At 61.0% G+C, this 228,541-nt stretch carries 193 protein-coding genes and 41 pseudogenes (2 of these 234 cut by a window edge); 99 read left to right on the top strand and 135 right to left on the bottom strand.

Going from position 1 to position 228,541, the window contains the following annotated elements; translation table 11 throughout:
• Both BPNPMPFG_RS38405 and BPNPMPFG_RS38400 read right to left on the bottom strand, forming a co-directional pair.
• Positions 1–286, bottom strand: partial view of a carbohydrate ABC transporter permease gene (locus BPNPMPFG_RS38405; RefSeq protein WP_183465692.1) — the start only. 668 nt of this gene lie to the left of the window's left edge; 286 of the gene's 954 nt are visible here — the first part of the coding sequence; it begins with the start codon at positions 284–286; its stop codon lies off the left edge, out of view.
• Positions 283–1,458: an ABC transporter ATP-binding protein gene (locus tag BPNPMPFG_RS38400; protein WP_183465693.1), complete on the bottom strand. Its 1,176-nt coding sequence runs from the start codon at positions 1,456–1,458 to the stop codon at positions 283–285. The genes BPNPMPFG_RS38405 and BPNPMPFG_RS38400 overlap by 4 nt, the downstream gene beginning before the upstream one ends.
• Before the next feature lie 165 nt (positions 1,459–1,623).
• Between BPNPMPFG_RS38400 and BPNPMPFG_RS38395 the strand changes: the two genes are divergently transcribed.
• The 4 genes from BPNPMPFG_RS38395 to BPNPMPFG_RS38380 all read left to right on the top strand — a co-directional run bounded on the left by BPNPMPFG_RS38395 (position 1,624) and on the right by BPNPMPFG_RS38380 (position 5,268).
• On the top strand, positions 1,624–2,535 hold the full coding sequence (locus tag BPNPMPFG_RS38395; RefSeq protein WP_183465694.1) for a LysR family transcriptional regulator: 912 nt from the start codon (positions 1,624–1,626) through the stop codon (positions 2,533–2,535).
• Positions 2,536–2,657: 122 nt separating this feature from the next.
• The gene (locus BPNPMPFG_RS38390; protein WP_258599001.1) at positions 2,658–3,896 is read left to right on the top strand and encodes a pyridoxal phosphate-dependent aminotransferase; all 1,239 of its coding nucleotides are present in this window, start codon (positions 2,658–2,660) and stop codon (positions 3,894–3,896) included.
• Positions 3,871–4,743 (top strand): isocitrate lyase/phosphoenolpyruvate mutase family protein, encoded by an 873-nt coding sequence (locus tag BPNPMPFG_RS38385; protein WP_183465695.1) that lies wholly within the window; start codon positions 3,871–3,873, stop codon positions 4,741–4,743. Before BPNPMPFG_RS38390 ends, BPNPMPFG_RS38385 begins: the two co-directional genes overlap by 26 nt.
• 279 nt (positions 4,744–5,022) lie before the next feature.
• Complete coding sequence (locus BPNPMPFG_RS38380) at positions 5,023–5,268, top strand: hypothetical protein (protein ID WP_183455128.1); 246 nt, start codon at positions 5,023–5,025, stop codon at positions 5,266–5,268.
• Positions 5,269–5,290: 22 nt separating this feature from the next.
• Here BPNPMPFG_RS38380 and BPNPMPFG_RS38375 read toward each other — a convergent pair whose 3' ends face one another.
• From BPNPMPFG_RS38375 to BPNPMPFG_RS38340, 8 genes and pseudogenes are all read right to left on the bottom strand, one after another.
• Positions 5,291–5,977, bottom strand: coding sequence for an acyltransferase (locus BPNPMPFG_RS38375; protein WP_183465696.1), 687 nt, complete (start codon positions 5,975–5,977; stop codon positions 5,291–5,293).
• Complete coding sequence (locus BPNPMPFG_RS38370; protein ID WP_258598997.1) at positions 5,974–6,459, bottom strand: hypothetical protein; 486 nt, start codon at positions 6,457–6,459, stop codon at positions 5,974–5,976. The genes BPNPMPFG_RS38375 and BPNPMPFG_RS38370 overlap by 4 nt, the downstream gene beginning before the upstream one ends.
• Before the next feature lie 47 nt (positions 6,460–6,506).
• Positions 6,507–7,124 (bottom strand): hypothetical protein, encoded by a 618-nt coding sequence (locus BPNPMPFG_RS38365; RefSeq protein WP_258598995.1) that lies wholly within the window; start codon positions 7,122–7,124, stop codon positions 6,507–6,509.
• A gap of 70 nt (positions 7,125–7,194) precedes the next feature.
• The gene (locus BPNPMPFG_RS38360) at positions 7,195–7,749 is read right to left on the bottom strand and encodes a hypothetical protein (RefSeq protein WP_258598993.1); all 555 of its coding nucleotides are present in this window, start codon (positions 7,747–7,749) and stop codon (positions 7,195–7,197) included.
• On the bottom strand, positions 7,749–8,318 hold the full coding sequence (locus BPNPMPFG_RS38355) for a thermonuclease family protein (protein ID WP_258598991.1): 570 nt from the start codon (positions 8,316–8,318) through the stop codon (positions 7,749–7,751). The genes BPNPMPFG_RS38360 and BPNPMPFG_RS38355 overlap by 1 nt, the downstream gene beginning before the upstream one ends.
• Before the next feature lie 13 nt (positions 8,319–8,331).
• On the bottom strand, positions 8,332–8,670 hold the full coding sequence (locus BPNPMPFG_RS38350) for a single-stranded DNA-binding protein (RefSeq protein ID WP_258598989.1): 339 nt from the start codon (positions 8,668–8,670) through the stop codon (positions 8,332–8,334).
• Between the two features lie 67 nt (positions 8,671–8,737).
• Positions 8,738–9,268 (bottom strand): annotated as a pseudogene (locus BPNPMPFG_RS38345) (thermonuclease family protein); the annotation flags it as partial.
• A gap of 38 nt (positions 9,269–9,306) precedes the next feature.
• Positions 9,307–9,837, bottom strand: coding sequence for a hypothetical protein (locus tag BPNPMPFG_RS38340; RefSeq protein WP_258598987.1), 531 nt, complete (start codon positions 9,835–9,837; stop codon positions 9,307–9,309).
• Positions 9,838–9,944: 107 nt separating this feature from the next.
• Here BPNPMPFG_RS38340 and BPNPMPFG_RS38335 point away from each other — a divergent pair, with 107 nt between their 5' ends.
• From BPNPMPFG_RS38335 to BPNPMPFG_RS38270, 14 genes are all read left to right on the top strand, one after another.
• Positions 9,945–10,667, top strand: a complete 723-nt coding sequence (locus tag BPNPMPFG_RS38335; RefSeq protein ID WP_258598985.1) for a lytic transglycosylase domain-containing protein — start codon at positions 9,945–9,947, stop codon at positions 10,665–10,667.
• Positions 10,668–10,678: 11 nt separating this feature from the next.
• Positions 10,679–10,990 carry a TrbC/VirB2 family type IV secretion system protein gene (locus BPNPMPFG_RS38330; RefSeq protein WP_258598984.1) on the top strand — a complete coding sequence of 104 codons (312 nt, stop codon included), beginning with the start codon at positions 10,679–10,681 and terminating at the stop codon, positions 10,988–10,990.
• 10 nt (positions 10,991–11,000) lie between these two features.
• On the top strand, positions 11,001–11,297 hold the full coding sequence (locus tag BPNPMPFG_RS38325) for a VirB3 family type IV secretion system protein (protein WP_183455121.1): 297 nt from the start codon (positions 11,001–11,003) through the stop codon (positions 11,295–11,297).
• A 9-nt stretch (positions 11,298–11,306) separates the two neighbouring features.
• Positions 11,307–13,718 carry a VirB4 family type IV secretion/conjugal transfer ATPase gene (locus tag BPNPMPFG_RS38320; protein ID WP_258598982.1) on the top strand — a complete coding sequence of 804 codons (2,412 nt, stop codon included), beginning with the start codon at positions 11,307–11,309 and terminating at the stop codon, positions 13,716–13,718.
• Complete coding sequence (locus tag BPNPMPFG_RS38315; RefSeq protein WP_258598981.1) at positions 13,715–14,611, top strand: hypothetical protein; 897 nt, start codon at positions 13,715–13,717, stop codon at positions 14,609–14,611. Before BPNPMPFG_RS38320 ends, BPNPMPFG_RS38315 begins: the two co-directional genes overlap by 4 nt.
• Positions 14,612–14,620: 9 nt before the next feature.
• The gene (locus BPNPMPFG_RS38310; protein ID WP_258598980.1) at positions 14,621–15,340 is read left to right on the top strand and encodes a type IV secretion system protein; all 720 of its coding nucleotides are present in this window, start codon (positions 14,621–14,623) and stop codon (positions 15,338–15,340) included.
• A 54-nt stretch (positions 15,341–15,394) separates the two neighbouring features.
• Complete coding sequence (locus tag BPNPMPFG_RS38305; RefSeq protein WP_258598979.1) at positions 15,395–15,586, top strand: hypothetical protein; 192 nt, start codon at positions 15,395–15,397, stop codon at positions 15,584–15,586.
• A complete protein-coding gene (locus tag BPNPMPFG_RS38300; protein ID WP_258598977.1) occupies positions 15,583–15,780 on the top strand; it encodes a hypothetical protein in 198 nt (65 codons plus the stop codon). The genes BPNPMPFG_RS38305 and BPNPMPFG_RS38300 overlap by 4 nt, the downstream gene beginning before the upstream one ends.
• 8 nt (positions 15,781–15,788) lie before the next feature.
• Positions 15,789–16,925, top strand: coding sequence for a TrbL/VirB6 family protein (locus tag BPNPMPFG_RS38295; protein ID WP_258598976.1), 1,137 nt, complete (start codon positions 15,789–15,791; stop codon positions 16,923–16,925).
• A complete protein-coding gene (locus tag BPNPMPFG_RS38290) occupies positions 16,922–17,641 on the top strand; it encodes a VirB8 family type IV secretion system protein (RefSeq protein ID WP_183455116.1) in 720 nt (239 codons plus the stop codon). Before BPNPMPFG_RS38295 ends, BPNPMPFG_RS38290 begins: the two co-directional genes overlap by 4 nt.
• Positions 17,638–18,453, top strand: coding sequence for a P-type conjugative transfer protein VirB9 (gene virB9 / locus BPNPMPFG_RS38285; RefSeq protein WP_258598974.1), 816 nt, complete (start codon positions 17,638–17,640; stop codon positions 18,451–18,453). The genes BPNPMPFG_RS38290 and virB9 overlap by 4 nt, the downstream gene beginning before the upstream one ends.
• Positions 18,454–18,459: 6 nt before the next feature.
• Positions 18,460–19,815, top strand: coding sequence for a type IV secretion system protein VirB10 (virB10, locus tag BPNPMPFG_RS38280; RefSeq protein WP_258598972.1), 1,356 nt, complete (start codon positions 18,460–18,462; stop codon positions 19,813–19,815).
• A complete protein-coding gene (virB11, locus tag BPNPMPFG_RS38275) occupies positions 19,778–20,833 on the top strand; it encodes a P-type DNA transfer ATPase VirB11 (protein WP_258598970.1) in 1,056 nt (351 codons plus the stop codon). The genes virB10 and virB11 overlap by 38 nt, the downstream gene beginning before the upstream one ends.
• Positions 20,834–21,059: 226 nt before the next feature.
• A complete protein-coding gene (locus BPNPMPFG_RS38270) occupies positions 21,060–22,952 on the top strand; it encodes a type IV secretory system conjugative DNA transfer family protein (protein WP_258598969.1) in 1,893 nt (630 codons plus the stop codon).
• Between the two features lie 174 nt (positions 22,953–23,126).
• Here the strand turns inward: BPNPMPFG_RS38270 and BPNPMPFG_RS38265 are convergent.
• From BPNPMPFG_RS38265 to BPNPMPFG_RS38250, 3 genes and pseudogenes are all read right to left on the bottom strand, one after another.
• Positions 23,127–23,644 (bottom strand): annotated as a pseudogene (locus BPNPMPFG_RS38265) (GNAT family N-acetyltransferase).
• Positions 23,641–23,916 carry a type II toxin-antitoxin system TacA family antitoxin gene (locus BPNPMPFG_RS43440; RefSeq protein ID WP_183455111.1) on the bottom strand — a complete coding sequence of 92 codons (276 nt, stop codon included), beginning with the start codon at positions 23,914–23,916 and terminating at the stop codon, positions 23,641–23,643. Before BPNPMPFG_RS43440 ends, BPNPMPFG_RS38265 begins: the two are co-directional and overlap by 4 nt.
• Before the next feature lie 12 nt (positions 23,917–23,928).
• Positions 23,929–24,341 (bottom strand): annotated as a pseudogene (locus tag BPNPMPFG_RS38250) (ABC transporter permease); the annotation flags it as partial.
• 78 nt (positions 24,342–24,419) lie between these two features.
• Here BPNPMPFG_RS38250 and BPNPMPFG_RS38245 point away from each other — a divergent pair.
• A complete protein-coding gene (locus BPNPMPFG_RS38245) occupies positions 24,420–24,584 on the top strand; it encodes a hypothetical protein (RefSeq protein ID WP_258598966.1) in 165 nt (54 codons plus the stop codon).
• A gap of 166 nt (positions 24,585–24,750) precedes the next feature.
• Here the strand turns inward: BPNPMPFG_RS38245 and BPNPMPFG_RS38240 are convergent, their stop codons facing one another.
• The 3 genes from BPNPMPFG_RS38240 to BPNPMPFG_RS38230 are packed head-to-tail and all read right to left on the bottom strand — an operon-like array spanning position 24,751 to position 28,129.
• Positions 24,751–25,830 (bottom strand): glycosyltransferase, encoded by a 1,080-nt coding sequence (locus BPNPMPFG_RS38240; RefSeq protein WP_258598964.1) that lies wholly within the window; start codon positions 25,828–25,830, stop codon positions 24,751–24,753.
• Between the two features lie 41 nt (positions 25,831–25,871).
• Positions 25,872–27,203 carry a UDP-glucose dehydrogenase family protein gene (locus BPNPMPFG_RS38235; RefSeq protein ID WP_258598963.1) on the bottom strand — a complete coding sequence of 444 codons (1,332 nt, stop codon included), beginning with the start codon at positions 27,201–27,203 and terminating at the stop codon, positions 25,872–25,874.
• Positions 27,200–28,129 (bottom strand): ketoreductase domain-containing protein, encoded by a 930-nt coding sequence (locus BPNPMPFG_RS38230; RefSeq protein ID WP_258598961.1) that lies wholly within the window; start codon positions 28,127–28,129, stop codon positions 27,200–27,202. Before BPNPMPFG_RS38230 ends, BPNPMPFG_RS38235 begins: the two co-directional genes overlap by 4 nt.
• A 932-nt stretch (positions 28,130–29,061) precedes the next feature.
• On the opposite strand from BPNPMPFG_RS38230, the gene BPNPMPFG_RS38225 reads away from it, so the two are divergent.
• Both BPNPMPFG_RS38225 and BPNPMPFG_RS38220 read left to right on the top strand, forming a co-directional pair.
• On the top strand, positions 29,062–29,250 hold the full coding sequence (locus BPNPMPFG_RS38225) for a type II toxin-antitoxin system HicA family toxin (RefSeq protein WP_183455110.1): 189 nt from the start codon (positions 29,062–29,064) through the stop codon (positions 29,248–29,250).
• Positions 29,251–29,255: 5 nt separating this feature from the next.
• Positions 29,256–29,657 (top strand): type II toxin-antitoxin system HicB family antitoxin, encoded by a 402-nt coding sequence (locus BPNPMPFG_RS38220; protein WP_258598960.1) that lies wholly within the window; start codon positions 29,256–29,258, stop codon positions 29,655–29,657.
• Between the two features lie 426 nt (positions 29,658–30,083).
• Here BPNPMPFG_RS38220 and BPNPMPFG_RS38215 read toward each other — a convergent pair whose 3' ends face one another.
• Positions 30,084–32,411 carry a relaxase/mobilization nuclease domain-containing protein gene (locus tag BPNPMPFG_RS38215; RefSeq protein WP_258598959.1) on the bottom strand — a complete coding sequence of 776 codons (2,328 nt, stop codon included), beginning with the start codon at positions 32,409–32,411 and terminating at the stop codon, positions 30,084–30,086.
• Positions 32,408–32,737 carry a hypothetical protein gene (locus BPNPMPFG_RS38210; protein ID WP_244662163.1) on the bottom strand — a complete coding sequence of 110 codons (330 nt, stop codon included), beginning with the start codon at positions 32,735–32,737 and terminating at the stop codon, positions 32,408–32,410. The genes BPNPMPFG_RS38215 and BPNPMPFG_RS38210 overlap by 4 nt, the downstream gene beginning before the upstream one ends.
• 642 nt (positions 32,738–33,379) lie before the next feature.
• Between BPNPMPFG_RS38210 and BPNPMPFG_RS38205 the strand changes: the two genes are divergently transcribed.
• The 3 genes from BPNPMPFG_RS38205 (at position 33,380) to BPNPMPFG_RS38195 (ending at position 35,696) form a co-directional block, all read left to right on the top strand.
• Positions 33,380–34,081 (top strand): nucleotide-binding protein, encoded by a 702-nt coding sequence (locus BPNPMPFG_RS38205; protein ID WP_258598957.1) that lies wholly within the window; start codon positions 33,380–33,382, stop codon positions 34,079–34,081.
• On the top strand, positions 34,078–34,509 hold the full coding sequence (locus BPNPMPFG_RS38200) for a hypothetical protein (protein ID WP_258598956.1): 432 nt from the start codon (positions 34,078–34,080) through the stop codon (positions 34,507–34,509). The genes BPNPMPFG_RS38205 and BPNPMPFG_RS38200 overlap by 4 nt, the downstream gene beginning before the upstream one ends.
• A gap of 815 nt (positions 34,510–35,324) precedes the next feature.
• Positions 35,325–35,696, top strand: coding sequence for a helix-turn-helix domain-containing protein (locus BPNPMPFG_RS38195; RefSeq protein WP_183455104.1), 372 nt, complete (start codon positions 35,325–35,327; stop codon positions 35,694–35,696).
• Between the two features lie 693 nt (positions 35,697–36,389).
• Here the strand turns inward: BPNPMPFG_RS38195 and BPNPMPFG_RS38190 are convergent.
• The 5 genes and pseudogenes from BPNPMPFG_RS38190 to BPNPMPFG_RS38170 all read right to left on the bottom strand — a co-directional run bounded on the left by BPNPMPFG_RS38190 (position 36,390) and on the right by BPNPMPFG_RS38170 (position 39,756).
• On the bottom strand, positions 36,390–36,746 hold the full coding sequence (locus BPNPMPFG_RS38190) for a DUF2958 domain-containing protein (protein ID WP_258598955.1): 357 nt from the start codon (positions 36,744–36,746) through the stop codon (positions 36,390–36,392).
• 9 nt (positions 36,747–36,755) lie between these two features.
• Complete coding sequence (locus BPNPMPFG_RS38185) at positions 36,756–36,983, bottom strand: hypothetical protein (protein ID WP_183455492.1); 228 nt, start codon at positions 36,981–36,983, stop codon at positions 36,756–36,758.
• Positions 36,984–37,514: 531 nt separating this feature from the next.
• Positions 37,515–37,820 (bottom strand): annotated as a pseudogene (locus tag BPNPMPFG_RS38180) (helix-turn-helix domain-containing protein); the annotation flags it as partial.
• A 224-nt stretch (positions 37,821–38,044) separates the two neighbouring features.
• Positions 38,045–39,436 carry a type II toxin-antitoxin system HipA family toxin gene (locus tag BPNPMPFG_RS38175; protein WP_258598954.1) on the bottom strand — a complete coding sequence of 464 codons (1,392 nt, stop codon included), beginning with the start codon at positions 39,434–39,436 and terminating at the stop codon, positions 38,045–38,047.
• Positions 39,437–39,456: 20 nt separating this feature from the next.
• On the bottom strand, positions 39,457–39,756 hold the full coding sequence (locus BPNPMPFG_RS38170) for a helix-turn-helix domain-containing protein (RefSeq protein WP_258598953.1): 300 nt from the start codon (positions 39,754–39,756) through the stop codon (positions 39,457–39,459).
• Positions 39,757–39,886: 130 nt separating this feature from the next.
• Between BPNPMPFG_RS38170 and BPNPMPFG_RS38165 the strand changes: the two genes are divergently transcribed.
• Positions 39,887–40,630 (top strand): GNAT family N-acetyltransferase, encoded by a 744-nt coding sequence (locus tag BPNPMPFG_RS38165; RefSeq protein WP_258598951.1) that lies wholly within the window; start codon positions 39,887–39,889, stop codon positions 40,628–40,630.
• Positions 40,575–41,033 carry a hypothetical protein gene (locus BPNPMPFG_RS38160; protein WP_258598950.1) on the top strand — a complete coding sequence of 153 codons (459 nt, stop codon included), beginning with the start codon at positions 40,575–40,577 and terminating at the stop codon, positions 41,031–41,033. Before BPNPMPFG_RS38165 ends, BPNPMPFG_RS38160 begins: the two co-directional genes overlap by 56 nt.
• Positions 41,034–41,168: 135 nt before the next feature.
• Here the strand turns inward: BPNPMPFG_RS38160 and BPNPMPFG_RS38155 are convergent, their stop codons facing one another.
• The 3 genes from BPNPMPFG_RS38155 to BPNPMPFG_RS38145 all read right to left on the bottom strand — a co-directional run bounded on the left by BPNPMPFG_RS38155 (position 41,169) and on the right by BPNPMPFG_RS38145 (position 43,122).
• Positions 41,169–42,260, bottom strand: coding sequence for an ImmA/IrrE family metallo-endopeptidase (locus tag BPNPMPFG_RS38155; protein ID WP_258598949.1), 1,092 nt, complete (start codon positions 42,258–42,260; stop codon positions 41,169–41,171).
• Positions 42,260–42,595, bottom strand: coding sequence for a system killer suppression protein (locus BPNPMPFG_RS38150; protein WP_258598948.1), 336 nt, complete (start codon positions 42,593–42,595; stop codon positions 42,260–42,262). Before BPNPMPFG_RS38150 ends, BPNPMPFG_RS38155 begins: the two co-directional genes overlap by 1 nt.
• Before the next feature lie 116 nt (positions 42,596–42,711).
• Positions 42,712–43,122 carry a hypothetical protein gene (locus tag BPNPMPFG_RS38145; RefSeq protein ID WP_258598947.1) on the bottom strand — a complete coding sequence of 137 codons (411 nt, stop codon included), beginning with the start codon at positions 43,120–43,122 and terminating at the stop codon, positions 42,712–42,714.
• Positions 43,123–43,149: 27 nt separating this feature from the next.
• On the opposite strand from BPNPMPFG_RS38145, the gene BPNPMPFG_RS38140 reads away from it, so the two are divergent.
• On the top strand, positions 43,150–43,488 hold the full coding sequence (locus BPNPMPFG_RS38140) for a hypothetical protein (RefSeq protein ID WP_258598946.1): 339 nt from the start codon (positions 43,150–43,152) through the stop codon (positions 43,486–43,488).
• Positions 43,489–43,552: 64 nt separating this feature from the next.
• Here the strand turns inward: BPNPMPFG_RS38140 and BPNPMPFG_RS38135 are convergent, their stop codons facing one another.
• Both BPNPMPFG_RS38135 and BPNPMPFG_RS38130 read right to left on the bottom strand, forming a co-directional pair.
• Positions 43,553–45,007: a TniQ family protein gene (locus BPNPMPFG_RS38135; RefSeq protein WP_258598945.1), complete on the bottom strand. Its 1,455-nt coding sequence runs from the start codon at positions 45,005–45,007 to the stop codon at positions 43,553–43,555.
• Positions 45,004–45,966, bottom strand: coding sequence for a TniB family NTP-binding protein (locus tag BPNPMPFG_RS38130; RefSeq protein ID WP_258598944.1), 963 nt, complete (start codon positions 45,964–45,966; stop codon positions 45,004–45,006). Before BPNPMPFG_RS38130 ends, BPNPMPFG_RS38135 begins: the two co-directional genes overlap by 4 nt.
• A gap of 690 nt (positions 45,967–46,656) precedes the next feature.
• Here BPNPMPFG_RS38130 and BPNPMPFG_RS38125 point away from each other — a divergent pair.
• The 3 genes and pseudogenes from BPNPMPFG_RS38125 to BPNPMPFG_RS38115 all read left to right on the top strand — a co-directional run.
• Positions 46,657–46,840: pseudogene (locus BPNPMPFG_RS38125) on the top strand (type IV secretory system conjugative DNA transfer family protein); the annotation flags it as partial.
• A 374-nt stretch (positions 46,841–47,214) separates the two neighbouring features.
• Complete coding sequence (locus BPNPMPFG_RS38120; RefSeq protein WP_183465712.1) at positions 47,215–47,460, top strand: WGR domain-containing protein; 246 nt, start codon at positions 47,215–47,217, stop codon at positions 47,458–47,460.
• Positions 47,461–47,579: 119 nt separating this feature from the next.
• Positions 47,580–47,858 carry an HU family DNA-binding protein gene (locus BPNPMPFG_RS38115; protein ID WP_183455100.1) on the top strand — a complete coding sequence of 93 codons (279 nt, stop codon included), beginning with the start codon at positions 47,580–47,582 and terminating at the stop codon, positions 47,856–47,858.
• A gap of 37 nt (positions 47,859–47,895) precedes the next feature.
• On the opposite strand, the gene BPNPMPFG_RS38110 is transcribed toward BPNPMPFG_RS38115, so the two are convergent.
• From BPNPMPFG_RS38110 to BPNPMPFG_RS38025, 18 genes and pseudogenes are all read right to left on the bottom strand, one after another.
• Positions 47,896–48,333, bottom strand: coding sequence for a TA system VapC family ribonuclease toxin (locus BPNPMPFG_RS38110; protein WP_183455099.1), 438 nt, complete (start codon positions 48,331–48,333; stop codon positions 47,896–47,898).
• Entirely contained in the window at positions 48,330–48,557 is a 228-nt protein-coding gene (locus BPNPMPFG_RS38105; protein ID WP_183455098.1) for a ribbon-helix-helix domain-containing protein, read from the bottom strand. The genes BPNPMPFG_RS38110 and BPNPMPFG_RS38105 overlap by 4 nt, the downstream gene beginning before the upstream one ends.
• 20 nt (positions 48,558–48,577) lie before the next feature.
• On the bottom strand, positions 48,578–48,754 hold the full coding sequence (locus BPNPMPFG_RS38100; protein WP_183465713.1) for a hypothetical protein: 177 nt from the start codon (positions 48,752–48,754) through the stop codon (positions 48,578–48,580).
• Positions 48,755–48,815: 61 nt separating this feature from the next.
• Positions 48,816–49,127, bottom strand: a complete 312-nt coding sequence (locus BPNPMPFG_RS38095) for a DUF736 domain-containing protein (protein WP_183455095.1) — start codon at positions 49,125–49,127, stop codon at positions 48,816–48,818.
• 701 nt (positions 49,128–49,828) lie between these two features.
• Positions 49,829–50,215, bottom strand: coding sequence for a type II toxin-antitoxin system VapC family toxin (locus BPNPMPFG_RS38090; RefSeq protein WP_183465714.1), 387 nt, complete (start codon positions 50,213–50,215; stop codon positions 49,829–49,831).
• Positions 50,212–50,457: a type II toxin-antitoxin system Phd/YefM family antitoxin gene (locus BPNPMPFG_RS38085; RefSeq protein WP_183455096.1), complete on the bottom strand. Its 246-nt coding sequence runs from the start codon at positions 50,455–50,457 to the stop codon at positions 50,212–50,214. Before BPNPMPFG_RS38085 ends, BPNPMPFG_RS38090 begins: the two co-directional genes overlap by 4 nt.
• 115 nt (positions 50,458–50,572) lie before the next feature.
• Positions 50,573–50,884 carry a DUF736 domain-containing protein gene (locus tag BPNPMPFG_RS38080; protein WP_183455095.1) on the bottom strand — a complete coding sequence of 104 codons (312 nt, stop codon included), beginning with the start codon at positions 50,882–50,884 and terminating at the stop codon, positions 50,573–50,575.
• Between the two features lie 641 nt (positions 50,885–51,525).
• Positions 51,526–51,819, bottom strand: a complete 294-nt coding sequence (locus BPNPMPFG_RS38075; RefSeq protein ID WP_183455094.1) for a type II toxin-antitoxin system RelE/ParE family toxin — start codon at positions 51,817–51,819, stop codon at positions 51,526–51,528.
• On the bottom strand, positions 51,816–52,124 hold the full coding sequence (locus BPNPMPFG_RS38070) for a type II toxin-antitoxin system RelB/DinJ family antitoxin (RefSeq protein WP_183455093.1): 309 nt from the start codon (positions 52,122–52,124) through the stop codon (positions 51,816–51,818). The genes BPNPMPFG_RS38075 and BPNPMPFG_RS38070 overlap by 4 nt, the downstream gene beginning before the upstream one ends.
• A 217-nt stretch (positions 52,125–52,341) precedes the next feature.
• Entirely contained in the window at positions 52,342–53,268 is a 927-nt protein-coding gene (locus BPNPMPFG_RS38065) for an ArdC family protein (RefSeq protein ID WP_258598943.1), read from the bottom strand.
• Positions 53,269–53,602: 334 nt separating this feature from the next.
• Positions 53,603–54,190, bottom strand: coding sequence for a hypothetical protein (locus BPNPMPFG_RS38060; RefSeq protein ID WP_258598941.1), 588 nt, complete (start codon positions 54,188–54,190; stop codon positions 53,603–53,605).
• A 483-nt stretch (positions 54,191–54,673) separates the two neighbouring features.
• Positions 54,674–54,992 (bottom strand): annotated as a pseudogene (locus tag BPNPMPFG_RS38055) (hypothetical protein).
• A complete protein-coding gene (locus BPNPMPFG_RS38050; protein ID WP_258598940.1) occupies positions 54,992–55,879 on the bottom strand; it encodes a DUF7007 domain-containing protein in 888 nt (295 codons plus the stop codon). Before BPNPMPFG_RS38050 ends, BPNPMPFG_RS38055 begins: the two are co-directional and overlap by 1 nt.
• A pseudogene (locus BPNPMPFG_RS38045) lies at positions 55,876–60,424 on the bottom strand (helicase-like domain-containing protein). Before BPNPMPFG_RS38045 ends, BPNPMPFG_RS38050 begins: the two are co-directional and overlap by 4 nt.
• A gap of 84 nt (positions 60,425–60,508) precedes the next feature.
• A pseudogene (locus BPNPMPFG_RS38040) lies at positions 60,509–60,908 on the bottom strand (DUF3085 domain-containing protein).
• 11 nt (positions 60,909–60,919) lie between these two features.
• A complete protein-coding gene (locus BPNPMPFG_RS38035) occupies positions 60,920–61,519 on the bottom strand; it encodes a DUF1419 domain-containing protein (protein WP_258598938.1) in 600 nt (199 codons plus the stop codon).
• Positions 61,520–61,631: 112 nt separating this feature from the next.
• The gene (locus BPNPMPFG_RS38030) at positions 61,632–62,618 is read right to left on the bottom strand and encodes a DUF3991 and toprim domain-containing protein (RefSeq protein ID WP_258598936.1); all 987 of its coding nucleotides are present in this window, start codon (positions 62,616–62,618) and stop codon (positions 61,632–61,634) included.
• Positions 62,619–62,854: 236 nt separating this feature from the next.
• On the bottom strand, positions 62,855–63,037 hold the full coding sequence (locus BPNPMPFG_RS38025; RefSeq protein WP_183455088.1) for a hypothetical protein: 183 nt from the start codon (positions 63,035–63,037) through the stop codon (positions 62,855–62,857).
• 364 nt (positions 63,038–63,401) lie between these two features.
• Between BPNPMPFG_RS38025 and BPNPMPFG_RS38020 the strand changes: the two are divergent.
• The 7 genes and pseudogenes from BPNPMPFG_RS38020 (at position 63,402) to BPNPMPFG_RS37990 (ending at position 68,354) form a co-directional block, all read left to right on the top strand.
• Positions 63,402–63,924: pseudogene (locus tag BPNPMPFG_RS38020) on the top strand (Ros/MucR family transcriptional regulator).
• A 3-nt stretch (positions 63,925–63,927) separates the two neighbouring features.
• A pseudogene (locus tag BPNPMPFG_RS38015) lies at positions 63,928–64,424 on the top strand (peptide deformylase).
• An 807-nt stretch (positions 64,425–65,231) separates the two neighbouring features.
• A pseudogene (locus BPNPMPFG_RS38010) lies at positions 65,232–65,345 on the top strand (transposase); the annotation flags it as partial.
• 313 nt (positions 65,346–65,658) lie between these two features.
• Positions 65,659–66,753, top strand: a complete 1,095-nt coding sequence (locus tag BPNPMPFG_RS38005; RefSeq protein WP_258598934.1) for an ATP-binding response regulator — start codon at positions 65,659–65,661, stop codon at positions 66,751–66,753.
• 296 nt (positions 66,754–67,049) lie between these two features.
• Positions 67,050–67,403 (top strand): hypothetical protein, encoded by a 354-nt coding sequence (locus BPNPMPFG_RS38000; protein ID WP_258598933.1) that lies wholly within the window; start codon positions 67,050–67,052, stop codon positions 67,401–67,403.
• Between the two features lie 51 nt (positions 67,404–67,454).
• Positions 67,455–67,973, top strand: a pseudogene (locus BPNPMPFG_RS37995) (transposase); the annotation flags it as partial.
• Positions 67,974–68,210: 237 nt separating this feature from the next.
• Complete coding sequence (locus BPNPMPFG_RS37990; protein WP_258598931.1) at positions 68,211–68,354, top strand: hypothetical protein; 144 nt, start codon at positions 68,211–68,213, stop codon at positions 68,352–68,354.
• A gap of 91 nt (positions 68,355–68,445) precedes the next feature.
• On the opposite strand, the pseudogene BPNPMPFG_RS37985 reads toward BPNPMPFG_RS37990, so the two are convergent.
• The 8 genes and pseudogenes from BPNPMPFG_RS37985 to BPNPMPFG_RS37945 form a co-directional block, all read right to left on the bottom strand.
• Positions 68,446–68,607, bottom strand: a pseudogene (locus BPNPMPFG_RS37985) (IS110 family transposase); the annotation flags it as partial.
• A gap of 265 nt (positions 68,608–68,872) precedes the next feature.
• On the bottom strand, positions 68,873–70,126 hold the full coding sequence (locus BPNPMPFG_RS37980; RefSeq protein WP_258598930.1) for a type II toxin-antitoxin system HipA family toxin: 1,254 nt from the start codon (positions 70,124–70,126) through the stop codon (positions 68,873–68,875).
• On the bottom strand, positions 70,123–70,350 hold the full coding sequence (locus BPNPMPFG_RS37975) for a helix-turn-helix domain-containing protein (protein WP_258598928.1): 228 nt from the start codon (positions 70,348–70,350) through the stop codon (positions 70,123–70,125). The genes BPNPMPFG_RS37980 and BPNPMPFG_RS37975 overlap by 4 nt, the downstream gene beginning before the upstream one ends.
• A 381-nt stretch (positions 70,351–70,731) precedes the next feature.
• Positions 70,732–71,876: pseudogene (locus tag BPNPMPFG_RS43435) on the bottom strand (IS630 family transposase).
• A gap of 404 nt (positions 71,877–72,280) precedes the next feature.
• Positions 72,281–73,789 (bottom strand): ISL3 family transposase, encoded by a 1,509-nt coding sequence (locus BPNPMPFG_RS37960; RefSeq protein ID WP_413776963.1) that lies wholly within the window; start codon positions 73,787–73,789, stop codon positions 72,281–72,283.
• A gap of 159 nt (positions 73,790–73,948) precedes the next feature.
• A pseudogene (locus BPNPMPFG_RS37955) lies at positions 73,949–74,383 on the bottom strand (transposase domain-containing protein); the annotation flags it as partial.
• Positions 74,384–74,459: 76 nt separating this feature from the next.
• Positions 74,460–74,852, bottom strand: a complete 393-nt coding sequence (tnpB, locus tag BPNPMPFG_RS43430) for an IS66 family insertion sequence element accessory protein TnpB (RefSeq protein ID WP_413776951.1) — start codon at positions 74,850–74,852, stop codon at positions 74,460–74,462.
• Positions 74,800–75,045: a transposase gene (locus BPNPMPFG_RS37945; RefSeq protein ID WP_258598922.1), complete on the bottom strand. Its 246-nt coding sequence runs from the start codon at positions 75,043–75,045 to the stop codon at positions 74,800–74,802. The genes tnpB (BPNPMPFG_RS43430) and BPNPMPFG_RS37945 overlap by 53 nt, the downstream gene beginning before the upstream one ends.
• A 668-nt stretch (positions 75,046–75,713) precedes the next feature.
• Between BPNPMPFG_RS37945 and BPNPMPFG_RS37940 the strand changes: the two genes are divergently transcribed.
• From BPNPMPFG_RS37940 to BPNPMPFG_RS37915, 6 genes and pseudogenes are all read left to right on the top strand, one after another.
• The gene (locus BPNPMPFG_RS37940) at positions 75,714–77,033 is read left to right on the top strand and encodes a M16 family metallopeptidase (protein WP_413776962.1); all 1,320 of its coding nucleotides are present in this window, start codon (positions 75,714–75,716) and stop codon (positions 77,031–77,033) included.
• 7 nt (positions 77,034–77,040) lie between these two features.
• The gene (locus BPNPMPFG_RS37935) at positions 77,041–78,435 is read left to right on the top strand and encodes a M16 family metallopeptidase (protein WP_258599097.1); all 1,395 of its coding nucleotides are present in this window, start codon (positions 77,041–77,043) and stop codon (positions 78,433–78,435) included.
• A gap of 60 nt (positions 78,436–78,495) precedes the next feature.
• Positions 78,496–79,287, top strand: a pseudogene (locus BPNPMPFG_RS37930) (cytochrome P450); the annotation flags it as partial.
• Between the two features lie 42 nt (positions 79,288–79,329).
• Positions 79,330–79,500, top strand: coding sequence for a helix-turn-helix domain-containing protein (locus tag BPNPMPFG_RS43425; RefSeq protein ID WP_413776961.1), 171 nt, complete (start codon positions 79,330–79,332; stop codon positions 79,498–79,500).
• 276 nt (positions 79,501–79,776) lie between these two features.
• On the top strand, positions 79,777–80,613 hold the full coding sequence (locus BPNPMPFG_RS37920) for a serine protease (protein WP_258598919.1): 837 nt from the start codon (positions 79,777–79,779) through the stop codon (positions 80,611–80,613).
• Between the two features lie 476 nt (positions 80,614–81,089).
• Positions 81,090–81,542, top strand: a complete 453-nt coding sequence (locus BPNPMPFG_RS37915; protein WP_258598918.1) for a hypothetical protein — start codon at positions 81,090–81,092, stop codon at positions 81,540–81,542.
• Positions 81,543–82,251: 709 nt separating this feature from the next.
• Here BPNPMPFG_RS37915 and BPNPMPFG_RS37910 read toward each other — a convergent pair.
• Positions 82,252–82,490 (bottom strand): annotated as a pseudogene (locus BPNPMPFG_RS37910) (DUF6429 family protein).
• Positions 82,436–82,813, bottom strand: coding sequence for a reverse transcriptase (locus BPNPMPFG_RS37905; RefSeq protein ID WP_258599154.1), 378 nt, complete (start codon positions 82,811–82,813; stop codon positions 82,436–82,438). Before BPNPMPFG_RS37905 ends, BPNPMPFG_RS37910 begins: the two are co-directional and overlap by 55 nt.
• A gap of 572 nt (positions 82,814–83,385) precedes the next feature.
• Between BPNPMPFG_RS37905 and tnpA the strand changes: the two genes are divergently transcribed.
• Genes tnpA through tnpC form a run of 3 tightly spaced genes read left to right on the top strand, consistent with a single transcriptional unit; the run spans position 83,386 to position 85,960 of the window.
• Positions 83,386–83,889, top strand: a complete 504-nt coding sequence (gene tnpA, locus BPNPMPFG_RS43420; protein WP_413776950.1) for an IS66-like element accessory protein TnpA — start codon at positions 83,386–83,388, stop codon at positions 83,887–83,889.
• Positions 83,886–84,230, top strand: coding sequence for an IS66 family insertion sequence element accessory protein TnpB (gene tnpB / locus BPNPMPFG_RS37895; RefSeq protein WP_096446053.1), 345 nt, complete (start codon positions 83,886–83,888; stop codon positions 84,228–84,230). Before tnpA ends, tnpB (BPNPMPFG_RS37895) begins: the two co-directional genes overlap by 4 nt.
• Positions 84,231–84,274: 44 nt before the next feature.
• Positions 84,275–85,960, top strand: a complete 1,686-nt coding sequence (gene tnpC, locus BPNPMPFG_RS37890; RefSeq protein WP_258598916.1) for an IS66 family transposase — start codon at positions 84,275–84,277, stop codon at positions 85,958–85,960.
• A 191-nt stretch (positions 85,961–86,151) separates the two neighbouring features.
• On the opposite strand, the pseudogene BPNPMPFG_RS37885 reads toward tnpC, so the two are convergent.
• The 6 genes and pseudogenes from BPNPMPFG_RS37885 to BPNPMPFG_RS37865 form a co-directional block, all read right to left on the bottom strand.
• Positions 86,152–86,391 (bottom strand): annotated as a pseudogene (locus tag BPNPMPFG_RS37885) (nucleotidyl transferase AbiEii/AbiGii toxin family protein); the annotation flags it as partial.
• Between the two features lie 82 nt (positions 86,392–86,473).
• Positions 86,474–86,809, bottom strand: a complete 336-nt coding sequence (locus BPNPMPFG_RS42995) for a DUF6088 family protein (protein ID WP_319946059.1) — start codon at positions 86,807–86,809, stop codon at positions 86,474–86,476.
• A gap of 44 nt (positions 86,810–86,853) precedes the next feature.
• On the bottom strand, positions 86,854–86,934 hold the full coding sequence (locus BPNPMPFG_RS42990; protein ID WP_319946058.1) for a hypothetical protein: 81 nt from the start codon (positions 86,932–86,934) through the stop codon (positions 86,854–86,856).
• Between the two features lie 316 nt (positions 86,935–87,250).
• Positions 87,251–90,724 carry an AAA family ATPase gene (locus BPNPMPFG_RS37875; protein WP_258598915.1) on the bottom strand — a complete coding sequence of 1,158 codons (3,474 nt, stop codon included), beginning with the start codon at positions 90,722–90,724 and terminating at the stop codon, positions 87,251–87,253.
• Positions 90,721–91,980 (bottom strand): metallophosphoesterase family protein, encoded by a 1,260-nt coding sequence (locus tag BPNPMPFG_RS37870; RefSeq protein ID WP_258598914.1) that lies wholly within the window; start codon positions 91,978–91,980, stop codon positions 90,721–90,723. Before BPNPMPFG_RS37870 ends, BPNPMPFG_RS37875 begins: the two co-directional genes overlap by 4 nt.
• A 57-nt stretch (positions 91,981–92,037) precedes the next feature.
• Entirely contained in the window at positions 92,038–92,388 is a 351-nt protein-coding gene (locus BPNPMPFG_RS37865; RefSeq protein ID WP_258598913.1) for a transposase, read from the bottom strand.
• Positions 92,389–93,585: 1,197 nt separating this feature from the next.
• On the opposite strand from BPNPMPFG_RS37865, the pseudogene BPNPMPFG_RS43415 reads away from it, so the two are divergent.
• Positions 93,586–93,823: pseudogene (locus BPNPMPFG_RS43415) on the top strand (transposase); the annotation flags it as partial.
• A 102-nt stretch (positions 93,824–93,925) separates the two neighbouring features.
• Positions 93,926–94,729, top strand: a pseudogene (locus BPNPMPFG_RS37860) (IS1595 family transposase); the annotation flags it as partial.
• Between the two features lie 48 nt (positions 94,730–94,777).
• On the opposite strand, the gene BPNPMPFG_RS37855 reads toward BPNPMPFG_RS37860, so the two are convergent.
• Both BPNPMPFG_RS37855 and BPNPMPFG_RS37850 read right to left on the bottom strand, forming a co-directional pair.
• Positions 94,778–95,071 (bottom strand): hypothetical protein, encoded by a 294-nt coding sequence (locus BPNPMPFG_RS37855; protein WP_258599153.1) that lies wholly within the window; start codon positions 95,069–95,071, stop codon positions 94,778–94,780.
• On the bottom strand, positions 95,068–95,676 hold the full coding sequence (locus BPNPMPFG_RS37850) for an ABC transporter permease subunit (RefSeq protein ID WP_319946053.1): 609 nt from the start codon (positions 95,674–95,676) through the stop codon (positions 95,068–95,070). The genes BPNPMPFG_RS37855 and BPNPMPFG_RS37850 overlap by 4 nt, the downstream gene beginning before the upstream one ends.
• Here BPNPMPFG_RS37850 and BPNPMPFG_RS37845 point away from each other — a divergent pair.
• Positions 95,669–96,357: pseudogene (locus BPNPMPFG_RS37845) on the top strand (family 20 glycosylhydrolase); the annotation flags it as partial. The gene BPNPMPFG_RS37850 and the pseudogene BPNPMPFG_RS37845 sit on opposite strands and share 8 nt — an antisense overlap.
• 4 nt (positions 96,358–96,361) lie before the next feature.
• On the opposite strand, the gene BPNPMPFG_RS37840 reads toward BPNPMPFG_RS37845, so the two are convergent.
• Positions 96,362–97,567 (bottom strand): ROK family protein, encoded by a 1,206-nt coding sequence (locus BPNPMPFG_RS37840; RefSeq protein ID WP_258598911.1) that lies wholly within the window; start codon positions 97,565–97,567, stop codon positions 96,362–96,364.
• A 99-nt stretch (positions 97,568–97,666) separates the two neighbouring features.
• Between BPNPMPFG_RS37840 and BPNPMPFG_RS37835 the strand changes: the two are divergent.
• A pseudogene (locus BPNPMPFG_RS37835) lies at positions 97,667–98,521 on the top strand (LLM class flavin-dependent oxidoreductase); the annotation flags it as partial.
• Between the two features lie 40 nt (positions 98,522–98,561).
• A pseudogene (locus tag BPNPMPFG_RS37830) lies at positions 98,562–99,207 on the top strand (ThuA domain-containing protein).
• Between the two features lie 82 nt (positions 99,208–99,289).
• On the opposite strand, the pseudogene BPNPMPFG_RS37825 reads toward BPNPMPFG_RS37830, so the two are convergent.
• The 3 genes and pseudogenes from BPNPMPFG_RS37825 to BPNPMPFG_RS37815 all read right to left on the bottom strand — a co-directional run bounded on the left by BPNPMPFG_RS37825 (position 99,290) and on the right by BPNPMPFG_RS37815 (position 102,945).
• Positions 99,290–100,917: pseudogene (locus BPNPMPFG_RS37825) on the bottom strand (IS1634 family transposase).
• A gap of 165 nt (positions 100,918–101,082) precedes the next feature.
• Positions 101,083–101,445, bottom strand: a pseudogene (locus tag BPNPMPFG_RS37820) (IS110 family transposase); the annotation flags it as partial.
• Between the two features lie 564 nt (positions 101,446–102,009).
• The gene (locus BPNPMPFG_RS37815) at positions 102,010–102,945 is read right to left on the bottom strand and encodes a TolC family protein (RefSeq protein ID WP_258598909.1); all 936 of its coding nucleotides are present in this window, start codon (positions 102,943–102,945) and stop codon (positions 102,010–102,012) included.
• Positions 102,946–103,058: 113 nt separating this feature from the next.
• On the opposite strand from BPNPMPFG_RS37815, the gene BPNPMPFG_RS37810 reads away from it, so the two are divergent.
• The 4 genes from BPNPMPFG_RS37810 to BPNPMPFG_RS37795 all read left to right on the top strand — a co-directional run bounded on the left by BPNPMPFG_RS37810 (position 103,059) and on the right by BPNPMPFG_RS37795 (position 106,829).
• Positions 103,059–103,919, top strand: a complete 861-nt coding sequence (locus BPNPMPFG_RS37810) for a site-specific integrase (RefSeq protein WP_258598907.1) — start codon at positions 103,059–103,061, stop codon at positions 103,917–103,919.
• 12 nt (positions 103,920–103,931) lie between these two features.
• Positions 103,932–105,113 carry an IS91 family transposase gene (locus tag BPNPMPFG_RS37805; RefSeq protein WP_258598593.1) on the top strand — a complete coding sequence of 394 codons (1,182 nt, stop codon included), beginning with the start codon at positions 103,932–103,934 and terminating at the stop codon, positions 105,111–105,113.
• A gap of 415 nt (positions 105,114–105,528) precedes the next feature.
• Positions 105,529–106,283, top strand: a protein-coding gene (locus tag BPNPMPFG_RS37800) for an IS5 family transposase (protein ID WP_258598906.1) whose coding sequence is annotated in 2 segments (ribosomal slippage) — positions 105,529–105,862 and positions 105,862–106,283 — 756 coding nt in all. Because the reading frame shifts where the segments join, the coding sequence is not laid out codon by codon here.
• A gap of 177 nt (positions 106,284–106,460) precedes the next feature.
• Positions 106,461–106,829, top strand: a complete 369-nt coding sequence (locus BPNPMPFG_RS37795; protein ID WP_258598905.1) for a hypothetical protein — start codon at positions 106,461–106,463, stop codon at positions 106,827–106,829.
• A gap of 220 nt (positions 106,830–107,049) precedes the next feature.
• Here BPNPMPFG_RS37795 and BPNPMPFG_RS37790 read toward each other — a convergent pair whose 3' ends face one another.
• The 3 genes from BPNPMPFG_RS37790 to BPNPMPFG_RS37780 form a co-directional block, all read right to left on the bottom strand.
• Entirely contained in the window at positions 107,050–108,996 is a 1,947-nt protein-coding gene (locus BPNPMPFG_RS37790; protein ID WP_258599093.1) for a MacB family efflux pump subunit, read from the bottom strand.
• A gap of 4 nt (positions 108,997–109,000) precedes the next feature.
• Positions 109,001–110,155, bottom strand: a complete 1,155-nt coding sequence (locus tag BPNPMPFG_RS37785) for an efflux RND transporter periplasmic adaptor subunit (RefSeq protein WP_258599092.1) — start codon at positions 110,153–110,155, stop codon at positions 109,001–109,003.
• 776 nt (positions 110,156–110,931) lie between these two features.
• Positions 110,932–111,246: a PepSY domain-containing protein gene (locus BPNPMPFG_RS37780; protein WP_258598903.1), complete on the bottom strand. Its 315-nt coding sequence runs from the start codon at positions 111,244–111,246 to the stop codon at positions 110,932–110,934.
• 162 nt (positions 111,247–111,408) lie between these two features.
• Here BPNPMPFG_RS37780 and BPNPMPFG_RS37775 point away from each other — a divergent pair, with 162 nt between their 5' ends.
• On the top strand, positions 111,409–112,065 hold the full coding sequence (locus tag BPNPMPFG_RS37775) for a response regulator transcription factor (RefSeq protein ID WP_258599090.1): 657 nt from the start codon (positions 111,409–111,411) through the stop codon (positions 112,063–112,065).
• Positions 112,062–113,378, top strand: coding sequence for a sensor histidine kinase (locus BPNPMPFG_RS37770; protein ID WP_258598901.1), 1,317 nt, complete (start codon positions 112,062–112,064; stop codon positions 113,376–113,378). The genes BPNPMPFG_RS37775 and BPNPMPFG_RS37770 overlap by 4 nt, the downstream gene beginning before the upstream one ends.
• A gap of 219 nt (positions 113,379–113,597) precedes the next feature.
• Here BPNPMPFG_RS37770 and BPNPMPFG_RS37765 read toward each other — a convergent pair.
• Positions 113,598–113,813: pseudogene (locus tag BPNPMPFG_RS37765) on the bottom strand (transposase domain-containing protein); the annotation flags it as partial.
• 309 nt (positions 113,814–114,122) lie between these two features.
• Between BPNPMPFG_RS37765 and BPNPMPFG_RS37760 the strand changes: the two are divergent.
• Both BPNPMPFG_RS37760 and BPNPMPFG_RS37755 read left to right on the top strand, forming a co-directional pair.
• Entirely contained in the window at positions 114,123–114,305 is a 183-nt protein-coding gene (locus BPNPMPFG_RS37760; RefSeq protein WP_183455447.1) for a PX domain-containing protein, read from the top strand.
• Positions 114,292–115,908, top strand: a pseudogene (locus tag BPNPMPFG_RS37755) (recombinase family protein); the annotation flags it as partial. The gene BPNPMPFG_RS37760 and the pseudogene BPNPMPFG_RS37755, both read left to right, overlap by 14 nt.
• Before the next feature lie 663 nt (positions 115,909–116,571).
• Here the strand turns inward: BPNPMPFG_RS37755 and BPNPMPFG_RS37750 are convergent.
• On the bottom strand, positions 116,572–118,200 hold the full coding sequence (locus tag BPNPMPFG_RS37750; RefSeq protein ID WP_258598900.1) for an IS1634 family transposase: 1,629 nt from the start codon (positions 118,198–118,200) through the stop codon (positions 116,572–116,574).
• A gap of 223 nt (positions 118,201–118,423) precedes the next feature.
• The gene (locus BPNPMPFG_RS37745) at positions 118,424–119,074 is read right to left on the bottom strand and encodes a hypothetical protein (RefSeq protein ID WP_258598898.1); all 651 of its coding nucleotides are present in this window, start codon (positions 119,072–119,074) and stop codon (positions 118,424–118,426) included.
• A 437-nt stretch (positions 119,075–119,511) separates the two neighbouring features.
• Here BPNPMPFG_RS37745 and BPNPMPFG_RS37740 point away from each other — a divergent pair, with 437 nt between their 5' ends.
• Positions 119,512–121,218 (top strand): F-box protein, encoded by a 1,707-nt coding sequence (locus tag BPNPMPFG_RS37740; protein WP_258598897.1) that lies wholly within the window; start codon positions 119,512–119,514, stop codon positions 121,216–121,218.
• A 628-nt stretch (positions 121,219–121,846) separates the two neighbouring features.
• On the opposite strand, the gene BPNPMPFG_RS37735 is transcribed toward BPNPMPFG_RS37740, so the two are convergent.
• On the bottom strand, positions 121,847–122,212 hold the full coding sequence (locus BPNPMPFG_RS37735) for a hypothetical protein (protein WP_258598896.1): 366 nt from the start codon (positions 122,210–122,212) through the stop codon (positions 121,847–121,849).
• 284 nt (positions 122,213–122,496) lie between these two features.
• Between BPNPMPFG_RS37735 and BPNPMPFG_RS37730 the strand changes: the two genes are divergently transcribed.
• Together BPNPMPFG_RS37730 and BPNPMPFG_RS37725 are read left to right on the top strand one after the other, a co-directional pair.
• Complete coding sequence (locus tag BPNPMPFG_RS37730) at positions 122,497–123,141, top strand: hypothetical protein (protein ID WP_258598895.1); 645 nt, start codon at positions 122,497–122,499, stop codon at positions 123,139–123,141.
• A 371-nt stretch (positions 123,142–123,512) separates the two neighbouring features.
• Positions 123,513–123,935, top strand: a complete 423-nt coding sequence (locus BPNPMPFG_RS37725; protein ID WP_319946057.1) for a transposase family protein — start codon at positions 123,513–123,515, stop codon at positions 123,933–123,935.
• Between the two features lie 230 nt (positions 123,936–124,165).
• On the opposite strand, the pseudogene BPNPMPFG_RS37720 reads toward BPNPMPFG_RS37725, so the two are convergent.
• From BPNPMPFG_RS37720 to BPNPMPFG_RS37700, 5 genes and pseudogenes are all read right to left on the bottom strand, one after another.
• Positions 124,166–124,243 (bottom strand): annotated as a pseudogene (locus BPNPMPFG_RS37720) (IS6 family transposase); the annotation flags it as partial.
• Between the two features lie 282 nt (positions 124,244–124,525).
• Positions 124,526–125,280: pseudogene (gene scpB, locus BPNPMPFG_RS37715) on the bottom strand (SMC-Scp complex subunit ScpB).
• Between the two features lie 3 nt (positions 125,281–125,283).
• Positions 125,284–125,685 (bottom strand): DUF1403 family protein, encoded by a 402-nt coding sequence (locus BPNPMPFG_RS37710; protein WP_413776949.1) that lies wholly within the window; start codon positions 125,683–125,685, stop codon positions 125,284–125,286.
• A complete protein-coding gene (locus BPNPMPFG_RS43410) occupies positions 125,580–126,308 on the bottom strand; it encodes a DUF1403 family protein (protein ID WP_413776948.1) in 729 nt (242 codons plus the stop codon). Before BPNPMPFG_RS43410 ends, BPNPMPFG_RS37710 begins: the two co-directional genes overlap by 106 nt.
• A 175-nt stretch (positions 126,309–126,483) precedes the next feature.
• Positions 126,484–126,954 carry a Ros/MucR family transcriptional regulator gene (locus BPNPMPFG_RS37700; protein WP_258598894.1) on the bottom strand — a complete coding sequence of 157 codons (471 nt, stop codon included), beginning with the start codon at positions 126,952–126,954 and terminating at the stop codon, positions 126,484–126,486.
• Positions 126,955–127,301: 347 nt separating this feature from the next.
• Here BPNPMPFG_RS37700 and BPNPMPFG_RS37695 point away from each other — a divergent pair.
• Positions 127,302–127,835 (top strand): annotated as a pseudogene (locus tag BPNPMPFG_RS37695) (IS110 family RNA-guided transposase); the annotation flags it as partial.
• A 15-nt stretch (positions 127,836–127,850) separates the two neighbouring features.
• On the opposite strand, the pseudogene BPNPMPFG_RS37690 reads toward BPNPMPFG_RS37695, so the two are convergent.
• The 3 genes and pseudogenes from BPNPMPFG_RS37690 to BPNPMPFG_RS37680 all read right to left on the bottom strand — a co-directional run.
• Positions 127,851–128,292, bottom strand: a pseudogene (locus BPNPMPFG_RS37690) (IS110 family transposase); the annotation flags it as partial.
• A gap of 66 nt (positions 128,293–128,358) precedes the next feature.
• Positions 128,359–129,090: a group II intron maturase-specific domain-containing protein gene (locus tag BPNPMPFG_RS37685; RefSeq protein WP_258598893.1), complete on the bottom strand. Its 732-nt coding sequence runs from the start codon at positions 129,088–129,090 to the stop codon at positions 128,359–128,361.
• Positions 129,050–129,517 carry a reverse transcriptase/maturase family protein gene (locus BPNPMPFG_RS37680; RefSeq protein WP_258599088.1) on the bottom strand — a complete coding sequence of 156 codons (468 nt, stop codon included), beginning with the start codon at positions 129,515–129,517 and terminating at the stop codon, positions 129,050–129,052. Before BPNPMPFG_RS37680 ends, BPNPMPFG_RS37685 begins: the two co-directional genes overlap by 41 nt.
• On the opposite strand from BPNPMPFG_RS37680, the gene BPNPMPFG_RS37675 reads away from it, so the two are divergent.
• Positions 129,437–129,925 (top strand): hypothetical protein, encoded by a 489-nt coding sequence (locus tag BPNPMPFG_RS37675; RefSeq protein ID WP_258599151.1) that lies wholly within the window; start codon positions 129,437–129,439, stop codon positions 129,923–129,925. The genes BPNPMPFG_RS37680 and BPNPMPFG_RS37675 overlap by 81 nt on opposite strands.
• A gap of 685 nt (positions 129,926–130,610) precedes the next feature.
• Positions 130,611–131,735: pseudogene (locus BPNPMPFG_RS37670) on the top strand (IS1380 family transposase); the annotation flags it as partial.
• A 341-nt stretch (positions 131,736–132,076) separates the two neighbouring features.
• Here BPNPMPFG_RS37670 and BPNPMPFG_RS37665 read toward each other — a convergent pair.
• A pseudogene (locus tag BPNPMPFG_RS37665) lies at positions 132,077–132,484 on the bottom strand (helix-turn-helix domain-containing protein); the annotation flags it as partial.
• Between the two features lie 43 nt (positions 132,485–132,527).
• Between BPNPMPFG_RS37665 and BPNPMPFG_RS37660 the strand changes: the two are divergent.
• Positions 132,528–132,806, top strand: a complete 279-nt coding sequence (locus BPNPMPFG_RS37660) for a LexA family protein (RefSeq protein WP_258597274.1) — start codon at positions 132,528–132,530, stop codon at positions 132,804–132,806.
• Between the two features lie 410 nt (positions 132,807–133,216).
• Positions 133,217–133,654, top strand: coding sequence for a pseudoazurin (locus tag BPNPMPFG_RS37655; RefSeq protein WP_258598891.1), 438 nt, complete (start codon positions 133,217–133,219; stop codon positions 133,652–133,654).
• 366 nt (positions 133,655–134,020) lie between these two features.
• Here BPNPMPFG_RS37655 and BPNPMPFG_RS37650 read toward each other — a convergent pair whose 3' ends face one another.
• Positions 134,021–134,329: a Ulp1 family isopeptidase gene (locus BPNPMPFG_RS37650; RefSeq protein WP_258599087.1), complete on the bottom strand. Its 309-nt coding sequence runs from the start codon at positions 134,327–134,329 to the stop codon at positions 134,021–134,023.
• An 83-nt stretch (positions 134,330–134,412) separates the two neighbouring features.
• On the opposite strand from BPNPMPFG_RS37650, the gene BPNPMPFG_RS37645 reads away from it, so the two are divergent.
• Positions 134,413–134,691 carry a hypothetical protein gene (locus BPNPMPFG_RS37645; protein WP_258599150.1) on the top strand — a complete coding sequence of 93 codons (279 nt, stop codon included), beginning with the start codon at positions 134,413–134,415 and terminating at the stop codon, positions 134,689–134,691.
• Between the two features lie 97 nt (positions 134,692–134,788).
• Here BPNPMPFG_RS37645 and xopAD read toward each other — a convergent pair whose 3' ends face one another.
• From xopAD to BPNPMPFG_RS37575, 15 genes and pseudogenes are all read right to left on the bottom strand, one after another.
• A complete protein-coding gene (gene xopAD / locus BPNPMPFG_RS37640) occupies positions 134,789–142,159 on the bottom strand; it encodes a XopAD/skwp family type III secretion system effector (protein WP_258598890.1) in 7,371 nt (2,456 codons plus the stop codon).
• 106 nt (positions 142,160–142,265) lie between these two features.
• The gene (locus tag BPNPMPFG_RS37635; protein WP_258598888.1) at positions 142,266–142,508 is read right to left on the bottom strand and encodes an EscF/YscF/HrpA family type III secretion system needle major subunit; all 243 of its coding nucleotides are present in this window, start codon (positions 142,506–142,508) and stop codon (positions 142,266–142,268) included.
• Between the two features lie 2 nt (positions 142,509–142,510).
• Positions 142,511–142,765 carry an EscE/YscE/SsaE family type III secretion system needle protein co-chaperone gene (locus tag BPNPMPFG_RS37630; protein WP_183455443.1) on the bottom strand — a complete coding sequence of 85 codons (255 nt, stop codon included), beginning with the start codon at positions 142,763–142,765 and terminating at the stop codon, positions 142,511–142,513.
• Positions 142,762–144,123, bottom strand: a complete 1,362-nt coding sequence (gene sctD, locus BPNPMPFG_RS37625) for a type III secretion system inner membrane ring subunit SctD (RefSeq protein ID WP_258598887.1) — start codon at positions 144,121–144,123, stop codon at positions 142,762–142,764. The genes BPNPMPFG_RS37630 and sctD overlap by 4 nt, the downstream gene beginning before the upstream one ends.
• An 8-nt stretch (positions 144,124–144,131) precedes the next feature.
• A complete protein-coding gene (sctV, locus tag BPNPMPFG_RS37620; RefSeq protein ID WP_258598886.1) occupies positions 144,132–146,225 on the bottom strand; it encodes a type III secretion system export apparatus subunit SctV in 2,094 nt (697 codons plus the stop codon).
• Positions 146,222–146,602 carry a hypothetical protein gene (locus tag BPNPMPFG_RS37615; RefSeq protein ID WP_183455440.1) on the bottom strand — a complete coding sequence of 127 codons (381 nt, stop codon included), beginning with the start codon at positions 146,600–146,602 and terminating at the stop codon, positions 146,222–146,224. The genes sctV and BPNPMPFG_RS37615 overlap by 4 nt, the downstream gene beginning before the upstream one ends.
• A 5-nt stretch (positions 146,603–146,607) precedes the next feature.
• Positions 146,608–146,973: a type III secretion apparatus assembly protein SctX gene (gene sctX / locus BPNPMPFG_RS43405; protein WP_413776947.1), complete on the bottom strand. Its 366-nt coding sequence runs from the start codon at positions 146,971–146,973 to the stop codon at positions 146,608–146,610.
• Positions 146,974–146,976: 3 nt separating this feature from the next.
• Positions 146,977–147,339 carry a type III secretion system chaperone family protein gene (locus BPNPMPFG_RS37610; protein ID WP_183455438.1) on the bottom strand — a complete coding sequence of 121 codons (363 nt, stop codon included), beginning with the start codon at positions 147,337–147,339 and terminating at the stop codon, positions 146,977–146,979.
• Complete coding sequence (gene sctW / locus BPNPMPFG_RS37605; RefSeq protein WP_258598885.1) at positions 147,336–148,460, bottom strand: type III secretion system gatekeeper subunit SctW; 1,125 nt, start codon at positions 148,458–148,460, stop codon at positions 147,336–147,338. The genes BPNPMPFG_RS37610 and sctW overlap by 4 nt, the downstream gene beginning before the upstream one ends.
• Before the next feature lie 700 nt (positions 148,461–149,160).
• The gene (locus tag BPNPMPFG_RS37600; protein WP_258598883.1) at positions 149,161–149,940 is read right to left on the bottom strand and encodes an EscU/YscU/HrcU family type III secretion system export apparatus switch protein; all 780 of its coding nucleotides are present in this window, start codon (positions 149,938–149,940) and stop codon (positions 149,161–149,163) included.
• A complete protein-coding gene (sctT, locus tag BPNPMPFG_RS37595) occupies positions 149,937–150,734 on the bottom strand; it encodes a type III secretion system export apparatus subunit SctT (RefSeq protein WP_413776946.1) in 798 nt (265 codons plus the stop codon). Before sctT ends, BPNPMPFG_RS37600 begins: the two co-directional genes overlap by 4 nt.
• Before the next feature lie 103 nt (positions 150,735–150,837).
• A complete protein-coding gene (sctS, locus tag BPNPMPFG_RS37590) occupies positions 150,838–151,101 on the bottom strand; it encodes a type III secretion system export apparatus subunit SctS (RefSeq protein ID WP_183455434.1) in 264 nt (87 codons plus the stop codon).
• Positions 151,101–151,763, bottom strand: coding sequence for a type III secretion system export apparatus subunit SctR (gene sctR / locus BPNPMPFG_RS37585; RefSeq protein ID WP_258598881.1), 663 nt, complete (start codon positions 151,761–151,763; stop codon positions 151,101–151,103). Before sctR ends, sctS begins: the two co-directional genes overlap by 1 nt.
• The gene (sctQ, locus tag BPNPMPFG_RS37580) at positions 151,760–152,749 is read right to left on the bottom strand and encodes a type III secretion system cytoplasmic ring protein SctQ (protein WP_258598880.1); all 990 of its coding nucleotides are present in this window, start codon (positions 152,747–152,749) and stop codon (positions 151,760–151,762) included. Before sctQ ends, sctR begins: the two co-directional genes overlap by 4 nt.
• Before the next feature lie 648 nt (positions 152,750–153,397).
• Positions 153,398–154,102: pseudogene (locus tag BPNPMPFG_RS37575) on the bottom strand (IS6 family transposase).
• A 345-nt stretch (positions 154,103–154,447) separates the two neighbouring features.
• Between BPNPMPFG_RS37575 and BPNPMPFG_RS37570 the strand changes: the two are divergent.
• On the top strand, positions 154,448–155,788 hold the full coding sequence (locus BPNPMPFG_RS37570; RefSeq protein ID WP_258598879.1) for an IS1380 family transposase: 1,341 nt from the start codon (positions 154,448–154,450) through the stop codon (positions 155,786–155,788).
• A gap of 263 nt (positions 155,789–156,051) precedes the next feature.
• Here BPNPMPFG_RS37570 and BPNPMPFG_RS37565 read toward each other — a convergent pair whose 3' ends face one another.
• The 7 genes from BPNPMPFG_RS37565 to BPNPMPFG_RS37535 form a co-directional block, all read right to left on the bottom strand.
• Complete coding sequence (locus BPNPMPFG_RS37565) at positions 156,052–157,731, bottom strand: alpha,alpha-trehalose-phosphate synthase (UDP-forming) (protein WP_258598878.1); 1,680 nt, start codon at positions 157,729–157,731, stop codon at positions 156,052–156,054.
• A gap of 1,948 nt (positions 157,732–159,679) precedes the next feature.
• On the bottom strand, positions 159,680–161,548 hold the full coding sequence (locus BPNPMPFG_RS37560) for a secretin GspD/PilQ domain-containing protein (protein WP_258598876.1): 1,869 nt from the start codon (positions 161,546–161,548) through the stop codon (positions 159,680–159,682).
• Positions 161,549–161,852: 304 nt separating this feature from the next.
• Positions 161,853–162,383, bottom strand: coding sequence for a hypothetical protein (locus tag BPNPMPFG_RS37555; protein ID WP_183455427.1), 531 nt, complete (start codon positions 162,381–162,383; stop codon positions 161,853–161,855).
• A gap of 41 nt (positions 162,384–162,424) precedes the next feature.
• Positions 162,425–163,540, bottom strand: a complete 1,116-nt coding sequence (locus BPNPMPFG_RS37550) for a hypothetical protein (protein ID WP_258598874.1) — start codon at positions 163,538–163,540, stop codon at positions 162,425–162,427.
• Between the two features lie 48 nt (positions 163,541–163,588).
• Positions 163,589–164,593 (bottom strand): type III secretion system translocon subunit SseC family protein, encoded by a 1,005-nt coding sequence (gene sctE / locus BPNPMPFG_RS37545; protein WP_258598873.1) that lies wholly within the window; start codon positions 164,591–164,593, stop codon positions 163,589–163,591.
• 7 nt (positions 164,594–164,600) lie between these two features.
• Complete coding sequence (locus BPNPMPFG_RS37540; RefSeq protein ID WP_183455424.1) at positions 164,601–165,137, bottom strand: SycD/LcrH family type III secretion system chaperone; 537 nt, start codon at positions 165,135–165,137, stop codon at positions 164,601–164,603.
• Between the two features lie 4 nt (positions 165,138–165,141).
• Positions 165,142–165,927: a hypothetical protein gene (locus BPNPMPFG_RS37535; RefSeq protein ID WP_258598871.1), complete on the bottom strand. Its 786-nt coding sequence runs from the start codon at positions 165,925–165,927 to the stop codon at positions 165,142–165,144.
• Between the two features lie 921 nt (positions 165,928–166,848).
• On the opposite strand from BPNPMPFG_RS37535, the gene sctI reads away from it, so the two are divergent.
• The 6 genes from sctI to BPNPMPFG_RS37505 all read left to right on the top strand — a co-directional run bounded on the left by sctI (position 166,849) and on the right by BPNPMPFG_RS37505 (position 171,441).
• A complete protein-coding gene (gene sctI / locus BPNPMPFG_RS37530; protein ID WP_183455422.1) occupies positions 166,849–167,268 on the top strand; it encodes a type III secretion system inner rod subunit SctI in 420 nt (139 codons plus the stop codon).
• Positions 167,265–168,038: a type III secretion system inner membrane ring lipoprotein SctJ gene (gene sctJ / locus BPNPMPFG_RS37525; RefSeq protein ID WP_258598870.1), complete on the top strand. Its 774-nt coding sequence runs from the start codon at positions 167,265–167,267 to the stop codon at positions 168,036–168,038. Before sctI ends, sctJ begins: the two co-directional genes overlap by 4 nt.
• 61 nt (positions 168,039–168,099) lie before the next feature.
• Positions 168,100–168,771, top strand: coding sequence for a hypothetical protein (locus BPNPMPFG_RS37520; protein ID WP_258598869.1), 672 nt, complete (start codon positions 168,100–168,102; stop codon positions 168,769–168,771).
• Positions 168,750–169,406: a FliH/SctL family protein gene (locus tag BPNPMPFG_RS37515; RefSeq protein WP_183465861.1), complete on the top strand. Its 657-nt coding sequence runs from the start codon at positions 168,750–168,752 to the stop codon at positions 169,404–169,406. Before BPNPMPFG_RS37520 ends, BPNPMPFG_RS37515 begins: the two co-directional genes overlap by 22 nt.
• Positions 169,407–169,507: 101 nt before the next feature.
• On the top strand, positions 169,508–170,773 hold the full coding sequence (gene sctN, locus BPNPMPFG_RS37510) for a type III secretion system ATPase SctN (protein WP_258599085.1): 1,266 nt from the start codon (positions 169,508–169,510) through the stop codon (positions 170,771–170,773).
• Positions 170,770–171,441 carry a type III secretion protein gene (locus BPNPMPFG_RS37505; RefSeq protein ID WP_258599084.1) on the top strand — a complete coding sequence of 224 codons (672 nt, stop codon included), beginning with the start codon at positions 170,770–170,772 and terminating at the stop codon, positions 171,439–171,441. The genes sctN and BPNPMPFG_RS37505 overlap by 4 nt, the downstream gene beginning before the upstream one ends.
• Positions 171,442–172,491: 1,050 nt before the next feature.
• Here BPNPMPFG_RS37505 and BPNPMPFG_RS37500 read toward each other — a convergent pair.
• The 3 genes from BPNPMPFG_RS37500 to BPNPMPFG_RS37490 form a co-directional block, all read right to left on the bottom strand.
• Positions 172,492–174,390 (bottom strand): autotransporter assembly complex protein TamA, encoded by a 1,899-nt coding sequence (locus tag BPNPMPFG_RS37500; RefSeq protein WP_495885015.1) that lies wholly within the window; start codon positions 174,388–174,390, stop codon positions 172,492–172,494.
• A 21-nt stretch (positions 174,391–174,411) separates the two neighbouring features.
• Positions 174,412–174,948 carry a hypothetical protein gene (locus tag BPNPMPFG_RS37495; protein WP_258598866.1) on the bottom strand — a complete coding sequence of 179 codons (537 nt, stop codon included), beginning with the start codon at positions 174,946–174,948 and terminating at the stop codon, positions 174,412–174,414.
• 565 nt (positions 174,949–175,513) lie between these two features.
• On the bottom strand, positions 175,514–175,777 hold the full coding sequence (locus BPNPMPFG_RS37490; protein ID WP_183455413.1) for a hypothetical protein: 264 nt from the start codon (positions 175,775–175,777) through the stop codon (positions 175,514–175,516).
• A gap of 1,317 nt (positions 175,778–177,094) precedes the next feature.
• Here BPNPMPFG_RS37490 and BPNPMPFG_RS37485 point away from each other — a divergent pair.
• The 5 genes and pseudogenes from BPNPMPFG_RS37485 (at position 177,095) to BPNPMPFG_RS37465 (ending at position 180,759) form a co-directional block, all read left to right on the top strand.
• Complete coding sequence (locus BPNPMPFG_RS37485) at positions 177,095–178,024, top strand: LysR substrate-binding domain-containing protein (protein WP_413776945.1); 930 nt, start codon at positions 177,095–177,097, stop codon at positions 178,022–178,024.
• Positions 178,025–178,082: 58 nt separating this feature from the next.
• Positions 178,083–178,787 carry an IS6 family transposase gene (locus BPNPMPFG_RS37480; RefSeq protein WP_258598863.1) on the top strand — a complete coding sequence of 235 codons (705 nt, stop codon included), beginning with the start codon at positions 178,083–178,085 and terminating at the stop codon, positions 178,785–178,787.
• Positions 178,788–178,841: 54 nt separating this feature from the next.
• Positions 178,842–179,405: pseudogene (locus tag BPNPMPFG_RS37475) on the top strand (beta/alpha barrel domain-containing protein); the annotation flags it as partial.
• Entirely contained in the window at positions 179,402–180,007 is a 606-nt protein-coding gene (locus BPNPMPFG_RS37470) for a thiamine phosphate synthase (protein WP_258598861.1), read from the top strand. The pseudogene BPNPMPFG_RS37475 and the gene BPNPMPFG_RS37470, both read left to right, overlap by 4 nt.
• Positions 179,977–180,759: pseudogene (locus BPNPMPFG_RS37465) on the top strand (hydroxymethylpyrimidine/phosphomethylpyrimidine kinase). Before BPNPMPFG_RS37470 ends, BPNPMPFG_RS37465 begins: the two are co-directional and overlap by 31 nt.
• Before the next feature lie 214 nt (positions 180,760–180,973).
• On the opposite strand, the pseudogene BPNPMPFG_RS37460 reads toward BPNPMPFG_RS37465, so the two are convergent.
• Positions 180,974–181,468: pseudogene (locus BPNPMPFG_RS37460) on the bottom strand (IS6 family transposase); the annotation flags it as partial.
• A gap of 506 nt (positions 181,469–181,974) precedes the next feature.
• On the opposite strand from BPNPMPFG_RS37460, the gene BPNPMPFG_RS37455 reads away from it, so the two are divergent.
• Both BPNPMPFG_RS37455 and BPNPMPFG_RS37450 read left to right on the top strand, forming a co-directional pair.
• A complete protein-coding gene (locus tag BPNPMPFG_RS37455) occupies positions 181,975–184,734 on the top strand; it encodes a Ulp1 family isopeptidase (protein ID WP_258598859.1) in 2,760 nt (919 codons plus the stop codon).
• Positions 184,735–184,936: 202 nt separating this feature from the next.
• Positions 184,937–185,125 (top strand): annotated as a pseudogene (locus BPNPMPFG_RS37450) (IS5/IS1182 family transposase); the annotation flags it as partial.
• Between the two features lie 5 nt (positions 185,126–185,130).
• On the opposite strand, the gene BPNPMPFG_RS37445 reads toward BPNPMPFG_RS37450, so the two are convergent.
• On the bottom strand, positions 185,131–185,832 hold the full coding sequence (locus tag BPNPMPFG_RS37445; RefSeq protein WP_183455459.1) for an IS6 family transposase: 702 nt from the start codon (positions 185,830–185,832) through the stop codon (positions 185,131–185,133).
• A gap of 71 nt (positions 185,833–185,903) precedes the next feature.
• Here BPNPMPFG_RS37445 and BPNPMPFG_RS37440 point away from each other — a divergent pair.
• From BPNPMPFG_RS37440 to BPNPMPFG_RS37420, 5 genes and pseudogenes are all read left to right on the top strand, one after another.
• A pseudogene (locus BPNPMPFG_RS37440) lies at positions 185,904–186,503 on the top strand (IS66 family transposase); the annotation flags it as partial.
• Positions 186,504–187,118: 615 nt separating this feature from the next.
• Positions 187,119–190,451, top strand: coding sequence for an autotransporter serine protease (locus tag BPNPMPFG_RS37435; protein ID WP_258598858.1), 3,333 nt, complete (start codon positions 187,119–187,121; stop codon positions 190,449–190,451).
• A gap of 185 nt (positions 190,452–190,636) precedes the next feature.
• On the top strand, positions 190,637–191,338 hold the full coding sequence (locus BPNPMPFG_RS37430; RefSeq protein WP_258598857.1) for an IS6 family transposase: 702 nt from the start codon (positions 190,637–190,639) through the stop codon (positions 191,336–191,338).
• A 133-nt stretch (positions 191,339–191,471) separates the two neighbouring features.
• Entirely contained in the window at positions 191,472–192,188 is a 717-nt protein-coding gene (locus tag BPNPMPFG_RS37425) for an IS6 family transposase (RefSeq protein ID WP_258599082.1), read from the top strand.
• A gap of 131 nt (positions 192,189–192,319) precedes the next feature.
• A complete protein-coding gene (locus BPNPMPFG_RS37420; RefSeq protein ID WP_258598855.1) occupies positions 192,320–194,425 on the top strand; it encodes an ATP-binding protein in 2,106 nt (701 codons plus the stop codon).
• A gap of 21 nt (positions 194,426–194,446) precedes the next feature.
• Here the strand turns inward: BPNPMPFG_RS37420 and BPNPMPFG_RS37415 are convergent, their stop codons facing one another.
• Positions 194,447–194,824 (bottom strand): DUF5615 family PIN-like protein, encoded by a 378-nt coding sequence (locus BPNPMPFG_RS37415; RefSeq protein WP_258598853.1) that lies wholly within the window; start codon positions 194,822–194,824, stop codon positions 194,447–194,449.
• 4 nt (positions 194,825–194,828) lie between these two features.
• On the bottom strand, positions 194,829–195,479 hold the full coding sequence (locus BPNPMPFG_RS37410; protein ID WP_258598851.1) for a DUF433 domain-containing protein: 651 nt from the start codon (positions 195,477–195,479) through the stop codon (positions 194,829–194,831).
• A gap of 1,106 nt (positions 195,480–196,585) precedes the next feature.
• Between BPNPMPFG_RS37410 and BPNPMPFG_RS37405 the strand changes: the two genes are divergently transcribed.
• Positions 196,586–197,326 (top strand): hypothetical protein, encoded by a 741-nt coding sequence (locus BPNPMPFG_RS37405; protein ID WP_258598850.1) that lies wholly within the window; start codon positions 196,586–196,588, stop codon positions 197,324–197,326.
• 262 nt (positions 197,327–197,588) lie between these two features.
• Positions 197,589–197,888 (top strand): DUF5623 domain-containing protein, encoded by a 300-nt coding sequence (locus tag BPNPMPFG_RS37400; protein ID WP_258598849.1) that lies wholly within the window; start codon positions 197,589–197,591, stop codon positions 197,886–197,888.
• Positions 197,889–197,920: 32 nt separating this feature from the next.
• On the opposite strand, the gene scpB (BPNPMPFG_RS37395) is transcribed toward BPNPMPFG_RS37400, so the two are convergent.
• Positions 197,921–198,610, bottom strand: a complete 690-nt coding sequence (scpB, locus tag BPNPMPFG_RS37395) for an SMC-Scp complex subunit ScpB (protein WP_258598848.1) — start codon at positions 198,608–198,610, stop codon at positions 197,921–197,923.
• Positions 198,611–198,614: 4 nt separating this feature from the next.
• On the bottom strand, positions 198,615–199,616 hold the full coding sequence (locus tag BPNPMPFG_RS37390; protein ID WP_258598847.1) for a DUF1403 family protein: 1,002 nt from the start codon (positions 199,614–199,616) through the stop codon (positions 198,615–198,617).
• Between the two features lie 145 nt (positions 199,617–199,761).
• Between BPNPMPFG_RS37390 and BPNPMPFG_RS37385 the strand changes: the two genes are divergently transcribed.
• Complete coding sequence (locus BPNPMPFG_RS37385; protein WP_258598846.1) at positions 199,762–199,926, top strand: hypothetical protein; 165 nt, start codon at positions 199,762–199,764, stop codon at positions 199,924–199,926.
• Between the two features lie 538 nt (positions 199,927–200,464).
• Here BPNPMPFG_RS37385 and BPNPMPFG_RS37380 read toward each other — a convergent pair.
• The 5 genes and pseudogenes from BPNPMPFG_RS37380 to repA form a co-directional block, all read right to left on the bottom strand.
• Positions 200,465–200,897, bottom strand: a pseudogene (locus BPNPMPFG_RS37380) (plasmid maintenance toxin (PemK-like)).
• A complete protein-coding gene (locus tag BPNPMPFG_RS37375) occupies positions 200,884–201,177 on the bottom strand; it encodes a type II toxin-antitoxin system Phd/YefM family antitoxin (RefSeq protein ID WP_258598844.1) in 294 nt (97 codons plus the stop codon). The pseudogene BPNPMPFG_RS37380 and the gene BPNPMPFG_RS37375 overlap by 14 nt, the downstream one beginning before the upstream one ends.
• 64 nt (positions 201,178–201,241) lie before the next feature.
• The gene (gene repC, locus BPNPMPFG_RS37370) at positions 201,242–202,444 is read right to left on the bottom strand and encodes a plasmid replication protein RepC (RefSeq protein WP_258599080.1); all 1,203 of its coding nucleotides are present in this window, start codon (positions 202,442–202,444) and stop codon (positions 201,242–201,244) included.
• A gap of 155 nt (positions 202,445–202,599) precedes the next feature.
• A complete protein-coding gene (gene repB / locus BPNPMPFG_RS37365; protein WP_258598842.1) occupies positions 202,600–203,601 on the bottom strand; it encodes a plasmid partitioning protein RepB in 1,002 nt (333 codons plus the stop codon).
• Between the two features lie 75 nt (positions 203,602–203,676).
• Positions 203,677–204,882: a plasmid partitioning protein RepA gene (repA, locus tag BPNPMPFG_RS37360; protein ID WP_258598841.1), complete on the bottom strand. Its 1,206-nt coding sequence runs from the start codon at positions 204,880–204,882 to the stop codon at positions 203,677–203,679.
• A gap of 572 nt (positions 204,883–205,454) precedes the next feature.
• Here repA and BPNPMPFG_RS37355 point away from each other — a divergent pair.
• Positions 205,455–205,727 (top strand): nucleotidyl transferase AbiEii/AbiGii toxin family protein, encoded by a 273-nt coding sequence (locus tag BPNPMPFG_RS37355; RefSeq protein WP_183455498.1) that lies wholly within the window; start codon positions 205,455–205,457, stop codon positions 205,725–205,727.
• Here the strand turns inward: BPNPMPFG_RS37355 and BPNPMPFG_RS37350 are convergent.
• Positions 205,679–205,987, bottom strand: coding sequence for a hypothetical protein (locus BPNPMPFG_RS37350; RefSeq protein WP_258599149.1), 309 nt, complete (start codon positions 205,985–205,987; stop codon positions 205,679–205,681). The two genes, BPNPMPFG_RS37355 and BPNPMPFG_RS37350, sit on opposite strands and share 49 nt — an antisense overlap.
• On the opposite strand from BPNPMPFG_RS37350, the pseudogene BPNPMPFG_RS37345 reads away from it, so the two are divergent.
• A pseudogene (locus BPNPMPFG_RS37345) lies at positions 205,899–206,169 on the top strand (helix-turn-helix domain-containing protein). The gene BPNPMPFG_RS37350 and the pseudogene BPNPMPFG_RS37345 sit on opposite strands and share 89 nt — an antisense overlap.
• Positions 206,170–206,532: 363 nt before the next feature.
• Here the strand turns inward: BPNPMPFG_RS37345 and fic are convergent.
• Positions 206,533–207,636: a protein adenylyltransferase Fic gene (gene fic / locus BPNPMPFG_RS37340; RefSeq protein WP_258599079.1), complete on the bottom strand. Its 1,104-nt coding sequence runs from the start codon at positions 207,634–207,636 to the stop codon at positions 206,533–206,535.
• A 164-nt stretch (positions 207,637–207,800) separates the two neighbouring features.
• Complete coding sequence (locus tag BPNPMPFG_RS37335; RefSeq protein WP_413776960.1) at positions 207,801–209,066, bottom strand: site-specific integrase; 1,266 nt, start codon at positions 209,064–209,066, stop codon at positions 207,801–207,803.
• 256 nt (positions 209,067–209,322) lie between these two features.
• Here BPNPMPFG_RS37335 and BPNPMPFG_RS37330 point away from each other — a divergent pair, with 256 nt between their 5' ends.
• The 4 genes from BPNPMPFG_RS37330 to scpB (BPNPMPFG_RS37315) all read left to right on the top strand — a co-directional run bounded on the left by BPNPMPFG_RS37330 (position 209,323) and on the right by scpB (BPNPMPFG_RS37315) (position 211,876).
• Positions 209,323–209,682, top strand: coding sequence for a type II toxin-antitoxin system RelE/ParE family toxin (locus tag BPNPMPFG_RS37330; RefSeq protein WP_258598840.1), 360 nt, complete (start codon positions 209,323–209,325; stop codon positions 209,680–209,682).
• Positions 209,672–209,995, top strand: coding sequence for a helix-turn-helix domain-containing protein (locus BPNPMPFG_RS37325; protein ID WP_183465791.1), 324 nt, complete (start codon positions 209,672–209,674; stop codon positions 209,993–209,995). Before BPNPMPFG_RS37330 ends, BPNPMPFG_RS37325 begins: the two co-directional genes overlap by 11 nt.
• A 187-nt stretch (positions 209,996–210,182) precedes the next feature.
• Positions 210,183–211,133 carry a DUF1403 family protein gene (locus BPNPMPFG_RS37320; protein WP_258598838.1) on the top strand — a complete coding sequence of 317 codons (951 nt, stop codon included), beginning with the start codon at positions 210,183–210,185 and terminating at the stop codon, positions 211,131–211,133.
• A 5-nt stretch (positions 211,134–211,138) separates the two neighbouring features.
• Positions 211,139–211,876 carry an SMC-Scp complex subunit ScpB gene (gene scpB / locus BPNPMPFG_RS37315; RefSeq protein WP_258598837.1) on the top strand — a complete coding sequence of 246 codons (738 nt, stop codon included), beginning with the start codon at positions 211,139–211,141 and terminating at the stop codon, positions 211,874–211,876.
• 218 nt (positions 211,877–212,094) lie between these two features.
• Here the strand turns inward: scpB (BPNPMPFG_RS37315) and BPNPMPFG_RS37310 are convergent, their stop codons facing one another.
• Positions 212,095–213,546 (bottom strand): hypothetical protein, encoded by a 1,452-nt coding sequence (locus BPNPMPFG_RS37310; protein WP_258598836.1) that lies wholly within the window; start codon positions 213,544–213,546, stop codon positions 212,095–212,097.
• Between the two features lie 195 nt (positions 213,547–213,741).
• Here BPNPMPFG_RS37310 and BPNPMPFG_RS37305 point away from each other — a divergent pair, with 195 nt between their 5' ends.
• Genes BPNPMPFG_RS37305 through BPNPMPFG_RS37295 form a run of 3 tightly spaced genes read left to right on the top strand, consistent with a single transcriptional unit; the run spans position 213,742 to position 215,502 of the window.
• Positions 213,742–214,251, top strand: a complete 510-nt coding sequence (locus BPNPMPFG_RS37305) for a DarT ssDNA thymidine ADP-ribosyltransferase family protein (RefSeq protein ID WP_024927403.1) — start codon at positions 213,742–213,744, stop codon at positions 214,249–214,251.
• 1 nt (position 214,252) lies between these two features.
• Positions 214,253–214,966, top strand: coding sequence for a DarT1-associated NADAR antitoxin family protein (locus BPNPMPFG_RS37300; RefSeq protein ID WP_258598831.1), 714 nt, complete (start codon positions 214,253–214,255; stop codon positions 214,964–214,966).
• Positions 214,967–214,974: 8 nt separating this feature from the next.
• Positions 214,975–215,502, top strand: a complete 528-nt coding sequence (locus BPNPMPFG_RS37295) for a DUF6650 family protein (RefSeq protein ID WP_258598829.1) — start codon at positions 214,975–214,977, stop codon at positions 215,500–215,502.
• A 43-nt stretch (positions 215,503–215,545) separates the two neighbouring features.
• On the opposite strand, the gene BPNPMPFG_RS37290 is transcribed toward BPNPMPFG_RS37295, so the two are convergent.
• The 10 genes from BPNPMPFG_RS37290 to BPNPMPFG_RS37240 form a co-directional block, all read right to left on the bottom strand.
• Entirely contained in the window at positions 215,546–216,013 is a 468-nt protein-coding gene (locus BPNPMPFG_RS37290) for a hypothetical protein (RefSeq protein WP_258598828.1), read from the bottom strand.
• A gap of 32 nt (positions 216,014–216,045) precedes the next feature.
• The gene (locus BPNPMPFG_RS37285; protein ID WP_258598528.1) at positions 216,046–217,482 is read right to left on the bottom strand and encodes an IS701 family transposase; all 1,437 of its coding nucleotides are present in this window, start codon (positions 217,480–217,482) and stop codon (positions 216,046–216,048) included.
• Positions 217,483–218,570: 1,088 nt separating this feature from the next.
• On the bottom strand, positions 218,571–219,212 hold the full coding sequence (locus tag BPNPMPFG_RS37280) for a hypothetical protein (protein ID WP_258598826.1): 642 nt from the start codon (positions 219,210–219,212) through the stop codon (positions 218,571–218,573).
• A gap of 64 nt (positions 219,213–219,276) precedes the next feature.
• Positions 219,277–219,552 carry a hypothetical protein gene (locus BPNPMPFG_RS37275; protein WP_258598824.1) on the bottom strand — a complete coding sequence of 92 codons (276 nt, stop codon included), beginning with the start codon at positions 219,550–219,552 and terminating at the stop codon, positions 219,277–219,279.
• A 294-nt stretch (positions 219,553–219,846) separates the two neighbouring features.
• Positions 219,847–223,239: a UvrD-helicase domain-containing protein gene (locus BPNPMPFG_RS37270; RefSeq protein ID WP_258598822.1), complete on the bottom strand. Its 3,393-nt coding sequence runs from the start codon at positions 223,237–223,239 to the stop codon at positions 219,847–219,849.
• A complete protein-coding gene (locus tag BPNPMPFG_RS37265; RefSeq protein WP_258598820.1) occupies positions 223,239–225,896 on the bottom strand; it encodes a PD-(D/E)XK nuclease family protein in 2,658 nt (885 codons plus the stop codon). The genes BPNPMPFG_RS37270 and BPNPMPFG_RS37265 overlap by 1 nt, the downstream gene beginning before the upstream one ends.
• A gap of 219 nt (positions 225,897–226,115) precedes the next feature.
• Positions 226,116–226,556 carry a ubiquitination-like system serine protease family protein gene (locus BPNPMPFG_RS37260; protein WP_258598818.1) on the bottom strand — a complete coding sequence of 147 codons (441 nt, stop codon included), beginning with the start codon at positions 226,554–226,556 and terminating at the stop codon, positions 226,116–226,118.
• Entirely contained in the window at positions 226,553–227,725 is a 1,173-nt protein-coding gene (locus BPNPMPFG_RS37255) for a ThiF family adenylyltransferase (protein ID WP_258598816.1), read from the bottom strand. The genes BPNPMPFG_RS37260 and BPNPMPFG_RS37255 overlap by 4 nt, the downstream gene beginning before the upstream one ends.
• A complete protein-coding gene (locus BPNPMPFG_RS37250; RefSeq protein ID WP_258598814.1) occupies positions 227,700–228,446 on the bottom strand; it encodes a multiubiquitin domain-containing protein in 747 nt (248 codons plus the stop codon). The genes BPNPMPFG_RS37255 and BPNPMPFG_RS37250 overlap by 26 nt, the downstream gene beginning before the upstream one ends.
• An 80-nt stretch (positions 228,447–228,526) precedes the next feature.
• Positions 228,527–228,541: the 3' portion of a DUF4011 domain-containing protein gene (locus BPNPMPFG_RS37240; RefSeq protein ID WP_319946051.1), read on the bottom strand. It continues 5,193 nt past the right edge of the window; the window shows 15 of its 5,208 coding nt (coding positions 5,194–5,208); its start codon lies beyond the right edge, outside the window; it ends in the stop codon at positions 228,527–228,529.

Genomic DNA, 228,541 nt, shown 5'->3' with positions numbered 1-228,541 from the left:
TGTTGATCAGGGATGCTCGAAAGCCGTCATCGGCGAAGACCTGCTCGAAATTGTCGACTCCGACAAAGGATAAGGTCCGCGCGCCAAAATGCCAGTTGGTGAGTGCGACCGCGAAAACCGCAAGCACCGGCAAGAAGAACAACGCGACCAGCAGGACCAGTGCGGGCGCGGCCAGCGACCATGCGGCAAGTGTTTCGGCGAGCTTGTGATTGCGCAGCGCCTTGCGGGTGCCGGGCCGGTCTGCTGAAGAGCCGGCAGGTTTGATTGCGGTGGAAGCGATGCTCATTGCACGCACTCCTTCATCCGCAGCACGGTCGCGCCCGCATGGTCATGGGCGCGCAGGCGGCGTCCGTCGGCGAAAAAGAGCAACAGGCGCTCCGGCTTGACGCCGAGATGCAGGGTCTGGCCCGAGCCGATCTGCGGTGCGCGTTCGGCGAGGAGCCGGGCAATGACCGGATGATCGGTTCCCGGGACGTTAAGATGGACGAAGAGATCGGAGCCCATGTGCTCGACCAGCCGGACCGCGCCGGTCAGGACATTCGGGCCACCGGCATCGACGAGATGGAACGCTTCGGGGCGGATACCCAGGGTCAGGGCTATACCCGGTCCGATATTGCCGGCAATACAAAAGCTCGTGCCGGCCGTATCGGCCAGTCCGTGTTCGCGCAGCCTCGCATCCAGCATGTTGATCTTGGGTGAGCCGATAAACTCGGCGACGCGCCGGTCGTCGGGATCGTCATAGATTTCCTGCGGCGGGGCGACCTGCAGCAACTCGCCGTCGAGCATGACCGCCACCCGGTCCGACATGGTCATGGCCTCGGACTGGTCGTGGGTGACATAGACGAAGGTGACGCCGAGCCGGTTATGCAATTCCTTGATCTCGGCGCGCATCTGCACTCTGAGCTTGGCGTCGAGATTGGAGAGCGGCTCATCCATCAGGAAGACCGCCGGCTCGCGCACCATGGCACGGCCGACGGCGACACGCTGGCGCTGGCCGCCCGACAACTGGCCAGGCTTGCGGGCAAGCAGATGGCCGATGCCAAGTGCTTTCGCGGTCCGCATCACTTCCAGCTCAATCTCTGCAGATACCGCCTTGGTGCCCGGCAGCAACCCGCCGACCATCGACAACCTCTGCCAGGCCGACAGCCGCCGCATACGCAAGGGCAGGGCCATGTTCTGAGCGACTGTCATATGCGGATAGAGCGCATAGGACTGGAACACCATCGCCACGTCGCGCCGCTTCGGACGTACGCCGTCGACAACACGCTCGCCAATCGAAATCGAACCGCCGGTTTGCACCTCGAGGCCTGCGAGGATGCGCAGCAGCGTCGACTTCCCGCAGCCCGACGGGCCGAGCAGTGTCAGGAACTCACCATCGGCTATCTTCAGCGAGACATCGCGCAGCACGGGGGTGGCGCCGAATGTCTTTTCTATTTTTTCGATGGTTATAGCCGACATCGGTTACCTCGCTCAGTCGGCAATGTTCAAAAGCATCGCCTTGATGAGTTCAATTTGGGGCTGACCATCGAATGGCTTTGTTACATGGTTGTGACAATCATCGAATATTGCGATGCAAGTTAAGCGATTCTGGATGAGTATCCATCCGGTTCATGGGAGACGAATTTGACCGAGGAAAAGGATCTTTCACTCAATGCGGTGCGGGCCTTCGTGCAGGTCGCGCGAGACAACAGCGTCACGCGGGCATCGAAGACACTCGGCATTACCCAGAGCTCCGTCAGCCGCCATCTTGCAGTGCTGGAGGAGTATTTCGGGGCAAAGCTGCTCGAACGGTTCGGCCGACAGAGCCAGTTGACGGACTTCGGGCGACTGTTCGCCGATGCCGTCGCCGAGCCGCTCGATACGATCCTTTTCACCGCAAAGCGGATGCGTCGCAGCGACAGGAAGGACGTCAATCGTCTCGTCGTGCGAACGTCGCTTTCCACCTTCGCCTATACGGTCCTCATCCCCAACTTGCGCGAGTTCTCGAAAGAAATGAGCGGTGTCACGGTCGACGTCATCAGCACCTTATCTGCACCCGCTTCGACCGACAGCTTCGACGTACTGTTGACTCGAGATTTGATGTTGACCGAGCCGGCCGACCGCTGGGACGTCTATGACGAGCAACTCGTCTGTGTCGGGGCGCCGGATTGTGTAGCTGGCCGCGGCCTCAAGGCCTTGCGGAGCACCCCGATTATAGCGGTGACGTCCCGGCCCGACATTCTGCCCACCTGGCTGCGCGGAATGAACCTGAAGACATCCGATATCACCTCAGGCGCCCGTTACGATCACCACTATCTCGCACTGCCGGCGGTAACGACCGGGCAGAGCCTGCTGGTGACGCCGCATATCGTGGTTGCGGAGCTGATCAGGCAGGGCCTTCTGGAAGTGCTTGCCGGGTCACGCGCGCCAAGCGGCATGCAGTACCGTGCCTATGCGATCGATAGCAGCGACAACCCGGATGTTGCCCGCGCCTTCTGCCGTTGGCTCACGCGGCTTTGCCGGAAGATGACGGAGGAAGACGTCCCAACCAAATAGGTCGCGCGTCCGATGCATCGGTAAATGCGATCATTATCCTCGCTTTACGCGATGCCGCAATTGGCGAGTTGCAGTTACCTTGGCTAGTTTTGGGACAAACCCGGAATTTCGAGGAGAGTGGTATGTCACTCATCGCCAAAAGACTACAAGCCGTCCGTCCCTCTCAAACCAAGGCTATGACTGCCGCTGCCGCCGCTTTGCGCGAGAAGGGCATTGATGTCATTGCGCTCAGCCAGGGCGAACCGGATTTTGATACGCCCGACGTGGTGCAAAGAGCTGGAATAGCTGCCATTCGTGAGGGCAAGACACGCTACACGCCTGTCGCCGGCGTAAAGCCGCTACGTGAGGTAATCCGTCAGAAGCTGCTGCACGACAACAGCCTCGACTACGACATCGACGCGATCACCGTCGGCTGCGGCGCCAAACAGGTGGTCTTCAATGCGCTCTTCGCCAGTCTCGATCCGGGCGATGAGGTCATCATCCCGACACCCTGCTGGGTGTCCTATCCGGACATGGTGCGGCTTGCCGGCGGCGAGTTGGTTCTCGTCGCCTGCCACGAACGTTTCGGCTTCAAGCTGAAGCCGCAAGATCTGGAGGCGGCGATGACGCCGCGCACCAAGTGGCTGATGCTGAATTCACCCAACAATCCGACCGGTGCGGTCTATTCCAAGGCCGAGCTTGCGGCGCTCGCCGTCGTTCTGCGCCGCCATCCTCAAGTTCATGTGCTCGCAGACGATATCTACGAAAAACTCGTTTATGGCGTGCGTTTCGCGACGATGGCCGAAGCCGCGCCAGACCTCATCGGCCGGACGCTGACCGTCAACGGCGTTTCCAAGTCCAGCGCCATGACCGGATGGCGCCTCGGCTACGGCGCCGGGCCGAAGGATCTGATCAAGGCGATGAATTCGATCCAGGGGCAGACGTCGTCCCACACCAGCTCGATCTCGCAATATGCAGCGATCGAAGCGATCGGTGGCAACCAGGACTACATCGACGATTTCGTCTCCAGCTTCCGCAAGCGCCGCGATCTCGTCGTCGAGAAGATCAACGAGGCCCAAGGCCTCAAATGCCGGACCCCGGATGGTGCCTTCTATGTATTCGTCAATTGCGCCGGTGTGATCGGCAAGACAAGTCCTCAGGGCAAGGTGATCGAGACCGACATGGCTTTCGCCATGTATCTTCTGGAGCATTTCGGCGTCGCCGTTGTGCCGGGCAGCGGCTTCATGGCCTCGCCCTATATCCGCATTTCCTACGCCGCGTCGATCGAGGATCTCCAGCATGCCTGCGACCGCATTCTTGCAGCCTGCGAAGCCCTGTCAGAAAGTGAGAGTATCTATGAGCAAAGCAAAGCAACTGCGTGACCGCATGGCCGAACGCGGCCTTGTTCACATCATGGCCGCTCACAGTCCTCTGTCGGCCATCTTGGCCGAAGAGGCCGGCTTCGATGGCCTCTGGGCTTCCGGCTTCGAGCTTTCGGCGCTTTACGGTCTTGCCGATATGAGCCTGATCACCATGACCCAGCATCTCGACATGCTGCGGGCGATCGCCGGTCAGTCCTCGCTGCCGATCGTCGCCGATATCGATACGGGCTACGGCAATGCCGTGAACGTCATCCATGCCATCCGCGAATATGAAAAGGCGGGCACGGCTGCCGTCGTGATCGAGGACAAGACTTTCCCCAAAGTCACCAGCCTTGCCGCCACTGGGCGCCAAGAACTTCTGCGTATTGAGGAATTCCAGGGCAAGATCGAAGCTGCGGTCTCCACCCGCAGCGACCCAGATTTCCTCGTCATAGCCCGCACGGAAGCCCTGATTGCCGGGTTGGACGAGGCGGAGGCCCTGAAGCGCGGCATGGCCTATGTCGAGGCAGGTGCCGATATGATCCTGATCCATTCTAAGAAAAAGGACCCGGCAGAGATCGAAAGCTTTTCCCGCGCCTGGAAGGGCATCGTCCCGCTTGTGATCGTGCCCAACGCCTATCCGGAACTCGACGGGACTCGGATCCGCGCGCTCGCCAACATCCAAATGACGGTCTATGGCAACTACGGGATCCGCGCCGCAACCACCGCAATGCAGGATGCCTTCCGACGGATCATTGCCGATGGCGGGGTGCAGAACGTCCATAAGGACATCGTTTCGGTCGAGGAGATCTTCCGGCTACAGAAAATGGACAAGGTCAAGGGGGACGAAAAGTGCTTCCTGCGCTGAACAATATACAGAAATTGCCGAGATGTTTGTTTCAAGGCGCCTTTCCCAGTTTCGGCCTTCCGAAACTGATACCCTGACAGCCGCGCCGTTTCGCTACGGAAAGCCGGACGGGATGTCGTCGCTCTTAGCTTGGGCGAGCCTGATTTTGACACCCGGAGAATGTAGGAGAGGCGGCATCCGTGCGATCCATGAGGACTGCTTCGAGAGAACGACCTCGGCCAGGGTGCACCGCTGCCGGCGGCAGCGTAACCCAAGAATAGTGCAAGAGGAGAACTGGCTTTGATCCGAATTGCCGATACGAAAACCCTCGCCGGCGAACTTAGATCCCGTTACGATCCCCCGCGGGCGGTGACGATCATGGGCCGCCTTCTGTTAAAGGCCCTGTTTGCCGGACTTTCTGACGAAGTCGTCTTCTGGGCTCTGGTCCATGCCCACTATCGCGGCGGCGACCTCTGCGCACCGGTGGAAGAGCAGCTTGCAGCGTTCTCGGAATTCATCCTGCGCGATGAATCCGAGTCGAACTGACGAAAATTACCTCAACTCGTTGTCAGACATCGCTCGGCGCGACGACGATCGACGCGCTGGCGGGGGTCGGCGCATAGGCCGCGATACCCGTCGAGGTCGGGAAGTCGCCAGGACCGATCTGCGGTTGAGCGCACAGTTGTTGACCGGTAAAACAGGACACATCGTAACCCGAGCCTCGGACCAGATAGGAACAGACGCTGACGCCATTGCCGTCTTTGACATTGCGGGCATTACAGTCGCCGCCCGCCGCATAGTTGGCAAGCTTGCCCTTGGCGCCGCAGCCGAATTGGCAGGCCATCAGGATCGCCGATTGGTCAATCGTTGCGCATTGGCCGCCCGCACAAACCTGCTGGCCGACGAGGGAGACGAGGCCATTCTTCTGCGCCTGAGCCCAGGAATCCTGTTCGTATTTCGTCCACGCCGCTGTCTGCGCCGATGGATTGTCCAGAAAGCTCTGTGCGCTACCGCTGTAGTAGCGTTCGAACGTACCGGGGCAGAACTGGAAGGCGCCAAGGCAGCCGTATTGGTTGGTCGTCCCGAAATTGCCCTCGCTGCCGGAGACCCTGGCGGCGAACTTCGCGCAATTCGCAGGCATCCCCGCGTCGATGAGGCTCGCGGCCGATTGCCCGGCGAAGGCGGCCGCGGCCGACAGCGAGAGAATGAGGCCGGCGTCGAACAGGATTTGCCGGAGAGCGGTTCGCGTGCTCATGGCTTTTCTCCGCCTATCTCGAACCTGAAATCGCCGTTCAAAAGCTCCTTGCCGTCTGAGCTCAGATGAAAGGGAGCCCATGCGAAGGCCGCTTGCGCATCCGATTTTGGCAAAGCCGCAAAACGTGGATCATCCGGCGGGATCACCTGATGCATCATGTCGTCGACCACGACAGTCTTTTTCCCGTCGGTTGACGTCCGAACCAGCCGTGTCGGACAGGTCGCCGAGCCACAATCAGCGTTCCAGATTTGGGATATCAGCCAGTCGCCTTGTGCTGACTTCAACGTGTATTCATGGATGGTGACGGTCCCGGTCGGTGACGGCGACAAAGCGGGCCCGGCCCAAATGCCGTCAGGATCCTTGGCGATGTTTCGGTAGGAGATCTTGTAGGCGAACGTGGCATCGGCGGCCTTGGCCGGTGCGGTGGGCATGAGTGCGACCGCGCATGCCAGGGCAAGTCCGATGATGGGGGGGAGGGTCATGCGATACTCCTCAAGCTAGGGGTGGAGAGAGATGAACCATGGCCAATTCACAGAGGGGGGAGCGGGAGGGTGAGCGAGCAGCCCTCGACAGCTTGATGGGCGACGATCGTGCCGGTCTTCAGCGTCTTGGTCTTGGTGTCATAGGAGACGTAAGAGCCCGAACCGACGGGATTGCCGCCTACCACCTTTGGCTCGATCTCAAGGAAGCAGGCGCGCCCGCCGTCCAGCGTGCGGACCAGCAGACCATCATAGATCGCGATGCGCAGCGGGCAGAGCTTTACGGCCACGCCGGCGACAGGCACGCCCTTGGGTGTGCAACCCGTCGCGGTATCGAGGACACTAAAGACCACGGACCGTTTGGTGCTCCAGATGACAAAATGCGCCTCGACCGCCGGCGCATTGGCGCTCGCAAATCTCGTATCGCCGCGAGCGACATAGGCGCGGTTGTTTGCTTCGATCGCATCCTTCCAGATATCAGCATAGGTTGCGGTATCGACGGATGGCCGTTGCATGTCCGCATAGGAAACGTTGCGCCAGGCGGAGGGGTCGGGCGTTCGCTCCTGGGCGCTTATAGATGATGTCGCCGCAAGCCAGACCAGCGCAGCGGTGACGATCGTCACGTCAAATCGGTCGAAGGTCCTCGGACGAGTTTCATATGTTTTCATCTTTGACATCTAATATAATATATTCTCGGTTGCCTGCCATCATGCAGCATCCGGCTTGATCGCTTCGTTGCTATTCGTAGCGGCTTCGGCCGGGCACCCACCACCACCTGTCCTTGGGCGAGTGCTCTCCAGTTTGCCAAGGAACGGCGGTGACCGGCGGGTAGACCGGCTGCATGTTCCAGGCCGAGCGGTAATAGTAGAAGTTCACTGTCTCGCGACTGACACGTCGCCCCGATGGGTCGAGAAAATCCGTGGCACAGTGGACGACTGGACCGCGATAGCGTGTCACGCGCGCTGTCTGTGCGTCGAGAGCCCCAGGCTTGCAGCCGAAGAGCCATATCGAGGCGGGATAGGGGCGCGAAGCGCCTGGCGCCAGGACGACGAGCCGACGATAGGCGTCGTTGGCTTGCGGCTGTGTCGGATAGGCAAAGCGCTCCGTCAGAACCGGCGCGAAGGTCGAACGATCCGGGGCGTATTCAAGCCGCCCGGGCTGATTCCATTCAGGTCGATACAAAGGATCCGACGCCGGCAGCAGCGTCGCGTCGGCGACGGGCGTCGCGATTGGTTGGGCGCACCCCGCCAGGACGAGCGCTATCCAGAAAGGGAGGAAAGCCGACGGGGACATCACGGCGCGCCCCGTCGGCTGACTGCCACTATGGCGTGGCGCTCGGGACTGGCGCGAAACTCCCATGGCATCTGGAATGTGCTCGACCACAATCCGCGGTAGGCTTTTCGCGCTTCCTGCTCTGCTGAAGCGTAGGCGCGGATTGCTGGATCGCGGTTCGTCGGCGGCGACGTGACGGCGACCCCGTCGCGCACCATGTCGGCGCCGATATCGGCGTGATCGGCAGCAGCGCAGCGGGCCAGATGCTCCCCGTTCTCCTCGCGCAGGATGTTGCAGGCAACCCATTTGTTCAAAGTAGCCCTTACCAGCCAAGCCGCTGCCATGGTTCCGCAGGGCCACGGCTGGCGGCCGAGCAGTGCGGTCTGATCGGGAGCACAGGTGTCGATGCCAAAGAGACGATAGATCGCCTGTGTCTCGATATCGCGGAACCGCGTGCCGGCGAGCACCTCGACGCGCAACGGTGGCGATTGGAGAGCCTGGTTTGGGCGATACAGGCCCGGCGAACCGATCGAGGGCGACTGGGCGCTCGCCTGTGGGGACACCGCGATCGCCATAACGAGCAACGTCATGCGTGCGCCAACATCAAATCTCTGCGTCATCGCGATGGCCCAGATCGAGCTTGTGGAAGGCGTTGGCGATGATGTCCGTCGTGTAAATGGTCTCGCCTTCCTTTTTGTAGGAGCCGTCGGCAATACGGCATTCGGCGTAGACGGCGTCGCCTTTGCCGACATTGGCCAGCGCCCACTCCGCGACCTTTTCGTTGAGCAGCGTCACCGTGACCCAATCGGTTTCTTCCTGGCGCGTGCCCTTGCTGTCGGTCCACGCCCGATCGGTTGCCACATTGATTTTCGCGGCTTTGCCGAAGGCCTTCGGCGCCTGGCCGACGCGGCCGCGCAGGATGAACAGGTTGGTCGTTCTCAAAGCAGGTCTCCTTGGTGGGCTCGAGGTCGATGTTACCGCGGGGGCGGGTTGGTTGTTGGCGCAGGGGTTGCGATGTTGAGGCCGATGTCGGGGATCTGAGGGCGCGCAGAATAATCACGTTTGGATCCGGCAGATCGGCAAAGGCCCAGAGGCCTGCCTTGGCTCGCTCGGCAACGAGTTGCGCCACGAAGTAGGGCGCGTGCACCGGCTGTCCCTGCGGATTGAATGCCGCGAAGGCATAGCCGGTCGAGATCAGCGCGGTGCCGAGGTCGATGCGTGATCCAGCACCGGCGCCGGTCGCGCGTGTCGCGACACAAAAGACGAATATCGTCTTCACCTGTGGCGCCTCCGCCGCGTCATAGCACTGCGGCCGCAGATCCCGCGTCAGCGCGATGAGCATGGCGAGAGAAGCTTCCCCGCAATCGCGTTTCAGACCGTGGGCATTGGTGAAGCTCGTGCCACGTAGGCAGGATTGCACGCCGTACAGGCGAAAGGTGGTCTCGCCATCGGTCCAGCTGTCGCCAGTCTGGTAGACGGCGGTCGGCGGCACCGGGAACCAACCCTTTGCCGCCGGCTGAGCCATTGCCGGCGTAGCCATGACCACGCCAATGAGAAGCGCTGCCGCCGCGCCGCGCATCAGTACCCCCTCAGCGAAAAATAGAACCGCTGCACGCCGTTCGCAGTGGATATGTCGACGTAGTCGGGATCGCTGCGCGGCTGGCGGGGAATTGTCGGATAAGTCGCCTGGCAGGAGATGTCACGTCCCCATGAGCAGACGTTGCTCGGTTTCTTCGTGTCGGCGCAGAGGTTGCCGTTGGGCGAGGCAATCAAGCCGGCATTGCCATCTAATCCCGATCGCATGGCTGTCATGCCGGCCGGGCAGGGATAGTAGGGCTCGTGGCCAAGGCCACCGGCGTTGCCTTCCGGGCAAGTTGGCCAGGACCCGCCACGGGCAAGACTTCGGAAGAGCTCGTGCATGACAGGGACGCAGTAGGGAATCCCCGACCAACTCGGCGCACTGGCGGCGGCGCAGAGCAGGACCTTACAGCCAAAAGAGGCGTCTTGGGCTCGTGCCTGAGGTGCGACGAGGCAAACGAGCCCCGCCGCGATGGTCGCAAAGTGAACCCCGACTCCCTGCATGAAGGCTCCCATAACAAGTTTGCTCAATTTTCGTTTCGCTGTTGCCAACATAACAATATCTATTATATTGTCTACAGTGAATCGATGCCGGAGGCGAAATGCGGCGCAGAAGCATGTGTGTTGGGGGTGCGCTAGTGGCCAGCGCTGTTTCTGCCCTGGCGCAGACCGTTACCGTCACTTCACCCACGGTGCCGATGACCGTGATCGTGGACGCCGACGGTCGCGTCAAACCCATCGCGCCCCTGGATCGTCCGGTCGAGGTCGTTGGGCAGTCTTCCACGGGTGCGCCGCAGTCCCCATGTCAAAACACGGTGGCGATGCCGATCGATGCGGCGAAGGCGCTTGTGCTGCGGGTCGCCAACGAGGAAGCCTTCTCTCCAGAATTTGTCCAATCGGTCGCCAAGGTCGAAAGCCGTGACGTTTCGACGGCGCTCTCGCAAAAGGGCGCCTACGGCCTGATGCAGTTGACGTTGGACACGGCGCGCCGGTTCAAGGTCGACCTTTGCGATCCTGAAGCCAATGTGCGCGGCGGCGTCCGCTTTCTGCGTGCGCTGCATGAGCGCTACCGGAATCCATTGTTCATTTTGGCCGCCTACAACGCAGGCGAGGACGCAGTTGAGAAAAGCCGCGGTGTACCGCCCTATCCGGAGACGGTGCGCTTCGTCGCCGACGTCATGAACGATTTCTATGCCTGGCCCGATCCGGCAGGCAGCACCCGCCCGCCCGCGCGCAAAAGCCCCGCAAGCACACCCGACATGATCGAACCAGCCAGAAATTTCGCGCCTCCGGTTGCGGCGGAGGCCGAGCAACCCGCCGCCTCCGAATGGAGTGACGGTTTCGTGATGCACGTCCAATGAAGGAGCTACTTATGCGACTACGACACACGCTGCGCCAGCGAGCTCTCCCAGCCGGCGCACTTCTCCTGGTCCTGGCCAATCAGGCGGTCGCCCAATCGGGCGGCACATTGCAGCCGGTTCAATCGACGCTGACGCAGCTCGTCTCCGCGCTGACCGGACCGATAGCCACTGCGCTGGCGACCCTGGCCGTGATTGCTTGCGGCTTCTTCGCCTGGTCGGGCCGCCTCACCTGGGGCATCGCCGGCAGCGTGATCTTCGGTATCGTGCTCGTCTTCGGCTCGGCCCAGATCGTCGACTTCTTCCAGTCCGCCGTCGGGCAGTGAGGAAAATCCAATGGACGAACGCCAGCTCGAGGAACCGCTGATCACGCCGCTCGTCAAGGCCTTGACGCGCGCGCCGACGCTTATGGGCGTGCCTTACATGTATTTCATGTTCAACGGCGTCGCCTCGTCCGTCTGCTTTCTCCTCTCGCACGATCTCATGATGCTGCTGGTTGCGATCCCGCTGCATCTCTTCGGCTATGTGATGACGCTGAGGGATGATCGGATCTTCGAAATCCTCTTCGTCAAGTCGACCAGATGTCCTCCACGTTCGCGCGCCTTCTGGGGCGCCGATAGCTATTCGGCATGAGGAGGCAGCATGGTCGCGCGGGCGCTGCTTGATGAATTGACCTTTGGCGCGGTATCGCGGCGCGAGCGCCCGGTCGCGTCGCACATCCCGTTTACCCGCCACGTGGACGATCACGTTCTCAAGACACGCGATGGCCTGGTCCTGACGGTGCTCAAGCTCGAAGGCTATTCCTTCGAGACCGCTGACATGTCGGAGATCAACGCTCGCCTTCTGGCCCGTAACGACATTGTCCGCACGCTCGCGAATTCCCGCTTCGCCCTGGTCGGGCACATCATCCGGCGCGAGGTCAAACCGCGGATCGCATCCACCTTCGACAATGCGCTCTGCCGCGAGATCGACGAACGCTACGACGCGGCGTTGTCGCAGCGGCGGATGTTCGTCAACGACATTTATCTGACGATCGTCCGCAGGCCGCTCCAGGGCCAGGCCGGCACCTTCGACGCCTTGTTGACGAAACTCCTCGGCCGAACTGATGCGACCGGCCAAACTGTCGCCGCGCAGACGGCTTTGACCGAACTGCGCGACGCCGCGACCGCCGTGCGGGAGAACCTCGCCGCCTACGGCGCTCGTCAGCTTGGCGTGGTCTCGCGCGATGGCGTCTGGCATTCGGAACCATTGGAATTCCTCGTGCAAATCGTCAACGGCGGCCTGCCTCGCCCGATGCTTCTGCCGCGCATGGCGCTGAGCGACGCGCTGTCGATGAAACGGGTCTTCTTCGGCAAGAACGCCATCGAGATCCGCGGCGCCGGCGCGCACGACACGCGGTTTGGCGCCATGATCTCGATTCGTGAATATCCAGCGCAGACCGGGCCCGGATCCTTCGACAATCTCTTGCGCGTCCCGCACGAATTCGTCGCCAGCCAAAGTTTTGCTATCATCGATCGCCCCGAGGCGGCCAAACAGGTGGACCGTGTCGCCCGCCAGGTCGACATGTCGGACGAGGCGGGTTCAATCGTCGCCGAGCACCTGGACGACGCCCGCGACGAGCTCCTGGCCTCCGAGGCGATCTATGGCGAACATCATATGACGGTGATGTGCCTTGGACGCAGCATGTCCGAGGTCGACGCGACTGTCACGGCCGTCGGCGCAGCGCTCACCGACCGTTCCGTGATCTGGACGCGCGAGGATCTCAACTGCGAACCCGCGTTCTGGTCGCAGCTACCCGGCAACTTTGCCTACATCGCCCGCAAGGCGGTGATTTCCTCAAAGAATTTTGCCGGTTTTGTTTCTCTGCATAACTATCCGAGCGGCCGTCCGGACAACAATCACTGGGGCCCGGCGATCTCCGTGTTCGAGACGACGTCGCAGACCGCCTACTACTACAATCATCACGTCCGCGACCTCGGCAACTTCACGGTTGTCGGCCCTTCGGGCAGCGGCAAGACCGTGTTCCTGTCTTTCATCTCGGCGCAGTCACAGCGCGTCACGCCGCGTCCCAAACTTCTCTTTGTCGACAAGGATCGCGGAGCGGAGATCTTCATCCGTGCCATGGGTGGGCAATACGAGGTCCTGGTGCCTGGAGAACCGACCGGGTTCAATCCGCTCTCCATGCCCGACACAGCGCCGAACCGGGAATTCCTGTTCCAGCTCTTCGGTTTCATGCTGCGGCCGGCGAATGGCGGCGACCTCACGGCCTCCGAGGAGCAAGTCATCCGCAACGCGATTGCGGCAGCACTCAGTGCCGGTCCGGACGGTCGGACATTGCAAGCATTCTCAACATTGCTCCGCGGCCGCATCCGAGCGGGCGAGGGAGATCTGCTGGCGCGCCTGGAAAGCTGGATGCGACCGGACCAGCGCGGCTGGCTCTTCAACAACGAGACGGATCAGTTCTCGCTCTCGAGCATTTTCGGTTTCGACATGACGCGGGTGCTCGACGACCCGGTCATACGCACCGCCGCGCTCATGTACATCTTCCATCGCACGCAAGAGCTTCTTACCGGGGACCCGGTGATGATCTTTCTCGACGAGGGATGGCGCCTGCTCGACGACCCCGTCTTCGCCTTCTTCATCAAAGACAAGCTCAAGACGATCCGTAAGCAGAATGGTATCATTGGCTTCGGTACGCAGTCGGCCGCCGACATCGTGCGCTCGAGCTCGGCGAGCACCTTGATCGAACAGACCGCCACCAACGTGTTCTTTCCCAATCCAAAGGCCGATGATGAGAGCTACGCGCGCGCATTCCGCCTATCGGAGCGGGAGGTGGCCTGGATTCGCGGCACGGTTCCGGAAAGCCGATCCTTCCTGATCAAGCACGGACGCGACAGCGTCATCGCCAAGCTCAATCTCGCCGGCATGCCGGACCTGATCAAGGTTCTATCGGGACGCACGGAGACCGTGGCCGAGCTCGAGGCGCTGCGGGCGCGCGTCGGCGATGATCCAGCCGTCTGGCTGCCGATCTTCCTGGGAAGGACCACGCGATGAAAGCAGTTTTCGCCGCCTTCGCTCTTATAACCACCTGCAGTTTCACCGCGCCGGCTTGCGCGGATATTCCGACCATCGATGCCGCGCAGCTTACCGAACACTCGCAGACCGCGAGCGCGACGGTAAATCTCGTGCCGATCACGACGCAGCGCCAGGACGCCAACAGCGGCGTCAAATGCGCCATGACCACCGGCAAGAAGGCCAATGTCAGCGACCCAACCCTACAGCCGCAGATGGGCGCCGGTGCCAAGGCGATCCAGGGCTATGCGCCGGATATGCCAGCAACGCCCGACGCGACGGCGCGAGGCGCGGCCTTGAACAGCCAGTCGCTGTTCAAATCGAGCGGCGATGTGGTCGCCGGTCTTGATGCCAGCGGTCAGTCGCTCAGCGCCGCGCGAACCATGTTCCAGGCGGCAGGTCAACAGGTCGGCACGGCGCCAACAGTGATGGGCGCGTTTGACCTGAACAGCGCCGCGCGCCTGCAAAACAACCTCGCCTGGAATAGCGCCATCGGCTCGGCCAATCTCTGGGTGACGGCGCTGAATGCGCCCAATCTCGCGCAAACCAGCGACATGAGCCGGGCAGCGATGGGCATGCGCTCGAGCCCAGGGACATCGATGCCGGTCAGCGGGCTCCTGTGCCCAGCCGGAATGGCGGGATCGGGTACCGCAGCCGACCCCTGCCGTCAGCCGGCTTCCTGCTCGACCACACCGCCCGGGACCCCGCCCGACCCGGCCTGCGTCGCGGCACGCGCCACCGATAGCAGCGGCAACGTTGCCTTCTTCCTGGCACGCAACCAGGACGCGGCCCAATCGGCCAGTCCCGTCCCGAGCGCTCTCTCCGCCACCGACGTCAATGCCGCTCTCGCGGCCATGCAAGCAAACGCACGCTAGGACCCCGCCATGTCGATATCCCGCTCGTTCGCCTTTGTCCTCACCGCACTCTTCGGTCTCATTTGTGCCGAGGCCCGTGCGCAAGTACCCGTCATCGACAATACCAATCTTGCTAAGGCGCAGGAGATCGCGACCAGCACGCGGCAGATCCTCACCGCAGATCAGCAGATCCTCCAATTCACCCAAAAGACACTGCAGGCCGTCACCGGCGATCGCGCTTCCGTCGCCCAGGGCAGCCTTGCCCAAATGGCGCTCGGTGGCGGTTTCTCGATGGCGCAGGCGCCCTCGCTCGGCTCAGTCATCTCCGGCGGTGCTCTATCGTTTGCAGGGATGAGCCCGGGGTCCCAGAACATCGTCTCGACGCTGATCAATGGGCTGCAGCTGGTAAAGACCATCACTGGTCTCACCGCAGGCCAGACCCATCCGGTCGACACGGCTTACCAGAATTCCGTCAATGTTGCCGCGACGCTCTCCGGGCTGATCACGTCGACGCAGGCCGCAGTGCAAACGAGGTCGGCGGCCTTCACACAAGGTGGCCAGCAAATCGGCCAGGCCCCCGATCTCAAGGGCAGCGTTGACCAGAACACCCAGGTCCAGGTTCAGACGGGCCAGACGATCAATGAACTGAATGGCGTCGTGAACAACGCCGCCGCGGCAGCCAACCAGGCCAACCTCGACCGTATCGCCGCCGAATCCGCCGCGGCGCGGGCGATGAAGTTCACGCAGTAAAGCCCGACCCTGAATTCCCCGACCCTGAATTCCAAGAGAACGACCGGAGGACATGTGTCAAAACAAGCCATTGGCTTCCTCGTTGCCGGAATCCTTATCGCCGAAACTATATATCTGGCGGTGTGGAAGCCGCGCGAGCAGCCGAACCAATCGTCGACGGCGGCCGGGCCGGTCTCGCAGGATGATGCGGCACAAGCCGCCACGCGCACCATGACGTTCACTCAGCCGAAAGAGCCAAAGAAATGAAGGCTGCGATCGGACTGGCCCTCACATTCACGCTGGCAGCAGCTCTCTTGGGCTGCGCCTATAAGCCCCTGAAGGCACCGTGCTCCTCGGATGAAAGTGGTGCGCCGCTCGCCTATGCCGACCCGGCCGCCGCGCCGGCGCTCTCACCAGCGCAGCGGTTTCCCGACAGCTGCGGCCCGATGAAATCGATCTGAGGGGGCGGATGGGGTCGTTCAACATCACCACATTGCTCCAGTCGGTCGACCAGCTTGGGCAAAACTACGTCTCGACCGCTTATCGGGCGCTCGCGAACGCGGCGACATCCGGCGGTGGCACGGGCGTCGCCGGGCTACTTCTCACCCTCTACGTCATCTTCTGGGGCGTCGGCATCTGGCAGGGAACGGCGAGCGGCGGCCCGGCCGATCATGCTTTTCGGTTGTTGCGGGCCTTCACCATCTATGCCCTTGCCACGAGTTGGAACGATTTCCAGACGCTCGTCTACAACCTGATGAACGAGGGGCCTTCCGCAATTGGCAATGCGCTCTTGAGCGCTGTCACCACAGCTGACAACACCGGCACCGCGGTGAACCTTGCCTCCGTCAACGGAGTTCAGAACGCGCTTCAGAACATGTGGGACACGACGAACAATGCGACAGAGGCCTTCCTGCAGAACGCCGGCATCACCAATTGGGGACCTTATATCTTTGCTGCCGTCTTTTACGTCGTGATGGCGGTGCTGATCGGCTTTGCGCTGTTCCTCATCATGCTGTCGAAGATGTTCATGTGGCTACTGCTCGCCTTAGCGCCGATCTTCATCATCCTCCTGCTCTTCGGCGTCACCACACGGTTCTTCTCGGGCTGGCTCAGCGCATTGGTTCAGTATTTTCTGGTGCAGGTCCTTGTCTATGCGTTCCTCGCCTTCTACGTCAGCCTTATCCAGCAGACGATCGACACGCTAAACGGCGTCGCCAACACCAAGAGCCCGACCTGGGCAACGATTGGCCCGGTCGTGCTGCTTGCCATCATCGGCATTCTCCTGCTCGCGCAGATTAACAATGTGGCGGCAGCGATCGCAGGTGGCGTGCCGATCGGCGCACCGCGGATAGGTCGGTTCTACGCCAGCGTCACCGGCGCCCGGGCCGCGCTTGCTGCGAACCGCGGCCGGCTGGCGTTTCGCAATCCTTTCAATCCGGCCTCGGTCTCACGGCGCGAGGAGCTCGCCGCGAGACAGCGGGCACGCGTTGGCCTCAGGGCCGCCGCTTGGGCCGAGACACCGGAGTTCCGGCGCCTTGCAGCCCAGATCAGCAATCCCGCCGTGACGCCAACGGCCCGTGACAACAGGACATCTTCATCATCATGACGCAGGCAAGTGCAGCCATAGCGGAGCGACGCGTCGACCCGCGCTATTATTCGGAAGGGATGACCTGGGAACAGGACATCGCGCGTCGCAATCGCAATTCACGAGCGCTCGCCTGGATCGTCGCGGCGGTGATGACCGTGGTCGCGATCGGTTCGCTCGCAACGTTGGCGCTGCTCGTGCCGCTCAAGACCTATGAGCCCTATATGGTCGTCGTCGACAAGGCGACGGGCTTCGTCGAGGTCAAGCGGCCGATGGCGGAAGGGCCGCTGACGCAGGACGAGGCTGTCACCACCTTCAACGTAGTCCGCTACGTCAAGGCGCGCGAGACCTACGACCCCAAGGCGCTCAAGGACAATTTCGACCTTGCGCAACTGCTGGCCGCGGGCGACGCCGCCCGCGAGCTGACAGAGATCTATTCCCCCGCCAATCCGCAGAACCCGATCAAGATCAATGGCACGAACACGGTGGTGTCCGTATCAATCAAATCGGTAACCTTCCCGAACAACCGGACGGCATTGGTGCGCTTCTCGACCGACACCAAGTCCGCCACCAACATCGTCACGGCGAACTGGGTCTCGCTTGTGCGATTCCGCTACACTTCGGCGCCGATGCGCAATGAATGGCGCTTCGACAATCCTCTCGGCTTTCAAGCGTTGGAGTACCGACGCGACCAGGAAACAGCGCCGTCCCCGGGAACCATGGGGGCGCAGCAATGAATCGTTTTGTCCCTGACAGCATCGTCGTCGGCTTGATCCTTTGGCTCGGGGTCGGACCGGCCGTCTCGGAGGCTATCCCGAAGCCCGGGCGCGTCGACAGTCGCGTCCGCGATGTCGTCTACAACAAGGACAATGTCACCGCGATCGACGCCACTTTCGGCACTTCGACCATGATCGAGTTGCAGGGCGATGAGAAGATCGAGACGCTGGCGCTGGGCGACTCGACCGCCTGGAAGGTCGAACCCAACCACAAGGGCGACATCATTTTCGTCAAACCGATCGAGAAGGAGGCGCTGTCGAACCTCAATGTCGTGACCGACAAGCGCATCTATTCCTTCCTGCTGCGATCAAATACCCGCCCACCGGCGACACAGATCTTTGTCGTGCGCTTCCGTTACCGCGAGGACGAGGCGACTGCGCAGCTCCTGGCGACTGCTAAGGAACGAGCGGCGAACCCGAACCTCAAGGCCCTCAACATCGCCAATGCCAACAGCGACTACGGTTACAAGGGCTCGTCGGCAAACAAGCCGATCGCCGTCTTCGACGACGGCACCAAGACGTGGTTCCGCTTCGAGGGCGAGACGCCGGCGATCTACATCGTCGACAGCGGTCGCAACGAGAGCCTGGCAAATTTCCGGAGCGAGGGTCCCTATGTCGTCGTCGACAAGGTCAGCCGGCAATGGACCCTACGCAACGGGAGCGTTGCGACCTGCATCTTCAACCGGCGGCTCACCAATGTGCATGAGCCGAACGGATTGGAGCCCTATGCTCCCCAGCGCGTCGGAATGCCGTCGCCCGCGACGGGAGGCTGAGGCGCCATGCCGAGCCCGCAGGACTATCGCTCGCTTGAGCTCGATGCCGCAGCCGCCACGACGGTCGCGCGCGGTTCGACCGGCTTTGGCCGGATCTTGAAATTCGCCGTGCCAGTCGGCGCGCTCGTGATCGCCGGCTGGCTGATCTACGTGTCGCTCCAGCGAACGCCGAAGAACATGACGTCGCCGGACAAGGAGGAGTTCACCACGACACAGTTTCCCGCGCCGTCGCTCGCATCGCCGCAGACACGGACCAACCAGGGCACAATTGTTGTTCCGGCGGCCCCGGCCGCCCCGGAACCGACTGTGCCTCCGCCGCCGGTCGCGCCACCAATCGCCCTACCGGCACCGCCACCTCCCGAGCCGCCGCTGGTCGTGGCGCCACCAAACGATGACGAAGCCCGTCGCCTGGCCGAACTCGAGCGTCAGCGCCAGGAGGCGGAGCGGCGCAAATGGGAACGGCTGCGGGCGCCGCAGGTGATCGCCGACAATGCGGCTGCGAGCGACGGGACAGCAAATCCGGGCGACAGCGCGCGCGACGGCGCGGGGCAGCAGGAGGACGACCCGAACCGGCGGTTCCTGGCCTCCGTAGCGAACGCGGGTGTCGAAGTGGCGAAGGCGATCAAGAACAACCGCATCGACGCACTCGTCGCGCAGGGGACCTTGGTGCGCGGCGTCCTCGAGACCGCGGTGCAAAGCGATCTTCCCGGCATGGTGCGCGCGGTGACCACCGAAAATGTTTGGTCCTTCGACGGCCGGCGCATCCTTATTCCAGCCGGCAGTCATCTCGTCGGCGAATACAAATCCGGGATCACCCAAGGCCAGACCCGCGTCTTTATCGTCTGGACGCGGATGCTGCGGTCGGATGGGGTGTCCGTGCAGCTCGGATCGATCGGCACCGACGATCTCGGCCGCGCCGGCAATGCCGGATTTGTCGACAATCACTATGTCGAGCGGTTTGGTTCGGCGATCATGCTGTCGGTCGTCGGCGGTTTCTCCCAGTTCCTGAGCGGCCTTGGCCAAAACACCGGCAACGCCGGCGGCACGACGATCACCACCACCGATCCGGTAACCGGTCTGGTCACGACGACGCAAACCGGCGCCAATCAGAACCAGCAGGCGCTCCAGGCCCGCCAAATCGCCGCGCAGAATGTCTCGCAGACCCTCACCAACATCGCGCAGGAGGCGCTGAAAAACTCTATCAACATCCCCCCGACAATCTACCTCGACCAGGGAACGCGGATCATCGTCTTCGTCAGGCGCGACCTCGATTTCTCCGCACTCTATCCCGATCCGGTGAAGGAAGCGCTTCAGGAGCTCAAACGTGAACGTGGCTCGAAACCAGACGATCTTTCTCGATAGGGCGCTCGGCCCCATCCGGCCCTGGCTTGACGACGATCAGGTGGTCGAGATCTGTGTCAACGGACCGGGCGCGGTCTGGGTGGAGCGCTTCGGCCAATCCGCCATGGAGCGTCATGACGTTCCGGAAATCACCGAAACGGCAATCCGGCATCTGGCCGAGCGCGTCGCGGGGTTCTCCGGCCAGAGCATCAACGAAGAACACCCGCTTCTGTCGGCAGCACTTCCCACAGGCGAGCGGTTCCAAGGCGTGATGCCGCCGGCGACCCCCGGGGGAGGGGCCTTCGCCATTCGCAAGCAGGTCATCAAAGAAATGCGCCTCGTCGACTACCGCAAGCTCGGCTCCTTCGACAAGGTTGTGACCACGACTGACGGCGCGTTGTCCGAGGTCGACCGGGCCCTATGCGCGCATCTCGACGCAGGCCGCATCGAGGATTTCATCCGCCTCGCTGTCGTCAACCGCTATTCGATCCTGCTTTCTGGCGGCACGAGCTCGGGCAAGACGACGTTTCTCAACGCGATCCTGAAGGAGGTGCCGGTCGACGAGCGCATCATCACCATCGAGGACACGCGCGAGGTTAAACCGATCCAGAAGAACTTTCTGCCGCTCGTTGCCTCGAAGGGCGACCAGGGCGAGGCCCGCGTCACCGTGGAGACACTGCTGCAGGCCTCAATGCGCTTGAGACCGGACCGCATCTTCCTCGGCGAGATCCGCGGCGCCGAGGCTTATTCGTTCCTGCGTGCCATTAACACCGGCCATCCCGGCAGCATCACCACCGTCCATGCCGACAACCCGGCCGGCGCGTTTGAACAGCTTGCCCTGATGGTCATGCAGGCCGGCCTCGGCCTCAGGCGCGAGGAAATAGTCGGCTATATCAAATCGGTGCTGCCGATCGTCATTCAGCAGCAAAAGATAGGCGGATGGCGCGGCACCTCGGCCATCTACTTCGCGCGCATGGCGGAGTGGCGCGAAGGCAGGGGTGAGAGGAAGGCCGTCCATGGCACGCGTCGTCGCCTTTAGGATCGGCGTTGCCCTTCTGGCGCTCATCGGGTTCTGGCTCCTGTGGAGCCTGGCTTATGAAATCGTCGTAGCGTCGCGCTGGGCACCAGCCCGCTTCCCGAGCGAGGGCGCAACCCGTTGGGCACTTTTGCGCATGCAGAACAATGATCGCACCGCGAGCGTCTTCCTGATCGCCTGGAAGCATTTTTACGCGCGCGTCTTCTTTCCGCTGACGCAGGTCGAGACGTTGATCCGCGCCGGCATCGCCGTCGGCAGCGTCGTGGTGCTGGGGCTCGCCGGCTGGCTTTTTGCGACTGTCAATCGCCAGCAGATGCCCTATGGCGAAGCCCGTTTCGGCACCGTGCTGGAAGCGGCGAAACAGGGCCTGACAGCAAAGCAAGGGATCATCCTCGGCAAGCTCGCCGGGGCCACGATCCGCTCCGACGAGCCCGCTCACATTCTCGTCGTCGGTCCGTCGCGCTCGGGCAAGGGCACGGGCTTCGTTCTACCGAATGGCTATCTCTGGCAAGGCTCGGCCGTGTTCTTCGACCCGAAGCGGGAGAATTTTGAGGCGCTCGCGAACCATCGTCGCGCAATGGGCAACAAGGTCTTTATGTTTTCGCCTGGCTCGAACGACACACATCGCTACAATCCACTCGACTTCGTGCGGCGCGACGAGCGGATGGCGACCGACTGTCTGGTCGTCGCCTCCTTCGTCATCCCGGAGAAGGCGGACGATACTTGGGCGGGTGCCGGACGCCTGCTGCTCTCTGCGCTGATCGGCTACGTGCTCTCCTCGCCGCTTATCGCTGGCGCGCAGCACATGCGTAGCGTTGCGCGCATGACGACGACGGGTAAGGATATCTCCTCCGTGCTGCGCGCCATCGTGAAGACCGAGCGCCTGCACCTGCCGACATGGGTCGTCGATAGCTTCAACCAATATATCGCCCTGGAGCCGGAAACCAGGAATTCGGCCGTCTTCAACGTCAACATGGCAATGTCGCTGTGGAACAACGGTCTGATCTCGGCCGCTACGGAGACATCTGATTTCGACATCCGCGAGCTCAGGCGCCATCCGATGACGATCTTCATCGGCTGCACCATCGCCGAGTTGTCGATCTTCCGACCGCTGATCCGCATCCTGTTCCAGCAAATCCACGACTTGATGATGGTGAAAATCCCGGGCGAGGACGAGCCGCATCAGGTGCTGCTCATGCTCGACGAATTCTACCACGTCGGCCGCATGGATTCCTTGATCTCGAAGATCACGATCAGCGCGGGATATGGTTTTCGCATGGCGATCGTTATGCAGGACATTGCCCAGCTCGACGAGCTCTATGGCAAGAACAAGCGCATCACCACCGTCTCCGGCTCGCAGATCAAGCTCTTCATCCAGATAAACGATCTGGAGACCTCGGAATTCGTATCTGAGATGCTGGGCGAGACGACCCAGGTCTACAAGACGCCGGTGATGCGACCGGGGCAGGGGATCTTCGCGCCGCGCCTTTGGGCCCCACACTACACCCCGCGGCCGCTGCGCAGTCCACTCGAGCTGCGCGAGATGTCCGCGCGGACCTCGATCCTGATGGTCAAGAACTCGCGCTCTTTTCAGCTTACCAAGATCCGGCACTATCAGGATCAGCCATATCGACGGCTTTACCAAACAGCTAAGGCACATCCGCCCAGCTTGCCCGCGCTGCGTAAATGGCAGGATGAGGTTCTCGGCGGCGCCATCAACCCCGCGCCGAGCCTGGAGGCGGCCGAAGACGAGGCTCAGCCTCCGCAGCTCCAACGCAACGGCAGAAAGACGGCAGCACGGCCTGAAGCTGCACCGGAGAATGAATATCCTCGCGGCAGCGTTAAGTCTCCGGCCGAGCCTGCTTTCCTTCCGGCGCCACCGGCCATCGCGAAAGGGATCCCTGTTAAGCAATCCCGAAAGGTCTTGTCGCTCGGCGAGGAGCCCAACGCCCCGCAAGACGAGAACTGCAATATTCGTGACCTGCTGGCCGCTACCGAGCGCACCCAACGAGACGACTTCGATGTAATGGCGGCATCAACTCGCACCGCGTCCATATCGCCGAAACTCGAGGAAGCTTTATCGGCCCTCGCCACCTTGCAGGAGCGGTTTGGGGATGACTAAATTTCCTTATCGTCGACGCGGGACCCGCCGGCGTCAACGGCCGTCGCCACTGCGCAGCTCACCCACATTGGTGCCAACACTGCCATGGGCTTCGGCAGCATCGACTATGATATGCGGTTGTCCTTGACCGAAGCGCGCGCAGTGACATGCATGGCAGCCGATTTACTGCTGCGTTCATATCTCGGCTATCGCCTCGGCGATCGCGGCGAAAGGCAAGACCAGGGATAGCGGCGCGTCATCGAGACGGACCGCACCGTAGCCCTCATACCAGCGTGAGGCCTGGTCACCTTTGGCGTCGATTAGAAGGGCGACGCCGCCGACTTCCTGCGCGACTGCTATGCAGCGTCTCCCTGCGGCGAGTAGCAAACCGCCACCGACTCCGCGGCCTTGTATCCTACCATCCACTGCGAGGCGACCGAGACGGTAGACCGGCACGTCGTAGCGGCCGAGGCCACGCCTGGCGACCGTTGGTGTGCGGGCGTAGTCCATCGAAGCGGGACTCAGGGAATAGAATCAAGGATGTGCGAAGGATCTTCCGCCGTCACGGCGACGAAAGTTTTTGCGCCGCCGCTTTCGTGGTTTTGACGCGCGAAGCGCTGTAGATAGGTATTGAGGTCCGCGTCGTCACAGTTGAAGGCGGCACGATCGTGCTGTTTACCGATCGGCACTTCCTGCCAGATGACGGAACTCACGCGAGGGTCTGACCGGCCTTGGCGGCACGGATAAGACGGTCGGTAGGCGCCGGCGGATTTTCGAGCAGGTCGAGGACGCGCAGGCTGTCGCGTTCTGACAGCGCGAGATGTTCGGCGCGTTCGATCGCGGCCTGGGCGTCACGCAGCGCCGAGCGCGTGACAAACTCGGTTAGACCGACATTCGACAAGGCCGCTGCACGTGCGATCACGGCTTTTGCTTCTGGCGGAATCCGGAAATCGATTCGGCCATTGTCACTGACATTGCGGGGCATAGGTATCTCCTTTGGCCCGATAATATAGTACGGATTGAATCCGTACAAAATAAATCCTTTCGCCTTACCTTCCTTGAGCTGGATGGGCGCACCAACAGGCAGTTGCGATTCGCCGAAGAGCTGCGTTGCAATGGTCTGGCCGATCACGACAACCAGCGCCGCGCTCGCCTCGTCGTCCGGCGTAATCTCGCGGCCCGTGTCGATGCGCCAGTTGGTCGTGGCGGATAATTCGAACTGATGCCCTGGATGACGGTGGTCCAGTTCTGATTGCTGAACTGCACCTGGCCGGATTGGCGGATGAGGTAGCTGACCTCGCTCCCCGCAGTACTCTCGCGCCGGATCGCCTGGGCGTCGCCGGTCGTCAGCGTAGCGGCGCTGCCGGCTCCGCCACGTAAGCCGCTTGCCGTTCTAGCGCCCGGTAGCACCACCACGAGGTTGGTGCCGAGGCCTTCTATCTGCTTGCGCACCGCCTCGTTGGCGCCCTGGCTTCGATCTCTGCGCTGATGAAGGCAAACCGCGCTTGTCACCGCACCGATGCGGGCACGCTGGCCTCGGTGGCCGATGCAGCGTCACGCGGTGTGTTGACCATCCCGGTCGCCGAGACTTTCCCGCTGGATCAGAATGCCGTCGCCGCCGACGCGGACGGGAAAGTCGTGCTGAAACACTGAACACCACGACATCGTCTCCGGCCGCACAAAACCTCTGACGGGGCGGACGCGATGTTACTGCGCCATCCAACTACAGGTAGTCACCATGTCTATTTCTCGAGCTAGCATCACATCGTCTCGCCCCTGGCAAACTGGGCTATGGGCTGCCCAAAAGCCACGGGCCACACTAGGCGGCACGCTCCAGGCCGCTTCGCCTGGCGTTGTCGAGAACGTTCAGGAACGTCGCGAACTGGCTGTCGGGGTTCATCTGCGGCCGCTCCGAAAACAGGTGCGCCGCCGCCGACAGCCTGTCGTACTCGGCCTTGTCGTTCCACAGCCGCCTGATCGCCGCGACCCAAACGGCGAGCGGGGCTTCGTAATCCAGCACCACACCGCCGGAGCCGATCGCTTCGGGCAGACCGCCACGCCGCGAACCGACAACAGGAATGCCGCTGCAATGCGCTTCCGACGCGACGCGGCCCCATGCCTCTTCCCATTTGCTGGGCGCTAGCAGGATTTTTGTACGACCGTAGACCGTCTTCATGTCGCTGGTGCGGCTCTCCAGCCTGACGTTGGAGAACGACGCGATCGTTTCTTCGATCCGGGCCCGATGATCGTCGTGAAGCTTCCAGCTTTCGACGAACAGGAACGGGATCTCGGAGCACGCCTCGGCGATGCGGACCGCAAGGTCAAACCCTTTTTCCTCATAAGGGTTGATCAACGTGACAAATTTACCTGTCGTTGGGGTGCTGTAGAATGCGGGATTGATGGTCGGCGGAATCACCGTCGAGTCGATATCGAATTTCTGCTTGTAGGTGCGCGCCGTAAACTCGGAATTGGCAATGTAAAGCGCCGACCGCAATTCGCGCAGATCGCCGGCCAATTCGTGGAATTCGACATTTCTGAGATAGACAACCAGCGGCACGCCCAGCGCCTGCAGCTCTCTTCCGATCGGCACCGACTTGTGGCACTGCACGACCGCGACATCTGGAGTCAGCCTTTCGACCGCAAAGCCCGCCGCTTCCCAGGGAAACCACGCTCGCACCACCGGATAGCCCGGAAAATTGTCGATGACCGCGCGCTGGCGAAGGAGCTTCATCTTGGCGCGCGCCTTGAAACCGAAGATTCCATCGCCGGAAAGCGCCGCCAGAACGGAGGCTTCATGACCATGCTTGCGCAACTGCTCGACCAGATGGTGCGTGCTCGACTGAACGCCACCGCTGAATTGTGGCGTGTAGGCGTTGCCGCCTGCAAACAGAACTTTCATGGACCTGGCTCCTTGTTGTGCCGCGTTGTGCCGCCCTGCCGTCATGCCGCCATCCTGCCGATCGAGTGATACTCGATGCCGTGGCGGGCGATGACCTTGGGGTCATAGAGGTTGCGGCCATCGAAGATGATCGGCGTGGTCAGCGCATCTTTCATCGCGTCGAAGGACGGCGCGCGGAAACTCTTCCATTCGGTGGCGATCATCAGCGCATCGGCGCCACGCAGCGCGGCTTCCTTGGTCCCGCACAAAAGCAGGTCGTCGCGCAGCCCGTAAATGGCCTGGCATTCCTGCATCGCTTCGGGGTCATAGGCCTGCACATTGGCGCCCGCATTCCACAGCGCCTCCATCAGCGTGCGTGCCGGCGCCTCGCGCATGTCGTCGGTGTTTGGCTTGAAGGCCAGCCCCCACAGCGCAAAGGTCTTGCCCTTGAGATTGCCTTTGAAATAGCGGTTCACCTTGTCGAACAGCACGGATTTCTGCTCGTTGTTGCGCTCCTCGACGGCGCGCAGCAGCTTGGCGTCGAACTTGACGCCTTCGGCGGTCTTGATCAGGGCGCGCACATCCTTGGGGAAGCACGAGCCACCATAACCAAGACCCGGATAGATGAAGTGGTAGCCGATGCGCGGATCACTGCCGATGCCCTTGCGGACCTCCTCGATGTCGGCGCCGAGCTGCTCGGCCAGGTTGGCCATCTCGTTCATGAAGCTGATCTTGGTCGCCAGCATGCAATTGGCGGCGTATTTGGTGAATTCGGCGCTGCGCACGTCCATCACGATCATCTTCTCGTGGTTGCGGTTGAACGGCGCATAGAGCTCGCGCATCACCGCTTCGGTGCCCTCGCTGTCGGTGCCGACGATGATGCGGTCGGGCTTCATGCAATCGGCAACCGCGGAACCCTCCTTGAGGAATTCCGGGTTCGAAGCGACGTCGAAGGCCAGATCCTCGCGCCCCCTTTTCTTCAGTGTTTCGGCGATCCTGGCCTTTACCCTTTCGCAGGTTCCGACCGGCACGGTCGACTTGCCGACGACGATCTTGGGTTTGTCCATCTCGCGGCCGATGGTCTCGGCGACGGCCAGCACATATTTCAGATCGGCCGAACCGTCCTCGCCAGGCGGCGTACCGACCGCGATCATCTGGATTTCGCCATGCCTGACCGCGGCCGCGGCATCGGTGGTGAACTTGATGCGGCCGGCGGCGTGGTTCTCCTTGACGAGGTTTTCGAGCCCCGGCTCGAAGATCGGCACGAAGCCCTGGTTGAGCCGCTCGACCTTGTCGGCGTCGACGTCGACGCACACCACCTGGTGCCCGACTTCGGCAAGCACCGCCGCCTGCACGAGACCGACATAGCCAATTCCAAAGACCGTCAAATTCATTCGGTTTCATTCCCATGCAAGGCTGCGGACCGCTTTCGGTCCGGCCAGTTCAATTCGCGCGCGATGTCGTCGCGATCGATTGAGCTGATTATTCCGTCTGCAACACTGCCCGCGGCATGAATGATGCCTCTGATCGGACGTCCCGCCTGGATCTGCCCCAGGCAAAAGGCGAGCGCCTCACGGTTCGATACATCCACCGTCTGAACGCCCACAGTGCAGCCCGTTGCCTCCATGTCTTTGATTGCCGCAAGACGTTCTGCGGTCGGAACGCTGCGCGAAAGCACATGGATGTGCTTTGCTCCATTTTCGCTCAACGCTTGGACCATCACGGGGCCCGATGCTCCCGAGCCCCCCCCAGTTACGAGGTAGGATGCAGTGCCGTCTAGTCTATGAGGGAATTGCAGCGCAGATGCAATCTCTTGCAGTTGAGTGACAGCTCGCTGCTTTCCATCATAGACCACCACATCGGCGGTATCTTCCAGACTGCAGTCTAGCTCCCTGGAGATGAGGGCAGTTAGCGATTTTGGGTCGACATGCCCGACCGGAATGCACAGCAGGCGCGGGCAAGCTGTTTCCCCGGCAAATGACCTGGAGAAGCTGAAAGCAGCCTCTGCGATGCTTACCGACATTCCATCCGCGTAATCTTTGGGGGAGACCATGATGATTGGCATGTTTGTACCAAGGTCGAAGGCACCGGCCACGCTGGCGAAGAGCGACGCCATCCCGATTAGGGCATATTCTAGCTCCTGCCCTGCTTGGGCAGCCGAGGGAAGAAATATGTCGAGCGGAATGACAAGGTAGTCGACATCCATAAGATCCCTAGCAATTTCTGCGGGGTCTCGCGCTTGCCAACGGCCGACTGTTGGCAAATCCAGATGGGCATCCTGAATATCGTTGGAAAGAAACGAAGCAATTGCGCCGCGCATCCGTCAGACGGAACCTGCTGTGGGGAGGTCGCGAGGGACGAGCATCGCCTCGCGAATGGTTAGGCGCCCCTCAGCGCCCGACTGATTTGTTGCATCAGCTTCGCCACTGCGCGTGTCGGGGATATTGGATGAGCCACCAATTCGACCGTACATGACGATTCGCACTCCTTTGTTTCGCATTCAGTTCAGGCTGGTTAGGCGCGGCAGGTCTGGATAGACCGCCTAGCTGACGATTAGCTGACGAAGGCGTTCTTCCGGGTGCACAAACGAAATCAGGCTCCCGCCTACACCGGCCGGCGAAGGCCGCAGGTCAGGCCGCTGAACTTGCGGGGTCTTGAGCCGCCAGTTCCAAGGGGGCTCCAGCTGCTGTCGCAAACTATTCGGTAAGCTGATGCAGGTCCTATGGGATTCGATGAGACCGTTCTCGACCGGAGGCGTCTTTGCCAACAATCTCGGCGAAGAGGGCGCTGATCTTATCCGAGCCCGCTCCAGCGATGCCCTTCAGTGTCGGCTCGCGGTCCTCAATCGGATCGGGGCGCGCCCATCGGTCCGACTTCATGCCACCGAGAAGAGAAATCGCAGGCAGGTTGGTGGCATTTTGGGCTCGCCGACCGGCGGTTTCGGCCCGTCAACAGGTCTGGCGTGCGGCTTGCGTGCTCCTGCGATTACCCGTCGCAAAGAGCGGTTACGAACCCCGCGACGAGTTGCGCGACTTCTGTTGTCGCCCCGGTCTCATAGCCGACAGTGACGGGTCCTACCGTGATAGGAGCTGAAATGCGAACGCTGCTCGTTCATCATCATGCGGATCTTGCACGCACGGTGCGAGCTGCGCTCGGCGGCTCGTTACTCACGGATATCTCAAACCCGGGGTGGCCAAAACCCGCGGCCCACTTTCATATTGCATGTTTCACGATCGATGTGTATTTATACACATGAAAAGTGCAGCAGTGATCCAGGCCCTCGAGGCCGATGGTTGGTATGAAGTCGCTCGAAAGGGCAGTCACGCACAATTCAAACATGAAAAGAAGCCGGGCAGAGTCACAGTCCCGCATCCTAAAAGGGATATCCCTTTGGGAACTTTGCGGAGCATTGAACGTCAATCCGGTCTAAAGCTGAGGTAGAGACAATGAAGCAGTATATCGGACTGATCCATAAGGATGCCGAGAGCGACTTCGGCGTGTCCTTTCCCGATTTCCCCGGCGTCGTCACGGCCGGTACAGATCTAGATGATGCTCGCGCTATGGCCGAGGAGGCGCTGGCCTTTCATATCGAGGGGCTCGCGGAAGATGGTGAGGCTATTCCAGAGCCCTCCAGCTTGGAGAATGTCATGGCCGACGCCGAGAACCGTCGCGGTGTTGCAATCTTGGTGGCGGTCAAGACCGAGGCCAAGAAAGCAGTGCGTGTCAATGTCACGCTTCCCGAAGATGTCCTCAATCGGATCGATGCCTTTGCCGAAGCCCATGGATATACCCGCTCGGGGTTTATTGCCCAGGCAACCCAGAAGGTCATGGAGATGGAGGCGGCTTAGCCGCCCCCAAATATCGCCCCGAACATGGCCGGCGTCATTGCCGCCCCCCTCGGCACCACCATCACGAACTCGCTTTCATGGTCAACATGGATGCGTTACTCGCCGCCGTGAATTGTCTGCATCTTCTCGGCACGGAGACGAGCAAGAACCTCAATCTCGTTGTTGATCGCCTTGGCCTCGGTAACGGCTTTGTCGACCATAGGGCTGGAGTCGATCCGTTCATGCCGCACCTCCTTTCTTCGGCGCAGCTAATCTGGCTAGGCCTCGCGACGTCCCTGTGGCGAAAGTTTGGGTTTGCGGCCGAACTGAAAGCCATTGGCCTTGGCGCGGACGCGACCATTCGAGGTGTTTTCCTGAATCCTGCGCCGGCTGCGCGATCCCTCATCTGGACCGCGTCCGACCTTTGCAAAGCAGATCGCGCGATCGTCAAATTATCCTCTGGCCCTTGGTTGCCTGCACTTCGGCTTTGTCAGCATCGATTTCTTGAAGCACCTTTTCCTGTTCCAATTGGAGCGCCACAATCGCATCGGTCTGAAGCAGCGACTGCGGCAGCGGCTGTGCGGGATGATCGGCGAGCACACGCGAGGCCTCGATGGCGGCCGCAGCTTCGCGTGCCTCACGGGCGGCGGATTGTTGCGAGTTCGCGACGATGGCCCGATCTACACCAAGCTCGCGATGCGATGCCGGGTCGATCCCGCCACGGGCCTCTTGTCGGCGCTCTATCTCGACGGCGCGATCGACAATCCGTTCCGCAGAGACGGCCTCCCGCTGTTCCTTCAGGCCAACCTGTTGAGCACGCGCGATCAGGCGATCGGCATTGACCCCTGCAATGGCCTCGACTTCGGAACGAGAGAGCTCCTGCGCGCCGCGCTCCTGTGCGCGCTGGAGATCGATTCGGCTTGCGAGTGTCTCAAGGTACCGTGACGATGCCTCTCGAAACTGTTGCTTGGTCTCCCCATCGAGGAGATCGCTTGTGCGCGAAACCGCCTCGTTCATGAGGCGAAGATCCTTCGTCATCTGCGCCGATGTGACCGGCATGTCGTTAGTCTCCTTCGTAAAATGGTCAACTCGTTTCCCGATCATGTCGAGGACATTGCCTAATGTCTGGGCCATCGCCAGTCGTTCAAACATTTGCTTCGCCAGCGCATTGTTCGGATGTTCCCGAGCGAGAGTTCGCCAGGCGGCGACGCTTTCGTTGACAGCGCGACGATCAGGCTTCGAGGCGGGAAGCTTGATGGGGTTCGCCCGAGCGACACGGATCCGGTTCCTGGCATTGTGGATGAGTCGCTGGTTAGCAGGATCCGCCGCATAAGCGCGGTCGCGTGCTTCCCGCGTCGGCCGTGGCCGCTCGGCCACGTCGACGATCGCCTTGTCCTTCGGGCCGTAGCTCTGCGACGATGCCCGTTCCTTCGCTGAAGTGGCGACGATTTTCAGCCCATGCGCCTGGGCGTGCTGAGCATACACCTCGCGCCATTCTCGGAACGTCTCACGGCCCGGATGGATCTTCTGTCCGGATTCATTTCTCACCGTGATGATGGCGTGGGCATGGATATGCCCGTCGGCTTGCTTGTCGGTGTGAACGCCAAACATGAACTTGTGGTCGGCGAACCGGTCATGCAAGAACGCGCGGACGGCGTCGGTTAGAGCCGCGACATCCGCCCCAGTCTTCGCCGAGATGATCAGGTGCATTGTGTCGCGCGCCGACTGCGACCGCAGCGACGGTCCCCATTCTCGCGCGGCGACGCGCGCATCGGCGACATTCGACAAAACCTTGCCACGATCGTCGACCACGGCGCCCTTCTCGATCAGCTTGTTTAGTCGATAGGTCACACCGTCTCGACCGTGGGTGGTGGGGCCTGGATCAACGCTCACGGCATGCCTCGGATGGCCGGTCGCCGCCTCTATCCGCGCCTTCACCGTCGCCTCCGATCGGATATTGAGCCGGCACTGAGTAAACCCAACCTCCGCATTGCCAACCCGTTCCTCCCGGACTCGCAACCGCTCCTTGGGGGATCCAGCCATCGCCACAACGAGCCGCGCCTCCAGCTCGCCCGACGGTGTCGCATCGAGACGATAGGCATAGCGATGGCCCTCGAATCCGGCAACCATCGCCTTCTCATAAGTCTGTCGCCCTGCCGGTGTGTCGCGCACGCCGTGAAGCTTCAAGCGCATGGCAGCGACGTCCTGGCTCTCTGCACGCTTCGCGAAACTCGTGGACCAGACCTTGATTTCGTCGGCCACAGCTTCACGATCGCCAAGCATGCGCCCATCGTGGGTCTCAAGCGCCGCCTCCTCGCGCTGCACATACTGGCCCGTTGCCGTGACGCGCGCGACGCCCCGGGCGTAGGACACCACTTTGATGACCGCCGGCTGATAGCCCGCCGCCAGTTGCCGGGCACGGCCGATAGCCCCACCACCCTGCGCTCCACCACTGCTCGAAAGATTTCCAGCGATCGGCGCCGTCGGCGACCCAGATCCGGTGTTCCCCGCCAGCCCGCCAGCGCCTCCCCTGGCCGCCGCCGGCAGCAACCGACGCCGCTCCTCGTCCTGTCCGCCCGAGATCGTCGCGCCACGAATGTCTGCCTGAGACGACGTACTTGGTAGCGACGAAACCCGTTTGGCTTTCGGTTGGCGCTCCTCGTCAATCGGCCTCGATACCCGTGGCCGCCCGCGTTCCTCGCGTGCCGTTTCGACGGCCCGCCGCGCAGCATTGACCTGCTCAAGCCACCATCCGATTTGAGCGGCCCGGCTCAAGAGCGGACTTCCTCCGACAGTGTAAGCTTCGCAACACGTCGAAGCTTGGAGCCATAGGCGACGGTCATCTCGGTGAGCTCTTCATTGATCGTCGCGATCACCTCGTACAAGCCGCGCCACACGGCCTCCGTGTCCTCGATGCGCACGGCCTGGCCACGGTGGATCGCCTTCAAGACCTGGGAGAGATTGCGCCCAACCATCCGGACTTGGTAGGCGAGATCCACGATGACCACAGTGTTCTCGGCAGAAAGTGCGGGGCCGGCCTGAACCGACGCCCGGATCAACCGTCGTACGACCTCGGCCTTCGGCAAGCCGAACAGTGCCACTGCCTCCTGAAGGCGCCGCTCATCCAGCTCCGACAGCTCCGTGCGGAGCCTTGGTTTGCGTCTCGGCATTGCAGCGGAACTGGCCACAGCGTCCTCCCTTCTCTTCTCGGCCGACGGGCTCAAGCTTCGCCGGCAGGCAACGCGCGTCAGCGCCCTGGCTGCGTCCAGCAGCCTCCCCGGTTTGGCCCACAAACCGGTATCTTGTCAACAAATATCTATTATAATGAACTCAAATGGCCCAAGGAGAGCAGCCGCCCCATGCCCTGCCGTGCCCACCTGCGCTGTGCCGCGATCCGCCCCATAGCGCTATCCCCACCCGTTGTTACCGCAATACTGATGTGACGCCTTTTGATATGAATACACCTGTCAGGACCCCCGCTATGCCTCAGGGAGCGGGATTGTTCTCCTCCAAGATTGCCGTATGTCGCGAAACGCGAGTTACAGCATTACCCGGAAGTGTCATTGCCGCCTTGGAGCAAACGTGCCTTGCGGTATTGCCGCTTTGCCGAAACACAGCACTGCCGCATTCTCTCATTGGAGGACCGCGCGAACAACGACTTGCACGATTTCCGACCTCGTAATATCTAATATATTGTTTTGGTTATTTCGCTGTCGCGATCGCGGCGCCACGAGGAGCCTTTCATGCCGAGCATCTTCGCCATCGCAAACCCAAAAGGAGGCTCCGGGAAAACCACCGTCGCCATTATCCTTGCCGGCGAGTTCGCCAATCACGACTATTCCGTCGCCATCGTCGACGCGGATCCCCAGGGCTCCGCCTACCAATGGCATGCATCTTCGGTCGCGCGGGATCTCAGTCCGAAAGGGATCGATCTCGTGCGCGCGCCGGATGAACAGAGCCTCGCACAAGCGCTCGAGCGCCTTGACAGCCATGACGTCGTCGTCATCGACACGCCGGGCTATTACGGACCGGTGCTCACCCATTCGGCGCTGCGCGCCGACCTCGTCGTCCTGCCCTGTAGGGTTCACACCTTCGATGCATCGCAGGTCGTGCGCGCCATCCGCAACCTCGAGCAGCATGCCCGCGCAGCCAATCTCCCCATGACCCAGTACCGCGTTCTCTTCAACGAATATGACAGTCTCGACCGCAACACCAGGCCGCTGCGCGAAGTCCTCGCCTATCTCAACGCCGAGCAGGTGCCCATCTGCGCCAACGCGCTCTATCGGCGCGTCACCTATCGAACGATGACCAGCGGCCACGGTACACTCTACCAGATGAGCGACACGGATGAGTCGATCCGCAAGGCCCGCTACAATGCCGACCAGGTCGTCCGCGAATTGCTCGCGGCGAGCCAGGGCGTCAATAACGGCGACAATGCCGCATGAACGAAACCGCCAAACCGCCCCGTCCTGCCCTGCCACGCGACGCCTTTCGCGCCCAGCGGATCTCGTCTGATCCGCCGCCCGGGGCCAAGCCCGTCGTCATCACACCGCATTACGACGATCAACCGACAACGCAGGCGTCAACCTCCGCTGCCCCGCAAACTCCTCACGCAACCCTGCCCAACAAGATCGAGGCGCCTAAGTCGGCACCGCCGGCCAAACCGAAGAGGGAAAATCCGCGCAAGCCGTTCGATGCCTATGGCGAACGCAGTTCGTCGCGCCCCTATGCACTTCGCTTGCCCGACGCCATCGATCTGGTCCTCAGGCAGATCGCCGCGGAGGAGCGCACGCATCCTCTACGCATCATCGATCGTGTTCTCCACGACTACCTGAAACGCATTGGACGTCTCCCGCCCTCGCACGACGCCTGACCACCAGCCCTCCGCCGTACCTGCAGCGCTATTTGGGAGCGCTGTCCGGCTGCGGGCTGGCTCCGCTACGCTTCGGCCGCTCGCGCGGCTGGACAGCCGCTTAAACAGCGGTGAGACAGGGCAACAGGCCTCACGCGAGTACGAATTCGAACGGCAAGCCGCTAAAAGGCATCCGAGAAAAAGGGCGTCCGGACCGGCTTGACGTCCAGATGCCGCCCGCCATGCAGAGATACTCTTTGGACAAATAGCCTTGGAGCCGTCGCCCAGGGGACGATGTGCCGCTCCAACTCAACACCCCCAGAAAGCGCTCGCCGTGCGCAGCCAGAACCGGAGAGGAGCAGGAAGGTCCATTCTATCGCCAGCAGGCTTATCGGTTTTAGTGGCGAACGGCAACGTTGGCTCATGCATAGGCTTGCGGTTGTTCCTACTTAGTATCGGGCGGTCCTTCCATTTTGCGGCCGGCGGCGTCGCGCGGGGCCTAACGGCATCGGCATCAGCCAACAGAAAATGGGAGCGCTTGGGCCGAAACTCAGTCCGTACATTATCTCGTATGTGGTCACTGGCAACGTAAGGCCCGAGTCCACGGTCGTTCATCAAGTGGGAAGCCAAAGTCCCTCGCACCACCTATACGGGCCGGCTCGAGCCGGCCCGTATAGGAAATGTCTGCGCGCGACGACGCTTTAGGAGGTTAGATCCGACACGCCGTGCCTTCAGAGAATATTCAATATATAAGAACATTCATATACAAGATAACCTCATTGCGGTATTGATGGTCTCCGCAGGCGCAGGTGCCTCATCTGGAGTTCATCGATTTCATGTCGCCCGTCCGCAAGCCTCAGCCGGTCGATCATTCCATCCTCAATGAAATGCTGGCGCTGCGCCTCCAGCAGCTTGAGATCGAGAATGGCGGAATGGAAGCCTTCCTCCCCAAGACGGGTTTGGCGCGAGGGACCTACTACACGATGCTGCGCGGTATCGGAAATCCGACCCTTAAGACAATGGAGCGTATCGCTTCCAAGCTCAATATGACCGTATTCGAGTTGTTGGGCTTCGAGATCGACGATGCGCGCAGGGCGCTGAAGAAGCGCGGCGTCGACTATGACGAGTTGACCTCAGCCATCCGGAAAAAAGATGAAGCTACCCGGCGTGTAGCGCGGCAGACCCGGTCGCAGAAGCTGTCGGGCTGAGAGAAACAGAAAGGTGCGCGACCCCAGGACATCGTCATCCACGCCGGCGAGTGCCTGGACCAGTTCGCAAAGTTCGGCGCCGACAACGCCAAAGACGAGAATGCCGAATTTGCCGCAGCTAACGCGATGCTGAGTTCTGACCGCTCGTTTTGCAGGCAAGGGGAACGCCTGGAAAAACTGCGGACCTACAAGCCCTCACGCCCACTGGCCGATCCGTCACTGGATATCTGACGGCAGGAACGACAGGCAAAGCCAAGCTGGCGCTTCAGCTGCTCGGCTACTTCATCCCCCCAACAGAAATTTGAGACCACAAGTGAAACCGCGCCGATACCGCCGGCCAAAGCGCCTCCCGCCGCGGCGCCGGGACCACGTCCTGCTTGCAACCCGGGCGAGGACCGCGATGCAGAGGGGACATGTCGCCCACAGCCGTATGAGGCGAAAAGCAGCCCTCAAAGCACCAAAGGAACTATCTCGTCCAAGATGGTCGATGATGGTCAGACAAACCTCATATCTGACCAGGAATGCCAGCCGTTGAGCGGCATCGAAGGGCTCAAGGAACAATTCAGTTATGCTTCAATCGGTAACACCGCCGTGGCGTATGTTCGTGGCGATTTTCTAAGCCGAAAGCTGGGCTCAACTGACGCCTGTCACAGAGTAAGCCGAACCCCGGCTGGAACCGGGGTTCGGTGGCAGTCAGGTGCGGGTGGCACCATCACGCTGCGCGATGTCGGCATAGGCCGATAACGTGCGGTTTGGCTGGAAGTGCAGGTCACGCTCGACCGGCAATCCGAGTCTGCCGCGCACCGCGGCGAGCTCCGCAAGGCTGACGCTGCCGAGTTCGGGGCTGCCGACCCCGAGATCACATAAGCCGAAGGCGATGTCGGGATCATCCGGATCCATCTCCGTGAGGAGCCAGGTCGCGCCGGCGTCAGGCGTGAACAGTTTGACGACGGGCACGAAATCGATCTCGTCGCTGGTACCGCGGAGAGGCTGCTGCTGGCGACCATTCGCCAGCAGCTTGTCCCGCAGATCTTGAGTCAAGAGCTGCATGTCCGCCTCCTACTTGTCTTCTTCGACTTTGGGGGCGCGCAGCACGACGCGTCCGTCCAGGGGCAGGGCCTCGAGGAGGAGCGTGCCGCCTTCGCCATCTTCGTGGGCGAAGAATGCACCGATGCGTGTCCAGAAGCCCTTCTGGCCTTCTTCCTTGGCATCCCGCACCGTATAGGCGAGGTACATCGGGGATTTCGACTCGGTCTTCTTGGTCTTGGTGTTGTTAGTGTCTGTCATGGTCTTTTCCTTTGGTTGATGGTTTGTGTCCCGGAGGACGGTTCCAAAGGGGCCGGCGCCTAAGATGGCTTGTCCCCAACTCGGGAGCGCAGCGAAGGAGCGGGCAGGAACGGGACAAGACAGCAGCGTTGGCCAGAACAACCGTCGCTAATTCCGGACAGATCCATCAACGGGAATGCCTGCAAAGACCGAACACCAAGCCATGACCAGAAATCCGCATGCCGCTCGCGCCTAAGGCTTGCGGCTGGGGAAGGGGGATCTGGATGACGGCAGGCAGTCTTTGACAACAGCAGGCGAAAGATCGGCAGGATATCACGATGCCCCGCACGGCCGTCGCACGAGCGATCCGGAAAGGTGGAGACCGGGAGGGGTTTGAAGATCATGTGGGAGGCTGCGGGCTGCTGCTGCAATGGTCGCGACGCAGCAAATGTCTTGGACATCAGCGGCTCATCGGGGTCAGGATGTTCGTCCGGACAACCGGTTTCGACCTCTTTCACGCCTGAAGCCGCCGCAGGCGGGGCAGGGGTCGTGCTGATGCCACTCAAGCAGTTTCTCGCGGGCAAGCGTCGGGCCGAAATCCCGGTAGCGATCGCGCACCAGATCCAATGCGGTGTTGCGGAAGTCCTCATCATGGCGTCGATTGTTCGGCCGGCCGCGCTTCTTGGACGCCAGCCCGCCGGCGCCGTCCAGGGCATAGACCTGCAACAGTCGATGAACCTGACTGCGACTGAGGTGAAGGAGTTCCGCCGCCTGGACGACGGTCAGCCGTCGGTCGCGGATCTTCTGGATGGCTTCGAGACGATGCAGCTCTCTTTGCGACAAGGTGACCAAAGGCATGACGGCTCCGCAAATGGGCCCGGTCTCACGCCAGGCTCTGTGAAGTCGCCAGCCTTCCTTTCCAGCTTCATGTTGACCAGCCTCGGAAGCGGGAAGTGTCGCATCTCTAACTGGGGCAACTGTCGCATGTCCCGTGACCCATAAGTTGACTCGCCGACCTGCGGAAATCGGGATGGTCTGGTATCCGCGTTGGTCGCGCGTGCTGGGAGGCCCTTTTGTCGTCCTCACATTTTAGAACTAGCTGAGCTTCCTTCCTCAAGCTCGTCTCCTGAATCTGGCGCGATGTCCGGTGCGCGATCCAGGATTGCCAAGGCCGCTTCGGGGTTGCTTTTCGGAAGGGGCTCGGAAACAGCCAGGCTGTCGGGGGATGTGTCCCAACGTAGCGCCTGTGCAGGCTGCGGCCTCCGTCCATTCAGGATCAGATCAAGTTCATTGGTTCGTGCTTTGGATAGACCTGCTTCGTCCGCGAACCGTGGCCAGCGATCGACAGCAGAGCGGATGCGTTCGATCACGTTCAACGCTTCTTGTTCGGAAATGGAAGCGCCTTTGGCGACGGCAATCAGATGCTGTCGTCCTGGGTTCAATCCTTCCCCCGCGATCGATGCGCTGTGCTGTCCTCCGGGGCCTGCCGAGAAAGTCAGATCGTACGCCGGAGAGAGTTTCCACCGCCCATTCGGTCCCATCAGGAATGCATGGTTCTTCGAATGGTCGTCCCGGTTCCGCGCGTGCACATTGAATGCCATGTGACCGAACATGCGGAGGACCTCCGCGCTGTCTCTCGTCATCATGTGCGTGAGCTTGTGAAGGGCGGCGTAGTCCAGGGAGGCTTCGCGATGGCTCGCATACAAGAGGCCGCTGGCGGTATGCATGTGCAGCCGTCCCTCGGGCGTGCGATCAAATCTCTTTGTTGCGAACAGACGATTGCCCTTCTTCGTCTGCAATATCCGTGTCTCGGCCATCGCCAGCCCGGCCTCGCGCGCCATGAGAGCATATGCTTGCTCCTCGACGCCGATGTCCGCTGGATCGTCGGAACTTCGCGATTTCACCATCCAGCGATCAAACCCGGGCTTCAATTCATGGCCGTAGTCAATCACGAAGGTATTCTGATCCGGGTTCAAGCCGATCATGATCTTTGGACGCGCCCCTGCGGAACCGCCTTGGGCACCCTGCAAGGCATCGATATCAGCAGTGTCCATCTCGTTCTGGACAAGCTCCACCTGTTCAACGAACCAGTCTAGGTCCCCTGCAGCCGGCTCTTCGCCAGGCAGTTCAGGAATGTAGGCCAACGCGCCCATTCCCGTCGTTCCCACCGCGGAAAGGCGGTCCAAGGGTGTGAGCATGTGATAGTCGACGCCAGCCTTTTGAAGGCGGCGATCCAGCAAAAGGCGTCCCCATCCATCTGGAAGGCTGTCGTTAAACAAGCCATGCAGCCCATCGAACGGATCGAGCTTGGCTGCAATAAGACCCGCCTTGGCAGCCAAATTGAATGGAGAAATCAAGAGCGGCGCAGTTATGAACTCAGCCGAGTACTCGAAGTAAGCCCGTCGTTCATCGGTGCTCCACGCAAGCGTCCCTAGCTCTCGCTGGCTCCCTTCGAGATCCAGGACTACCTTCATTTCCCTGATTGGCCTGAACTTCATTTCTTGCGGACCCTCTGCCTGGCCGGGCGCCCGATTACGTCTTCGAGTGTTTTCGGCGGACGTGAAGGAAACAAACCTTCGAATTCAGCTTCCGCCTCCAAGGCGAATGCGAGCTTCACGACAGCTTCGAAGGATGCCTTGCCGGTCTCCTCGAAAACTCTCAGCGAGCCGTAGGAAACTCCAGCCTTGGAAGCCAGCTCCCGTTGGGTAAGATCGGCATCGATCCGCCGCCGCTTCATCCGTGCTGCGGCACCTTGGATAATTTCCATCGGCGATGTCATATTGAATGTGAACATGATAGCATTTAACGCGATTTACTGTGTTAAGTGCATTTATAATGGCAATTACCGCAGATGTCAAATTATAGCTGCGGCGATTGCCATGATCCGAACGCTTCTTCGTGGGTCGCGCGCGGAGGTAGATTCAATGTCGGCGAGGATAAAAATGGTCCCCATCATTCGGAAGGCATCCGAGGACGATTTCCAGAAGATCATGGCCTGGCTGAGGGCGGAGCGAGAAGAGACGGGCGAAGGATTCTACTGCAACCGATCAGTGATCGAGGACGCGCACGCGGATGGCGAGATGATTGCCCTGATCGAGAACGACATGCCTGTCGCGTTCATTGCCTATGGTTTGATTCGTAACGGCATTCTGGAAGTCCGGCCTGACCGGAGGGACCTTGGATACGGCAAAGCTTTGGCAGAGGACGCTTTGCAAAGGGCCATCGATGACGATCGTCGCTGCATACTCGGCATTGAGTGTGCGCCGTGGGCCTCGATACCCTTTTGGGAGAAGATCGGCTTCCGGATATATTCCCAAAACTACGCCTACATGTTGCTTCCGAAAATCCTGAAATTGCCGGAGAGGGGCACAGAGGCAGACGTGACGATCTCGCTGTATCGCGACCCAGAGCAACACAGCCCCGAAGGCAGCGTGCCGCAGGCTGTGTTCAAGCCGAAGGCGGTCAGAAGCGAGGATGGCCTCATCCACCTCGGCCAAAGAATTATCTTCGACAACAAAGCCGATAACAGCCGCCGGGATCCCGTTGCGCGAGTATCGATCGACGGGCGAGATGTCTTCTTCGACAAGCTAAAATCCGACGGAGCATCCCAGCTTGGAATCCGTCGAGACGAGGGCGGGAACTTCTACGCGGATCACCTGCGCCTATAAGGGGGTAGACGACATCCAGGTCAACGGTCACCAGAGACGGCAGAACGGCAAAGGCGTGAGGGCCATCTACCACTCCGCGCTCAAGGTCGCCGTGCTGATCTACTGCCGCCAGAAATCCCTTCCGCACCCGGGGTTCGTGTTCTTGGATTCTCCGTTGCTGACCTACCGCGGGCCGTTGCTCTACGAAAAGTACGGCGAACTGGATTCGTATGAGAAGCAGATCGTCGCAACGCCGCTCGGCCGGCGGTTCTACGAACACCTGTCGTCGCTGGCGGACATCGGACAGTTCATCGTAGTTGAGAACACCGATCCGCCATCCGGCATCGAGTCTCTGGCAAGGGTTCAGGCATTTGCTGGCGAGAACGGGGACGGCCGACAGGGTCTGTTCCCGTCGCTGACGTGACCATCAGGCGGTAAGTACCCCCGGGGGGATAGCGCGCAGGCGCTCCCGAACACTGACTTAGATTGCTGATGGCCCTTCAGCGTTGGCCCCTGACGGGACCTGATAAAGCCATAGAGACATCGGCTTCCGGTCTGCTTAGGCGCTCCATTCGAACCGCTGCTTCAACCTGTTCAGCGCCGTGTTGTAGGGAAGCACGCGCTCGTATTGAAGGCGGCCGACTGCAATGCCGGGCGCGACGCCGCATTCCACGGAAAATGCTCGGATGGAAGCCTCGTCGAAGCATCGGTTGGCAACGAACGATTTCCACATTGGCTTGGGGATCAGACTCGACGCCGCAAATTCATTTGCTTCAGCTTCCTTAGGATCGTCAATGTCACCTTTGTCGTCGTCGATGAACAGGCCTTTCTTGCCGTGCAACAGGATGTGTCCCGCCTCGTGGAAGAACGTAAACCAGAGGTGATCGTCAGACTTGTGCCGAAGGCTCAGCTGGATGATAGGCGTGTCTCCTGCCCACCTGGCAGCGCCGCTCAGCCTCGTGCCCGGCAACTCCGGAGAGAACACGAGAGCGACACCCGCGTCGGCGCATAGCTTGCCGAGACGGGTCTGAATCTCTTCGGGTCCGGACAATGTCAACGAGCGGGCTTGCTTCAGGCAAGCCTTGAACCTCATGGGGTCGTAGTCGGAGCATTGAATGTCCGCGGCGATGCGCGCCCCCCAATGAAGCCATGCCATGACAGCTTCGGGGTGGCCGCGGAAAGACTGCGACCGCCGATAGGCAACCGAAGCCCGTCGGCTGGCGAGCATGTCGTTGCATGCCTCGACCGAAGCCGCCCCGAAGAAATCCAGGATGCATCGAACTGTTTCCGCTGGGCTTCTTGGGGTGTCGAACATCCGGTATCGGACCATGTCCTTCACCGGAAATTTCTTCGCCCAGGCCGACTGCCGAACGAACTCTTCTTCCTCCTGGCGCTCCGCCAGCTTCAATCGGTAATTGCTCTCAAGATTGACCCAGACCAGCGGTTCCATGTCGAGGACTCTGCCGAAATGGAGCGCCGTCTCCTCAGTGAGCGGAGCTTTTCCTGAAATGATCTCGCTGATGAACTTAGGCGTCCGCCCGCATCGTTCGGCGAACGCTTGCTTGGCGATCCCGCGTTCCTCCAGGATTTCGTCCAGGATTGCGCCTGGGGAAACGATGTAGTCCGGTTTCTTGGTCGTTACAGTTGCCATCAGTGGTAATCCCCTACGTAAACGATCTTTACCTTGGTGACCTTCTTGAGGTCGATGCCTCCGCTTTCCAGCTCTGGTACCGGGTCGTGATCCGGCACCAGACAGATGCAGATTCCGTTCTTCACGGCCACGGACCACTGGCCTTTGCGGTCGCCTTCCAGAAGGTGCCGCCTGAACGGCTTGTCGGTAGGGACGTCGGCCAGCGCCGGCGCTGCGGCGAGGAATGCATGGCGATTCTGAAATGCCCCAGCGACAACGGTTCCGAACTCCTTCACCAAGGCCTTGCTGCTGATGCAGAGTTTCTCCAGCTTCGTGGTTGCATACTCAATATCCACCAGAAAATCCTTAACCCATTAGGTAAAGCAAAAATAGCGAAGGTCAAGTGCTGGCCATCGCATCGCGGAGAATCAATGTTGGCAGGGAACTCGGTCTGGTTGCAAGGCAATCGAATTTAACCCGGCCCATCCTTCAATCCCGCCACTCGCGCTCTTCCGTCGCGCACCATCTCCACCATCTCCGCGACCGAAACGCTCAAAGTCGCGGCTGCAGCCGGAAGCGGCAGTCCCGGCTCCGCCCCGTCGGATGCCTTTTTGCTCCGCAGCCAGTCCATGAGAATTTCTGGCGCATTGCTTCTGATGATGCAGGGTACCCCTTGCTCAGCGCCAGCGACGGTAATCAGGCACTGCCGACGCGCTAACTCCCCGACATCACGGCTCGAAACGCCGAGTTCCTGGCTGACCTCCGGAACGCTTTTCCCTGACCTGACGTCGGCGGCTAGGCTGTAGACGATGCCCGCGTGTGAGAAAGCGGGCGTGACAAAAGGTTTTGCAACCGCAGTCGCCTCCTGTGTCGTAAGATTCATACCGATCTTCAAATAGGGAACGGATTTATGGATCGTGAACCCGTCGACATTCAGCAGGCGCACCGTGCTTACATCACCGCCGTCGAACGGCTGCAACTCGTCGCACATTATCTCGACCGCGCTCATATGGGGCGATCGGCAACCGATTCGGAGTTGGCAGACTTCCATGCTCGGCGCAAAGCGAAAGAGACGGCGCTCCGCAAGATCTGTACGTGGCCTTGTCCAGACTTCGCAACGCTGCGCGGCAAGGCAAAAATCCTGCATGGAATGCTGATGAGCGGCGAGACGCTGGGAGGGAACGAACAGAAGGCTTTGGTGCAGTCGATCTTGCAGATGGATAAAGCCACTTCTGTTGCAATCGAATAAAAGACAATTCCTTCCTGCCCAACCATGGCGGAAACAGGCGTTGGCTACTGCCCTCTCTTAGCCTTCAATTCACGACATCGACCAGGATCGAACTCAGCTCTGTTCCATCCGTCACTCCTGTCACGCGCGCGCTACCCTTGCGCACCATCTCCACCATATCCGCCACCGAGACACCCTGAGCCGCCGCGGCGGCAGGGAGCGGCAATTCCGGACCCGTTCCGTCGGTCACTGCCTTGCTCCGCAGCCAGCCCAGCAGAAACTCGGTTGCCTTTCCCCTGATGATGCACGGCACGCCTTGCTCCGCGTCGGCGACGGTCAGCAGCAAATGCAGGCGTACCATTGCCCCGACGTCCGCCGAGGAGACGCCGAGTTCCTGCGCGACCTCTCGGACGCTCTTCCCGGACCGGATGTCGGAAGCAAGCCGATAGACGGTATGGGGATCGAGGCTTTTGGGCTTGGGCAAAACGGCCTCGCGCCGGCGCGCCTGCATCTGGCGCAGGATCAACCGCAGCCGTCTCTCCGGAATGCCGCACTGCTCGGCGGCCTCCGCGTATGTGAAATGGCCGTAGGGCATGTGCGACGGCTCCTGCTCCTTGGCTGGCCGTTCGCGCATGCAGTCGCCTAGATGCCAGGATACGTTGCCGTCGACGCCGTCGGGCTGCCCGTGCACCAGCCAATATCTGAACTCGTCGGAATACACCGGGGCAGGCGGCTGCTTCGGACGCTCGGCTTCGATGCGGTCGAGCAGATTCTGGAAACTGTCGGGCAGGCCCAGAACCATGGCCAGCCCCGCGTTCATCACCTTGCGGACGCCGTTTTTCCCGGCCATGGGATACTCGGTCTGGAAAGGGTCGAGCGCGAACTTGCCGATCTCGCGGCATGTCTCGACAGCTTCGTCCATCGGCACCCGGTCGAGGAACGACGGCGCGGAGGCGCGCGCGCCATCCATGCGCCCGATGACGTAGGCGTCGAAGGCGCATTCTGCCTCCGGAACCTGTTCCGTCCTCGCGTAGGCCAGTTCCCTGCCGCAGGCGCAGAAATAGAAGCTCGGGGAGTTGTGCCAGGTAAGCCTGACGCCGCACTGGCAGGCCTCGAGGAGGGCGCATCGGTGCTCCGGACACGTCGTCACGAAGCCGACGTCCCACCATGCGCGATGGGTCCCGGATCCCCGGAGGCATTGCGGGCACCATCGGCGACTGCCAAAACGAACGTCGCGCTTCCGGAAGCGCTGGCCAAGCAGGTGAATCCAGCCTGCGTCCACGCGCGCAGAGGCGTGTTCGAGGACCGACAGGTCGGCGACGCACAGACGGGCAACGTCCTCCACCGGAAGATTGAACACCTGCCGTCCGGGGCGAACGCCGATCTCCCGGCAGAAGCGGCCGAAATCGCCGCGAAGGTTTCGCTCAACCGTCCTCCCGAACAGGCCGTGTTTCGGTTCCGTGGCGACCTGACGGACCGCAAGCGGGAATGCCTTCATTTCAGTGAAAGACTCGACGGGGAGGTCCAGTTGATCGGTCATGCCGCCTCCTTCGCCTTCTTCGGCTTCGATGTGCTCTCCCGCAGGCCCGACCTTTCATCGTCCTCGAGGAAACGCTTTCCGTCGTAGTCCTCGGGGAACGACACGCTCGAAATCTTGCCAACGAACGGATTCCCTTTCGTGCCGATGGGCTTCATGACGTCGAATGCCGCCTCGAAGTGCCGCGGCAGGAGCGCCGTGGATTCCATGGTCAGCGCGACCTCCAGCGCCTTGAACGTCAGGATGCTCGAAAGGCCCGCGAGACCCCCGGTAGCGCGGCAGGTACGCTCCGCCAGGTCCATGTCGTCGAGCGCTGGCCGCCTGTGGAAATAGTCGATCTCGTCGGCTAGGGTGCCGAGAAAATGCACGAACTCGGTCTGCTCGGCGTCGACGTTCCAATCGTAGCCCTTCATCTCGAAACGGCTGAACGTGCGCCGCAGCAGCTGGTGGTTGGACTCAAGCACCAGAAGGGAGCTCGCCAGCCCGCCGAAGACCATCTGGCAGCAGTTCCAGTTGGCAAGTTCCTTGAGCACGTCCGCCGCCAGGAACTGGGTCCTGTTGCTGCGGTTGTCGACCATGTGGTTGAACTCGTCGAGGATCATCAGTTCGACGCGCTGCTCCTTCAGATGCCAGGCGATGTCGAGCGAAAGCTCGTCGGACGTCCGGCGCTTGTCTACAGGAATGCCGAGGGCCGCCATGATGCGGCGCTGAAGCGCATACTTGTCAGCGCCGGGCGGAACGTGGACGTAGAGGACCCGGCGGTGCATGCCGGGTTCGTCCCGCACGGCCGGGTACTGTTTCGCGTAGTAGCGCAGCGTCTTCGACTTGCCTGAACCAGAGCGTCCCGTGAACATAAGCGCCGTCCCCTCTGCGCTGGGCGAGGGGGAGAAAGCCATGTGCTCGGTCAAGGCCGCTTGCAGCCCTTTCTTGAAGCGCTGGTGAGGCACCAGCATCTTGCGCATCCGGATCCGGGCCTGCGCGACCTTGCTGGCCAGGGGCGAGGCTCTTGCGCCGGATGGATGGCGGCAGTTCGGTTTTCTGGATTGCCAATGTCGTCGACCTGCAATGCTGGGGCCCCGGAGCAAGGATTCCTTTTTGAATCCTGCCGCAGGACATCACGAAATTCCTAACAAATTGTCGCCAGTGACATGAGGCGAAATTGTCAACTATTTGAAATTGCTACTAGTTTCACATCCCAGCAGGATGATTGTCTAGGGGGCTATGAGCCTCATAGTTTCGAGCCGCATCGCCTGAATTGACGGCTCCGGCATGGACATGCGGGACATTCGGGTTGAATGAATTTCAGAGGCGAGATCAGGTGACGATGATCAATGCGGCTCTGGAGCGGTTCGGCGGCACCTGCGCTTTGCTTGAGGCGAAATGGCAAGGTTCCGGCTCGAAAGAGATTGCGGGCGGTGCGTGATACACGCAGTCGAGGACAGCAGCGCATCATTGCCTCGTTGTCGTGTACCGCTAACGTCGGCAGCCCGATCGGGCGAATAAGGGCAAGGAGCGGACTGCGGACGAGTCAACTTATGGGTTAAAACCGCAACTTATGAGTCAAAAGACAACATTTTAACTTAGCTGCTACAATCCGATGTTGCATAACATACATTATGGAACACGAGATTGTGTTGATAAATCAGTGCGTTACGAAGAAGATCGCTCGACGGCCGCTGATCATCCCCTCATGAAGTTATACAAATACGCACCGATGAGCAGATCGTCTTCACCGCCGGCAACCCGCCGCTGCGCTGCGGCCGCGCGATCTACTTTCGGCGCAACGACATGCTTGAACGAGTTGGCACAAACAGGTTCGGGCCGAACAAGAAATGACCTGCCCGATCGGGCAAGGACTTCTCTCCCTGTGAAAGCTCCGGGGCTTCTCTACGGCGCGTTTTGGATAGCGCGTTCAGCCCCTCCGCTTCGCCGCCCACCAAGTTGGGCGGCGGCCCTTCGGGCTGGGGAACACGCGAGCCGTCGATCGCTGACAGTACCGCAAGCGGATGCGTTCCATCAATACTGCGAAGCACCGGCAACCGATTGGGAACACTCATTGGACACGATCGGCGTAGCACGACATTTCAGGCGAACAATCACGGCGCAGCTGGTGTATTGAGCCGGGCGCATCAGCCGCATGAATCGGTCAGGCGTGATCGATTCATCGAAGTCGTTGGACGTTGCTTCCAAAGGAAGCGAAGATTCCAACTATGCCGAAACCTGTGACAGAACCGCTTCATCTTCGCCGCATCGATCCGGCTCGCAACATGTCTCGGTTCTATGTGCTGTCCATTCAGCCGACATTGTTCGGCGGCGCGTCGCTGGTCCGCAACTGGGGCCGGATCGGCACAAACGGCCAGGTGATGATGGAAACCTTCGATGAGCGCGCGGATTCCGACGAAGCGTTCTCCCGGCTCGAGCGCCGCAAACGTAAGCGCGGATATATGGCTCCGTAGGAAATCAGGCCGATCGCGCAGTCTTCCGGGAATTTTCAAGCGTTGCGCACGCGCGGACTACCAACCCCGTGTTGTTGTGTGCCAAACAGTGACCAGCAACAACGCGAGGAGCACGTTCCATGACGACCGCAAATGAGATCGCTGACAAGATTGCAGCCGACAACGGTCTGACGAAGATGCAGGCCAGGAGCATCGTCGACAGCGTGTTCAAGGCGATCGCCGATGCGGCCGCGAGCGGTGCCGAGACGAGCCTGCCCGGTTTCGGCAAATTCAAGGTGAAGGACACACCTGAACGCGAGGGCCGCAACCCGTCGACGGGCGCGACCATCAAGATCTCCGCCTCGAAGAAGCTGTCCTTCACGCCGGCAAAAGCCATCAAGGACGCGCTCAACGGCTGATCTTGCCGGGATACCCTGACAGAAAGAGCCCGGCGGTCTAGCTTGTGGTGATCAGGTGCAGTGAAGACTTCCCGCTCTTCAGGGCCGCCGCCGACAGCTTGCGGTCAAAGCTCGCAAGTTGGCCACCATGCGCCTTGGCGAGCGCAAGAAGATAAGTGTCGGTGACCTGTGCCGAGGTCAGGATTTTCGCAGCATCGATGTCGCCGGAGCCAACCAGGCTCACATCGTCGGGCCAGAAGCTATGCCCATGCAGGGCTCGCAACTTGGTAACGATTTGCGCAACGACTGCAGGCGAGCCGGGAGAATTAGGATATTTTTGGTTGCCGACGATGCGCAGGACGCCGTTTTCGGTGATGGGACAGGTAGCCCATGCGGCGTAGCCGGTCACTTCGAACCAGCCATGCGCATCGTCATGGGCGACATGGCCAGGATCGATCAGCGCGATCAGCACATTGACATCGAGCAGGAAGGTCACGGCAGCTCGTCACGTAAGGCGTTGACCGTCTCAAGCGTGACAGGAGGGGCATCCGGCCGAGGCGACAGCAGAGGAATCCCGTTGCGCTCGCCGCCGGCCTGCGGGCGGCGCAGCGAGCGCCGGGCGAGATCGGTGATGATCTCGCCCACGCTGCGATCTTGCTGCCGGGCCATGGCCTTGGCCGCGACCAGGACGTCGTCATCGATCGCCAGTGTCGTTCTCATATCGCCCTCCTTGGTTCGCATCAATCATCACGCATCATATAGAGCAGCGACGGCAGATACTCAAGCGGCTCGAGGTATCGGACACGAAGCCGCATCGCCGTTCCAGACGTCGACCAGTTCGGTCCACGCACCGCCCGGCCAGACGGCGATGTCGACGGAACCAAGGGCTTTTGCTGATGCGCGATGGTGCTCGTCATGTAGGTGTCCTTTCGGTTGACCAGTTCGCCAGCCTTGCGGCGGAGCCCTCGCGCGAGATCCTCAGTCCCGGTTTGATCGGGACCAGATCAGCTGCAGGCCTTGCTCGCCGTCAACTTCGATCAGGGTGGCGTAGATCGGAGCGGGGAAGCTCGGGTCGTCCAGCTTGACCGAGAGGTAGTCACGGCCTTCTGCGGAGACCTTCTGCCAGGCGGCGCCCAATTCGACATTCGCCGCCGCGAAGATGCGGAAGTGCGGACCCTTGTCCGAGGGGTTCTCGACGCGGACCAGCTTGGCCTTGACGTTGAGGTTGAGGGTTTTGATCGTGCCGGTGAAGCCGTTGCCGGTGGAGGTGAAGGTGCCGATGGTAGCCATTTGTCTCATTCCTTTGTTGGTCGGGCCGCGCCCATCGCGACCTCGATGACGGTCGGTGGAACGGAGGCGATCGACCCGCACCCACCGGGGTCCCCGTTGCGCGTGCGCAATGGGGTGGTCCTTAGGGCTGGAACGAAGTGGAAGGCGGCCGGGAGCGACTTTCTTGGATCGCGAGGAATGGCGGCGCAGCCGGCAGGGGAAGAAAGTCGCGCAGGCCGTTGCCGGGACAAGATCGAGAGCCCGCGCTGCGGGATCGGCGTTCGGTCAGACCAGTCACATCGAGGACGCAGATGGACGTGCTTTCGGAAACAGGAATGAAGACGGGCGTTCCACCACCGCCTCATCGCCATGAGACGGCGACTTGTGTGATCAACTGTCCGTCCGGACGACGGCAGTCTGCGGATCTGCCCAGATCCAGCAGGCAGGGTCGTGTTCACATCGCGCCAACGCCGACACCAGAACCGAGACGTCGTGGCAGGGTGGCAATGTGAGCGCTCGACGTCACTGGTCAGGCCGACCGGGTAATGGCATGGGGTCCGGAAGTGGCCCGTCGAAAATCCTGGAAAGAGCAGTGGATCAGATATTTGGGCGTCCAGTGCTTGGGGTCTCTGTTCGGCGCGTTTTCACAATAAAGGACTTGGGCGGGCGATGAACGGCGCGGGTGCGGCAGGAAGAAGCCCCCGCTCTCCGGCCGGAGGTTATCAAAGGCGACGGATAGGCGCGGGATATTGTGCAACCAGATCGTCGACGGTCAGCAATGTAATGCCCTCGACGATCGACTGAGCAATCAGGATCCGATCGAAGGGGTCCTTGTGGATGGGGGGAAGCCCCTCCACGGCTATGGCATGCTCGCTTGTGATTGGCAGCTCATAATAGCCGTTGTCGATCAGGGCCCTGCGCAAAAGACGCGCATCGACCGTGAAATCAGCGCGGCCCAGACCCCGTTTGATCGCAATCTCCCAGAGACTTGCAGCGCTGAACGTCAGGTCGTTGTCGGCATTCTCGATCTCAGCGAGGGCGGCAGGCGGGAGCTTGTCGGGCTCGCCCGCCGCCCAGAGCAGAAGATGGGTATCGAGCAGAAGTTTCATGCGTCGCCGCCAAACAGCTTCTCGATTTCCTCACCGGCCATGCGATCAAAATCGTCCGGAACGGAAAACTGCCCGGCCATAAACCCGACGCGACGCGTTTCGCCGGCCGCAGGAGCGTCTATCGCGACGACCTTCACCATCGGCTTGCCGGATTTGGCGATGATGAAAGATTCGCCCTTGGCCGCCTTGTCGATAAGGCGTGACAGATGCGTCTTGGCCTCGTGGATATTGACGGTGCGCATTGCTGGCTCCATGACTTAGTCCATGCAACTTAGTCTATGCGTGCCTGACGTTCAAGTGCACCTGCCGAAGAAGGCTGAAGGCCCCGCCTTGCGGCGGAGCCCTCGCGCGAGATCCTCAGTCCCGGTTTGATCGGGACCAGATCAGCTGCAGGCCTTGCTCGCCGTCAACTTCGATCAGGGTGGCGTAGATCGGAGCGGGGAAGCTCGGGTCGTCCAGCTTGACCGAGAGGTAGTCACGGCCTTCTGCGGAGACCTTCTGCCAGGCGGCGCCCAATTCGACATTCGCCGCCGCGAAGATGCGGAAGTGCGGACCCTTGTCCGAGGGGTTCTCGACGCGGACCAGCTTGGCCTTGACGTTGAGGTTGAGGGTTTTGATCGTGCCGGTGAAGCCGTTGCCGGTGGAGGTGAAGGTGCCGATGGTAGCCATTTGTCTCATTCCTTTGTTGGTCGGGCCGCGCCCATCGCGACCTCGATGACGGTCGGTGGAACGGAGGCGATCGACCCGCACCCACCGGGGTCCCCGTTGCGCGTGCGCAATGGGGTGGTCCTTAGGGCTGGAACGAAGTGGAAGGCGGCCGGGAGCGACTTTCTTGGATCGCGAGGAATGGCGGCGCAGCCGGCAGGGGAAGAAAGTCGCGCAGGCCGTTGCCGGGACAAGATCGAGAGCCCGCGCTGCGGGATCGGCGTTCGGTCAGACCAGTCACATCGAGGACGCAGATGGACGTGCTTTCGGAAACAGGAATGAAGACGGGCGTTCCACCACCGCCTCATCGCCATGAGACGGCGACTTGTGTGATCAACTGTCCGTCCGGACGACGGCAGCCTGCGAATCTGCCCAGACCCAGTAGGCAGGGTCGTGCTCACATCGCGCCAACGCCGACACCAGAACCGAGACGTCTTGGCAGGATAGTAATGTCAGCGCTCGACGTCACTCGTCAGCATGACCGGGGCATTCAACCGAAGCCGAGACTATGGCGCCGGTTCAGCAGAACGCTGCTGGCAACGGCGTATCGGGTGCCAGCTTCAGTCGGGACCAGCGTCACCGTGCAGGCGATTGCATCACGGAAGCTAGTCGGACGAAAAGTCCTCGGGCCACATCTGCGCACCATGGAGAACACGCAGGATACGGATAGCATCATGGGTTAGAACGTAGGCTGCAATATATGGCGTTCGGGAGATGACCAGCTCCCGCGTGCCGGGCACTCGTCCAGGGCGTCCACTCTCGGGAAACTCGACCAGGCGGAGCACCGCCTGCGCGATATGCTCGTCAACGGCAGCCGCCGCGCGCGGGCTTTCGGCTTCGATATGGGTGAAGATGTCGTCGCGATCAGCAAGCGCAAACGCTGACCATTTCAGCCTCATGACTGGGTAGTTCCTGCCTTGCGTAGCGCGGCAGCGCGTCGTGATGCAAAATGCGTCTCTACATCTTCAGCGGTGACATCGGTCCGGGTATCTTCGAGTGCCTGCATCACTTTGGCGCGAAACCATGCATCATGAGCCTCGCTGTTGCTGATCAGTTCCAGCGGCAGTGCACCTTCATTGGCGGTGCGCGTCAGCAGGATGCGTACTACGTCGGAAACCGTCAGCCCCATGCCTTCAAGCACGGACGCCGCGCGGTCCCTGATGTTGGAATCGATACGTGTCTGCACGAGTGCGTTTGTCGCCATGGTTGTCTCCTGTCTCGAATCCACAATGTAATGCACTTGAATGACTGTTTCTAGCTACGACGACCACACACTAATCGCGGCATCGCTGGCGAAGAATGCAGGCGGCTCCCCTGCGGTGGCAAGGCGCAGGCGGCCTTCCATACACACCTAGCTGCGAACGCAGCGTGGCCCTTAAGCGCTCTGGATGGCCCAGCGCCATGCGATTGGAGATGCAGTATCACGCAGCGTGCTCGACCAGTGTCCCCTGCGGCTGGAGATCATGCAGATAGTTGACCGCCCGCTGGGCATGGGCCGCCGCGGCGAAGATGAAACGCTTCTCGTTCCTGAGAATCTCAAGCCAGCTTGCAAGATAGCTTGCGTGGTCGGGCCTCGGCTCGAGCTCGGGAACGATGCCGAGATCGGCCGCCAAAAAACAGCCGCCCAGATCGGCCACGAGTTCCTCGTGCGCCCTGAAGGAACGATCCTTGTGATATCGTGAGAGATTGCGATTAAGCCGCTTCTCAGCGCCGACCCAATGGGTCAGTTCGTGCCCAAGGGTTGCATAGTAACTCGGCGCGTCCCGGAAACTCTCGAACGGAGGCATTTGCACAATGTCGAGAGCTGGATTGAAACAGGCCTTATCCCCACCGTGCCGGATGACAGCACCGGTGTTCGCGAAGAAGGTGTCCGCGTTTTCGATCCGCTCCACCGGATCGGCTACCGGAGCGGGATTGCCGTAATATTGTGCCGGAAGCCCCTCGATCTGGTCGGCGCAGAACACCGTATAGGCCTTGAGGAAGGGAATGCCGCGCTCGACCTCTTCGCCCTGGGCATCGGTTTCGGTTCGGTTGAAGCAGTTGGCATAGACGACCATGGAGCCGGTCTCGCCCTTGCGAACATGACCGCCGAGCTCGACGCTCTGCTTGAACGTCATCCAGGTCGGGGAAACAAAGCTTCGCGCAACCGCCTCCGACCAGAGAAGCAGCGTATTGATCCCCTGATACGGCAGTCCGTTGTGGCGGAGCGGGCGCGTTATACGCCCCGTGGTGTTCGCACCGCTCCAGGGCTTGACCCAGGGGCGCACTCCCTTTTCCAGATCCGAGACGATGCGATCGGTGATTTTCGCGTAGATGTCGACGCGGGTCTTGTTGTTTTTCCTGTCCATTTCCGAACCTCCATTCGAGGCCGCGCCAATCGCGGCCGTCACGAGGTCCGCAAGCGCAGGACCGCAGGTCCGCGAACCCGCAGAAGAGGAATCGGAAGGCGGGGAAGCGTTGCATGCGGGCCGCAACGTCAGTGGAGGATGGCGCAGCCGTTTCGGGGGCCGAGGACCGGAGCAGGACCAACATTCGTGACGGCCGCGATTGGCGCGACCTCGACGACGGTTTCCATTTCTTTGGCTTCAGATGCCCTGGCGCACGCGAAGAGGCCGGCGTCCAGTAGGACGCCAGCCTCAAGGGAGGAAGATCGGGCGGAGCCGAAGCTCCGCCCATTGGGGGTTAGCCAAGCGCCGCCATCTGGAGATCGGCTGCCTGCCGGTTGACGGTCTGGCCGGGGTCCTCGGTCTGGCGCTCGTAGGGCTTCCAGCTTTCACCGATGATGTGCTCGTAGGCGGCGACGGCGCCCTCGGCCGCCACGCGCAGGGCATGTGCCTGAAGGCCCATGTCGGCGGCGAATTCGCGCTTGCGCTGGGCCTTGCTGTTGAAGCCGACCGGACCGTCAATGTCCTCGTCGCGAGTGTCATTGGCGAGCTTGGCCGTGGCGTCCTTGGCCTCGGTAACGGCCTTCGAGTAGAACTGGCCTGCTCCAAAGGCCGAACCGACATAGGAGCCGACGATCCTTTGCAGGTGGATCTGCATGGCTTTTTCGGAAAGCCCCTCGGAGAGGGTATCAGCGCCTTCGATCAGGCTGCGCTCATGAAAGTCCCGGATGCCGTCGCTGTCGAGGACAGGAAGGCCGAAGCTTTCGGATATGAGAGAGGCCTGGTTGCTGTCCGGGCAGCAGAGCCGGACCATTTCGAGGGTCGTGCCCTTGCGGAGCTGGACGACGCGGGCCTTGGCCTTGCTTGAGCGGGCTGAACTGGACATTGAGCTTACCTTTCTAGCGATGCCCTTCAGGTGTTCCGGCCCTTGCCGGTCTTTCCTGCGGGTGCGGTCAAAAGGAACCGGCGGAAGCTGGACACTTCAGGGTCCGGGACCTGCCAGGCGAGCGAGGCCGGCTTGCGGACAAGCGGGGGCCAGTCCTTTCACTGGTCCTTGTGAAGGACGCGGGCCGGCCTTGCCGAGATCGGCGGGTTCCGGCCGCTCCGCGGCGCGTCAGCGGCCTTGAAGTGGCCAGCCGCCGGTTCAGACCGCAGCAAACCCGACGGGAAGACCGGCAAGGGGATGATCACGGGCACCGGCATGCCGAAGGATAGGCGCCTGTTCGGCTGGCGCCGCAATAAAGTCCCATGGGTTGCCGCACTGACGCCGGGCGCCGTCGATCTGATGATGGTCGCTCGCTCGACACGGATGTTGCCACCCCCGCATCCATGCTTGACCTTTGGCAGCGGCTGGCGCCAGCATCTCGGATCACGCACAGAGCGTCTCCGATTGAAGTCGCTGCCGCAATATCGCCATGGCGCTTTCCTGCCGCGCCAGCTTGCGCGACAAGGCGGCGATCTCCGGCTGGCGCTCAGCGGTAACGGCAGCGAGGTTGGCGCGATACCGTTCGAGGAATGCACCTGGATCAGGCGATCTCCCCCGCCGATACCTAGTATGACGGGATATTGCCGTATCAGGGCCGCCATGCGGCGGGTGATCTGGCGGTTGATCATGTCCAGCTGACGCTGGGTCTGCCGGCGCGCATCCTCATACGGAAGAGCTGAGCACGACGATCTCTGGACAACATCATACCGCCCTTCCCTGCCAGCTGACGAAGCTGGACGGTCCGCCGTAGACGGCGTGCCGCTGCGGATCGATGATGAAGCCGAAGGGGCCGACCCGGTATTCGTCCGAAGGAACAAGGAAGCGTCGCTCCTCGGTACCATGCCCGCGCTTGCCACCGGGGGTCGCGATGACCTCCGTGAAACCGGATTGATGACCGGAAAGGATCGCCGACACGACGATCCAATCGTCGGCGTGCTCGTCGAAGAAGGAGCGCTCGTCCTTCCTCCAGGATTCACCGGTTCCCAGCACGTTGCCTGCGATCGTTTCCCAGGCGTCCTGGAAGCTGTCCTTCATCGTCCTGTTCGCGCACCGCCGCTCGAAGCTGGTGAACAGGTGCGGAAAGGTTAAGGCCACGATTGCCCAGGCCTCATCGTCCTCGTAGGCGCCGCCGTCGACACGCAGCGATCGATGAACCTTGCGGTCGCGCCCGGGCGAGAGGAGAAACCCACCATGGCCGGCCGCCGAGTGAAGAACGACACCGTCGGCATAGACCGTCGCACCCTGCGACGACCCCCAAGGTGTGCTTGCCGATGATCGCTCTTCACGCCGGCCGAGCGCGAATTTCTCGCACCGGTGTTCCGCCTGTTCCAGCACCTTGGCCCTGAAGGTAGCCTCGTCGGCGAGTTGGCCGGCATGACCATAAAAATCGTCGCGCCGCCATTCCGCGATCGGACGGGCGATACGCCATCCTGTGGCGAGAAAATGCTTCCCGTCGCCTCCCGGCACCATGGCAAAAGCAGTGTCACCTACCCGGGCGACGAGCAACACGTCGGCGCTGCGGCCAAAAGAAACCTCCGGAAATCCGGGGGCTTCTTCATTGGTTTCAAGCTGAGATGCTGTCGAGGTCATGCGGCCGTCCTCCCCTCGATGAAGGCAGAGGCGACCTCCTGCTGGTCATCGATATGGGCGGCGTGCAGCCGGTCGAGGCGGGCGGTTTCCGCTTCCAGCCCCGCCTTCTGCATCAGGCGCGGATCGCCGCTCGCGATCGCCTTCGCCATGGCGAACTGGTTCGCCTGCCCTTCGCCCGTGTCCTCCAGCCGGCGAATGCTGTGTCGCCAGAGAGTGCCGCGGCGATAAACCGCGCCTTGCGCTCATTGTTCTGCCACATGGTCGCATCGAGCGAGCCGAGGGTCGCGTAGGCATAGAGGCCGACCTCGTCGTGCTGGTTGCCCTGCCTGACGATGCGGCCCTCTCGCTGTTCGATCTGAGAGGGCAGCCAGGGCACGTCGAGATGATGGAGCGCCTTCAGCCTCGCCTGCACGTTGACGCCGGTGCCCATCGTCTCCGACGATCCGATCAGCACCCGGACCTTACCGGCGTTGAAATCATTGAACAGGCGCTGTTTGGCCTCGGACTTCTTGAACTCCTGCATATAGGCGATTTCGGAGGAGGGAACGCCCATGCGGACCAGTTCGTCGCGGATCCAGCGATAGGCCGAGAAACCACGGCTCGCCTCGACACTGATGGTGCCGAGATCGGAGAAGATCAGCTGGCCGGCGCCGGGCGTGTCGAAGGGCTTGCCGTCCTTGCGGACATATTCGACGTCCACCGTTTCCCGCCAGATGCGGAAGGCGTTGGCGACAAGGGCGTTGAGCTTGTTGCCTTCCTCATTGTCGATGCCCGGCATCACCAGCCGCAGGTCAATCGCGGCATGCCGGCCGTCGGTGATGACGGACAGGAGGATGTCGTCGCCCGGCTGCGGCGGTCCCTCACGCAGCTCGATCGCCTTGATGCGCTGGTCGAGGTGTCGCTGATAGGCCTTGAAGGCGGCGGTCGGCTCGGCCGTGATGATCTGGCGCTTCCCGCCCATGATCTCCGGCACCCTGACATAAGTGCGCAGGTCGGCCGGCTGGACGACATCGGCAAACGACCGGAACATGGCGATCAGTTCGGGCACATTGACGAACTGGGCGAACCTCGTGACCGGCCTGTATTTACCGGACGGCTGGAGCTCCAGTTCGGTGCTGGTGTCGCCAAATGTGCTCGCCCAGGCGTCGAACTCGTGCAGGCCGCGCTGCGAGAGCGCAGCGTGATCCATCAGCCGCTGCACCGTGAACATTTCGCCGAGCGTGTTGGTGATGGGCGTGCCGGATGCCAGCACCAGCGCCCTGCCCGGATTCTTCGTGTCGACAAAGCGGGATTTGACGAACAGGTCCCAGGCCCGCTGCGACCCATTCGGATCGACACCCTTAAGCGTCGACATATTGGTCGCGAAGGAGAGTTTTCTGAACTCCTGCGCCTCGTCGACGATGATCTGGTCAACGCCGATCTCGGCAATGGTCAGGAGATCATCCTTGCGGGTCGCGAGCGCCTCCAGCCTTTCCTTGTGGCCCTCCTTCATACGCTCGATGCGCTTGCGCGAGAGGCGGTCCTCGCGGTCGACTTTGGTCAGAAGGTCCTCGTAGAGTTCGAGCTCATCCTGGATCATCTGCGCTTCGAAAGCCGAGGGCACGGCGATGAAGCGAAATGCGGAATGCGTGATGATGATCGCGTCCCAGTTCGCCGTCGCCGCGCGCGACAGGAAGCGATGGCGCTTGTCCTTGGTGAAGTTGGTCTCGTCGGCGACGAGGATGCGGGCGTTCGGGTAGAGCGCCAGAAACTCGCGGGCCGCCTGCGCCAGGCAATGACCGGGCACGACCAGCATGGCCTTGTTGATCAGCCCGAGACGGCGCTGCTCCATGACAGCGGCGGCGATTGCCATGGTCTTGCCGGCGCCGACGGCGTGCGCGACGTAGGTGCTCTCGGAAGAGATGATGCGCCAGATGACCCGCTTCTGGTGGCCATAAAGAGAAAGCGCGCAGCAAGCGCCAGGTAGCTGGAGATGATCGCCGTTGAAGGATCGCGGCGCGATGTTGTTGAACGTATCGTTATAGAGCCGCGCCAGCCGGTCGGTACGATCGGGGTCGGACCAGATCCAGTTCTGGAAGGCAGTCTTGATCTTCTGCAGCTTCTCCTTGGCCGCTTCCGTCTCGACTGTGTTGAGCACGCGGCGTTCTGTATTGCCGTCCTTGACCGTGTCGAAGATCTGCGGGATGGAGGAATTCAGCGCATCGGACAAGAGCTGCCCGGCATCGCGGCGATGTGTTCCCCATTCCGTGGTGCCGGCAGCACTCCATCCGAGCTGGCGGGCGTTCACCGTCCAGCAGGCGAGCGCGGGCGTGTGATGGATGGTGATGTCGGCATCCATCGTCTCCTTCACGAAGGCCACGATATCGGCGGCTGGGATCCAGGGGGCGCCGAGACGTGCGGTGATGTCCGAAGGCCGAAGGTCGGCCGGCTGGACCCCTTTCAACGCCGCGCCGTTGCGGGCGAACGTCGGATCGAGCACTCCTGCGGCCTCGGCCGCGACGAGCTTGGAGCGGACAGGGCCGGAGAGATAGGCATCGGCTGTCTGCCACGCACCTGACGATGGATCCTGAAAGATCGCCTGCCCCAGTTCGTCGATGACATCTGCGACATCCCGATGCAACAGCTCGGCGATGTGATCGGGATCGACATGCCCGCGCTCGTTGAGCACGACCGCCAGCGCATCGGCCGGCGACGTGATGACGGGCGGCGGGGGTGGCGCGATCACGCGCTCGGTAAACAGGGGTCCGGGCTTTGCCGTGTTGGTCTCCAGGTCGTAGTCCTCGATTGAGGCCACCAGCCAGCAATCGGGATCGTCCAGGAACGGCTGGATGTTGGGCCGGCGGTGCGTCTCGCGCACGTCGCCGGTTTCCTCATCTTGCGCGGTCGAGACAGTGGTAAAGTTGATCGGTCGAACGCGCGCACGAGCTCGACCAGGCGATGCGCAGCCTGACCTGCGCCGGCTTCCACGGCCGGTCGAACTCCTGGGCCTTCAGCACCTCGCGTACGGCGTCACGGATCGGGACCAGCTTGCGGAGGATGCGGACATGCTTTTCCGGGATGCCGTCGCCGGTCACGCCCTTCCGAATCTGGATGGTGACGGGCTCGCCGTCGACCGTCTGCATCAGCGCGGTGTTCTGGCCGATGAAGTAGCTGCCCTCGCGGATTGTCGCGCCGTCCGCAGCGTTGCGGGCCGGCGCTTCAACATGCTCGCCAGCGTCTGCTCCGATCTCTTCCGGTTCGCCGTCATAGATGGCTTCCGGAAGGAGATGCACGACGGCTGTCAGTGCCGCATCGAGATCCGTGCCGGCATGCGGCAGGCAGGTATAGGTCTCGTCGGGACCGTAGATCCCGCGGCGACGGGCATGCTCGCCGAGCACCATGTCAGGATGCATCGCAAACCAGCGGTTCACGCGGATTGCGCTCTCGTCCTCGGTGGCGGGCTGAACGTCCTCCAGGTCGAGCCATGACACACCGCCTTCGGGCTCTCCGTGCTTGCGCCTGCGGAAGAACAGGATGTCGACGACAACATCCGTCCCGGCATCGGCGCGAAAGCTGCCCTCCGGCAGGCGAACGGCAGCCACCAGATCCGCCATTGTGGCGATGTGCTTGCGGGCGCGGGCATCGGCCTTGTCCATCGTTCCACTGGAGGTGACGAAGGCGGCGAGTGCGCCCGGCTTCAGCCGAGAGACGGCCTTTGCGATGAAGTAGTCGTGTAGCCGGAAGCCGTGCGAGCGGTATGCGGGGTCGACGATCCTGTCCGAGAACGGCGGATTGCCGACCGCCAGATCGAAATGCTCGGCCAAGTCGACCCGCGCGAAATCCTGGTTGAGGATTCGGGCGTTCGGCTGAAGGAGGCAGCCGATCCGCGCCGTGACCGGATCGATCTCGATGCCGGTGACGTGCGAGGCAGCGCGCAATGCCTCTGGCATCAACGCCGGAAAGAGCCCTGTGCCGACGCCCGGCTCCAGCACACTGCCGCCACGGAAGCCGAGCCGCCGCAAGCCGGCCCAGAGCTCTGATGATGTATTCCGGTGTGAAATGGGCGTACTGCGTGCAGCGGGCCAGCGAGGCGTAGTCCCGGCTGTCGACCGCCTCCTCCAGATCGGCGGCTATCTTCTCCCAGCCCTGGCGAAACGTCTGCTCGCCGGGGCGGCGGAACACGCCGTTCGCCAGTGCTGAAGCTCCAAAGCCGGTGAACCGGATCAGCGCTGCTTGTTCCTCGGGCGTGGCAAACCGCTGCTGGTCGACGATATCGGCGGCGAGCCGTATGGCGGCGAGATTGTCACGAGCCCGGTCCCGCCAGGATGTGCCAAGGCCGCGGGTCGCTGCCAGCTTGAAGTTCTCGCCCTTATCGACCTGATGCGCCCGAGCAGGCAATGCGGCCGCGCCGATCGGCATGGCCGGGGCTGGTGAGACGGGAGACGGATCGTCATCGACCGGACTATCGGCGGAAGACGTCGAAAAGGCCGTTACCCCGACGCAGAGGCCCGAGGACAGCGCAGTGTTTCCGAAGAGGTCGAGAGTGAAGGGGTCGTCGTGGGGCATGGAAAATCTCCTTGGATTTTGGCGAGCGCGATCACGCGGACGGCGTTGTCGGCCGCGTGAAGGGCTGGGGAGGTTGTGAAGGGGCTAGCGGGCGATCAGGGACAGCGAGACTTCGGTCTCGGTCAGCTGCACGAGCAGATGAGTGCGGCGGATGTTCCGATCGAACAGCGGAATGAGCCTCTCGGGCGTCGATGAATTCGATCCCGTCGTCACCGCCGAAATGACGGTGTTTGTAATGGAACCAGTCCGGATTGCCGACCGGATGGCACTCGTCGAAATAGACCACGAGCGGGCGGTCACCGTCGGCGAGTTTTCCGTTCGACATGATGTAGACCCCCTGGTCTCCGACCAGCCAAACGCCGGGGATCTCGCCCGTGCCGGGCCTGAGGCCGTAATACGGGTTGCGGAATCCGCCATTGGCGGCGGCATCGGTCTTTCCGCGTTCGATGACCTTGCGAACGCCGAGAATGGGAAACGTGAACATGGCCGCCCCCCTCACGCCGCGATCGCGTCGGGGAGGTAGCGCAGATGCACCGGAAGCTTGGCCGAGATCTCTTCGTCGGTGAGATCGTTGAGCAGCTTCAACGTCGTGCCCCGGCTGCCGCCGTAGACGGTGATGGTCCGCTTGCCACGTGCAGGCTCCGGCCAGCGCTCCCCGGCATAGCCGCGATAATCATCATGGGTCGCGCTCCAGATGTGATCGAGGCGCTCGGTCCGCGTCATTGCCTTCACCGGCCGCGATTCCCGGTCGACGATCGTGGCACGCATCCGCTCGGGTGAGCCCCTGTCGGAAAGATCGCAATAGCCGTGGAAATGACGGAACTGGCTGTCGATCGTCAGCGCGAAGAAGACGCTGGTGACACTACCGGTCAGGAATTCGCGCATCGCGAACATGTCGCCGCGCATCCAGAGTGGCGGCAGGATCTCGAACATATAGTCGTGGTCTGCCTGGCCGGTCTCGAACCATTCGCCGGCATAGAGCGCGCTCGCGTCCCAGCGGTTGGGCCGTTGCGCGTGACGGTCGAACATGCGGAACATCTGGCGCCGGTCGGCGACGCCCTGAAAGACCTTTCTGATCGGGGATACGGGGTGCATGGCGGGCTCCTTTCAGCCTCGTCGGGCTGGAGCGCGGCTTATCCTTCCGACTTCGCCGTCAATTCAGCCCTTCATGACCCCTCCCCCGCGGCCGCCTCTCCGTCCGGCCGGGTCAAGGGCCGCGCAGCGGGCGAAGCTTCACCCTTGACGCGGCAGGCGGCATGCGGCAGTCGGGTTTCTTCTTCCCTCTCCGTTCCTCTTCTTCTTTCATCATCGCCTGCAGATCGTCGTTCCAGTCTTCCGTGACCGGCCGCAACCGCGCAAAGCCGCATGCCGCCGCGACGGCGATCGCCTCGATGCGTTCGGCATAGGCTTCGCCCTGCACATTGTTGTCGGTCGCGGCGACAAGCTGCGTATTCGGGCGGGTCGCAAGCGTCCGTATGGCCGTCTCGGTCGCGGGCGCCCATCCGCCGCCGGTGCTCAGATAGAGGCTGTCGGGCCGCAGGCTTTCGATCGCGGCAAGGCTCATCGCGTCGATCGCCGCCTCCGTAACGCAGAAGCGAATGGCCTCGCGTGGCCCCAAGCGGAACAGTACCTTCCCGCCGCCGGTGGCGAATCCGCGCCATTCCGGTCCGCGTTCTTCCCAGCCGGTGACGACACCGTCGTCGTCGACATGAGCGGCCCATACACTGCCGCGCGGTCCCTCGCGAAGCCGATCCTGCCGCATCGCCGCCCGGATGACGGATTCCGGGAGGTCCCGCTCGTTGCGCAGATACCGCCCGGTCATGGAGCCTCGCCAGGGCTTGCGACGAAAACGCCAGCGCTCGGTGACGCCGATGTCCGGCGCGTGGTCGCGGGGCTGGCGCGTCCAGACTGGTTCGCTCGGCACGAAGCCGACCAGTTCCGAAACCCGCTGCAGCACCTCCGCGAACCCGATGTCGTCGAGATGCGCCACGAGCGAAAACACGTCGCCTTTAGCGTCGGACAGCGGATCGAACCAGCCCTTGCCATCGTGGATGACGATAATGATATCGTCACCGCGCCGGTATTTGACCGCCCGGCGCGTGCTTTCCTTCAGATCGATCGCGAAACCGGCCCGCTCCAGCACGGCCGCGCAGAGCACACGATCCCTCAATTCCTCGACGTCTCTCTTTTCCATCGTTTTTCCGCCGGATCGCCTTCACACTCCCCGGCCCTTTCCTCGATTGCCTTTCCGTTTCCGCAGCCTTTGCGGAACCATCCTCGCCCGCCGCGAAGAGCGATGGGGGCAAGGGCGCGGCTGGCAACTGATGAATCGATCAGGGCGCGGTAGCGCCACGGCATCGCCAGCCGCGGCGCAGCCTCCCTTGCGGCCGCCGCTCGCAAGCGGCATACGTCCGCTCGGGCGAACCCGGCTCAATGAGCCGGGCCGAACTGGTAGGGGTCGTATTCGTGGAGGACGATGACGTCGGCGTCGTCGAGTTCGTCGCTCGGCAGGACGCCGTATTCGCCGTCGACCTGGAACAGCGTCACCGGGACCATCAGGGTGCGGGCGAGCTCGAACGCGTGGGACTGCGCGAGGCTGAGATTGTGCGACATGGTCTGGCTCCCGTTGTGGCGGGGACCAATTCCCCGCTCGACAGGCGCCCGTCGGGTTCGGGACGGACCGCGATCACCGCAGAGGCGTCAGCCTCAAGGCCGCACGCTCGCGTAGCGGACCCCTTGCGGGTTGATCGGAAAGGTCGGGATTGGACCAAGGGAAATGAGCCGATAAGAGCGGGGTTGGAACCTGCCATGGGCGCCAGTGCGAATAACGCGCAATCCCTCGTCCATGGCCCCTGCATCGCTCCCCAGACAATGCGGATCGTCACCGACGGCTTCCGGTCCTGTACGGCCGGCCAAGTTTCCTGTAGCGAGATCGCGGTTGGGATCGCAACGAACGAGATATCTCGAGAATTCGCAAATGCCTGAAGAGATTGCTGCGCCCGAAACTGAGCTCCTGGAGCTGACCGCGAACATCGTTGCCGCGTATGTCAGCAACAATCCGCTTTCCACGCGTCCGAACTCGGCCGCGTGGCTGCCGATACCTATGCAGCGGTCAGCAAGCTGCGGGAAGCACCGGCGGCACAGCCGGAAGAAAGGCGCGCGCCAGCGGTCCCGATCAAGAACTCGGTGACGCCAGATTTCATCATCTGCCTGGAAGACGGCAGGAAATTCAAATCGCTTAGGCGCCACATCGGTACTCACTACAATACATGACGCCGGATGAATACCGCGCAAAGTGGGGCTTGCCTGCGGACTACCCGATGGTTGCCCCTAACTACACGGCAGCGCGCTCTCAACTGGCGAAGGCAAGCGGGCTAGGAAGAAAGGGAGCAGTGCCTGAGCCCGTAGTTCCCCCCGGCGCCAGCACCGGCGAAACGCCGCAAGATCGGCCTGAAGATCACCAGACTTCCGACACGATGATCGCTGAGGCGAAGGAGTGACATGTGACGGTCCGGCCGATCGTGAGATTTCCCGACCGTCGCCTTCGAGCTGTCGCCGAGCCCGTAACAGACTTCGATGACGAATTGCGGAACCTCGCCATCGACCTGGCGGACACCATGCAGCGGCGCCTGGCATCGGGATCACCGCCCCGCATATCGGCATTTTGAAGCGACTGGTCGTAATCGAACTGTCCCCAGCGCGGCTCCGGACTTACGTCAATCCGGCTATCCTTTGGGCCTCCGCCGAAATGATCCGGCACACGGAAGGTAGTGTCTCGATGCCAGGCGTCACTGAGGAGATCGAACGCCATGCTTTCGTTCGCGTAGGCTATCAGGATTTGGACGGCGTCGAGCAGGTCGAAGAAGCCGACGGCTTGCTAGCTGTCTGCCACCAACATGAGATTGATCAACTCGATGGAATCTTCTGGATCCAGAAGCTCTCGCGTCTGAAGCGGGATCGGCTGATCAAGAGATATGAGAAACTGCTGCGTGTTCCATAGCCTGCTCTGGGGCCACGGGCGCAGTCAGATCCTGTGCGTTGACCCAGGTCGGTGCCGATCAAGCTCGTCGTCGTCGACCGCTCGCACGACGTCGACGTCCATCTCCGCCTCTGCCTCTGGCGCGATGTGGGCGATCTCGGCGCCAACTTTCGCCCTATGGACGAATTCGCGGGCATCGTCATGAGCCCGGGACCGCGCCACGCTGCGCTTCGTAGTACGCGGTGCGCTTGTCGAGAAGAATGAGCACCTGTGCGGCTCGTCGCCAGCGGCGCCCGGATCGCACTCCTCTTTTCGTACCATCGTCTGACGGCCTGTAGCACAGTTACATTCTCCATCTCTCCTGGCGGTCGTGCCGGAACTTTCGGCAGGGATGGACGCCCGGATGGGAGAAGACCCGTATCGCTGGGCTTCAGCTTCGCCGACAGCCTGATCCCGACTGGGAGCCGCCATCCCTCTCGTACGGCAAGCGGCCGTTCTATAAAGCGAGAAAACTCACCAGCTCGCTTGCCGCGGCCCGCGGGGCTGGAAGCCGCCTACAGGAAGGCCGAATATGTCACGACGAGGCGGTATTGCGATTTCCGGACTGAGCTGAGCCACCTGATGCGCGGCCCAGGTAACGTGTTCGCAGGTGCGATACACAGTTTTGTGCATTGCAATATTTTCGGCAACCGATATGATCCTCCTGTCGGCCATCTACTCCTCCCAGATGCGATGCCGACGCTGAATGCAGTGCACCTCCTCCCGCGCTGCATTTCAAATCAAGCCCGCTGCCACCTCCTCCCGGCAGCGGGCTTTTTCTTCTGTGCCCGCAGATTCCTGCTCCACATCCTGCCGCGTGGCTTCCACCGCATCCGGCACTACGGCTTGCTCGCCGGCGGCTCTCGCAAGGTCAGCCTCGCACTCGCGCGCGAATTGCTGAGCGTCGCGCCGCCGCCCGATCTGCCTTCGGGCCGCTTCAAGCTTGGTCAGTACCGCTTGGCAGGGTCGCCTTTCGGCGATCCCAACGTCGGATTTGCCGACGGCCGATGCAGCGCCAACGGTGGTCACATGAATAAAAAGTGCCGAGAAAAGAATGGCGTCCATAATTTGCCTTTTTTGGTTGTTCCGTAACGGGCTTCTAACACCCGTAGCTGACGGCAGCTTGAAAGCCGCCGGACATTTGCGCCACGGGGGTTCAGCGTAGCGTCAGGTTCCGTCATTAGGCATGAACCCTGCGATATTAATGGAGCTCGGCATGTATATTTTGCTCATTGGACACAACGAGGACTTTGTCCGCGATGTACGCGAACATACGATGGGCCACGCGGTCGACTGGGCCAAGGACCTGTCCGAAGCGCGGGATAAAGCAAGTCTGTTCGCCTACGACCTTGTTCTGCTCGACATTGAGCTGCCAGACGGCAACGGCATCGACTACCTGCGGGAGATGAAGAAGCGGCCTGATTCGGCACCGGTCATCATCGTGGCAGGCCGCGATCAGGACGAAATCGAGGGGCTCAACGCTGGTGCCGCCGACTATTTGGCCAAGCCGTTCAATTTCGGCGTACTTTCCGCGCGCATTCATGCCGTGGGGCGTCGTCATGGGAAGTTCCCGGAGCCATATTGTGTCGGGACGCTGTCAATAAACTCGGCCGAGCGGCGCTGCGAGCGCGACGGGCAGCCGGTCTACCTGACTGCATGCGAATGGACAGTTTTCAACTGCCTTCTGCGCCGGCCCGGAACGTTAGTTTCGAAGGCGAAGATCGAGGACGTACTCTTTTCCTTGGGTTCGGAGATTGAGAGCAACACCGTGGAGGTTTATGTTAGCCGGCTCCGCAAAAAGATCGACTGGGAGCGAATAGCGACAGTGCGTGGCGTCGGGTACAGTTTCGTGGCCGAATCGGTCCTAGACCACGTCGATCTTGTCCGAGAGGTTCGGTCAAAGGTTAATGACCTCTTGAAAAAGCCGTGGTTTGCCGGACGGCTAATCCTTGACGTCGACGGCTGCCCCTCTTTGGTGCGCAAATTTGAAGACGCCCTTGCGGTTTACCTCGCGCTTGATTACCTACTCGACAATGCACTCACACATGGACTGCCCGATACCCTGGCAACAGTTTCCGTCCGAGCTAATGGAACTATCGCCATTGTAAACGCAGGACCGGTGGTGCCCCTCCCAGACCTTGACGAAATAACAGAGCGATATGAATATGAGCGTCGTAAGACTCAGCCGGACTTCCCTGGTCTACCCATCGCTAATCATGTTATCAAGCACGTCGGGGGCAGCCTTGAATTTGCCTCGCCTGCCCCAGGTCGCGAGGATGGTTTTGAGGCGATTATTCGAATCCCTCAATGACACTGGTTTGCTGCAGCGACCAGGTTGGGCGTAGGAAGCATTGTAGGCTGCTGGGCAACGGAGAATGTCAAACAGGGGTGGTAACCAAACCCGCGGTGGGCCGGCTCGCCAGAGGAAGTCAGCACGGGCACACCACATCCCAATCCACTGGCGTGAGACAAGCATGCCACCCAAGCCTAAGGCGCTTCCCCCTGCAGTCACAACTTCGGATTCCCGCCGTGAGAGCCCGTGCTGTAGCGTTGTTCTGAGCGGTCTTTTTCATTCACATGGGACGTTGTTTGCAGTATGCCCGATCGGTGGAAGAACATGGCCGGCAACGCATCGGCGGCATGGCTCTCGGTGGCAAATTCCTTCCCGATCGGCTCGTGGGCGGCGGCATCCTGACCAAGGCTGAACCATCCAAGGCGTCGCCTCGATCCAATTTCATGGTCGACTATCCCTATGTGTGGAAACTGGCCGCGAGGCACCGGCTGGGTAGCGTCACGCCGCATCATTTCTTTGCGGAGTTGGAACGCGCGGGATCGCTGGAGCGGCTGGTTGACAAGATGAAGCGGTTGCCGGGGCGCCCACCAACAACAACACGTGAGCTATCTAGCCCGAAAAATTCAGGGTGGTTGGCGGATGGGGCGCAAGCCATTGAAATGACGTAGGATTTGGTTGCTAAAGCCGATCCGAATCATTTCCCGGAGACCACACCCGCCATGAATGATCTTACCCTGCCGCTGAGCGGTTTGTCATCAGTGGGCGGCAAGTCCGTCGTCGCCCGTTTCAACGGCGGCATGTTGTCCTCCAACTGTGGCGTTCTGGTGCTGGCCGAGGTGGAAAAACGACTGCGGGTGGCCGACCGTCTGGCGCGTTGCATCGATGATCCGCGCTGCCCGGACCAGGTCGTCCACAGCCTGGCGGACATGATCGGCTTTCGCATGAAGATGATCGCCGCCGGCTATGAGGATGGCAATGACGCCAACCGGCTGCGCTCCGATCCGGTCTTCAAGATGGCCCAGGATGCGCTGCCGTCGGGTCGGGATCTGGCCTCCCAGTCGCCGATCTGCCGGCTGGAGAACCTGCCCGGCGTGCGGGAGCTGGTCGCGATGGGGCGGGCGATGGTCGATCTCTATTGCGCTTCCTTCCGGCAGGTGCCGAAGCGGATTGTGCTCGACATCGACGACACGTTTGACGCCGTACATGGCGGCCAGCAATTGCGCCTGCTCCGATACCATTCTCTGGACCGCCGGAAGGTGGAGTTTCCCGGCTTTCTCACGATGGCGGGCTGGCGGCGCCATCGTGATTGAGCAACGAGATCGGGACCTGTGCCCGATCGCCCCATGCGGGCGCACCTCGTTGTACAACACGACGACAGAACGCCCACGGGATCGCGGAGCACGAGCTTTTTTACCCGTGGCATCCTTGGGCCGGGAGCCTGGTCCATATTCATGAGGTGGTCGAGAAGGCTGGTAGTGTGCGGCGACGCCGTCGCACTGACACCCGACCAGGCGCTCGCCGTCTTCGAGCTCCTCACCGAACTGCGCGACAAGATCTGGTTATGCTACGCCCTCGACATGCAGCAGGAGATCCAAAACCTCAATGCCCCGACCGATTAAACGAAATCAGCAGGTCCCTACCTCTCTCACAGGAAAACCCCAAACAGCACATGGCACCGTTTATGCGCACTTCCTGACGACCGCTAACAGCCAACTGATCGAAGAGCAAACTCACGGGCATCCGGGCCACTTCCGGCAGCAGATCCAGTTGTTCCTTCAATCGATCGACGTTCTGTGCGCCCTTCGCCGCAATGATGCCGAACTCCGTCATGTGGGCTCGGATAGGCGGGGCCAAACCTTCTTGAGTTCGACGATCCTTTTCATTTTTGTCGCCAATAGGTGTGGTCTGCCCGTTGCCGATTAGGCAGCCGTGGCCGCCGCATCGATGACAATGGCCCCTGTAGGCACGCGCGGTTCCGCGCTTGGATGTATCCTTTGGGTGAGACCATTAAGGCTCCTCGCCCAGCAGGAAGAAGTTGCCGTCCTGATCGATCTACCGGGATTCATTCCCAGTTTCCGCCACCGAGACCGACAAGGGTTGAGCGAAGCAAGGTCTGTTACCTGTGGACCCTCAGGCGTCATCCACCTTCGGTCATCCGCAAAAGGTGCGTTGCCCGGGTCGCGATGACTGCGCGCACGGATTTTAGAATGGCGTGGTCCGCCCCTACATTCGCCAGCTGCGCGAGCAAAGCGTCGGCCTCATCTCCAATGCGCCCGGCCATGGTTGCGATATCGCGGATGAGAAGGCGTTGCGCGCCCCGGGTTTCGGGAACGAGCGTCAGCCAGTGCTTCAGTTGGATCGTGTCGGGAACGGATCGTCCGCCGATCGCCATGGCGAGCTTCTTGGCCAGCCGCGGATAGGCGGCGGTGCAAACCACGTCGTAGAGTGGGGCGAGATTCGGCGTATCGCCGTCATAGAGCAGCGCGTAATTCTTTCCGTGCGCATCGGCATTGCCCAGGAGATAATGAAAGATCAGCATCCGGATGAAGCGCAACCGGTCCGCCGCCGGTCGTGCGCAGGCCCGATCGATCAGGTCCAGCGAGCTCTTGGTACCGGGACCGCCCTCTTCTTCATATTTGAGTTCGGGTGGAACGCTGAGCGCCTGGCAGAAATCCTCCTGGTGCAATCGTTCGATGTGTCCGCCGTCAGTCCGCGCACGGTCATAGCGCTGGATCAGAAGAAACGCGGTGTCGCCGGCACGGCGCATCTCGACCCTTGGAACCGGCAGTTGGAGACGCTCTGCCAGGCGCAGACAGAAGAGCTCGTTCTCGACGGTTCCTTCCAGCGCCTGGATGACCGGCTTCAGAATATGGGTGGTTGGGCGGCCGCCCTTGGCTAGCCCGATCGTCTCGCCTTCGACGATCACCGCGAGCTTGTCCTGGGCGCCGGCCAGTGAGAGACGAACGCCCTCCTCTCCCCCGAGCAGGGGCCGCTCCCGCAGCTTGCCGATGATTTCCTTGAGTCGCTCTGCACTGAGAGCCTCGTCATCGTCGGAAGGAGCCGGCGCTTCACCAGCTGGATACAACGACAAGGCGCCCGCGCATTCGCCGCCGATGACCTTGAGCAGGCCGAACGCATTGCCAGCCGAAAGGCCAAGCGCTCCGGCAAGACGCTGCCGCGCGCCCTCGTCCGGAAGAAGGCCCGAGAAGAACGGACGCGCGACCCGGTCGGCATAGGGTTCTTCCCGCAGCGGCATCGAGAAGGAAATGACGCGGGGCTGCTGCCCGGCGAGATAGTCGGCGTAATAGGCGTAGCCCAGCGCGCCGTCCTCGTCCTGGCTGAGAATGCCGGCCTTGGTCTCCCTGAAATATACGTCCAGTAGATGAGTCATGACCCGCTATCCCTTCGGCGGCCGACCGACAGGAAGAGGCCGAGGGCGCTGGCCACCTGGAGTGCACGACCAAGTTGGCAGGTCTCCTTCCCCCCTTCCAGTTCGCGCACGAAACGCACGCCGACGCCGGTAAGGCCGGCGAGCTGTTCCTGTGTGAGGCCCTGCGATTTGCGTTCCTGCCGGATCCGAAGGCCGAGGGTTTTGCTGTCGGTTATCGTCTGCATATTCATCCCTATCGGGACGAATCTATCATTCGAAGCGGCCTTTGGAAAGAAAAAGAACCGTTCGGGACGATCACATAAGGAAAACGTTAGTAGCGCCGGTATCAACCCGATCGGGGTGATTTAGCTCGAGTGCTTACTTGACTTGGCGCCTGACTCAATCTTCACTGCCGGACGGACATACCTCTCAACAGGCGTTGCGGTCGGATATCAATCTGCTTGTCATCGTCGTCAGTTCGTACCTGAAAGTCTCCGAGCGGCAGTCCCGCGCTCTGCGGCGGCAGGTACCAATTCAGTCAAGGCCGCCGCCATCGGTCCTTGGATATAGGCCGTACAGGCGTCCTTGATAGCATCTAGTCCTGCGTTTCTTTGGTTCGAATCATATCAGGCGGCCTCGGCGAGTTTGTAGGACCATGTGTGGATGACGGGATGGCGATTGACCTCGTCGATACCAGCCATGATGCGCTGTTTGAGCTCATGTTTCGAGGTCACCCGGATATGGCGCAGCACCGAGCGAGCGAACTTGGAGAAGAAGCCCTCAATAAGATTGAGCCACGAGCCGTGCTTAGGAGTGAAGATGAGTTCGAAGCGGCCGGCCGGTCGAGTAGCGAGCCAGGCTCTGGTCTCTCTCGATATGTGCGCGGAATGATCGTCGAGGATCAACTTGATTGCGGTCCCGACCGGGTAGGCAGCATCGAGGAGCTTGAGCAATTCGACGAACTCGCGGCTGCGATGGCGATCTCGCACGAGCGCATGGACCTTGCCGGTAAGCAAATCAATCCCGGCCAACAGGCTGAGCGTGCCATGGCGCTTGTACCATGGTCGCGCGCGAAGGTGGCGTAGGCGCCAGGCACGGGCGGCAAATCCGGCGCCGTCGTTGCGATGGCCTGGATTCCGGGCTTTTCATCGCACGAGATGATCGCCACCAGCTTGCGCCGCCTGTTCGACTTGGCAGAGGCTTTTTTCAGGACCTCGACTTCACGATAGACGCACAGAACCTCGGCCATCTTCTGTTCGAACTCGGCGTCTCGTTGCTCAAGATAATAGCGCACCTTATGCGGCTTGATTTCCTCTTTGCCGAGGATCTTGCACACCGTGCCCTGGACCAGACTGGCCAAACAGGCGTGTCCAACCGTCGGGCCGTGCTCGCGCGCATGGCGGGCCAGCAACCGCGTCGTCCACAACTCGTGCGGATAGCCGTGGTCCTTGGCCTTGTCACAGGCCAACGATACCAGCCAAGCCTTAGCCTCCGGCGTGATCACAGGCTCCTTCCCCGGTCGCGGCCGGTCATCAAGTGCGGCCAGCGGGCCATAGTCCACCGCCCGTTCGACGCAGCGTTGCACTGTCTGATGATGAACCCCCAGCCTTCGCCCCACCGTGAAGAACGACGGCGTTTCACGATAGTTGAGCAGCATTTGCGCGCGCGCCACCCGGCTCGTGCGTTCCGTGCGCGAGCGCGATATCGCGCCCAATTGCACAACCTCTTCCTCGTTCATCGCCAACTCGATCACACGCCGCTGTCCTGCCATGATGCTGCTCCTCGTTTCGCCAATCGCAAACGAGGAATCCACCAAGCAACTGATTGTTCCTTCCAAGCCGGATTCATGGAATCGATCGTCTAGTTTGGCCTCGCGCTTGGTGCGACTGAGGTTCTGAAGTTCGGCGACCGAGGCCCCTTCCCCTAAATCACCGCGGAACACGGTGACGTATAAAAGTAGGCGGCAAGCGCCGTGTCGCCTCTCGGCGACCGGTTTCTCACCGCCTCTTCCCGAACCGGACTTGCGCCTTTCGTTACGCATCCGGCTCTCCAGAAGACATGGCGAACTCAGGCGTCCCCATCCAGGCGAGGCGGTATCGGCAGCTCGGGGTCATTGCGAGCAGAAATTGCTCGGTGAATCCGTCCCGCCAGACCGTGCGCGTGCACCGCAACTGACTACCCGGAGCGCCCATACATCTGGCGCTTGATGGTCTTGAGACGGTTAATCTGTCTCTCGACGGGACTGGTGCTCCAGGGCTGGGTGATTGCGGCCCGAACAGCCGCAATGTCACGGCCGATGCCTGCTGCAAGTGAAGCCAGTTCGCTGTCCGTGGCGTCCTCAATCCATTGCTCGAGGCTGGCATCGTCGTCGCCGCGTATCAGTGCAGCGAAACGTCGGGCCAGGTCACCCGCCTTCAAGAGCTCCGGCGCGCAGTCATAGAGATGGCCCAAGAATTGTTCGGTCTGCTGATCGAGCAAAGTCGGGTCTTCCCTCAGCAGCCATGCACAGTTTCGGCGCGACGGCGGCCGCCATCGCGCATTTGGCGGAGCGGTCGATGAGCACTGCTGGCGGGCGGCGGTCCACCTGTAGACGGTCGCCCTGCTGCCTGCAAAGCCGCGGCGCTTGATTTCGCTCCACAGGTGCAACCCGTTGCGTTGGCCTTCCTGCCAGCGTCCTTCGAGATACTCCTGGAAAGGATCTATGAAAACCGAGCGCGCGGGCGGCCGCCGGTGCTCGGGCTCCCCGCCCGCTGCAAGCCAGCGCTCGACCGTTCTCACGCTCATGCCGGTCCGGGGCGCGATCTGTCGCGGCGACATGCCGGTCGTCCGCAAATCAAGGACTTCAGCATAGAGTTCACTGCGCTGGTTGCGGCACGACCGGCGCAGGCCATCAAGCTTCGGGGAAGTCTCCACTGATGGTTCCGGATTGGCGTCGGCATCGCCACTCATCTCGGCCATCATCGCCTTTCCGGCGGCACTGACCGCTTTGCGATGGCGGCCGAGGGCCAGACGCAACGCTTCGCCCAGGTTCTGGAGAAGATGCCAGCGGTCGGCGACCTGCGTTGCATGGGGAGCACCACGACGGGCGCCGTCAGCATAAATGCCGGCGCGATCGCGAGCGATGACTTCGATGCCCGGATAACGTTTCAGCCATGACGCGACCGTGTTGGCATTTCGGTCGGGCAACAGATCGAGGACGCGGTTGCGCTCCAGATCGCAGATGATCGTTCCGTAGCGCTGTCCTCTGCGCCAGGCCCAGTCGTCGATGCCAACCACCCGCGGCGCTTCCGGCGGCTCGAACCCGGCCGCGCGGATCATCCGCAACAGCGTGTCGCCGCTCACCGGCATGGCGAGTTTGCGCGACAGGCGCGAGCCGGGTTCACCGCCGGCCGCGAAGCCGATTACCAACTGGCTCTCGCCGAGGCGGGCGGTGCGTCTTGCTTTCGGCTGCACCGTTTCCGGCAATCGTTCCGTAAAGATCCGCTGACGGCATCGCGGATCGGCGCAGCGGAACCGCCTGGCGTGAAGCCGGATTTCGACAACCCGTCCCTGCCACGGCAGATCAGCCACCCGGCGCATGTAGTGGCTGTGGACGCGGCCGGTTCGGCAGCCGCAGGAGGGACAGCACGATTCTGTCGCCTTCGGCCGGGCTACAAGCACCACCGTGTCGGCCTGTGGGAGAATTTGGACAATCGAAAGCTCGGGCGAGACCAGCGAGCAGCATGGAGCACGGGCGAATCACCGGCGTCGACTGCGATTCCGACTCTATGGACTCATTCGCACCGCCCGTGAATCCCGGCGTGCACCAAATATGCGGAAGAACCCCAAATTGTCGCGCCACACGGCCGGGATTTCCGGCTCGACGACCTCCTCGATGCGTTCGAGGTGGGCAGCAAAGCCCTTGCGCGGACGCGGGGCGCGCTTCGGCTTGTTCCCGACCGCGCGGTCGAGTTCGCTCCGGATTTCCGAAAGGCCGGTCTCGACCTCTTCGAAGGCAAAGGAGGCCTGCTCGTCGTCGATGGCCAGGCGTAGCCGCTCGGAACGCGTGCCATGTTGCGTGCGCTGCAAAACTTTCAGGATTGACGTGAGATTGGCGATCCGCTCGCTGGCGCTTTTCTCGACAGCTTTCAGCCGGGCGACCTCCGCCTCAGATGCTGCGATCCGAGCGTCGGCGACTGCGATCCGGGCCTCGCTTGCAGCCTGCTCGCGAGCCATGGAAAGGATCATCGCCTTCAGCGCATCAACGTCGTCGGGAAGGGCAAGACCCGGTAGAACCATGGCAAGCAACAGAGCACAAAAACAGCCGCTTTCCCAACCGTTCCAGCCGCATGATTCATCTTGCCGCAGGCCGGTTTCAGCCCGTCGATAACGGCCGCCTGACCCTGGCCGGACGAATCTTTTTCCAGTCCAGTCCGGCCAGAAGCGCCATCAACTGGGCGTGGTCGAGACGCATGCGCGCGGCCGATATCCCCGGCCAGCAGAAGCTGTGATCTTCCAGAGTCTTCGAATAAAGACAAACCCCGCTGCCGTCCCACCACACGATGCGAACCCGGTCCGCACGCTTCGAACGGAATACGTGAAGTGCCCCCGAGAATGGGTCAGGCCGCCATCCCTGACCAGCGCCATCAAAGATGCCGCGCCCTTGCGGAAGTCGACCGGCTGGCACGACACGTAAACCACCACACCGGAAGCGATCATGCCTTACGAACCGCGCGGATGATCCTCGCCAGGCGATCGGGATCGACATCGCCGCCGGCGCGCACCACTGCGTCGCCAATGACGATTTCCACCGTGTCGCTGCCCACCGCTTCAAAGCGCGTGAACTTGCAACCCGACGAAAGCGCCTTGCGGCGCCACGCATAGAGCTGCGAGGGGTCCAGCCCCTCGGAACGCGCAACCGCCGAGACATTGCCCCCCTGGCGAGAACGCTTCGGCGACAAGCCGTGCCTTCTCTTCGTCCGACCGATGGCGCGGCTTGCGTCGGGACGGCACAGGCTCCGCCGTCAAAATCTCGAATGTTCGATGATGGCTCATATTGTCGCTCATAGGATTCTCCGCATGATTCATGCTGAAAATGAGCGATCAACCGCCTGCACGCTACGTGGGGATGCCTACGCGCTTACCCTTGAGGCCACTCAAGATCGCTGTCGCGCAACTCGCTCGTAGCTTTCAGGCTACTGTCAGCTAGCTCTGCAAGAAGGGTTGTTGTGGGGACAACCAGTCAGGAGATCTTATGAACTAGGAGACCTTATCAATACCGTCCGGCGTTGCACGATCGCCAAATGGCAAACGACGCCGGATCATCGGCAAACACGTCACGGACCAAGGAGAAGCCGTCCCATGATCACCCAACAAAAAATGCCACCTCACGTTTCCCAGATGCACTCAAAAACGCTCGAGTCAGACCTGGCAACATGCTGATGGCCCATCTGGCCCGGGGCTGCCCACGAGCCACTTTGTCCCACTAAGGGCGATGAGCATGCAGCACCTTCAAAAATAAGGACAACTCACTTTGACTCAAACCTTGCCTATCGGCCGGTCACGAAAAGAGAAGCCATCAGTAACCCTTCGGTTTGGCTGCCTGCGCGGGACACTTTTTGCGACCGCGCTGGCGTTTGTGACCACCGCTCCGGTTTTAGCGGCCAACGACGACATCAAGGCAACGAATTTCCTGCTCGACAACGGCATGGAAGTGGTCGTCATCCCCGATAACCGCGCGCCGATCGTCACCCATATGGTCTGGTACAAGATCGGCAGCGCCGACGAGCCGCCCGGCAAATCCGGCATCGCGCATTTCGTCGAGCATCTGATGTTCAAGGCGGCGACGATCAACCATGCCGCCGGCGAGTTCGACCGCGCGGTGGCCGAGATCGGCGGCTCGCACAACGCCTTCACCTCTCAGGACTATACCGCCTTCTATGAGACGGTGGCGCCTCCCGCGTTGGAGCAGATGATGAGCTTCGAGGCCGACCGCATGTTCAACCTCAGCATCACCGACGATGATATCAAGACCGAGCGCGACGTGATCATCGAGGAGCGCCGCTCGCGCATCGACAACGATCCCCAGGCGGTGCTGGGCGAGGCGGTCGACGCCACGCTCTGGCAGAACCAGCCCTACCGAATACCTGTCATCGGCTGGATGCAGGAGATGGAGAAGCTGGACTGGACCGACGCCAGGGCCTTCTACGACAAATATTACACGCCCAACAACGCCGTGCTGGTGGTGGCCGGGGACGTCGCGCCGGAGACGGTAAAGGCTCTGGCCGAGAAGACGTATGGAACGGTGCCGGCGGCTCCTGGTCTAACCCGCATCCGTCCGGTCGAGCCGGGGCAGAACACTAAGCGCACGGTGACGCTGACCGACGCGCGCGTGTCGGTGCCGAACTTTTCGACGCATTGGGTGGTGCCGTCCTATCGCACCGCTGAGCGCGGCGAGGCCGAGGCGCTCGACCTGCTGGCCGAAATCCTCGGCGGCGGCACCCGCAGCCGGCTGTACCAGCAGTTGGTAGTGAAACAGGGCATTGCCGCCGAGGCCGGCGCCCATTTCGAGGGCACCATGCTGGATGCTAGCTACTTCAGCATTCACGGCTCGCCGCGGGGCGACGCCAAGCTTGCCGACATCGAGGCCGCGGTCGACGCCGAGATCGCCCGCATCGCCAGGGACGGCGTCACCAGCGACGAGCTGGACAAGGCGAAAGACCGCTATGTCCGCTCAGTAATCTTCGCCCACGACCAGCAGGACTCCATCGCCAGCATGTATGGCTCCACGCTTGCCACCGGCGGCAATCTGAAAGACGTCGAGGAACGGCCGGACCGCATCCGCAAGGTCACCGCCGATCAGGTCAAGGCCGTTGCCGCCCGCTATCTCGTGTCCGACCATTCGACCACCGGCTATCTCTTGCCTCTCTTGCCCAATACGGAGAATTGATGTGACGATGAACCAACACCGTGCCGCCTTTGCACAAGCCCTGCCTTTTCCGCTTTCAGCGGCACAAGGCAGCGTCGCGCGCTTCGCCACCCCGCTGGTCATCGTCATTCTCGCCATCCTCTTCCTCATCCTGCCGGCGCTCAGGGCCCATGCGGCGATGAATATCCAGGAGGTGAAATCTGAAAAGGGGATCACCGCCTGGTTGGTTGAAGACCATACGCTGCCGATCGTCACCATGGATTTGGTCTTCGACGGCGGCACCACCCAGGACCCGGCCGGTAAGGAGGGGCTTGCCAATTTGATGACCGGCTTGCTCGACGAGGGCGCCGGCAGTTACGACAGCGATACCTTTCAGGTGCAGCTCGACGATGCCGGCGCCGAGATGAGCTTCGACGCGCGACGTGACGGCATCCATGGCTCGATGCGCATGCTTTCCGAGCACCAGGACGCCGCTTTCGATCTCATCAGACTCGCGTTGAACAGGCCCCGCTTCGATCAGGAGCCGGTCGAGCGTATTCGCGCCCAGCTTCTCTCCGAAATCATTGCCAACGAGCGCGAACCTCAAGCGATCGCCGAGCTTGCCTGGCTGCGCAGACTCTACGGCACGCATCCGTATTCGAGGCCAGACGAGGGCACCAAGCAAAGCCTCGCCCGCATAACGCCCGCCGATCTAAGCGCCTTCCACAAGACCGCTTTCGGTCGTGACGGGCTGCACGTGGCGGTCGTCGGCGACATTGATGCCAAAGCCCTGAGCGCAAGGCTCGACCAGTTGTTCGGCGATTTGCCTCAGAAGCAGGCGCTCGCCCCCGTATCTGATGTCACCCCGAAGCTCGGCGGGTGGACGTTGGTCAAATCCGCATTGCCCCAGACTTCGCTCCAGCTGGCTTTTCCCGGCATCGGACGCAGCGACCCGGAATTCTATGCCGCGCAGCTGATAAACAATATACTCGGAGGCTCGCCATTTACCTCACGTCTTTTCCAGGAAGTGCGCGAAAAGCGCGGCCTTGCCTACGGTGTCCCCTCTAGCTTGGAAGGCTACCAGCATTCCAACACGCTTGTCGTGACGACATCGACGCGCGCCGACAGGGCGGCCGAGACGCTCGACCTGATAAGACAAGTAATCAAGGAGCTGGTGGACACAGGCCCAACATCGGCCGAGCTCGAAGCGAGCAAGAAGTATCTGATCGGTGCCTATGCCATCAACAATCTGGGTTCCTCCAGCTCGATTTCAGCCACGCTTGTCGGATTGCAGCTAGACAATCTCGGCACCGACTACATCCAGCGGCGCCCGGTCCTCATCGAGCAGGTGACGCTCGACCAGGTCAGGGCGGCGGCGAAGAAGCTGCTTTCGGCCGAGCCCGCCATTATGGTGGTCGGCCCGCCGCTGGGGGGCAAAGGATGAGCCCAGGACCCATTTGCCTTCCTTCTCCCCCTTCCATCGCTTAGAGAGTGAACTGCCACCATGTCCGAACAACCCTTGCCGACGCTGCCGATATGGCGCGTCGATCACATCGAGCCCTCGACCGAGAAGTTGGCGCTACGCGCCAACGGTCCGATCCACCGCGTGCGCTTCCCGTCCGGGCACGAAGGCTGGTGGGTGACAGGCTACGACGAGGCCAAGGCGGTGCTGTCCGACGCGGCGTTCCGGCCCGCGGGAATGCCGCCGGCGGCATTCACCCCGGATTCGGTGATTCTCGGTTCGCCGGGGTGGCTGGTCTCGCACGAGGGGGGCGAGCATGCCCGGTTACGCATGATCGTGGCGCCGGCCTTCAGCAACCGCAGGGTGAAGCTGCTCGCGCAGCAGGTCGAGGCGATCGCCGCGCAGTTGTTCGAGACGCTGGCGGCCCAGCCCCAGCCCGCCGACCTGCGGCGCCACCTCTCCTTTCCGCTTCCGGCCATGGTCATCAGCGCGCTGATGGGCGTACTCTACGAGGATCACGCCTTTTTCGCCGGGCTGTCCGACGAGGTGATGACGCACGAGCATGAAAGCGGCCCGCGCAGCGCGTCGCGCCTGGCCTGGCCTGGCCTGGCCTCGCCTGGCCTGGCCTGGCCTGGCCTGGCCTGGGAAGAACTGCGCGCCTACATTCGCGGCAAGATGCGGGACAAGCGCCAGGATCCGGGCGACAACCTGCTGACGGATCTGCTCGCGGCGGTCGACCAGGGCAAGGCGACCGAGGAAGAGGCGATCGGCCTGGCGGCGGGCATGCTGGTGGCGGGGCACGAGTGCACTGCCGCGCAGATCGAATTCGGCCTCTGTTGCGCGACGCCGGGGAGGCCATCGCCCCGCTGGGGCCGCGTGCGGAACGTGCACTTAAATGGTGCGAGAACGACCGATGCCGAACGTGTCATCGCAGCCATGGAAAGATGTGGCTGGGTCCAAGCGAAGGCGGTACGCCTGCTTGGACTGACGCCGCGCCAGATTGGCTACGTGCTGAGGAAATACGGTATCGAGATCAAGCGTCTTTGAAACAAACGCCCGAAGCGAGTGGCTGGAACAAATCAAGCATGGTGCTTTGGCGCATTGAGACGAGTGGATGCGGGGGCTCCCGCGTCAGTGCCAATTCCGATCCGATCGACACAGCCCGCCTGATCTCAGGCAAGAACATGGGGGCTACACCCGAGATGAGGGGTTGCTACCTAGCAAATGAGATTGGCAGGCAGGAGGGCGTATTTTAGCTATTTCAACCTGGTTGGCCCCCACGACAGGCGGCCGTTATGTCAAGCAAAATAGTACGAGGAACCGATGCTACCAATCTCCCGTCATACCCTCTGCGCGCTCGCTATCCTTTTTGGTGGACAACACGCCCATGCTGTCACGTGCCGGGATCCGGACTTACCGCTGAAGCCCACGATTGCTTTTGGAGAGAAAATCGTGGACGGCAAGCCGACCACGATCGAAGAGCATCCTTGGCAGGTCGCACTCCTTATTAAGGGGAACTTTTGCGGTGGATCGGTGATCGCAGAGCGATGGATCGTCACAGCGGCGCACTGTTTAGCGGATGAAAAAGACGACGTGAAGGTCGAGGTCAAGGTAGGCGCTACAGATTACCATGATGGCGTTTCGTTCTACGCAAAGAGTTTTTTTGTTCACGAAGAATATAACCGGGACACATGTGAACATGACGTGGCGCTGGTGCGAGTGGACAGTACGCAACCCGCAGCAATCATCCCCCTTGCTACCTCCAGTACGCAAATTGCTATTGGCGAGGGACTTACCGTGTCGGGTTGGGGAAATACGTTAGACGTTGGAGAATCGTCAGACGGTGGAGAACCATCAGACCAGCTCCTAAAGGGCACCGTCCCGTACGTAGAGAACGAAACGTGCAATGGTCCGGACTCATATGCTGGGGGGATCTTTCCTGGGATGATGTGCGCCGGAAGCATCAGCGGCGGGACCGATGCTTGCCAAGGGGACAGTGGAGGTCCTCTAACCAAAGGCAATAGCCCAGAGGACGCCATCTTGGTTGGAATTGTATCGACTGGGGACGGTTGCGGAAAGCCGCTGAAGTACGGTGTGTATACGCGCGTGTCGTCTGAGCGCGAGTGGATCTTGGATAAGATGTCACAATTCGGTAACTGAGGCGGCGAGTCAGAATGCGTGCAGGATGGAAAATTCACGTTGCCGCCTCTATCTGAACGCGCAGATTGTGAACTAACCGGAGTTCGGCTTAACAGGTGCCCTCACCGTGTCCCATGAATGCTGTGCAGGCTACCGACAAACCGGCCGGATGCGAGTTGCGTCACGCTAATGCGAACGAGAACTCGTTCCGTTTCCGTTTCCGTTGCCGCGTCGCAGCGCACCATCACATTCCCCGTGCAGTTTGCGGCACGTTGTAATTGAAAGCTTCATTCCTTGGCACGATTACTGCGTCGGATGATACGTAAACGTTGCACGGGACGATAGAATGAGCGGTGAGCGTCATCCAGTTTCTTGCGTTAATGGTCCACTCAGCCTTCACGCAGTGGCAGCCGCGCAGACGCTGACGGCGCGGGCCATCCCGATAGTCATCTATCCGGTCTGCGGAGAACAAGAATCAGAATGGGAGCGAGATCAGCATGTACTCGAATTTGAAACGTTTGGCCCAAGCAACTGCCATCGCCTCGCTCTGGACCATTGGGTCAGTCGCGCTGTCGATTTTGTATGGGTGCCACACGATGGAAAATATGGATGCAGGCCTAACATCGTTACGAGGTCAACCGTATCAAGAGGCGTTTCGCGTTCTCAGCTTTCCAGATGCGGAGAGCATGATAGCCCATAAGCGTGTTTTCACGTGGGTAACCCGGGACGCCGGCTCATACACTGTTCCAACGTTTAATTCGGGCACGGCCTATGTGAACGGGGAGCCGATCTACGTCGAGACCCAAGGCACAGCAACCGAGATCTACGACGATCACTGCAAAATCGACGTGATCGTTGGATCCTCCGACATGATTGAGGACATCAAGTACGATGGAAACATCGGAGGCTGCGAGAGGTATGCACGCCGGTTTCGTCCCAAGGCTCAGTAACTGCAAATTTTTAGCGATCACGTGTAACCTTATACAACTTCGGATTCCGGATTTACCCGATCAGTTAGATCCCACGCGGGAATTTCGCAGTAGAGGCTTATGTACACGTGGTCATACTGGGTGAGACGCAGACACATCCTGCGATGTCAAACATGTATTCTCTAGCGCAGCATAAAGGATTTTACGGACCTTCGTCAACACGGGCCGAATCCCTGCTCTTCATTGTAGCCAACGCAGTATGTCAAACGCAGAGGCTCCAGTAAGGCCAGAACTCCTTATCAGAGCACGCATGTTGTTCGTAGCCATACAGATTGAGGAAGAGGCCAATTTGTCGCCCCGTGACATGTCGCCTGGCATTGTCCGATGTACGACAATGTTGGAGATGCGACATAGCCGCTTCGATCGATTGCCTTATAATTAAGCGAGTTTTTCCTTTGGCACGCATATTGCTTCCGGTCATCAGTAAACGCGTCACGGACCGACGATGTCGAAAATGTTAGCACAATGATTCTGCCGGGGCGACATCCGGCCTTACTACAGCAGGACCATCCAGATGCAGAAAAGGAAGACGTCCTCGCCGAGGAATAGTCGAGTCAGGGCGCCATAGGCGCTTTTTCGTACGCATCCGAGCAAGGCCGCCTTGTAGGCCTCGTGTCCTTGTTGACGTCAATAAGGACAGTGCGGAAATGGAAGGCACCAAAAGGGACCGCTATTGCGGCGACCGCGTAAACAGCTTCCGGAACAACGCTTCCGAACGCTCCAGCCCTTCATCGGTAGGGATCAATGACTTCGACTTGTTGACTGGGTCGCCGATCATGCCCTTCTCGTGAAGCCGATCCGTCGTTGCCCAGTCGAAACCCTTCCAAGCCAAGCGCAACGCTCGTTATGCAGCGTCAGCCATAACAGCGCCAAAACCGCATCGTCGATCTTATCCTCATCGATCTCCATGAACCGATATTACCACGCGCGAAGCTCCAAAATCTCGCGGTCCTGCTCGGATGGATACGACGCAACTCAACCTGCAATCCTTCCAGAAAGCGCTCTTCACCACATTTGGCGCGGATACGCCCTACGGTCATCCCGTCGACCCCAGCGGTGCGCACGCCTCGATTAGCGGCCACGCGCCGCCAAGCACAGCGGATCGTGCGGATGTCGGTTAACCAACCCCACATGTCCCGCCATTTGTCGTCAGGATTTGCCTGACTCCACTGATGGAGTTTGCGTTGAACGCTGAGTATCCAAGCCTCGTCAGCTTGACGATCCATGTCCATGGATCATTTCTCCGTCATACAAGTCTATCGTCTTCCTGCTTCCCTTCGCCATGTGCATGGCTTTCCCATGCTCCGACTACTACGAAAGCTCCGCCCTCAGACTCGTCCTTCTCCGGTCGTCGCGGCTAGCCCAGTTCCGATCTGGGCAGGCGAGCTGAGTTCCCGTGTTCCGATCTTCAACCTTTGTGCCGTTAGGCGGTGAGCTATACCCCTTGCGATGCGGGAGATGGGCCAAGGAGAACCACTCCCATCTCGAGTGCTAAACATTGAGCCGCGCCAGTTCTGTTCGCATTATATTGCCTCCCACGCCATCGCGCGATTTGGAGACGGTCTCGGATATAGAGGCTTCCAACGCTCACTTCGTTATCTCTCACCATGGGCACTGCGGTAGCCCGACCTGCGCTCGATGGGCGCATCCGGTACAGTTAAGGCCGCTCTGCTTATGACACCCAACCGGCGACACCCGGTCGAGCTTTGCGGCCCCCTTCCATCGTATGCATACGACGAAGGCCGCCTACTGACGCGTACCTTGAGGCGTTAGTGTCCGCTTAGATTAAGTGGACGCTTGGCGAATGAAGTATCTGGCTATGGAGCAGCCGTCGACGGTTGATGCGAGCACGTCCGCGGCCCTGCCGCTGCCGCCGGGTGCGGGCCGACAGCGGACGCGCCGCTCCTGGACGGTCGAGCAGAAGCTGGCGATCGTGCGTGAGGTGCAGGAGTCCGGTGATCCGGTGTCGATTGTGGCGCGGCGTCACGACATGAACGCGAACCACTTGTTCATCTGGATGAAGCAAGCCCAGCAAGGGCGATTGGGCCGAGCCAACTCGGTGCCTGAGACCCCTCCGATCGCCTTCATTGACATGGGTGTTGTCGGTCCCAGCGTGCACGATGTAGAGCCGGAAGAGTCGGCTCCTGCGCGATCGCACTCTGAAGTACCAGCTACGATCAGCCAAGCGGTGTCTACCGGTGGCCGGATGGAAATCGTCGGGGCCAACGGCCGGCGTGTGATCGTTGACCGCACTGTTGACGTAAGTGTCCTGATGCGGATCTTGCAGGGGCTGGAAATGCTGCGATGATCCCGACAGAAGGCGTGCGTGTGTGGTTAGCCACAGGCTACACCGACATGAGATGTGGCTTTCCATCACTGGCGCTACGGGTGCAGGAGGTCCTCAAACATAATCCCCTTGGGGGCAACCTGTTTTGCTTCAGGGGGAAACGCGGAAATTTGTTGAAGGTCATCTGGCATGATGGCCAAGGAGCATGCCTGTTCACAAAAAGACTTGAGCGCGGCCGCTTCATATGGCCGACAGTTGAGGGTGGAGCTGTGACAGTATCTTCTGCACAGCTGAGTTATCTCTTGTCTGGCATAGACTGGCGGAACCCTCAGGAAACGTGGCGTCCTGCTCGGGTTGGGTAGCATTTTTTAATTGAAAATACAATGGAATGTGATTCAATCGGCATATGACTTCGAAGCCGGTTGAGCTCCCCTCGGATCTTGCCAGCGCCTACGTGGCGCTGCTGGCTGAACGTGAGGCGTTGCAGGCTGAACGCGATGTGGCGGTCGCGGATGCTGCCAACTGGCAGGCTGAAGCCGCCAACGCGCAGGCCATGCTGTCCGACACCGAGGCCCGGATTGCGCATCTCGAGCTGCGCATCGAGAAGCTGAAACGCGAACTGTACGGGCAGCGCTCCGAGCGCACGGTGCGGCTGATCGAGCAGTTGGAATTGGAGCTCGAAGAACTCGTCACCTCGGCGACCGAGGACGAGCTTGCCGCGCAGGCCGCGGCGGCGAAGACCCAGACGGTGCGCCCCTTCACGCGCAAACGGCCGGTGCGCAAGCCATGGCCGGATGACATCGAACACGAGCGCGTCGTCATCGACCCTCCAACTGCCTGCGCCTGCTGCGGCGGATCGCGGCTGTCGAAACTGGGTGAGGACGTGACCGAGACGTTGGAGGAGATCCCGCGCCGCTTCAAGCTGATCGAGACGGTGCGCGAAAAGTTCACCTGCCGCGACTGCGAGAAGATCACCCAGCCGCCGGCGCCGTTCCACGCCACGCCGCGCGGCTTCATCGGTCCCCGACTGCTGGCGACAATCCTGTTCGACAAGTTCGGCATGCATGCTCCACTCAACCGACAGAGTGCGCGCTTCAAGGCCGAGGGGATCGACCTGCCGCTGTCGACGCTGGCCGATCAGGTCGGCCACGGAACCTTCGCCGTCATGCCGCTCTTCCAGCTGATCGAGCGCCATGTGCTCGCGGCCGAGCGCCTTCATGGCGACGACACCACCATTCGCATCCTGGCGAAGGGCAAGTGCGCGACCGGGCGCATATGGACCTATACGCGCGATGACCGTCCCTTCGCCGGGCCGGCGCCGCCGGCGGCGATCTATTACGCCTCGAGCGACCGGCGCGGCGAGCATCCTCAGAAACATCTGGCCGGATTCGGCGGCATCCTTCAGTGCGACTGTTACAGTGGCTTCGAGCCGTTGTTCGACCCGCAGCGGAAGGAGCAGCCGATCACGCCCGCCTTTTGCTACGCCCATGCGCGGCGAGGATTCTTCGAATTGGCCGACATCGCGAAAAAGGCCCGAGATGGCAAGAAGGGCAAACCGATCTCCCCGATCGCGCTGGAGGCGGTCAGGCGCCTCGACGCGCTGTTCGAGATCGAGCGCGCCATCAACGGCCGCAGCGCTGACGGGCGGTATGCCGTGCGGCAGGAGAAGAGCAAACCACTTCTCGACGACATGCACGCCTGGTTGCTCCGCGAGCGCGATACCCTCTCGCGCTCTTCCGAGGTCCTGAAGCCGATCAACTACATGCTCAGGCGCTGGGCCGACTTCGCCCGCTTCATCGATGACGGCAGAATCTGCCTCAGCAACAACGCGGCCGAAAGAGCGCTGCGCGGTATTGCTCTGGGAAGGCGCAACTGGACCTTCGCCGGTTCCCAGCGCGGCGCCGACCGCGCCGCCGTTATGCTTACCCTCATCACGACGGCACGCCTCAACGACGTCGACCCGAAAGCCTGGCTCGCCGATGTCCTGGCCCGCATTGCCGATCTTCCCACCTCGCGTCTGCACGAATTACTGCCCTGGCACTGGAAGCGCCTGCGCGAAGCCGACAAACCCGCCAATCAGCAGGCCGCCTGACCTCACGCAACGTCATCATAGAGCCCGCCGCGCCCACGCGCGCGTGCCAATCATGCGGCCTTCGTCGTATGCGTACCTTCCATCTACTGTTCTCTGCAGAGGGGCGGCGTTACAGCCGCCGGTCGAAAATCAGCATGTTTGGGAGGTGATACCTAAGTCATACTTCACCTCCCGCGCCGTCACGGCGCACCGATGTCCTCGGAAAACCGGCTGATAAGGCCGAACCCCTTGGAAAGGGAAGTGCCGCCCTTGAAGAGTAGCCTTGGACTGTCGGCAGGCAGGCCATGAACAGGGCGTCCAAGGTCCAGCAGACCCAGAAGTCCTTTTTCGATATTCTGCGGCCTGGAGTTAAGACGCTGAGCTGTTGTTGTAAACAAGCCCATTCTTGTCTCGGTGTCGGCGCTCAGGACCTGGTCGTAAGCAGAATTCATTGGCTCAGCATTCTCGGAGGCATAGTCCCGCTCGGCTGGAGCCGGCCTTGGGATACCTCAGCGGCGTCCTGCAGTAGGGGCTTCAAGCCGCCAAGTCGGCACGGAGGCGGTCACCTTGGTCGGGATCGTTCAGCAGTCGGCGCAGGCGCCGTAACAGTTTCTGGTTCCCTTCATCTTGGCCTAGCATATCGCGCATCCAATGCAGCGCCTGGACGACGCGCATTGCCGGACGCCCAGCCCAGTAGAGTTTGCTGGCCGACGTGGGCCGGAAGGTGATGTCGAGGTTGCCAAGTCGAATCGGCCGCAACCGCGCATCGGCGTGTACGACGATGCGGGCTGGTACAGCGTCAGTCAGGCCGAGGTCATTTGCTGCGGTCTTGCCGTCAACGAGAGCCCGGATCTGATCACGCCGCGCCACGGCGTCGATGACGCCACGGGGGGCTGGTGGGCTTTTCTGTTGAGTCAAGGTGTGAACGTTGGTCGATCGTAAAGTCCGCGATCAATCCGCTGCAGTTCGGCGGCCTTGACCATCCGCTGCAGCACTTTGTCCACCGCATCGCGATTGCCGAGGTTAAGAAAATCCGCAGGCGTTCCAGACTGTGCGTGGCGGACTTGTCGCCATGTGATCTTGGATGAGAGCCTTCAGGTCAGATCGAGTCTCGCTCATGTCCGAAATATGTACGTATTTCGGACGAACGCCAAGCCCTGGAATGTCCGAAAAATCCACATATTTCGGACCAACAACCTGGCTAACTTGCTACTAACAATCCAAGTAGCTGCCGAGCTCGACGTCCTCATCAAATGATTGATAGCGCAAAACGCCCTCATCGACGTAGAGCGGTTACGACACAATCACCCATTACTCTCCAAGTTCGTGAATCGCTACGCTCGGCACAACAGCCTTGGCGATCTCGCACAGGTGCTGGTGATGCGTCAGGTAGACAACCTGCCCTGCACTTGCCATCTCCCCAAACAGCCGGAAAACCTCCTCGGATCGGACATGGTCGAAGGTTTCCATTATGTCGTCGGCGATGAATGGAACTGAGGGTCGAAATTGCGCAAATTCGTAGTACCCAGCAAGCCTGAGCGCCAGGTAGAGCTGAAAGCGCGCGCCCTTTGACAGCGCGTCGGCGACCTTGGATTGCCCATCGCGCTGCAACGCGATGAGCACTTCCCCACCCTTCACAGGTTGAGTTGTCAGGCCAGAGTACTGGCCGCGCGTCATGAGGGCGAACGCGTCTGATGCGCGCTCCATCATCCCGGAGCGGTGACGCTCGCGGTAGAGACGCAGAGCATTTCCAGCCGACATTATTCCCAATTTCAGCTCGATGTAGCGGACGGCCTTTTCCTCGATTTCCAGAAGGACGGTGCGCCGTTCGGCATCTATCCGGGCAACAGCGCTGTCGCCGCCAATCGCGTCCAGCTTGTCGGTCGCGCGCGTCTGCCGAATGAGCTGGTGCTGTATCGCCTCGTCAGAAGCGCGAAGCCGTTGCTCTGCCTCAGCCTTCTCGATTGCGAGACTGTCGAGATCGACAGCATCCAATATCGAACGCGCCTGCTCGAACCCCTCCACCGCGAGCTCGGACGACAGCTGCTCCTCAAGTCCGGCCACGGCTGTGCGCAGGCGATCCCTGTCGCGCAGCAGTTCGTCGCGTTGCACGACTTCGGATAGCGTGGCCACGCCAAAGACGCTCAGGACCTCGTTCCTGCGGCGCTCATGTACCGAAATCTCGGCATCGAGGGTCTCACGCCCATCCTGCAGGCGCTGCAGGTCATTGACGAGGCCTGCCTTGGCCTCGCGCATGCGCTCGGCGCGCTCCAGGCGCTCGGCAAGCCGAACCGCCAGCTGTTCCGGTTCGTCGTCGTTGGCCGCCTCGCCCGCTTCGGCTGCAACGGCGGTAACCTCGACCAGAAAATTGTCCCTGTCGGCCTCCATCTTCTCGATACGGAGTCGCATGGCGTCCCGGTCTTGAAGACATTTGGAAAGTTCAGCCAATTGATCGAGGACGCCCCCGACGCCGGGCGCCGAGATGCCGCTCTCGAGCCAGGTGCCCTTGAGCGCTTCGGCAACGCCGGCTAGCCATTCATCCTCACGTCGCTCAGCGACTTCGATGGCTCGGCGTCTAGCGGCCAGATCCTCTTGCCTTGTGCCAACGGTCTTGAGCGCCTCGGTGCGCTCAGCGTCCACCTTGAATTGTCTCTCAAGGAACAGCTCTGCCACGGCCATGGCCGTCTCCAGGCTGTCACCAGGATCCGAACCGACGCCAACGCTCGCCCGTGCGCCGCTCAGCTCCAGGCGTATTCGGCCTTCCTCATCAACCGCCCGCTCGGTCTTCTTGCGGGAAAGCTCGATCTCCTCCCAGGCCGCGAGCGCATCGATCCGGGCAGCAATGCGATCCTCGATCAGTTCGATCAGCTGTTCGGGGGATGTCTCGGGGATTTCTCCAAGCAGGTCTCTTGCGACTGCAAGAACTTCCGAGGGCACAGCCTCCCGATCTGAGCTGTTGCGTTCAAGTTGGTCGCGCGTATGCGCGATGGTGGCGGCGGTTTCTGCGAGGTTGCGGTTTGTGCTGCGGATCTCAACGAGCTCCCGGGCGTTGGCTAGACGGCCTGCCGCGACGCTGTCGTCTCGAGCCAGTGCTGCCGCGAAATCATCCGCCGTATCGCCAGTCAGGTCATCGCGATGCCTTGCCCAGGCGTCGTCCCGGGCGCGCCGAATAGCGTCCGCCGCGTCATCGTCGGTGACATCGACCGAGGCACGAAGGGCTTCCAGCCGCGCCGAAAGCAAGTCGTGATGGCCTTGGTGCTCGGCAAGACGTTCGGAAAGGACGCCCCTGCTCATCCCGAGCTCTGCTGCCAGCGCCTTCCATGCGCCAAGCCGCCCAGCATTCGGAATGGCGATCCTGGCCAATGCCTGAGCATCTCCCGACCAGGGATGCAAGCGCGCGATCGCAGCTTCCCATCGAATTGCACCTGCATCTGCGGCCTCGCGTGCCGCCTTGGTCTCCCTCATGTACCCGCTGGCCTTTGCCGTAGACAAAGCCGAAACCAGCCTTGCCCTGGCAGGCTCCGGCACGGCCCGTTCTTCGCCGACCCGCTCGCGTGCCGCCTGGAGCGCATCAGCAGCTGCCGCGGCCTCCTCACGCGCAACGCGCAGGCTGGTAACGATCCCGGAGCGCTGCTCGACCATGGTGCGCACAGCGCCAATGGTTGCAGCAGGCAAGAGCAGTTTGGCAGGGTGTAGCTCGGAGGACCTTCCAAGAGCGGCAAGGCAGGTCGCCACGGCATTGTCGAGGATTTGCAGCTCCGTCCTGCGACTTGGCAGGTCGAGACCGGCCGAGACGTGGCGCACCTTGCGGTCGGCCAGGCCGCGAACCCGTTCGGAGATCGCAAGGATCACCGCGTCCACATCGACCGAGGCGATTTTCGTCGTCACCCGCTCGAGCTCGTCCCCACTCGCGGATAGCCGCGTTCTCAGACTGGCGTCGGTCTCGATCATGTCCGCGATGCTGCCCGTCCAGGTCCGTAACGGTGAAGCGATCTCAGGCAACTCGGCTAGTTGGGCTTCCTTACGTCGGATATCAGCAAGGATCGGGATCGCGCGAAGATATTTCGCGATCGTATCGAGCCAAGCCGACAGCACCGACCGTTCGGCGATGCTGCGGTCGTATTTTTCCGTCGCGTCCAGACGCTCTGTCTCGAGAGTTTCGAACGTCGACGCCAAGGTGTCGATTGCCTCCTTCCCGGACTTCAGTTCCGCAAGCCGCTTCTTGAGCAGCGCAAGCTCGGTTCCGTGTGCCTGCTTGCGATAGAGCTTGTCCGCTTCGGCCTCCAGCACGCTCAATGTATCGCTTGCGTGCCCGAGGCCAGCGCTGGCCGTGAACAGCAGCTTGCCTAGGTCGCCGCGCGATTCCAGGATTGATTTTCCACCTGCTTCCAGCGTTTCGTCGTCCAACGAGAACATGGTCTCGTATGCGTCGCGAGACAGCCCGGCGAGATGTGCTGAAATCGCCATTTCGCTGACCGGTTGGCCATTCGCGTTCAACAATGGGTTGGTGCGCTGTTTCGTGCGTGTGAACGAGTGCTCCGCGCCGCCAAGTTCGAGCACACCGCCGATGCGCATTGCGCTGTACTCGTGCAGGAAATTGTAGCGGCTGCGTTCCTCGATGCCGAACAGCAGATCGAGATAGCCGGAAAGCGCGGTCGACTTGCCGGCTTCGTTCAGGCCGAAGACGATATGCAGGTCGGGACCGGATTCCGGTTTCGGCCCGAAGTCGATCGTCCTGTCGGTGAACTTGCCATAGCGAATGAGATCAAGTCGCCGGAGCCTCATTGTGACCCACCGGCCTTGAGGCGGGCGGTGACCAGGTCGGCGCCGTTGGCAAGCACCCTGTCGAGGAACGACTCCAGCTCAGCCTCGTCTTTGCCGGCGAAATCGCGCCCGTCAGGCGGAAGATCCGCGATCATCTTTTGGACCAACGCCCTCGCCTCGGCACGGAAAGCTTCCGAGCTGGCATCGGCGCGCATGGATTGAGCGAGTTCGAAAATCGGATCAGCGACGCCCTCGGATGTTTCGGCTGCGGATGGAGCAACGTTAAGCTCGAGCTTCTCCACCCAGGTGTCTCCCGTCTGTTCCGCGACCTGCTCGGCTTCTGCGAGCAGCAGGTCGCGGTCACGGATCAGCGCCCAGGATAGAGGTGACGCCCCGGTCACGCCGAGACGGACCACAGCATGACGGGACCTGACAGAGGCACGCACATCTTCGAGCGCGGAGCGGACTCGCCCGACGACTTCGGACCATTCCACCGTTGCGGTCACGTCGACGCTCACCCGCTCGAATTGCGCGATACTGGTTGGCCGTTCCTCGATCTCGACGGTGCGGTCGTCTCGTATCGTCACCAGGGTGACGGATTTCTCGCCTGCCTCGTTGATGTCCCTGCCCTGTGGAATTCCTGGCATCACCACGGTGCTCGCCCCGGGATGGACTTGGCGGACATGGATGTGCCCAAGGGCCCAGTAGTCCAAGCCATGGCTGTGCAGGTCAGCGACGCTGCAGGGAGCGTAGACGTCGTGGCCGGGCGATCCGGCCAGGCTCGTATGCATGATGCCGACATTGACCGCGCCTTCACGCGGAGCTGAATACTTGGGAAGCAGACTGTCCGGCGCCTTGGGGCTAGCAAAGCTCAAGCCATGGAACATGACGTCGACCCCCCCGGCTGTCTGCGGCACTGACTGGGGACGGCCTCCGAAGATCGTGACCGTGTCCGGGAACACGAGCTGTTTCGATATCCGCGACATTGCGTCATGATTGCCACGAATCTTGAAAACCTTGATGCCGGCCTGGTGAAGCCGTGTCATCTGTGAGGCCAGAAACCGCGCCGTTTTCATCGACGTCTGATCGCCATCATAGAGATCGCCGGCAATGACCAGGGCATCGACACGTTCCGCAAGGCAGAGATCCACGATCGAGACAAATGCCTTACGGCTGACGTCTCCGAGAAGTTCGGCAAGGTCGGGGTTTCGCATCGCCAGCGAACGCAGTGGCGAGTCGAGATGAATATCGGCCGTGTGTACGAATCGAAATGCCATCGAGCGGTCTCCGCCCACGAACATACCGGTGATCGACCGAGGCTCGATAGAGGAATTTCACGACACGCTGTATTGGCTTCTATCGCGTTGGATAGTGTTGAAACTCAACCGAGTCTGACGTCCGGCCGCAACGGGTGACCGTACCGTTGCCACGCCGGCTTTGGCGATCTCTTCACGGATAGCGTCGGAGTCATAACCCTTGTCCGCCAGGAGCGCCTCGATACGGTCGGCGATCATTCGAAACAGCGGGCCGAAGCCTTGAATATCATGCGCCTGGCCAGGTGTCAGGACGAAGCCGAGAGGTCGGCCTTTTCCGTCGCACCGCGCATGGAGTTTGGTGGTGAAGCCGCCGCGCGATCGGCCAAGCGCCTCAGTTTCCTGAGTCCCCTTTTTATGCCGACTGCACAATGATGTGCCCGGACAACGGTGCTATCGATCATGTCGGCGGTGGCATCGCGTTCCACCATCTCGGCGAGCGTTTCGAGCAACGAATCGAACACCCCCATCGCGACCCATCGCCGGTATCGGCGGAAGACACTGTTCCATTTGCCATATCATCAGGCAGATGACGCCATTGCGCCCGGTTCGGGCCATCCATATCGTGCCTTCGAAATAGCGCCGATTTTCCTGCGCCGGACGGCACCCTCGACCCCGCTCGACTGGCAGCAGCGGCCCGATCAGTGCCCATTCCTCGTCCGATACCCCAATCCGCTCGCCCAACGCTGCCTCCAAAAGACAGCCTTGATGACGTGGACGCCCCTGCACCGACCGGCAGCCGCTCGCGGGTACCTGTTCAAGCTAGCCGTAGGGCAGTCGGACTGCATCGCGCACTGCGCGCCTTTGTCGAGGTCGGGCGTACTACCGTGATGTTCCCACTTCTGCGCGGTACCGCCGCCTGCGTTGGCATGTTTCAGAATGCCGTTGATGATGTTACCGGCCACATAAAGTGTTTTTCGGTCGCAGATCTGGCAAGTTGTTTCCTTCCTTCGCTGTGCCTCGCGACACGAATACGGGTCCGAGGCCTGTTAGCTAATGAAGTAAATCTCGTGCCACCCTAGTAGACAGATAAGGGATAAAATTTGTGGCTGTTTTTCAGCTAGTTAGAGATTGGAAGGATTAGCAGGGCAGTGAAGCCAATCTGACAAACTGCCAAGAGACGGCGGATGTCCGGTTGTCTGGATGCGGTCAAACGCGCGAAGAGAACCGGCAGGACGGTGCGGCTGACCTTTGTCGTTAATCCCGCCAGGGAAGAGCCGCAGATCGAAGTCAAGGATGCGGCTCCAACGCAGCCCGATGCACTCGACCTTCGAGACGGCAAAGATACGAGGCGCGGAGCGCGTCGCCGAGATCCTGAAGGGCGCGGATATGATATCGGCTGACGAATTTGCCGAGGAGATCGGCGCGACCCGTGAGACCGTCAATCGCAAGCAAAAGCGTCGCGAAGTTCTTGGCCTGGAGGGCGCGAAGCGTGGCGTACGCTTTCCCCGCTGCCAGCTTGGCCGTAATGGAGAGTTGATCGACGGGCTGCCGCAATTGTTGGGGTCGGAACAAGAGCGGTTCGAAATCGTACGCGGCCTTTATCACAACATTCGGACTGTTGAAGAAATGATCGCGGCCTTCCGGGATGAGCAGCATTGCCGTCGGTTGCTGGAAAGCATGGTGTGGCCGGATGGCCGGATCTGCCCCGCCTGCGGATACAAACGCTCGATCGCGCTTGCCGGACGCGATGCCGGCAAGCGGCGCGCCCGACCAGGTCTTTATCAATGTTCCAGCGGCGATTGCCGGTTCCAGTTCACGGTGACGACACACACGCCTCTGCACTCCACGAAGCTTCCCTAGCGTGTTTACCAAAGACCGCAATATCCTTGTGACCTATAGCTTTTCATGCGATTCTTCGGGCTGGTCTGAAGGAGGTGAGATGCCTGAAATACTTGCAGCGCTTTCCTGGCTGAAGGCAATGTGGCTGTTACTGCAATCCGACAAGGGCTTGTCGTCGGTGCGCCTGGCCGAGGCGCTCGGGGTGAGCCAGCCAACGGCCTGGCGGATGGGACATGCACTGCGTCTCATGGTGGCGCGGGAGAACATGCTCGCCGGCACGGTGGAGATCGACCATTTCCATCTCGGTGGAAGGCCCAGAAAGGATCCCGATGACCCGCCTCCGGGCCGCGGCCGGAAAGGCCAGGCGAATACGGACAAAACGCCAGTCATGGCGATGGTGCGGCGGCCGACTGACGTCATGCCTGGCACTCTGGCCGGTGACGCGCGTGCTGCGGTCGTGACCAGTCTCTCGGCGCGAGCAAGCGAACGCGTCATTGAAGCGCAGATCGAATTGGGAGCTCATTTGATGAGCGACGAGTGGAAGGCATTCATGGCCATTGGTGAGAGCTTTGCCAAGCATGAGACAGTGAAGCATTCCAGCGGTGAGTATGTTCGCGACGCCGTCCACGTCAATTCGGTGGAGGGCTTCAACTCCCGCGTCCGCCGTAACATCGCCGGCGTCTTTCATCATATCAGCCCGCAGCATGCCGGCCTGTATTTCCACGAGATCGGCTTCCGATGGTCGCAGCGCGTCGTCACAGGAAACGTCATTCGCAAAACCCGGCATGGCCGGGAGAGTGTGCGAACCCTGTGGTCGCGCGTGCCGCCTGCGCTGCAATTGACGAATGTTTTTCGCACCGCCACGGGTCGTCAAATGCGCCGAAGCCCGGATGGCGGCATCATCATCAAATCAGCCGTCGCTGTCTTTGGTTTGATAAAGGGCGCGTACGATTTCGCACTGCTCTTGTCCCGACCCCGATCAGCGGCGCCACTGCAGCGCCGGCGGGTAGAAGGCGAACAGGGTGAAGCGGACTTTTGCCCCGACGAACGCCCTGCATGCGCCGGTGGCGAGCGCACAGTCGGCCGACGTTCCCGTCCATGTCGCGTCGAGGATGCTCCAGCGCAGCAGCGGCGGTACGATCCAGCCCAGCAACGCCACCGTGACCACGGTGATGATCGAATTGAACGGCGTGCCGAAAACCCCGATCTTCAACGTCCGCAGCGTCGCGGACGATCGCCATGTTCGTGCGTCAAGAGTTTCGGAGATGCTCATGTCCGGCCAGTTCCCCTGAGAGCGACACGCCGGTTGCAGAGGTTCATGGCTGCGGAGACGGACAGGTTGATCGCCAGGCAGATGGCCATCAGCAGCGTCAGCGCCTCCAGCGACTGTCCGGTCGTGTTGGCCGTAGTGTTGATGATGCTGACAAGGTCAGGGCAGCCGATGGCGACGGCAAGGCTGGAATCCTTGGTCAAGTCCAGATAGCTGGACGTCGTCAGCGGCGTGATGACGCGCAATGCCTGGGGCAGCACGACAACGCGCATGATCTGGCCGTTATGCAGGCCGAGCGCTTTCGAGGCCTCCCATTGACCGCGGTCGACCGATTGGATGCCGGCCCGTATGATCTCTGCAATGGCCGCCGAGAACTTGACCACCAGGCCGGTCAGCAGTGCCGTGAATTCCGGTGTCAGATAGCCGCCGCGGATGTTGAAGCCGGCCAGCGCCGGTATTTCCGAGGTCGCGCCGGCGCCCGTCAGCGGAAAAGCCAGCACAATGCCACCCAGCAGCACCGCGGTTGCCAGGCCCACACGCCTGCCAGGCAAGCTGCCCTTGCGCCGCGCCCAGGCAAGGAAAGCCACATAGGCTATGGCGAGGACCATCCACATCGGCGCCGACGATGGTGCCGCTGGGCGCTTGGTCAGGCTCGCCGCAGGCGCTGGCGCGGCTCACTGAGGTTGGTGGGCAGGGGCTTGCGGCCGCGCATGCCGAGCGTCTCAACGTGGCCACCAACACGCATTGGCTCCGATGAGATCGACGGCTCGGGAGCCAGCGGTGCTGCAGGCCCAGTTTCTCGGCCGCATTCAGTCGTTCCTTGCGTCCCGCGCATGCATCACCGGCGGCTGGCAGGAGGCCGCGCACGGCAACGTCATCGACAAGCAGAGAAGCTACCTCTGCGGCTGGCGAACGGTCGAAGCCTCGGCGGCCCTTGCGGGCGAAGGCTATGCGATGGTGGTCTGCCGCGGCCAGGTCTATTGTCTCGACATGGCCAACAGCCCGGACTGGTCGGAACCGGGTGCGGCGTGGGCCGGCTGGTCCGATCCGGAAAAGCTGCACGGCTTCGATCCCGTCGAGGCTGGACGGATACCCAGAAGACCAAACTGCTCGGCGTCCAGGCCTGTATCTGGTCGGAGCCGATTACCGATCGCGCCGTCTTCGACCGGCTGGTGTTTCCCCGCATCTCGGCGCTCGCGGAAACCGGCTGGACGCAGCCGGAGCGAAAATCCTGCGAGCGGTTCAAGGCGCTGGCCGGGCTGATGCCGGTTCTCTACGGACCGGCGTAAAGACTTAGCGGGAATGCGGCTTCTGCAGAACGTCGAATTGCGGATTGGTCTCGGAGAAGATCGGCAGCGCGGCGGCACCAAGGACCGAAGTGTCCTTGCCGGCGGCGCCGACAAGGACCCGCGGCACGGTGCGGGCGCTGGTCGAGCTGACCGAGAGGTACAGGGGGTCGAGCCGGCTCGCCAGAAGCTCGATGACGCCGACCGGCATGAAGCCGCCGAGGACCACGGTTTCGGGATCGAGCGCGAGTTCGAGCATGTTGATGGCCTGGCGCAGCGGATCGATTGCCTGGGCGACAAATGCTTCCAGGCTGTCGCCATTGGCCAGCAACGCCTGCAGCAATTCCGGCGAGGCATGATCGGGGTCGGCGATATCCAGGCTCTCATAGGCGGCGCGCAACGAGACGTAGCGTTCGAGACAGCCGCGCTTGCCGCAGCCGCATTCGAGACCGCCGGGCCTGACGATCATGTGGCCGATCTCGCCGGCATTGTGGCGGCTGCCCTTGTAGAGATGGCCCTCAAGGAACAGCCCGGCGCCAAGGCCGGTGCCGATGAACAAATAGACGAAGCTGCTGAGGTTGCGGGCAACGCCGTAGAGCCGCTCGCCGATGGCGGCGGCGGTGGCGTCGTTCTCGACTGTCACCGGAATGCCGGTCAACCGCTGCAATTCTTCGGCGACGGGGAAATCCTGCCAGCCGGGCAGTGCGGTCGGCCCGACCGAGGTCATGCCCTCGACGTCGAACGGGCCAGGCATCGCCATGCCGATGCCAAGCAAGCGATTGCGGTCGAAGCGAAACTTGCGCATCAGGTCGCCGGCTATTGCGGCCAGCAAGGGCATTGCCTGCGCCGGCGTCGGCCTGTCGACCGGGCGCTCGATGCGGGCGCGAACCGTGCCGGAGAGATCGGTGATGACGCCGACCGCCAGCTGATGGTCGAGCTGCAAGCCGATCGAATAGCCACCGTCGGGATTGATCGCATAGGGCACCGCCGGCTGGCCGCGGGCGCCCTTCAGCGTGGCTTGCGCGCGAAGCAGTTCTTCGCGCTCGAGTTCCTCGACGATGTTGGAGATGGTCTGCGTGCTCAGCGCCGTCAGGCGCGCGATCGCCGCCCGAGACAATGCACCGTTGGTCCTGATCGCTTCGATCACCACGCGGCGATTGTGGGACTTGGCCTGTTCGAGATTGGTGCCAGCGATGGCTTTCCTGAGGGTCATGTGCGCATTACCAACAAAACTTTCCGCAGAAAACAAATCAAGTTGATTTATTTGTAGGCAATAGTAGCTACCACTTCTAGTCGGTTTCGCTAATGGAGCGCCATGCCGTTCCCGCTGCTGGCGGCTGTCGGCGCCAAGACCAGCCGCATCGAGATCGGCACCGCCGTCATCGACATGCGCTACGAGAATCCGCTCTACATGGCCGAGGATGCGGGCGCTGCCGACATCATCGCCGGCGGCCGCCTGCAACTTGGCATCAGCCGCGGCTCGCCGGAGCAAGTGATCGACGGCTGGTGCTATTTCGGCTACGCGCCGCCGGAAGGGCAGAGCGACGCCGACATGGCGCGGCATCACGCCGAGGTCTTCCTCGATACGCTGCGGGGCGAGGGGTTCGCACAGCCCAATCCGCGGCCGATGTTCCCCAATCCGCCCGGCCTGCTGCGCCTCGAGCCGCATTCGGAGGGCCTGCGCGAGCGGATCTGGTGGGGCGCGGCCACCAACGCCACCGCGGAGTGGGCGGCCAAACTGGGCATGAACCTGCAGAGCTCGACGCTTAAATTCGACGAGAGCGGCAAGCCTTTCCACGTCCAGCAGGCCGAGCAGATCCGCATCTACCGTGACGCCTGGGAAGCGGCCGGGCACCAGCGCGAGCCGCGTGTCTCGGTCAGCCGCAGCATCTTCGCGCTGGTCGACGATCGCGACCGCGCCTATTTCGGGCGCGGCAACCAGAGCAGCGACCAGATCGGCTTCATCGAGGAGAACACCAGGGCGATCTTTGGGCGCAGCTACGCCGCCGAGCCGGACGTGCCGATCAAGGAATTGGCGCAGGACGAGGCGATCGCCGAGGCTGACACGCTGCTGCTCACCGTGCCCAACCAGCTCGGCGTCGACTACAATGCGCATGTCATCGAGGCGATCCTGACCCATGTCGCTCCGGCGCTGGGCTGGCGCTGAACTCGGATTGATCAGGGCGGATAGTGCAGGGAGAGACAAGATGCCGAAGAAGGCCTTGATTGCCTGGGGCGGCTGGCAAGGACACACACCGGAGCAGAGCGCGAAAATCGTACGCGCGCTGCTTGAACGCAACGGATTCGACGTCACGCTCGGCGAGGGCACGGGGATGTTCGCCAATCCGAAGCTTGCTTCCTTCGATCTTCATCGTGCCCGTGATCACGATGTCGACGATCGAGAAGGCCGAACTTCAGAACCTGGTTCTCGCGGTTCGCCAGGGCAGCGGGCTTGGCGGCTTTCATGGCACGATGTGCGACAGTTTCCGCAGCGAAACCGATTATCAGTTCATGAGCGGCGGCCAGTGGGTCGCGCATCCCGGCGACATCATCGACTACACGGTCGCCATCACCAGGCCGGATGATCCGATCACGCGCGGGGTCAGTGATTTCGCCTATCGATCGGAGCATTACATGCATGTCCATCCGGGCAATGAGGTGCTGGCCACGACCACCTTCACCGACGCGCATTTCCCCGGGATAGGCGGTGTCGTCATGCCGGTCGTCTGGAAGCGTCGCTATGGGGCTGGAAAGGTCTTCTACAGTGCGCTCGGACACAATGCCGATGAGTTCGCGGTCTTCCTCACGAACCGGGGTGTGTTCGTTCCGGGGCTTGGCTTTCACCCCACTTAAACACCGCCTGTAAGAATATGTTATTATATCAGCACGTTAGGCGCGCGCCGGCGCGTGTTACCACTACATTTTTGGGGTGATCTCAGGCGAGTTGTTCGTCGAGGTTGTGTGGCAGAGCGATGCCAGATGCCTTGAAGACGTTGCCCACTTGGCCCGTAACGTGGGTTCTGGTGGTGACGATGCGACCATCCTTTTCGATGGTGGCTTCCTGGAGGCGATCGAGATCGCGTAGGAGCGGCTGCCATTCGGGCGTCAGGCCTTTGGCCCGGCAGAGGCGGCGCAGTTCCTTGCTGAGCACGAGCGCCAGGAACGAGCAGAACACATGCCCGCGGATGGCGGCATCGGATTGGTGGAAGATCGGCCGGGTATTGAAGGTTGCCTTGGCGGCGCGGAACAGGCTCTCGACCTCGAGCAAATCGCGATACCGCAGCACGGCCTGGAGCGGGGTCACCTTCGCGTTGGTCCGCACCACGGTGATGCCGTCGTAGCGGGCTTCCTCGGCAAGCTTGCCGACATCGATCTTGAAGTTCTTGCCGCTGGCCTTGAGGTAACGCCGGTAGGCCGAGTTGCCGACCAGTGCCTTGTCGCCCTTCTTGAGCTGTGCCTCGAGGCCGGCGATGATCGCCTGGCGGTCGGCCTTGTCCTTCTCGGCCTCGGCGTCATTGCGGCTGACAATATAGCGGTCTTTACCGACCTTGACCTCTTTGACCCACAACTGAGTTTCACCGCGCTGGCGCTCGAGAACGAGCGGAACCATCGGTGCCGCGTCATTGAGCACGACGTTGTGGATCACGCTGCTCGAGCGTTCGCGGGCCCCCAGAATGTATTCCATGCCCAGCTTTTCGAGCGCGGCGATGGTATCGGCGCTGATCATGCCGCGATCGGCGACAACGCAGGCGCGTGTGACGCCGAAGCGCGTTCGCAGCCGATCGACCACCGGCAACAGGACGGTCACGTCAGCGGTGTTGCCAGGCACCATCTCGGTGCAGATCGGCCGGCCCTCGGCATCAACGACCAGCGCCAGGATCATTTGCGCCAGATCGGGGCGGAAGTCCTTGGAATGCCCGCGCTTGCCCAGCGTCTCGCCGCCCGCGCCGTAGAAGGACAACGAGGTGGTGTCCATGAACACAAGACTGAGGTCGGTGAACAGGTCCTGCCGGCGCGCGAAGAGCTTTTCCTCGATCGCGTCTTTCACGCAGCGCGCCACCAGCGCGCCTTGCGCCTTTTCGCCGAGTTCCTCGCCCAGCCACGCCATTGCCCGGTAAAAGTGATGGAGCGCCAGACCCTCGGCGCCCTCGATACCATAATCGGCCATCCAGTTCGCGCAGTCGCGGTCCGAGCCCGAGACGAACAGCCGATGCAGCGTGCCAACGAACACCGCCCGTTCCACCGCAAAGCCGAACTGGCGCCCTTCCAGCACCTCTTCCAGCACCTCGCCGATCCCGAGCCGCTCCCACAGCCGCCCGAACAACAGCGGACCGCCGATGCGGCGAGAGGCAATTCGCCCCGCGTCAATGTCGGACAGGATGAGGCTGCGTTCGCCATGGCGCGCAATCGAGGCCGCCAATCTGTCAAGTTCGCCGCTGGCAACCAGCGCATCCTTGCGGCCCAGCGCCTTTATCGTGCGCTGGCGAACGGTTTTGCCGTCGCGGACACTTTCCACAGGTAAAGATAGCGGTGGCCGCGCGCGACTCTCTCAACGACAAACATGCCAGCGTTGTTAGCGAATAAATGCCATAAAATCCATACAACATGCGGCTAGCAGATCAAATGTTGTTACCACACATTTTCGCGCCGAAAACTCAAGGCGAGTGAATTCAATAGCTTAACGGACAGCGTTCGCCATCCGTTCACCTCCAACTGCTCAAGTCGGGCCTTGGCCCGGCGCCGTCGGCGCGAGGTTGCAATCGATGCCGCATCGACGACGTGGCTTTCGATTCCTTCGGCCTGCAGCACGCGATGGATCCAGAAGCCGTCGAGCCCGGCCTCCTGGATCGCGATGATCGGAAAGTGCCGCCCGGTCCGCGCTTGCGCCTTCCTGTTGAGCTCGGCAAATCGCGCCAGCATGCCGGCGACATCGCCGGCCGCCACCGCATGTTTCGACATCTTCTCGCCGCCACCCGGCGACAGCGAGGTGATCAACCATTTCGAGCGACTCAATTCCAACGAGACGAAAATCGCGCCAAGATCGGTGCGGATAGCGGTCGGCGCTTTGGGTTGGTGAGCTGCTACGGGCATGCTTGCCTCCAGGATAAGGTGTTGATTACGCGACCTCACTTTGCCACAGCGCAGGTCGCTATCCACCCTCCTCATAGGATCTGGCTTGGACGGTGCGTTCTTGGCGCATTGTCGGCTCCGGCGGTTTCAGATTGTGCTTTGGAATCAGTGGCATGAAACCAAAGTATATCTGAACCCGCCGGGCCTTGCCTGCACAAAGTGCCGATTCACGTAATAATATCAATGTGTTAGCGTTTCTGGACGGAAACTAGTCTAGGTGACCGGTGCAAGGAATCGCCGAGAGTGTTCCGCAGGGCGCCGCGGCGACAGGCGAACTCTTCTTCGCGCATCAGTTGGACGTTTGACCCCAGCCTTTGGTGGGGCATCCTTAGCTGGACGGTTGCAGTGTCACGATCGGATTCGCGCCTGCGCGTAGCCAACAGCGTCTGCGATTCCATAGACAACAACATTGTTGCCAGGGTTTTTCTTTAAAGGCTGTTCATTCGTTGGACAGTCCCTCAAGACTCACAGGGCAGTTCGCGAGATAGCTGCCGTCTCGGCGCTACGCCATTCAGCTAGCCCACCTTAGGGCCTTTGCTCCCTATTGCTCCTCCGGCGATCCGGTCCCGCCCTGCCCGCACTGCCGCCCAGACTGCGGTACAGCTTCGATTCGTTGAGCAACTGGTCGTGGCGGGCGTGGGCAAGCGCCATCTCGGCTGCGCAGCGGCTCTCCTGGGCATTGAGCCAGTCAATGCGGTTGATGGCACCCGACCGGTAACGGGCTTCGAGCAGCTTCTCGGTTTCCTGGGCGGTCCCTAGGACATGGCGGCGGCGTCGGACCTGTTCGGCATAGTCGGCCTGTGCACCGAGTGTATTGGCAACTTCGGAGAAGGCAGTGAGCAAAGTAGTGCGGAATCCGAGGACCTCTTTTTCATACTGTGCCCTGGAAACCGCAACCTGCAGCGTTATGTCCTTGAAATTGAGGAGGGACAAGGCAGCGTTTGCACCTAACGTCGCAACGGGATTGGAGATGAACGCGAGCAATTGCCCGCTGGCGGTGCCGAGGGATCCGGTGAGGGAAATCGCCGGGTAGAAACTGGCCTGAGTTGCGTCGACGTTCTTCAGCATGGCACGGAGCCTGGCCTCTGCGGCTCGCAAGTCTGGGCGACGCGCGAGCAGGTCGGCCGGCAACCCAGTCTGGATCAGGGGTAGCTTCTTGCTCGGCAGGCGCTGCGGCTCTGGAACAGGGTTAGGTGCGCCATTCAAGAGCACAACCAGGGCGTTCCGCTGTACAAGGCGATACTGCTTGCCCTTCGAAACCGTCAATGCCCGCTCCTCGACCTGCTGCTCGGCCCTGCTGAGATCCAGATCGGAAACCGCACCGGCCGCAAGCTGGGCGCGCACAAGCGCCAAAGTCTGCTTGGCATGGGCAAGGCTGGTTTCCGCCGACGCGAGCGACTGATTGGCGTACGCGATGTTGAAATACGCCTCGACGGTTCCTGCGCTAGGACCAATCGACATTCAGGATTGAACGAAGCCGCTGACGCGGCATTTGGTGCGTGGGTTTGCGGATGACGCTTCTGTTTTGAAGGATTGCGGCTGTTGAAACGCAATCTTGAGAACAGGAGTTTGAGATGGCCGAGTTGAGCCCTCTTCGCCGACGCATGATCGAGGACATGACGATCCGCAATCTGTCGCCGGCCACGCAACGATCCTACGTGCACGCGGTGGCGAAGTTTTCGCGCTATTTCGACCGCTCGCCGGACCGGCTCGGCCTGGAGGACGTCCGCGCCTTCCAGGTCCATCTGGTTTCGGCGGGAGTCTCGTGGCCGGCGCTGAACCAGACGGTGTGTGCGCTGCGGTTTTTCTACGGCGTGACGCTGGGCCATGCCGAGATCCCGGAGCGGATCGTCTACGCCCGCTCGCCGCGCACGCTGCCGGTGGTGCTGAGCGCCGACGAGGTCGTCCGGTTCCTGGAGGCGGTGCCGAGCCTGAAGACCCGAACGGCATTAACTACGGCCTACGCCGCGGGACTTCGCGCCTCGGAGACCGTCGGGCTGAAGGTCGGCGACATCGACAGCGAACGCGGCGTGATCCTCGTCCATCACGGCAAGGGCGGCAAGGACCGCACCGTGATGCTGTCGGTGCAGCTTGTGCGCATCCTGCGGGTCTACTGGCGGCTGGCGAAGCCGCAGGGCTGGCTGTTTCCCGGGCGCGGCGTCGATCGCCCCATCGATGTGCAGGTTCTCTATTCGGCGTGCCGCTCGGCGCGTGCGGCTGCCGGCATCGACAAGCGCGTGACGGTGCATACGCTCAGGCACAGCTTCGCCACGCATTTGCTGGAGAACGGTACGGACATCCGCATCATTCAGGTGCTGCTCGGCCACAACAACCTGTCGAGCACGGCGCGCTACACGAAGGTCTCGAACGGTCTCATTCGGCGGACGGAAAGCCCGCTCGATCGGCTGACCATTGAGGTTGTGCCGCCGGGCTGACCGGTTCCGCCAATGTCGGCGAGACTGGAGGTGGCGGACATCTTCCGCCGCCACGGCGAGGCGTATCGGCAGGCCCATGACGGCCATCTCGGGCGCGTCGAGCGGCGCGTGATGAGCGCGATCGAGCTATGCCGGACCGCCGAACTGGGCGGCCATGTCGAGGGCTGCCGGTCCTGCGGGGCGATCCGCGTCGCCTACAATTCCTGCCGCAATCGGCATTGCCCGAAGTGCCAGGGACAGGCCTGCCGGGAATGGCTTGCCGCGCGGCAGGGCGAACTCCTGCCGGTTCCCTATTTCCACGTCGTCTTCACGCTGCCCGCGCAAATCGCGGCGATCGCCCTCCAGAACAAGGCGGCGGTCTACACGATCCTGTTCAAGGCGGTCGCCGAGACGCTACGCACCATCGCCGCCGATTCCAAACATCTGGGAGCCGAGATCGGCCTTGTCGGCGTCCTGCACAGTTGGGGTCAGAACCTCCATTATCATCCCCACATCCATTGCATCGTGCCGGGTGGTGGGCTGTCGCCCGATGGAACGCGCTGGATCTCTTGCAGGCCCGGCTTCTTCCTGCCGGTGCGGGTGCTGTCGCGCCTGTTCCGCCGGCTCTTTCTGGAGGAACTGCGGACAGCGTACGAAGCGGGCAAGTTGAGCTTCTTCGGCAATCTCGCCGACCTGGCGGAGCCCGCCGTGTTCAAACGCCAGGTTGGCGAAGTCCGCCGCCTCGACTGGGTTGTCTACGCCAAGCCGCCGTTCGGCGGGCCAGAGCAGGTGCTGGCTTATCTCGGCCGCTATACCCATCGCGTCGCCATCGCCAATTCCCGTCTGGTCAGCACGGCCAACGGCAAGGTCGCGTTCCGCTGGAGGGATTATCGGCATGGCGGCAAGGCAAAGCTCATGACGCTGGATGTGCACGAGTTCATCAGGCGCTTCCTGCTGCACACCTTGCCGGACGGCTTCCACCGCATCCGCCATTACGGATTCCTCGCCAACGGCCATCGCGCCGCAAAGCTCGACCTGTGTCGCAGGCTGCTGGCCAACCCGCAGCAGGACAATATCGAACCGCACGTCGAAAGCACGGCCGCGCCCCTCGCATCTGCGCATCGCTGCCCATGCTGTGGAGGATCGATGATCACGCTGGCCATCTGGCGCTGCGGACAAGCGCCGCCAGGTCCCTTGTGGGACGACACCTCATGATCGTACGCGGCAGGTCCACATCACCAGCTTTGGTATCCGTCGCCATCCGCGCCGGCATGCCGACCTTTGACTTTCCGCACAAGACCGCGAGCACTCGTGCCCGCGACAGAAGGCGTGCCGACCCAATCCGCGGTGACCGCCATCAACATTCGACCTTCCACCATGCCACCATCCCTTGGGGTCGCATCGCGGTTGCCCTTCATTCACCCGACGAAGACAATCCCGACCGCCCCTCCAGGCTACAATCCCCATAGCGCCAGACCAGCCCGCGGCTTCGCTCAATCCGGCTTGCAATGAGGCCCGACGTCGAGCCCGCGTGCCCCGCCTGTGCCACGGACCTCACAGAACCCTCCAGATTCAAATTTGGGTTGATGCGTGATTCATAGGTTTCCAGATTCGATCTGGAGAACGATGGATGGCACGGCGATATGAGCTGAGCGGCGAGCAATGGCAGCGTATCGAAAGTCTGTTGCCTGGCAAGGCTGGTGATCCCGGCCGCAGCGGTCAGGACAATCGGCTGTTTGTGAACGGCGTCTTGTGGGTTCTGCGCTCAGGAGCGCATTGGCACGACCTTCCTGAACGCTATGGCAAGTGGAAGACGCTGCATCAGCGCTTCAGCCGCTGGTCGAAAGCCGGAGTTTGGGATCGCGTGTTCGCCGATCTGATCGATGATCCGGACAACGATTACGTGATGCTCGACAGTACTCTGGTTCGTGCTCATCAGCAGGCAGCGACCGGAAAAGGGGGGACCAGAACCAGGCTTTGGGGCGCTCCCGAGGAGGATTGACGACCAAGATCCATATGGCGGTGGATGGTCGAGGGCGTCCGCTGCGGCTGATCCTGACGCCTGGCCAGCGCGGCGATGTTACCCAGGCGCCCGCCTTGCTCGAAGGGCTCGTGGCCAAACGTGTCCTCGCCGACAAGGCTTACGACAGCAACGCCTTGCGCTCCATCGTCGCCGAAATGGGAGCCGAGGCTGTCATCCCCTGCAATCCAACCCGCAGAACGCTGATCCCCTACGACTTCGAAGCATACAAAGCGCGCAACCTCATCGAACGATGCTTCAACAAACTCAAGCACTTCAGACACATAGCCACACGCTACGACAGACGCGCCATCCATTTCCTCAGCTTCATCCAACTCGCCTGCGCAATGTTGTGGATGCGATGAATGTCGATTCAGCCTAGCGAGGAGGCGCGCGTTTTCGTAATCTTCCGCTGTCGCATAAGCCTCAAAATCCGCCTTGTCCCTCTTTGCCGCTAGCTTGCCCCACAGATCAATCTCATAAGACAGACTGATGGATGTGTCGCTCCCGCCGACCTGGCCGTTCACCTGGGGGAGCAAGGCTTGCGCAGCTGTATTTGCCTGAAGTCGGGCGGGATAGGCGTTAGCAGCCGCAATGAGGACGTCATTATTTCGGCCGATGACCTCGCCGACAAGCTTGTCGAGATTGGCGTTCCCGAACGCCAGCCACCAGCGGTCTGTGCTGGCCTGCACAGCGCTCCCTACCGCAGCGGTCGACCAGTGGGGCCCGGCTGGAAGTTCGGGGCGAAGATATGTACTCGACAGGCTGCAACCGGCGAGCAGGACAAGGCAACCGGGTACGATCAGTCTGATGAGCTTCATTTTCAATCTCTTGAGGGCTGGCACAAGGCGTTACGGTCGGGAAAGCCGAAGACCAAGTGGATGCAGAGCGCTAATAAGAGGCGTGATTAGCGCAAGCAGCCACGAGGAGGACATCGTCGTTTTCGTTGATGACCTCGCCGATCAGCTCGAACGTCAGCCAGCAGTGTCTGCCGTGGCGTGGATAGCACTTGCTGCCGCGCCGGTTGGCCAGCAGGGCCCCCGCGGGGCCAGGATATGTGCTCGACAGGCTGGTGCAACCCGCGAGCAAGACAAAGGAACAAGGTAAGATCCGTCTGATGAGCGTCATTTTTCAGTCTCTTGACAGCGCATCTACGGGATTCAGGCGGGATGCGTTACGGGCGGGAAGGAAGCCAAAGGTCAGGCCGATCCAGAGCGCTACTGCGCAGGCAGCGACAATAGCTTTGACCGAGATGATTATCGGAAACTCGCTGCCCGGCTCGCCCAATACGGTTGCGATGCCGAGCGCGAGTGCCACGCCGAGAATTGAACCGGCGATGCACATTGTGACGGCCTCAATCAGGAACTGAAGCATGATGTCGATCCGGCGCGCTCCAACAGCCATGCGCAAGCCGATCTCGCGGGTCCGTTCAGTGACGGTGATCAGCATCATGTTCATGACACCAATGCCTCCGACAACCAGCGAGATCGCAGCCAGGGAGGAGGTCAGTTGCCACATCGTCTGAGATGTGTGCTCAACCGACTTACGCCACTGATCTTGGTTGAAAACAGTGAAGTCCTTCGTGCCGTGCCGACGAGTCATCAGGCCGACGACGGCGCGCTCCGCGACAGTCGTGTCGACAGAATCGGCGACCCGCACCGTCAGGGCATGAAGACTTGGACCGGCACCCTCAAGTCTGCCCTTCACGGCCGTATAAGGAAGTAAGACCTTCGGCGAGCTGTCAAACCGTAGCGCCGGTGGGGGCGCAAAGACGCCAATAATGACGACGGGAACACGCCCGATCAGGAGGATGTTTCCGAGCGGCGATTCGTCGTTGGGGAAGAGAGTTGCGGCCATCCTGTCATTGATCACTGCTTCCTGGCTGCGCTCAGTGATGGCCTCGGCGGAAAAGAATGAGCCCTTCAGCAACTTGAGAGCGTTGACCTTAAGATAATCCTGGCCGACGCCGGTGACTGTCGCCGCGACGGAAGTGTGCCCAAAACGAATTTGTGCGGATGTCCGGACTTCCGGGGTCACGCTGTCGACGTAAGACTGGTCGGCGAGCGCATCGGCATCCGAGACGACCAGGGCCTTGATGCTCGAAGCACCCTTGTCACCAAAATGGCGCCCGGGAGAGATCTCGAGAGTGCTGGCTCCAAATCCTCCCAACTGGCGCAGAAGTTCCTGACGGGCGCCCTCGCCGAAACCGACGGCCGTCACAACTGCCGCAATGCCGATAATGATGCTGAGCATTGTGAGGAAGGTACGCACGCGATCGGTTGCCATCGATCGTATCGCCATCGGAAAGGCTTCTACCAGGCGGCGCCTGAACGCCGAGAGCGAACCGACGGGCCTGCTGTCGTGTAACGCCGGCGGCCCATCAGTCTTCCGGTCCCGCGTCCGGCGGTCGGAAAGGATGACCCCTTCTCGGATTTCGATGATGCGGTCAGCGTGACTTGCGATCTCCATGTCGTGAGTCACGATGATGATGGTATGACCGTCGGCATGAAGTGCCTTCAAGGTATCGAGAACGGTTTCGCCGCTCTTCCTATCTAGCGCCCCTGTCGGCTCGTCCGCGAGGATGATGCGACCGCCATTCATCAACGCGCGGGCAATCGAAACCCTCTGTTGCTGGCCGCCGGACAGCTGGTTTGGACGGTGGTCGAGACGATCACCGAGACCTAGCCTGCGCAGTAGAGATGTCGACCTTTCCCGGCGTGAGCCGGCGTCGAGGCCGGCATAGACGGCGGGCATCGCCACGTTGTCGGCCGCGCTCAGCGTTCCGAGAAGCTGATAATGTTGGAAGATGAAGCCGAAATGTTCCCGTCTCAACGCCGCAAGATTGTCCGCGGTCAGGCCGGCAACGCTGCGGCCGCCGACGCGATAGTCACCAGAACTCGGCTGGTCCAAGCAACCCAGGATGTTCATTAGCGTCGTTTTGCCCGAACCGCTTGCGCCAACGATCGCCACCAGTTCGCCACCCGCGATGGAAAGGCTGACGCCGGCCAGCGCCATAATCGTCTCGTCTCCGGCGTGGAAAACCCGCGAAACGTTCTCGATTTCAAGGAGTGCATTCATTTCATCACCGCGGCCCAACATTGGTTCCCTTTCCAGCGGCAGGGATGACAACTTCATCACCGACAGAGAGGCCATCGAGTACCTGCGCCTTGAGCGTGTCGGTCAAGCCTATTGTCACCAGGCGCTCCGTGAGTTCGCCGCTTGGCGTGCGAATCTGCACGCGGTAGCGACCTTGTGCATCTGGCTCCGTCAGAGCTGACCATGCTACGAGCGGTACGTTCTCGGCCTGGCCGGAAACAACCTTAACCAAGACGTTCATCTTTGGCCGAAGCCGCCCTTCCGGGTTCGATGTGGAAAAGAGGCCGTTGTAGTAGACTGTTGACGCCTGGGTTTCCGCACTGAGATCATCAGCAATCGACGGAGGCGCGGGCTCTATCTCTTCCAGTACGCCTGAAATAGGGACTCGAGTGTCCCCCAGGAGCGTGAAGCGGAGGTTCTGACCTGGCTTTACACGGGCAATGTCGATTTCCGAAATCTGCACCTTCACCCGCATGACGTCGAGTTGTGCAAGAACCACGATCCCCGGCACGGCCTGGCTTGAGTTCAACGTTTGACCTTCTTTAACCAGCACAGCAACAACGACGCCGTCCATGGGCGCGCTGAGCTTCGTATGGTCGAGGATTGCGCGGGCCTCCTCAACCGCGAGCGTCTTCTCCTCGATCCGCGCTTCAAATTGCTCGACTTTCGCCTCCTGCGCAAAAAACGTCGCTTGCGCTTTCTCCAGGTCGGCGGCCGATGCTGCCTTGTTCCGGCTCAGTGTCTTCTTTCTCCGGAAATCCATCTCGGCCTCTTTCAGTCGTATTCCTGCTTCCTTGCGATCCGCGTTGGCACTGGCGAGGTTGGCTTGGGCAGTGAGTAGTTTGTGCTGCTCTTTCGTAGGGTCAATTTCGGCGATCAAGTCACCAGACTTAACCGTTTGACCGAGCTTTACATGCAATGTCTTCAGTTGGCCCGATACCTGGGCACCAACTCTAACCGAACGGGCAGGCTCCAAAACGCCGTTCGCAATAACGGTCTCCTCGACCGAACCGAGTATCACGCGCTGCGTGACGACAGGATCGCGCGTCTCGTGTTCGAAACCTTCGGTCGCGGATGCAATGGCAAACACCACCGCGGCGATCCCTAGGCACCAGACAAGCACCCTTCTTTTACCCTTCATCAACGCTCACCTCCGCTCTCTGAAGACATTGTTTTGCCGTGTCGTGCGGCGGAAACGGCATTGACTCTCATCGACCTGGACCGAGAATGGCTCCGGCAAGAGCTTTTTCTGCTGAGAAGTCGCAACCGACGCGGAAAGCATGATTGCGAACGCGGACACGCGGCGATGAAGATGATAGTGAAGCACCGGGCGAGCATTCATTGTCCCTTTCCGAGGCAGTTAGCAGCAGCAAGCCCAGCGCTAACGCGATGGGACCGAAGAGTAGGCTGACCGGAACAACGCACCTTCCGATGCAGTAGCGGATTTTGGACGTTTGCTTTGGTCGCATTCCGGAGACAGTTTCCTATCAAGCGACGCGCGCTTGGGCGCGCATACATCTGAGTGGTCATTGGCGCGAACGAGGTTCTCGCTGTGACTGACGCTTCCGAGGGCACCGCCGATATAAAGCGCGAGCTGAGGCGGCATGAGATCAGCAAGCCGTCACGTCCCTCCTTGACCCTTTTGGATGCTCGAAAGGCCTCACTCGTGTAGACAGCCGGTGAGTGCCGTCTAGGTCAGCAAGGGATCACCTTCGATGCTCCCCTACGGGTTTTGGCCCAGATAGCGCGCTTCACGCTTGAAGATCATGCACTCAGGATATGACAGTGCATCCTTCGCATCGCGGGCGAATGAATAAGGCGACATTTCCATGATGAGGGCCGCGGCGGCATGGCCATCCGGCTCATGCCGATCATACTTCGTCGACGAAGGATAACGCCACAAGGCTTGCCTCGAGGCTACAGTGGACAGGGGTTCCAGACTCTGGTGGTGGCGCATCGGTTTATCCTTAGCTCCTTCGCCGGCACCACCCACACGGGCCAAGTTTTGAGGTCGAAGTGCGTTTCGACCTCGAGCCCCTTCGACTCGACGGCATCCGACCAGCCGTCGTCCGTTTTAATCGAACGGAGCTGCCTTCGGTCCGCTTCAAGCTTAATCAGTACGGCTTGGCGCGGTTGCCATTCGGCGATTCCCAGGTCGGATTTCCCGCCGGCCAGTGCAGAGCCGACGGTGGTCACATGAATAAAAAGTGCCGAGAAAAGAATGGCGTTCATAACTGGCCTTTTAATCGATTGTTGCAATGACGCCCCTTCTGACACCCATAGCTGACAGCAGCCTGAAAGCCTCCGGACATTTGCGCCACGGGGGTTCAGCGTAGCGTCAGGTTCTGTCAATAAGGCAAGGATCTTGCCCTCGAACTGGAGCCGGCACACATGATACGAATACTGCTCATTGAAGACGACGAGGACCTTGGCAGTGCTGTACGCGAACATACGATGGCTGATGGCCACGCGGTCGACTGGGCCAAGGACCTGTCCGAAGCGCGGGATAAAGCAAGTTTGGTCTCCTACGAGCTTGTCCTGCTCGACCTTCACCTGCCAGACGGCAACGGCATCGATTACGTGCGGGAGATGAGGAAGCGGCTTGATTCGACACCGGTCATCATCGTGACAGCTCGCGATCAGGTCTCGGACCGCATCGAGGGGCTCAACGCAGGTGCCGACGACTATTTGGTCAAGACGTTCGATCTCGGCGAACTTTCCGCGCGCATTCATGCCGTGGGGCGTCGTCATGGGAAGTTCCCGGAGCCATATTGTGTCGGGACGCTGTCAATAAACTCGGCCGAGCGGCGCTGCGAGCGCGACGGGCGGGCGGTCTACCTGACTGCACGCGAATGGACAGTTTTCGACTGCCTTCTGCGCCGGACCGGAACGGTAGTTTCGAAGGCGAAGATCGAGGACGTACTCTTTTCCTTGGGTTCGGAGATTGAGAGCAACACCGTGGAAGTTTATGTTAGCCGGCTCCGCAAAAAGATCGGCGGGGACCGAATAGCGACAGTGCGTTGCTTCGGGTACAGGTTCATGGTCACATGAAGAAGCCGCACAGCATGACGCGCAGGCTGATACTGAGGCTGGGGGGCGCAACGCTCCTGGTCTGGATTTTCGTCCCCACCATTGCTGCGCTAATGGTAAAGGACGTTATCTACGAAATCTGCGACGACTATCTGGAGCAAACTGCCGAGTTCACGGCGGCGGCGTACTTCGATGTGGCGAAGAAGAAGTTGGAAGTATCTGAGCCGCCCAGCTTCGACGATTGGATTATTCAGTTCCAAGTTCGCACGCGTGACGGGAGGGTGCTCCTCGATTTGATCGAAAATCCGCCGAAGCCATTCCCATCTGCTCCCTTGCGTGAAGGCTTTTCGACAACCGCTACTGACCGCATCTATACGAAGAAAATAGCACTCGACCTGTTTGCGCAGGCGGCCCAGCCGCTCTCGGTCCGCCGTCACGAAGTCAATAAGGCCGCAGTTAAGGTCTTCGTTCCGATGATCGTCTTCCTGCCCTTTAGCGTAGCCGTGTGCTGGATGGTAATCCGGCGGTCGCTGGCGCCAATCGAAGTACTGAAACAGGAGATCGGGTTGCGCGACGGCGGCAATCTCACACTGATGGGGTCGAGCGGCCTCCCGGCAGAATTGGCCCCCATCGCGGCCTCCGTCGATCGGCTTGTCGAACGTCTACGGGCGGCCCTGGATGCCGAACGCGAGTTCGCCGCAAACTGTGCACATGAACTGCGCACGCCGATCGCAGGCTCGCTGGCTCAACTGCAGAGGTTAGTGGCCGAAATTCCCCTGGGCTCGGCGAGAACGCGTGCGCGCGGCATCGAGAAATCGCTGTCGAGGCTTGGCCACCTTACCGAAAAACTGCTTCAACTCGCGCGGGCCGAAACGGGGATCTGCATCGCAGACCACGCGATCGATCTTGTCCGAGTGGTTCGGCTAGAAATTGATGACTTTGAGAAAAAACCGCGATTTGCCGGACGGCTAATCCTTGACGTCGACGGCTGCCCCACTTTGATGCGCAAAGTAGACGTCGATGCGTTTGCCATCCTCCTTCGTAACCTGATTGAGAATGCGCTCACGCATGGAGTGCCCGATACTACGATAACAGTTTCCGTCGGAACTGATGGAACCATTGCCATTGCAAACTCGGGACCGGTGGTGCCCCCCCAAGATCTTGAAGCGATAACAAAACGATTTAGGCGTGGTGCGACCTCAGCGGCGGGCTCAGGCCTTGGTCTAAACATCGCTAGTAAGGCGATCAAGGGGATAGGTGGCAGTCTTGCACTTGCGTCGCCTGCCCGTGGTCGCGAGGATGGTTTTGAGGCGATTATTCGAATCCCTCGATGACCGCAGCGACCAGGTTGGACGTAGGAAGCATTGCACGCTGCTGGCAGGCAACGAGAATGTCAACAGGGGTGGTGACCACCCGCGGCGGGCGCGCGCCCCAGAGGAAGTCAGCTGTCGCGCGGCACACCATATCCAATCTATGCGCGGAACAAGCATACCGCGGCTCGCAGAAGCTTGAGGCGATTACGCCTGCACTCGTGAGTCGTATTTCGTAAGCGGTCAGCCGATAACGTCAGGCCTAAAGTTCCAAGGCATGAGCATTTCGATTTCGGATGCCGGCCAGCCTTGAGCGATGCGGGTCAAGGTCTGCGAGAGCCAGTCGAGCGGATCGACGCTGTTCATTTTGCAGGTTTGCAGCAAGGTGGCTACCGTCGCCCAAATTCGTCCACCGCCGTGGCTGCCGGCGAATAGACTATTCTTTCGCGTGATCGTCATCTCGCAGACATTTCTGCCCATGTCGGGCGCGAGGTTGTCGTTTGGTATCGATGGCATCCATATTTCGAGCGGACCGTTCGATGCGAGTATACCGAGGAGCGGGCGAACGGCAGAGTCGCGCGCATTGTCGTGCGCCATGGCGAAGTCATTGTCGTTCCCACATGGATGTTGGATCGCGACGTTTGTGAAGCGTTCACCTTGGGCAGCCCTCGGGTGACCGTGGATGCGCTGACTGACCTTCACAACTCTTGATCCATCGGGGATTTCGTAATGGCCTTGCGAGCGGTTCGAACGCTCAGGAGGTTATCGATGAAGACATTGCCCCCGCCAAGCCGGCTGCCAGCACTACGGCAGTTGATCATGCCACTCGACTCCCGAGCCCTGGACGGGCTGACGAGAGCGCAACGCGCGGTCGCGGTCGCGAGCCTCGCCAAGCTGCTGATGGCGGCTGCAGGTGTCGCGGAGAAGGAGATGACCGATGACGGGCGGTAATCTTCTTCCCATGGCACTCCTGAAGCGCAAGGCCGTCGTCTACGTCAGACAGTCGACGGCCCAACAGGTTCATGCAAACCTTGAGAGTCAACGCCGGCAATATGAGCTGGTCGACGTTGCGCGGCGTTGGGGGTTCCACAATGTCGAGGTGATCGACGAGGATCTGGGCCGCAGCGCGAGCGGCGCCGTCGAGCGCCCGGGTTTCGAGCGGCTCGTCGACGATCTGTGCACCGGTCATGTCGGCGCAGTATTGTGTCTTGAGGCCTCTCGGTTGTCGCGCAATGGTCCGGACTGGCACAGGCTGCTTGAGCTTTGCGGTCAGGTCGATGCGCGCGTGATCGATATCGATGGCATTTATGATCCCGCGAACGACCGGCTGTTGCTCGGCATGAAGGGCAACATCAGCGAGTTCGAGCTTTCTGTCATTCGGGCGCGGATGTACGAGGCCGCGCGACAGAAGGCCCAGCGGGGCGAACTGCGGATAAGCGTGCCGATCGGCTACATATGGCCCCGCGATTACGGCCTGGGTTTCGACCCTGATATTCGGGTCCAGGAAGCCATCAGGCTTATATTCGCGCGGTTCCGCGAGATCGGCAGCGCCCGCCAGGTGCTGATCTCGCTCAATGCCGAAGGCATGCATTTTCCGCGCCCATCTGACGGCAAGATGATGGTCTCCTTCGACTGGGTTCCGATCCGCTATCGCAACGTCATCAGCGTATTGAAGAACCCTTTCTATGCGGGGGTCTATGTGTACGGCAAAACCCAGAAGCGGACCGAGATCGTCGATGGCCGCGTTCGCAAGAGCTACGGCCACCGTAAATCCCATGAGGATTGGGCGGTTATGCTTAGGGAGCATCATGAAGGCTATGTCGGCTGGGACGAGTATGAGCGGAATCAGAAGCTGCTCGCCGCCAACACGTACGGCAAGGGCGGCGGTGTAAAGTCCGGTCGGGGCGGAAGGGCTCTTCTGGCCGGCATGCTCACCTGTGGTCATTGCGGTCGCCGCCTGTGCGTCGTTTATGTCGGCCGTCGCATCGGTTATCATATCTACCGTTGCGACCGTTCGAACCTCATGCTGGCGCGACCCCGATGCATGACCGCCAATGGCGGTCGAGCTGACGCTGCGATCTCGCAGGAGCTTTTGTGCGCCGTGGCGCCCATGGCGATCGAAGCAGCATTGGAGGCGGAGCGCATGCATCTCGAAGGCGAAGCGCAGAGAAGGCAGATGCTTGAACTGGATTTGCAGCAGGCCCGCTACGAAGCCTCGCTTGCGGAACGCCGCTATGCGGCCTGCGACCCCGACAATAGGCTCATAGCCGCTCAGCTTGAGAAGAGCTGGGAGGCGACGCTTCGCCGTATCGAAGCCTGCGAAGCCCGGCTCAACAATCGGCAAGTTCGCGATGACGCCGCCATCCCGGATTTTGCCGGCCTGGCTCAGAATCTCAGGGCTGCATGGGACGGTTCCGATGTCGACATGCGTTTTCGGCAGCGGCTCCTGCGCGCGCTGATCAAGGATATCGTCGTGACCGTGGACGATGATGCGAGACAGGTCGAACTCACTATACACTGGCAGGGCGGACAGCATTCGCAGGTTCAGACGCGGATTCTCGGGCGGCATCACGAGGTGGCTGTCGCCAACACGAAGTGGGGCCTGATCGCATTATCGCGGCCAGGTACGCTGGTTCGGCCAAGGTGATAGGATCCCCATGCAGACCGAACCCACGCCCACCCCGAGGATACCTACCGCGTCTGGCGCGCCGACCGCCGCCTCAGCCCTGGCGCGGCGCTGGTCTACATGCGCAGGATCAGGTCGTTTCGCTCCTATTGCGCCGAAAGGGCTGATCGAGCGCGAAGAACTCACCCTCGAACGCGCAAATCGCTTCATAGGCTGGTATGCGCGGCGGTAGAATCTCGATCCGCGGTCGCTGGGCCTTTTCCGGAGTGCTCTGCAGTCGCTCAACCGGATCTATCATAGCATGGGGTTGGCGCCTCCCGATTGGCGGTCGCCGCGGCAAGCAAAGCCGCCGGCAACGCCTTTGCTTGCCGAGTACGCCGACTACCTGCTCCGGCATCGGGGCAACCCGCAGGTAACCGTGCACAAGAAGTTGCAGCAAATCAGCAAATTTCAGGGTCACCTGATACAGGCCGGTGAAGGCTGGCCGTCGATAGGCTTGACCCGACTTAAACACCGCCTGTAAGAATATGTCATAAGTCAGCACGTTAGGCGCGCGCCGGCGCGTGTTACCACTACATTTTGGGGATGATCTCAGGCGAGTTGTTCGTCGAGGTTGTGTGGCAGAGCGATGCCAGATGCCTTGAAGACGTTGCCCACTTGGCCCGTAACGTGGGTTCTGGTGGTGACGATGCGACCATCCTTTTCGATGGTGGCTTCCTGGAGGCGATCGAGATCGCGTAGGAGCGGCTGCCATTCGGGCGTCAGGCCTTTGGCCCGGCAGAGGCGGCGCAGTTCCTTGCTGAGCACGAGCGCCAGGAACGAGCAGAACACATGCCCGCGGATGGCGGCATCGGATTGGTGGAAGATCGGCCGGGTATTGAAGGTTGCCTTGGCGGCGCGGAACAGGCTCTCGACCTCGAGCAAATCGCGATACCGCAGCACGGCCTGGAGCGGGGTCACCTTCGCGTTGGTCCGCACCACGGTGATGCCGTCGTAGCGGGCTTCCTCGGCAAGCTTGCCGACATCGATCTTGAAGTTCTTGCCGCTGGCCTTGAGGTAACGCCGGTAGGCCGAGTTGCCGACCAGTGCCTTGTCGCCCTTCTTGAGCTGTGCCTCGAGGCCGGCGATGATCGCCTGGCGGTCGGCCTTGTCCTTCTCGGCCTCGGCGTCATTGCGGCTGACAATATAGCGGTCTTTACCGACCTTGACCTCTTTGACCCACAACTGAGTTTCACCGCGCTGGCGCTCGAGAACGAGCGGAACCATCGGTGCCGCGTCATTGAGCACGACGTTGTGGATCACGCTGCTCGAGCGTTCGCGGGCCCCCAGAATGTATTCCATGCCCAGCTTTTCGAGCGCGGCGATGGTATCGGCGCTGATCATGCCGCGATCGGCGACAACGCAGGCGCGTGTGACGCCGAAGCGCGTTCGCAGCCGATCGACCACCGGCAACAGGACGGTCACGTCAGCGGTGTTGCCAGGCACCATCTCGGTGCAGATCGGCCGGCCCTCGGCATCAACGACCAGCGCCAGGATCATTTGCGCCAGATCGGGGCGGAAGTCCTTGGAATGCCCGCGCTTGCCCAGCGTCTCGCCGCCCGCGCCATGGAAGGACAACGAGGTGGTGTCCATGAACACAAGGCTGAGGTCGGTGAACAGGTCCTGCCGGCGCGCGAAGAGCTTTTCCTCGATCACGTCTTTCACGCAGCGCGCCACCAGCGCGCCTTGCGCCTTTTCGCCGAGTTCCTCGCCCAGCCACGCCATGGCCCGGTAAAAGTGATGGAGCGCCAGACCCTCGGCGCCCTCGATACCATAATCGGCCATCCAGTTCGCGCAGTCGCGGTCCGAGCCCGAGACGAACAGCCGATGCAGCGTGCCAACGAACACCGCCCGTTCCACCGCAAAGCCGAACTGGCGCCCTTCCAGCACCTCTTCCAGCACCTCGCCGATCCCGAGCCGCTCCCACAGCCGCCCGAACAACAGCGGACCGCCGATGCGGCGAGAGGCAATTCGCCCCGCGTCAATGTCGGACAGGATGAGGCTGCGTTCGCCATGGCGCGCAATCGAGGCCGCCAATCTGTCAAGTTCGCCGCTGGCAACCAGCGCATCCTTGCGGCCCAGCGCCTTTATCGTGCGCTGGCGAACGGTTTTGCCGTCGCGGACACTTTCCACGAGGTAAAGATAGCGGTGGCCGCGCGCGACTCTCTCAACGACAAACATGCCAGCGTTGTTAGCGAATAAATGCCATAAAATCCATACAACATACGGCTAGCAGATCAAATGTTGTTACCACACATTTTCGTGCCGGAAATCCAAGGCAAGTGAATTCAATAGCTTAACGGACAGCGTTCGCCATCCGTTCACCTCCAACTGTTCAAGTTGGGCTTGACTGATGTCGACGCTTTTCTCGTCTCTTACGCTCAACGATATTCCCGGTCGCACGTCAGCGATGTTGCGTGCAGTATTCGCTGTTTCCTCGTCGATCGCCGGGAAGCTGCATTTCAAGCTGGCGTCGTTCGTCCGTTTGCGCCCTTGCGTGCAATTCTTCCTCAGCAACCTGATCGTCGAGCCGTTCGCCAATCCTGATGGTTCGCTTGCGCACGGTGGCATGCGTCTCGGTCGGCTCAACGGGCAGGAATTCGGCAAGCACTCTCGCAGCCTGCCGGTACGGCATCATGCTCCCCAGCCGCGCCGTCAGTTCCATCAGCTCGGATGTCGCTCGATCCAGGCAGATCTCTCGCAGCGGCGCAAAGGCATCGACCATGCCTGGGTAACAATCCCGACACAGCATCCAACGAGGATTGCGCACCTCCACGATGCCAAAGACAGTCCGGATCCGTCGCGTCGTGTAGTCCTTGACCGGCCGAAACCTGTGGCAATCCGGGCAGACCCGACGAAAGAGGGAATACGTCTCCGCCTCATGGTTCACGACCGCGCTCTGCAGCGCCGCCATGATGGTCTTGCTGTCCTCAATCGACAGGCCGAGGTCGCCGTCAAACAGACGTTCCCAGCTCTTGTCGATGCGGACCGCCTTCCGGCAAACGTCACCGAACTCGTTCCTGCCCTCGATCGTGATCGTCCATTCCACCGCCATCGCTTTCCCTCCGAACAAAGCGGCGCTCATGGACTACGCGGGCCTAACAACCTGTATTCGACCCCAGAGAAATTACCGGTCTCGCCGATTTGGAATTGGATGAATTCGCCCAGCGCGGAACAACAGCAGGAACCAAGATTATTGTCTGTCGGTCAACCTGGATCGTATGTGGAGCGGCCGTTCGTTTTCATGAATGGCATACACGGACTTCAGATCAGCTCTTCTATGAGCTCGAACCAGCCGACACGATCCAGATCGCAGCAAGACCCTTGGGCGTAGCCAGCAGCCGACATCCACACCCAGTAGCTAAGGTTCGTGCACCCTCGGCGCGGAAGCGCCCAGATCAAGGTAGATCCAAGTGGCCCGTCATTTGCTGGGTGATCTCGGATGAAGACCATCCGGCTTGCGCCGGTCACAAACCAAAGGTGAGAGAAATCATGAGGGATTTTGACGTGCGAGGTAAGGCGCCGATGCCTATCGCCTTGGAAGCTGACATCACAAACGATTCTCCGGCCGAGCCGGTTCTTGAAGGTGAAGGACCGGGCCAATCATCCACTTCTGTGGTGGAGCAGACGCACTTTGAGCCGCAAGCGGCGAGCGGAGCTTCCTCCTCTCGTCTCAGGCAGCACACCAGCAGTCTCCTTTCTCTCCCACAGGACGCGCTCAGTAACATTGCCGACAGGCTCAGGCCGGTGGATGTGCTGAGCTTGGCGTTGTCGAGCCGTGAGCTGCAAATTGCCGTCCAGCGAACTCCGCTCGCTGAAATAAGGCGCGGGACGGCTAGCCAGGTTCAGGCCATCTGGAACAAATTGACCAGCTATGGCGTCGATAATCCCTTTGGCGCGCTGATGTATCCCGACGTGACCGAGTCACTCGCGCCGAATTTCGATTGCCTCACCAGGGAGCAGCAGGGGCGTCTCGTCGCGTTCATCGAGGGGCTTGGCCCGGGACGCAACCCGATCCTGAACGGCATCGGAGCGAACTTGGCAGGACTAATGCCCGAGCTCCAGGAGCGTCTAGTCGCGCTGGTCGAGGGGTTACAGCACCCCCGGCATCGCGGCTCGGCCTTGGAGGCCATCGGAGCCGGCGCACCAGGAGTTGCAGCTGAGCTCCAGGAGCGTCTCGTCACCGTCGCCGAGGGACTCGAAGGGTCCAATCGCGCTTCGGCCCTATGGGGCCTCGGGTTCGGCGTGGGACGGCTCTCGCCCAAGTTTCAGGAGCGTCTCGTTGCCCTCGCCGAGGGACTTCATGAGGCTGAGGATCGCGTCTACGCCCTGCGGGGCACCACATTCGCAGGACTTCGCCCCGACCTGCAGCAGCGCCTGTTCGCCCTCACCAACAGCATCGACGACGCCGAGCAGCGCGTTTGGGGACTTGCGGTATTCGCACAGGAAGTGGCGTCGCTTGCGCCCGCCCTTCAGCAGGAACTTTTCCGCCTCGCGGAGCGCCTCGGAGAGCAACATCGCGCTTCGGTCCTCAGGGGTTTCGGAGCGGGCGTGGCAGGGCTTGAGCCCGCCCTTCAGCAGGAAGTTGTCCGCCTCGCGGAGGGCCTCGGAGAGGAAAATCGCGCTTCGGTCCTGAGGCGTTTCGGAGCGGGCGTGGCGTCGCTTGCGCCCGCCCTTCAGCAGGAAGTTGTCCGCCTCGCGGAGCGCCTCGGAGAGCAACATCGCGCTTCGGTCCTCAGGGATTTCGGAGCGGGCGTGGCAGGGCTTGAGCCGAACCTCCAGAAGCGTCTTGTGGCCATTGCCGAACGGCTGGCATCGGCAGCAGGCCGCGCCTCGGCTTTGCAGGGCCTCGGAGCCGGCATGGCTAGGCTTGCGCTTGAGGTCCAGGAGGATCTCGCCGCGCTCGTCGAGCGGCTCGACCAGACCGAACGCGCTGCGGCTCTGCAGGCCCTCGGGGCGGATGTGGGAGGGCTTGCCTCCGGGCTCCAGGAGCGTCTCCTCTCAGTTGCCGAGGGAATCCATCACCGTGCAGATCGCCTCCGGGCCTATCTAGCCCTCACGGGAGGCGTGTCGCCGCTGGCGGCCGAGCTAACACCGCGCCTGACTGCTTTTAAGAACAGTCTCGTCGACCCGGAGTATCGGGCTCGCGCCCTGGCAGCGATGTTGCCCACTCGGGAAAAGCGCCAAAGACGGTCCTAGGATCGTTCAAATGGCCCGTCATTTGCTGGGTGATCTCGGATGAAGATATCGGCACATCGGGCTTGCGCGTGTCACAAACCAAAGATGCGAGGGAAATCATGAGGGATTTTGATGTGCGAGGTAGGGCGCCGATGCCGAGCGCCTTGGAAACTGACATCACAAACGATTCTCCGGCCGAGCGGGTTGTTTGTGTTTAAGGACCGGGCCAATCATGCGTTCTGTGGTGCAGCAGACGCACCCTGAGCCGCAAGCGGCGAGCGGCGCTTCCTCCTCTCATCGCAGGCAGCACACCAGCAGTCTCCTTTGTCTCCCACAGGACGCGCTCGGTAACATTGCCGACAGGCTCAGGCCGATCGATGTGCTGAGCTTCGCGTGGTCGAGCCGTGAGCTGCAAACTGCCGCCGAGCAATGCCTGCTAGCTCAAGAAAGCCGCAAGAGGGCTGTGCTAGGCGGGTTCAGGCCATCTGGAACGGATTGATCAGCTATGACGTCGATAATGCCTTTGCCGCGCCGGTATATCGTGGTGTGATCCAGTCACTCGCGCCGAATTTCGATTGCCTCACCAGGGTTGCAGCAGGGACGTCTCGTCGCGTTCGTCGAGAGGATCGAACAGCCCGGGGATCGAGCCTTAGCCCTCCAAGTCCTCGCGACAAGCGTGGGAGGGCTCGCGCCCGAGCTCCACCAGCGTCTCCTCGCCGTAGCCGAGGGGCTTGAGGAACCCTGGCACCTCGCCTCCGTCCTTAGGGGCTTCGGGGCAGGCATGGCAGGGCTTGCGACCGAACTCCAAGCGCCCGTCGTCGCCCACGCCGAAGATCTTCCGGCGGCGCATCGACCCTTGGCCTTGGAAGGCCTGGCAGTCGGCGCGAGACGCCTTGCGCACGAGCTCCAGCGGCGTCTCATCACCCTCGCCGAGAGGCTGCACGAGCATAAAGACCGCGTCTCTGCCCTGAGGGGCTTCGGAAAAGGGACGGCAGGGCTTAGCCTTGATGTCCAACGGCGCCTCGTTGCCCTTGCCGAGAGATTCGATCAGCGTTTGGGCCTCTGGTCGGGCCTGCGAGCGCTCGGAGCGGGTGTGGCAGGGCTTGAGCCGGACCTTCAGGAGCGTGTCGTTGTCCTCGCCGAGGGACTCGACGATTGGGAATGCGCGCAGGTTCTTAAGCGCCTCGGCGCAGGGGTGGCAGGGCTTGAACCAGAATTCCGGCCGCGTGTCGTCGCCCTCGCCCTGGGACTCGACGAGGACGAGCTTCGTGCCTCGGCCCTGAAGGGCTTGGGAAGGGCTTGGCAGGGCTCGAGCCCAACATTCAGCAGGATCTCGTGGCCGCCGCTCAGGGGCTCGGCCAGTCCGAACATCGCGCCTCGGCTCTGGAAGGCCTCGGGGCGGGTATGGCAGGGCTCGAGCTCGAACTCCGGCAGTCGCTCGTCATCATCGCCGAAGGACTCGACAAATCAGATCAGGCGTCGGCCCTGGAGCAGCTCGGCGCCGGCGTCGCTGGGCTTGCGCCCGAGTTCCAGGAGCGTCTCGTCGCCATTGCCGAGGGGCTATCCCCCGCACATTGCGCCAAGGCCCTGAGGGGCCTCGGAACCCGCGTGGCAGAGTTCGCGCGCCCGCTCCAGGAGCGTCTGATCGTACTCGCCTGCAGGCTCGACGAGCCTGCTCATCGCGTCAATGCCCTACGGGGCTTCGGTGTGGCGATGGCAAAGCTTGCCCCCGAACACCAGATGCCCCTCGTCTTCCTCGTCGAGGGACTGGACCGTCCTGCAGATCGCATCTCGGGTCTTCGGGCCCTCCAGACAGGCGCGGCACCGCTTGCGACCGAGGTACAATCGCGCATAGATGCTCTTGTGAACGGTTTTGCCGTGCCGGAGGATCGGGTTCGCGCCCTGGCAGCACTCTTGCCAGTTCCGCCGCGAAATCCGAACTAAGGGAATGAACAGCTTTTGAACGTCAAAGCAGCGAAGAGTTGTGCTGCCCGGCGATCTCAGTTCCCATCGACCTCCTGATCTACAGTTTCGGCCCCGACGGAGATTGTCAGTGTGTTCAAGGGAACGTGTCAGGGACTTGAAGCGGCATCCATCGTTGCTGCCGCGTGACAAACAAGGGTTCTTCCGCATATATTTGGTGCAGGTTGCGGGATTCACGGACGGTGCCAATAAGTTCATAGAGTCGGAATCGCAGTCGACGCCGTGATTTGCCCGTGCTCCATGCCTTCCGCTCGCTGATTTCACCCGAGCTTTCGATTGTCCAAATTCTGCCGCAGGCCGAGAGGGTGGTGCTTGTGGCCCGACCGAAGGCGATGGACTCGTGCTGTCCATGTTGCGGTCACCGAACCCGCCGCGTTCACAGTCACTACATGCGCCGATTGAGCGATCTGCCATGGCAGGGTCGGATTGTCGAAATCCAGCTTCACGCACGACGGTTTCGATGCGCCGATCCACGATGCCAGCGGCGGATCTTCACCGAGCGGTTGCCGGAAACGGCACGGCCGAAAGCGAGACGCACGTCCCGCCTCGGCGAAAGCCAGCTGGCCATCGGCTTCGCGGTCGGCGGTGCGCCCGGCTTGCGCCTGTCGGACAGGCTCGCCATGCCGGTGAGCGGCGACACACTGTTGCGGATGGTCCGCGCCGCCGGGTGCGAGCCGCAGCAGGCGCCGCGTGTGGCCGTCTTCGACAGGCCAGTCCAAACTGAAACAGGTTTTGCGCGTCAAGTTCTTGTGTAATGCAAGAAGAGGCTGACGGTTTGAACATGTCATCGAGTGCGCTCTGTCGCAATTCCGGGATGTGGACGGGAAGAGCGTCGCCTGGGGCACTGATCACGCGGTGAGCATTTCGAACTGCTCGACAATTAACGGACTCGGATTGTAGCGAACCTTGCCTGTCGCTTTCGCATCATGTGAACCAGCCGGCGAGGATGATCCCGGCATTCGCCATAGACTTGAAGCCGAGCATGGAGGCTCAGATTGTAGGCGAGATACCACCGCACGCACAGCAAGATTACGGATCGCTCTAAATGTCGGCCTTTGAACATCGAGGGACCTCCTGAACTGGAGGGAACTTCATGCCGGATACACATTGCCAATCAGTTTGCGACAAAGCTGATGATTGCGCACTTCTCGGATTTCATGGACAAGCATCAAGGATCGCCGAGGTCTGTGCGGTCACCCCCGGCCAGCGCCGACCTTGCGGCTCTGCTCGAGGCCTATTCGCGCGCCACTGACGATGCGATCAAAACGAAGCGTCACCGTGTTCTTGCCGTCCTCCGCGAATAGGATTGCTGCCCGCGAACCACCCATCCCTGGTGAGCAGCATGCTATTCATCACCGGCAACGCCCGCATCTTCTTCCCAGTCACTGGAACACCCCGGCATGATGTCGCCCGCCAGCAGCTTCTCCTTCGACAGCAGGCCTGCATCCTCAAGCGCTTCGACGTCGGGAGATCGCGCAGCGTGTCGAACCCGAACTGCAGCAGGAACGCCTTGGTCGTGACATACGTGTATGGCGCGCCTGGGGTCGGGCTGCGTGGGCCTGAGGCGATCAGGCCGAAGCCGCGCAAATTGCCTATCAGGTCGCGGCTGATTTCCTTGCCGAAGAAGGAGGACAGTTCGGCACGGGTGATCGGCTGGAAGTAGGCGATGCACATTAGCACCAGGACTTCCGCCTGCATCAGGTCGCCCGCTCGTTGGTTTCCGTCGACGGCCGTGCCAAATGCACTGCGGATGGCATCGGCATAGGCCGGCCGCGTCAGATGCCGAAAACCGCCGGCGACCGCGACCAGGTCATAGGGCCGGCCGCGCAGCTCCTCGCGGATGTCATCGATGATGAGATCGATATTGCAGCTCTTGCCGACGATACGCGCCAGCGTTTCGCGTGTCACCGGCTCGCTGGCCGCGAAGATCCTCGCTTCGACCCGGTTCATCCATTCCCGCCAGCGCACCTCCGCCGGCAGATGATCCAGTTCCCGATCAAACAAATGGTCATTTGAACGACGGTCGCCTGATCGATGGTCATCCGACCGTCTTTCGCCTCTTCTTCCTCTGCCCTTCGCGCTCGGCGCCGCCTCCGACATCGCCTACAGCCCGTAGATACGGAAGGTCGTGCGGCCGGACAGCTCGCGCACCGCGCCAAGCTCGACCAGCCGGTCGAACAGGCTGCGCAGGCCGCGGTCGCTCATCCCGGTCTTTTTGTCGCCGCGCGACGCCACGAGCGCATCGTCGGACAGCAGCTTTTCGACCACACGGTCCGCACCCTTCGCCCGCAGCTTCGGCGCGACGGCGATGAGCCGCTCGGCGCGGCGGCCGAGCTCGGTGAAAAGATCCAGCGCGCACTGCTGCGCGCGCCTGGGCGGCCAGCAGACTTTTCGCCTCGTCAGGTTTTGTCTCGACCCCCGTCGCTGCAACCACGGTCGATGGCCGCCCCCGGCGAGCAGCGCTCGCGCCCCATGCCGGTTCGGTGCCGAGCAGCGGCACCGCATACGCCATCCCAGTTTTTGCGCGAGCAGAGCATCGGCAAGCCACGCCCCGGCGACGCGCCCGAATCCGTGACGCTCGGCGGCCGCGAGGGCACCCGCAGCGTCCCGACCGTCCCCGCGCTGGCGCCAAGTTGCCGAAGCTCATCCGCCAGATCGCCGACCGCCGCGCTGTCGCGGGCGAAAAAACCGAATTCCTCCAGTACCGCGGCGAGGTTTTTTGCCGTCAGGAGATCCACCGCGGGCCGGGCTGCCAGCCGGCGCCAGGCGAGGAGCAAAAGACCGGCGGGGCCACAATCGTCGCCGGGACGGGTCAGGAGCAAGGAATCGCGCAGCGCGGCCTCGTCCTCGGTGCGCCCCGCCTGCCGTGCCGTCGTCGCGGCCGCCGCGAGCGCCAGCCGCTGCCGCCAGGCGCCCGCCCATTTTTCGTCCCGGCGCACCACCGGGTCGAGGGCGCCGATCGCGGCGCCGGCGGCAAGCGCAACATCCTCAAGGCCTTTTGGGGCAACGGTTGGCGCCGTCTCGACTGCCCTGCGCAGCCAGGATGGCACAGGCGCCATGGGCGCGATCGGCGCGGCGCCGAGCGGCTGGACGGCGTGGCGCGAGAGCGGCTTGGGGCGAAGAATCATCGTAAATACCCCTGCAGCTCTGGCGCGTATGCTGCTTGAGGTGGTTGGGGTTTCTTCGCCCGGCGAGTTCCGCCACGCTAAGAACAAAGGCCCTCGCTGAAGCTTATCCGAATGGCGCCGGCCACGCGGGATTGGGATCCGCCGCGCCTCGACGTAGCTGAGTCGTTACGTAGCGTCAGGTGGCGGCGGACACTTTGGCTTTCCGCTTCGCAGGTGCTCTCTTGGCTGGTGCGACGGGTTCAGCCTTGCGGCCAAGCCCGATGGACTTCGCCAGTTGCGAGCGCTGAGCGGCGTAATTCGGAGCCGTCATCGGATAGTCGCGCGGCAAGCCCCACTTCTCGCGATAGGCGTCCGGCGTCAGACCGAAGTCCGTGCTAAGGTGCCGCTTCAGGGATTTGAACTTCTTGCCGTCTTCGAGGCAGATAATGAAGTCTGGCGTCACCGACTTCTTCGGGTTGACCGCGGGAGTTTGCGGCTCAACGACAGGCGCGATCGGCGTACCAAGCCCGGACAGAGACATGTGCACGGATGCGATTAGTTCAGGCAGGCCGGTAGCCGGTACAGGGTTCTTACTTACGTAGGCGGATACAATCTCCGCAGTAAGCTCGGCTAGTTCGGCGGCGCGGTGGTCGGATTCTTCTGTCAATGTGTCGGTCCTTTTGTCTTATTTGTCCCATCTCTATTTGAGCAGTGTCCAGGACGCAACCGGGCCTGATCTATTCTAAGCCATGATGGCGGCCGGCTTTGCGGCGCTGGCCAAGAGCGACGCCGAAATTGACGCGTTCTTTTTGGCCGTGACTAAGAGTCCTCTCTGATTGGGGTCGTTTTGGTCAAGATGCTCCTGCACTTTTTTCTGGACCGTTCCGTGGGTCACTCGCTTCTCTTCGCGGTCAGCGCTTGGGCCGCCGCATGATGTTGGGGTGGACGGCCCCCGCACGGCATCGATGTGCCAGAATGAGGTCGTTACAGATCTCAAGCAAAGGGAGACCGTCCGTGGAACAAATTATTCGCATTGGCATCGACACGTCAAAACACATCTTCCAGCTCCATGGTGTGAACGCAGCTGAGGAGCCGGCGCTGCGCAAAAAACTGCGGCGCAAGGAGGTGGTGGCGTTCTTTGAGAAGCTGCCGTCGACAGTGGTTGCGATCGAAGCGTGCGGGGGCTCGCACCACTGGGCACGCCTGCTGCAATCGTTTGGGCATGAGGTGAAGCTGATCCCTCCTCAATATGTCAAACCGTACGTCAAGCGCGGCAAGAACGATGCGGCCGATGCCGAAGCGCTGTGCGAGGCGATGAGCCGGCCGACGATGCGGTTTGTGCCGGTCAAGACCGCTAAACAACAGGCGGCATTAATGCTGGTTGGCCTGCGCGACCGGCTGATCCGCAATCGCACGCAGCTCGCCAATGCGATCCGCGGCTATGCGGCAGAATACGGGCTGATCGCTGCCAGGGGGATGTGCAAGATCGAACCGCTGCTCGAGCGTATCGCGGCAGATAAGACGCTACCGGATTTAGCGCGGGAGCTGACGGGCGATGACACCGAGGATTGCAAGCAGCGGCTCGACCATCGCCATCACCTCGGCGTCAGCGCCCGTCAGCTCACGCACGCGGCCGGCAAACGCGCTGCGCGACGGCAGGCCCAGCTTGACGCCGGCCTCGCGCAGGATCGCCCGCACTACGTTCTCGATCGAACGCATCTCGTTCAGCGCCGTGCGGCGGGCAACCAGCAGCGAACGCCACAGCCGGCACTGCCTGCTCTTGACGGCACCTGCCGATACCAGCCAGTGCGCATGATCTGCGCCAGCGCGCGGGCGTCATTGCGGTCGGTCTTGTTGGGCACGTCTTCATCGGCAAGCCGGTCCCCCTCAGCGCGTCACACAATGACTGCGGATCGCTCAACGCTCTCGCCTCCTTCACGATCCGGCCAGTCTCGTCGACAATGCAAATAGAGGTCTCTTTCACCGAGAGTAGAGTAGGCGGCAAGCGCCGGGCCGCTTTTCAGCGGCCGGTTTCTTCCCGCCTCTCCCCGAACCGAGCATGCGCCTTTCGTTACGCACTCGGCTCTCCAGAAGACATGGCAAAGTCAGGCATCGCCATCCATGCGAGACGGAAGCGGTAGACGGGGGTCCAGGCGAGCATATGTTGCTCGACCATTCCCTCGCGCCAAAGCCGTCTCGTTGGCCGCCGACTACTGGGCTGGCATGAGGCCCAGATGTCACGCAACCCCGCCTTGGGGCGTTTCCTATGCAGCCACCGCGCTATCCGCATGCCGAGGTACCAGTCGAGACTGGTGAACATCCGACCGGCATAAGCGCAGTGGCGGTAGTAGTTCGCCCACCCACGCAGGATGGGATTGAGCTCCTGAAGCTTGGAGGTCAGGGTGCACGGGGCAGAACTCGTTCCCGTACGTGCCTTGACCTTTCGACGCAGGTTGGCAGCCTTTGCTTTGGGAATCTCAATGCGCGGGCCATAGCCGTAGCGCTTGTCCCAATGCATGATGAAGCGGAATCCGAGGAATTCGAACCCCTCCGTCATGGCTGTGACCTTCGTCTTTTCCGGCGACAACTCAAGGCCCATGGTCTGACGCAGGTAGGCCGCCAGCGCGGTCTTCTCCGCGATGGCATCCTCCCGTGTGCCAGACACCAGCACCACAAAGTCATCGGCGTAGCGCACCGGTAGAAACGCACAGCGACCAGCCATGCGATCCCAATAGCGCGCTCTGCCTGCCGCGGTCCTCCCATCACATTTGCGGTCGGCATGGGCCTTGGAGCGCTGATACACCCACCGTTCGTACCGCTCTTCGATCGCGCTGAGCGCAATGTTGGCGAGCAGCCTGAGGGGTGCCGGCGTCTGTGCGAAGGAACTGCTCCTCCGACAGAACACCGGCTTTCAGGAATTGCTCGATTAGCCTTGTCACCCGCCGGTCAGCCACGCGCTGGCGCAGCCGCTCTAACAGGTGATGATGACTTAAGTTATCGAAGCAGCCCTTAATGTCGCCCTCTATGACCCATGGATACGGCATCCGGTTCCGCCGCGTGTCCTTGTCGCGTTTATGCGGCAAGGCAGCTCGTCGGATGTGCTCCAAGGCGCCATGCGTACTCCGTCCGGGTCGAAACCCATAGGAGACATGCCAAAACTGCGCCTCGAAGATCGGCTCCAGAAGTGTCTTGACCGCGCCTTGAACGACGCGATCCTTGACCGTGGGAATGCCCAGGGGCCGGAATTGCCCCGGTTTACCGGCCTTGCGCCGCGCAGGGCTAGGTCGGTATGCGCCGGAGCGCAATTCGGCCTGAAGCCCTTCGAGGAAGCGTTGCTCACCGATCCCATTCCGGATGCGGCCCACGGTCATCCCGTCGATCCCGGCCGTACGTCGGCCTCAGTTGCAGGCTACGCGTTGCCAGGCGTGACGCAGCACGCGGAGATTGGTGACCCAACCCCACATGTCCCGCCACGCGTCTTCTGGATTTGCCTTACTCCACTGATAGAGTTTGCGCTGAGCGCCGAGTACCTCGTCGGCCTGATGACCCATGTCCACAGATCACTCCTCCGTCATGCAGGTTTACCCGTCTTCCTGCTTCCCTTCGCCCTGTGCACGGCTTTCCCGCGCTCCGACTAGTACGGAAGCTCCGCCCTTGGTGCCGTCCATCTCCGGCCGTCGCGGCTAGCCCAGTTCCATGCGGGGCAGACAGTCCAAGTTCCCGTGTTCCGATTTCCAACCTTGATGTCCGTAGGCGGTGAGCTTTACCCCAGGCGATGCGGAAGACAGGGCCATGAGAGCTTCCCCCGTCTTGGGCGCGTTCGACGCGCCCCGCAGCGGAGATAGACGAGCCCCGCCGCGTCTGATCGCTTCTTACCTCCCATGCCATCGCACGATTTGGAGGCGTTACCGGTTGAATCCGAGGCTTCCGGCGCTCACTTCGTTATCTCGCCATAGACACTGCGGTAGCCCGGCCTGCGGTCGATGGTCCACACCCGGTACAGTTCAGGCCGATCTGCTTATGACACCCAACCGGCGACGCCCGGTCGAGCTTCTCGGCCCCCTTCCGCCTGCTGCTCCTGCGGGCGGGGCGGCATTGCAGCCGCCGGTCGAAAATCAGCAAGCTTGAGAGGTGGCTATTCCATGTTCACCTCCCGCGCCGCCACGGCGCACCGTCCAATCCTGCATAATGTTTCATGCTGCGCTTCTCCTTCTGATGCATGCTTGTGGATGTTCCAGACAGACCACGTTTATCATCAGCTCGAAGCGCAGCACCTTGATGGCATCACCGCCAAAAGATGAGGCTCAAGCCGAATACCCCATCTTTCGCATGAAGATGATCGCCGCCGGCTATGAGGATGGCAATGACGCCAACCGGCTGCGCTCCGATCCGGTCTTCAAGATGGCCCAGGATGCGCTGCCGTCGGGTCGGGATCTGGCCTCCCAATCGACGATCTGCCGGCTGGAGAACCTGCCCGGCGTGCGGGAGCTGGTCGCCATGGGGCGGGCGATGGTCGATCTCTATTGCGCTTCCTTCCGGCAGGTGCCGAAGCGGATTGTGCTCGACATCGACGACACGTTTGACGCCGTACATGGCGGCCAGCAATTGCGCCTGTTCAACGCGCATTACGACGAATACGGCTTCCAGCCGATCGTGGTGTTCGACGGTGCGGGCCGGTTCGTCAGCGCGATCCTGCGACCGGCCAGGCGGCCGAGCGGGGCTGAGATCTGCCCCCACCTGCGCCGCCTGGTGCGGGCGATCCGGAGCAATTGGCCGAACACACGGATCCTGATCCGGGCCGACAGCCATTATTGCAGTCCACTGGTCATTGGCTGGTGCCGCGCCAACGGTGTAGACTTCATCCTCGGCGTGGCGCCCACCACGACGCTGCGCGAGCATGTCGCGCATCTGGAAGCCACCACGCTGGCGCGTTTTGAGGCGTCGGCGAAATCGAACAAGGTCCGCCGCTTCAAGGAGTTCTTTGACGGCGCCGCCAGTTGGAGCCGCGTCGAGCGCATCATCGCGCGGGTCGAGGTCGGCGCCAAAGGAGCCGACACCCGCTTCATCGTCACCAATCTGGCCAGTGGCAAGGCCAAGGCGCTCTACGCGGACCTCTACTGCCGGCGCGGCGCGGCCGAGAACCACATCAAGTCCTGGAAGACGCATCTTGCCGCCGACCGCACATCCTGCACAAGAGCGACGGCCAACCAGTTCCGGCTCTTCCTGCATGCCGGCGCCTACTGGCTAATGTGGGGCCTGCGCGCTGCGATGCCGAAACGCTCGAGCTTTGCCGTCGCCCAATTCGACACGCTGCGATTGCGCCTCATCAAAATCGCTGCGCGGGTGGTCGAGATGAAAACGCAAATCCGCCTGCACCTGCCGACATCCTGCCCCGACCAGCGTATTCTGCGCATCGTCCTCGATCGCATCCCCCAACTCGCGACATAACGATGGGGCGCAGGCGCCCCGAAACGAACCCGCCGACCGCAACCTGCAAACCCCGCCTGCCATCACGACGGATCATCGCCGGCGCCCGACGAGGCTTGTCAAAATGCACCCCGAGGGCGGCCAGATCGCCGATGCAGGCCGCCGAAAGCCGATCGCCGTGCATCAAGGCGGCTAGGTCAGGGATATCTGTTTTCGCAAGCGGTGCCACGTCAGATCGCGAAAGGCCTTTTGAAGCGGTTCGGGCGACCAACTGCTGAGGAGACTTGGATGGCGGGCGCGATGGCGAACCCAATCGATCGGAATCGCCTGACAGAAACCCTCCCTGGGGGTGGCTTGAACAACCGATAAAGAATGCTGCGGCGGACGCTCGGGTGTTCGATCACTTCGACCAGGGCGTTGGCCAGAAGCTTCAAAGTCCACCGGGCGCATCCCTGCGGCGGATCAGAACAGGCCAGCGCCACCAGTTGCACCTCCTGCTTGCCGCTCAGTTTGCGAGCCGCCCCCGGACGCGGCCCTTCACTGAGGGCGGCCTCCAGGCTGATCTCCACAAAGCGCTTCTTGGTGCGGTAGATGGTCGAGTCGCTGGTCTGCACCGAGATGGCGATGGCCTCGTCGGCGACCCCGGCGTCGGCGGCCAGCAGGATCTGCATCCGCTTGAGCCGCCGCACCGGCAGTTTACCCCCGCTCACCAAAGCACGCAGCTCGTCTCGTTCGGATTGGCTGAGTTCGACCCGATATCGTATGTTCATTCCCAAAGCCCTTCTTGGTGGAAGAGCCGTAGGTGAATCTACAATGAATCAATTGCTTGACCAAAAGACGCCGGCGCCGACAGCACGGTTCACCGCCAAACAGGGCCAGTACCTCGCCTTCATCTGGGCCTATTCGCAGATCAATCGCCGCGCTCCGGCGGAGGCGGACTTCCAGCGCTACTTCAGGGTCACCGCACCGTCAGTCCATCAGATGCTCAAGACCCTCAACCAACTCGGCTTGATCGACAAGCAGCCCGGTGTCGCTCGCAGCATCCAGTTGCTCGTCCCGCCACAGGACCTGCCCATTCTCGGCGTAGACTAACCCGTCATAATCACTGCGACGGTACACTAGAAGGTCCCGCTGGGGTTCGGCGAGGATCGTGCCGGAGGAAGCTGGGGCATCACTGTTCGGGCGGTGGGCGCATGGAGATCGTAAGCGCAAACGGGCGGCGGGTGATTGTCGGCGACTCCTTCGCAAACCGTCCGGACCGGGGGTCTTGAGAACGCTGTCGAGTTCCGCGGAGTTTAGGCCCCCGAACAGCGACAGTCGCGCGATAACTGAGCGGTCAAGCGGCAAACTTAGCTCCTCGCTGCCTCATGACTCCACGGCGGCCGCCAGGCGGCCCAGCTATATTTCGCGCACCAGTTGCGCCAGCGCAAATCGCTAGCCCGCGCCGTGGCTAGAAAGTTGCAACGGTTGAAGCCGTGACGCACTCAAGAAAGGACTTTCCCATGAAACTTCGCCTGATTACCGCCGCCGCCCTGCTCGCTCTTGCCGGCGCCGCAAATGCCGAGGAACACATTGTCCAGTTGCTGACAAAGGGAGACAAGGGTTCCATGGTCTTCCAACCCAATTTCATCAAGGCGGCACCGGGCGACACGGTCAAGTTTGTGCCTGGCGACAAGACCCACAATGTCGAAACCATCCAGGGAATGATCCCCGACGGCGCCCAGGAGTTCAAGGGCAAGGTTGGTGAAACGATCACCGTGACCCTGACGCAAGAGGGCGTCTACGGCGTGAAATGCAATCCGCATTACGGCATGGGCATGGTGGCGCTGATCGTCTTCGGCAAGCCCGTGAACCTCGACGCGGCGCAGACCGTCAAGCAGGTCGGCAAGGCCAAGACCGTATTCCCTGACCTGTTCAGCCAGGTGATGAAGGCGAACTGATCCCAGGCGAAGGCCGGACGACCGAGAGGTCCGTCCGGCCTTCGCCAAAGCCGGAAGGCTCCGGGGATCCATCGGTCTTTTCAGCACCGCATCCTTTCCACCCTTGCCATCCGGGCGACCGGAGAGTTTGTCAGGGCCAGAAAGGAAGGTCCGCCTACTGCCGATAGGCCGGAAAAACCGCGACGACAGCCATCTTCAACTGCGGAAAACGTGTAGCACGGGTGTCGCCTCCGGACTCGGGATACTTAGACAGCCGCGGTTAATCCGGGGTCTGACTCACATTTGATGATTTTGCGTGTCGGCCATCATCGTCGAGAAGAACGAGCGTCCAGGCGATTCCTGGCGCAGGCGCCGTTGCAGCAAGCTTCATTGGTCCAAGGCGAGATAAGTCCTGAGGCGGTGCTGCAATGCCTGCCGATCGGAGACGAGGGTGTCGAGGTGCAGCGGCTCGCGCCCGGGCCGCTCTGCTTGGGCCAAGCGTGTGGCCAGCGCCCGGGTGGCGTCCAGCACGAAGATCCCGCAATCATAGTCGTTGTCCTGCTGGACCATGCGCACGGGCTGCGAGCGCGCGCCCAGCCTTGCTGCGAGCTGTCGTGCAATGGTGCTGTTGAGGCCGCTGGAGGAGTCGTAATGATAGGCGACCGGCTCGCGCCGGCGTAGATCAAGAAAGAGCAGCGACCAGTGGGTGCCCCCTCGCCAACCCCGGCATTGTTGACGGGAAGGAACACGAAGTCGGCCCTGCCGCCATCGAGGATGCCGTGGAAGGCGTCGGCCGCTTCGACCGCGTTGGGGGCCAAGCGCAGCAGATGGGCCACCGCCGGCTGCACGAACCGGGTCTGGGCGGCGATGTCCGGATCGGCCCTGTGCAGCTCCTCGCCAAGCAGATCGTAATCGGCCGCGATATGGTCGTCTTCGAGCCATTGCGTTGCGCCAAGCGCCAGCCGATGCGGCGGGGCGTCCGGTGCGGTAGCCTGGCGATCGGTCGGCCCAACGCCAGGGTGACGGACGACATGAGACGACGGCGCGACCTCCCGTAGGGGCGCGACGCGATGATCATCACGCATGCACTGCGATGTCGACGGCAAGTCGACTACAGACCTGGGAGCGCCGGCTGACCCGCTCGTGGGAGGCGTCTCAATAGCGGGAGGCGGCCGGGGCGGCTTCGGCCTCGCCGCCGCACAGATAGGCGTAGAGCGCCTTCACGCAGGGGTCGGCGTTCTTTCTGTCTTGTTCATAGGGCGGAACCACCCTGATATCGGCTTGTTGGTAGAGCGGCGTGCGATCGTTGCACATCCGGCTGAGCTTCTGCTCGCCGTCGGGGCCTTGCAGCAGCGGGCGGCTGGTATCGTTCTTGAGGCGCTTGCGGATCTCTTGCGGCTTGGTGTCGAGCCATATCGAAACCGCCTTCTCGCCGATGAGGCGTCTATTCTGCTGCTCGACAAAGCCGCCGCCACCGGTGGCGATGACGGCAGACCCCTTCTCCAGCAAGAGAGCGATCTGTTCGGCCTCCAGCTTCCTGAAGTGCGCCTCGCCATGGCGCCGGAACAGATCCGTCACCTTTCCGTGCTGGGCTTCGATAAGCTTGTCGGTGTCGGCAAAGTCCAGTCCCAGCTTCTTGGCAAGCTCGCGGCCGATTGTCGACTTGCCGCTGCTCGGCATGCCGACGAGCACGACCGGCCGCGTGCCGAGGGCTGCCACGATCTCGCCTGCCTGTGGCGACCTGGAGGCCTCGGGCTGTCTTCTCCGTTCGACGGTGCGCAACCTGAAGGCCGCAGCCGCCCTTGACCTGCGATCCCCTGGCGATCCCCAATGCGGTATGCTCGAGGCGTCAGGCGGGATGGCGACCTCATTGCATCGGTCTTGCACGCGCTGCATGAGCGCGCCGGCTCTTTGCGCAGCATCCGGGTTGGGGTGCCGCCGCAGCCTGTCAAGCTCCTTATAGCTATCGTGGTTGGCGAGTTTGGTCCGAAAGCTGTCCGGCGTATGGAACTCGACCTCGAAGCGATAGCCCCGCGGTGTGCTGAACACCGTCTGGATGGCGAGGAAGGCCGGCATGCGCGTTCTGAACCAGTTGGCGGTCTGGACCTCGCTGTAGCCCCGCTCCTCGAAGGCCAGTGCGGCCGCCTTGAAGGCTCGCGTAAAAGCCGCGTCGGGGATCTCGAAGACATAGCGTACTGCACTGGTGATCAACTGAGCGCCGTTCTTTGAGCTCGCGCTCCTGCCGGTGAGTTCGTCAGTCATGGAGGCTGGCGAGCGCAACCGGTGCTTCAGATGCGGCATCTTCACGTCAATGCCGGCCTGCCGCAGAAGCCCGGCAACCTCGTGCGTGGTCTTGGCGATTGCGCTTTCTTCCTGTTCGGCGCGAAAGGCTTCAATCCTTGCGCGCTCTGCGGCCTGCTCGCGACTCAGCGTGATCATCGTGGCGGGGTCCTCGGCGGCCGACACGTCGGAGGGGCTGGGCAGGATGCCTTTTTCGGCAGCGAGTTTGATCGACGCCTCCATGACGGAGGCCGCCAGCGTGGGATTGTCCTTCAGATCCTCCAGGCTGGCATCGACGTCGAACCTGCCTTGGTGCAGCGTCGCCGCCATCGACTTGACATAGGGCACCGACTTCAAGCCCGGGATCTGGTGCAGGAGCCGCTGCAGGCCAGGGCTTTTTTGCATGAACAGGCGGGCACCGGTATCGGACTTGTAGGCGTCCGTCCCGACCTTGATGCCGACGCTCAACAGATTGATGGCGCTTTCATGCAGATCGTCCGGGTTATAGCCGTCGGGGCGCGGATCGATGCGCGCCGGATAGTGGTCGAGCAGGAACTGGACGCGCTCTCTGGGCTCGGACGTTGCCGGATAGGCCTCGCCCAGTTCGGGGAAGATCGCGCCGGTGGCGGCGCTGACGCCAGCGGTTGCGCCGTTGAGGGCCGCGGCTGCTTGCGGCAGCTGCCCATCGGGCTGCCGCGCCCAAGCCTGGAGCTCAGCAATGAGCAACTCGGCCAGTTCGCGGGCCACCGGATGTCTGGCGGCCCCCCTGTCCTGCCTTGTCCTTTCGATGAGGTCCTGGAGAGCCTGGCCATCCGGCTGTTCCGCGTTCAACAGGGCACGGATGTCGGTCCTGAGGCGATGGTCAACGCCCTCGTAGGTGCCGAAGACGGCACGCTCGGCAAACCAGCGTTGCGCCTCGAGCGGCTGCGCCAGGACGTTGCGCTGCAGGCAGCTGTAGGTCTCCAGCACCTCCTGTGTGGCCGCCAGGATCTGCCTGGATCGGCTGAACTGGTAGCTGCCGTCCTCAATGGCCGGCGTATGCGACTTTGGCGACTTCAGCGAGGGAACGCCGCGCGCCTGCGCCTGCTCATCGAACCGTCGCACATGGTCGTAAAGCCTAGGCCGGTCGCCGACGATGACGACGGTATCGCCGTCAAAATCGCCGTCAAGCTTCTTCTGCTCGGCGGTCGGCACCGCAACCAGCGAGCCGGGCGCAAACACCTCGGTGGCCTGCAGGATGCCGACGCATTCGAGCACGGTGTCGGCCTTGACCCGGTCCTTGCCCTGCGTCCAGCGCGAATGGCACTTGACGTCCTCGGCAGACATCGCCAGGCCTCGCTCGGCGAAGTCGGCCGGCCACATCTGGTCGGGCACCACGATCAGAATGCCCTTGGCAAAGAAGGTCGGATCGTCACCGGCCAGCTCCGCCCCCGACTTATGCGCGACATTGAAGCTGTATTGGATGGCCACGCATTGATCCAGGAACGCCGCGGTCGAATCGCCGTCGAGCGCCGACCTGAGCTGCCCGGCGGCGAACGGGCGCAGGTTCGGCTTGTCATAGGGCGAGCGGCCGACAAGCACGCCCCCGCCGCTCGTCAAGGTCTCGCTCTTGAGCCTCGGCACATGCAGGCACGCGTCACTGGACGGCACGGCGACGGCGCCCGGACCGTCGAGGTGTCCGCAGGTGACGGTTCGAAACAGCTCCTCGGCCGTGAGCCTTGGCTGCTCACGGCTGTCGAGCCAGGCCAAAGCCTTCTCCCGCGTCTCCTGCGCCACCGGCTCGCTGCGTGGATAATGTTGCAGCGCCGTGGCGGGAACGGACGCTCTCCTGCCCTCGGCAAAGGCACGCACCCGGTCGGGACCGTCCTGCCGAGCGGCGCGGGCAATGGCCGGCATGCGCTCGGCCAGCGAGGCCTTGATGAAGCCGCAGCCGTCATGCGGCCGCAAGGCGATCGGGCCATGTGGCCCGGTGAGCCGGAACGCATGCGCCGCCCCGGCAGGGCGGTCGGGCAGCAGCGACAGCCTGAAGGCTCCTTCCAGCGCATAGTCGTGCGGTCCAAGACCCTGAATGGCCGGCGGCGCGGCAAATCCGCGGCGCTGCGTGTAGTAATAGGCTTCCTTGAACGGCGCCCAGGCACGCGCCAGCTGCTCGAACGCCGTCCCCGGAGCCGTGTCGGCGTATGGAATGGCCAGCAGCTTGCCACCGGACGCCTCGCCGTCGGCCGCGTCTGGCAGGCGAGCGGCAATCTGGGCCAGGCCCTTTTGCGGCGCCTTCAACTTGCTGCCGCCGAACAGGTCCATGCGATAAGGCACGCCATCGACGCTGAGGGTGCGCGTCAGCATGAAGGCGCTCGGCTTTCCCAGCAACTGCACCGCCACCACCTTCACCGCCCCCGAGGTCAGGCGGTGGAAGATGGAATAGCGCAGCTCAGGCTCCGTGGCCAGCGGCCGCCCCCGCATGTCGACCACCGGCAGCCGCATCAGTCCCGCCTCCCCGTGCGGCGGGCGCGGCTCGTGGTCCATGGCGCGCAGGACCTGATGGACATCGAACACCGAAGCGTCGTTCTGGGCCTGGACGGTCGACGCATTCTGCGCCATGAAGGTGTCCAGCGCATCCAGCGGCCCCTCCGCCTCGATTTCGGCGATCACGTTCCAGCTCATATTGGAAAGGTCGCCTTCAATGAGGTCGCGGGCGGCGTCCAGGATCTCTTTGGTCTTGTAGTGCAGCTCTTCCTGCCTGCGCCTCAAATCGAGCCTGTCGCCCTCGACATTTGGCCGCCGGTAGAGCTTCTCCAGGACCGCCCGGGTCTTAAGCACCTGGTAGATCGACAGGGCCGGGCAGCGGCTTGCATTGGCTCCGGTGGTCCGCTCGGCCTCGCCTGCCTTGAGATGCGCCTCGATCTTGCGTTCCACCGCCGGCTGGATGTCGTTGAGCAGGTTCAGCGCCTGCCTGCGGTGCCAGCGCAACTGCGGCTTCCGGCTGCGCGCCAGCGGCAGCAGGGCAGCGCACAGATTGCCAATGGTCTCGAGGTTGTTCTCCAGCCCGAAGTCGGGAGCGGCATGTAACTCCCTGAGCCTGTTCATCCCCGGCTGGGCCAGCAAGCCGAGATCGTCAAACAACCGCGACTTGCCCAAGGCCTTCAATATGTTCGCGATTGCCAGGGCATCGGCCTGCTGCAGCCGGTCCTCGGCATAGTGGAGGTAATGGGCGAGCTGATGCAGCCGGTCCTTCAGCAGGGCGGGCTCGGCGACCTGGCCGGCTTCGTCTCCCCACATGGCAACTCGACCCAAGCTATTGGCGATGCTGGCGAGCGCAGGCGTGATGAAAGCGCCGAAGCGACGGCCTGCGGTGCCAAGACCACGTGCGATCTCCACGAGAGCCTGATAGCATGCTGGCTCCTTCGGCCACTTGGCGAAGCCGTTCACAAGGTTCGCCATGTCGTGCGAGACGAAATCGGACAGCCGGACATCTGGGCGATCGGCGCGGCGCAGGATCTCGCCGCCTATCGCGACCGTGGCTTGGCGATTGTGTTCCTGTTGGGGCCACTTGGCGAAGCCGTGCACCAAGTTCGCCAGGTGCTGAGGGATGAAATCGGAGAGCCCCACAGTTGGACGGTCGGCGCGGCGGCACACTTCGGCGCCGATTGCCGCTGTGGCCTGGCTTGCGCTCTCCTCTTGCGGGAACTTGCTGAGACCGTTCACCAGATTGGCCAGCCCCTGTGGAGCAAACGCAGACAATTGCTCGCCACGCTCGGCGCGGCGAGCAACCTCACCGGCGGCTGCGACAGTGGCATTGCGACACGCTGTCTGGTCTGGCCATTTGCTGAAGCCGTTTACCAGGTTCGCCAATTGCTGAGGATCAAAAGTGAATATCTGGCGGGCCGGGCCGCAGACCTCATCAGCGATCATAGCTGTGGCGTCGCGACAATGGGCGGCTTCAGGCCATTTACTGAAACCGTTCACCAGGATCGTAAGGTCCTGCGGCCTAAACTCGCAGAGCCAGTTTGTACGGCCAAGGATTTCACCGGCGATCGCGATCGTCGCCTCGCGCGTCTTTTCCTCGTCCGGCCACTTGCTGAAACCATTCACCAGCATCGGCACATCGAGCTGAGTAAATTCACGGAATTGGCTGGGCCGGCGAAGGATATGACCGGCAAGCGCGACCGTTGCTTTTCGCATTCGTTCCTGCTGCGGCCACTTGCTGAAGCCGTTCACGAAGTTCGTCAGCTGTTGAGGGTTAAAAATGGAGACCTGGGCAACCCGGCAAAGCACCTCATCGGCGACCGCGATTATTGCTTCGAGCGTCTTCTCCTGTTCCGACCACTTGCTGAGACCGTTCACGACGTTCGCCAAATGCTGTTCAGTAAATCCATAGAGGTTGCCGGCGCGGGCAGCGATCTCCACAGCGATGGCGCCTATGGCTTGGCGCATGTTTAGCTCTTCCGGCCACTTGGCGAAACCGTTCACCAAGTTTGCCAGCTCTTGCGGAGCAAAACGAGAAAGCCGGGTGCGCCGCCCGGCTATCTCGCCGGCAATCGCGACCGTCGCCTCGCGCGTCTTCTGCTGGTCCGGCCACTTGCTGAGCCCATTCACCAAATTCACAAGGTTTTGATTATCAAATGCAGCGAATTGACTGATACGGGCGATGATTTCTTCCGCGATCGCGACTGTAGCCAGGCGAGAGCTCTCTTCGCGCGGCCACTTGCTGAAGCCGTTCACCAAGATCGCCAGTCCCTGGGGGATAAAATCGGAAAGTCGATTGGCTCGACCTGCGAGGTACGCGACCTCGGGGCCGATGGCGCCGATGGCTCGCCCACACTCTGGCTGTTGCGGCCACTTGCTGAAACCATTCACCAGGTTGACTAGGTTCTGCGGATTAAAGTCGGACAGCCCGTGCGTGTTGGCACGGCGAAGAACCTCGCTGGCAGCCGCGACAGTGCCGTCACCACACTCCGGCCGGTCCGGCCATTTGCTCAAACCATTCACCAACTGCGAGAGGCTCCGAGAATCGAGCCGCCGAAGCACAGCGCGGTGATCGCGACAGAATTCGGCGATCCTGATCGCGCCGTCGCGGCATTCCGCCAGTCGGGGATATCGACTGAACGACAATGCAAAGAGCGACAGCGCGCCGGCATCTACCTCGTTTAGGGCGCTACCAGACCTCGACACCTTGGCTGCCATCGCCCTGCAAGCCTGACTGCCCGCCTGACCACCAGGCCCCCGGCTGACAGCGTTGCACACACTGGCGTACCCAAACGATTCTCCAGCGCGGATGTCCTGCTCCCAGTTCGGGAGAAATTGGCTTGTGAATTCGACAGCGGCTCTGTGCAGGAATGCAGCGTGCTCTTCCTGGCCCTGCAGCATGCCAGTATGGCGCACCACCGCAAAGGAGAATTCGGTGAAGTCGCGAGCACGCCGAATGTCATCAAGAGCATTGCTGAACAAATTGTTCGCCTTTGCGCGCGAGACGCGGTGCGGAGTCCCATCGTTGCTGTGCCATCCTGCTTGCAAATCGGCGGTTTGCCCGCGCGGTGGGAGCTCGCCTATGCTGGAGTGTCGGGACCGTTGCGCGTGGCGCAAGCGTCCGCTTTCGGCACGCGAAGAGCCTGAGTGCGGCTCCGCTTCATAAAACCGCTGAGCGCTTGTGGGGCAACTATCGCGCGCGCTCACATTGTCACTGCGTGCTGACCCGGCCTCCATGGCGGATGTGGTTTGCCCATGCGACAAGACTGCGGCGTAAGAACTTTCGGCGGCGCGATCCTTGCGCCACGATTCACCCTCAGAACGCAAAGCGCTTTTTTCCTGGCTTACTTCACCGTCCCGCACCGACGAAAAACGGCGCCGCGCCACGCCCGCTCCGCGTAATGCGGAAGCTAAAAGTCGTAGTTGCCCAACGGGGGCGCGCGCGGACCTGCCGCCTGGAGTGTCATCGGAGTGGCGTGCGAAGCGGCTGGAAGATGCTTCATCGGCCTGCAATAGATTTCTTGCTGCGACCGCCTGTTTAAGGGCCAAAATTTGGGTGGCAGTACCTTGCCCGGCAATATTGGCGGGATTGATGAACTCTTCCGCTTCCAAATCCTTGAGAACGGATTGGGTGCTCCCTATAGCCGATATCTGTGACGGTGATGGCAAATGAGGCTGGAAGGCTGATGACAAAATCCCTTCATCACTAGAAGACTCTCCCGCTTCTCCGGAATAAGCTGGCGCTGGGAAATATGCATTTTGCTTCAAGCTGACGGGATTCATGATTAGATAACCTCGCTAGGTTCTTCCCGTGGTTGAGTTAGGCGCTGCCCGGTTATGGCGGGCACGTTCGACTTCGTGGCACCGCACCTCCGATCTAGCCGAATGTTCAGCCGATTTTCTGCACTACTCCCTTCAGAGCGTTGTAAATCATCCCGATCACGCTTGATTCCAAAGCTAGACTCAGGGTCCATTGCTGACCGGTGGATTGAACTTTAAGTAGATCTGACGCGGTATCCGGATCCATAGATGTCATGAGGCTGCTAAAATTCCTTTCTGCTGAAACAGTGGCACTGCCGATGTTGCTAGTGATGCTGCTGGCGTTAAGGTTAGGGCCAGAAATGCGCGACATAATTATCTCCAACCTAAGGGTAGTTCCTTATCACGATACTCACTCCAAATCGAGTTGATGATCTCTGTGGCCGCATCTATCGCGTCCAGCATGACCGCCAAGACCTCGAATTCCTGCCTCGAAACGCCAACATCCATTTCACGTTTCAACGATTGCCGGCAGGTATCGAATTCCCTCTCTAGGGCAGATCTTTTTGCACCGTCGAAATCCCTTAGCAACTGCCTCTGCAATTCAAACATGGCCATGACGTCGCTCATCCTTTTTCCTCGACTATCCATCTCGGCTTGCTCGGGTAAGAAACATGCACCTCATCGGCGCCGATGCGCACAAAAATTCCGCCTCGATCTATGTCAACGATCTGGCCCAAGCTCTCGAGACTGTCTCCGACCTTCAGGCGCGTTCCATTCTCAACAACGATGAACGGCGTTCGGCCGAGGTATACACCTCTCGGCGCCGGCAATATGACCGGCGTGAACTGCGTCTCAAGCGGAATGTAGGGTGCGAACTTCTCCTGAAAGCGAGAAGCGACCTTCTGCCACGCTTCAAAAGCAATCGGAGTCAGAGTCCCTGAAACGAGCACGCCGTCTGCCTTGGTTAAGATGTGAATGGAGCGACGCAGTTGGTCCGTTATCGCGGTCTCTAGAAAAACGCGAGCTCGGTCGGGTGTCACGATCGCGTTTTCAACTTCACTTAGCCCTGGAATATCCTGCTGCAGGCGGTGAAGTGCCGCTTGGACCTTCGCATCGCTAGGTCCATATCCTGTTATCGTGATCTCTCCGGGGCCGATCACCCGCACGCTGCCCTCGATTCCGAAGCTGCTTATGACCGTCGTTACGAGATCGATGATCTGCGAATCCGACAGAGTGGTCGGCCGTTTGGATAACACTTCCGCCTCAAGGCCGGCCGTGCTCAGGGCGGCTCTCAGCTTGGCATCGTCTCCAGGTCGTAGGTCTCCTTCAATGACCAGTTTGTCATCAACGGAGGTGATGTTGACGTTGTGAGCGATGTTTAAGTCGCGAATGATGTCTCGCACCATCATCAGCGGGTCATTGGCCGGAGAGGCTTCCGAGGCGGAGGGGGGAACTCGCCCTATGGCAGCCCAAAACACGACGACCGGCATAATCAGGAGAGTGCAAACTACCGCCCCGAGCCGTAATTGACGCGGTATCACGCCTACCATGACATGCATCTGTCGGCCCATCGAGGCCGACGCCAGTTCGGGAGGGGCCGAAAGTTGCGCGGAAGTGCCCGGCACCAGGCCTCCCATGGCGTCCGCCTGGGGAAAGCTGCTCCCGGCCGGACCAATCCCAAAAATCGTCCGCCCGACCTGAACCGGTGTCAGCGCATTGAGCACCGTCCAGTCGCCCACTGGAAGGTCTTTGGTCCCGACGCGCACACCCGGTGCCAGGGCAACTACGTGGATGCGTCCGGCCTCGACAGTAATGCGGAGATGTGTGGCAGCCAGTTCCGGATCAGCGAAGGTGAGGTCATCGGTGTCACTGGCACCGATTAGCCAGACGCCTTCCTCGAGCGGGGTCTCTGCACCCCGGTTGGGACCGGCCAGCACACGCAGGGTCAGCTTGGCATCATCGCCAGCCAGAGTCACTTCTTCCATGGTATTTCTCACGACAGCGATATCCTTGCCAACGGCTGTACGGAGATATCGGGCGTAAGTTCCTGATAGGAGAGCACGGGTAGCCCGTAGAGATCGACTTCAATAATCTTGCGCATGAATCGGCGGATATCGATAGAGGTCAGCAGCACAGGCTTGTGCGGCTGCTGGCCGACATTGCCTATCGCATCCCGCACCTTATCGACGATTTGCCGTGTGGTGCGAGGGTCGAGGGCGAGATAACTGCCCGCGGAAGTCTGCCGAATGGCATTGCGCACCGTGTCTTCCACTTCCGGCGAAAGTATGTAGGCCGGCAACAGGGTCCTGCCGACAGAATGCCGAAAACAGATTTGCCTTTTCAATGCACAGCGCACATGCTCCGTGAGCAGAACTGTGTCTTTTTCCTTCTGTCCCCATTCGACCAGCGCGGTGAGGATAGTGCGCATGTTGCGCAGCGAAACCTCCTCGGAAACCAGTCGCTTCAAGATCTCAGAAATCGTCTGCAGAGAAATGGTCCGCAGCACCTCTTTTACGAGTTCCGGAAAAGATCTTTCCACCTGATTCAGCAGATTTTTTGTTTCCTGGATTCCGACAAACTCATCTGCTTGCCGACGCAGGACATGGCCAATGTGGTAGCTGAGGATCTGAACCGGTTCCAAAAATGGGATGCTGGCGGCTTGCAACGACTCGCGATGTGCCATCTCCACCCAAGTGGTCTCGATCTGAGGCAGGAATGGCTTATCGAGCAGATACGGAATGCCCACGATTTCAAGGTTCTCGGGGATATCACGAGCCAGGAGGTGATGCGCCCGTAATGATCCTTCACCACATGGAATTTCATTTACCATGATCGTGTAAGCGCCATCCTTGTTGCTGTCGCTGACACGCAGATTAATGCCTGGAAAGGGAACGCCAAGATCGAGAAGAAGCGCCTGCCGCACAGCGGCCAACTCCTTGTCCAGCCAGTCTGGCCGGAAGATGGTCTGAACGTCTCGACTAATGTCGAGCATCAGAGGAACCGTTAGCGTGATTGCATTGCCGCCTTCGCCGCTCCGTACAGCCGGCCCGTCCGACGCCGACACGGGCGCCCTGATGCCTGCGACAGAGTAGGAACTCGACGGCGCTGAAAGCGACCGCCTGCGCTGCAACAACCAGCCACCGCCTCCAGCCAATACTGCCAATATCACGAAAATTGCCAAAGGAAAGCCAGGTACCAAGGAGAACAGAAGTAGGATGAAGGATCCTGCGATCAGGGCACGTGGCTGGGCTGTGATCTCGTCCCCAATCTCACTGCCTAGATCTGAGCCCGTATCCTTGTCGCTTATCCTCGTGACGATAAAGCCTGCCGTGATTGAGGTGAAGAGAGCCGGGATCTGACCGACGAGCCCGTCGCCGATGGTCAGGATGGTGTAAATCTCGAGCGCTTTGTACAGGCTCATGCCCTTTTGCAGAGCACCAACCGCTATGCCGCCAATGATGTTCACGACGATGCTTATCAAGCCTGCGATTGCGTCACCTTTGATGAACTTCATGGCACCGTCCATGGCGGCATACAACTGGCTTTCGCGCTCGATGGCGATGCGGCGCCGACGGGCTTCCTGAATATTGATGGCGCCTGCACGCAGGTCGCCATCGATGCTCATCTGCTTGCCCGGCATCGCATCCAGCGAGAAGCGTGCGGCGACTTCAGCCACGCGCTCGGACCCCTTCGTGACGACTACGAACTGCACGATGGTGATGATCAAGAAAGTAACTGCGCCCACCACGAGATTCCCGGCCACCACGAAATCGCCGAAAGCCTTGATGATCTGACCAGCGTCTGCGTGCAGTAAGATCATGCGTGTCGCAGCGATGCCGAGGGACAACCGAAAGAGCGTTGTCAGCAAAAGCACCGAGGGGAAGGAGACGAACGCGAGGGGCGACTTAATATAGACCGCGACCATCAGCAGCAGCGCGGAGACCCCAAGATTGATAGCCTGCAGCACATCCATCAGAACCGCCGGCAGTGGAATGATCATCATAAAGATGATCGCAACTAGTAGCCCCGCCAGAATAATGTCGTTTCGGCCAGTAGCAACTGCCAGGACCTTGTTGAGAAAATTCACGCTATCCTTCCGAGCGACGCATCCGGCTCAGCCGCCTGTGTCAGCAGGACTGTGACCATTCGCTGACATGCTCTCGCCTCCGATTTGAGGCCGAGTTTCCAATAGGCCTTGACCCGCACCTGCAATATCCGGAATCGCTCCTCATCATTCAGCGCGTGAACCAGAAGCCGGCCAGCCTCGGCTGCGGCCTCCTCGCAGTCTCCCGCTCGCAGCAATGCCAGACAGCGTGCATGTCGTGCCCAGCCCCATCCCGAGTCAACATGATCGAGGGCGAGCAGAAGCTTGGATGCATCGTGAAGAAAGCCAAACTTAATGTAGAGATACGCTAGCACCGATAGCGCATCGCGCTTGTCGGGACTGATAAACGGCTCAGTCATCGGGTCTATCCTCGCATCAAAGCACGGCAAGCGTCGTCGAAAAGGAAACGGTCGAACTGCGCCCGATCGAGTACCGAGAGGGCGTCCCGGAGCACGGCACGATCTGGGTCTCCAGTTTGCGCAGCCAAATCAGCCAGCGATGCATGTGCGGCTTTGAGGGTCACGGCGTATGTCGGCGGCTCAAGGATTCCGGGATTAGCGATCGGAGGCGCGAAGGCGGCCATCATCAGGTCATCCACGGTGGGAGCGACGTATAGCAGATCGAATTGCAAAGCCGACCGAGCATCGACTATCAGGCCTGTTCGCCGCAGTTCCGCCGATCCAGAGACGGTTGGAGCAGAATTCAAGCTACCGGAATCGATCCTAATCATATGTCACCGCGCCGCGGCATCAATTTCGTCGACGAGCCGTACGAGAACCTGCGCCGCGGTTTCTAGAGTTGGAAGATCAGCGCGGTTCTCAGCCATGCTGATGAGCAGGACCAGCAGCGCCTTGCCATAAAAGGCGACGTTCACAATGTGCGGCAGCGTACGATCCGGGTGTACCGCTTTGAGAGCTGCCGCGGCGATCCCCTTGCGGTGAAGCGGCATGGCGCGTGTTAAGTACATTACGACAGAGCCATCGCGACACTCCATGTGGAGATCGCCGGAACGTTCAAAACGCAGCGTTAATGGCGGCGGCTGAGGTGGAAGTCCCATCGACGAGCAAAACGCTTGAATAGAAGCCTGGGCGCTCATGCACTCTCTTCCCGTTCAATGCGAATGTCCATCGCTTCCTCTACTGCCCGCAACGTCGTTTTTCTTGCCTCCAAATCGCGGTAGACTCCGACCGGAATCATCGCGAGAAGATCTCGATATTCGCGCAGTACGGCAATCTGCAGATCAAGGGGAACGGGAGGGATTCCTAACCGTTCAGGAATGGGAATGATCTTCGACGGACCAGGAACGGTATTCTCCACCAGCGGCAATAATTGCCGCATCACGCCGGTAGCGGTGATGTCGATGGTATCTGGCCGCCGCCGTATCCGTTCTACCATCTTTTGGCAGCACTCGTGCACGGTATCCAGCACGCGCAGCGCCGATAATCCGCTGAGGATCTCCCATAGCCGAGCAGGCTCGACCGACGGCCCAGCCGAAGCGATGTCCTCGCCGAGCGCACGCGTAAGAAAAGCGACATGCCGTGCAAAGCCCTCGACTCCAAACTTACTGAGAATCTCCCTATAAAGCCGGAGCGGTCCTGGATCGCCGGAGACCGTGGCCCGATACAAATCACGCAGCTCTGCAGCGAGCCTCTGATCACCCGCCGCTACTTCAGACGCTGCCACGGAAACATTGAGGCCGGCACGAATAGCCACCCCCTGCTTGGCCATGAGTTGGGCCTTGGCCCCATCCGTCCGTACGGCAAGCTGGTCGAGGCCCTCGCGTCGCAACTCTCGTGCCGCCAGATCGAGTGCCGCATAGGCATAAGAGGGGTCAGCGAACCGCTGGCGAACTTTTCGGAGTATGTCCTGCAAGGCAGGATCGTCGCTGCGGATATCGCGCAACAGCCCCGGCAACTCGGTATGATCGAAATACGGGAGACGTTCGAAATAGGCATCAATGTCATGGACCGCGCTGAGCGACGCCGCTATGCGCCCCTCCGAGATTTTGCGCTCAGTTAGCGCCTTTGACTCGATCGCCTCGGAAAAACCGAAAGTGCGTTCTTCCCTTGCCTGTTCCAAGAGGGTCGCGTGTGTAGGCCCCGCCAGGCGAACAGCTTCACCGCGCCATGAGCCCACCTGGACCGGGATCGGCTCGATCGCCATCCGATCAGGGCAAAGGCGTGAAGGGGCCGTTTCGAATACTGTCCAATCAGACATCACTTCGGCTCCGCGCGGTCTTACGGCGGATCGCTTGGGCGTCCCGCCAACCTCTATACTTCTGGGTCCCGGCGGCAGTGCACTGCAAATTGCCGAGGTACGGGCTTGCTCGCTGGCCGACTTGCCGTTCCGTGGCTGGGTGGTGCAAGGCTGGGTGGATCCGCATGTTCCCCACCATTTAAGGCTCCGTGCTCGCTCCTGTCGAAGCTACGTCTGGGCAGCGCACATCGAAGCGAACTGTGCCAGTGGGCTGCGCTCATTCCCTTTTCGGCGCGCCAAAGATATCAGTCCATATCTACTATAACGTCATGACATGCATAACAAATATTAAGCCGTTATGAGCACATACAAAATGAATATGGGACTCAGCAATTAATCCGAAGCCGCAGGAAATCTTGTACCGTAGGCCAGCTGAAACAGTGATTGACGCGACCGATCGCCGGCCCCGGTCTCCAGCTTTACAAAGAGCTCGAAGAACCTCCGCGACAGGTAGATGTGATGGAATATATTCGTCTACTAGACCGTCATCCAGCAGCGCGTGCGCCAGCGGATGGTTTCACATCACCGGCACAGCGGTAGCCATCGTGGCGCCGGTCCTATGCTGCGCCATGAGATCGGTACCGATGGCACTGATCAGGGGTAAGGGAGTACGCTTCCGATCCGCAATAAATCGCCACGCAAAAATACATCGGATTGTTGATCAAGACGGTCCCCTGCGCGACCGGTTGGTTATGCCTTTGGTGAGCAACTCCATGTGGAGTTGTTTGCGTTTTGCAAAGACCAGGGGGGCACCGTTATTCTCCTTGTATTCTCGCTTCACCTCCTCCTTCGACATCATGTTTTTCTTCGTGAATTGCCAACGCTGGAATGCGAAGTCCCCAATCGCCACCGTGAGAAAACTCAATGCCGCATAGATGGCGATACCGAGCAGCAGGTTACCAGTCATCACTCTTAAGCAGGATATCCCGCAACTCGGGGTCCAGACGAGCGCATGCACACCGTCGCGCAGCACGAGCAGCAGAACCGAGCCGAGTACCAAGATCTTTCCGATCGATTTGGCCAATTCAATGAAATTCCCCAACGAAACCATCCTTTTGACGTTCTCACTGGGGGTCAGCTTAGTCAGCGCCGGGGCGGCCGCCTTGGGCGTGAACATCGGGCCATTCTGTAAGACGTTGGCGCCCGCGCCGATCACCAGAACGATGCCGATGAAGGGCGCGAGCATATGTTGTAGTTCGGCAATATAGGACTGTAGGAGCTTTTGAGTGACGCTCAGGAGGTCGCCTTCGAGAAGCGGTATAGGCAGCAGGATCATTGCCTCAAGGCGGTCTATCATGCCGGACAAGGAGGCGAAGAACAGAGCGAAGAATGCGATGGTCAGTGCTGCGGAAACGACTTCATTGCTCCGCGCCACCTGTCCCTTCCTGCGCAGGTCGCGCAGCCTTTTGGGGGTAGGCTTTTCGGTCTTCCCGCCGCTCATGACAACCACGTGCTGATGAGGTTGAATATTGCGCCTTGTGTTGGCACGCGTTGATCGGCCTCCGTCAGAACGATCATGAGCGAAAGGACCAAGACCAGGAGGGCCACCGCACTCTTGACCGACATGGCGATAAAGAAGACCTGCAGTTGCGGTGCAAAGCGGCCGATCAGTGCCAGAGCCAATTCGCTGAGGAACATAACAACGATGGCTGGACCGGCGAGAAGTAAAGTCAGTTGCATGACGACATCTGCGAGATGCAGAACCCCCGTTGGGAATGCCGGACCGAACGCCGGCTGCAAGCTCCACAGAGGCCAGACCTCATGGGAGCGGTAGAGCGCTTCGATCAATGCGGAGAAGCCGCCAGTGGCAAACAGCCATGTGACGAAGAGCTGGGCGAACAGCGTTCCAAGCGGCGAAACCTGATTGCCGCTCGCCGGATTCAAGAGGCTTGCCATCGCGGCGCCCCTTTGGTTGTCAATGAAGGTGCCCGCCGCCTCAACACCCCAGATGGTCGCGGCAATTGGTATGCCGAGTACCAGCCCGAGCAAGAGTTCCTTCAGCACTAGGCCCATGACCAGCGTCAGATCCCAGGTGTCGAGGTTCGCAGGCCTAGTTGCCCAAGCATGCGCCATCACCGGGAAGCTTAATGCCGTGATCGTGCCGTTTCGCGCCAGTCCGGTCATAATGCCGCGCCCTAGAATAGGTATAATCAGCATCATGCCCGTCGTACGAGTCGTCGCGAGCGCAAAGACGACAAGGGCAGTGTGCAAGAGAGATGGATCAAGTGGCGACATCAGACGGACCAAGTAAGATGGTCGAGAGTGCCTCGCTAGGATCGCCCGCATAATTGCCGCGGGAGAGGGCAGACCGGTCGGGATTATTCTTGAACCGTTGCACTTACATGGCTCCGATATTGTCGAAAACGTTTAGCGTATACTGGTAGAGCTCCCCACCGATCCAGCTCCCAGTTGTCATCAAAACCAGGCTCACGCATATCAATTTCACCGCGAACGGAAGTGTCTGCTCATTAACCTGGGTTAGGGCCTGCACCAAGCTGACGACCAGCCCAACCGCCGTAGCAACGACGATCGTGGGCATCGACAAAACCAGAGTCAGTTTCAGCGCGTCGACGGCCATGTTGGCCAGAGTGGCGGTACTCATCACGATGGTCCCGCATAGGACAAGACGAGACCGTGAATCAGGCGCTGCCATCCGTTCACAGAGACGAACAAGAACAGTTTGAAGGGCAGGGAGATCGTCATCGGCGAAACCATCATCATACCCATCGCCAGAAGGATGTTCGAAATCACGAGGTCGATGACGATGAAGGGCAGGAACAGCAGGAAACCTATCTTGAACGCGTCCTCCAACTCGGATGTTATGAATGCCGGGATCACAATCATAAAATCGCTATCGCTTACCGCATCGGCGTCCCGTTCGTTCCACAATTCACGGGTCGCATTGGCGAAGAATTGTCGTTCCTGTTGCGACGTGTTCTTCAGGAGAAAATTGCGAAAGGGCTCTACAGCAAGCGGTATCGTTTCGCCGAGCCCACGGAGATCTTCGAACACGATCTCCTTGTGCCGCACTGCTTCATATGCGTTCTTGGCCGCTGGCTGCATGATATATACCGAGAGCAGGATGGCGACCGCATTCATCGCCATGTTCGGCGGGATGTTTTGGACGCCGAGGGCATTTCGGATCAGGCCGAACACGACCACGAGCTTGACGTACGACGTAACCGTAATCGCAAGGAACGGGACGACCGCGATCGCGCCGATCAAGGCGATCATTGTAACGGGATCAGGCAACCCGGTGTTCATGACTCGGCGCGTTTTAGGCGGATGTCTGCGACACGCACACCTGTCCGATCGGCGATGCGCACCAACTCGCCCGCAGCGACCACCTGGCCATTGACTCGCAAAGTGATATTGGTCGTGGCGTCGAAGCCGAGATCCAATACCTGGCCCACAGCGAGTTCACGAAGCTGCTTGAGAGACATGGTCAGGCGTCCGACCTCCACATCGACCACTAGGTCGATGCTGTCGAAGGTTTCCGAAGGGAGAGAGTCTGATTTACCCATCATGTGATCCACCGCTGAGAGTACTGCAAGGCGGCCATCCAGGATCGAGGCGCGAAATCGTGCATTGCCAGACAGGCACAGTAGAACGGTCATCGCGCCGTCACGAGCGACCGGTGAGGCGTCGAGCAGGATGACGTCGCGCGGCGCGAGTGCCTGTAGTTCCGCCAAGCTAAGGCTCACACGGGCGACTCTTAGATCGAGAGACAACGCCAGATCGTCGAGGAGTGCGCACACGACCGGCATCCGATCGCAGCAGCAGATGGTGATCCATTCGAGTCCGTCGGCATCGAATTCTACTAGCCCGAGGAGTTTGTCCGGACCGTCCAAGCGAACAATCCCAATCGCGTAGGGGAGCACTTCGGTGATCTCGGACGAAGACCAGATGGGCCGCTGACCGCACCATCGTTCCACCTGGATCGCCACCTCGCGTAGAACGATGTCGAACAGGATTTCCCGCAAGCCGGGATCCAGTGGCAGCGTCGTGATGTCTGGCCAATGTGTCACCGCTACGGGCGGAAGGAGAGTCGAGTGGATCGCGATGCGGAAATTGTGCCCGTGTAGGCGTACCATAAGCCGGCGGCAATCTGCCGGGACAGGCGGAGGTGTCCAATCGGGCATGACGGCTGCCACGTCGATGCCAGCGAGGCTGAAAGCGGCCGGCAAGCGAGTTGCAAGACGCGAAATGGCGGCGGCCTCTCGTGAACTATAGGAAGGCAGATCGATCACGTGCACCTCTCGGCTACATAGTGAAGAACTCGCTGGAGCCCGCGCGACCGTCGGTTGGGCCGCCAAGGAAATGGAGTTTTAGTCCGCGCCTCGTCGCTGCGTTATCTCAAGCTCGTGACTGCCGAGACCCTTGCCGGGACATCCTCCAAGGGCCCACATCGCTTCTTGAGCGTTTACGAGCCCCACTCGACCTCCCAAAGTGCGGGCACAGCGACGCGGTAGCCCGCCCCGCGGGTGGGGCGGAACGGTCACTTTTCGTGACGGCCGCCAACGCAGCATACCTACTAGCGAGCACCCTCGCATCACGTCGATGACTAACGATGCGGACGGCCGTCGCAATGGACTCGATCGGTTCGGACAGGCTGTCGATTCAAGTCATTTTCGGTCCAATGATCATTCCCCGTCATGGCGACGGAATTCCGAAATCACTCCGCTCGCCAGGAAGGGGCGCCCGCTCAATCGTCGAGCTGTCTTTCACATTCCAATCTACTCAACGCGGGCCAGAAGCAAATACTATGTCGATATTGGATCATCTGCCCTTCTTATGAATGAGATCTGATATGCATCCACCCTGAGTGCTCTTGATAGGCAGCGGCGGCGTTGTCACGTTGTTTGAAATGTGGCCGCGTGAGGCCGACACCGCGCTTTTCAGGCAGGCCGTGCACTCACGGCTTCCCACGCGGCCATTGCCTGGGTCGATGGGTTCGAATTTGTGCTGCGGAGCGGTTGGTCTGGGATGGGACGAAGAGATTTCGGACGGCGGAGAAGATCGACACGAAATGCTGCAATGAGCCGACCGACCGGAAACCCTGTCGCGTTCGTTCCCGTTTTCGGAACGGCAGATGAGAATTCTCCGCCCGGTTGTTCAAGCCTTTATGCGAGCGGTGTTCCACGTTCGGCATGAGCTGGCGTTTGGCCGCCCCGTAGGAGCGCAATTTGTCGGTGATCATACGCTTTGGCGGCAGCCCCTGCTTCTTCAGAAGTCGCGTCAGCAGGCGCCTGGCGGCCTTGCTGTTGCGACGCGTCTGGACGATCTCGTCGAGCACATATCCGTCCTGATCAACCGCTCTCCACAACCAGCACTTCTGACCGTTGATGCGCACCGCGACTTCATCCAGGTGCCAGACATCATCTTTCCGTCGGCGACTAGCGGCGTATGCGGCGCGCATAATCAGGGCCGTGCTTTCGGCACCATCGGCGGATGGTCTCGTAGGAAACGACGATCCCGCGATCGAGCAGCATTTCCTCGACATCGCGCAGGCTCAGATTGAAGCGGAAGTAGAGCCAGACAGCACGGGCCACGATTTCGATCGGATAGCGGTGGTTCTTGTAGGTCGGTGCACTCACGGTCATGGGCGCGCTGCTACCTCAATTTCCTTACCCCTCAATCAATGTGACAGCACCCCTGGCGATCTTTCGGAGCTTGGCCTTTACGCCCCCGCTTGGCGTCCTCTGTTGGACGGGTTTGCTTCGCCGCGGCGCGAACCGCTGTCCCTTGGGAAATGCCTGATCGATTGTTCAGAGACGCTTCCCGCATGGTTGTCGCGTTGCCTCAAGGAAAATGTTACCGCGCGGCTTGGTTGCCTCACCTAACCCGAAAAATTCAGGGTGGTTGGCGGATGTGGCGCAAGCCGTTGAAATGACCTAGGATTTGGTTGCTAAGGCCGATCCGAATCATTTCCGGAGACCACACCCGCCATGAATGATCTTACCCTGCCGCTGAGCGGCTTGTCATCTGTCGGCGGCAAGTCCGTCGTCGCCCGTTTCGACGGCGGCATGCTGTCGTCTAACAGCGGTGTTCTGGCTCTGGCCGAGGTGGAAAAGCGGCTGCGGGTGGCCGAGCGTCTGGCGCGCTGCATCGACGATCCGCGCTGCCCGGACCAGGTGGTCCACAGCCTGGCGGACATGATCGGCTTTCGCATGAAGATGATCGCCGCCGGCTACGAGGACGGCAACGACGCCAACCGGCTGCGCTCCGATCCGGTCTTCAAGATGGCCCAGGATGCGCTGCCGTCGGGGCGGGATCTGGCCTCGCAATCGACGCTGTGCCGGCTGGAGAACCTGCCCGGCGTGCGGGAGCTGGTCGCCATGGGGCGAGCGATGGTCGACCTTTATTGCGCCTCCTTCCGGCAGGTGCCGAAGCGGATCGTGCTCGACATCGACGATACTTTTGATGCCGTGCATGGCGGCCAGCAATTGCGCCTGTTCAACGCGCATTACGACGAATACGGCTTCCAGCCGATCGTGGTGTTCGATGGCGATGGCCGGTTCGTCAGCGCGATCCTGCGGCCGGCCAAGCGGCCGAGTGGGGCAGAAATCCGCCCCCACCTGCGCCGCCTGGTGCGGGCGATCCGGAGCAATTGGCCGAACACACGGATCCTGATCCGGGCCGACAGCCATTATTGCAGTCCACTGATCATTGGCTGGTGCCGCGCAAACGGTGTAGACTTCATCCTCGGCGTGGCGCCCACCACGACGCTGCGCGAGCATGTCGCGCATCTGGAAGCCACCACGCTGGCGCGTTTTGAGGCGTCGGCGAAAACAGCCAAGGTCCGCCGCTTCAAGGAGTTTGTCGACGGCGCCGGCAGCTGGAGCCGCGTCGAGCGTATCATCGCCCGCGTCGAGGTCGGAACTCAAGGGACTGGCACCCGCTTCATCGTCACCAATCTTGCCGGTGGGAAGGCCAAGGCGCTCTACGAGGACCTCTACTGCCGGCGCGGCGCGGCCGAGAACCACATCAAGTCCTGGAAGACGCATCTTGCCGCCGACCGCACATCCTGCACAAGAGCGACGGCCAACCAGTTCCGGCTCTTCCTGCATGCCGGCGCCTACTGGCTAATGTGGGGCCTGCGCGCTGCGATGCCGAAACGCTCGAGCTTTGCCGTCGCCCAATTTGACACGCTGCGATTGCGCCTCATCAAAATCGCTGCGCGGGTGGTCGAGATGAAAACGCAAATCCGCCTGCACCTGCCGACATCGTGCCCCGACCAGCGTATTCTGCGCATCGTCCTCGATCGCATCCCCCAACTCGCGACATAACGATGGGGCGCAGGCGCCCGAAACGAACCCGTCGACCGCAACCTGCAAACCCCCGCCTGCCATCACGACGGATCATCGCCGGCGCCCGACGAGGCTTATCAAAATGCACCCCGAGGGCGGCCAGATCGCCGATGCAGGCCGCCGAAAGCCGATCGCCGTGCATCAAGGCGGCTAAAATGTTACCCGTGAAGGCGAATAACATTCCTGATGAGGCACTCGGTAACAAAATTAGGTGAGGCAACACGACACATGGTCTGCTACGCTCACGTCGGCAGGACCCAATGTCTATCCATTGCGCGCTTCAGCGCGGCGTCCAACTCGGAGCCGGTTCTGTACAAGGGCAATTGCGCCTGGTTGATCCAGCCGAAGCCGAGATGTCGGAAGTGATCCGCTGGCACCGTGACCCGGCCTTTGTCCAGTTCCCGAACGAAGTCCGCCGACCAATCGTGGATCGTATATGCTTCAAGTTTATCCATCATCCCCCGCCAGCGTTGGACGCGCTCTTCGCATGGCATGTTGGCCGCTTTGGAAATCGCGGTCGCGATTTCGTCAGGGCGGTTCGGATCCACCACCAGCGCTTCGTTGTGATTGAAGTCTTCGGCCGCACCTGCAAACTTCGATAAGACCAGAACGCCGGGATCGCTCGGATCTTGCGAAGCGACATATTCTTTCGCTACCAGATTCATGCCGTCACGCAAGGGTGTCACTACCCCGACGTGCGCGGCGCGGTAATAACCCGCGAGTTTAGCTTGGGAGAAAGGTTCCTTTTGATATTGAATCGGCTCCCATTCGCCGATGCGATGCTCGCTATTGACCTGGGCGACCAACCTGTCGACATTCTCCTGATACTCTCCATAGCCTTGGACGTCGGCGCGTGAGGGCAAGGCGATCTGTAAGAGCGAAATGCTACGCGGCTCGGCTGCGAACACCTGATTGAAGGCCTCGATCCGGTTGTCAATACCCTTAGTATAGTCGAGCCGATCAACGGCGATGGCAAGCTTCGCGCCATCGCACTTCTTCCGCACAACCGAGATATCCTTTTCGTGCTCCACGAGCGACTTCGGAGCATATTCTGAGAACTGCTTGGGATCGATACCGATCGGAAATTTTTGGCAACGTGTCCGACCACGCTCCGAGATCACTATGCCGTTCTTGCTCTCCAATCCAAGATGGGAACGTAGGCAGGCAAGGAAGTTATTCAGATCACAGTTGGTCTGAAAGCCGAGCAGATCGTACTCCAGCATCGATCGCATTAGTTCACGATGATTGGGTACTCGCTCCACCATGTCAGGCGCCGGCCATGGCGTATGTAGGAAGAAGCCGATCGGACGCTCCATGCCGAGGCTATGCAGATCAGCGCCTAACGGAATAAGGTGATAATCATGCACCCAGAATGCGTCGCGATCCCTAAAGTCGAACGCCGCGCGAGCCATGAAGGCGTTGATCTCGCAATAGCTTTCATAATGCTGCCGCGAACCCGAAATTCGGTCGGGCAGCGAGTGAAACGCCGGCCACAATGTCGAATTCGCAAAACCTCCATAGTACCCAGGATAGTGCGCGCTCGGCAGATCGAGCCTCGCCACATGCCCCTCGCCACGTGGCATGAGTTGCACAGTCGCGGCGTTGTCATCGCTCAAATTGCCCGAGGACCCCATCCAGAGGGCGCCTAAACATCCCACGACAGGCTCGAGGGCCGCGGCTAGGCCGCCCGTCTTCGGTTGCAGGGGGTCAAATGTCGAAACGCGGTTTGAGATGACGACAAGCTTTGGTTGCTGGGCTGCCTCACCGAGATGGTCCTCTTGCTGGGTAGAGCCAACACAAGGGGAAGGATCTGCGCTGGATGCCGGCGCTGGGTGCTGTGCTGCCTCGCGCAGGTGGTGATCAAAGGCTGCATGCTGCATGGGTGAGGCTGCCGCGTAAACAGTGTTATTGATTCTATCCATTTTACATCTCCGTCTAGATCTCGAGTTGATGCAGTCTTGGAGATTGCAGCTGCTAGTCGCGGACTTTTGAGCTCACATTAGGAGGTCAGCTTTCGAGAAGCTGACGAGACTGAGAGCCATTGATGGGCCCGTTCATTGGCCCTATGAGCGGCCGAGCACCCCTGCCTGATACGCAAGCGGGGCTTTACACCCGTACGCAGGACGACGGACCGGGATCGCTGCGGGGTTGAGCACCAGCATCAGTGGCTCGCCCGATCTGCGGGGTGGCCTCCCCCTCCTGGCTCCCCCGTAGCGGTCTTCCGGCAATAAACGTGCCTGCGTGACCCGTCCACGGCGAGCTCTACGCATGTTCGGCTCTTCGGGCCACTTGCTGAAACCGTTCGGAAGGGTCGCCAACTCGAGTGGAAAAAAGCGAGAGAGCCCACGGGCGCGTTTGGCGCGGACAACAACCCCACTGGCGATCGCGCCTGCGGCTTGGCAGTAGCCTTCGTCCTTCGGCCAGTTGCTGAATCCATTTGCGAGATGCGATAGGTCCTGCGGAATAAACCCAGCGATCCGGGTACCGCGGCGAACGATCTCATTTGCGATTGCGGCTGTGGCTTGGCGACAGTGCGCCTCTTCCGGCCACCTTCTGAAACCATTTGCCCGTAACGACAGATCTTGACCACTCAGCTCACCAAGTACTCCGCTTTGTTGGTGACAGATTTGAGCGATTCTGATCGTTCCGTCGCGACATTTCGTCGACAATGGGTCCCGACCGAATGACAATGCGAGGAGTGAGTGCGCTTTGGGTTCGATCTGCCTCATCAGCGCGAGATCGAGCCCCGATATCCGAGCAGCAAGGGCCCTGCAAGCTTCTATTCCCGCCTGCCCTCCCGCATCCTTGCTCACCGCGTTGCATGTGGTGGCGTATCCCCATGACCGCCCCGCGACGATATCGTCCTCCAACCGCAAGAGGTATTTGCTGTCAAAATCGACGGCGGCCTTTTGTAGAAACGTAGTTTTATCCGGCATCCGCAGGCGGTTGGAACACTTTACTACCTCTGTCGAGAATCCACAGATGTTGCGCGCTTGATAAATTGCTCTTAGTGCGGCAAGAAGCTCGTCTGAATAGCGTGGAGCAGGTCGCTCAAAGCTTGCATGGACACTCGGCGCGGCTACGGCCGTCCGATCGCCGCGCCAATGCTCGTCACCGGAGCGCGAGGAGCCTTCTTCCCGATTGAGTGCGCCACGATCGTGTCGCTGGGGCAGGCGCACGACCGATTGCGAGCCCTCGGCCGACTGATCGCCGTGCCAGGGTTTGTCTCCGAAATGCGAGCAGCTTTCCTCCCTGCGCAAACCACGCCGCCTCCCACGTGCGCCAACAGAGGGATCGGGAGACGCGTCGTGCAGGATATTACCGGTGCGAACGGGTCCACCCTCTGGAGTTTCAAGGTCCGAGCGCGTCCGATCCATGAGCGAATTGAACTGTGGGCCACCTTCTCCAGAGGCAGGATCGCGGGGCCCAGCTGTGTCCTCCGCGCCGCTGACTCTGACTTGCCAACTGTACGAGCTGCCAAGTCGACCAATACCCGTCATAGTCCAAAACAAGTACAAACGAGAATGCAATTGACCACGGTCATTCCTTCCGAATTGTCACGCTTTGGGTGTCCACATGCTCGTGCGACTAGTCTAACGGAAGCGACTTGTGGTTAGCCGAGACCTTGTTTTTGGCGCATTACACTTGCACCAAATCAGTTGCGGCAACACGGCATAAAAGTTTAACCATTTGAAGTAGTCGATCTGCCCGGGAGTCGAACGCGCGCATTTCCGTTGAGAGGACGCGGCGGCTTCGCCTCGCATAGCGACCCCTGCAGCACAGAGTTGAGCGACCCATGGACAGCCCGCGCCCCAATCCGCAGCCGAGCCAGTGAGAAAAACCACCGCCGGTTGGTCAGCTGCTCCCATTTCACCGTCGCCTTGGGACCGGCCGTTGCGGCTGAGCTGCCGGCGTTAGCCGGCGGCCCAGGTCGGGGGCCAGCAACTCGAACTTTTCACGCAGCTCCTGCGTCAGCGCTCTTGCGTCGGCGTCACTGTCAACCACGCGGGGGTTGAGCAATATCAAGAGCTCAGTCCGTTCCTTGCCGTATTCCGTGCTGCGGAACAGTCCCCCTAAAAGCGGAATGTCCTTCAGCACAGGAACCCCGGAATTGGCTTGGTTAGTGCTATCTTGCATCAATCCGCCGATAGCGATCGTGTCGCCGTTTCGCATCGATACGGTACTCTGGAGGCGGCGCACCGAAATCACCGGGGATTGAACATTGGTAAGCGTGTTCCTGTTGCCGGTGCTGACCTCCTGAAACGTGTCGAGTGTTATACTACCACCGGCACCAATTCTGGGCGTAACAGCCAAGATCACCCCTGTGTCGCGCATCTCGACATCGCTCACGATGGGTGAGTTTTCGCTTATGTTAGATTGCGATGATCGGACGAGGATCGGGACCTGATCGCCCACCTGGATCGTGGCGGTTTGATTGTCGACCGCCAGAATGCGAGGAGCCGATACAACCTTAACCTCCCCAAGCGCGCTTAACCCATGTAACACGATGTTGACGTCCGTGCTGGGAAACACATACGACAAACCATTTGGAACTGCTCCCAAGCTCCTGGTGGAGAGAAGATAGTCCACCCCGTAGCGCAGACTATCGTTCAGCCGCACCTCGGCGATGATGGCTTGGATGAGAACCTGTCGAGGCTTGACGTCGAGCTGACGGATCGCGGCCTCCACGATCTTGTAGTCGTGCGGTGCTGCCAGCACTACCAGCGCGTTCTGTCCTTGGTCCGCCTGGATACGCACCGGCGCCGAGAGGCCAAGGCGGTTCGGTGACATCCCCCTTTCGTCCACCGGATGTATACTTGGGACATTCGAATCGGGCATTTCGGCTGGCAACCCTGGCACATTTACCGGCAGGCTTGCTTGATTGGATGCGCCACTTCCCACGGATAGGTTCCCGAACCTTCCCGCAGGCTGTGCACGCGAGACGGCACTGATCGCGTCAGCGCCGAACGTTTGCGCCAGCACCTGGGCCATTTCCGAAGCCCGCCGGTACAGCAGTGGGCGCACGTGAATGTTAGCCGTCGCCTCCGACGAACTATCCAGTTTGATGATCGCTCGGCGGACCTGCTTGAGAGCTGCAGAATCTTCTGCCACAACAAGGATACCATTCAGTCGCTCTAACGCCGCAAATTGGAAAAGGACTCTGTCCTGGCCATTCTTCGTAAACAGCAAACTGAGTTCTCGCTCAATGTCGGCCGGGCTCGCTCGAGACAGCTTATACAGTGCGAATGACTTGTGAAGCATAGCGTCGGTGTCAAAAAGGCCGACCAGTTCCCGCACAGAACTCACGGATCCGGGCGGCCCACTGACAACAATCCCCCTCCCTCCGGGCGCTGGCGTAAGATGCACACCCTCCTCCAAGTTCGGTCGGATTACCCCGATGACCTCAGCCGGATCTACATACCGCACAGGAATAACTTGAACGTTGCTCTGCACGCCGCCGGCGAGGTCGACCAAGCGCCCTACCCGAACTCCTTGATCTCCTGCAGCCAGTCCATAGCCATGCGGCGCCAGTGCTTTATCGAGCAGCCGTGGCACCTCACTCGCGGGCACCTGGCGGGCTGTATGAAGGGTCATTTTCCCTCCAACTCCAGGATCGATGGTAACGGGCATGCCCATAACGTCGCGTACGACATCCTGCGCGACTTGGCGGATGTCCGCATTGGAATAGTCGAGGCTTACGCGCCTGCTATCCGATACCACCGGCAGCTTCCGTTCCACTGTGGCTGCGACTGGCTGCGCCGGCCTCTGCCCGGGCACTTCAAAGCCTCGACTCTGAGGCCCGCTAGTTTCTCGCACATGAGCGGAATCGGACGGGACGAAGGACGGCGAATTCAGCAAAATCCCACGCTCGGCAATCGTACCACCGCCGTAGCACCCCCATAGAGGTAATAGTAAGCAGGAGAGACAAAGTAATGCAGTATCCCTGCCAGTAATGGCCATCAGTACACACACCCCGCTCTCTCAGCTTAGATTCGCGAACCGGGGATTTTTATCCTGTCCGCCTCGGCAACCAATCCGCTCATTACCTGATATTGGCGATGATGTTCTCCTTGGCCTTGCCATCCTTGGCCACCAAGTTGGTCGCGAGTTCAACACACCGATTTACTTTGTCCAATAGAGACTGCAGGCGAATGAGCGCCATCTGCGATTCGCTATTTTCGGTATCGATGCGCGCCTTCAGGTTGGAGATAGCGGCATCGAAATCCGACTGAACACCGGAGGTATCGCCTGCTTTCTGCTCGATAGCGATGCCGTTCGCGAGCATCCACTGATGGGTATTCTGGGTCTCGCCGTGCGCGTCCACAAACTCGCCATACGACCGTATTCCCTTGTCGTCAGGCCGGTTAGCGCGTAGCGCGGCCAGAGCGGAGTTCGCGGTCTTTAGCCAATCGTTCCGCTTCTGCATGTCGTCGAATTCATCTCTAACTTGATCCTCAAGAAGACTAAACCGTTCTATCTGGACTAGCAGTGCCAACGCGCTCAAGTCGCCCCCGGCCCGGGGGATATTGGACGCATCGCGAGAAAGTTGATTTGGGGGGATCACGTTTGACATTGCCACTGGCCTTTCCTGCGCAGATTACCTTGTTCCTGCTCTCACCCCATGTTGACGATCTTGCTCCTCGTGTCAGCGTCCGCGCGTCTCACTTCGGAAAGCTTTTCCAGAACATCCTGGATCATCTTTTCATACGCTAACTTGAATTCACTCTCGTCGTCGGCGCGAGAGCGCATCTTGGTACCCTCCGCTTCCAGCTTTGCCTTTTTCTCCTGCTCACCGGTTGCCCCCATTTTGAATGCGGCACCTGGGATCTTACCGACCTCGTTCATGCCCGTGGCGAGGCCGCTCCAGATCATGGTCGTCTCGTGGGCGACTTGCTGGGCTTTGTAGATCCTAGTCAGGTCAACGGGGGGCGGCTGGCTAGCCTGTAGGGATGGCTCTGGGACCAGCTTCGGTTCAGGCTGCTGCAGGTCAGCCCGGAAACTCGCTTCCTTTGAACCGCTGAGCTTCGCATCGAGGCGAGTCCGTGCTTTGCTCGCGCCCTTAGTGCTCACGCGCGCACCGGCTATCGCGAAGGCGGAGGTTAGGAGCGTGCCGACCAGCTCACGTATCCCAGAAGCGCGAAGCGCTCTGTAGATCCTATTCTGGTCAACGGCGGGCGGTTGGCTGGCCTTCGGAGATGGCTCTGCGGCCCGAAAACCCGGTCCGTTCAAACCGCTGAGCTTCGCATCGAAGCGAGTCTGTGCTTTGCTCGCGCCCATAATACTGACGCCCGCACCGGCTATCGCGAAGGCCGAGGTTAGGAGCGTGCCGACCAGTTCACATATCCCAGAAGCGCGAAGCGCCTTGGCAGCAGCTTCCTGTGCGGCAATATCGCAGTCACGCGCGGCCTGCCGGTCCAGTCTTGCAGATTCCCGCAACTTCAGACTGAGGCTGTGCAGCAACGCACCAACTGCATATATATCGACCGAGGCGAGCCGTGCTCCCAGACCGGTTTCGGCACCCTTGTTTTGGACGACGATGTCTGCCAGCGTTGGCGAACCGGCCGATGCCAACTTGAAAAGATCGGCCGGTGTTGTTATCAGTTCGCCGTACCTCACACCCATGCCATTAGACGTCGCGGACATAGGCAAAAAGGGCCAATGTTCATCCAAATCCCCGCCCGGCAGACGAGGGCCGCGACTGTCGTTTGCTTGTACGACAGTGTGTAGCATGCATACTCTCCTAGCGTTCTGGTAGGTCTGGACAGCTATTATCGCTCGTCAGCCGATATGCCGTATGACGGTTGACGCGGATCGACACTGCGCCTCGATGGCATCGACAACTCTTTGCGTCATGGTCTTGATGCCGACAACCAATTCCTGGATGCGCGCCATTTCGTCCTCTTGAAGTTGGGCCAGCCTGCCGAGGAATTTCCTGATATCCAGCGTCTCCACCCGGGCGTTCGTCGCCTGATACTTGAAGATTCCGCTCACGAGCCCTGCGCAGAACTCGGCTGCCGAAGCAGTACCTTCGCCCGCCAGAGCCGCTGTCGCAAGCCGCTGACTTACATTAGCAATCTTCGCCAGCTTATCGCCCTGGCTTGTGATCTTCGTGGCAATGCTCGTCACCGCATTCCACCCACCAGACACGGCACCGGCACCCACCATGCATGCCGCCGAAGGAGCAAGGATGATGAGAGCCGTAATGATAGAGGCCCAAATCACGGCGCAATCCTCCGCCATCCCCTGGTCTTCGATGAGGCTCTTCGCAATGGCCTGCGTCATCCTTTCGATGACCCCCGTCTCGGTCAGGGTCCCCACTGCCACTGCCACTGCTGCGGCCGAAAAGGCGAAAATCCCGCCGGTGACCACCGCCGCTACCACCGACAGCGCGACCGCAATCCATCCAAATATCCTCGCGGCGCTCGAACTCTTCTTCGCTTCCCTCAACTTCTCCGCCGCGTCGATAATGTTTCGGGCGATTTTCTCGTTCTGCTGCTTCTGCAGTTCACCCCGGTGCCGTATATCCTCCATACCCGCGGCAGCCTGGCCGTCGGCCATCTTCATCTTGAGGGCTAGAAACTTCGCAGCCAGTTCCATCGCATCAAAAGCCCGTGGTGGGGGTAGCGTTGGGACCGCATCCGACGCCGGAGCGCCGCCAGAGACCGGTGGTAGCGCAAGTTCAGCGCCCGACTTGCTAAAACCAGCCGAAAAATTGCTGAGGGGAGCGTCGACCTGAGTTAGCACCCCTGCTTTAAGTAGCATTCCACCGATCGCTTCCGTCATGCTTACGTTATGCATCGCTGCCTCTTTCACATGCTGATTCGGGCCTGAGCTGGCGCAGCATCAGCGACGCGTGCTGAGCGAAAGCTCTATGCTCAGGGTTCCCGCCGCTAAGCGCCAAAACGCTCTCAAGCGCGCTCACGGCTGCCGCCGGCTGATCGAGCTTGATGAGACATTTCGCAGCGCGAAGCGGGATCTGCGGATCCTCGTCGTTCAGCAGCGCAGCCAGTCCGTAGGCACGCACGGCATTTGCTGAATCGCCCAACATTTGACTGGCAGCACCGAATCCGAACCAAAATCTCGGGTCGATGTACCGGTGTATGCACAGGAAACGAAAGAAGCTCAGCGCCTCGCCGTATCTACCGGCGGAATAGAAACGATGGCCGAGCGCGTAGACCGCATCGAGTTCGTCATCCGTGATCCCAATGACAGCCGCCAAATCCGTACGCCCTCCGATGATCTCTTCCGTAAGCCGTGCCAGCCGTCCAGCCTCAGAAGTGTCCACTTCGCCACCGCCCGTTACTGGCTCCTCTACCTTCTGCGTCACCGCCTTAGACCCTCTGCCGCATGGGCTTGACGCGCGGCCCACGTACCGGCAGATGATTGGACATGGGAGTCATGACGTCCCTCAGCACCGCCTGCCGCTCACATGTGTAAGCTTGCCGAAAACCCTCGTCTTGAGCCTCAACGAACGCGGAAATGACATCGTCGGTGATGGCATAGTCGCCGAAGAGCTCAGCTTGCCGACCGAACTGCGCCTGACCTTCTCTCAAGAAGCTCTCCACCTGCGTGATCGTTTGCCGCGCACTCTCCAGCGTCCTATCGACATCTTTGCCATCCGTACGTTGATCCGCGGGATCGCAGGCATTGCGCCAATGAACATCGAGGTCGCGGGCGAAGTTTTGATCCCTGGAGAGCAGCGACTGCTTAACGCTGCGATGCCGACGGGAGATTCCATCCCAATAAATAACCGCATTACAGAATGACGTCATTTGTTCTCTTACAACCGTCCGATCGCCATCGACATTATCAATGTCAGCCCACAGGAGCAGAGCACCGCCTCCATCAGCACAGAGCGCCACCTGGGCGGAAACACAGTAAAGCAGGTTCTCTCCGAGCAATTCACGGATCTCCCCTTCATTGTCCGGCAGTGTCTTTGCAATCCTGCTGATTAGTCGCGCCGATCGTAGGCCTGTCGCCTCAAGAACGATCCCAACATCGTCGACGGCAAGCTCAACACGCGCCACATCCACGGACGAGGCGGAAAAACGATCTGAACTCTTCAACAAGTGCCCCAAGGCCACTGACATGACATGCTCTGTCGATGTTGGCGTCACGCCCTCATTCCCTTCTTGCTCAAGGTGAGAACTTTACCGTCAGTGACTTGATGGCGTTTGCGCCCCAGTTCCCACCGATGGATCACCATAGATGCAGCAGTAGTATTCAATAGCTCAAGGTTCACAGAACGACCAATATTATAACAATATGCATACATAAGAACGCGCGATGGCAGCGGAGAAATGTGATGGATGAGGAGCACGCTGTCCCGTTCAGTGCCATAGGAAGAAACTATGGTTGCATATGTAATTTGTATTTGTGCGTGGAGTTGTACGGAACAACATAAGCGGTAAGAATATGATTCTTATGCGTGCTTACCAGTTGGCAAACCCTTTATCGAAGTGGCCGCCACCGTATTGATTGGCCGTCCCGGATGTAAGTTAAGGAGCCGTGTTCGGGAGCGATGAAGAGGTTCAGGCAGGTCAGAACGGTCCGTAGCCCGATGGAATAGTCACCGGAAATGCGCGCAAACGGCGGAGAAAGGGAGTTCGATATACGATGTCTCCTTGGTGTACATCTGTATCATCCGAGAGTAGCACTGAGATCGGGGGCGGCTTACGGCGAAAACTTGCCGAAGCGGCATTCTTGGCTTGCATCTCGAACGACGTAGTGCGGGCAAGACGGATTGCGAAAGGACTTAGCGCTCTTGCGCCGGGCAGTAGGGAGTCCGTTATCGCTCACGCCGTTGCGGATCTGACGGTAGGGGATATTGAGGCAGCGCTGGAGCAGCTTCGTCCGCTTTCGGATAGTAATGATGCATACGGGTTAGCGTTCAAGGCGCTGGCTCTCCATCTTGCCGGACGGCTCAGCGAGCGCGATGCTGTACTCAGACGGGTTCCGGGTGGAGATCCTGATGTCGATGGACTCGTCGCCGCTTTTGGCAAGCACTCGGTGGGACATGCTGTAGAGAGGGACATCTGGTGAGCAGCATCAGCCCACTCGCGGTGACGTCTGTTTTGCCAACGGACGCTGCATTTGTATCGGAGTTACCGACTGAATCCCTTGACGCCTTTCGTGCCGAATTCCATCGATCCGAGTTGTCGCCACACCACGACCAGTCAGCGACCGATGCAATCGATGAGTCGACCGAGGTGGCGCGCGGATCTGGCGTCGCCCGGACACCGGGAGACGCCATCCTCAGCAGCATGGAGAAGCTAAGCGCCAGCTTTACCCACGCCGTGGAAGCCGCTCATAGCACAGCGGGCATGGAAGAAATCCACTCAGGCGACTGGCTGAACGCACAGCTCGCGCTCTCAGCTTTGTCCCTGGAGTGCGACATGTTGGCAAAGGTGGTCGGAAAGGCCACGCAGAGCCTGGACAATTTCCTGAGAAACCAATGATCTACGCTGATGGATGGCATGACTTTGTCTTGAAGCGGCTGGCGACACTTCTCTTGTTGTTGACGCTGGGGAGCTGCGAATCGAAGCTCGAGCTGTATCGCGATCTTCCGGCGCACGAAGCGAACGAAATGCTCGCACTACTCATGAGTCAAGGCATCTATGCCGAAAAAACGACAGACAACAGCGGCACTGCCTCGTTGTCAGTAGATATTAGGGATGTTCCCCCTGCCATGGAAGTGTTGAACGGCGCCGGACTGCCTCACGACCCCTACGCCGATATGGGCAGTCTTTTCAAGAATGAAGGCATGATCTCATCCCCGACAGAAGAGCGTGTGCGTTACATTTATGGCATCACACAGGAGCTGTCGCGGACCCTGTCCATCTTCGATGGCGTGCTCAATGCCCGGGTCCATGTGGTGTCACCCGAAGAGGCGAGTGACGATCGACGACCGTCCTTCCCCTCGAGCGCTGCTGTGCTTGTCCGTTACACACCCGGCACTACGGTCGATCAGATGGTACCAAAAATCAAGGAGCTCGTCGCAAACAGCTTGGCAGGCCTATCCTATGAAAGGGTCTCCGTCGTCCTCGTAGAGGCAAGCCAGGATAATGCATTGCGTTCCGTCGATAGAACGCCCGTTGTCACGTCACAACATAGTAGCGCACCACCCCATCTGGTGATCGGGCTTGTATGCGGCATAGCGGTATTGCTAATCGGCAATGGCGTCCTCGCGTTCCTGCTATGGCGTCGCCCCCGTCAGACATCTGGATAGCGGCTCAGTGAGATTAATCGTATCGAACAATTCAGCAGTGATCACCGGAAGATCAGACGCGATGTCGGATGAATGGCTTGAAGCACCGTGGGCGAGGGCCGTGATGTACTGCATTGCCGATCCTGCCGCTGATCTCGATTTCACAATGGTGCATGGTTGGCCCGAATGGATGCCGCTGGATAGTGCTCACACGGACCCGTTCACTCGTGTTAAGCTTGGGTGCTGGCTCCTTCGTAGCCAAAGGGATGAACCGTCCGCAATCATTTTCGCTGGCGCCGCGCGACGAAGCCGGCTCGCGTTCCTCCCGGCTCCAGACGCCGTGCGCCTTATGCGCCTGGCCGGCGCCTGGGTGGGTGCATCCGGCCTTACAAGACTTCTTCGGACGAGCGAAATCGTGGCCGCTCGCGCTAACCTCGGTGAAGAAGCCGTCGCATTCGCTTCGCAAGCCGCACTTCTGCCGCGGCCGACTGCCGAACTGATGTCGGCGCTCGGTGTTTCTGACATTCCGTCAGCGCCCAGCGCTTTGCTTCAATGCGGCGCGGCGATGTTCGGTCTTGCGATTGGTGACATTCCGCAAATGCTGCGGACTCGGTTGGGCTTGCGCCGGCCCGCGCCAATCTGGGCGGCGGCGGTGGACAAATGTCGTGACGACAATGCTGGCGAGGACGCATTTTATGCGATGCGGCGCCTGATCCGTAAAAGGATGCCCCAATGGTCGCATTGGTTCAGCTGACACCTGCATCGGCCGGTATCCTCGGCCCTGGGCGAATCTTGCCGGCCGGGAGCGCACAGACACTGATAGATGCCGAGCAAGTGCTTACACAGGCACGGCGCGAAGCTAATGCGCTCATCGATGCGGCGCGCGGATCTGCCCGAGCGATCGAGGTAAGGGCCAAAGAGGCTGGCCTGGCTGCAGCACAAGCGGCAATCGAAGCCCGTTTGACCGCGATCGCCACGGATTCTCTGCGCATTATGGCGCAGAATGAGGCACAGATCATCGACATGGGCCTGCAGATCGCGCGCCGCATCATCGACACTATCGAGCCGGTGGAGGCGGCAGTGCAGATCGCTATGCGCGGTCTGAAATTCGCGGGCCACAACTCCCTCGTCCGAGTACGTGTGGCACCGTCGCTCCTAGAGGCGGTCCGCAACCGGTTAGACGAGATCCTCCCGACCGCGACATCGCGCGCCGTCGTCGACCTGATCGCCGACGCGCGCGTAAAGGATGCGGGATGCATTCTCGAGACCGATGCCGGACTGGTCGACGCCACGATCGAGAGCCAGCTTGCGGCGATCGAAAGCGGCCTGCGTAGCGCCCTACTAGACTCTGCAAAGCCAAACCATAGTGATGTCGGAACACCAAGGTGATGTCCGAGCCAGCCGAGCCGACGGACGCTATTTCCCCCGAGCACGAGAACATCGATCGTTTCTTCCAGCTCGCAAAACGAGCAGTTGCGCAGGCTTCGACAATGCACGTCCGCGGCCGTGTCCTCCAGATCGTTGGAACGGTTATCCGTGCCATGGCGCCGGGCGCCCGCATCGGCGACCTTTGCACTCTTCGCAATCCGGGGAACAACTTCGAACTGTCGGCGGAAGTGGTTGGCGTGCAGTGCGACGTCGCTATACTGACACCTCTAGGGGAAATGCAGGGCCTCTCCACGCTCACTGAAGTGATCCCTACGGGAAAGCCGCTCATGGTACCAACCGGCTGGAACTTGCTCGGCCGCGTACTCGACGGTTTCGGCCGACCTCTGGACACATCCACCAATGGGCCTTTGCTTCCGGAAGACCGGGTACCCGTCTACAGGGAGGCACCGGATCCCTTAACCCGGCGTATCATCGACAACGTTCTTCCTGTCGGCATCCGGGCGATTGATGGTCTTCTAACGTGCGGCGAGGGACAGCGTATCGGCATCTTTGCCGCTGCGGGCGGGGGCAAGAGTACCCTCATGTCGATGCTGGTGCGTGGCGCAGCGGTCGACGTGATCGTGATAGCTCTAATCGGCGAGCGTGGCCGGGAGGTGCAGGAGTTGATCGAACACAGCGTCGACGCAGAAGCGCGTTCGAGAGTCGTTCTTGTCGTCGCCAGTTCCGACCGATCCGCAACGGAGCGAGCCAAGGCGGCCTACGTCGCGACGACGATCGCCGAATGGTACCGCGACCAAGGAAAGCGTGTGCTGCTTCTCATGGATTCGGTGACCCGTTTCGCGCGTGCACTGAGGGAAATTGGTCTTGCGGCCGGCGAGCCGCCGACGCGGCGTGGTTTCCCGCCATCGGTTTTTGCTTCACTGCCGCGGCTTATGGAACGCACTGGGAACAACCACCTTGGATCCATAACGGCCTTCTACACCGTGCTTGTGGAGGGCGATGATATGGCCGAACCGGTGGCCGATGAAACCCGATCTGTCCTCGATGGTCATATCGTGCTCTCACGCGCCTTGGCGATGTCGAACCACTATCCCGCTATCGACATTCTGGCCAGTGTGAGCCGCGTCATGAGCGCTATCGTGTCGTCAGACCATGAATTGTTGGCGGGCAGCCTGCGGCAGCTGATGGCCAAATACCAGGAGGTGGAACTGTTGGTACGCGTTGGCGAGTACAGGAAAGGAGCCGATCCGCTCGTCGATGCAGCGATCGCCAAGATAGACCAGGTGCGAAGGTTCTTGCGACAGTCGACAAATGAGCAGATCGGCTTCGACGCAATGCTCGATGAGCTTGCCGCGTGTCTGGCATGACTCCCAACCCCGTGGACCGCCTTCTCGAATTGAAGAAAATGCGGCGCCGCCGCGCCGAAGATGCACTGCGCCTGAGGCACACGACTCTCGACAATGCTGTCGCGGCTGTCGGAACCGCCTTGACGGACCTTCGTAGATGGCGCGAAGACCTTCCCGCTCGCGAAGCCGCGCTATACGACCCTTTGATCGGGGAAGCCGCCGCGCTCATTGATCTTGACGAGGTGAATGCGAAGATGATCTCGCTGCGTCAACACGAACAGCTACTCCAACAGCACCTCGAACAGGCAAGGGCACAAACCGACTTAGCTCGGCAGGCACGTGAGGAGGCGTACGGCACGGCGCGTGAGGCAGGGCGCGGGGTTAGCAAATTCGAGAGTCTCGTTCGAGCCCTGCGCTCCGACGCCACCCTCGAGGAAGAGCGCTCAGCGGATTTGGAATCGGAGGATTTCGCCCAGAGGCAGACTCGTTTAGGCAGGGAGCAAGACGATAATGTGTCGGTGAACCTGCATCCGATGTGGAGCGGCCATTCGTTGTCAGAATTCACGGACCGCGATTGCGCGGATCCCGGAAAGCGATTTTGGTCGGTTCTCGGCTGCGCCATCCTAACGGACGTCGAGAGGGGCCATGTCGAGGCTGACACAAGCGAGACGACTTCTGGCGGCCGTTGAGCCAACGGGACGAAAGGGACACCCGAAAAAATACCGGCGCCAATATGCATAGCCCCCGGCTGTCGCAGCCCATGGGACGGATGCCTGTGACGGCTTCGGCTCATTCCACAGACCGTTTAAAGAGGGCCCCGTAGGACCACCTTTCTTCGGGGGTATCGTACCACCCAGAGCGATGTGTTCGCCGCCACCTTCAAAGGAGCCGCGGAGCACGATCGCAACAGCTTCCGCACTTTCGATCGGAGTCACCAAACCAATCGCGAGGCCGGCCTCGCGTAAACCGGCCGGTGGACGCAAGATTGCCCCGCCGACGTTACCTCATGTGACCGTGTGTGAATGTCACGCGTGCGAAGCCAGCGGCGTTTGGCGGAGCATCGGCTCATTCCACATCGCCCCCGATCGCCTCGCCCGACCCGGTCCCCGAATGATGATGCGGAGCCTCATCTGGCAGATCGAGCAGGTTGGCGAGCTCCGACGTCTTGGCATTATATCGAACTTGCTGTCCGCCGACAAAAATGGACGTTCGCATCGACATTGGCTTGCTTTGCGTCATGGCGGGCGACGTTGAGCACCGCCTCGACCGTCCTCGGCGCGGCTTCGTTGCTGGCCAAGGGCATTTTCCGTTGGTCGATCTGCCTCATGTTGGAAACGGAGCGGCAGCGTCGTGGTGCCGCCCTGCGTGGGTGGCTGCGTACCGACCACGGCGGACTTGCGAGTTGGAATGCGCTCGGCCCCGATGCGATCAGCGCAGAAACTCTTGGACAGCAGCGCCAGCGGCCACCAATGGATGGCCACTTCGCGCGCCACCAGCCAAGCGCCTTCGCGGTCTTAGCACGAATGGTCGACGCTGAACGCTCCAGAGCAGATGCCGTCGATGCCGCTGCCCGTGATCTTGCGTTCGTCGCTCGAAGACAGGCGCTAAATGATGCCGGCGAGGTTGTCTTGTCCATGCTCGTTCCTGCCCAGGACGACGAGCGCCCCAATCGCTCCGCCTACCTCGATGAGCAGCGAGTAGAGGACAATGCCAAGGATGCGCCTGAATATCTCCATCGCTCAGAACGCCTGTCCCATGCCGGCATAGATGCCGAAATGCGGGTCATCGGGACCCCGGTTGAACGGCACCGCCGCATCGATGCGCAGCGGCCCGAATGGCGTGAAATAGCGCAGGCCGACACCGGCGCCGACCTTGACGTCGGAAAAGTTGGGAACCGACATATTCGATACCGTACCGGCATCGACGAAGGGCACGATGCCGATCTTGTCGGTGACGGCGATCCGCATCTCGAGCGAGGTTTCGAAGAAGGATAGGCCGCCGATAGGCTGGCCGGTGAAGTCCTTCGGGCCTATGCCCTTATAGCCGTAGCCGCGCACCGAACCACCACCGCCGGAATAGAAGCGCCGGTTGGCCGGCACATTCTGAAACCCGGTGCGGACGATAGAACCAACCGCGACCCTTTCGGCCAGCACGAACTTCGAGGCTGAATCCAGCGACTGATAGGCCGATCCCTCCCCCGTCAGTAGGAGGAAGGCCGCGCCGCTCATGATGTCGCGGCTGGGATCGGCAGAGGTCAGTACCCGGAATCCGCTGGTTGGGTTCAGCCGGTTGTCTCTGTCGTCGTAGACATATTGGAGCGGAATGCTGGCGATCAGATATTTGTGCTCGCCGAAAGGATCGGTGATCTCCGAATAGTCGAGCGCGACTTCCGCGGAAACCGTCTGTTGCTTGTCGAGTTCATAAGACAGACCGGTGTTGCCCTTGACCGAGAAATGCTCATAGGCGTCAGGGTGCTCGAGCACGGTCTTGACGCCGGCGAAAAACTTTGACGCCGGCCCGATCATCTTCTCGGACATGATGCCGGCATTGTAGTTGAGCTCGCTCGGCTTGCTGCCGATACCGCTGATTGCGCCCTCGATGCGCAGTTTTTCGGCACGGCCGAACAGATTGCGGTGGCCCCAATAGCCTTTCAGGTCCAGGCTATCGGTGTTAGAGAAGGTTCCGCCTAGACCGAAATAGCGCGGCTTGCGATCGCTCACTTCGACGCCGATCGGGACGTTGCCGTCGGCATCGAGACTCTCGGCCTCCTTCAGCGTCACGCTGTTGAAGACTTCCAGCGCGAGCAGCCGGTCACGCGCCTCGTCGACCTCTTCCGGCGAATATTGGCGGCCGCGCTTCAGGCCGGTCATGTATTCGGCGAAATTGCGGTCGACCTTTTCGGTGCCTTCGACCGTGGTGTTGCCGTAGCCGGCAGCCGGCCCGGCGGCCACGGTCAGCGTCACGTCGAGCGTCGAGGTGGTGTGGTTGGCGACGATCTGCCGGTCGGTGACCTCAGCGAGCGGCATGCCCCGCTCCTTCAGCGTCCGCACTATCAGCGCCTCAGCTTCGAGGACTGCGCCCGAACTAGCGTCGCCGCCCGATATCAAACCATAATCGGCACTCATCAGCCCCGCCGCATCGCCCTCCAGCCTGATGTCGCCAAGCGTGAATTTCGGCCCGGCCGCAATGTTGATCACCACCGGAATCGGCTGCGGACCCGAAAATTCGGCGTCGGGCGGCAAATCGTCGAGCGGCTTGCCTTCGATGGTGATGGTGACGACGCCCTCGTAGCGGGCGTCCGCGTAAAGTGCGGCGACAAGCTGGTCGCGGTCGCCACGGGCCTTGGCCAGCAGGCCGAGCGAACCAGAGACTGGACGTTCTTCGTCGTCTTTCAGCGCCGAGGCGTTTTCGAGCTTCTCGGCGATGTCCTCGTCGGCGTCGGGCGCCTCGATGGTCACCGTGTAGCGCAGTGGATCGACGGTGTCGGCGTCCTCGTCGCTGGAAGGCGCCCACAGCTTGAGGCCGAACAGCTCGAACGCGGCTGCGGACCTTGATTGCGCGGCCAGCGCGGTCGAGCAGACCACGGCCAAAAGCAGGGCGTGCAATAGCGCGCCGCCTGGGGCGCTACCCACTGACATCTGCCTTCCATACACGGGCATTTAGCACAACCTAGGCAATAGTCCTGCCAAGGCGGGAGCCCAATGCTGCGGCTGGGCAAGTCCGTCGGCAAGAGCCGCGATGAGCCCTCGTAGCTCGCGCGGAAGTGCCGCCACGCCTGTCCCGAAGGCTTTGAGAGCCCTGCCACGATTCTCGGGGTCGCCGATGCCTTCGGCCAGGACGACGAGACGTTGCTGAAGGTCGGGGGCAAGCCCTCTCAGACCCGCACCAAGGCCCATCAGGGCCGAGCCGCGATGCCTGGCGTTTTCAAGTCCCTCGGCGAGGACGACGAGACGTTCCTGGAGCTCGGGCGCAAGCCCCGCCACACCCGCTCCGAGGCCCTGCAAGGCCGAGGCGCGATGCTCGGCCCCCTCAAGTCCCTCGGCGAGGACGACAACACGCTGTTGGAGGACGGGGTCCAGCCCGGCCACACCCGCTCCGAGGCTCTCCAGGGCCGAGGCGCAAAGCTCGGCGTCGTCGTCAAGTCCTTCGGCGAGGACGACGAGGCGCTGCTGGAGCTCGGGGGCAAGCCCTGCCATGCCTACTCCGAAGCCCCATAAGGCTGTGACGCGATTGTCGGGGTCCTCAAGCGTCTCGGTGAGGAGGATGAGACGCTGCAGGAGCTCTCCTGCTGCGCCCAGGTGAGGTAATTGAAGTTGGCCGCGAGTGATTGGATCACGCCCCCATACAGAAGCGGGGCAAGGCGATCCTCGACGCCAGGGCGGTCTTGCGTCAACCTGTTCCAGATAGCCTGAGCCCGGATAGCCCTTTCACGCCCTTCTTGAGGCATCCAGATTGCCGTAGTGGCGTGGTACATCTGTTGATTCGTCTGCGACATGCTCAGAAGATCGGTCGGGCTGAGCCGCTCAGCAATCTGACAGAGTAGCTCCTGCTGCAAATCAAGGACTCTGGTGTGCCGCATGCGGCGAGAGGAGGAAACGCTTGACGCTTGAGGCTCAGAGCGTGTGTGCGCTACAACAGAACGGGATGATTGTCCGGGTCCTTCAACCCCAACAGCCGGTGGGGCGGGAGAATCATCCGTGATATCACCTTCGATGGCGCTAAATATCGCCATGGGCGCCTTGCCACGCTCGTCAATGCCCGTCATAATTCACCTCCTATCGACCAACAAACTGAGATCATCTGGTCGCCAGCTTGAGCTGGTTGATCTTGCCCTCGACGGATAAATTGATTTGTCGGCAACGAGGCGAGCTGCCCTGTCGGAGGAAGCCGGTTCAAAAGCCGCCAGTTCCAGCCGGCCCCGAACAATTCAACATTCTGTCGGTTGTGCACTGTGGTGGCGAATTTCAAACCGCCAGAAACAACCTGCATTATGCACAGCCTGATGTGTAGGATCGTCTTCATCATCAGATGCTTCCAAGCAAAAAACGCGCCACTTGAGGGATCGATTTGATCTCAGCATTCCCGGCATACCTCGATGCGGATTTCGGCACTGGCCACGGCTGCGATCCTCTTCTTTCGGTGGGCGCTGGTTGCCTTCCCAACAAATTGGCGGATTGTCGACATTCGGCATGTCTGCTTCGAGCGAAGAAATAGATGCCAGATGTGAAGCGGCGCGGCATTGCCCAGCAGCGGAACCTTTCCCCGCGAAGAGGCTCGGACCGTCCGTTTTCCTAGTCGGTTGATGATTTCCCCCGAGAAGACCTGTCCATCGCTCCCATCCGCCCGATCCGGCATGCGCGGCAAGCGTGCAACGAGGTCAGATAGAGCCCCTTGCCGCTTAGGCCCTCCGGGCTGAAGCGGATATCGGGCTGCGGACGTCGCGACGAACAGCGGCGCAAAGTGGCCTGGATTTTGCGCTGTGGTTTATCGCAGCACGACAAAGTTAGTTGCAGAAGTTCCAGTCCACCAAGTGGCGTCGTGAGTGAATGCTTCGCCTACGCCGTTCCGCCTGGCTTCCTGCGATTGGTGCTGTCCGTAAACTTCGAACAGAGGCGTGATTATGAAATCAGCATTCAGGCAGAACTCGACCAAGAACCTTATCCTGAGTTCCTCTAGAGCCCCCCCTATTGAGCCAGCGCCCCTCTGTAGCCAGGAACGTGGCTGTCCCTCAGAGTCATGTTGAAGCGACGTCCGACTGTGTCGGCCCCAAGCATCGAGCAAGGGACAATCACAGATCAGTCTGCAGGCATTGATGTGCCGCCGGAACAGCGTCGCTTTCTTGAGCCGAACGCCTTGCACCTGACCACCCCCTCGAACCAGATGATGAGGCCAAGCGCGTTGATGGCGCGGCGACAGGCATGCGAGGTGAATCAGGCTCGTTCCCCAGGCTTGGACTGCCGGAGGCCGGACTCTGCTCGTGATCGGACGCGCTCTGCGCGGGTATTGGCGCAAGTGGAGGGAGTACGAGTTCGGTGTCCTCATAGAAGACGAAGAGCTGCGGCCGCTCGTTGTCGCTGCGGCCTTGGAATGCGCGTCTTTCCGACGGTGGACCGGTAGCGGCCCAGCGGCGAGGCGAGCCGGCCGAGCAAAACTCTTCATGCGCGCTTGAGGGCGGCGATCAAATTCTCCTTGCGAAGTACGGAGCCCGCCGCATCGCAAAGCAGAGGCTCGCTCGCGATTCAGAGCCCATCAAAATGGGTCCTCTCGGCCTATTTGGAAACCTACTGCCACAAGCGGCAACAGGCGTAATCTAGCTCTATTCAACCTTGACAAGGCTATCCCATGCAACTACGCCACCTCAGATATTTCGTGAGCATCGTCGATGCAGGGAGCTTCTGCCGGGCAGCGGCCACCATTCATGTGGCCCAGCCGGCCCTCAGCCAACAGATCGCTGGCCTTGAAGCCACGCTCGGCGCCACCCTGTTGCACCGGAGCGCACGCGGCGTTTGCCCGACCCAAGTGGGCAAGATCTTCTATCGGGAGGCCGTCTCCATCTTGCAGCGGGTAGAGCAACTGCGCGGCATCGTTCGCTCCACCGGGGGAGAGCCAGAAGGTTCAGTGGGGCTCGGTATTTCTTCGTCGCTCGCGGTCTCCCTCGCTGGCCCCTTAGCTGGCGCCTGCAGGACAGCACTCCCCAAAGTGACCCTGCGCTTGGTGACCGGTGACTTTCTCCGCATTAGCTCGCTCATCGAATCGCACGAGCTTGACGTTTGCCTGGTCTTCGAGGACACACCCACCCATGGTGTTTCCCGCAAGCCGCTGTTCCGCCAGCGCCTCTATCTGGTCCGGCCTGCCAATGCGGAAAATGTGGCGACCTCAGTGTCCCTCGAAGAGCTGGCGGGACTTCCTCTTGTGCTGCCAGCACAGCCGCATACGATCCGCGTCGCACTGGACCGGGCGTTTGGAGCGGCCGAAGTGATACCGAACTGCGTCGCGGAGGTCGACACGTTCTGCGGCGTGCTCTCCTTGGTCAAAGCCGGCGTAGCAAGCGCGATCGTTCCCAAGGGGGATTTCTCAGACGTTCCAGGCTACGAAGCTCTGAGGCCTGTCGTCATCGATCCACCGATTCATCTGACAGTATGCCTCATCTCATCCGCCCACATGCCGCTCACCTCCGCCGCCGAGGCGGCAAGTGCCTTGCTCGGCGCGCAGCTAGAAAAGCACCTTAGCGAAGCGTGCCCCCCCGAATGGGAGCGCGTCCCAACTCAGTAGTTGCGAAGGTGCTGTCACATTGATTGAGGGGTAAGGAAATTGAGGTAGCAGCGCGCCCATGACCGTGAGCGCACCGACCTACAAGAACCACCGCTATCCGATCGAAATCGTGGCCCGTGCTGTCTGGCTCTACTTCCGCTTCAATCTGAGCCTGCGCGATGTCGAGGAAATGCTGCTCGATCGCGGGATCGTCGTTTCCTACGAGACCATCCGCCGATGGTGCCGAAAGCACGGCCCTGATTATGCGCGCCGCATACGCCGCAAGTCGCCGACGAAAGATGATGTCTGGCATCTGGATGAAGTCGCGGTGCGCATCAACGGTCAGAAGTGCTGGTTGTGGAGAGCGGTTGATCAGGACGGATATGTGCTCGACGAGATCGTCCAGACGCGTCGCAACACCAAGGCCGCCAGGCGCCTGCTGACGCGACTTCTGAAGAAGCAGGGTCTGCCGCCAAAGTGTATGATCACCGACAAACTGCGCTCCTACGGGGCGGCCCAACGCCAGCTCATGCCGAACGTGGAACACCGCTCGCATAAAGGCTTGAACAACCGGGCGGAGAATTCTCACCTGCCATTCCGAAAACGGGAACGAACGCGACAGGGTTTCCGGTCGGTCGGCTCATTGCAGCATTTCGTGTCGATCTTCTCCGCCGTCCGAAATCTCTTCGTCCCATCCCAGACCAACCGCTCCGCAGCACAAATTCGAACCCATCGACGCCAGGCAATGGCCGCGTGGGAGGCCGTGAGTGCACGGCCTGCCTGAAAAGCGCGGTATCGGCCTCACGCGGCCACATTTCAAACAACGTGACAACGCCCTGCTGGCTGCCACTCCGTCAAGGAAGCGGTCACGACCGCGAAAATGGCGCGTGAGGTCTTCGGTACGAGCTGGATCAAGCTCGAAGTGATTGGCAACCACGACACGCTACAACCGGACGTGTTCGGCCTGGTCGAAGCCGCCCGCATCCTGTGCGAGGACGGTTTTACGGTATTCCCGCACACCACCGACGACCTTGTTGTCGCCGAGCGGCTGCTTGGGGCGGGCTGCAAGGTCTTGATGCCGTGGTGCGCACCGATCGGTTCGGCGCTTGGGCCGGTCAACATCATGGCGCTGCGCTCGATGCGCGGCCATTTCCCAGGCGTCCCGCTGATTGTGGACGCTGGGCTCGGACGGCCGTCGCACGCGGCTACCGTTATGGAACTCGGCTTTGACGCCGTGCTCCTGAACACGGCGGTCGCGAGGGCGGCCGATCCGGCCGGCATGGCGCGTGCGTTCGGCAAGGCGGTCGAAGCCGGTCGTGAAGCTTTTCGTTCGGGAATGCTCGAACCGCGGGACGTCGCCGTGCCATCGACGCCGACAATTGGCAGGGCAGTTTTTTCATGAAGCTCGATCCGTTCTACCTGATCGTCGACAGCGCTGCCTGGATCGAACGTCTGGTGCCGCTCGGCGTCAAGCTGGTGCAGCTGCGTATCAAGGATAGCGACGAGGCCACTCTGCGGACGGAAATCCGCCGCGCGAACGACGTCTGCGCGGTCCATGGCTGCCAACTGATCGTCAACGACTATTGGCGGCTCGCCATTGAAAAAGGCTGCGACTTCGTCCATCTCGGCCACGAGGATTTGGCCGCGGCCGACCTGCTGGCGATCAAGTACGCCGGATTGAAGCTCGGACTTTCGACCCACGATCACGCCGAACTGGAAACAGCCCTCGCAGCCGAACCGGACGATATCGCGCTCGGCCCCATTTACCCGACCATCCTGAAGAAGATGAAATGGCGCCCGCAAGGGGTCGAACGGATCGGCGAATGGAAGCGCCGGGTCGCGCCGATCCCATTGGTTGCCATTGGTGGCCTCAACCCTGACCGTCTCGACGGTGTCTTCGCAGCTGGTGCCGACAGCGCGGCGGTGGTCACCGACATCACATTGAATGCGGATCCCGAACTGCGCACGCGGGAATGGATCGAAAAGACGGATCCATGGCGCTGAAGCGAGAACCCCATGTGCTTGTCGTTGGTGGGTCGGACTCCAGCGGTGGGGCTGGAATTGCGCGCGACATCGAGACGATCGCTTCCATTGGCGTGCGCACCTGCCTTGCCGTCTCTGCGCTGACGGTGCAGACGCACAAAGCCGTCATGGAAATCAGTCATTCGTCACCGAGTCTGGTGGCCGATCAGATGCGGGCGGCGCTGCAGGCCAACAAGGTGGCGGCCATCAAGATCGGCAACGGCCGAGATCATCGTGGCCGTTGCCACAGTGCTGCGTGAAAATCGCACGTGCCGGCAATACTGGACCCGGTGCTGGCGTCGACATCAGGCCGGACGCTTCTGGAAGCCGGCGCCATCGCCGTCATGAAGCGCGATCTGATGCCACTTTGCTGTATTGTCACACCCAATCTCATCGAGTTGGCGCTCCTTGTTGGCTCGGAACTGGCGGTGGATGAGGACGGCGCAGTGTTGCAAGGCCAGGAATTGCTGAACGCTGCAGCGCAGGCCCTGCTGATCAAGGGCGGCCACGCATCGGGACATCGATCAACCGATGTTCTGTTGCGCTTCGATCAAGAACCAATCCGCTTCGACACACCGCGCCTGATCTCATCGATGCGCGGGACGGGTTGCATGCTTGCCAGCGCGATTGCGGCGCATCTGGCCAATGCGAGATCGCTTCAAGATAGCGTGCGCGAAGGCAAGCTGTTCGTGTTCGAGAAGCTCCGGAAACATGCAGCCGAAAACAGCGAGTGACCGTTTTGCGGCGGTTTGCCGACCACCACATGGGAGCGTCTGACGAGCGATCTCCCTTCTCCAAAGAAAGCGAGTTCGAGGGGCCTCTGAAGGAGCGGAAGAACTCGCGTTTCCTTTTTTCACGGTCCGCTGAGAAGTCTTCAGCCTAAACATGACTATTGTGGTTCGCCTGTCGTATTTCCGAACGCCATTGCACGGTAGAGTGACCGAACCTCAGGCCCTTGTGCGAGCGATGCTCGACGCCTGGCATGATCTCCCGCTTCGCCGCACCGTAGGATCGAAGCTTGTCGGTGATCATCACACGCGGCGAACGGCCTTGCCCTTTCAGAAGCTTTCGCATCAAGCGCTTTGCCGCCTTGGCATTGCGACGGCTTTGCACCAACACGTCGAGAACAAACCCGTCCTGATCAACGGCGCGCCAAAGCCAGTGTTTCTTTCCACCGATGGTGATGACAACCTCATCGAGATGCCATTTGTCGCCGAGCTTGCCGGCCGATCGCTTCCGGATATCATTGGCAAAGTGTCTGCCAAATTTCTCAGCCCAAAGTCGCACGGTCTGGTGAGAGACGATGACGCCACGAGCTGCCAGCATATCCTCGACCATCCGCAGGCTGAGCGGAAACCGGAAATAGAGCCAAACGGCATGGGCAATCACCTGCGCCGGAAATCGGTGGCGACGATAAAGAGGATCACGGGAAAATCTGGTCATGCCGCCAGATCCCACATTTTGATCGATGCCCGGTTAACGTTACGGTGCCGCAAAAGGTGCAGGGAAATTCGCGGTTACCGCTTTAGGATTCACCGGGCGCGAAACCAGCCTCTGACATGGCAATGATCTGATCCGTCCATAATCTGTCGACATACCGCCATATCCCATATGCATTGGACAGATCGATTGACATCACTGCTAGTGTGAAACCAAGCCATCTGCCTCACATCTCGCCGCAATCCAAATCACCAGATCAGTGATGGCGAAGTTTGGTACACTGCTGTCAACTTGCGCATCGGGAGGTTGGGGTTAGGATATAGAGCGAGGAGTGCAAATGGATCCGTGAGAAACCCGCTAGATCGCCGCCTAACGAGGTGACAGCCATGCAGCCCGACCAACCCGGCCCCCGGATGGACCGCTCTTTCCTTATCGAGCAGGCAAGGGCGCAGGTCACTGGATCGATTTGAGCTGCGACAGGGATCACCGAAGAAACAGGAAATAGCGTGATGATCCCAAAGAACGGTGACAGTCAGGCGACGTGGGCTTTCCTGCAGGCCATGACGGGGCTCAATCCATCGCCCGCGGACCCGGATAGCACGATCAGACTGGCCATCCTTCCAGACAACGTTGCAGCGACGGACGAGGGGGTGGCAGGCGGAACATATCCGCAAACCGACGCGCATCCGCGGCAAGACCTCTCGTTGGACGAGGCTCGGGCATTGGAGGAGATGGAGCAGTATCTGGAGCTCTCGCCGCAGCCCCTCGCTGGGCCAATCGACAGCACTCCAGGGTTTCCCGCCGTCGACAGCGGAGCGAGTGAGAGAGCGGAGGACTATTCTGGACAGGCATGGCGGATGGTCGAGCAGGTCCGGGGAGACCGGCCCCCAGCGAGCCCGGACGAACACGATGCGCCTATTCACGCCGGCAGCCTTGTTCTGCCGGCGGACGAGGGGGTGGCAGGCGGAACATATCCGCAAACCGACGCGCATCCGCGGCAAGACCTCTCGTTGGACGAGGCTCGGGCATTGGAGGAGATGGAGCGGTTTCTGGAGCTCTCGCCGCAGCCCCTCGCTGGGCCAATCGACAGCACTCCAGGGTTTCCCGCCGTCGACGGCGGAGCGAGTGAGAGAGCGGAGGACTACGAGCAGGCCCTGGGCATCCTCAGGAAGCACTTGCCGAAGACGATGTGGGGGATGGCGGAGTCTTGGCTCGCCGAGGGGGAGGAGGACTATTCTGGACAGGCATGGCGGATGGTCGAGCAGGTTCGGGGAGATCCGTTCCCAGCGAGTCTGGACGAACACGATGCGCTCACCCAGGCCGATCGCCCTCAAATCTCTGCCAGCGCGGCATTGGAGGCCGATCTGACGGTTTCGGGGCTGGCGCACGAGCAACCAGCCATCCTGAACGAGACGATGGGGCCACGCGATCGGGCGGGGGCGAAGCGCGGGAGGCCGGCCACCGAACATGAAGAAGACGGCAGGGCGGCCAAGCTGCGGCAATTGAAGGTCCCGCAACCTGTGGCCGGCGCCACCGACTGGCTGGGCGACGAGCACATCAAGACGGACTACGATTGTCTTGCCAAGGAACTGAGGCAGACCTACCCAAGGTTAGCCGCCCAGACCAGGTTTGTATCGCCCGCGGTCGTCGCGGCGCTGCGCAGTCTCGAGGGAGAACCTCTGCAGACGGAACTGGGAGGGCTTAATCTCAACGACGCCGGGCAAGTGGCACGGTTCCTGTTTTTGCCGGTGAGCAATGCCAATGGTGTTAGCGCCGGGACGCACTGGTCGCTCCTGTTCGTCGACCGCAGACATCCCCAGGGTCCGCGGGCCTATCATTACGATTCAAAGAAGAGCTCTGCGCAGCTCGAAAATGCACACCGGCTCGCCCGCAAGTTTGGGGCGACAGCGCGGGAAGGGGAGATGGCGCAGCAGAGCAACGGATATGACTGCGGTGTTTTCGTGCTTGAGGCCACGCACGAACTGGTGACCAGGCTGGCGAACAGCCAGCCGCCAGAGGGCGCATCGCTGGATCATCGAAGCGTTGTCGCCGATCGTACGGCGTTACTGGCGCGGCACGGGGCGCGACCGGCAATCGCCTTTCCCTCCGATGAGAAGATGGACGACGGTCCCGACCTGGACGCGATCGCGGCGGCGACGCCGCGGCAGCCGGGGCAGAGCAAGGGAGCCTGGGCGGACGCGCTGAAGGCGGCCCATCCCGATCTCAGCGCCGCGGATGCCGCCATAATCGTCCGGGCCACAAAGAGCGATATCGCCAGGAGGGCGGCGTTCCAGACGGTGTCGGCCCAGGACCAGGCGAGGCTGGCCGCGATCGCGGCGGCGACGCCGCGGCAGCCGGGGCAGAGCAACGGCGCCTGGGCGGACGCGCTGAAGGCGGCCCATCCCGATCTCAGCGCCGCGGATGCCGCCATAATCGTCGGGGCCACAAAGCGCGAGATCGTCAGGAGGGCGGCGTTCAAGGCGGTGTCGGCCCAGGACCAGGCGAGGCTGTACGCGATCGCGGCGGCAACGCCGCGGCAGCCGGGGCAGAGCAACGCAGCCTGGGCGGACGCGCTGAAGGCGGCCCATCCCGATCTCAGCGCCGCGGATGCCGCCATAATCGTCGGCGGCACAAAGGACGAGATCGTCAGGAGGGCGGCGTTCAAGGCGGTGTCGGCCCAGGACGAGGTGGGGCTGGCCGCGATCGCGGCGGCGACGCCGCGGCAGCCGGGGCAGAGCAACGGCGCCTGGGCGGACGCGCTGAAGGCGGCCCATCCCGATCTCAGCGCCGCGGATGCCGCCATAATCGTCGGGGCCACAAAGGGCAATATCGCCAGGAGGGCGGCGTTCAAGGCGGTGTCGGCCCAGGACCAGGCGAGGCTGAACGCGATCGCGGCGGCGACGCCGCGATCGCCGCGGCAGAAAAAGGGAGCCTGGGCGGACGCGCTGAAGGCGGCCCATCCCGAACTCAGCGCCGCGGATGCCGCAAAAATCGTCGGGGCCACAAAGGACGAGATCGCCAGTCGGGGGGCGTTCAAGGCGGTGTCGGCCCAGGACCAGGCGAGGCTGAACGCGATCGCGGCGGCGACGCCGCGATCGCCGCGGCAGAAAAAGGGACCCTGGGCGGACGCGCTGAAGGCGGCCCATCCCGATCTCAGCGCCGCGGATGCCGCCATAATCGTCCGGGCCACAAAGAGCGAGATCGCCAAGAGGGCGGCGTTCAAGGCGGTGTCGGCTCAGCTCAGGATGATTAACACCACCCTGCGATGATCAAGCCAGACATCACCGGAGCCGCGCGCCATGCCGGCCATCTCGGGCGCGTCAAGCGCCGTATCCGGTCAGTGCTCGGCTTCAAATCACCAGCATCTGCCGCGATCTCCTGAACGGCATCGAAAGAGCGTTGGTGCATGGATCCTTTGTCAACGGTTTGGCGATAGGCAGGCAGGATCGAAATCAGCTTGATGCGAGTGCCATGCCGTACAAACACAACGCAGATCGTCGTCATCACGTCGGAAAGATGAAATTCAGGGTGACGAATTGGCGTGACTACGAAGCAGGTCTGCGCCGGCGTGGTAGCCTGACCTTATGGGTAACGCCGGAGGCACTGGCGGGGGTTCCGTTGCAAATTTTCATACCGGCACAGAAACTGAGGGGGCGGCAATAGCTTCACGCTGCGGCGATGATTTCAAACTGTTCAGCAATCGACGGATTTGGATTGTAGGCGTACCTCGCCTGCCGTTTGCGCATCATGTGGATCATCTCGACTCCAGCCAGTGTTGCAGTCGCGCTTGCGAATGACTTGAAACCGAGCATCGGCCGCACCCGGCGCTTGATACGCCGATGGTCCTGCTCGATGCGGTTGTTGAGATATCGGCTCTGGCGGATGCCAATCCGTTTGGGAGCGCGCCGGGAGGGACGGCGCAGTCGGTTTTCGGCATCGCACGAGACGAGCGCCTCGCGGTTGGTCTGGCTGCCGTCGATGACCACCCGCGCGGGCCGCCCATGGCGTTCAAGCGCTTTTCGGAAAAACCGTTTGGCCGCCAGCAGGTCCCGGTGTTCGCTGAACCAGAACTCGACGGTGTCGCCGGCGCTGTCGATCGCGCGATAGAGATACATCCACTTTCCGCGAACCTTGATATAGGTCTCGTCGACATGCCATTTTCTGGTCACCGCGCGCTTGCGTCGATTGAAACGCTCCAGCAGCCGAGGCGAGAAGTGAACGACCCAGCGGTGGATCGTCGAATGGTCGACGCCGATGCCGCGCTCCGCCATCATTTCCTTCAGGTCGCGCAGGCTCAGGCCATAGGCCAGATACCAGCGCACGCACAGCAGGATTACGGACTGGTCGAAATGGCGGCCCTTGAACATGAACAACTCTCCGGCAAAATGCCGGTCACCTATGACACGCCGGCCGTAAGCGAAAAGTTTGCAACGGAACCGCGATCCGCCACCACGGCTTTCTTGGCGATACCGTGGTCGTGTCCGATGATGCCGGCCAGTTCCGCATCGGCGACCATGCTCTGTGCTGGGTCCACGCCGAGCGGCTCGTCCACAAATTGATACCCGTGACCCCGGATCAACGTCAGGCCGTCGACATCATGCGCCAGTTGATCTGGTGGTTCTATCGCGACCTCAAGAGCTACCAGCGTGCTCCTTGTCCGCGCCACGCGGCGGCCCTGCGCGCCCGCTTCGAGCGCCTGTTCAAACGACGAACCGGCTACGTCATGCTCGACCGGCTTCTTGCCAGGCTGCATCGCCGCAAGCATGAACTCCTGCGCGTTCTCGATCGTCCCGAGATCCCACTCCACACCAATGGTTCGGAAAACGACATCCGCACCTTCGTCACCAAGCGCAAGATCTCCGGCGGAACCGTCAGCGAGGCAGGCAAGAACGCCCGCGACGTCCTGCTCGGCCTGATGAAGACCTGCATCAAGCTCGACGTCTCATTCTTCCGCTATCTCGGCGACCGCCTCGCCATACCAACACAAGAGTCGATTCCGCCGCTCCCGGATCTCGTTAGGCAAGCCGCTCAAGCCTGACTGCCCGGTAATCTGCCCCGGTTACGGTTGCCATTCCGTTTTGCGACAGAACCGATGCATGTCCACAATCCGACAGCGGCAGACAAAATCTCAGGTTCAAAACAAACATTGGTGTCAGGTTCATTACCACCGGCAATCTGTGCACTGTGGAGGTTTTTCAAAGCGAACCGGCGCTTACTGCGCGCTGAGCGCGTTGGCACAGGCTTTGCACATACAAGTGCGGCAACACTGAGTGAGGGTGACTGCACGATGGCCGATTCAGCACGTGGTTACTGTTTGGCGGCCGACCCTAAAGTTGATGAGAGAGACAGAATTGGCCGGGTTTGATGTGAACGGCGCAAAACCCACGTTCAACCTCCCAAATCGCCTGTCCGATCTCTTGAGCGCACGTGACGACGTCCGAAAGGCGGCGGCCTCCTCACCGCCCGCCGCCGCGCTCGGCTTTGAGGGTTTGGTGCCGCCGGTCAAGAACAACAGAGGACATAGGGAATGACGATGCAGACGGGTCGAGTTGTATGGGGAAGCAAAGGATCACGGCAATCTAGGCTGGCGTCCGCCGGAGCTATGCAGGTCAGAGCCGCGCCATGCCGTGCTCGTCTGGCCAGGCTTCGCTCCTTGCGCAGCGCCGCGGTGCTGTTGGTCGCGACCGCTTCGTCCGGGGCGTTGGCGCAGGAAACGCCGCCGTATGTCAATGCTGACGGAACCGGCACCTACGATCTACAGGCCGCCATGCAAAGCTGGCGCGATGACCCAGAATTCCAGGGCAATTGGGGACTGAAGGCAATGAACGCCGACGGTGCCTATGCTTTGGGCATTACCGGAAATGGGGTCAGAATTGGAGTGTTCGATTCCGGTATTCTGTCTAGTCACCAGGAGTTCGTGGGTGGTCGGCTTAATCTCATTTACGTCGAGGGGTTTTCCACGGAGGGCAAACCATTTGGGATGAGCGGCGAGTACAATCCGGAAATCAATGATGATCACGGAACTGGAATGACAGGGCTGATCGTCGCGAGCCGCGACAACAAAAAAATGCACGGCGTCGCTTTCGGTTCGCCCTTCTATGTTGCCAATACGGGCGGGCGTGACGATCTACAGCAGGGCTCCAACAATCCGGCCCTCGACTTCAACTTCTTCAAATCGACGTTCGATGCGCTCGGCAAAAAAAATGTAAGAGTGGTCAATGAGAGTTGGGGAAGCGATTCAGCTATTCTTTCGGAGAGACGTACAGGTAGCATTTCCGACTTGGTTTTTGCCTCCAGGAATTTCTGGAAGCTCCGGACGGGAGGAACCAAAACCTGGCTTGATGCAGCGGTCGATGGGTCCAGGCAGCATGGTTTTGTTCAGGTGGTCTCCAACGGCAACCATAGCAAGTCTGCTAATCCTGACTTGTTTGCCAGTCAGCCGTTTTTAAATCCGGATGTAGAAAGGAAGTGGTTGGCTGTTACCGGCTACGACGAAACAGGGAGCCAAGTCTATAATAAATGCGGCGTGGCAAAGTGGTGGTGTATCATGGGCCCCTCTGGCATGAGCTCGACCAAGACAGATGGCAACTACATGGACAATGCCAACGGCACATCGGCAGCTTCCCCCCACATTTCAGGGGCTCTTGCCCTTGTCATGAGCCGATATCGCTATATGAGCAACGAAGAGGCTGTCACAACACTGCTCACGACAGCTCAAAACAAGATTGCCGATCCGGATCGCGAAGTACCCAAACGTGGTGATAAGACCTTTGATTTTCTTACCGCGGTGAAGAATGGCGACAGTCGGATTCCGAATGAACTTGGCGGCTGGGGGCTTCCCGACCTGAAGAAGGCAATGGCCGGTCCCGGCCAGTTATTCGGTCATTTTGCGGCGGGCTTGCCGAAGGGAATGTCCGACACCTGGGCGAACGACATTTCCGATGAAGCGATCAGAGCGCGCAAGGATGACGATCTAAAAGAACAAGCAACTCTGCGCCAACTTCTACAAAGCGGCCAGGGGGAGAATGGTAAAGCATTCACCGAGGATGACAAAAAAAACCTGATGAATCTCATCGTCACTCGCGAGAAAGCGATGCAGACACGCGGCAAGGATCCGGTGACGGGCAAGACCTATGTTGACAGTCTGGAGAAGCTTGGCGACGGGCATCTCATTTTGACTGGGAAGAACACCTATGCGGGCAGCACTTGGGTACGCGGCGGCAAGCTGTCGGTGGATGGTTCGATCACCTCGACGGTGACGGTGGATGGCAGCGGCATTGGCAAAGAGGTTGAATACTATACGCCGAACGGCGACAAGCAGACCGAACAGGGCACGACCGGCGGGACGATTGGCGGCACCGGCACGATCGGTGGATTGATGGCAAAAGCGGGCGGGACGGTTGAGCCGGGCAGTGTGACGCAGCCGATCGGCACGCTTAAGGTTGGCGATGTGGGTGTTCGCTTTGAGAAAGGCTCGACCTATGCGGTTGAGGTCAATTCCCTCGGCGCAAGCGACCGGATCGAGACCACCGGCACGGTCACGGTCAATGGCGGCACGGTCAAGGTGCCGGCGGGATGGCTTTATAAGCCGGAGACCCGCTATCAGATCCTGACTGCGGCCGGGGGGATGAATGGTCAATTCGACAAAACGACCTCGGACCTTGCGTTTCTGGATCCGTCGCTTGATCACCGGACCCATGATGTCGGGCTGACATTGTCGCGCAACCAGGTGGCGCTGGCCTCGACGGCGGCAACGGCGAACGAGATGGCGGGTGCGGCGGCGCTGGAAAATGCCTTTCCCCTGACGCCGTCGCCGACATCACCCGGCCAAGCGACGCCGGCGGGAGAGCCTCAGGCGGACGCCACGCCAGAACTGGCGCTGGCGCCGCCATCGCCCACTGTACAGGCTCTGCCGGCGACCCCGCTCGATCCGCTGCTGCTTGCTGTTCTCAATTTGAGCAAGGCCTCGGCCGGCCACGCCTGGGCGCCGCTGTCCGGTGAGATTCATGCGACGGTTAAGGGTGCGCTGATAGGGGAGAGTTCTTATGCGCGCGATGCCGTGATGGAGCGTCTGCGTGCGGCGTTTGACGGGGTGGGGGCCTCATCCGTGCCTGTGATGGCCTATGGGCCGGACGGGGTGGAGCCGGTTTGCGCCGATACGCAACGGTTTGCTGTTTGGAGCCAGGCCTACGGCGCCTGGGGAACTGCCGACGGCGATGGCAATGCGGCCGGTTATCACCGCTCGGCGCGCGGCTTCTTGGCGGGCGGGGATGTCTTACTTGGCGATTGGCGGCTAGGCCTTGCGGGCGGTTATGGTCATTCCTCCTACGAGGTCGATGCGCGCGCCGCATCGGCCGAAGCGGACAATTACACGCTTGCCCTTTATGCCGGTACCCGAATCGAGGCGTTATCTTTGAATTTTGGGGCGGCGCATAGCTGGCATTCGATCGACACCGGCCGGGGGGTCGTGTTTCAAAGCTTTGCCGATAAGGTGACAGCCTCCTACGATGCCCGTTCGGCGCAGGCCTTCGGCGAGGCAGGCTATGAGCTGAGCTACGAGTTTGCCCGCTTCGAGCCCTTCGCCAATCTGGCGCATGTGCATCTCAAGACGGACGGCTACCGCGAGAAGGACACGAACGGCGCCGGGTTAACGAGCAGCAGCAGCAGCAGCGACGTGACGTACACCACGCTGGGGCTTCATGCCGGTAGCGACTTCGTCGTTGGCGGCATGGCCGTCAAGTCATATGGGACGCTTGGCTGGCGGCATGCCTTTGGCGATGTGGTGCCGCGGGCCGCGCATGGCTTCGCCGGCGGCCAGAACTTTGCGATCAGCGGCACGCCGGTCGCCAAGGACGCTGCCATCCTCGAGGTCGGGCTGGACTTCCGTCTGGCGGCCAATGCCAGTCTCGCGGTCTCTTATGAGGGTCAGATTGCGTCCTCCGTGCAAGAGCATGGCGTCACCGCAAAGCTTGGCGTGCGGTTCTGACAGAAGAGGAGGCGAAACATCGCCAAAGCCTTGTGAAGGATCGGCAGCAGCGGCGGCATTGCGCTCGGACGGCAGCGACCTTGCCGTCAAGGATCGACAGATGTGGCCGGCTTGAGGTGTCGCTTTGCAGTTAACGAGGTGGCGTTATCAACTTAACTTAGGGATTTGCGGCATAGATCGATGTCATGAACACCGCGATCGTCAGCTACAAGCGCCATCGTTTCCCGCCGCAGATCATCGCCCATGCAGTATGGCTCTACTACAGGTTCCCCTTGAGCCTGCGTCTGGTCGAGGAAATGCTGCTGGAGCGCGGGATCGTGGTTTCGTATGAGACAATCCGCCGGTGGGGCATCAAGTTCGGTCCGCATTACACTCGCCGCTTGCGCCGTAAGCAGCCCAGCCGAAACGATGTCTGGCACCTGGACGAGGTCGTCATCACCATCACCGGCAGGAAACACTGGTTGTGGCGCGCCGTCGACCAGGATGGCTATGTGCTCGACGAGATCGTCCAGAACCGCCGCAACACCAAGGCGGCCAAGCGCTGGCTGACGCGGCTGCTGAAGAAGCAAGGCGTCGCGCCGAAGCGCATGATCACCGACAAGCTGCGCTCCTATGGAGCAGCCAGGCGACAGGTGATGCCGGACGTCGAGCATCGGTCGCACAAGGGATTGAACAACCGGGCGGAGAATGCACATGTGCCGCTGCGAAAACGAGAGCGGATGATGCAAGGCTTCCGATCACCAGGAGCACTGCAACGCTTCGTTTCGATCTTCTCGGCTCTGCGCAATCTCTTCGTCCCGCCCCGCTCAAAACGCTCCGCTCTCGCTACACATATTCACCGCCTGCAGGCCATGGCGGAATGGACAGCCGTGGCCATGGTCAGCTGACATCAGCGGCCGCAGGTCTCAACGCGTGTATATGCAGACAACGTGACATCGCCGGCAGGACTTCGTCATCGCGGCAGTTTGACCGGCACCGTAACGTTAACCGGGCATCGATCAAAATGTGGGATCTGGCGGCATGACCAGATTTCCCCGTGATCCTCTTTATCGTCGCCACCGATTTCCGGCGCAGGTGATTGCCCATGCCGTTTGGCTCTATTTCCGGTTTCCGCTCAGCCTGCGGATGGTCGAGGATATGCTGGCAGCTCGTGGCGTCATCGTCTCTCACCAGACCGTGCGACTTTGGGCTGAGAAATTTGGCAGACACTTTGCCAATGATATCCGGAAGCGATCGGCCGGCAAGCTCGGCGACAAATGGCATCTCGATGAGGTTGTCATCACCATCGGTGGAAAGAAACACTGGCTTTGGCGCGCCGTTGATCAGGACGGGTTTGTTCTCGACGTGTTGGTGCAAAGCCGTCGCAATGCCAAGGCGGCAAAGCGCTTGATGCGAAAGCTTCTGAAAGGGCAAGGCCGTTCGCCGCGTGTGATGATCACCGACAAGCTTCGATCCTACGGTGCGGCGAAGCGGGAGATCATGCCAGGCGTCGAGCATCGCTCGCACAAGGGCCTGAACAATCGGGCGGAGAACTCTCATCAACCCGTCCGACGGCGGGAGAGGATCATGAAGCGCTTCAAGTCAGCGCGACATCTTCAGCGTTTCGTTTCCGTCCACGACCCGATCGCCCACCTCTTTAACGTTCCCCGCCACGATATTCCATCCACCCACCATCGAGAACTGCGAGCAACTGCCATGCAAGCATGGCGCCAAATCGCGCGACTTCACGCCGAATGAACCAAAGCCTCACTCCCAGATCTTGTTTTCACAGCGTTAAGTTTACGGTGCCGGATGGCGAAAAACGCGTACGCGAAAGCCTACTATCCTCGGTTCAGGGGGAAGTTGAAGCCCTGACCGGCGGGCGACGCATGGCCGAAATCGTCGCCGCATGTGAAGAAGAACTCTATAGCCTGGTTACGTCAACGCTGCGTCCCAAGAGCGGCGGTCTCTATGCGGCGGCGCTCGATGAGCGTGACAAACTGCTGAAAGAAGAGCTGCGCCTCAGCACCGAAGTTGCCGGTCTGCGCGATGCGCTCGACAAGCGGCGTATGGCGATGGCGCGTCTGTCCGAGCTTGAAAAGCCCGAAGAAGGCGCTATCCGGCGGGAGGGTATTTCGGCCGCCGAAGCCGCGGTCGAGGCCGCAAAATCGCACACCGAAGCCCTGAAAGCTGCTGAAGCGGAAGCTGCTCTGGCGGCAATTCACCACGACGCAGCGAAGCAGGCCCTCGATAGTTTTCGGACCGCGCTCAAACGAGCCGCGGATTTGCGCGAGCAGTCGACGATTGCGCAGCTTCGCCGCAGTGAGGTTCTCGATCGGCGCGCTTCTGCCATAGCCGAAAACGAACAAGCGATGGCCGAAGTTCAAGTAGCCGAACAGGAAGAACGCGAAGCTCGCGAACTGCTCGCGCGGCTGGATGCGACGCTCGCGGCGCGCGACGCATCCGAACAACTGGCCAGCCTACACAACCGGTTGAAACAAGCCGAAGTCGCCAGAACCCAGATCGAAGACGGAGAGGCAGCGCTAGCTATGCTGGCGGTGCCGGAACAGGCTGTCGAGCAGCTCCAAGCGCTCGAAATCGACCTTGCCGGCCTTCGTGCAGCCCAACTGGGAACCCTTCCGACGCTACGCATGGAATACCGGGACGGCGCCGCCGATTTGGTGACCATCGATGCCAAGCCTTTGGCCCATGCAGAAGATCAAAGCTTTGCTGGCACCTTGCGCATAGATATTGCCGGCATCGGAGCCTTGACCCTGCGCTCAAATCGGCCGCAGCAAGCCAACCGGAGCATCGAAGAAGCCGAAGCGAAGCGCCACAGCCTACTTGCGGCCCTTGGTGTCGACAGCCTCATGACGGCACGCCAGCGCCTGGTTGAAGCGCGCGACAAGGCCGCCGAACTGGGCTTGGCGCGCCAGCGGCTTGGCGATCTCGCGCCCAAGGGAATACAGCAATTGCACGAGGAGCTTGCCCGACTGAGTGCCCTCGCGGCCGGGGACCTCGAACTCAAAGTCGATTCGCAACAGATCCGGCAACATCATGCAGCAGCTCAGCAGCGTGTGGCGACAACACGCAACAACGTGCGCGAGGCCCTGCCCCTGCGCAGCCATGCCGACGAGGCTGTCATGGCCGCGGAGACTGCTTACGTGACCATCCAGGCGGAACTGACCAGCCTCGAGGTCATATTGGGACCTGATGCAGCACGCGAGGAAAAGGAGCGCTTGCTGCTCACCGAAGCCACCGCCCGACAAACTCTGCGCGAAGCGGCTGAAATGCGCGCTGCGCCCCTACGCGACGGCGCTCACGATCTCACCAGCGCCGAAGCCGTTCTGCGCCGTGCCCGCTCGGTTCAGGATGCAGCCACGCAGGAGGCAGGTCAGTTGCGCGTAACTCTTGCCGATCTCAATGGCCATATTCGCACTCGGTCCGACGACGCGGTGGAAGAAGCTTGGCGCGAGGCCGGAGAAAAATTGGAAGTCGCTGAAGAACGAGTGAGACGCTTCGAAAGCGAAAAGGCCGTCCTCGATAGGCTGCGCACGACGCTGGTCGCTGCGCGCTCAGCGGCACGCGATCTATATCTCAAACCGGTCATGTCCGAGCTGCGGCCGCTACTCAGACTGCTATTCGACGACATCTCCATAGTGTTCGATGAGAATACACTGTTGCCGCAGACCGTTCGTCGCAATGGTCAGGACGAGGATGTCGAGAGGTTGAGTGGCGGCATGCGAGAACAGCTTTCGGTTCTGACCCGGCTGGCTTTCGCCCGTCTGCTCGCCAGCGACGGCCGACCCACACCGGTTATCCTAGATGACGCGTTGGTCTATTCGGATGACGACCGCATTGAGCGCATGTTCGACGCTTTGCATCGTCAATCACGCGATCAGCAGATTCTCGTCTTCTCCTGCCGCCAACGCGCGTTCGCAAAACTTGGCGGAAACATTCTGCAGATGAGCGACTGGCAACCGGATCGGTCCTAAGCGGAGATCGCGCAGCCTCAGCTAGGGCGACGGCAGCTCGTATCGTGTTACGATGGCAATGCCGTTTTCGATCTCGATTTCGATAACCTCATTAATCAGGAATTCCTCTGGGCCAAAATCTTCGAGGAGAGCATCGAAGAGCTCTCTCTGCTTTTCAGGCCCGACCTGAGGGACGACGATGATCAGGCCGGCGTGAACCGGTTCTTTGGCATAGAGCTTCCTGAAGTCCTTGGCATTTTTGGTGACGAAGGTGAAATCCTCGTCGACAATGAGGGGCATGAGGTCCCAGTCGGTTTCGCCGCTTAGCCCAAGCCAGTTGACGTGGTTTGCTTCATGTCCGCGTTCTTGGGCTACCGCAACCAGAGACGTGTGCAGGCACTCATCGATCAGAAACCTCACGAGGTCACACGCGTCTCGACCTGGCCGACGGACGTGGGTCGCCCTTCAAGACCACGCGCTTCAACGACTTGATTTTCACGCCCTTCTCGAACAGCTTCTTGGGGCGCCCACGAACCGGGTGCGCGGCGACCCACATCCTGGCGAGCTCTATCACGCGCGGCGTGAGCTTTGGATATCCCTCCAGAACCTCCGCTTCATCTGCGCCTTGCGCTAGCATCGTCGTGATCATGCGAACAGGGATGCGGGTTCCTTTGAACACAGGCTCTCCGCCCATCACCCCTTTAACGCGGCCGATGGCAGCCTCCGCCTCATCGAGATCGACAATGCGCGCTTTCAGTTGTTTACGCGCCTCGGCGACGTCGACGATCAGCAGGTCGTCGGCCCTTACGGTCTTGGCCTTTGGGGCAGCTTTGATTTCCTCGAACAGGCGGTGGCGACGATCAGCGGGCAAAGTCGCACCGACGCCATACCAAAGCTTGAGCCGCAGCAAATCCTCGCCGGTCAACGCCCGTCGGACGACCCCACCGACGCGCCGAGCAGTGCTCGGCACGGTATCGACAATGCGTTTGTCGATCGCATTGTGCACGGCCTTGATGCCGATCCCGCTGACAGCGGCTGCCTCTGCGGGGGTATAGATGCGAGCAAGTGCGCCCATTATTCTTCTCCTTGCAAAGAATAATATAGGCCGTTTGACTTCCTTCGTAAAGGCACGCGTCTCTGGAAACCCGGCGGTTAGCAAAGGCGGTGGTGAGGGATCGCACCCTTCATACCCTGTGCGAAGGGTACTGCGGCTTCGGAGATATCACTGAGATCTCGGGTGCCGCAGAAATTCTCAAGCGGCTGCCCCGCGCCATGCCGAAGCCGACGGCCCACATCATCGACTGGTTCCATACCGCCATGAAGGTCCAGCGCACGCAGCAGATCGCCGATCAGTGGAGATGGTCCCACACTGACCAACCGGGGAGCTGCCTTACTACATCGACAGGGACGTCAGAGCCGTGAAGTGGCATCTATGGCATTGTCGTGGCGATCGCGCCTCATTGCCCGCTTCTCACCGGCCGTGCATGAACTCGAAACTCCGCACGGGCGCCCGCTGACAGCATCGCCTTCATTCGAGCCCGGCTGTAAAAGGCGTGAGCGACGCAGGGCGGACCAGCCCCCGGATTCCGGTAACTTCTCCGGGTCGGCCAGGAATTGTTAGCGCACGCTGGTCCATCACCGTCGCTTTTGTTGCGGAAATGCAGCTTCCTGGCGATCGACGCAAAGAGTTCATCATCAGCATCGATATGGCGCACGTTCGCAGCGCCGATCCCAATTCAGCGCGAAACTTCGAGCTCGTCATCGCCAGATGCGGTCACGGAGGTCAGGGGTCCAATCTAGGGGATCCTCTCGTCAAATGTCCGCTTTTCAGATTCGGAAGACGGAAACGAACGACCGGGATCAGGCGGCAAACCTGCCGTTCGCCTCGCTCGATGCATAAGTCAGCCGCTAGCTGATCTTGTGGGGAAAAGCCAATCCAAGAATATCCGAAAATTGTAGCATACTTCGGACCTCTCTCTTGCCGCCGTCCGAGTGGGCCAGAGACTTCTCACGAAAAGAAATCAATTGTATTCTACGATTCGGTGCTTCTGGCAGGAGCGCGCCGCCCGTCGTTGCGAAGCTGTTGACAGCACTGCCGATCGTGACGCTCCCGTTCATGTCATGTTCGGGCTCGCGAGGTGGTTGACGGGCGACACTTCCCAACGAGCCAGGAGAACTGGCATGTCCAAGACAGATATTCAGCCGTCCTCGATTGAGGGCATAAAGCGCCTTGCCAAGGCTATCTCAAAGCGAGATGCAATCTCGCACAGCGAAGCCCTCGACACGGCATCTCAAGTATCGGGCTTTGGCAATTTTCGGCATGCACGCCGATCGTTGGGCGATCGTTCAGCGGAAGCCAGCCTGGCGCGGAATGTGGTCTATATCTCCACCTTCTGGGAAGACGGCCAAACACGAACATCCGGCCGTGAGACGATCCGGGTATTCATTTCAAAGCCGCTTGATGAACTGATCAAGCCGTCTCAGTATCGATATGCTCACAAGCTCGGTCGTTCCGGCGTCATGCCCCAGACCATGTGGTCGATGAGTATCGACCAGACTCGGCGCGCGCGGCTTTGGACATCGCTTGCGGAGCCGCGAGGGTACTGCAGTTCATCGACATCACGGGCCTGCAGCCATCCAAGGCACACGTCGAACCCGGAGCGGTATATTCGGCCCGCCTGCCTGGACGTGATCATGGAAGTGCCTGGTACGATCCTGTCGCAAAACATCACGTCGGGGCCGACGAACCTTACGCAAGGAGTGTTGCGTCGAAAGGTGCCGAGCGTGACGCCTGGGCGCGGCAACACAACTGGTCGCTTGCAAGGCCGGAATGGGCGGGGATGTACTATCCGGAAGGGGGCTGTGAACTTTATCTGTATGCCGACACTTCGAAGGGATATTCGCTCGATGGGCTCCTGCTAGCGCTTTCCAAAGCTCCTTCACCAATCGTGCCCGCGAATTGTGACAGGGTCGCCATCGACGGTCACGCTCCTTTTGTGACTCCGGGAGAGAAGGCTGAAGCCGAGGTGAAGCTCGCGAGAAACGTTCAACGAAAAGCTACCGCGCCACGCGGTCCCAATACCACTGTCGAGTACCGGCTGCCGCTCAGCGGCAAGCGACGCCGGCGTCCGAAGGCGGCGATGCCCGTGGACGCGCATGCCAAGATAGGCACTCTGTAAAGGGTGTGCTGACCGACATGCGAGCGCGCGCAGGCGTCTACAAGCGCGTCGATGCAGTCCGAAGCGAGCTTGATGACTGGGTTCAATGCGAACACGATCGGGCGGCCATGCCCGATGCGGTGTTTTTCGACCTCTACTACGGAGAGAATTCCGCCGGAGGAACGTCAAAAGCTGGCGAACAACATATCGAGGACCTCCGCCTCGTACAGTCCATGCTGATGCAACACTATCCGGATTGTGCGCCGTTGAGGGACCTTGTGGGAAAAATCGATCTTGCCGTCATGTCGCTCGAGAAGTTGCGGTGACGATGGCGGTCGTCCGGCCAGGCACAGGCGCTCTACTCGTCGGCGTCGGCATCACTCTCGCCGGGGCCCGAAAACCCCGGCATGATGTCGCCCGCCAGAAGCTTTTCCTTCGACAGCAGCCCCGCATCCTCGAGAGCCTCGAAGTCGGGAAGGTCGCGCAAGGTTTCAAGCCCGAATTCCAGCAGGAACTGTTTCGTCGTCACATAGGTATAGGGGGCGCCTGGCGTGGGGCTCCGCGGGCCGGAGGCGATCAGGCCGAAGGAGCGCAAATTGCCGATCAGGTCGCGGCTGATCTCCTTGCCGAAGAATGACGACAGTTCGGCGCGCGTGATCGGCTGGAAGAAGGCAATGCACATCAAGACCAGCACTTCGGATTGCGTGAGGTCCACGGCGCGTTCGCTAGAGCCGACGGCCGTACGGATGGCGTCGGCATAGGCCGGCCGCGTCAGGTGCTTCCAGCCGCTAGCGACCGCGACCAGATCGTATGGCCGGCCCCGCAGCTCCTCGCGGATGTCGTCGATCAAAAGGTCGATGCTGCAGGTCTTGCCGACGATGCGGGTAAGCACCTCGCGGCTAACCGGTTCGCTGGCGGCGAAGATGGTTGCTTCGACGCGGTTCATCCATTCGCGCCAACGTACTTCTGGCGGCAGGTGATCCAATTCGCGGTCGAACAGGTGACCATCTGATCGCTCCTTCGCCCTTCTCCCCCTCGCCTGCTCCATGGTCTCACAGCCCGTAGATGCGGAAGGTCGGACGGCCGGACAGCTCGCGGACGGCACCAAGTTCGATCAGCCGGTCGAACAGGCGGCGCAGCCCGCGGTCGCTCATGCCGGCGATCTTCGAGGATGCGACGATCGCGTCGTCGGACAGCAGCTTCTCGACGACAGTGTCCGCCCCTTTCGCCCGCAGTTTTGGAGCGACAGCCAGCAGGCGGTCGGCGCGGCGGCCGAGCTCGGCCGCAAGATCCATCGCCTGCAGCGCCGCCTGCGCATAAGCCGCCCAAATGCGTTGCCGGGACGGCTGACCGGATTGCCGTTCGGCATGTCGTGACCGACGACCGCCCGCCACCGGGTGCAAGCCGAACAGGGGCACCGCATGCGCCCACCCTAGCCGGTCGGCCAAAACAGCGTCGGCAAGCCACGGTCCAAGCTCACGCGCGGCGCGACTGTGATGACGCTCGAGCACGGCGATCGCGTCGACCGCGCCAGCGATTGCATTACCAACCACGCCAGCCGTCGCCTGGATTTCGTCAGCGATTTGGCCGGCCGCCGCCTCGTCAAGCGCGCTGCCCAGATCCGCGCCGACATCGACCAACACCGCCTCGCTGACCAACGTCGCGACCGGACGCGATGCCAGCGTTCGCCACGCAAGCAGCATACGGCCGGCGGGTCCAACGTCGTCGCCGGGACGGGTGAGCAGCAGCGCGTCGCGCAGCGCCGCCTCGCCCTCGACCCGGCCGGCGCGTTTGGCCGTTGCCGCCGCTGCTGCCGCGAGCGCCAGGCGCTGCCGCCAGGCGCCGGCCCACATCTCCTGCCGGCGCACCACCGCATCGAGGGCGGTCAGCGCCGCGGCCGCGGCAAACGCAGCGTCTTCAATCGAGTCCGGACCGGCCGCCGCGGCGCGCAGCCAGGTCGGCACGGGAGTGGCCAGCGCAGCCGGGACTGCACCGGTGACGACCACAGGTGCATGGCTAAGCAGTTTCGGGCGCAGAATCATCGTCGACAGCATGAATCATCGCGGCGCTTCTGGCAACGAAAATAGCCCAAAGCCGCCGTGCCCGTCGACAGTTTAAAACGAACGATAAACCGTAGCCTTTCGTTTTGATCTTTCTAGAGGAGATGCTCTCTCTCGTCGATCAAAACCCGGAAACGCGTTGGGCAAGAACAATCATATCGCGACGGTCATGGCGGGCAGGCGCAACAAACACGCCGCCCCGCCTCCCAAAGAGGCGGTGCTGCCGGATGATCTGATCGCCATGCTGGAACGCTCGACGCAGCAGCCGACGCGGCGTGAGCCTCGATTCTTCCTTGCAAAATAGGAGGTGCACTCCACGATTGCAAGGATGATTGGGCGCCCCGTCACGACCGAACTCACGGAATCGCTGGACAACATCGCCGCCGTGGCGCTGCGCGGACCGCGTCAGGTTTGGCAAGACCACTCCTAGCCTGGAGGGCGTCCTTCCATCTATCTCGCCTTCTGATCGTTGATGGTCGCGTCACCAGGCAGGAACGCCCATGTCGTCACACGTATAGGCACGCCGGGTGTCGGGCTGCGCGCACTCGACGCGGTGAAGTCGGCGCAACGCGGATTGCCGGTCGAGGCTGACCTCTTTGCCGAAGAAATACGACAGCTCGGAGCGGGTGATTGGCTGGAAGTAGGCGACTCACATCAGCACCAGCACCTTCTCAACGCCGCCCACCTCCGCCGCGAAGTCGCAAGGTAAAACCAGCGCCGAATTCTTAGCCTATGACTTTAATTGAAATCAGGACACAGCCGCTAAGGCCGCAGAAACGCGCCTGGAAGACGCTTTGATCCAGACCGCCTAGCCGCCGTCCGGCATGCCGCAGAACCAGTCGTTACGCCGAGCGCGGCGTGCTCGTGTGCGCCTGGCCCGTCGCGATGGCGACAAACCGGCGCTTGACCGCAACAAAAAACGCCGGCGGCAGCGGCCCGCAATAGCCGCTCTCCGTGTCCAGCGGCCGGATGTCGGGCCCCGGCCAGGCAAACCGGTTGCTTTCCGTCAAGACGATCCACGACCGCTCAGGGTCAAGCCGCAAGCGCAGCTTGACCGCAGCCGGGATCTCGATGGCATCATCGGGATCGGACGGTGGCGTATGGGTGATCGGCAGGACGCGGACGACCGGCGATCCGTCCTCCTGCATGGCGACCAGCGCCAGCACAAGGCAGTGTCGGTCCTTGTCGGCTTCCTCGCGGGCCCTCGCGGTGTTGCCAATGCCAGGGATATGAATAACGGAAGACGTGGCCGACCTTGATTTCAACCGGCAGCATTTTTTGCCGTCAGACCCTTCGCCGGAGGGAGCTCGTCGTTGAGGTGGTCAAGGCCCGGCTCCATTTCGGCGGCTTCGACCGCGGCGATTTCGTCCGCGCTGAGTTCCGCGGTCAACTCGACCCGCCGGTCACGCTTCGACAGCCGGACAAAATCCTCGTAAGCCAGCAGCACGGTGCACGGCCGGGCGTTCTTGGTGATGATGACAGGGTCGCGAACCGCGGCATCCTGATCGGCGCCGAAGTTTTTCGAGACGGCGGCGGCGGTGACGGTGGTGGTCATCGGCCTAACTCCTTTCTTCCGGAATATACGTAATTCGCGCTTGAACTGGCGCAAAGCGATATCGTCATCCTGTCATCCTTGCTGTGGCGCCGTTCGCCTTGAGCGCCGCCATCAGCATCGGCCCGACCGAAAAGGTCCCTCCCCTGGCCTTATCAGTCAGCGCCCGAAGATAGCCGCCGGCGGAATTGATGTGCTGAGCACGTTGCAGGATACAGGCAATCACCACCGCCGCGATCTCCTGGCCCATCGCATGGCAGGCTTCCTCATACGCTGACGGCGAAACACCCAGATATCCCCGCACCTGGGCGGCGGTTATCATGAGATCGCGCCAATTGCCGATCCCGTCGACGGCGTAGTCCGCAATTTCGGGGCAGGCCTTCAGCACCATCCCCAGCGGGTAGGTTTTCGGGGGCTCTGCGGTCGTGCTTGGCTCGGCCGTCGCCCCGCTTTTCTCTAAAGCAGGTTCAAATTCAAAAATAGAGTCGGTGTTTGAATCAGATTGCTGCCGCTCGTTTTGAGAGTCATTGCCGCTCGGATTCGTGGATTTCATATGCGTTTCCAGCAGCTTATCCACTTCCTCGTGCAATGCAGCGAGATCGGCCATGATCGGTTCGAGCTCGGCAATGCAGGCTCGGCGCGGAATTGCCTCCACAACGCTGCGGAAACGCTTCCACAGGCCTCCCCAGTCGCCCGGAACATCTTCGTCAAGGGCCGCCTCGATGAGCTTGTGGATGTCACGGCGGTGCAAGGTGATCCGCTCGCGCATAAGCCTGAGCGCCCGGTTGTCGGCACGAACACGCTCGGCCGCCGCCTCGAACTCGTAAGCACGGGCCAGCAGGGGGGCCAGGGAGAAGCCGAATGCTTCCTCGATCTCCCCTCCCCGGCCCTTGCGGGCGTAGCGCTTGCCGTTCGGGCTATCCCGACGGATGATCAGCCCGCAGTCAACAAGAGCCGCCAGGTGTCGTCTGACTGTGGGCTCTGGCATTCCGTGCGCCCTGAGCGACAGCTGTGCGTTCGAGGGAAAGACGATGAGGTCGTTTTCCTCACTCAATTCGCTGTCAGGATAAAATGACAGCAACGCATTCAGCACGGCCAGAGCGCGATCGCCGATGCCGACGATGCTCTTGCCTTCGCAGAGGTTGCGGTAGACCTGCCATTTGTCGACCACCCTGCCCTTGGAGATCTCACGTGAATCGTTTTGCGCTGCCAGCATGGCAAGCGACATCGGCCGCCGCCCAAAGGGCGTCGTTGCAATACCAGTCTCCATTTCTTCCTTCGCCTTCAATTAGGCAAAAGAAATCCGTCCGCCGAATCGACGCTTAAAACGCTTGACACTGATTCGCGGAAATGAGATTCTCGGCTTGCTAAAGATCGAGAAGGGCTTCCACGGTTCGCCGTCGGGGGCCTTTTTCTTTTGCGGTTTTAGTCTCCCTTGGTTTCCTTTTCCTGCTTCCTGTAGGCCTCATAAAGACCGTCCAGTTGGCCTGCTATGAACTCAGCAAAATGGAGACCGTAAGCTGCCTCGACTATTATCGAAGCTTTCTTTGGTGTCCCTCTAATCGCAACGCTCAGTGATCTGTCGGCAGGAGCCCAGGCTTTGGGTGCGAGGGCAACCTTTGGCTTCTTGGGTGTCTTGGATGATTTCAGATGACTGAGGAGCAGGTTGAAGACTTCGTCCTTCACCTGACCTGCTGCAAACTCCTCGGTTCGAACGTACTCGATCGCTTTGGTAGCATTGGCTGGAATCTGAACTAGTTTTTTGAGTTCTTCCCAACGATCCCTGCCAACACCCTTTGCGGCCCCAACGACACTCAGCACCGCTTCGGGAACCGTCTCAGCGACCGACAGCATACGAGACAGCAGCGTGTCATCGACCGTAAGGGCTGATTTGACAGTATCCTTCGTCATACCGCTCTCAAACAACTTCCGTGCGAACAACGACTTCTCGATAAACGACAGGTCGGCTCGAGCAGTATTTTCTTGGCCCTGTGCGATGACATGCTCAATGTCAGCCAAGCGCTTCACGACCGCTCGGACATTAATGCCGAGATCGCGGGCGACCTTTGCCCGTCGATGGCCAAATACAATCATGTAGCGGCCTATATCATGGGGGTGCGGTCGCACAAGGATCGGTGTCGACTGGCCAGATGTACGAATGGCTTGTCTGAGCTGTAGGTATTCTGCGTCATCCTCCCCTATACGATCAGCAATGAACGAACCATCGAGATCCTTGGGGTCAATCGCCACCACGGTTTCTCCGTCGAGCATCCGCACTGAATTCTCGGCCAGTTCGTCCAGTGACTGCATCATCGAACGCGACGCGCCACGCTTGGCGTAGTCAGACCTAGCCTGCGATGCCGAATGCACTGGCTGTTCCCGAGTAAGTGACGCGGTTACGCTTGCCAGAAGGTCCTTTCTAGCCATTCTGTCCTCTCAGACCTGCTCTCATCTTTTTGAAATTGCTTCCAAAACTGTCGTTCTGCACGGCTGTCAAAATGGTCACTTCCGCCCCCATGCCTTATGAATAAGTGATGTAATCTCGGAATTGACCGCGTTCAGACTTTCAATCGCCCGCTCATATGTTGATCGCGTGAATTGGCTTTTCTCGACCTCGTAAAGTGTCTGTTTCGTGATGCCCGCGTCTGAGATGGCCGTAGTCTTCACCATTTGGTTCTTGAGCATGCGCTTGTTGAAAAGTGCTTGCAGGAAACCAACCATCTGGGCCTGGGGACCATCGGTCGGCTCATATCGAGTCACGAGATAACGGAACCACTTCAGCTTCACCGCTGCCCCAGCCCCCTTGATGGACTGCAGGATGCCACCGAGCATGAGCAAGAACTGAGACATCGACATCACATCGAGCATCTGCGGGTGCACGGTAATAATCACCGCCGTCGAAGCTGTCAGAGATGTGAGCGTTAGGTAACCGAGTTGCGGTGGGCAATCTATGACAATCACGTCATAGCGATCGTCAACTTCCTTGAGCGCCGCAGAAATGCGCGTGAAGAACAAGCGCCCTTCTGGTGAATTCTTGCTAGAAGCGGCTAGTGGAGTGTCGTACTCGTATTCCTGCAGTTCAAGATTGGCAGGCACGATGTCCAAACCCGGGAAATTGGTCGGCCGAATAATCTCCTTGATTGATTTTTTGTGCTCGTCGTATCGAAGTGCCTCATAAAGCGAGGGATTCTTGTCGAGTTCAGGCTGAATGCCATGCAGAGCTGACAGGGAAGCTTGCGGATCAAGGTCAATTGCGAGAACGCGGTGCCCTGTCAGAGCGAGGTATTGAGCTAGATGGGCAGCTGTTGTTGTCTTGCCGGAGCCACCCTTGAAATTGACGACGGAGATGACTTGCAATGTGTCACCTTGACGGCGGTGAGGAACATAGCGCTTGAAGTCCGAACGACCGTGCTTGTCGAGGTATTGACGCAACTCGAGCATCTGCAGAGCAGTGTATGAACGACGACCCGAATTGGAAACCTCAGGTGCGGGGCCCTTGCCTTCGAGATGCAGCTTTTTAATATGATTCTGGGTGACGCCCAGAAAATCCGCGACTTCGACCGACGAAAATTGCCGTAGCCCCTTCATCGCATTTGGTGGATACTGCTCAAGCCGCAGCATGTTCAATTTGTCCGAGATAAGCTCTCCCTGTTCGAGAATCTCCTCGTCGAAATCGAACTCCAAGTCGTGATCGGGCATCAAATTCATACTCGGCAATTTCCAGAATAACGCTTTTCTGACATGATTGTCACTTCAAGCGTGATTAATGCCCGATTCGGACAATCCAGCAAGAAGTTTTTAGCTAACAGGAGGTTAACGGGCGTTCTCGCCTCGAAAGCATAATCTAAAATTGCATCTGTGAGCTGTTGGGAACCGTTGTCGCAAGCCATAAAGGCAGCACGAGCTTGGCATGACATTCAGACGTCTACACCATTGAAATGATGGCACAATTATCCGATTTGCACGGCTGTCAAGTTTAACGGTCGGGGCACGATTCCGGTTCCGTGGTTGACGTTGTGCCCTCTGTGCAAGATAGGAACGGTGCTGGGCCGACCTGAGGGCCGAACTTCAGCGGGAGGCGAACTTGCGCGGTCGTCACCCTTTCAACTGCCGAACAGGCCGACCTAATTTCGGATGATGTATAGCTATCAAAGTAAGATAATCGAACGCTCCACGGCCTTCAAATGTCGAGCGTGCCCCGACCGGTCGGTGAGCGGACGCAATCGCAATGGATGCGAAGGGTGCGCCTTCTCTCTCATTGCAGACCGCCTCTGGAACGGATGCACGAAGTCGGCGATACGTTCTGGCTGATGGCGGTCGGCGGTGTCTCTTGGCCGGCCTGCCCGATTTCCAGCTTGGTCGCCCCACTATCCGACCTAATCGACCAGCTTCGGCAGAATGCCGGCGGCCACGACTTCGAAAGGTCATTTGGTGGCGGAATGGCGATGATGATACAGATCGGCCATCGCGAAAGCCACGACATCGATATTTTCCTCGACGACCCTCAATTGCTCGGTTTCATCGACCCATCCAGAACCCCACCTGCACTTTGAAACGATGCCATCTGACTAGCCTTGGGGGCGCTTGCCGGCGCTAATCCAGTGAAATGCACGCAATTCGGCATCATCATGTTCGCCCTGTCCTGTTTGGCGAACAGATAGACGTAAACCCAAACGTGGATCTGGACGCGGAGTTGAATGCTGGAGCTTTGATGGAGATAGGCGATGACGATTAGACGAAAATTCAAGAGCGACGCCTTCGAGGCGGTCCACAGCGCGATGGAAGGCATGGTGCGCGCCGGCACGGTCGACAAGCAGACCCTTCCTTCGACGAAGCCTGCCTGTTCCGGCCGACGTTATGCGACGCAAAGAAGATCAAGGCGCTGCCCGAGCGCAATCACGTCAGCCAGCCGGTGTTCGCGCGCTATCTCAACACGTCGCAATCGACGGTGCAGAAGTGGGAGACCGGTGCGCCAAGCGGCCGAGCGGGCTGTAGCAGAATCTTCTGTGGGTGGTTGAAAAGCACGGTTTGCAGGTGCTGCAGTAGCCGCTCAAGCCCCAACCGTACCGGTAGGGTGACCGGATGAAAATGTGGGTAACCAAAGAGGGGCACGAATGGCGGGTGTCGGCATGCCAGCTCTTGCAGGAACGCGCCCGAAAAGAGGAGGCGGCCGGCGAGGATCCTGCCTGGCCATGGCCAACGGTGACCTCGGATGAACAATTTTGGCGGCAATGTGGCGAACGAAAAAGCCCAGGCACGTTTCAGATATGCCGGAAACCAGGGCAATCAAACGGTCCTCTTCGGATGAGGGCGAGATGCAGGACGGGCGGTTTAGTGCCGGTAGGGAAGGTGAGGGCTTCACCGGCCGCCTTGCGCCGGCTCGCGCTCGGTGAGAAGCGCCAGCAAGGCCGGATTGATATAGAGGTTCTCGCGACCAGCCTTGACTTCTTGCAACAGGCCATTGTCGACGAGGGTCTTTAGATAGACCGATGCCGCCTGTCGTTTCGCTATGCCGGATGAAACCAGGTCGCCGATCCGGCAGTACGGATTGACGAAGATTATCTCGGCAAGCTCTCGGGAGTAGATTTTCGGGAGGTCTCGGCGCAAGCGCTCGGCGGTCTGGTCGAGCAGGTCGCGGATCGCACGTATACGGGCAGTTGACCAGCCTGCAGTCTCCGTTACCGCGGCGAGCATGTAGAGGATCCAACTTTCCCACGCGCCCTCCGTCGTCACGGCGAGAAGGCGATCGTAGTAGGCTCCTTTGTTTCGGATGATATAGCGGCTTAGATAGAGCACCGGGATGTCCAGGAGGCCCTTGTCAACCAGATAGAGCAGATTCAGCACGCGGCCGGTTCTGCCATTGCCGTCGATAAACGGATGGATGGCCTCGAATTGGTAGTGCATCACGGCGAGGCGGATCAACGGATCGATGTCCTCGGCCTCATGGATGTAGCGCTCCCAGTTCGCCAGCTTGTCGCGCAGGAGGTTCTGTCCCTCGGGCGGGGTGTAGACAACCGCACCCGTCGCCTGGTTGACCAGGGCCGTGCCCGGCGTCGACCGAATGTCGAGTTCGACGCCCTTGATGGTGCGGCACACCGCGACCGCCGTTGATGTCGTCACAGGACGCTCTTGCAGAGTTCGGAAGCCCTGATTGAGCGCGGTGCGGTAGCGCAGCGCCTCCTTCGTGGCAGCATCAGCGAGATTTCCGGCTTCATTGGCGAAGCGAAACAAGCGGTCCGTCGTCGTGACGATGTTCTCTATTTCGGAACTTGCCTGGGCTTCTAAGAGCGGGATAGAGTTGATGAGGACTGCTTGGTTCGGAATAAGCTGACCCGATATCCTGAGTTCTGCTAGGGCCGCGCGCGCCGCTATGCAGGCCTTGAGCACGGACTTCGTTTCAACATCCTCCTTTGGGGGCAGGGGAGGGAGGTCATTGTAAGGCCGGTCGGCCTGAAACGTCATGTCGATGGTTCCCTGTTCGATCGACATGTCGGGGTTGATATGTCGTTGGCATCGACACATTGTCAAGTCATGTCGATAGAACCGTAATCTATCGACATATTGTGATAGCAGCAAGGCGATCGCGCAAACGGAGGTTATTAGCGGCGGCTCCCTCCAAAGGGCGTTTACAGCCCGCTTGCCTTGGTGAGGTTGATCCGAAACCTGTCGCGCCGGCGCTGATAGCGACGGGTCATTTCCGCGGAAGCATGGCCGAGCTGCTTCTGCACGTATCGCTCATCGACCTCGGCCGAGGAAGCGAGGCCGGCGCGCAGCGAATGCCCAGAGAATTTGGTCCCGCGCTCGCCTTCCGACAGATCGCCACGAACGCCGGCGGCCAGCGCGGTGCGCTTGACCAGCCGTGCAACTTCCTGGTCGTTGAGACGCTCGGCTCCAACCGCTTTGCCGTGGCCTGTGACACGGCGGAACAGCGGTCCGTGCGCGATACGAGCGAGTTTCAACCAGGTCTGCAGGGCGACCACCGGGCAGGTGGCGTCGGAGGAGCCGCCGCCGATCTCGACTTCGCGCCAGCCGGTCTTTCCCCGCAGCGTCACCAGCATGCCTTTGTCAAAACTCTCGATCCAGCCCGAAGAATCTTCGGTCTGATCGCGGCCAACATCGAGGCCGACTATTTCCGAGCGACGCAGGCCGCCAGCGAAGCCAAGCAGCAACATGGCGCGATCACGCAGGCCGCGCAGGGTGCCGCGGTCGAGGGTCTCCAGCATCGCGATCAGATCCTCGGGAAGAAGCGCCTCCTTCTGCCGTGGCGGCTGTGCGTGGCTGTTGCGAATGCCGGCGAGCACAGTGGCGATATGGCGGTCCTTGCGGTCGAGCGGCTGGCCACGCTGCGTATAGTTCCAGGATAGGGAGGAGAGACGGCGCTCGATTGTCGCCACGGAGTTCGGCTTCTTGTCCCCCGTTACCTTGCCGGATGCGCAGGCGGTGATGTAGAGGCCGACGGTCTGTGGGCCAGGCGGAAACACCTCTAGATTCTGGCGGCGTGCCCAGGCGCAAAAATGCTTCCAGTCGGCGGCGTAGGCGCGGCGCGTGTTGGCCGAACTTGCCGCCTCGACATAGTCGCGGGCGCGGTCGGCGAGCTGGTCCAGGTGTGCCGGCAGGCGATTTGGCGCGGTGGACGACAGGGGAGGGGAGGGCGTCCAGTCCGAGGTGCCGTCGACCGGCCGTCCCATTGCCATGACGAGATCGATAATGTCCGGCAACTCGTTGTCGAGACCGCCGCTGTCGAGACCGTCGCCGGCAATCGGCGCTGACGGCTCAGCCCAGGCCTGTGAGGCGGAAATCTCGACATTCAGCGTTGTGCTGTGGGACGCCCCGGAGTTATTCCGGGTGTAAATTTTGGGCTTCTGCTCGACGTCTTGGGCTGTCGTTCGCATTCCATCAACGGGCGGCAATTCATTGATCTCGAACGAATCAGATTTTGGGTTCATTGCCGGATTCTAGCCGAATTAGCGGATTTTTCGTAACATTTTACAGCGAGGCCGCTGTGGTTCACGGACCCGACAGGGACACGATTGATGATGCCACCTTGGATGGGCGGTTGCAAGGGAAGTCGTGATCCGGAGGCTGGCGTCGCTCGACAACCGTTGCGACATCCCTTGAATACCATAGCACCAAGTGCTATCTTTCGTCATGCCGGATCGAATATTCAAGACAGCATGGTTCGCCAAGGCGGCGCGCAAGGCACGGCTTTCGGATGCAGCGCTTACGCGGGCAGCCAGGGAGGCCGCGCAGGGCAAGGCGGACGATCTCGGCGGAGGCGTTTTCAAAAAACGGCTCGGCGACAATCGCTTCCGATCGATCCTGCTCGCCAGGAGCGGCGAGTTTTGGGTTTACGTCTATCTGTTCGCCAAACAGGACAGGGCGAACATCGATGATGACGAATTGCGTGCGTTTCGCGATCTGGCCGCGCTCTACCGGCGCAAATCCACCGTGGATCTGGACGCGGAATTGACTGCTGGAGCTTTGATGGAGATTGGCGATGACGATTAAACGAAAATTCAAGAGCGACGCCTTCGAGGCGATCCACAGCGCGGTGGAAGGCATGGTGCGCGCCGGCACGGTCGACAAGCAGACCCTGCGCTCCTTCGACGAAGCCTGCCTTTCCCGGCCGACGATATTCGACGCCAAGAAGATCAAGGCGCTGCGCGAGCGCAATCACGTCAGCCAGCCGGTGTTCGCGCGCTATCTCAACACGTCCGAATCGACGGTGCAGAAGTGGGAGACCGGCGCCAAGCGGCCGAGCGGGCTGGCGCTGAAGCTTCTGTCGGTGGTCGAAAAGCACGGTTTGCAGGTGCTGCAGTAGTCCTTTTTCCAAACGAGCGATAATGCAAGATTATCATTCGTTTTGTGTTCCCGACAGGCGCAGCGCTTTCCACGCAATTCGATTGCTAAAAGCGCCGCCATGATTCATCGTGCTTTCGATGATTCTGCGTCCCAAACCCTCTCGGCGCCACCACGCCACGCTTGCCGGTGCCCCTTCGACCGCGCCGATGACGACGGTGCCGGCCTGGCTGCGCCGCGCCGTCCCCGACGCGCAAGGCCTTGCGAGCAAAGACGTAGAGGATGTGGCGCTCGTTGTCGGCGCTGCCATCGGCGCGCTCGATGCGGTGGTCCGCCGGCAGGCGCGGTGGGCCGGCGCCTGGCGGCAGCGCTTGGCGCTTTCGGCGGCCGCCGTCACGGCGAAGCAGGCTGGCCGCGTCGAGGATGAAAGCGCGCTACGCGACGCAGTGCTGCTCACAAGACCGGGCGACAATGTCGGCCCCGCCGGTCTTTTGCTCCTCGCCTGGCGTAGGCTGGCAGTTCGGCCCCCCGAGGACCTTCTGACGGAGAATAACCTTGCCGGGGTGTTGGAAGATCTCGGTCACGCCCACGACGACGAGGCGGTCAGCGACCTGGCAGATGAGCTTCGGCAGCTTGCCGTCAGCGTCGACACCGTCGGGATGCTGACCGGCGCGTTCATGGCCGCCGAACGACATAGCTTCGGACGCACGGTCGGAGCCTGGCTCGCCGACGCCTTGCTCGCGCAGCGGCTAGGCTGGACGCATGCAATCCCTTTGCTGGGCGGGGAGGTGGCCTTGGCTGTGGGTACGGGCCGGCCGCGTCGACCAGTGAGTGCCGCTCCGGCTGCCGGTGCCGACACGGAAGCCGATCGGGCCAAAAGCCTGCTGGCCGCGCAGGCGCGCGCCGCGCTGCGTGCAATTGATCTTTCCGCCGAGCTCGAGCGCCGCGCGGACCGGCTGCTTGCTGTTGCCCCGAAACTCAGGGCCAAGGCGGCGGATGCTGTTGTCGGAAAGCTCCTGTCCGACGACGCGATCGTTGCCTCGGAAAACATCGCTGGAATGAGCGACCGCGGATTGCGCCGCCTGTTCGACCGGCTGGTCGAGCTCGGCGCCGTCCGCGAGCTGTCCGGCCGCCCCGCGTTCCGCATCTACGGGCTGTGACGATCATGGCGGAGGCAGCGCGCAGGCGAGGGGGGAGCCAGTCAGATGACCGTCGATCAGCTGACCAGCTGTTTGACCGGGAACTGGATCACCTGCCGCCGGAGGCGCGCTGGCGCGAATGGATGCACCGGGTCGAGGCAACGATCTTCGCCGCCAGCGAGCCGGTCGGCCGCGAAACGCTGGCGCGGATCGTCGGGAAAAGCTGCAGCGTTGACCTTTTGATCGATGACATTCGCGAGGAGCTGCGTGGCCGCCCTTACGATCTGGTGGCCGTTGCCGGTGGCTGGAAGCACCTGACTCGGCCGGCCTATGCCGATGCCATCCGCGCCGCGGTCGGCGGTAATGAGCGCGCGGTTGAGCTGACGCAGTCGGAGGTGCTGGTGCTGATGTGCATCGCCTACTTCCAGCCGATCACGCGGGGAGAATTGTCGTCGTTTTTCGGCAAGGAGATCAGTCGCGATTTTATTGGTCATCTGCGCGGTGCCGGCTTGATCGCTTCCGGTCCGCGCAGCCCGACGCCGGGCGCGCCCTACACCTACGTCACCACGAAAGAATTCCTGTTGGAGTTCGGCCTCGACACGCTGCGCGACCTGCCGGATTTCGAGGCGCTCGAGGATGCCGGACTGCTGAGCAAGGAAAGGCTTCTGGCTGGCGACATTCCAATTGCGATAGGCGGGGTGCTCGAGGAGGACGATGAAATCGAAGGCTGTGATCTCGATGTCCGTTCCGAGGTGCCTGAATGAGGATCCTTCCAACCTACCCTTAGGCGGCATTCGGCCCACGGGGACGAATGGTTTGCCCAGGTTAATGCCCTCCGCAAATCCCGTTCGGCGGAGTCAGTCAAGCGGCGACGGGGGGAAAGGTCGGCACCTGGGCTGCGACGCTGGATGAACTGGCACGCGAGCTCGACGTCGTCATCGTGGCGTCCGGGGGCAATCGCGCTCCCGCAGCGGCAACAGGATTATCCTACTGCATTGCTCTCAAATCTGAGGCCTTCACCCAGCAGCCAATCCATGTAGGCGTCGCCTTCCTCTAGATCGACGTCTTCCGCCTTTGCATGCTCGTAACCCATGAAGCAGCGTGCCTTCTCAAAAGAACATGGAACCGCTTTCATGAGCCATTTGGCACGAGCCAACTTTGCAAGGGCATCGCGTGCGTGCCGGTGATACTCGTCCACGGCTGCAACAAGATCGCGGTTGTTCCGCGCCGTTTCGATTGCCCACTCATAGACAACATCGTGCATCTGGTTAGGGGCAATTGCGACGATAGCAGCCTCTACCTCTCCGAGCGTCAAGCTCGACTCCTCAAGCGTGCCATCACGACGCTGGACCTCAGAAATGATATGCCGGCAGTCTTGGCAGATGAGCACAGTGACATGGGAGCCGATTACCATTCCACCCGTCATGTCGCCACCGCGCCAGTAGAGGTTGCTGATATCCTCCTCCGCGATCCAATCCCGGATGATGTGGATGCGCGCCGTCCATTTTCCCTTGTTCGACTTCCTGCATATCTCCCGCTTGGAGCGCTTACAGCACCCGCACGTCCAATCCTCGCTTACAGCATTCCAATGCTTTTGTTCGCCGTTCTGGCTCCCTACATCGGCGAACTCAGCATCGCTGGGCGGCTTGCCGGCAGGCTTCACCTTCCGTTTCGCTGATTTGCCAACGGCGTCCCGCGCAACCGATCGGGCAAGTACTTTCATGCCGATGCTGCCACGGTCTAGGTGCGGCAACGCGTCTGTAACCTGCGCCCATACCAGCGCCCGGTCATCGATCCAGAAATCGGCCCGCACCCCAATCGCCACTTCGCGACGGTTCTTCCCCTTGGCGAACCGTATTGCCATCCGCTCAGCAAAATCGAGGCGATCCGCGATGTCTGGCTTCACCCGCTCCCACGTCGTGCGTGCGGCCTCAAAATCGACTGTATGGACACCGTTGTCGGTGGCGCGAATAAACCCGGTGATTTCTTTCGGTGAGAAAGTGAAGTCCCAATCCACGGCGCTGTCGAGTGTCGCCTTAGCACTTCCCTCTGCCAGATTGCAGTTGATACAGATGAGCGTTCGTTCGAAGCGTTCCACGAACTGGAGCATGCCGTACTTGGCATGCGACACTTGGATGTTGAACTCGCGATCCTCCGACTTCTGGTTGATTTCCTCGAATAGCTTCCCGGCCTTATCGCCTAGGTGGTCGTGGTGCAATTCAAGTTGACATAGCAGGACGCCGGATGTCGTGAGTCTCGCAATCTGCGGCTTGGCCCTCTGGCAGCATGGGCATGTCCAGCCCTGCCAGATGCCAGCCCATGCCCGATTGAGATTGAGCTTATCGGTGTTGAACCGGCGCATAAGCGCTTTGGTCTGCGCGCTCCATCGGCCGTCTCGCATTCGCGCAAGCTGTTCCAACTCGTCGTCGGTCATGCTTTCGATGTCTGGGATGGTGATCGTTATGGAGCTGCCGTGCACGACGATTTCGAACCATAGTTGGCGATGTAGAATTCTATTTTCCTCGTATAGAACAATTGAGGAACGTCGCCAATCTGAACACCTTGGCTCGGATCATGGCGTTCGGGCGATGACTGCCGTAAGATTCCACCGGTGTGGGCGGAGGGGAACATGGCAATTGATACTCTTGAGAAGGTGCCGCTGCTCTATCACTTCACCGATCGGAGGAACCTGCCGGTGATTAAAGAAATGGGAGGACTCTATCCACTCGCGCAGCTTGACCAGAAGAAGGTCAAGGTTCCGGCACCGGGCGGCAATGAATGGAGTCGGGACGCCGACGCGTTGAAGGGAATGGGCAACTACGTCCACCTTTGCTTTCGTAGCACCCATCCGATGGAGTACGTTGCCCGGCAGGATGGGAGGATCACGGACACGATCTTTCTGCAAATACACCCCTCGGTGATGCAGTTCACGGGTGTTCGTTTCACCAACGATGTCGCGAACAAAGCTGGCGTCGAATCGGTTCCTATCGGAGAGGCTGAACCGCTAATCGATTTTGAGATACTTTACACCCGAACGGACTGGAAGGACCCGGCGATTAAGGCGCGTCTCACGCAGGCGGAGAAATACGAGGTGTTGGTTCCCCATGTCATCCCGCTCGGCTTAATAAGGAACATTTAGAATGGCTGAGAGACCCGTCTTTATCCCTGCGACTGAGGACGAAGGTTACGTCAGGCGATTGGATTTCGAAATTCCGTGGGCCGGTGGCTTCGCTGAAGTTCAGAAGAAGAAGAATATCCGGTCGCTGCATGAGGCCGCCAAGAAAGCCGGATATGCGCCGCTGCTAGAAGTGTCTAGCAAGTCTGATGAAGTCGCCGGTCGGCATCTTAGCGCGTTTCACCTGCGCGTGATGACCAGCATCGGCGAGATACCGCTGGAGAACGCCTTTCAGGGAAGTAAGGTATTCGAGCGCGGCGGGCCGTACACCGATCTGTACGAGGTTGAACCGCGCGATGCGAAGCGCGAGCCACGACTCCGCGATTCCGGCGCACTGGTGGGCTTCAAATTCGACGGCTTCGAGTTCCCGCTAGAACCCACGACCGTGTTCTACGATTGGCTTTATCTCAATGCCATCTTTCCTCACCGTGTATGGCTCAAAAATCGAGTGGATGGCGAAATGCAGTATGCCGGTTTCACTGACATAGAGTTCAACCCTAGCAAGTCGGTCAATTGTCAGGCGAAAACGTGCGCTCTGTTCGTAGTGCTCATGAGGGAGAACAAGCTGGAGCGCTACCTGAAAACGCCGGAGGTTTTCATTGCCGCGATGGCTGCTCATTCGCTTCGGCCGACCGAGCATCAACCTCATTTGAAGCAGGCCAGACTTAGGGTCGGCTAGGAGGCGGTATGCGCAATTTCTTCCGCAAGAGCAGCAAGGTCACTGCCGAGACCGCACGCCGGGTAACCGGTATCAGTACACCTGTCTTCGGCGTGTCTTGGTCGGACCCCGGCCCCTCAGAGACAGAAATCGTACGCCGCTTCCTCGTGTTTCTCGAAGATCGACGCGTCCTCTACAATCCCTTCGATATGGAGACCGAGGCAGAGGTGGGTCATTCGATCCACCAGATACGCGAGGAAGGCACCAAGACTCTTCAAGCGCTTTCCGCCGACGCGTTCGCCGTCGTGCCTCTTCGCGCGATCCGTGAAGCCGGGCGACGGTTCCATGATGAGCAGCACGAGGATTATCGCCACTTCGATTATCAGTGGCGCGGAAGCCATGCCCGTCCGGGCTTCTTTGTGGCGTTGGGAGCGTTCCGGGCAACCGTAGGGCACCAAGTGGCGGCGCTGGCAGGTTGCTACGGGATCGATGTCGAAGGCCCTCTGGCGTCCATCATGCCGACCCTTGGGGAGGCATCACAGTTGGCCGACGAGTAGCAAGGGCCTACGGCATCGGACCTTCCATCGGCCGTGTCGGCGTTCAGCCCCGTTTCGATTGGTCCGTAATGATTTTTAAGAGGTAATCAGCGTCTACGACGTGGATGTGTTGTGCGCCAGCGCGCACCACGATTCCATCCAGTACGATTTCCAAATTCTCCAATTCGCCAGTCAGCGAAAACACCGCTCCGCCGCTGTAGCCGTCGACAACCGGCCGCTCGCGGACATTAAGGTAGCGCCGGTAAAATTCGACATTTGTCAGGTAGCTCTTGTCTAGATCGCAGTCAGAGATCGCTCGCTTGATGTGAATGGAGCCAGGTTGTTCGGGGACGAAACCTTCTAGGTACTCATCCATCACGCCTTCGATTGTCGGGTAGCCGACCAAGAAGGACTTGACCCGGTTGGCCCTAGAGAATGGCGCAAGAGGATAGAAAAACGGCTGGTCAGAATGCTGAGTTTTCCAAGTGTCCGCCGCCTTGAAAAGCAGGACGTCGTGGTACTCTTCGTCCACATTCGAAAGTTCGAAGATGCAGGCCTTTAGTACTACTGCGTCATAAAGTGCGAACGTGACGCGGACTGTCCATTGGCCTTATGCAGCACGGACATCGTTGCAGACGGTTGGCCAGGGCCACAGTCAGGCGTCGCCTGAGGGTTGGGATCGAGGTCGGGACGTGCCGCTCTGGTCGGATCGGAGGATCCGCGGGGTCGATGACCGTCGGGAAGACCAGGTGTTTGGCGGCCTTGGGCGCGAGTTGGAGTTGAGGGGGGAATCGTCTCCCTCAGAGAGACCAGGAAGCCATAGGCGGCGATACAGAGGCTGGCGTGGTGGTGGAAGCCCCGCCACCCTCGGCCTTCGTAGTGGCCCAGTCCCAACTCCTGCTTGAGTTCCTGATAGTCTCGCTCGATCCGCCAACGCAGCTTGGCGGCATCGACCAACTGGGTGATCGTAGCGTCGGCCGGCAAGGTGGAGAGCCAATACTTGCTCGGCTCGACCTCGCCTTCAGGCCACTCGATCAGGAGCCACTCTTCGGCGTGAGCCTCGGGCCGATTGTAGTCCCTGGATGCCGGCCGCAAGCGCACGGCGGCGAAGCGGGAATTGAGCTCGGTGTTGGTTCCTTCACGCCAGGCGATCGTGCGCCAAGTCTCGGCGTCGAACTCCTCGGCCAGGGCCTTGGCCGAGATCGGCTTGTGATTGTCGGTTCGGCCGACTCGAGACGGCGGCCGGCCTCTTCCGCTCCAGGGCTTGGGCGGCAGCGGGCTCTCGCCTGGGCGCCAGACGCTGAGTGTGGGCTGAACGCCGACAACATAGGTCAGACCGAGCTCGGACAGGCCCGCGCGGAAACCGCCGTCGGCGCCATATCCGGCGTCGGCCAGAACCACGCCGGGCGCGACGCCTTCGGCCATGGCCGTCCTGATCTGCTCGAGCGCGATCTGCGGCTTGGTCCGGAACGTGATCTCCGCCGGAATCTTGGCCTTCTTGCGTTGTTCGGGATCCTCCGCCCAGCTGTGCGGGAGATACAATTCGTAGGCGATCGGAAGCGAGGCTGCGTCATTTGCGATCGATAGGCTAACCGCAATCTGACAGTTGTCCTGCTTGCCCAACTGGCCGCAATACTGGCGCGCTACGCCCACCGAGTGCTTGCCCTTCTTGGGAAAGCCCGTGTCGTCGACGATCCACGCCCGGATCGGTCCACGCTGCTCGATCCGTGGAAGAACCCAGTCGCGAACCCGTGCTAGCAAGGCCGCGTCCGACCACGGCGCCTGTCCCACGAAATGCAACAGAGACTGATGCTTGGCCGCTACCCGCGACGGCGCCGTGACAGCCGCCAACGGTTCCACGCTCTTGCGCTCGATCGGCATCAGGAGTCCCAGGCAATAATCCTTCAGCGGCTCAGCGCGGTCGGCGTGGCCGATCACCCCGATCAAAGCATCGACATAGGCGTCGAATGCGGCTTCACTCTCGGCTGTCCAGTCGGGCATGGCGGGGCGCTTCCCTGATCACGAAGCAGCACCCTAACAAATCCCCGACCAGCGCGAATCCCCCCGCAGCCGCGACTTTCTGACTCAGTAAGATTAGTGGGATGTTTGAAAGTAGCCCCTTGCCGCTCCCTATCCTGATCGTATCGAGAATGTCCGTTGGCACGCTTGCACCACGGGCTATGCCCAACTGATGTCTCGTGGCGACGACGTAGTTCACACCCGCATATCGGACCAACGTTGCTGAGCCAGCGCGCCCTAGCGGAAGCGACCGGTCGCTGGCCTCATGAAAGACCATGCGACAGGATTGCGTGATTGTCTCGTAGACATCTCCGGCTTAAGAAAAAGCCGTCCTACTTTGACGGCATTGATGCCGGGGTAATCTCGAATGAACATCACGGTCGACTTTCCAAAGGCGGGCTTTTGTCGACGATCTTCCCCGCTTCCTTCCGAGATTGATCAGATCTTCGCGAACGCATTCGGTCGCAATCATCACGCCGTAGCAAATCTCCGAAAGATCGTGCCGACTGAGGCGAATTTGCTCCCCGAGGCTAAACACCGTTGCTCAACTTCCGCGTAAAGGATCGCTTCTCCCTTTTCGACATAAGGCGGTTCGTCACGATACGGCGCGAAGGTTGCATCGCGTCCATCCTCCAGCTGTGCGCCAGCGTAGTACGAACGGCTCCTCTAGCGGGCCGGTGTCTTCCAAACTCACGATGCCCCTGCGATGTGCCATGCAATTCCGCGCGCTCTTCAAGGACACAAACATCGGTGAAAACCCTCCGTCTAGCCCAAGCGTCTTTGTAAGCGCCGCAAGCTGAGCCTCCACTCCGCCGCGATCGAATTTTCGTATCGCCTTGTCGTGACACCCCTTAAGCACCGTGCCCCGTTCAAGGATGTACGCGATCGAAAACACCGCCACGAGGAACACTGAGAAGGTCTCAACCAAATCTCGAAATCCGTTTGTGACCGTCCAACTTTCGAATTCGCGAACGAACGCTTGGCTAGTTTCGACGGTCGCTTCCTGCGGCATGATAATGAACTGCGCCTTGTCATCTGTACGTGCGAGACAGGAGGGTCGATGCGCGCGGCTACAACGTATCTGCGAGCCGGTTGGCCACCACACGGTCCAGAAGTTCGGCAAAGCGGTTATTATCCTGAGCCATCTTCCAGAAATTCACGAACCGGCAGACGAGCTGAACATTGCCGATCGAATAGTGGCCGTAGCTGTCAATCCGGTCCGGAGAAACGAGCATATCGCTATCGCAATCGTCCTGCCCATGCAGATGCATCGTAAGGCCGGTGATAGCGCATTTCCCCTTCTGCTCCTCGTAGAGGTTGGCAAGATGAGCCTTCATCTCGGCCTCGGAACAATGGAGTTCCTTGTTCTTCAAGGTTTTGAAGACCTTCTGACCATTCGAATTCGCAACCGCGCCCGTGATCGAGAGCATGAGGTTTGCGAGAGTGAGCTCATGCAGCGACACGCTCGATCCGAGGGCCTTCCCTTTGTGCACGCCGAGGCGTTCTTCCCACTTTGGGCGCGAATGCCACGGAGTGAGGTCACCTCCGGCGATGAGGGACTGTACATAGGCCTTCATATCCGCATTGGCGACGCTGAACATCGCTGCCATTGAGGAGATATAGTCCTTCGCCACGGGATGGATCGTCTTCCATGACAACGGCTTCATTTTCTTGTCATGGCGGGACCACTTGGTAACAGGCTTCGCGAGCATAACACTGTCGGGAGCGGAGTGATCAAAAACCGGATCGGCACTCGTCGTCTGGGCCCAATAGAGACTAATCCTTGTCTCTGTGGAGCCAGAGATCGCCTTCACTGCGCGTCAGGTCGTTACCTCGATTGAACCAGAGCGTCGCCCGACCTTTGACGTCGGCCTCTGAGTCGTCTTTGGCGGCGTCAGCTTTCGTAACCTCCAGATAGCTATCATAGTCTTCTGCGCGCCACGGATCAAAATAGGTCTTGCCAAATTCGAGGGCTACGAGGCTCTCGCTGAGGCACCGAGACCAAAGGCTGTTTTCGTTCCCCGTCATGATGACATAGATTTTGCCTGCCAAGTCGCTCCCCCAATGTACCCAGTCCTCATGCCTTTTACCGACGGCGTACTGAGGCTCGGTTAAGCCGACCAATCAATCCAGACATCTCATGCTAATGTATCTGTTGCTCTTCAAGTCCGCCGTCGTGGGGATCTGCGACAGAACTCAGCCAATCAGTGAGATCACGGCAGCCGGTATTGAGCCTTTGCATTCGTCAGAAAAAACCGAGAGGAGGCGGCAGATCGTCGATAGCGGCGGCAAGCCCTCAATGCGTCGACCGTCGCTAGACGTTGACGGCATGCACAGTCCCTCCGATCAGGCCGCCATCGGCTGGGCTGTCGGCCCGACACCGATCACCGCACCTGTGGTCATTAGCACGATCAGACCGCGCTCGGCTCCGGTCATGTCGAGATAGGCTCGAACCTGCGCGCGGTAGTGGTCGAGTGTCTGGGGATCGGGCGCCACATCGCTCTTCCAATCGACGACGACGGCTGGACGGCCTTCAGACGTCAGAGTTAGGGCATCCGCGATTCCAGTCGTTGCCGTTTCCATCCTATCGTCCGCATGCGCGGCGTAGACGGGAAACTCGGCCAGGAGAGCCGGCCGCAAGGCCGCGATTTGGGGCAGGGCAAGGGTCTGGACGACACAGCCCGCCAGTTCCTCGGCAGACAGTCCCGTCGCCGGGTCGGCGACCGGAAACCGGCCGAGGGCGCGGATGAGTATGGTGGCTCGGTCTGCAAGGGCTGCCTTTGCCTCATTGGTTTCCCTGGTCAGCACCTCTTCCATGAGCTTGTGCAGGATCAGTCCGCGTTCGCGGCTTCCTTGAACCAGAACAGCGGCTTGCAGTTCGGCTGGCTGGTCATCAGCCGATCCGGCCCAGATCCCGGCCTCTTCTTGCTGCAGCACCGCTCCGGCGGTGTTCTCATCCCGGCTGGGCGCAAGCCAGATCAGCCGCGCCTGCCGCTCGGTAACGGCTTCGGCTTCCGTGGCGAAGATTGCGCGAGTTTGGGTATTGGCCGCTCCGTTGGCTGCCGTCGCGACGTCGGCGGGTAGATGCGAGAGGTCCAGGCCGGGGAGTTCGGCCAGCGAAAGATCGACGAGACCGATCCAGGCGGACTTCGACGGCGTTGTGTCGAGCCGGGGCAGGACGAGAAGTTCGCGGGCGCGCGTGGCGGCCACGTACCAGAGGCGAACGCGCTCCCGATCAAGCTCGTCTTTCTCAGCCTGGCGCGCGACTTCGTAGCCGTCCGGCGCGACGCCCAGGACCGGGCAATAGAAGGTGTCCGTCTGACGGTCGATGACCGCACTGTCGGGCGCCATGACGCCCGTCATGGTGTTGACCGGGATGACGATTGGCCACTCGAGGCCTTTGGCCGCGTGCATGGTGAAGAGCGCGACGGCTTCTTCCTGCGCATCTGGCCGACCCTCCACTGCGCGCGCCTCGTCGGTCCAGGCTGCGGTCATCGCCTCGGCGAAGGAGCGAAGACCGCGAACGGAGTAGCTGGTCGACAGGCTCAAATAGAGATCAACATTGGCGAGCGCGCGTTCGGCCTGGCCGCGATGACGCGCGAGAAGGAGCGGCCGAACTCGCATCATGTCCACGGCCTGCGAGAGCAACTCGTGCGGCGTCGTGCTGTTGCTGCGGCGGTAGAGCGTCTGCAGCTTTTCGATGGTCTCTCGTGCAAGCGGATGAACGATGGCGGCGGGATCGACGCCGAGGTCGAGACGGGGAATTCGGTCGGGCTGTTCTTCGGAACGCGGCAGCGCCCAGACAATGTCCAGAAGTTCCTCTTCGGTGAGGCCGACTAGCGGGCCGCGCAGCAGCGAGCCAAGCGCCAGCGTGTCGCGCCGGTCGGTGAGAACGCGGGTCAGCGCGATCAGGTCCTGGATTTCCTGGCGGCGGAAGAGACCCTTGCCGGCTTGTGTCGCCACCGGAATGCCGCGACGTTCGAGCGCCTCCTCATAGCGCCACAGCTCTGCGCCGGTCGGGGCCAGCAAAGCGATATCGCCGGCCTGGCAAGGACGTTCCGTCCCACTGCGCCGGTCGACAATCGGATGAGTATCAATCAGGCGCGCGCACAGATCGGCGATGGCATCGGCCTCGGCATCGCGCTGCCGCTCGGCGCTGGCCTTGCCGTTTTCGTCCGCCACGGCCACGTCGAGGGCCGCCACGCACAGGTCGCCGCGATCGTCGTGAAAAGGGTCGAGAGCGGTAAAACCGGGCTGGCCATCGGCCGAGAGCACCGCCTCGAAGCGCTCGTTGACGAAGGTGAGGATCGAGGCGCAGGAACGGAAATTGGTGGAGATCGACAGAAGGCTGTCGGGGTCCTGCGTGCGAAAGGCATCGCGAGCCTGCACATAGGCGCCGACGTCGGCGCCGCGGAAGCGATAGATTGCTTGCTTGGGGTCGCCGACCAGAAACAGCGCGCCCGGCCGGATCCGGAACCGTGTCCAGTCGTCAACGTCGTCGACCGGATCGCCGCACAGCCGCCAGAAGATCTCGGTTTGCAGGGGATCGGTGTCCTGGAACTCATCGACGAGGACACGCGCGAAGCGCTGTCCCAGCGCGCGCCGGACATCGTTATGGTCGCGCAGCAGGTCGCGCGCCGCGAAGATCAGGTCATCAAAGTCGAGCTGGGCGCTCGCCCGTTTGTAGTCGCGATAGCGCTGCAGGATCGGACGCGCGTCGTCGATCAGCGCCTCCAGAACCTGGCCGGCCGCGGCTTGAAGAAGCAAACCCCAAGCCTCGCAGCAAGCGTTGTAGCAGACCTCCGCTGCATCGTTCAGCCGATCTCCATCGGCCTTGGAGAGGCCAGCCTGCTTCGCCGCGGCAGCCCATTTGCCCTTCTTGCGATAGGAGGCAAAAGCGCCTGCCTTGGTGCAAAGATCCGGGTGCGGACGCAAGGTCAGAAGCTGGACCAGGCCGGAGGGCGTCGCGGGATCGGGACCGGCAGCCAACGCGGTCGCCATCTCGGCCAGCCGCTGGACGATCGCGAGCGTTTCCGGCTCGGTCGCCGCTGCGCTGCGCATGAAGGCCGCGAAATCCGCCGTCGCCTGCCGAAAGGCTGTCAGATGACCGTCAAGCGGCGATACGGGCGGCGCTGCGAGGGTGCGGCAGCGGCGCAGATTCTCAGCGATCTTGTGGACGAGCGCCACGGTTTCACCGGGGCTGTGCAGCACCATTTCGGCTAGGATGCCGTCCTGATCGCCGGACAGACGCTCGCGCAGCCAGCCATCGACGATCTCAAGGAAGGTGAGATCGGCCTGGTTGCGGTCCATGACGCCGGCGCCGGGATCGATGTCGGCTTCGGCCGGATAGGGCTTTATCAGACGCTGGCAGAAGCCGTGAATGGTCGAGCAGGTGATTTCGTCGATCACGGCGGTCGCGGCGGCGAGATTGTCGCGCTGCGCCTGCGATAAGCCACCGGGCAGCGTCACGCGCAGCTCGGTCGAGATGTTGCTGACCGCAAGATCGGCAACAATTTCGCGCACCCGCGAAAGCAGCTCACTGGCTGCTAGCTCTGTAAAGGTGACGGCGGCGATGGCGTGCGGGGGAACGCCCTCCGCGAGCATGACGGCGATGCGTCCGGCCATGACGGCAGTTTTGCCGGAGCCTGCGCCAGCTTCGACCAGGATCGAGCGATCATGGAGACTGATCGCGTCGCGTCGCGCGTCGTCATCCTTAAGGGCCCTAGACACGCTGCTCATTATTCCGCCTCCCAGATTTGAGTGACCTGACCGAGCCGTTCGGTCGCGGCCGGCATCTTGCGTTTGCAATAGGTGGCGCTGGCATTCGCCGGCAGGGCAAAGGCGAGATCGTCGTAGTCGCCGCCGGTGTCGGGGCCTGGCAGCGCGGCACCGCCGGCGAAGCTGCTCCTCGCCGCGCGCAGATAGTCAGTGATCTCAGCGAGGACCGCGTCCGGATCTTCGAGCTGGAGGTTGATTGGCTCACGCGGGTAAAGCAGCGAGGCGCTGATCGTGACATCATCGCCCAGCAGCGCCTTCACCGCGAAGGCATAGAGGCAGCGCTGAAGCTCGCGGCCGCCGTTCAGCCGGATGTCGCCTCGCGGAGGACGGCCGGTCTTGTAGTCGCGGACCAGCGCGCGCTTGCCGTCGCCTGCGATGTCCAGCCTGTCAATATAGCCGGCGATATTGAAACCCGTGTCGGGAATCGTGACCGGCACATTGGGATCCCACGGCGTCTGCGCGTCCGACTTGGGCTCGGCCCCGCCGAACGGCACCTCGCTATAGGAGCGGGCACCCGGCAGCAGCACATCGCCATAGGCAAGAGCCCGCTCCGCCGTCAGCCGGGCATCACCCAGGGTGCGCCCCCAGATGACGGCCGGCGGGACCGCACGTTCGCTTTCCCAATCGGCGGCGACAAGCGCCGCGGCCCGGTCAACCGTCGCCGTGATCGCCGCAGCGTCGGCGGACACCAATCCACCGGCGCTCTCCAGATCGCGTAAGGCGCGATCGAGAACCATGTGAACCAGATCGCCGACGCCGAGCGCGTCAAGCACGAGCGGTTCGATGGTGCTTTCTGGCACGCGCCAGCCGAAGGCATAGACCCAGGCAAAGCTCAGCGGGTTGCGCAGCAGACGCCGGAGTGAGCTGGCCGATTGGGTGCGGGCCAGGATTGCGAGAATGAGCGGATGGTCGGGCCGGATGAGGCCGTCATGCGGCGTGATCTCGGTGTGCCGCCAGTCGCGCCAGCAGCCTTGCGCGCTGAGCGCCTGCCGGTCGGCGCTAAACTCCTGCGGCCTCGCCATGAGGCGGTCGGTTTCGCTAAACGCATGGATCGGAACGGCGTTGCGACGGAGATAGATTTCCTGACCGTGCGCAGCGAGGAGGGGGCTGCGTCCCAGCAGCCGTCCGTCGCTGTCGCGACGGGCGCGCGAGAGGACGACTTCGCCGGTCGTCGTTGCCAGGATCGTCTCGAAGTCTCGGCGATCGGCCAGGCTCACCGGGAGCGGGTCGAGCTCGGCAGTGGGGATGATATGGTCCGGGATCAGCCGGTCCTCGGCAATTCCGCGCGGCCAGTGCGAAGAGTTGAGGCCGATCAGCCGCACAAAGCGCCGCGGCGAGCCTGCTAGCGCGCTAGCAGGCATCCAGCCGACGGACACGCACGCCTCCAGCCCGTCATCCTGCTTCAGGGTTTCGAGGGTGGTGTCGATCGAGGCCGCCGGCCCGGCGAGGAGGCCCTTGCGCCAGATGGCGAGCGCGCGGCCCTTAAGAAAGGCCTCACCGATCTCCGGTGCTGCGTCGGCCCCCTTGGTGAGAAGGTCGATGGCCGCGCGCAAGGCCGGGGCGTGATCCGCGTCGTCCGGCCAGTCCTCGGGCTTCAATCGCGCCAGCAGGCGGTCCCAGGCGTTGGGCGTCGACATCGGCGCATCGGCTGGCAGGATCCGCAGCCAGCCTTCGGGAAGTGACGCAAAAGGCGTGGAATCCCGACACAGGGCGGCGAGACGACGGATCCGGGACTGCGACAGGCCGCGAACGACGATGTCGGCTAGCGCGGCGGCGGCCTGGCCATCACGGGTGGTGACGGTCTTGACGCCTTGGACGAAGTGCAGGTCGATGTTGGCGTCCGCGCGCAGGCCGAGGATGTGATCGTCGTAGTCGGCGGGCGAGGCCGTGGCGATCGCGATATCGGACGGCGCCGCGCGCCCGGAGGCGAGAAGCGACCGCGCCCAGCGCATGGCCTCGATGGCTTCGTGATAGGCCGTAGCCGCGCTGACGGTGCTGACTTCCGGGGTCTGCGAAGGCGCGCGCAGCACTGCGACACCCGTGCCCTCCAACCAGGCCGGCGTCGGCCTCGGCCCGGCCGTCCATCGCACGGGAATATGCGCGGTGAGCGCTTTCAGGAGCGGCCGCCAGCAGGGCGAGAGTTCGGTGAGGCCAGCGATCTCCATCGGGCCGAGAACGGCGGGCGCATGGGTGATACGGCTGGTAGCGTCGGCGACGATGTCGATGGGCCGCATCATGGCGGCTGGTAGCTGCGCCAGGACCGCCGACTCCAATCGAGCGATGGCGTCGAGTCGCGGATGCTCGACCGCGCGCGCTGCAAGGTCGATACCAGCGCGCCAGGCCTTGTGCAGGGTGTCCGCGGCTGCGTCTATCATCCCGGGCAGCGACTTGATGCTCTCCAGCTCGCCCATCGGCGTTGCCGGCAGGACCGTCTGGATCGCCACGCGAACGCTTTCATCATCAATTGGGCGGACGAAACCTCCAGCGAGCCGCACCGCCGCCTGCTCGAACGACATGACCTGCAGGCCATGACGGCGGTCGCGCGCCGCCGCCAGGCGGCCTTCCCGCATGGCGAGGCGGCCGTGAACGACGAGGGTGGATCGGCCCGAGATGGCCATTGTGGTTCCCTCCTTTCGAGGTCAGTTCTCATTCGGGCGCCGGCTCAGAGCCGGGGCTGCCGCGCTGGCGAGCGCGTGACTGTTGCGTGGCGGTATTATTTTGGCGGGGCTACTTTGTGGGAAGTCTGTCAAACCCGTTCAGAGAGGCTCTCTATAACAGGTAGACAGTAGAATACCGGGCGAGATGCTTCTGATGGAATGTAATCCACAAGTTTATCGTTAGAATCGACCAGATATATGGCTCCAAAGGCGCCGCCAGAAGCCTGGTGTCGCCTTGGGCGGAGCAGGTTGAGCAGAAGGCTCGACCGTGGGCGATTGCCCGTAGAAACGAGCTTTGGCGGCACGATCACGACTGCGCTCGGACTCCACCTGCTCGTCGCTCCACGGGCCGGCTTCGACCACCTTGCCGCGGTCGATCACATAATGTGACCGGCACTTCAACGTCCAGTTGCCGATCGACGGATGAAGCGAGATAGTCTCACCGTCGAAGGTCATCTTCCAGTCCGTCGGCGTGAACGGCGTGACAACTTCCTCGCCGCAACCGCAGCAGCAGCTGTGGGCCGATGTCGCATATTCCATCGACAGGTACAGCACGCCTGCCCCAAGGCGCTCAGGGATGTGGTCGACGAAACGATGCTCGAGTCGCTTGTGCCGTATCACTTGAGATCCCCATTGATCAGCATGTTGCCGTCGGTGGTGTAAGTGCAGTGATGCTCATGTTCGAGGTCTCGGTAGAAGCCGCGGATTTTCTTCCACTTCACCACTGCCAGGACAGCATTCAGGGCATTGAGATCCGCAACCTGAATGTTCGATGCATAAATGGCCTCCACGCCGCCACCGACGAATGAAATACGCTGAGGCACATGATCCCGCTTCTGAGGCGTGCTGGCGGTCACCCGAAGGATGCCGCCGAGTGATCCTTCGTCGAGCTCAAGGCCCATGCCGACATCGACGAACGCAGCGCCAATCGTCTCGAGCTTCTCCACGATTAACCGCTTCGCGTCACCGGCATCGAGGGACAGGAACGCGAAGGTGACGCCGTTGAGAAGCTCGAGGTTGGCCGGGCCGAGCGCCACGTCATGCGCCACAATGTTGCGATGCATCCGGCTATAGATACCCTTCAGATATTCGACTTTCTTTGGCGCCTCTCGCAGTTCCTCCAGGCTCGGAGCGCCCGGTGCCCGAAACGCGTTGTGGGTCAAGAACTCGTCGCTGTCGAAGAGTCGGATCTCGCGAACCGGCGTCTTGGCGACGAAGTCCAGAATGTAGCCGCCAGTGCCGCCGACGCCAATGATGGCAACCCGCTCGCTGGCCAGCCGCTCGGCCAAGGCGCCGATCCCGACACGGTCGGAGGCTGTCTCGACATAATTGAAGACGCTGTCCTCCTCCGCTTCAGGCTCACGGATGGTGCGGGCCGTTGTGCCGGGGTTCAGCACCGCGGCCGGACCGGCGATGATGTTGGCGTAGCTGGTCATCTTGTGGTGATAGTCCGTGTAGCCCTCGGCCGGCTTGCTTGAGAAGGCATGCGTCGCCTTCAGGCCATGGCCGAGATCGAAGGCGCCGGTCTGGTGTGCGATGCCCTGGATGGGCGACCCATCGGCGTGACACGGGAAGTCGCCATCCCAGTGGGCGACATGGGTGTCGGGCTTGCGCGTCCGGTCCCCGGCCAGCGTGAGGCTCGAGATCAGGGTGCCGATGCGCAATTGCCGGTGCGCATCGACATAGGGTACCTCGCGCATGACGAGATACCCACCGCGCTGCTGGACAAAGTAGCCCTCGTCCCGCAGCCGCTTGAGGTCCGGATTAAGACTGAACAGTGCGTGTGACATTGAACACCGTCCCCTTCTTCTTGACGTCGACAGAGCCGCCAGCGCCGAGCTCACCGGCGTGCGGTGTCGATGCCGCGTGCCGGTAGGTCATCGAGAAGACGACGTTGGGCTCATGCTGACCCGGAAAGGCGAGCTGGACGATCTGCTCGAACGTCACCGTGCGCGCGTTCACGGCGCGCGGCCGCGAATTGACGATGATCTCGAACGTCAGCCGCGCGGTGATGAACCGCTCGATGCCGGGCTCGGCCAGATCGATCAGCTCACCAAGCTCGATCAAGCGGTCTTCGCCGCCAGGAACCTCAAGGAAAACGCCGTCGCCATCGCCGGGCTTGGCAAGGCCATAGAGCACTACCCCGCTGATGACGGGCTTGCCCCAGCGCAGCTCGTCATCGTTGAGCGTCAGCTTGAAGTCGCGATCAGTCAGGAAGGCGACGAAGCGCTCGGTACCGTGCTCGCGCAGGTCGAAGGGTTCGTCTAGCCGCACGTCTTCAAAATCGCCCGAGGGCAGGACCGCGAAGAGGCTGTAGCCGTCCTGAGGGTCCAGAGCGGCGGCTTCGAGCAGCTGGCGGCCGAGCGGCACAGGATCGCTCACCTGGCGGGACAGGAAGTTGAGATCGCCCTGGGCGAGGAGGAAGCGATATCCCCGCGCCGGACGCAGTGACCGCCCTTCGCGCAGGGCGTCGCCGACGTCGTCGTAGTCGAGAAGTTCTTCAGTGTTCATACGATTAGTCCTTAGGTTGGGCCGAGGCGGGGCCACGGCTCTAAGGGTCCAATCGGATCGAGATTCGCCGACCGGTAAGGTCAGGCGAACTTTTT

The sequence above is a fragment of the Mesorhizobium sp. AR07 genome (assembly GCF_024746815.1).
GTDB lineage: Bacteria > Pseudomonadota > Alphaproteobacteria > Rhizobiales > Rhizobiaceae > Mesorhizobium.
This window is presented reverse-complemented; position numbering and strand designations above follow the sequence as displayed.

Coding starts and splice junctions, on each gene's coding strand:
- BPNPMPFG_RS37495 (WP_258598866.1), bottom strand. CDS start 174,948: ATGGCAGGGCTTGCCCCCGAGCTCCAGCAGCGCCTCGTCGTCCTCGCC.
- BPNPMPFG_RS37785 (WP_258599092.1), bottom strand. CDS start 110,155: ATGAAGGGTAAAAGAAGGGTGCTTGTCTGGTGCCTAGGGATCGCCGCG.
- BPNPMPFG_RS38085 (WP_183455096.1), bottom strand. CDS start 50,457: ATGCGCACCGTCAATATCCACGAGGCCAAGACGCATCTGTCACGCCTT.
- BPNPMPFG_RS38170 (WP_258598953.1), bottom strand. CDS start 39,756: ATGTTCACATTCAATATGACATCGCCGATGGAAATTATCCAAGGTGCC.
- BPNPMPFG_RS38365 (WP_258598995.1), bottom strand. CDS start 7,124: ATGAAAACATATGAAACTCGTCCGAGGACCTTCGACCGATTTGACGTG.
- BPNPMPFG_RS37255 (WP_258598816.1), bottom strand. CDS start 227,725: ATGTCACACGCACTGTTCAGTCTTAATCCGGACCTCAAGCGGCTGCGG.
- BPNPMPFG_RS37325 (WP_183465791.1), top strand. CDS start 209,672: ATGACGATTAAACGAAAATTCAAGAGCGACGCCTTCGAGGCGATCCAC.
- BPNPMPFG_RS37875 (WP_258598915.1), bottom strand. CDS start 90,724: ATGAGGCTCCGGCGACTTGATCTCATTCGCTATGGCAAGTTCACCGAC.
- BPNPMPFG_RS43440 (WP_183455111.1), bottom strand. CDS start 23,916: ATGCCCCGCAATGTCAGTGACAATGGCCGAATCGATTTCCGGATTCCG.
- BPNPMPFG_RS37455 (WP_258598859.1), top strand. CDS start 181,975: ATGATCCCAAAGAACGGTGACAGTCAGGCGACGTGGGCTTTCCTGCAG.
- BPNPMPFG_RS37935 (WP_258599097.1), top strand. CDS start 77,041: ATGAACCAACACCGTGCCGCCTTTGCACAAGCCCTGCCTTTTCCGCTT.
- BPNPMPFG_RS38370 (WP_258598997.1), bottom strand. CDS start 6,459: ATGACCCTCCCCCCCATCATCGGACTTGCCCTGGCATGCGCGGTCGCA.
- BPNPMPFG_RS37425 (WP_258599082.1), top strand. CDS start 191,472: ATGACCAGATTTCCCCGTGATCCTCTTTATCGTCGCCACCGATTTCCG.
- BPNPMPFG_RS37500 (WP_495885015.1), bottom strand. CDS start 174,390: ATGTCAGTGGGTAGCGCCCCAGGCGGCGCGCTATTGCACGCCCTGCTT.
- scpB (WP_258598848.1), bottom strand. CDS start 198,610: ATGGAGCAGGCGAGGGGGAGAAGGGCGAAGGAGCGATCAGATGGTCAC.
- BPNPMPFG_RS37300 (WP_258598831.1), top strand. CDS start 214,253: ATGGCTGAGAGACCCGTCTTTATCCCTGCGACTGAGGACGAAGGTTAC.
- BPNPMPFG_RS37740 (WP_258598897.1), top strand. CDS start 119,512: ATGAGGGATTTTGACGTGCGAGGTAAGGCGCCGATGCCTATCGCCTTG.
- BPNPMPFG_RS37250 (WP_258598814.1), bottom strand. CDS start 228,446: ATGAACACTGAAGAACTTCTCGACTACGACGACGTCGGCGACGCCCTG.
- BPNPMPFG_RS38030 (WP_258598936.1), bottom strand. CDS start 62,618: ATGGAAAAGAGAGACGTCGAGGAATTGAGGGATCGTGTGCTCTGCGCG.
- BPNPMPFG_RS37770 (WP_258598901.1), top strand. CDS start 112,062: ATGAAGAAGCCGCACAGCATGACGCGCAGGCTGATACTGAGGCTGGGG.
- BPNPMPFG_RS37600 (WP_258598883.1), bottom strand. CDS start 149,940: ATGAGCGGCGGGAAGACCGAAAAGCCTACCCCCAAAAGGCTGCGCGAC.
- BPNPMPFG_RS38075 (WP_183455094.1), bottom strand. CDS start 51,819: ATGAGGCTGAAATGGTCAGCGTTTGCGCTTGCTGATCGCGACGACATC.
- tnpC (WP_258598916.1), top strand. CDS start 84,275: ATGACTTCGAAGCCGGTTGAGCTCCCCTCGGATCTTGCCAGCGCCTAC.
- scpB (WP_258598837.1), top strand. CDS start 211,139: ATGGCGGAGGCAGCGCGCAGGCGAGGGGGGAGCCAGTCAGATGACCGT.
- BPNPMPFG_RS38205 (WP_258598957.1), top strand. CDS start 33,380: ATGCCGAGCATCTTCGCCATCGCAAACCCAAAAGGAGGCTCCGGGAAA.
- BPNPMPFG_RS38240 (WP_258598964.1), bottom strand. CDS start 25,830: ATGAAAGTTCTGTTTGCAGGCGGCAACGCCTACACGCCACAATTCAGC.
- BPNPMPFG_RS37675 (WP_258599151.1), top strand. CDS start 129,437: ATGCCAAAACTGCGCCTCGAAGATCGGCTCCAGAAGTGTCTTGACCGC.
- BPNPMPFG_RS38070 (WP_183455093.1), bottom strand. CDS start 52,124: ATGGCGACAAACGCACTCGTGCAGACACGTATCGATTCCAACATCAGG.
- BPNPMPFG_RS37840 (WP_258598911.1), bottom strand. CDS start 97,567: ATGACCCTCAGGAAAGCCATCGCTGGCACCAATCTCGAACAGGCCAAG.
- BPNPMPFG_RS38390 (WP_258599001.1), top strand. CDS start 2,658: ATGTCACTCATCGCCAAAAGACTACAAGCCGTCCGTCCCTCTCAAACC.
- BPNPMPFG_RS37565 (WP_258598878.1), bottom strand. CDS start 157,731: ATGGATAGAATCAATAACACTGTTTACGCGGCAGCCTCACCCATGCAG.
- BPNPMPFG_RS37660 (WP_258597274.1), top strand. CDS start 132,528: ATGAATCAATTGCTTGACCAAAAGACGCCGGCGCCGACAGCACGGTTC.
- BPNPMPFG_RS38385 (WP_183465695.1), top strand. CDS start 3,871: ATGAGCAAAGCAAAGCAACTGCGTGACCGCATGGCCGAACGCGGCCTT.
- BPNPMPFG_RS38300 (WP_258598977.1), top strand. CDS start 15,583: ATGAAGGCTGCGATCGGACTGGCCCTCACATTCACGCTGGCAGCAGCT.
- BPNPMPFG_RS37760 (WP_183455447.1), top strand. CDS start 114,123: ATGAAGACATTGCCCCCGCCAAGCCGGCTGCCAGCACTACGGCAGTTG.
- BPNPMPFG_RS37615 (WP_183455440.1), bottom strand. CDS start 146,602: ATGACTGAGCCGTTTATCAGTCCCGACAAGCGCGATGCGCTATCGGTG.
- BPNPMPFG_RS37305 (WP_024927403.1), top strand. CDS start 213,742: ATGGCAATTGATACTCTTGAGAAGGTGCCGCTGCTCTATCACTTCACC.
- BPNPMPFG_RS38100 (WP_183465713.1), bottom strand. CDS start 48,754: ATGACGAGCACCATCGCGCATCAGCAAAAGCCCTTGGTTCCGTCGACA.
- BPNPMPFG_RS38115 (WP_183455100.1), top strand. CDS start 47,580: ATGACGACCGCAAATGAGATCGCTGACAAGATTGCAGCCGACAACGGT.
- BPNPMPFG_RS38145 (WP_258598947.1), bottom strand. CDS start 43,122: ATGAATCTTACGACACAGGAGGCGACTGCGGTTGCAAAACCTTTTGTC.
- sctD (WP_258598887.1), bottom strand. CDS start 144,123: ATGGAAGAAGTGACTCTGGCTGGCGATGATGCCAAGCTGACCCTGCGT.
- BPNPMPFG_RS38320 (WP_258598982.1), top strand. CDS start 11,307: ATGGTCGCGCGGGCGCTGCTTGATGAATTGACCTTTGGCGCGGTATCG.
- BPNPMPFG_RS37445 (WP_183455459.1), bottom strand. CDS start 185,832: ATGTTCAAGGGCCGCCATTTCGACCAGTCCGTAATCCTGCTGTGCGTG.
- BPNPMPFG_RS37790 (WP_258599093.1), bottom strand. CDS start 108,996: ATGAATGCACTCCTTGAAATCGAGAACGTTTCGCGGGTTTTCCACGCC.
- BPNPMPFG_RS38105 (WP_183455098.1), bottom strand. CDS start 48,557: ATGAGAACGACACTGGCGATCGATGACGACGTCCTGGTCGCGGCCAAG.
- BPNPMPFG_RS38230 (WP_258598961.1), bottom strand. CDS start 28,129: ATGCGCGGCGCAATTGCTTCGTTTCTTTCCAACGATATTCAGGATGCC.
- BPNPMPFG_RS38195 (WP_183455104.1), top strand. CDS start 35,325: ATGTCGCCCGTCCGCAAGCCTCAGCCGGTCGATCATTCCATCCTCAAT.
- BPNPMPFG_RS37980 (WP_258598930.1), bottom strand. CDS start 70,126: ATGACTCATCTACTGGACGTATATTTCAGGGAGACCAAGGCCGGCATT.
- BPNPMPFG_RS37905 (WP_258599154.1), bottom strand. CDS start 82,813: ATGGACATGGATCGTCAAGCTGACGAGGCTTGGATACTCAGCGTTCAA.
- sctW (WP_258598885.1), bottom strand. CDS start 148,460: ATGTCTGATTGGACAGTATTCGAAACGGCCCCTTCACGCCTTTGCCCT.
- BPNPMPFG_RS37485 (WP_413776945.1), top strand. CDS start 177,095: ATGCAACTACGCCACCTCAGATATTTCGTGAGCATCGTCGATGCAGGG.
- BPNPMPFG_RS37815 (WP_258598909.1), bottom strand. CDS start 102,945: ATGTCGATTGGTCCTAGCGCAGGAACCGTCGAGGCGTATTTCAACATC.
- BPNPMPFG_RS38375 (WP_183465696.1), bottom strand. CDS start 5,977: ATGAGCACGCGAACCGCTCTCCGGCAAATCCTGTTCGACGCCGGCCTC.
- sctR (WP_258598881.1), bottom strand. CDS start 151,763: ATGAACACCGGGTTGCCTGATCCCGTTACAATGATCGCCTTGATCGGC.
- BPNPMPFG_RS37410 (WP_258598851.1), bottom strand. CDS start 195,479: ATGGGCGCACTTGCTCGCATCTATACCCCCGCAGAGGCAGCCGCTGTC.
- BPNPMPFG_RS38155 (WP_258598949.1), bottom strand. CDS start 42,260: ATGGCAACTGTAACGACCAAGAAACCGGACTACATCGTTTCCCCAGGC.
- BPNPMPFG_RS37390 (WP_258598847.1), bottom strand. CDS start 199,616: ATGCTGTCGACGATGATTCTGCGCCCGAAACTGCTTAGCCATGCACCT.
- BPNPMPFG_RS37355 (WP_183455498.1), top strand. CDS start 205,455: ATGCACGAAGTCGGCGATACGTTCTGGCTGATGGCGGTCGGCGGTGTC.
- BPNPMPFG_RS37870 (WP_258598914.1), bottom strand. CDS start 91,980: ATGGCATTTCGATTCGTACACACGGCCGATATTCATCTCGACTCGCCA.
- BPNPMPFG_RS37295 (WP_258598829.1), top strand. CDS start 214,975: ATGCGCAATTTCTTCCGCAAGAGCAGCAAGGTCACTGCCGAGACCGCA.
- BPNPMPFG_RS38190 (WP_258598955.1), bottom strand. CDS start 36,746: ATGCAGCTCTTGACTCAAGATCTGCGGGACAAGCTGCTGGCGAATGGT.
- BPNPMPFG_RS37375 (WP_258598844.1), bottom strand. CDS start 201,177: ATGACCACCACCGTCACCGCCGCCGCCGTCTCGAAAAACTTCGGCGCC.
- BPNPMPFG_RS37750 (WP_258598900.1), bottom strand. CDS start 118,200: ATGTTTGTCGTTGAGAGAGTCGCGCGCGGCCACCGCTATCTTTACCTC.
- BPNPMPFG_RS38065 (WP_258598943.1), bottom strand. CDS start 53,268: ATGGACAGGAAAAACAACAAGACCCGCGTCGACATCTACGCGAAAATC.
- BPNPMPFG_RS38295 (WP_258598976.1), top strand. CDS start 15,789: ATGGGGTCGTTCAACATCACCACATTGCTCCAGTCGGTCGACCAGCTT.
- BPNPMPFG_RS37630 (WP_183455443.1), bottom strand. CDS start 142,765: ATGAGCGACGTCATGGCCATGTTTGAATTGCAGAGGCAGTTGCTAAGG.
- BPNPMPFG_RS43410 (WP_413776948.1), bottom strand. CDS start 126,308: ATGATTCTTCGCCCCAAGCCGCTCTCGCGCCACGCCGTCCAGCCGCTC.
- BPNPMPFG_RS38005 (WP_258598934.1), top strand. CDS start 65,659: ATGTATATTTTGCTCATTGGACACAACGAGGACTTTGTCCGCGATGTA.
- BPNPMPFG_RS38120 (WP_183465712.1), top strand. CDS start 47,215: ATGCCGAAACCTGTGACAGAACCGCTTCATCTTCGCCGCATCGATCCG.
- BPNPMPFG_RS37490 (WP_183455413.1), bottom strand. CDS start 175,777: ATGATGAAGACGATCCTACACATCAGGCTGTGCATAATGCAGGTTGTT.
- BPNPMPFG_RS37550 (WP_258598874.1), bottom strand. CDS start 163,540: ATGCTACACACTGTCGTACAAGCAAACGACAGTCGCGGCCCTCGTCTG.
- BPNPMPFG_RS37855 (WP_258599153.1), bottom strand. CDS start 95,071: ATGAGCATCTCCGAAACTCTTGACGCACGAACATGGCGATCGTCCGCG.
- tnpB (WP_413776951.1), bottom strand. CDS start 74,852: ATGTCGATCCCGATCGCCTGGCGAGGATCATCCGCGCGGTTCGTAAGG.
- BPNPMPFG_RS38325 (WP_183455121.1), top strand. CDS start 11,001: ATGGACGAACGCCAGCTCGAGGAACCGCTGATCACGCCGCTCGTCAAG.
- BPNPMPFG_RS38360 (WP_258598993.1), bottom strand. CDS start 7,749: ATGTCCCCGTCGGCTTTCCTCCCTTTCTGGATAGCGCTCGTCCTGGCG.
- BPNPMPFG_RS37285 (WP_258598528.1), bottom strand. CDS start 217,482: ATGCCCGACTGGACAGCCGAGAGTGAAGCCGCATTCGACGCCTATGTC.
- BPNPMPFG_RS37265 (WP_258598820.1), bottom strand. CDS start 225,896: ATGGCCATCTCGGGCCGATCCACCCTCGTCGTTCACGGCCGCCTCGCC.
- BPNPMPFG_RS37975 (WP_258598928.1), bottom strand. CDS start 70,350: ATGCAGACGATAACCGACAGCAAAACCCTCGGCCTTCGGATCCGGCAG.
- BPNPMPFG_RS38220 (WP_258598960.1), top strand. CDS start 29,256: ATGAAGCAGTATATCGGACTGATCCATAAGGATGCCGAGAGCGACTTC.
- BPNPMPFG_RS38050 (WP_258598940.1), bottom strand. CDS start 55,879: ATGACCTCGACAGCATCTCAGCTTGAAACCAATGAAGAAGCCCCCGGA.
- repA (WP_258598841.1), bottom strand. CDS start 204,882: ATGAATTTGATGCCCGATCACGACTTGGAGTTCGATTTCGACGAGGAG.
- BPNPMPFG_RS38175 (WP_258598954.1), bottom strand. CDS start 39,436: ATGAAGGTAGTCCTGGATCTCGAAGGGAGCCAGCGAGAGCTAGGGACG.
- BPNPMPFG_RS37310 (WP_258598836.1), bottom strand. CDS start 213,546: ATGACCGACGACGAGTTGGAACAGCTTGCGCGAATGCGAGACGGCCGA.
- sctX (WP_413776947.1), bottom strand. CDS start 146,973: ATGATTAGGATCGATTCCGGTAGCTTGAATTCTGCTCCAACCGTCTCT.
- BPNPMPFG_RS37710 (WP_413776949.1), bottom strand. CDS start 125,685: ATGCGGTGCCGCTGCTCGGCACCGAACCGGCATGGGGCGCGAGCGCTG.
- BPNPMPFG_RS37780 (WP_258598903.1), bottom strand. CDS start 111,246: ATGAACGCCATTCTTTTCTCGGCACTTTTTATTCATGTGACCACCGTC.
- BPNPMPFG_RS37270 (WP_258598822.1), bottom strand. CDS start 223,239: ATGAGCAGCGTGTCTAGGGCCCTTAAGGATGACGACGCGCGACGCGAC.
- BPNPMPFG_RS38025 (WP_183455088.1), bottom strand. CDS start 63,037: ATGTCGCACAATCTCAGCCTCGCGCAGTCCCACGCGTTCGAGCTCGCC.
- BPNPMPFG_RS37610 (WP_183455438.1), bottom strand. CDS start 147,339: ATGAGCGCCCAGGCTTCTATTCAAGCGTTTTGCTCGTCGATGGGACTT.
- BPNPMPFG_RS38140 (WP_258598946.1), top strand. CDS start 43,150: ATGGATCGTGAACCCGTCGACATTCAGCAGGCGCACCGTGCTTACATC.
- BPNPMPFG_RS38315 (WP_258598981.1), top strand. CDS start 13,715: ATGAAAGCAGTTTTCGCCGCCTTCGCTCTTATAACCACCTGCAGTTTC.
- BPNPMPFG_RS37920 (WP_258598919.1), top strand. CDS start 79,777: ATGCTACCAATCTCCCGTCATACCCTCTGCGCGCTCGCTATCCTTTTT.
- BPNPMPFG_RS37470 (WP_258598861.1), top strand. CDS start 179,402: ATGAAGCTCGATCCGTTCTACCTGATCGTCGACAGCGCTGCCTGGATC.
- BPNPMPFG_RS38245 (WP_258598966.1), top strand. CDS start 24,420: ATGAAGGCAAACCGCGCTTGTCACCGCACCGATGCGGGCACGCTGGCC.
- BPNPMPFG_RS38090 (WP_183465714.1), bottom strand. CDS start 50,215: ATGAAACTTCTGCTCGATACCCATCTTCTGCTCTGGGCGGCGGGCGAG.
- BPNPMPFG_RS37405 (WP_258598850.1), top strand. CDS start 196,586: ATGTCCAAGACAGATATTCAGCCGTCCTCGATTGAGGGCATAAAGCGC.
- sctN (WP_258599085.1), top strand. CDS start 169,508: ATGCACGTCCGCGGCCGTGTCCTCCAGATCGTTGGAACGGTTATCCGT.
- BPNPMPFG_RS37655 (WP_258598891.1), top strand. CDS start 133,217: ATGAAACTTCGCCTGATTACCGCCGCCGCCCTGCTCGCTCTTGCCGGC.
- BPNPMPFG_RS38290 (WP_183455116.1), top strand. CDS start 16,922: ATGACGCAGGCAAGTGCAGCCATAGCGGAGCGACGCGTCGACCCGCGC.
- virB9 (WP_258598974.1), top strand. CDS start 17,638: ATGAATCGTTTTGTCCCTGACAGCATCGTCGTCGGCTTGATCCTTTGG.
- BPNPMPFG_RS38135 (WP_258598945.1), bottom strand. CDS start 45,007: ATGACCGATCAACTGGACCTCCCCGTCGAGTCTTTCACTGAAATGAAG.
- BPNPMPFG_RS37430 (WP_258598857.1), top strand. CDS start 190,637: ATGAACACCGCGATCGTCAGCTACAAGCGCCATCGTTTCCCGCCGCAG.
- BPNPMPFG_RS38095 (WP_183455095.1), bottom strand. CDS start 49,127: ATGGCTACCATCGGCACCTTCACCTCCACCGGCAACGGCTTCACCGGC.
- BPNPMPFG_RS37520 (WP_258598869.1), top strand. CDS start 168,100: ATGTCGGATGAATGGCTTGAAGCACCGTGGGCGAGGGCCGTGATGTAC.
- BPNPMPFG_RS37555 (WP_183455427.1), bottom strand. CDS start 162,383: ATGTCAAACGTGATCCCCCCAAATCAACTTTCTCGCGATGCGTCCAAT.
- BPNPMPFG_RS38165 (WP_258598951.1), top strand. CDS start 39,887: ATGTCGGCGAGGATAAAAATGGTCCCCATCATTCGGAAGGCATCCGAG.
- BPNPMPFG_RS38330 (WP_258598984.1), top strand. CDS start 10,679: ATGCGACTACGACACACGCTGCGCCAGCGAGCTCTCCCAGCCGGCGCA.
- BPNPMPFG_RS37850 (WP_319946053.1), bottom strand. CDS start 95,676: ATGGTCCTCGCCATAGCCTATGTGGCTTTCCTTGCCTGGGCGCGGCGC.
- BPNPMPFG_RS37320 (WP_258598838.1), top strand. CDS start 210,183: ATGACGACGGTGCCGGCCTGGCTGCGCCGCGCCGTCCCCGACGCGCAA.
- BPNPMPFG_RS38060 (WP_258598941.1), bottom strand. CDS start 54,190: ATGTCCAGTTCAGCCCGCTCAAGCAAGGCCAAGGCCCGCGTCGTCCAG.
- tnpB (WP_096446053.1), top strand. CDS start 83,886: ATGATCCCGACAGAAGGCGTGCGTGTGTGGTTAGCCACAGGCTACACC.
- BPNPMPFG_RS37505 (WP_258599084.1), top strand. CDS start 170,770: ATGACTCCCAACCCCGTGGACCGCCTTCTCGAATTGAAGAAAATGCGG.
- BPNPMPFG_RS37420 (WP_258598855.1), top strand. CDS start 192,320: ATGGCCGAAATCGTCGCCGCATGTGAAGAAGAACTCTATAGCCTGGTT.
- BPNPMPFG_RS37915 (WP_258598918.1), top strand. CDS start 81,090: ATGTACTCGAATTTGAAACGTTTGGCCCAAGCAACTGCCATCGCCTCG.
- tnpA (WP_413776950.1), top strand. CDS start 83,386: ATGAAGTATCTGGCTATGGAGCAGCCGTCGACGGTTGATGCGAGCACG.
- BPNPMPFG_RS37480 (WP_258598863.1), top strand. CDS start 178,083: ATGACCGTGAGCGCACCGACCTACAAGAACCACCGCTATCCGATCGAA.
- BPNPMPFG_RS37335 (WP_413776960.1), bottom strand. CDS start 209,066: ATGCGAACGACAGCCCAAGACGTCGAGCAGAAGCCCAAAATTTACACC.
- virB10 (WP_258598972.1), top strand. CDS start 18,460: ATGCCGAGCCCGCAGGACTATCGCTCGCTTGAGCTCGATGCCGCAGCC.
- xopAD (WP_258598890.1), bottom strand. CDS start 142,159: ATGAATCCCGTCAGCTTGAAGCAAAATGCATATTTCCCAGCGCCAGCT.
- sctE (WP_258598873.1), bottom strand. CDS start 164,593: ATGACGGAAGCGATCGGTGGAATGCTACTTAAAGCAGGGGTGCTAACT.
- BPNPMPFG_RS37515 (WP_183465861.1), top strand. CDS start 168,750: ATGGTCGCATTGGTTCAGCTGACACCTGCATCGGCCGGTATCCTCGGC.
- BPNPMPFG_RS38035 (WP_258598938.1), bottom strand. CDS start 61,519: ATGCACCCCGTATCCCCGATCAGAAAGGTCTTTCAGGGCGTCGCCGAC.
- BPNPMPFG_RS38235 (WP_258598963.1), bottom strand. CDS start 27,203: ATGAATTTGACGGTCTTTGGAATTGGCTATGTCGGTCTCGTGCAGGCG.
- BPNPMPFG_RS38310 (WP_258598980.1), top strand. CDS start 14,621: ATGTCGATATCCCGCTCGTTCGCCTTTGTCCTCACCGCACTCTTCGGT.
- BPNPMPFG_RS37810 (WP_258598907.1), top strand. CDS start 103,059: ATGGCCGAGTTGAGCCCTCTTCGCCGACGCATGATCGAGGACATGACG.
- sctS (WP_183455434.1), bottom strand. CDS start 151,101: ATGAGTACCGCCACTCTGGCCAACATGGCCGTCGACGCGCTGAAACTG.
- BPNPMPFG_RS37805 (WP_258598593.1), top strand. CDS start 103,932: ATGTCGGCGAGACTGGAGGTGGCGGACATCTTCCGCCGCCACGGCGAG.
- BPNPMPFG_RS38080 (WP_183455095.1), bottom strand. CDS start 50,884: ATGGCTACCATCGGCACCTTCACCTCCACCGGCAACGGCTTCACCGGC.
- BPNPMPFG_RS38400 (WP_183465693.1), bottom strand. CDS start 1,458: ATGTCGGCTATAACCATCGAAAAAATAGAAAAGACATTCGGCGCCACC.
- BPNPMPFG_RS37280 (WP_258598826.1), bottom strand. CDS start 219,212: ATGCTCGCGAAGCCTGTTACCAAGTGGTCCCGCCATGACAAGAAAATG.
- BPNPMPFG_RS38225 (WP_183455110.1), top strand. CDS start 29,062: ATGAAAAGTGCAGCAGTGATCCAGGCCCTCGAGGCCGATGGTTGGTAT.
- sctJ (WP_258598870.1), top strand. CDS start 167,265: ATGATCTACGCTGATGGATGGCATGACTTTGTCTTGAAGCGGCTGGCG.
- BPNPMPFG_RS38130 (WP_258598944.1), bottom strand. CDS start 45,966: ATGCGCAAGATGCTGGTGCCTCACCAGCGCTTCAAGAAAGGGCTGCAA.
- BPNPMPFG_RS37330 (WP_258598840.1), top strand. CDS start 209,323: ATGCCGGATCGAATATTCAAGACAGCATGGTTCGCCAAGGCGGCGCGC.
- fic (WP_258599079.1), bottom strand. CDS start 207,636: ATGACGTTTCAGGCCGACCGGCCTTACAATGACCTCCCTCCCCTGCCC.
- BPNPMPFG_RS37745 (WP_258598898.1), bottom strand. CDS start 119,074: ATGGCGGTGGAATGGACGATCACGATCGAGGGCAGGAACGAGTTCGGT.
- BPNPMPFG_RS37635 (WP_258598888.1), bottom strand. CDS start 142,508: ATGTCGCGCATTTCTGGCCCTAACCTTAACGCCAGCAGCATCACTAGC.
- repB (WP_258598842.1), bottom strand. CDS start 203,601: ATGGCTAGAAAGGACCTTCTGGCAAGCGTAACCGCGTCACTTACTCGG.
- sctT (WP_413776946.1), bottom strand. CDS start 150,734: ATGTCGCCACTTGATCCATCTCTCTTGCACACTGCCCTTGTCGTCTTT.
- BPNPMPFG_RS38355 (WP_258598991.1), bottom strand. CDS start 8,318: ATGACGTTGCTCGTTATGGCGATCGCGGTGTCCCCACAGGCGAGCGCC.
- BPNPMPFG_RS37725 (WP_319946057.1), top strand. CDS start 123,513: ATGGACTCGTGCTGTCCATGTTGCGGTCACCGAACCCGCCGCGTTCAC.
- BPNPMPFG_RS38200 (WP_258598956.1), top strand. CDS start 34,078: ATGAACGAAACCGCCAAACCGCCCCGTCCTGCCCTGCCACGCGACGCC.
- BPNPMPFG_RS38185 (WP_183455492.1), bottom strand. CDS start 36,983: ATGACAGACACTAACAACACCAAGACCAAGAAGACCGAGTCGAAATCC.
- BPNPMPFG_RS37570 (WP_258598879.1), top strand. CDS start 154,448: ATGAATGATCTTACCCTGCCGCTGAGCGGCTTGTCATCTGTCGGCGGC.
- repC (WP_258599080.1), bottom strand. CDS start 202,444: ATGGAGACTGGTATTGCAACGACGCCCTTTGGGCGGCGGCCGATGTCG.